A 224135-nucleotide genomic window follows, 5' to 3' on the forward strand; every position below is an offset into this window, starting at 1 on the left:
GTCACCGGGCCTCCGCGATTCGTGTTTGCAATTTGCAGATGCAAACGCTAGGTTCGTGCTCAGTCAGCCTCAAAGTTCCTGGAGACGCCATGATACGACGCTTTGCCGCTCTCGCCACCGTGCCGGCCTTGACGTTCGCGTTCTCATTCGCGAATGCTCCCGCCGCTGCCGCCGAGGGCGAGCTGTCACCGGTGATGGTCGTGCTGGACTCGTCCGGTTCGATGACCGCGCGCGACGCCGGCGGCAGCGGCACCCGGATGGACGCGGCCAAGCGCGCTGTCGGTTCGATGGTCGACGGTCTGCCCGCGCAGGCTCAGGTAGGGCTGGAGATCTACGGCGCCGGGACGGGGTCGAGTGGCGCCGAGAAGGCAGCAGGATGTCGTGACGTCCGGGTCGTCCAGCCGGTCCGGACCGTCGACAAGGCCGCACTCAAGCGCGCGGTCAACGCGACCAAGGCCAGCGGCTACACACCTATCGGCCAGGCGCTGCGTACTGCGGCCGCGCAACTCCCGAAGGAAGGCCAGCGCTCTGTCGTGCTCGTCTCCGACGGCGAGGACACCTGCGCTCCGCCCCAGCCTTGTGAGGTCGCCAAGGAGCTCCACCAGCAAGGTGTCGATCTGCATGTGCACGCCATCGGCTTCCGGGTCGACGCGAAGGCCCGCGCCCAGCTCGCCTGCATCGCACAGAACACCGGCGGCACGTATCACGATGCCACCGATGCCGATTCGCTGCTCGGCATCCTCGGCCGAGTGACCGAAAAGGCGCTACGGCACTACGAGCCGATCGGCAAGCCGGTCATCGGCACGGCCGATCCGTTCACTGCGCCGACCCTCGTGCCGGGCCAGTACTTGGACACCATCGACCCGGTCGAGGAACGCTTCTACGCGGCTGATCTGAAGGCCGGCGAGACAGCGTACTTCGCGGCGACCGCGATCTTCCCCCGCGGCAACCCGCGCGACATCGAGGTTCTCGACATCAGGATCACCGGCCCCGGCGGCGCGGACTGCTACAGGTCCGAGCGCAACCTCTTCACCCTCGCCAAAGACGGCGGCTCCCTGACCTCGGTGCTGACCTGGACCGGTCTGACCGCCGGATCGCAGAAGACGAAGGCCTGCAGTGTGCCCGGCAAATACGTCTTCCGGGTCACCCGCGACGCCGACCAACGTGGTACCGACCGGGTGCCGCTCGAGATGCAGTTGCGCGTCGAGCCACCCGTGACAGGAAGCCTGGGCGAGCAGGCGCAGCAGAATCTCGTCGACTTCGCACAGCAGCCGAGCGGCGCGGTGAAGCCGGTCCGCGCCGGCGGTTCGTTCAACGAGGCAACGACGCTCGACGGCTCCGGCCGGTACGGCGAGACGATCTACTACGGCGAGGAGCTCTTCTACCGGGTCAAGCTCGACTGGGGCCAGGGTCTTGCGTACCGGGTCACCTTCGGCGGCGTACCGAAGGGTCCGACAGCGAATATCCGGACCGCCCTGTTCAGCCCGGTCCGCGCGGACATCAAGTCCGACACCACGGCCTACACCGGTAACACGCAGATCCTGCCGTCCAACGGCAAGGCCATCGCGACGGCCCGAACGGCGTACCTCAACCGGAACGCGGCCGAGCCGACCATCCGGAAGTCGAGTGTGGACGGGTGGTACTACGTCGTCGCCAAACTCGGGTCGTCGATCGGCGGCAACGGCGACTCACCCACTGGTGTGCCGGTGACGATCGATGTCGCCGTCGTGGGCGAGAAGGTCGCCGGTCCGGAGTACGGCGCGGCGGGGGACGTCGCGTCCACACCGACGCCGACGCCGACCGCTTCCAGCTCGACGCCCTCTGGTTCGAATACCGACGCCGCCGGCAAGGGCGATGCCATTCCTGCGACGGATGACTCGTCGTCGGCACTGCCCTGGATCATTGGCGGTGTGGTGCTGGTGCTGGCTGTGGCGGCTGTCGGGGCCGTGCTGGCGGTTCGTCGGCGCAAGCCGCCGTCACCGCCCACCTACCCGAATGCCGGACCTGGGTGGCCTAACCAGCCTTGACCCACCGGTAGGACGATCCTTGCTGACGGCACTCGACCCGGGTGCCGTCAGCCGTCGTCTCGATTCCGCCGGCCTCCTGCCAGCCGCATGATCCGCCGAGTGTCACCTGCGGGTTGGGCGCTGGGGTCACCGGACCGGTGGGGATGGTCTCCGGTGTCACGGACGGTTTGCGCGTCGAGGTGGATGCCGTTGTTGGTGCGCTACCGGGTGACGGTGAGCCGCCGCCGCCCGATCCGTTGAGGAGCAGTACGGCGACTACGCCGGCCGCCGCCACTCCAGCCACACCCGCCAACACCAGGCGCCGACGACCTGAGTTGCTCGCTGGTCCAACGCGGGAAGACTCGTGCGTTTGCTCGGGTGGATTGGCGTTGGGTTGTGGCGGTGCGGGTAGGGCTTCGTACGGCGGGGGTAGTGAAGGGAGGTGGTTGAAGACCTCTATCAGCTCGCCGTCAGTGGTGTGTGCCGGGAGTTGCAGAGGGTCCGCGAGTGCGGGGGCGAGCGCCTTCAATGCCGCGGTTGCCGAGCTCGTTCGTTGAGCAGGGTCGACGCGGACCAGCCCTTCGACGACATCCCAGACAGTTCGACCGGCGGAGCCTTCGAGCCGTGGAGGCAGAGGACCAGCCGGCGGTGGCTCTTCGCCGGTCAGCAATTGCCAACCGGTCACGCCTGCCGCATAGAGGTCCTGTGCCACACCGGGCGGTTCGCCGGCGAGTACCTCGGGCGCGACGAAGCCCGGCGTACCGACGACCGCGCCTTGCTGGGTGAGGCGCGGCTCCCCCAGCAGGAACGCGATCCCGAAATCGCTCAACCGCAGTACCGGCAGGGCGGTGCCAGTTGCCTCCAGCAACAGGTTCGCGGGCTTGACGTCGCGGTGGACGACTCCTGCGCCGTGGACGTGTTCGAGTGCCGTCAGCACCTGGGCCAGCAGCTCCGCGGCATAGCGCTCCGGCAAGGCCCCGAAGTCAGCGACCAGATGACTCAGCGAGCCACCACCGACCAGGTCCATGGCTAGGAGAGCCTGATCGTCCTCGGCTGCCCAGCTGTAGGGGCTGAGCACGTTCGGATGCTCCAGGCGCAGCCCTTGCTCACGGACGAACCGCAGTAGTGCGCCCGCATGCCGCTGACGCAGGACCTTGGCCGCGCAGAGCCGATCGAGGCGGCGATCCCACGCCCGCCAGACGGTCCCCGCCCCGCCTGAGCCGACAGGATCGATGAGTTCGAACCGGCCGGCGAACACATCGGGCACCGGTGGTTCTCCTCTCGCGCGGGACCCGGCATACCTTGCCAGGCTGCCGGATCCGACGCGAGCCGGGGTCCGCCACGGCTCAGGTGTAGTACCCGTCCACGACAGCGCTCGCCTCGTCGTACAGAGCAGGGCCGTCCTGTACGACGGGCGCGAAGCCGCCACCTGGTTTGAGGCCGTTCAGCTGGTCTCCGGACAAGGCGTAGACGACCCGGCCGAGGCCCGACCGCTCGATCGCGCCGGTGCACATGCCGCACGGTTGGCAACTGGTGTACATCGTGGTGGTCGCAGCCACGTCCGGCGGCAATTCGCGAGCGGCCCACTTGGCGAGCTTGAGCTCCGGATGCGCGCTGATGTCGTTGTCGGTGATGCTGGTGTTCCCCGCCTCGGCGACCACCGTCCCGTCGGATCCGACGAGGATCGACCCGAACGGCGGGTTGCCGGACTCACGGGCCGCGGCGGCCATCTCGATCGCCCGCCGCAGAAACCCCTCTTCGGCCGACGACACGATTGCTTCTGTACTCACTACTTGTCTCCTCTGTGTGCCATGACTGTCGCCAGCGCGTTCCAGGCCGTCTCCGGCCGTTCGGTCTCTGCTGGATCGCCGATGAACGGATCCAGTACTACGGCCTCGGCGCCGAGTGCCTCCAGCTGATCGAGGTCACCGATCACCTGGTCGATCGATCCCTCACCAGCGACCCGATCGTTCAACGGCTCCGGAGTGAGCCGGAGCAGGATCCGCGGTGAGAACGCAGGGAGCGCTCTCTGCTCGTTCTCGGCGATCTTCGCCAGTACGCCGAGCGCGTCCCGCATCCAGTCCATCGACTGCCGCAGCGGATGCCACGCGTCACCGAGGCGGACGGCCCGCCGCATCCCCGCAGTACTGAGTCCACCCACCCAGATCGGGATGTCGCCGCTGCGGTAGTCGGCGTCGTTCGTCCATGCGTCGCGCACGGTTCGCAGCAACTCGTCGGTCAGCTTTCCGCGCTGGGAGAAATCGACGCCGAGTGCCTCGAACTCCTGTCGCGCCCAGCCGGCTCCGACGCCGAGGACGAACCGGCCGCCACTCAACTGGTTGAGGTTCGCCGCCATCCGGGCGACCAGCAGCGGATGCCGGTACGGCGCGATCAGCACCGTGGTGCCCAGTTTGATCGTGCCGGTGATGCCGGCCAGCCAGCTGAGCGCGGTGAACGGTTCGTAGAAGGGAGCCGGGTACTGCTCCGCGACGTCGGGCGTGATCGCGACGTGGTCGGACACCATCAGCAGGTCGTAGCCCAGTCCCTCCACCGTCCGGGCCCAGTCGCGAAGCCGTCCCGGATCGGTGCCGGGGCCGAAGTTGGGGACGTTCACGCCGATTTCCACCCCGCCAGGCTATCCAGCCGAAAGGGTCTCACAGAAGGGAATCCTCGCGGTATCGGCGCCGCACGGCCGTGGAATCGCCGGTATCTTGACCAGATGACCGAGACTCTCGATCCGACCGACTGGGCCATCCTGGTCGAGGTGCAGCGCGACGGGCGGATCTCGCTGACCGAACTCGGCCGCCGGGTGAACCTGAGCGCCTCGGCGGCCACCGAGCGGGTGAGGCGACTCGAAGCGGCCGGGATCATCAGTGGCTATCGCGCGGATGTGGACCTGGCGAAGGTCGGGTTCCCCGTGCTGGCCGTCGTTCGGCTGAAGTACCCCGGCAACAAGCACGAGCCGCTGCGGAAGTTGCTCGCCGAACGGTTCGAGATCCTCGAGTGTCTGCGGACGACCGGGGACGACTGCTACACGCTGAAGGTGGCGGCCGAGTCGATGGCGCACCTGGAGGAACTGGTAAACGAGTTGACCGAGTTCGGGACGACGACTACCAATCTGGTGTACAGCCAGACGCAGCCCTACCGGGGGCCGCAACGGCCGCCCCCGGAGGTTTGATGCACGTCCTCGGCATCGAGGTGTCCCCCGAACTCTTCACATCCTGGATCGATTGGCTCGCTCCGGACCGGCAGCCGTTCTACGTGACGCGGCAGCAGGCGGCCGCGTGGTCGTTGCCGCTCGATCCGACCAAGCCCGACAAGCAACTGCGTGACACCTACCAGATCTACAACCTCGACAGCCGGTTGAAGTCCGTGTGGCTCGACGAGGCAACCTTCATGGCGTTGCCGCGGAAGATCCGTGCCGCGTTGGTGCGCGCGCAGGTGACGCACGAGCGCTCCGAAGTACCGACTGTTCGAGCCTGGCGAGAGGTGCTCGGGCCGGAGATCGCGCGGCAGGCGGACGGACACCGGTTCGTCTGGTGGAAGTCCGTACTGCGTGACTTCGCGACCGAGGTGCTGCCCCGGGTCGTCGGCGAAGACCTCGGGCCGAGCCGGCATCGCGACGTACCGAAGGCTGTCTGGTCGGGTGTCGCTCGGGTGCTTCCCGCTGCGCTTGAACTGGCCGGGACCTTCGCGAACGGGAGTGGGCCGAACTGTTTCGGCACGGTGATGGCGGCGGCCGGCGTCGAGGGTGCTGCTGAGGAATGGATGCAGCGGCAACCGTTCGACGAGTGGCTGGATCAGCACACCACGCGCGGCGGGCGCGACGAAGTACCGGGCACTGTCCTGGTCTGGCGCGACAGTGACCGCGCGGTCCAGCACGCAGCGGTCACTCTCGGCGCCGGCTGGAGCTTCCACAAACCCAACCAGTCCTGGATGGGCCCGCGCGAAGTCCGCCCCACCAAGGAACTTCTCGCCTACTGCCGCTCCCCCGGCCGCCGCCTGACCCGCCACACCATCACCCGCTGAGTACTACCGTCACCGCATGGAGTTCTCGGAGATGGTTCAGTCAGCTCGGGAAGTGCGGCAGAAGTACGCCGGGTTCGAGGAGCGGCGGTACGGCCGGAGCTGGACGCGGGAGGAGCTGATGCTGGGCTTCCTCGGCGATGTCGGGGATCTCGCGAAGCTTGTCCAGGGCAAGGAAGGCGTGCGGCCGCGAGACGATCTCGACGAGGCGTTCGCCCATGAGCTGGCCGATTGCCTGTGGTCGGTGATCGTGCTCGCGGACGCCTATCAGGTTGACCTGGAGAGCGCGTTCTCGCGCACGATGAGGGAGCTGAAGGGTCAGCTCTGAGGCGGGTCGACGACGGTGGTGTGGACCGGCGTGCCGAGTTCTACTGTGCGGCTCACCGTGCACAGGCGGTCGTGGGACATCTTGACCGCTCGGGGCAGGGCCTCGCGGGCCTTGTCGCCGGCTTCGCCCTCGGGGAAGCGGATGGTGAACTCGACGGCGAGGTTCTCCATCCGGTTGCCCTGCTCGGGGTCCCGGATCTTGTCGCCGCGCACGACCGCGCTGAACTCGGTCGGCTCCGCGCGCCGGCTGACCACGACGTCGACGTCGATCGCGGAACAGGCGCCGATCGCGGCGAGCAGCAGCTCCACCGGGGTGAAGTCGGTGTCGGTCTCACCACCTGAGCCGACCGACAGCGTGCCGCCGCGGACGTTGTGGACCAGGTACTTGCTGTTCTCGGTGCGCTCGAAGTGCACCGAGCGAAGGGTGTCGTCGCCCATGTCCGTCACAATCTGTTGCTGGTAGCAACTGTCAGAGGCTGCTCAGCGCCGTGGCGATCGGTGTGTCGCCGGCGATGAGCTCCAGGGTCCGGCCGATCGAGGCCGGGGTTTCGCAGAGTCCGGCAAGAACGGCGGCCACGTCGTCGCGGCTGACGCTGCCGCGGCCGGTCTTGTCGGCGAGCAGGACCAGTCCGGTGCCGGGATCGTTGGTGAGCGCTCCCGGGCGCAGGATGGTCCAGTCCAGGTCGCGGCCGCGCAGGTCGTCCTCGGCCGCCTTCTTCGCCCGCAGGTAGATCGTGAAGGTGTCGTCCGGATCGAGTTCGTCGGCACGGTCCGCGCCCATCGAGCTGACCTGAAGATGACGCCGTACGCCGGCGCGCTCAGCCGCCTCGGCGAACAACACCGCCGCGCCACGATCCACGGTCTCCTTGCGCTCGGTGCCACTCCCGGGGCCGGCGCCGGCGGAAAAGATCGCGACGTCCGCACCGGCCAGCACCTCGGCGACCGCAGCGACGTCGGTCTTCTCCAGATCCAGTACTGCGGCTGAGCCACCCACTGCGGTGAGATCGACCTGGTGGTCCGGGTTCCGCACCAGCCCGACCACCTCGTGCCCGGCACCCGCCAGCACCTTGGTCAACCTCAGCGCGATCTGCCCGTGTCCACCCGCAATGACGACTCGCATACCCCGAGCCTAACCGCCCACAGCCCCCACACCAGGAACCCATCACGGCCCGTTCCTCCAGCAGCACGCGAAGGCGGGTGTCCAGACTGTTCTTTCAGGTGGCGAGGTGGGAGGTGTTCAGTCTTCGTGGCGGAGGATGGGGCGGAGGGTGTCGAGGACGGTGGGGTCTTCGATGGTGGAGGGGATCTGGACTTCGCGGCCGTCGGCGATTCCGCGCATGGTTTTGCGGAGGATCTTGCCGGAGCGGGTCTTCGGCAGCGCGTCGACGACGGAGACTTCGCGGAAGGCGGCGACCGGGCCGATATCGCGGCGTACGGCGGCGACGAGTTCTGCTTGCAGCGCTTCCGATGAGATCTCAACGCCGGCCTTCAGCACGACGAAACCCCGTGGAAGCTGGCCCTTCAGCGCATCGTGAACGCCGATGACCGCGCACTCGGCGACCGCGGGATGCGCCGCGAGGACCGCCTCCATGCTGCCGGTCGACAACCGGTGTCCGGCGACATTGATGACGTCGTCGGTGCGGCCCATCACGAAGATGTAGCCGTCGGCATCGATGTAGCCGCCGTCGCCGGTCAGGTAGTACCCGTCGTACTGGCTGAGATAGCTGAGGATGTACCGGGCGTCGTCGCCCCACAGCGTCGGCAGTGCGCCGGGCGGAAGCGGTAGCTTGATCGCGATCGCGCCCTCCTCCCCCGCCGGCAGCACGGTTCCGTCCGCGTCGAGGATCTGCACGTTCCAGCCAGGCAGTGGAACTGTTGCCGACCCAGGCTTGGTCGGCAGCGCTTCGAGCCCCCGCGGATTCGCCGCGATCGGCCAGCCGGTCTCCGTCTGCCACCAGTGATCGACCACCGGTACGCCGAGTTTGTCGTGCGCCCAGTGATAGGTCTCCGGATCGAGCCGCTCACCGGCAAGGAAGAGCGTGCTGAACGCACCGAGGTCGTACTTCGCCAGCTCGGCCGCGTCGGGGTCGACCTTCTTGATCGCCCGGAGCGCGGTCGGAGCGGTGAAGAGCGCTTTCACGTGATGCTCGGAGATCACTCGCCAGAAGGCGCCCGCGTCCGGCGTACCGACCGGTTTGCCCTCGTAGAGAACCGTGGTCGCACCCACGAGCAGCGGCGCGTAGACGATGTAGGAGTGGCCGACGACCCAGCCGACATCGGAGGCGGTCCACCACACGTCGCCGGGACCGATGTCGTAAACGGCGCGCATCGACCAGGCCAGCGCTACCGCGTGGCCGCCGTTGTCGCGTACGACGCCCTTCGGCTTACCGGTCGTGCCGGACGTGTACAGCACATAGAGCGGATCGGTCGCGGCGACCGGCACGGGATCGACCGGGCGCGCGTCCGAGATCAGCGTTTCCCAGTCGAGATCGCGCTCTCCGAGTTTCCCGGGCGCGTTCTCGCGCTGCAGCAGAATGGTGTGGTCGGGCTGGTGGCCGGCCAGTTCGAGCGCGCTGTCGACGATCGGCTTGTACTCGACGACGCGGGTCGGCTCGATCCCGCAGGACGCGGCGACGATCACCTTGGGAGTGGCGTCGTCGATCCTCGCGGCGAGTTCCTTCGGCGCGAATCCGCCGAACACGACCGAGTGGATCGCCCCCAGTCGGGCACACGCCAGCATCGCGATGACCGCTTCGGGAATCATCGGCATGTAGACGATGACCCGATCACCCTTGCCGACGCCGACCGACCTGAGCGCGCCCGCGAACACCGCGACCCGGTCGCGCAGTTCGGCGTACGTGAAGGTGCGAGTCGTACCGGTGACGGGAGAGTCGTAGATCAGCGCAGAGCGCTCTCCGGCGCCGCTCTCCACGTGCCGGTCGAGCGCGTTGTACGACGTATTGAGCTCGCCGTCGGAGAACCATCGGTAGAGCGGCGCGGCCGAATCGTCGAGACCGCGGATCGGAGAGCGCGTCCAGCTGATCGCCGAGGCGGCCTCCAGCCAGAACCCGTCCGGATCCGCCAGGCTGCGGCGGTAGCTGTCTTCGTACGCACCCATTCGCGTGCCTCCATCGACCGAAGCTGCTCTGCAGTCTTGCCTATCACCGTGGATGGCAACAGTCCCCTCAGGCGCGTGGCGGCCGGCGGTAAGGAGTGTGCGAGAGTTGAAGCATGACGGTTTCGCGTGACGAGGTGCTGGCCGCCGCCCGGCGGATCGATGGGCGGGTACGCCGTACGCCGGTGCTCCAGGTGTCGCCGACGTTGGCCTTCAAGCTCGAACTCGTGCAGCACGTCGGGTCCTTCAAGCCACGCGGCGCCTTCAACCGGCTGCTGAGCGCCAAGGAACAGGGCGCTCTCACCGGCCAGGGCATCGTCACCGCTTCGGGTGGCAACGCCGGACTCGCCGCCGCGTACGCCGCGCGCGAACTCGGCGTACCGGCTCGCATCTTCGTACCGCGGACCGCGCCCGCTCCCAAGGTCGCCCGGCTGCGCACGCTGGACGCCGACGTGGTGCAGGTCGGGAACGAGTACGCCGAGGCGCACGAGGCCGCGGTGGCGGCGAGCGAGGAGTCGGGTGCGCTGCTTCTGCACGCGTACGACCAGCCAGAGGTCGTCGCCGGGCAGGGCACGCTCGGACTGGAACTCCTCGAACAGCTCGGCGGGTTCGACACGGTGCTGGTGGCCGTCGGTGGCGGTGGGCTGATCGCCGGCGTCGCTACCGCGTTGGAGGAGCGGGCTCGGGTGATCGGCGTCGAGCCTGAGCTGGCCCCGACGTTGCATCGCGCGCTGGAGGCCGGCGAGCCGGTCGACGTCCAGGTCGGTGGGGTGGCGGCGGACTCTCTCGGGGCGCGGCGGCTCGGGGCGCTGGCCTTCGACGCGGCGCGGCGGTACGACTTCGGGTCGGTACTGATCGCCGAGGACGCGATTGTTGCTGCTCGCAACGAACTGTGGCAGGACTACCGCCTCGCCGTCGAGCACGGTGCGGCCGTCGCCTATGCCGCCTTGACGACCGGCGCGTACGAGCCTGCGGCGGACGAGCGGGTTGTCGTCATCGTCTGCGGAGCCAACACGGACCCCGCAACGCTCGGCTGACCCCGCGGAATCAGACGACTGGGCGTTTGGCGGGTTTGCGGTCGTCGGCGAGAACCCATGCGGCCAGGATGCCGGCGATCCCGCCGAACAGGTGGCCCTGCCAGGAGATGCCGTCCTGCGGAAGCAGGCCGCCGAGCAACGCGCTGCCCCAGACGATCACGACGACGACGCCGATCGCGACCTGGCCGAGGCGCCGGTTGAAGATGCCGCGCGCGATCAGATACGCGGCGTACCCGAAGACGAGGCCGCTCGCGCCGATCGTGATCGTGTGCGGCGGTGAGATCAGCCAGGTGCCGAATCCGCCGATCGTCGTGACGATCGCGGTCACCGAGAACAGCCGCAGCGCGCCGCTGACCGCGATGATCGCGCCCAGCGTGACGAGCGGCAGCGTGTTCGAGATCAGGTGACCGAAGCCGAGGTGCAGGAACGGCGCGGTGAGGATGCCGAAGAGCCCGTCCGGTTCGCGGGCGATGATCCCGTACCGGTCGAGGCGGCCGTGCAACGCCGTGTCGACGACCTCGCTGAGCCACATCAGCCCGACGAGTACGACCAGCAGCTTGATCCCGCTGCTGATCCGGGCGGCGTCGACGGCGCTGCCCTTCCTCCGGGCCGGAGTCTGGAAGCTCATGTCTCAACGATGCCCGATCCGGCCAACCCCCGGCACCTCGGCCAGCGTTTCCGCCGATCGCTGGCGTGAGTTTGTCCACAGGTCTGAGACACGACCGGCACGACCGGGCGATCGTGCGTCACAATGGGTGTTCCGCAGGTGGCGCGGCGTGACCGTGGTGGCTGGGGGCCGGGTTCGCGCCGGGGATCGCGGGCCGAAGGAGGAATCGACAAGGGGAACCGGGAGGGGCGGGCCGCGCCTGCGCAGACCGCCGTACGACCGGATTTTGGGGGGAATCGCGATGCCGATCGCCGTGTACGTCCTGGGGCTGGCCATCTTCGCCCAGGGCACGTCCGAGCTCATGCTGGCCGGCCTGCTGCCCGACATCGCCATCGATCTCCAGGTGTCGATCCCGGCCGCGGGTCTGCTGATCTCCGCCTTCGCCCTCGGCATGCTGGTCGGCGCGCCGGTGCTGGCGGTGGTGACGTTGCGCTGGCCCCGGCGTACGGCGCTGCTCCTGTTCCTCGCGATCTTCGCGTTGACCCACGTGGCCGGTGCGCTGACACCGAACTACGACGTGCTGCTGGCGACCCGGGTGGTAGGTGCGTTCGTGTACGCCGGGTTCTGGGCGGTCGCCGCCGTCACCGCGGTGGGCCTCGTCCCCCGCAACAGCCGGGCCAAGGCGATGAGCGTGGTGGCCGGCGGTCTCACGATCGCCACCATCGTCGGTCTGCCCGCCGGGACCGTGATCGGACAGCACCTCGGCTGGCGCGCGGCGTTCTGGGCCGTCGCCGGATTGTCGCTGCTGGCGATGGCGGGCGTGCTGGTGACGATCCCCGGCGGCAGCCCCGACCCGGACAGCGCTCCGCACCTGCGCTCGGAGATCCGGGCGATGGCCAACCCACGGCTGTGGCTGTCCTACGCGACGACCGCGCTGGTCACCGCCGCGATCCTGGTCATCTTCAGCTACTTCGCTCCCCTGCTGACCGAGGCGACAGGCCTGCGACCAGGTGCCGTTCCCGCCGTGCTGGCCCTGTACGGGGTGGGCTCATTGATCGGGATCACGATCGGCGGCCGTACGGCGGACGCCACTCCGTTCCGCACCTTGTCGGTCGGGATCGGCGGGCTGGTCGTGCTCTCGGCCGCGCTCGCGCTGTGGGCCGGGACCCCGGTGGTGGCGATCGTGACGATCTTCCTGCTCGGCGGCTTCGGCTTCGCGGTCAACCCGGCGCTGAACGCCCGGGTGTTCAGCCTGTCCGGGCAGGCGCCGACCTTCGCGACGGCGATCAACTTCTCCTCGTTCAACGTCGGCATCACCATCGGCCCGTGGCTCGGCGGCCTGGCGATCGACGCCGGCGCCGGCTACCCCGCGCTCGGCTGGATCGCCGTCGCGCTCGCTTCGGTTGCCCTCGGCACCGTGGTACTGGCCGCCCTTCTCCCGACCCGGCCCCTCCACCCGAGCGACCCGATCCGCACGGCCCCAGTACCAACCACTGCCGTCATCGATCAAGAGACCTGACGCCCTGCGGTCAATTGACCGGGCCGCTGGAGTCGAAGTGGCTCGGGTCGAAGTCGGCGGTGCGGTTGAAGACGTATTTGTTGAGCAGCCAGGTGATGGCCCAGAGGCCGACGCCGACGAGCATCAGCCAGCCGGCGATCTCGTAGTCGGCCGATGCACGGCCCGACAGTGGGCTGGCCAGGTAGACGCAGAGCACGACACCCAGCACCGGCAACACAGTCGGCGCGTGGAAGTGCTTGTGCTCGACGTGGTCGCGGCGCAGTACGAGCACGGCCACGTTGACGATCGCGAATACGCACAGCAGTAGGAACGCCGTCGTCCCGCCGAGCGCCGCCAGGTCGGCGTACCCGATCAGGAAGAACGCGAGCAGGGTGGTGAACAGGATCGCCACCCACGGCGTACGGCGCTTGTGCAGCACCCGTCCGAGCGGGCCAGGCAGGACCTTCTCGTGGGACATGCCGTAGAGCAGCCGGCTCGCCATCAGCATGTTGATCAAGGCGGAATTGGCGACCGCGAACATCGTGATCCAGGCGAAGACCTGGAGCGGGAAACCGGGCGCGCCGGCCTGGATCACCTTGAGCAGCGGGGTCGCGCCCTTGTTCAGCTCGTCCGGCGGCACGAGGGCGACGGCCGAGATCGCGACCAGGATGTAGATGACGCCGGTGATGCTCAGCCCGAGCAGCATGATCTTGGGGAAGATCTTGACCGGGTCCTTGGTCTCCTCGGCCATGTTCACCGAGTCCTCGAAGCCGACCATCGCGAAGAACGCGAGTGCCGTCGCCGCGGTGACCGCGCTGAACGGGGACTCGCCGTCCGGCGTACTGAAGTCGGTCAGCCGGGACGTGTCGCCGTCGCCGCCGGCCAGCGCCCAGGCGCCGACGCCGATCACGATCAGCAGGCCGCTCAGCTCGATCAGGGTCAGTACGACGTTGGCCTTGACGCTCTCGCCGACGCCACGAAGGTTGACCAGGGCAATCAAGGCCATGAAGGCCAGTGCGGTGAGCATCAGGATCGATCCGTGCGAGGAGTCGATCTGCACCGCCTTGAAGAAGTTCTCCGAGAACGCCTTCGACGCACTCGACGCCGAGGTCAGCCCGGAGCACATCACCGCGAAGGTGAGCAGGAAGGTGAGGAAGTGGATCCCGAACGCCTTGTGCGTGTAGACCGCCGCGCCACCGGCCTTCGGGTACTTCGTGACGAGCTCCAGGTAGCTCGTTGCCGTCAGCATCGCGACCACGAAGGCGCACAGGAACGGCAGCCACACGGCCCCGCCGACCTCACCGGCGACCTTGCCGGTCAACGCGTACACCCCGGTGCCGAGGATGTCGCCGACGACGAACAGCAGCAACAGCCCAGGGCCCATCACCCGCTTCAGTTCGGGGCGGTCCTCGGTCGTAGTTGCTGCACTCGAGCTCTCGCTCATCCTGCCTCCTGCGACGATGGGGCGGTGATGCATCTTCGTCTCATCGTGCCATCGGACCGGTCGACCCGCGTGCTGAACGCGCTCGTGGACGATGCCCGGGTGACCAGCATCGTGCTGCTGCCCGGCGCTGCGCACCGACCGGCCGGCGACGTCCTGGAATGCGACGTCACCCGGGAGGCGACCTCCGACGTCCTGTCCTGGTTGAAGATCCAAGGCCTGTACGACGAAGGGTCGGTCGCGGTGACCGAGGTCGGCGCCACGCCGTCGCGCAACGCCAGAGCCGCCGAGGAGGCCGCGCCCGGCGCACCCGACGACGCGGTGATCTGGGACGCCGTCGTGGACCAGGCGTACAACGAGACGAGCGGTTCCTGGGTCTACTACACGTTCCTGACCCTGGCCACGATGATCGCGTCCGTTGCCGTCGTCACCGATTCGTCGATCCTGGTGGTGGGCGCGATGGTGGTCGGCCCGGAGTTCGGCGTGGTCGCCGCCCTGGCGGTCGGTCTCGCCCTGCGCAGACACGGACTGAGCATCCGGGCAGTAGTGCTGCTGCTCAAGGGATTCCTGCTGGCCATCGCCGTCACAGCGCTCGCGGCGTTGCTCGCGAGGGCCGTCGGCTGGGTCGACACCGCGGCTGTGACCGCGGCCCGGCCGTTGACGGGCTTCATCTGGCGACCCGATCGATGGTCGGCGGTCGTCGCCGTACTGGCCGGCTGTGCGGGAGTGCTGTCGCAAACAGCCGGCCGCGCTAACGCACTGGTCGGCGTCTTCATCTCGGTCACGACCGTCCCGGCCGCGGGAGACCTGGCGTTGTCGATGGCGCTGTGGGCACCCGGCCAGATCGGCGGGGCCGCCGCTCAGCTCGGGATCAACCTGGCCGGGATGACAATCGCGGGGGTGGTCACGCTGATCCTGCAACGGCTGATCTGGCGTGCCTACCTGGCGCGGCGGCATCCGCCGAGCGCGAATCCCGCACAATTCGGTCAGGAGGACGGATGCTCGAATCGGTCGGCGTAGAACCGCCCGATGAAGCGGCGTACCGGGCGTTGCTCTCAGCGCCGGGCTGCAGCGTCGCGGACCTTGCCAAGCGGCTCGCACGCGACGAACAAGACGTGTGGGCCACGGTAGGACGGCTGGAGAAGCTCGGCCTGCTCACGACCACCACCGAGCAACCCGTGCGCCTGCTGCCGACGCGACCGGACGTCGCCGTCGACGCACTGGTCGCCGTACGCCGTGCCGAACTCGACCGGGTGCGCGCCGAAGCGCGGGTACTCGTCTCGGAGTTGCGCGCCGAGGAACGCCACCGGCCGGAGAACCTGGTCGAGGTGATCGTCGGCCAGGAAGCGATCGCGGCCCGCTTCGCCCAACTGCTCGACAAGACCCGCGAGCAACTGCTCGTCCTCGACCGGCCGCCGTACGCCGCCGAGATCGAGAAGTCCGACGCCAGCGTGCGCGACCTGCTGCGCGAAGGCGTGGTCATCCGCGGCATCTACTCCCCCGACTCGCTGGACGTGCCGGGCGGGATCGACGAGGCGTACAGCGCGGCCGATGCCGGTGAGAGCTCTCGAGTGCATCCGCGGGTGCCGATGAAGCTCGCGGTGTTCGACCGTACGGCGGCGTTGCTGCCGCTCGCCGTGGAGGAGTTGGTCGACAGCGCGCTCGTGGTTCACCCGTCCGCTTTGCTGGATGCGTTGACCGAGATGTTCTGGCTGCTGTGGGACCAGGCCGTGCCAGTGGTGCCGGCCAGTCTCGACCCACTCGAGGCGCGGCTGATGACACTGCTCGCGGCCGGGTTCAAGGACGACGCGATCGCGCGTCACCTCGCACTGAGCAGCCGCACGGTCGGCCGCCGCGTCGCCGAACTGATGGACACCCTCGGCGCCCGCACCCGCTTCCAAGCCGGCATCCACGCCCAGCGCCGCCATCTCCTCGACGACGCCTAGGCAAGGGATCAGCAGGCGGCGAGCATGCCTTGCAGCGCGGTCTTCTCGGCGGACTGCAGCGAGAGGTGGTAGGTGTACTTCACCCAGATCCACTCGCGGGCATAGATGCAGTGGACCGACGCGTTCGGCGGTTGCCACGAAGCGGGGTCCTGGTCGCCCTTGGAGCGGTTGCTCGAGGCGGAGACCGCGATCAGTTGCGCGATGGTGAGGTTGTTCGCGAGCTCTTCGCGCTTGGCCGTGGTCCACGTGTTCGCACCGGACTTCCAGGCCTCGGCCAGCGGGACGATGTGGTCGATGTCGACCGCGGAGTCGTCGGTGAGGTAGACGGCGTCGTACACGCTGTACCACTTGCCGGCGGTCGGCTCGCAGTTGCTGTCGACGGTGACTCCGGTGCCGTCCCGTTTCAGTACTTCGTCCCGGGTGTCGCAGGTGCCGGAGACCGTGTGCCAATGCGGAAACAGGTCGCGGCTGTAGCCGGTGGTGGAGCCTTCGGCTTTCACTGTCAGACTCGCGAGCTGCGTCGCCGCAGTACTGGCCGAGGGCGGCGTGGGTGGATAGGCCAGTGCCGGACCGGCACCGAGAACCATCGTGGTGAGTGTGGCGAGAGCGGTAAGCGTGCACACGAACAGACGACGCATCTTCAGGCCTCCGAGGTTGGGCGGTGCCCCCCTGACGAACTGCGCTGCCTAAGCCTTCCCCGCCGGGCCGGTGCCGAAAACCACTGACCGGTGAATGCCTGGTGAAGGTCAGTCGTGTTCCACCACGGTCAGCGTCCAGCCTGCGCTCGACCGTTCGAGTTCGGCGTTCCAGCGCTCCGAGATCAGTTTGTGGAGCGCTTTCGGTGTTCCCGGATCCTTGCCGGACTCCAGCAGGTGCCGGGCGACCAGGCCGCGCGTGTGTTTCGCGTTGTGGGAGACCACGGATCGCACTCCCCCGCGTTCGCGGACGACGGAGACCGCGACCCACTTGGCCGCGTGGTCCCCGGTCGGCCGCCACGCCGCCGCGTAGGTCGACGACCGGCAGTCGACGATCATCGAGCCGGCCGCCGCGGCGTCGAGCGACGCCGACAGCGGATCGCGCCATACCGATGCGAGCGGCCCCAGCCCGGGCAGCGTCGTACCCATCGACAGCCGGTACGGCGGTACGCGATCCGCCATCCGCAAGGCACCCCAGGCCGCGGACACCACCAGCAACCGCGCCCCGGCCCGCCGCTTGGAGCCGGGCGGCAACGTGGCATACCCGAGCGCGTCGTACAGCACACCGGAGTACAACTCGGACACCGGCACGGCGGGCTCGGTCCGCCACCGGACGTTCCGCTCGACCTCCTGCGACAGCGAGGGCCCGACCCCCAGTACCCCGTACGCGTCGCTCGAGGCGCTCACCTTGGCCAGCAAGTCCAGCACGGTCTCGCGGACCTCGTTGAGCTCCGGGAACGACAGCGTCGGCAGGTCGACCGCCTTGCCGCGGGAGCGACCCGTCTTGCCTTCGGACGGCGGCAGCAGAATCAGTGTCACGTCAGTTCGTCCAGCGCGGCCAGATCCTGCGCGGTCGGACTCCACAGCCCGGCCGCGACGTTCTGCTCGACCTGCTCCGGGCTGGTGGCACCGGCGATCACCGACGCGACAGCCGGCTGAGCGGCCAGCCCACCGATGGCGACGTCGATCAGGGTGAGATCCCGCTCGGCCGCGAACGTCTCCAGCGCCTCGATCCGGTCGAAGTCGGCCTCGCTCAGCAACTCCGGCCGCGACGCCAGCCGGCTGCCCTCCGGAGCGGCCTGGCCTCGCTTGTACTTGCCCGTCAGCAGCCCGGACGCGAGCGGGAAGAACGGCAGTACACCGATGCCGAGGTGCTCGCAGGCCGGGATCAGCTCGTCCTCGACGTCGCGCTCGAGCAGGGAGTACTGGTTCTGCGCACTGATGAAGTGCTCGGAGCCGGCCGTCCGGGCGGTCCAGTCGGCGTCCACCACCTGCCAGCCGGCGAACTGCGAACTGCCGAGGTAGCGAACCTTGCCTTCGGCAACGAGCTCGGAGAGCGCGGCCAGGGTCTCCTCGATCGGCGTGACCGGGTCGGGGAAGTGCAACTGGTACAGGTCGATCCAGTCCGTCCCGAGCCGCCGCAAGCTCGACTCGACCGCCTTGCGGATGTACCGCCGCGAGCCGCGCACGCCCCAGTCCGGACCGTTCGCACCGTGCATGTCGCCGCCGAACTTGGTCGCGATCACCACGTCACCGCGCCGCTTCCCGAGCGCCTGGCCGAGCAGTTCCTCGCTCGAGCCGTGCTCACCGGCATAGATGTCGGCAGTGTCGAAAAGGGTGATGCCCGCGTCGACCGCCGCGTTCACCACCGCGTCCGCCCGGTCCGCGCCCAGCCTGCGGCCGAGGTTGTTGCAACCCAGCCCGACCACGCTGACGGTCAGGCCGGAGTCGCCGAGCTGCCGGTACTCCATGTCGGTCATGGGCAAACCTTATCGATGCCGCTGCCGTCGTCGACGATCACCGCATAGAGTGCGAGCATGCCGAGCCTTACCGTCGACGGCGCCCGCACCCGGGCCGCCGCGCTCACCGTCCATTCGTACGACGTCGATCTCGACCTGACCCGCGGGGACCGCACCTTCGGTTCCACCACCAGGATCGTGTTCTCGGCGACCAGCCAGTCCAGCTACCTGGACGTCAAACCGGGCGAGCTGCTGTCGGTGACGCTGAACGGCGAGGCCGTCGACGTCGCCGGTCTGGACGACGGACGGCTTCCGCTGACCGGCCTGACCGCGGAGAACGAGGTGGTCGTGGTCGCGTCGATGCTCTACTCCAACGACGGCGAGGGCCTGCACCGCAGTGTGGACGCGGCCGACGGTCTCACCTATCTGTACGCGATGTCGTTCCTGGACGCCGCGCCCCGGATCTTCGCGTGCTTCGACCAGCCCGATCTCAAGGCGCCGTACAAGGTCAAGGTGACCGCGCCGCCGGAGTGGATCGTGCTCGGCAACGGCGCCGCCACCCAGGTGTCACCCGGCCGCTGGGAGCTGGCCGAGACCAAGCCGCTCTCGACGTACTTCGTCACGCTGGTCGCCGGGCCCTACCACCAGCTCCTCGACTCCCACGACGGCATCCCGCTCGGGCTGGTCTCGCGCCAGTCCCTCGCGGAGGCGCTCGACCGCGAGGCCGAGGACATCTTCACCGTCAGCAAGCAGGCCTTCGACGAGTTCCACCGGCTGTTCGGGTACCGCTACCCGTTCGGCGAGTACCACCAGGCGTTCGTCCCGGAGTTCAACGCCGGCGCGATGGAGAACCCGGGCTGCGTGACGTTCCGCGACTCGATGGTCTTCCGCTCCGCGGTCACCGACCAGGAACGCAGCGGCCGGGCCCGAACCGTCGTCCACGAGATGGCGCACCAGTGGTTCGGCGACACCGTGACGATGCAGTGGTGGAACGACCTGTGGCTGAACGAGTCGTTCGCCGAGTACATGGCGCACCGGGTCTCGACCGCGGCGACGAGCTACACCGACAACTGGATCGACTTCGCCTACATCCGCAAGTGGTGGGGGCTGCAGGCCGACCAGCGCTCGTCGACGCACCCGATCGCCGCCGACGCGGTCAAGGACGCACTCGCCTCACTGGACGACTTCGACGGCATCTCCTACGCCAAGGGCGCGGCCGCGCTGAAGCAGCTCGCCGCCTACCTCGGTGACGACATCTTCCTGGCCGGTGTCCGCGCGCACATCACCTCCAACGAGTTCGGCAACGCGACGTTCGCCGACCTGGTCGCGAAGTGGACCGAGGCGGGCGCCGTCGGCCTCGAGGCCTGGGCCCAGAACTGGCTCCGTACGCCGGGCGTCGACACCATCAGCGCCGAGCGGACCCCGACCGGCGTGAAACTGCGCCGGGTCGCGCCGGCCGCCTATCCGGCGAACCGCCCGCACAAGCTCACAGTCGGCGGCTTCGACGAGTCCGGCCAGGCGGTCTCGGTGCCGGTGCTGCTCGACGCCGACGAGGTCGACGTCGACCTGGACCCGACTGTGGCCGTGATCGTCCCGGACGCCGCCGACGACACCTGGGCCAAGATCCGGCTGGACGCCGACAGCCTCGGCCGGCTGACCGCCGTCCTGCCGAAGATCAGGGACGGCGTGACGCGGGCCGTCATCCTGAACAGCCTCCGGGACGCGATCGCGGACGCCGAACTCGATCCGCAACTCGGCTTCGAGGTCGTGCTCGCTGCCCTGCCCCACGAAGACAGCGACATCGCCGTCAACACGATGGTCTCGTGGTGCGTGAACCGGCTGCTCGGCGGCTACCTCCCGTACGAACCGCAGCGCGGGCAGCTCGCGGAGGTTCTCGCGACCCGCGTCGGTTCGACCTCGGCCGGGAGCAGCCTGCAGCTCGCCGTGGTCCGCGGGCTGGTCAAGGTCTCGGCCGACGTGGACCAGCTGAAGGGCTGGCTCGACGGCACCGGCGTACCGGACGGTCTCGCGGTCGATGCCGAACTGCGGTGGGACATCACCCTGCAGCTGGCCCGGCTCGGCGCGATCGGCGACGCGGAGATCGACGCCGAACTCGAGCGCGACCATTCCTCCGAGGGCAAGGTGCACGCCACCGAGTGCCGGGCCGCGCTGCCGACGCCCGAGGCGAAAGAACGCGCCTGGGCCCTGATCGCGACCGACCCCGACGTGGCGAACTACGACCTGTACGCCGCGGCGACGGGCTTCTGGCACCCGAGTCAGGCCGAGGTCACCGCGCCGTACGTCGAGCGGTACTTCGCCGAGATCGCCGGTACCGAGAAGCTCCGGTCGGGCTGGGTGGTGGCCCGCAGCGCGCTGCTCGCGTTCCCCCAGTTCGCGGTCGAGGAATCGGTGGTCCGGCTGGCCGAGGACCTGGTGGCCGACGAGTCCGTCGCGGCCGGGATCAGGCGGGCCGTCAGCGACGAGGCCGATGACCTGAAGCGCGCGCTCGCGGTGCGTTCGGCGTACCCGCAGAACTGATCGGTTTCCGCCCGGACGTCACTGATCGCTGCCTGATCAGGGGTCGTCCGGGCGGGGCCGTTCGCGCTTGTGGGGACGGACCTGCTGTCGAGGTCACGGCCTGTTGTGACTAGTGTGACTGGTGTGACGACAAGGACCCTCCTGAGCAGGCAAGATAGACCGTTGTGACATAACCTCCACAATGACCGGCGGGCACGGCGCGCCGGTCTTGGTGGAGGCGTGGGTGTCGGGAGAGACTGTCAAGAACCGCACAGGAGAACACAGGCAATGCGCGAGGCGAAGCTCGTTGGGCTGAGCCAGGATGGCACCAAGCTCATCCTGGCTGTGGCCGAGACGGGTGAGGAGTTCGCCGTACCGGTCGACGACCGGTTGCGTGCGGCCCTGCGCGGCGACCGTGCCCGACTCGGCCAGCTGGAGATTCAAATGGAGAGCGCGCTCCGCCCACGAGACATCCAGGCTCGGATCCGAGCCGGTGAAAGTCCCGAGGCGGTCGCTGCCGTCGCCCAGATGCCGATCGAACGCGTGATGGCGTTCGCCGGCCCCGTCCTGGCCGAGCGCGACCACGTCGCGAGCCTCGCCCAGCGCGCCTCCGTCCGGCGCCGGGGCGGCGGCGATGCCCCGACCCGCAATCTGGGCGCCTGGGTGACCGAGCGGCTGCGGATCCGCGGTGTCGACCCGGCCACGGCCGAGTGGGACGCGTGGCGCCGCGACGACGGCCGCTGGGCCGTCCGCGTCTCGTACTTCGTCGACGCCGGTGAGGGTGACTCCGGTGACGAGAAGATCGCGATGTTCGCCTACGACGCGCCGGGGCGGTACGCCGTACCGGATGACGACGAGGCGCGGTGGCTGGTCGGTGAGCAGGCGCAGGTGATCGCGCCGCAGCCGACCTCGGAGCGCCGGCTCACCGCGGTCGCCGACTTCGATCTCAGCCTGGCGCCGGATCACGGAGCCGACAGCTACGAAGCCGGCTTCGAAGACACGATCAGCCTGCCGCGCGGGCGTGCCCACCAGTCGGACCGGGACGCGAACCGCGACACCGGCCGCGGCTTCGGACGCGACCTCGCGCCGGAGTACGGGCACGAGCCGGGGCGGGAATTCGGTCGCGGGCCCGGCCGTGATGCCAGCCGGGACGTGCCGCGGTCAGGTGACGGCGAGCGCGGGCCGCGGCGGGTGCACTCGGTGCCCAGCCCGGACGACGAGCCGACGCTGATCGACGTACCGATCGAGCCGCCGCCGGCTGTGCGCCCCGCAGTACGGGCTGTCGAGCGGCCGGCCCAACCTCCCGCCGAGGCGTCTCCGCCCGCGCCGCTGGAAGAGCGCGCGGCCGCCCCCGAGAACCGCTTCACCGAACGCCGGATCGCGCCGGAACGCTCCGCCCCCCACCGCCTGACCGAGGCTCAGCGTGCGGCAGCGGCACCGCAGCAACGCCTGACCGAGGCGCAACGCGCAGCCTCGGCACCACAGCAACGGCAGACGGAGGCTCAGCGTGCTGCCGAGGCCGGACCCCAGCAACGGCTGACTGAAGCTCAGCGTGCGGCTCAGTCGGCGCCGCAGCAGCGACTGACCGAGGCTCAGCGTGCGGTCGAGTCGGCTGAGGAAGGGCGCGGGGGGCCGCGTCCGGCGGATCCGCGGCAGGCGCTACCTGGCGACCCGCGGGAGATGGCGGCGCGCGCGGGCGGTAGCGCCCCGGCGGACCGCTCCGACCGTCCCCGACCCGCCGACCCGCGCGAGACAGCAGCCCGCTCAGGCGGAACGTCCAACCAGCCCGACGCGGGTCGATCAGACGCTGACCAGCTCGGCGCAGGCCGGTCCGAGGCGGCCGGGCTCGGTTCCGCGCAGCCCGGCGCGGCCGGTGTTTCCCGCGAGACTGCTGACCGGAGTGGATCCGGCGTGGCTGATGCGGGTGAGCAGGCGGCTCCGGCTGCTGAGGCGGAGCCGAAGAAGAAGCCGGCCAAGCGTGCGTCGAAGCGCGCGAGCGTGCCGAGCTGGGACGAGATCATGTTCGGCAAGAAAGCCGACTGAACCACCGAAGCTGTCGATGGAAGGGCTGCTCGCCACCGAGCAGCCCTTCGGTCTTTTCGCGCCTACCGAGATTGTGGACAGCTGTCTCAGATGCCGGGCGGGGTTTGGCAGCACGTGGTGTCTCTGCCATGATCTTGCGCATGCGTTACTCGCTGTGTTGTTGCTGTTGTTGTCGCTGACGCGCGCCGTCTGAGGCGCGCGAGGCCCTGCCCTTTTCCCAGGCCCGCCCGCCGACACCAGCCACCACAGGATCTGCCTTCCATGAATCTCCAGGCTTTCGCCGACCTGCTCGCGTCCCACGGACTCCGCCTGCTGCCGGGTTCGGCCGCGGTACCGGTCGACGTCCTCGTGCAGTTGCCCGACGCAACGATCGTCCGGTTCACCGCCCGCGGCACGACACTCCGGCTCCGGCAGTTCGCGCCCGACGCCCTCACCTCGATCGTGATCGCCGCCGAATGCGGCTGCGGTGACCACCACCCGCAGACCGGCCCGAACCGCGTCACCCTGAGCGCGTACGCCGTACCGCTGGCCGAGCGCGTGCTCGACGGTGAACTCCTCTTCGGCTGGAGCCGCCACGAAGCCGGCACCCTTCGCCTCGCCGACGCCGCCGGCCACTTCTTCGCTCTGCTGGACACCCTCCCCACCACCAACACCCGCACCCTCGTCGGCGTTGCCTGAGCCGCCATCGGACCCGCCTGGCGCGGGACCTAAGCCTCTGTGAGCCGTGACGGTCGCGATCCAGCATCGCTGGTGACGGCTATCTTCGGAGGTGGGCAATGTTCGCGACGCGTCCGCACGCGACAGTGGTGCTCGGGTTCGTATCCGTATTACTGGCTGCTACCGCCGGTTCCGCTGTGGCCGGCCCACCCACACCGCCGAGGCCGGAGACAGTGGTCTCGTTGTCGGAGGGACCGTGGCCGCCGACCGCCGGGGTCCTCGCTGCGGATCCGTCCGAGGTCGCAGCCCCGGGCATCACGGCCGCCCGTACGGCGACGCAATGCCCAGCGGCGCCGTACGGCGTGAACCACTACGCACCCGGCACCGGCAAGACGGTGGCGCTCACCTTCGACGACGGCCCTGGAGTGACGACGGCGGCGATCCTGTCCATCCTGCAGCAGAACGGCGTGCCGGCTACGTTCTTCAACCTCGGCGTGAACTCCACGGTTCGGCCGACGCTGGTGCGCTCGGAGGCGGTGACAGGACAAGTCCTGGGCAACCACACCTGGTCCCATCCAAGGATGCCGACGCTCAGCTCTACGGCTCAGGCGAGCGAGCTGGACCGGGCCAGCGCGGAGCAGACCCTCCTGACCGGCATCGCTCCCTGCGTGTTCCGGCCGCCGTACGGCGAATACAACGCGACGACCCTCAGCTTGGCCCAGCAGCGCCACATGGCCGTGTGGAACTGGTCGGTGGACACCGAGGACTGGAAGGCGGGCACCTCCACCTCGTCGTACTGGGTCGATCGGATCGTCACGCGCGCTACCGCCGGCGGCCTGCAGCACCCGGTCGTGCTCATGCACAACCCTCCGGCCGGCATTCCGGCCACCGTGTCGGCATTGCCTCGGATCATCGCCTACTACCGTTCGCAGGGATACAAGTTCGTCGATCTGCGCGGCGGCAGCGGGATGCGCGCGCCGACGCCTGCCGCGGCTGCGACATCGGACGGCCTGCACCTGTTTGTCCGCAGTACGACCGGTAGCGTCAGTGAGCGGACCTTGCGTGGGTCCGTCTGGAGTGGCTGGACGTCGCTCGGCGGCGCGGTTGTCGGCGGCCCGGCAGCAGCAGCGACCGGATCGGCGACGACGGCGGTTGCTGCGATCGGCACCGACAACTCCGTCTACCTCAACAGCGTGAGCGACCCCGGCACGAGCAGCGCCTGGGCCAACCTCGGCGGTTTCGCGACCAGCCGGCCGGCTTTCGTGACGACGCCCGGCCTCGGCGAGATCGTGGTCATTCGCGGGGCTGACGGCCAGGCCTACTTGCGGCAGCGCACGGGCACTCAGTGGGGCAACTGGCAGTCGCTGGGTGGCCTGCTCGCTCCGGTGGCGCCAGCGGCCGCCGTGACAGCGAACGGTGCGCTGACTGTCGCCGTCGTGGGCGCCGACAACGCGATGTGGGTCAGGACCCGATCGTCGGCCGGTGTCTGGTCGATCTGGCATCCGGTCAGCGGCGCGATCGATGCCGACCTCGCCTTGTCCACGACCGCGGACCGGACCAGGCTGGTTGCCGTGGTCCGCGGATCGGGTAACCAGGCCGGCTTCGTCTCGGTGAGCAACCCGGACGTGACTTCCTGGACCGGCTGGGGCAACCTCGGCGGCATCCTGGCCTCGGGGCCGGCTGTCACGGTCAACGGTTCTGCCCTCGAGGTGTTCGCGGTCGGCACCGACAACCGCATCTACCGGAACTCCGCCACCGACGGAACCCAGGTCACCGGCTGGACCGGCTGGCGGCTGGTGCCCTGACAGCCAGCCGTACCGGACGGGCGCGTGGTCCGTCCGGTACGGCGTCCTTGTCAGGGCACCACCACACCCTTGAATAAGTAACACGCATGGTTTAACTTAGCCGCGACTGCGCTCCGGCCCGCCACCTGGAGGTTTCGCGATGACCGCACGACGTTTGCTCGTTGGGCTGCTTCCCGCACTGCTACTGGCCGGCGCGCTTGCCGGAGCTCCTCCCGCCCGTGCCGCGACGATGTATCCGAGCGGGGTCGGTGCCGACCTGGGAGCGACACCGACGACTCTCGGCGTCAAGCCGGCGGCCGGCGAGGATCCGGTCGGCCTCCGCACCGGTACCGAGCAGGGCCGCACCTACTGGCGTACGAATCAGGCCGCCAACACCGGCTACTTCTCGTTCGATGTCGACCGCACGTACGTCGAAGAGCTGGCCACGGACGACGTCGTCGTCAGCGTCACCTACCTCGACACCGGAACGGGCACGCTGCAACTCCGGTACGACGCGGCCACCGATCCCGCCGCCCACGCGGACGACGTCCAACTCAAGAACACCGGCCAATGGAAGATCGGCACCTTCGCCCTGAAGGACATCGGGTTCACCGACCGCCTCGGTGGCGCGGACCTGCGGCTGCAGGGCAGTGCCGACATCACGATCGCCGCCTTGCGGATCAGCACCTTCGGCGCCTCGGTTGAGCTCGGCGCGACGACGATCCAGAACGGCATCTCTCCACGCGACGGCGATCGTCCGGGCATCGTCACCGGAGTACAGGACGGGCGTCCGTACTGGCAGACCGACCGGACCACACCGGCGCCGGGCACGAACTTCCTGTACATGAACGTCGCCGACAACTACCTGTACGACAATCACGGCCTGGTGCTGGTCAGCGTCGACTACTTCGACGAGGGCAACGGCCAGTTCGGTCTGCACTACGACTCCCCCGGTGAGACGATCCCGGAGAAGTTCAAGAACTCCGAGGTCGTGACCTACGGCGACACCAAGACCTGGAAGACCTACACCTTCGCGCTGCCCGACGCGGTGATGACGAACCGGTCGAACGGCTCCGACTTCCGGATCCACACCGGCGACGGTGCCGTCGAGCTCAAGGTCGCGGCCGTGCGCGTCGCCAAGGTCGCGACCGTGCTCGACGTGACCGAGGGCCTGGTCACCCTGATCAATCAGGCAGCGCTCGTTCAGAAGGCAGCCCGCGAAGGCACGCGCGACGGGCAGTACCCGGTCGGCAGCCGCGCCGCCTTCCTCCAGGCGATCGACGAGGCCCGTGCCGTCGCAGCCACGCCCGGCGTCACCGACGTCCAGGTCAAGGCCGCCCTGCAGACCCTGCAGACGAGACTCGACGCGTTCACCGCCTCCGCTGTCGACACGAACTTCGCAACCACCGGTACGGCGAGCGCCAGCGGCGGCAGCTCAGCGGCCAACGCGAACGACGGCAATCACCAGACCGCGTGGACGAGCGGCGCCGGTGAGTCCTGGCTGCAACTCGATCTGAAGCAACGCCGCGCGGTGAACGATGTCCGAGTCGAGTGGGGGCAAAGCTCCTCCCCCGACTACACCGTCCAGGTCTCCAACGACGGCAGCACCTTCACCACCGTCGGCCGCACCGGCTCGCCCGGCGCCAACCAGTTCAGCCGCACCCGCTTCGCGACCACCAAGGCTCGCTACGTCCGCGTGGCGATGACCGGCGCCGACAACTTCGTCGTCAAGGAGCTCCAGCTTCGCCTGACCCCCACGGTCACGCCGACCCCGACCCTGGTGCACACCGTGAACCCGACCGAGGACGCGGTGGTCGCCGACTTCGACGCCACCCGGTACGGCGCGGACCGCAGCGGCCGGACGGATTCGACCAAGGCCATCCAGAACGCGCTCTACGCCTGCGAGGACGCCGGTGGCGGCACGGTCTGGCTCCCGGCCGGCAAGTATCTGGTCAAGGACACGCTCGAGGTCCACGCGTTCTGCACCTTGCGCGGCGACCATCGCGACCCGGACACCCACGCCAGGTCCAAGGACGACTACGGCACCGTCGTGATCGCCGATGTTGCTTCCGGCAACGATGGACCGGTGCTGTTCCGGGTCGGCGGCTCGGCCGGAGTGATCGGCGTGACGACCTACTACCCGCACCAGAACGCGACCCAGCCGATCCCGTACAACTCCACGTTCGAGATCCCCGGGCATGCCTGGATCGGCAACGAGAACTACATGATGTCGACCATCTCCGACGTCACCATGCTGAACTCCTACCGCGGCATCGGCATCAGCACCTTCCCCAACGACCACGGCAACACCTCCGCCACGGTGCACGAGTCGGCGACCGTCCGGAACGTCCGCGGAACCGTCCTCTTCGAAGGCGCCCGCGCCTACAACGGCTCGGACGTCGGCACCTGGGAGAACCTCACCCTCAGCAACTCCTACTGGGCTGAGGCTCCGGCGGCCTACCAGTCACCGGCGCGCGCCACGCTCGACGCGTGGACCAGAGCCAACGCCACCGGCCTCGCGCTGGGTGATCTCGAGTGGGACCAGTTCTCCAAGATCACGCTCTCTGATTTCCGGATCGGTATCCACGTGATCGCCGGCCAGCGCGCGCAGTTCACCGGCAGCTTCCTGCAGCCGGACATCCGGCGTACCGACATCGGGCTCAAGGTCGACGTGATGGACGACCGGTGGGGACTCACGCTCGCCGGCGGCCACATCGAAGGCAGCACCCAGGCGATCCAGAACAACTCCCCCGGCTACGTGAAGATCACCGGCACAGACCTGCAGGGAGCGCTCTCCGGCATCGTCCACCAGATGTCCGGCGCCGCCCCCACCTACCACCAGAAGCCCTTACCCGGTCCGGCCCGCAGAAGCCTGTACGTCGCGGTCGCGCCGCACGGCGTCGGCTACCTTCCCGCGGCCGACGCGACCAGCGCAGTACAGAAGGCGCTCGACAAGGCCGGGCGGGACGGCGGCGGCATCGTCTACCTGCCGGCCGGCTGGTACCGGATCCGCACGCACCTCACCGTTCCTGCGAGGGTCGAGTTGCGCGGTTCCTCCGCAGTACCGAACCGCGACCAGGGTGGCGCCAGCGCCGGCACCGTACTGCAAGCCTTCGAAGGACGTGGCACCACCGCACCGGATACGGCGACCGCTTTGGTGACACTCAACGGCGACAAGGCCGGGCTCCGGGGGCTGCGGGTGTTCTACCCGGAGAACAACCCCGGTTCCGCCGACGGCGTGATGCCTTACCCGTACGCCGTCCGCGGTAAGGGCGCCCAGACCTACGTCATCAACGCGGGCTTCCCGAACGCGTGGAACGGCGTCGACTTCACCACCTACCGCAACGACGACTTCGTGGTCCGCAAGCTCGCTGGTGCCTTCTTCGATCACGCGATCGCGGTCGGCCGCAGTACCGGCGGACGGATCGAGGGCGTGCTTTCCAACGGGAACGCCGTCACGCGAGTCGGCTACCAGCAGCCGTACTGGATGAACGAGGGCAACATCTTCGACCTCGTCATCGACAAGTACATGCGCAAGACCGCCAAGATCGTCACCGTCGACGGCGCCACCGGGCTGACCGTGTTCAACGTGTTCGCCTACGGCTTCCACGACGGTCTGGTCGTGAACGACGGCCAGGTGGACGCGTTCAACCTCGGCACCGACAACCTGGGCGACGGCGGGTACACCGTCAAGGTGACCAAGGGCGACGTCGAGGTGACCAACCTCGCCCGCTACAACGGCGCCACCAGCACCGGGCCGGTCACGCTGCACAACGTCATGGTGATCAACGTGGTTCAGAAAGCCATCTCGGTGGCCGCCTCCCCCGCCACCGCGGGCACGGTCGCGATCGCGGGCAACGAGTCCGAGCCGGGCACCTACGAGGTTGGCGCGCAGGTGACCGTGACGGCGACGCCAACATCGGATAGCGTTTTCCAGAACTGGACCGTGAACGGCGAGGTCGTGGCCACCACACCGGCGTACACGTTCACCGTCGCCGCGGACCAGATTCTGACCGCGAACTTCAGCCCGGGCTGACAGCACGGGACGAAAGGGCGAGATGTCTGACTCGACGAACCCCCATCAGGTCGCGATCGTGGGCTGCGGCATCATCGGCCGCACCCACGCCGACACCGTCGCCGCCCGGCCGGACGCCGAAGTGACCGCACTGGTCGACGGCGACCCGGCCGCGCGGCAGGCACTGGCCACTCGGCTCAAAGAGGCCGGCCAACCGGAGCCGAAGGTGTACGACGACCTGGCGGCGGCGCTGGCCGGATCGGACATCTCGCTCGTCGCCATCTGTACGCCGAGCGGCACCCACGCCGCGATCGCCGAGCAGGCGCTCAACGCGAAGCTGCACGTCGTGATCGAGAAGCCGCTCGACGTCGACCTGATCCGGGCCCGCCGCCTCGGCGCGGCGGCCACCCGGGCAGCCGGCCACGGCGTCATCTCCTCGGTCATCAGCCAGCACCGCTTCGACCCGGGAAGCGCTCTCGTCGCGGACGCCGTCCGGGCCGGGCGGTTCGGGACGATGACGTCCGCGGTCGCCTCCGTCGCCTGGTGGCGAAGCGACGAGTACTACGCGTCCGCCGGCTGGCGTGGCACCTGGGCGCAGGACGGCGGCGGCGCGCTGATGAACCAAGGTGTCCACACGGTCGACCTGCTGCTGTGGTTCATGGGCCGGCCGGTAAACATCCAGGCTCAGGCGATCCGCGCGGCCCACCACGCGATCGAGGTCGAGGACACCGTGGTCGCCACGCTCTCTTTTGAGTCCGGTGCCGTCGCCACCCTGCACGCGACCACGGCCGCGTTCCCCGGCGGCCGGACCCGCGTCTCGGTGCACGGCACCGCGGGCGGCGCCGAGCTCGAGGACGACGTACTGCGTCGCTTCAACGTCGACGGCGGCTCCGACGACGTGACGGTCGACGCGGAACCGCCGGGCGGCCACGTCGCGCAATACGAGGACATCTTCGATGCCATCGGCAACGGTCGGCAGCCGGGCATCACCGTCCACGACGCCATCGACGCACTCGCCACCGTGCGCGCGGTCTACGTCGCCTCCACCCTGCAGCGGCCGGTCAAGTTCGCCGATGTTCTCGAAGGCCGCTACGACGACGTCGAGGTCAGCCGAGGCATCGGCCTACCGCCCCGCTGACGTCTCGCCGGGCTCACGCTTGTTGAGAATGCGCTGGTAGAGATTGTGATCGCGCCAGGCGCCGTTGATGTGCAGGTACTCCGGAGCGAACCCGAACTGCGTGAAACCGTTCTTCTGCAGGACGCGCTGCGAGGCCTCGTTGTCGACGAGCGTGCTGGCCGCGATCCGGTGCAGCAACAGCTCGGTGTCGGCGAGCTCGCAGACGGCGGCGACGCCGGCCGACGCCAGACCACGGCCGACCTCGGCGGCGTCGACCCAGTAGCCGAGATCGGCATTGCGCCAAGGACCGCGCACGATGTTCGACAGTGTCATCGTGCCGATCACCCGGTCACTGGTGGCCAGCACCCACGGCACGATCAGGTCGTTGTCGAGCGCGGCCTGGAACCGGGCGGCCTGGAAGGCAGGCTCGTACCACTCGTCCTTGCGCACCGGCTCCCACGGACGTAGTTGCTCACGGCACCTGTACTGCGCGGCGCAGAAGGACTCGGCATCGGAGGGGCGCACCAGCCGGAGTTCGACGTCGGCGGTGAGCTGGCGGGTCAGATTCATTTGGGTAGCCTACGAGCCTGGCTCGAGCCGCCCACGCGGGGTGTGAACGCGTCGTGGAAGATCGTCGAGGCGGCGCCGACCGCGGCCGCGTCGGCCTGCAGCATCGATTCCTCCACCGCGACCGTCCGGGTGCCTTTCGCGATCGGGTGCGAGTTCACCGCCCGGTCGATCTCGGCAACGAACACGCCGGCGATTTCCTTGGCGAACGCAGGCCCACCCAGAACGATCAGATCGATGTCCAGCAGATCGACCAGGCCGACCGCACCCTGCGCAATCACCGATGCGACTTGGGTGACCGCCTTTTCGGCCGCCTCGTCGCCGGCCGCGGCCGCTTGGCAAACCGCCTTGTACCGTTTCGCCTCGTCGGTGGCGTGCGGATCGGTTTCGACATAGCCGAATCCCTGCGCAATCACCGGCAACGACGCGGTCGGGTTGCATTCGGCCATCATCCGCGGGCCGTTCTGCGGGTCCCATTCGCCCATTTTCAGCGCGCACAACTGACCGAACTCACCGGCGTTCGCGGTCAGGCCGCGGTAGATCGAGCCGTTCAGGATCAGCCCGCTGCCGACGCCGGTGCCGAGATAGAGGTAGGCGAAGTCCCGGGCCCGGGCCGACCGGCCGATCCAGCGTTCGCCGATCGCCGCCGCCGTACCGTCCTTCTCCACCAGCACCGGGTGATTCAGCTTCTGCTGAAGCAGTTGACGGATCTTCAGACCGCGCCAGGCCGGCTGCAGCGGCAGGTCCAGCAAGGTGCCGTCGGCGTTGATCGGACCGGGGACCGCGACACCGACCCCGAGCATCGAGGCGGGATCGACCTGGCTGATGCTCAGCGCGGCGGTGACCGTGGCCGCGGCCAGATCCACCAGCCTGCCCGCGTCCAGGTCGGCGGCCAGGTCGACGGTCTCGCGCCGGACGATCGTGCCGTCGAGGTCGACGACGGCGACCGTCAGCAACTCCGGGTCGATGTGGATGCCGACGGCGTGGGCCGCGTTCGAGCGCAACCGCACCGGAGTACGGGGTTTGCCGAGTCGTTCGGCGCGTTCCTGGGCCTCTTCCACCAGCAGGCCCTGCTGCAGCAGGATGCGCAGGATCCGCGACACCGATTGCTGGGTCAGCCCGGTCCGGCGGGAGATCTCGGTCCGGCTGATGATGCCGGCCAGCCGGATCGTCTCGATGATCACGGCCTCGTTGAAGGAGCCCAGGTCGTACTGGTTCGCGCCGGATCGGGTCTGCTCCTCGAGCGCCACGGCGTCACTGTCGGACGTGACCATCGCCTGCCTCCTGTCCTTCCCCTCGCCCGTTCACCTTTCACCCCGGTCCGAGCTAGCCGCGATCGTACCCCGCGGCGTCAGCCGGTCCGGTGAGGTCTTCGAGGTTCGCGGTCGTCGTCTTCAGCTCCTTCACGGCGCTTCCAGAGCGCCGTCGATGCGCCGGACGCCGGCCGCCCACTCGTCGTGGCCGGACAGTTGCGCGGGATAACGCGCCGCCGCCTCCAGATCGATGTCGATCCCCCAGCCGGGCGCCTCGTTCGGCGTCAGCCACCCGTCGACGATCCGGAGCGTGCCGGGGAAGACCTCGTGCGTCGCCTCGTCGTAGATGTGGCCCTCTTGGATGCCGAAGGCAACGGAACTGACGTCGAGGGCAACGTTGGCGGCGGCACCGATCGGCGAGGTGTCCCCCGGCCCGTGCCACGCGGTACGGACCCCGCACAGCTCGGCCAGGTCGGCCACCTTGCGGGCCGGCGTCAGTCCGCCGATGTCGGAGATGTGTGAGCGGATGAAGTCGACCCCGCCGTCACGCACCAGCCGTACCGCGTCACCCATCGAGGTGGTCAGCTCACCAACGGCCAACGGCACCGGCGAAGCGGCCCGTACTTCGGGCAGCCGGTCCCAGTGTTCGGGCGGCAGCACGTCCTCGAGGAAGAACAGCCGGTACGGCTCGAGCGACCGGGCCAGCACGACGGCCTCCTTCGGCGTCAGTCGCGAGTGCACGTCGTGCAGCAACTCGATGTTGTCCGGGAGCGACTGACGAGCCGCGGCGAACAGGTCGGGCGTCGTACGGAGGTAGTCGCGTGCCGACCAGCCGTTGCGGTACGGCGCGCCGGGGTACAGCGTGGCGAGCTGAGGCGCGCCGTACCCGCCACCGCCGGGCGTCGACACCTGCAGCCGGATGTGGCGCCAGCCCTGCGCGACAAACTCCTTCGCCTGTTCGAGCGTCTGGTCGATGGTGATCCCACCGGCATGGATGTAGGTGTCGGCGGCGGCCCGGACCTTGCCGCCGAGCAGCTCGTAGACCGGCATCCCGGCCCGCTTGCCCGCGATGTCCCACAGCGCCTGGTCGATCCCGGAGATCGCGTTGTTGGTCACCGGACCACCACGCCAGTAGCCGGAGAAGCCGGCCAGCCGGACCAGATCGCCGATGTCGCCGGGGTACCGGCCGGTCAGCAGCCGGGCCAGGTGCTCGTCGACGAACGTCTGCACCGCCTTCCAGCGCTGCGTGAAGGTCGCGCACCCCAGGCCGTAGAGCCCGGGCTCGGTGGTGTCGATCTTCACCACGACCAGCGGAATCCCTTGCGGTGCGGTCACGATCGCCCGCACGGACCGGATCCGGATCTCGTCGCGGACCGGCCAGGGCTGGGCGAAGGTGGCGGGCGTCTCCTGGGTCATCAGGTCTCCAATCGATCGGTGGGAAGGTCGAGCTCGTACCGCGCCTGGAACCCGAGCACGGTCCGGACGGCGGTCAGGTCGATCGGCACCTCGCGCCCGACGAACCGCCGCAGCCGCGGTACCCCCGGCGCGAAGGCGTCCAGCAAGGCCTCGGTCTCGTACGGCGCGTTGGTGGTCGGTGCGGCCACGAAGAACTTGTGCGCCCCGGACAGCGGCGCCGTCAGCCCGAGTTCGATCGCATACGCCGCGTCGCGGGTGTCCAGGTACGACCAGCCTTCCCGTACGCCGAACGCTGGATCCTCCCGGACGTGCTCGGCCTGCCGGGTCAGCACGTCGGCCGAGTTCACGTGCGGGAAGCGGAACGCCACCACGTCGATCCCCCAGTGCCGCCAGGCCATCCGGGCGGTGTTCTCGTCGTTCTGCTTGGACAGCGAGTACCAGTCCGCCACATCCGAGGGGATGTTCTCGTCCAGCGGGAAATACGCCGGCAGCGGTCCGTGCGGGTTCATCGGTACGCCGTACGCGTTGATGCTGCTGGCGATCACGGCCCGCTTGATCCCGAGCGCGCCGGCCTGCGCGAGCACGTTGAAGGTGGAGATCACGTTGCCCGTGTACACGTCGTACGGCGTACCGGCGTCGCGGTGCGCCAACGCGGCCAGGTGCACCACGAACTCCACGTCCGCCAGCGCCTCCGCGACGTCGTCCTCCGACCGGGTGTCACCGATGACCACCCGGTCGGCCTTCAACGACGAATCCTCGACAATCGTCAGCGCGGTCACCAGCGCACCCAACTCGCTCAGGTGGCCGGTGGCGACCGAACCGATCCGCCCCACCGCACCCGTCACCAACACCCGCCGCCCCGCTAGTGGTGAAGCCACTTGGACCGTCGCGGCCCAGCCCCGCACGTCAGCTCGGAGTGAGACCGCGACTTCCTCCCTTCGAAGATCGGGGACTGTCGGTCCCGCCTGATTGGATCCGGAACATGTCCCGGTTCAGGATGTATCCGACGACCGTGCAGCAAGCTGCACTGCTGCTGCAATGCAGCCACGCCCGGTTTGTCTGGAACCTCGCTCTGGAGCAATGGTCGATGTGGAGGCGTGACAAGGCCTTCACACCCGGATTTGCGGAGAAGGGCCGGCAGTTGACCGAGGCGCGAGCCGAGTTCGAATGGTTGCGGGCCGGTTCCCAGACTGTTCAGCAGCAGGCCTTGCGGGACTTCGACCACGCAGTCCGCAGCTTCTTCAAAGGAACGCATGGACGCCCGACCTGGCGCAAGGCCGGCTGCCATGAAGGGTTCCGTATCGTCGGCCCTCAGGCGTCTCGTGTCGTCAAGCAGAACCGGAAGTGGGCTGCGGTCAATGTGCCGAAAGTCGGCTGGGTCCGGTTCCGGACGTCCCGTAGCGTGCCGCATGCCAAGTCGTACCGGGTGACCCGCAGCCGGGACGGTCGCTGGCACATCGCCTTCGCCGTCATTCCGCCACCGCTCCGTGCGCCGGGTACAGGTGGAGTTGTCGGTGTGGACCGTGGCATCACCGTATCGGCGGCATTGAGTACCGGCGAGCTGCTGATCTGCCCCCGGCTGTCGGACCGGGAGTCCGAACGGCTCAAGCAGCTGCAACGTCGCCTGTGCCGATGCCGACGCGGCTCCAATCGGCAGAAGCGATACAAGTCGGCGATCGCGAAGCTCTACACCCGCGCACGAGACCGCCGCAAGGATTGGGTGGAGAAGACCAGCACCGACATCGAGCGACCGGGACAGTATTTGCCGAATCGCCGCCGTGCAAAAGCCGGGCTCAATCGTGCCATCCTGGCCAGCGGCTGGGGGGACCTCGTGAAGAGGCTCGAGGACAAGGCTGCCGGACGGGTCGAGAAGGTCAACCCCGCGTACACGTCGCAGACCTGCAGCGTTTGCGGGCACCGTGCGCCGGAGAACCGCAAGAGCCAAGCGGTCTTCCGGTGCGCCGCCTGCAAACATCAAAGCAATGCGGATGTGAATGCGGCGATGAACATCGCGGCCGGACGGGCCGTCAGCGCACGCCGAGAGACGCGGGTACCGGTCTCGCTGAAGCGTGAACCTCAACTCGCTGCCTCCAGGTAGTAGTTGGAATCCCCGGCCACCATGGCGGGGAGGACGTCAATCTTTGATCCCTCCTGACATTCCTACCCCGCGCAGGAACTGTTTCTGGAATATCAAGAAGAGCACTACCGGGATGAGGACCGCCAGGAACAACGCGCTCATCTGCAGGGAGAGGTCGGTGGTCTTGGCCACTCTGGGCAGGGCGACCGAGATCGGCTGGAGCTTCGGGTCGGGCAGGACCAGGAGCGGCCAGAGGTAGTCCTTCCAGGATCCGATCACCGTGAGCAGGGCGACCACACCGATGATCGGCTTGGACATCGGGACGATCAGGGCGGTGAAGAGGCGGAGGTTGCTCGCGCCGTCGATCCGCGCCGCCTCGATCAGCTCGCGCGGGATCGCGTCGAAGTACCGCTTCATCACCAGGATGTTGAACGCCCCGGCCGCTTGTGGGAGCCAGACCGCCCAGAAGGTGTTCTGCAGGTTCCAGCCGAACACGGGCATCTTGAGGATGGTCAGGTAGAGCGGGACCAGCGAGATCACGCCGGGCAGGAACAACGTGGCGAGCACGGCACCGGTGATCAGCGGGCCCCACTTCGGGCGCAGCACGCTCAGCACGAAGGCGCCCGTCGTACAGACGAACAGCGTCGAGAGCAGTGAGCCGATCGCGATGATCGCGGTGTTGCCCAGGTACGAACCGATCTGCACCTGGGTCCACGCGTCCGGCACGTTGTGCCACTGGATGCCGCTCGGCCACAGCTCCATCGGTCCGCGGATGATGTCCTGGCTGGTCGACAGCCCGGACTTCACCAGCCAGAGCAGCGGCCCGACCCCGGCGATCACCACTCCGATGAACAGCAACACCTGGATGACGGGCAGTGCGTACTGGACCAGCGGCCGGCGCCGGTCCATGGCCGAGATGATGCCGCGCTCCTGCGCTTCCGCCGTCATGTCGTACTCCAACGTCTGGTCAGGAGGTGGTAGACGACCGACAGCACGCACAGCACCAGTGCCAGCAGCACGCTGAGCGCCGTGGCCGCGCCGAAGTCGCCGTTGATGAACGCGTACCGGTAGATCAGCAGCAGGATCGTCGTCGTCGCGTTGTCCGGGCCGCCACCGGTGAACAGGAACGGCTCGGTGAACACCTGGAACGTCCCGATCAGCTGCAGCAGCATCATGATCAGGATGATTCCGCGGATCTGCGGGATCGTGACATGCCAGACCCGCCGCCAGATCCCGGCCCCGTCCAGCTCGGCCGCCTCGTACAACTCGTTCCGTACGCCGGTGAGCGCGGCCAGGTAGATGATCGAGGTGGCCCCGGCGCCGGCCCAGGTCGCCTCCAGCACGATCGCCGGCATCGCCAGGTGCGGCGAGTTCAGCCAGGCGTACGGACCGAGCCCGACCCAGCCGAGGATCGCGTTGAAGACGCCGGAGCCGGGATCGTAGAAGTACTTCCACAACAAGATCGCGACCACCGGCGGTACGACGGCCGGCAGGTAGGAGATCACGTTGTAGAGCCAGCCGGTCTTGCGCAACTCGCTGATGAACACCGCCAGGAACAGCGGCACCGGGAAACCGAAGACGAGGGCCAGCAACGCGAAGTACAGGGTGTTGATCGTTGCTTGCGGCAACTGTGGGTCGGTCAGCACGTAGCTGAAGTTCGCCATCCCGACCCATTCGGGGGTGGTGACCAGGTTGTTCTTCTGGAAGGACAGCACCAGCCCGCGCACGATCGGGCCCCAGGAGAAGTACAGGAAGGTCAGGACCAGCGGCAGGGCGAAGACGACCGCGCTGAGACCGCCGGAGCGCAGCCAGTTGGCCGGGCTCCGACGGGACCGCTCAGTCTCCGAGGTGGCGATGGTGGCGGATCTTGTCAGCAGAGCCATGACGGCTACCGGCCCAGGCGGGCGTCGATCTTCGCAGCGGCGTCGGTGAGTAACTTGTCGATGTCCGCGTCCTTCTTCGTCAGTACCTGCTGCACCACCGGGTCGAGCAGGGCATAGACCTCCTGCCCCTTGTTCGACGGCTCCGGCAGCAGCTTGAGCGTTTTGGTCGACTCGATGTAGCCCTTGAACTGCTCGACCGGCACGTTGTTGTACGGCTCGCGCCACTTGTTGTACTGGTCGTAGGTCTCCTGGCTCAGCGGAGTCACGCCGGGCCGCCCGACGAAGCCCTTGTCGGCGATCGCGTTCTTGGCGTCCTGTACGGCGAGCGCCTGGCTGGTGTACTTGTCGAACTCCTGCGACTTGATCCACTTCAGCGCGGCCACGATCTCGTTCTTGCTCGACTTCGGGTTGATCATCTTGATCGAGCCACCGGTGAGGGTGCCGTACGGGCCACCGTCCTGCGGCAGCGCGCCCTCGCCGAAGTCGGCGGGCTTCATGCCGAAGTTCTTCACGCACATGTCGTAGGCGTCCGGCGCCTGCATGATCATGCCGATCTTGCCGGCGGCGAAGTCCTGGCGCGCCTCCTCCTGGTTGTAGAGGAAGTTCGTGCCCATCGTGTTGTCGGTCCAGCGCATGTCCTTCAGCAACTGCAGCGCCTTCTTGGCCGGCGCGTCGTTGAAGGTGCTCTTCTTCCCGTCGTCGCTCTGGACCGTGCCGCCCATGCTGTAGGTCATGGTGGTGAGCATCCAGCCGCCGGTGTTGTCCTTGGTCAGCTGCGCGTAGCCGGCCCTACCGGTCTTCTCGGTGATCTGCTTCGCGTACTGCCGGACCTCGTCCCAGCTCGTCGGCGGCTTGTCCGGATCCAGCCCGGCCTGCTTGAACAGCGCCCGGTTGTACGCGAGCCCGACCGAGAAGGCCTCGAACGGTACGCCGTAGATCCGGCCCTTGTCGTCCTGGACCAGCTTCAGCGTCTCCGGGTTCAGGTCCTTGGTCAGGTCGACCAGCTTCAGCTCGTCGGTGATGTCGGGGAGCTGCTTGTTCGGGATCATGTTCAGCGGCTCGGTGAAGCTGATGCTCATCACCGTCGGGAGCGAGCCACCCGCCACCTGAGCCTGGAAGGTCTGCGCGTCCCACGACGTCTCGGTCGACTTCACCGTGATGTTCGGGTGCTCGGCCATGAACTTCTTCACGTTCCGGTCGAACGCGGCCACATCGGCCGGCTTGTCCGGCTTCGGCCGGTTCCCGACCGTGATGGTCACCGGTGCGTTCTCGTCGATCGCCCCGGCGCTGTTCGCCGCCGGGGTACTGCCGTCCGCACAGGCCGCCGCCGCCAGCAGCACTGCCGCCGAAGTCAGGGCTACGGCGCACCTAGCCGTTCTCTTCATCGGAACTCCTCGAAATCTCCGCCGATCACCCCGCCACCGGGCGGTCTGGGGTGTGGTGCGGGCCACACAAGGCCAATTCCGGGTAAGTTAAACCATGCGTGTTACTTTATCAATGCCGAGTTCGGCCAGAGCGATCCGCAACGCGGCCGCGACATCTTCAGTCGTCGCCGGTCGACTCCGCCATGCCACGATTCAAGCCGGTATGAGCACGTCGAGTGCGGTGAGGCTGTGGTGACCGGCCGGGAGGAGCGGGAGGCGGACCGCAGGTGTTGGGATCAGGCCTTGGGCGTGGAGAGCTGCCTTGATGACCGTGGGGTTCGGCTCGGCGAACAGAGCTCGGGACAAGCGGGCCAGGCGGTGGCCAAGAGCGCGGGCCGTGGCGACGTCGCCGGTGTGCCAGGCGTCGATCAGGGCGACGAACTGTTCAGTGGCAAGGTGAGCCGAGGCAAGGATTCCGCCCTGCGCGCCGAGGGCGAGCAGCGGGGAGATGAAGAGATCGTCACCGCCCAGTACTGCGAAGTGCGGCGGTAGGGCGGCCATCAGTTCGATGGCGTCCTCGGTGATGCCGGCCGCGTACTTCACGCCCACCACGCCGGGCAAGGAGCCCAGCCGCGTCAGCGCGGAAGCCGACAGGGCCTGCCCCGTGCGGTAGGGCACGTGGTAGATGACGAGCGGGACGGGACTGTTGGCGGCGAGTTGGGTGAGGTAGGCGATTGTTCCCGCTTCGCCCGGGCGCACGAAGGGAGGCACCACTGTCAGCGCCGCATGCACCTCTCCCCTGCCCCGCAGGTCTTCGAGGGCTTGTGGAGTGCCGGCGCCGACGATCAGCTTCGCGTCGTGCTCACGGCAGACGATGGCCGCAACGTCGACGACTGCCTGGCGCTCGGCTTCGGTGAGCGAGCTGGGTTCACCGGTGGTGCCGAGCGCGACCAGGCCGCTCGCGCCGGCTTCGAGCATCCGCCTCGCGAGAGCCTCGAGTGAGTCGAGTGCGACGGCTCCCCCAGCGTCGAACGGAGTGATCAGCGGGATGAACAGGCCAGTCAGGGTCATGTACGCAACCCTCGACTGCCGACACCGGCAAGGTCTAGTTCAGCTTTCTGATCAGAACCGTAAGCTGACCTTATGCTCGATGTCCGGCGGCTCCGGCTGCTCCGCGATCTGTCCCAGCTCGGGACGATCGCGGCGGTGGCGAAGATCCACACCTACACGCCGTCGGCGGTCTCCCAGCAGCTGGCCGCGCTCGAACGTGAAGCCGGGGTCGCACTCCTGGAGAGGTCAGGTCGGCGGGTCGTGCTCACACCGGCGGGCGCAGTGCTGGCGAAGCACGCGGAGACCGTCCTGTCCGCGCTCGAAGAAGCGGGCGCTGCCGTGGCTGCGGCCGGCAACGAATTGTCCGGACCCTTGCACATCGGTGCCTTTCCGACCGCAGTGCGGACTCTGCTGCCGGAAGCGTTGGTGACGCTGGGCCGCGATCATCCGCGTCTCGAGCTGATGGTGACCGAGCTGGATCCGGCCGACGCTCCTGAGGCGTTGCGGGAGCGTCGGTTGGACGTGGCTCTCATACACGACTACGACGTGTTGCCCACTGCGGGCGGGCAGGGTCTCGAGGAGTCGCCGCTGTTGGAGGAGACGGTGTTCCTCGCAGTACGGGCCGGGAGCGGGTTCGCCGGGATACATAGTGCTGCGGACGCCGCGTGGATCGCGGGAACTCCCGGGACGGTCTGCCATGCAGTGACCCTGCAGCTTTGCCACACGGCCGGATTCAGCCCGCGCATCCGGCACTACGCCGACGACTTCGCCGCAGTACTCGCGCTGGTGGCGGCCGGTCAGGGAGTCTCACTGGTCCCTCAACTGGCAGCGGCCGACCCACCTTCCGGCGTACGGCTGCTCCCCCTCGGTGCCCGGCGAAGGACTCGCATCGCGCATCGGTCCGGAGCCGCCGGTCATCCGGCCGTCATCGCCTTCACCGAGGCGGTTCGCGCCTCCACCGCCGGCTACCTCGCGCACTGATCGCAACAAATCGCCGTATGCCTGCATCGAGGGGGTATGACCGGGTCGCCGGCCCGGCTGAGTGGAGGTAGAGCGAATGGCTGCGGTGGATGGCGTCGATGTCGCCGGGTTCTGGGAGAACGGGTGGACGATCGTCCGTGGGGTGTACTCGAAAGACGATGTGAACAGGCTGCGGGAGGCGGCGCACTGGTCGCGCAAGCACTTCGGCGGCGACCTGCTGGCGAACCCGAGACTGCGCGAGGTGCTGACCGACGGGAACTTCGTCCGGATCGCCCGGCAGCTCCTCGACGACGACAAGATCGTGTACGCCGGCGACAGCGCCTTCACGGTGAACGGCGTCCAGCGCGGGTTCCACAAGGACAACGCCGACCGGGTCGACCCGAACGCTCCCGACTGGAACGGGCGCTACACGATCCTGCGGTTCGGGGTCTACCTGCAGGATCACTACCGGCACACCGGAGGCCTCAACCTGCGGCATCAGTCGCACAACACGCCGGACCTGAACGTGGGCGAGAACAAGTACGTCCGGACGCGCGTCGGCGATGTCGCCGTGTGGAGTCTGCGGACCACGCACAGCGGGAACGGCACCTTGCTCAGGTTCCCGAAGTCGAAGGCGCCGCTGCCGCACGAGCACAGCAAATACCCGAAGTGGCGGATCGCGAGCAAGGACGGCGACCGGATCGCGCTCTTCGCGGCGCTCGGCCTGGACGACGCCCACATGAGCCGGTACGTCGACTACCTCAAGACCCGCAAGTACATGTGCGACATCTGGAGCAAGACCCAGTACGACCAGGCAGCCCTGTCCGCGGCGGAACAGGCCGGCCTGATCGTCCGCAACGTTCCCACCGAGATCGCCGACGACCCGGCCGTCGGCAAGAACGTCGACTACGTGGCGCTGCCCTACTGATTGTCGAGGTTCGCCGTACGGGTACGACCTTCGAGGTGACAGCGTCATCGACTACAGGAGGAACCATGGCGGACGCGGTAGTGCACTTCGAGATCATCGGCGAGGACCCAGGGCGGCTGCGGGAGTACTACGGTTCGCTGTTCGGCTGGCAGTTCGCGGTCGGTGACACCGTTGCCGGATTCGTCTCGGAGGCCGGCAACTACGGCTTCGTCGACGGCAGTACGACGGGCGACGGCGCCGGCCTCAACGGCGGCGTCGGCGGCGGTGCCGGGTTCGCGCCGAAGGCACTCTTCTACGTCGGGGTCGACGACGTGGAAGCCGCGCTGCGCCAAGCCGAAGAGCTCGGCGGAACTCGGCTCTTCGGCCCCGAAGGCAAGCCCGGCTCCTTGGTCGTCGGCCAGTTCACCGACCCCGAAGGCAACCTGATCGGCGTCGCCGGTCCGGTGTGAGTGGTAGCAGCGGGGGTGGAGAGGTCGGAGGGAAGCCTCTCCATCCGCCGGCTATCCGAAGCCGCGGACCCGGAACTGCATCACGCGGTACGGCCAGCCCGCGTCGGTGTTCCACTGGCTGACGGACAGATGCAGGTCGCTGAGCGTCGAGCCGGGGATGACGTAACCGCCGTACAGCTGGGCCACGTGATTGCCGTTCTCCTGTCCCCAGGCGCCGCCGTAGATCAGGGTCTGCCGGTACGCCGTGTAGAGGTTCGACGTCGGCGTGTCCATGATCATCCCGTCGATCCGGTAGTCGCCGGCGTTGAACCAGGTCAGCACCCACTTCCCGCCGAGCGGCCGCAGGCTCATCTCACCGAAGCTCCCGGACAGGATCGGCGTCGCCGGGTTGCCCCAGTTCCAGGCACCGTCGCGGTATCCCCACGGCTCGTACGCCGCCGGGTTGGCCACCTGGTCGCTGCGGACCCGCTTGAGGATGATCGGCTTGTCCCGCTGGAACCCGGTCGAGTAGACGTACACGTACCCGTCGTTCCCGAGGCCCCAGGTGAGCAACTGGAACAGGCCGCCGTCGAGATCGCCCGGGAACTTCGCGCCGGTGTGGTACCAGCTCGCGCCGGAGTTGTCGGATCGCCAGATCTCCGTCCACACGACGTTGCCCAGCCCCTTGTTCACCATGGCGTGCAGATACATCGATCCGCCGATGGTGATCACGTCCGACGGCAACACGGTGGAGAACGTCGGGTTGTCGTGCGGGTAGTCCCACAACTGCTGTGCCGCGGCTCCCCCGACCGCTCCCGACCAGGTCACGCCGGAGGCGAGGTCCGTCGTGGTCGACCACAACGCGACCGGCGACCGCCACCAGCCGCCACCGACCGTCGGGTTCTCGAAGGTGTCGCCGAACATGAACAGCAACCGCCCGTCCGGCGTCCGGGCCGGAATCCCCAGATCGGTCGCCTGCATCCGGAACCGGTCGGTCAACCCGGGCCCGGTCAGATCCTTGACCTTGGTCGTCGTCACCGCTTGTACGGCGCGCGTCGTCGCGCCGGCCAGCGTGGGCGCCGCGAACAACGCTCCAGCACCAGCCACGGCAGCCTTCAGGAAGGTGGAACGTCTGATCATCGGCTCGGACGGCATGGTGACTCCTCAGCAGCGGGGCGGAGCAGATCTGGGAAATCGATTGCCCATCGACCTTCCCGCAGCCACTGACCGAAGTCAAGGACTCATTTCGCCGATCCTGAAAAGGCTTGTCACTGCCCCGGCGCAGTGCCGAAACTGACTGCGTGCCCGGGTCGCCAGACGAAGGGAGCGGACGTGGCCAACAGGGATATGTGAGGTTGTCGACGCCCGCTACGGCGAAGGGAGGACCGATGGCCGGCAAGGAGCAGTGAGGTAATTATCTGCCGACTCCGTGAGACGAAGGGGGCGCCTGCATGGCTGGCAAGGACCAGTGAAACCGGTTGTCGCGGGCACCCGTCCCCAACCGCCCGCGACAATCCTCAGTCGGTCCCCGTGGCGATCGGGCGGGTGGGGTCGGTGATCCATTCCGACCAGGAGCCGACGTAGACCGGCGCTTCGATGCCGGCGATCTGCAGCGCGAGCGCCTCGTGCGCGGCGGTCACCCCGGACCCGCAGTACACGCCGACCTCGCTCGAGGCATCCACGTCGAGGTCCGCGAAGCGCTTGCGTAGTTCGTCGGCGGAGAGGAAGTGGCCGTCTGCGGTGACGTTCGCGGTCGTCGGCGCGTTGACGGCACCCGGGATGTGACCGGCCACCTTGTCCATCGGCTCGACCTCGCCGGCGAAGCGCTCCGGTGCGCGGGCGTCGAGGAGCACTCCGGTCGATGCCAGCGCGGCGGCACCTTCGGCGTCCAGCATCGGGATGTGGCCGGGTGAAGCGACGAAGGTTCCGGCCGCGTCGGCGGGGACCGTCGTACTGACCTCTCCCCCGGCTGCCTGCCAGGCCGCGAAACCGCCGTCGAGGACGCGGACGTCGCGCACCCCGAAGTACCGGAAGATCCACCAGGCGCGGGCCGCGGCCATCGAGTTCGCGGCGTCGTAGACAACGACGGTTGTGTCCGGTCCGACGCCCGCCCGGCGTAGTGCGGCTTCGACGATGGTTGCCTCAGGCAACGGGTGGCGTCCGCCGGGGCCGGGTGGGCCGGCCAGCTCGGTGTCGAGGTCGACGAAATGGGCGCCGGGCAGGTGGCCCGCGTCGTACGCGTCCCGGCCGGGCGGCCCCATCAGGTTCCACGTCACGTCGATGACCACCGGGCGATCGGTACCCGAGTCGTTGGCCGAGCGCAACGATTCGGCAGTGATCAGCGGGTTCATACGGCGCCTCCGAACGGCAGGACCTCGGGTGACAGCGTGGCACGTGCACGGGCGGCGGTCAGGCGACGCCGGTGATGGCGACGGCACAGTACTTCGTACGCCGTCTCGACCACGTTGTCGGGATCTTCCATGTCGCCGACCACGAGCTGCTCGCCCTCGGTCACCATCTCGCCCGCGACCGTCCGGGCGTTGTGGGTGGCGCGTTCGCCGCACCAGCACAGGGCCTCGACCTGCAGCAGCTCCATCCGGTCGGCCAGCTCGACCAGCCGCGCGGATCCTGGGAACAGCATCGCGCGGAAGTCGGTGAGGATGCCGAAGCAGAACACGTCGATCTGCAACTCGTCCACGAGCCGGGCGAGCTGCTCGACCTGCTCGGGCTGATAGAACTGCGCCTCGTCACAGACCACGTAGTCGATCCGGCCGCCGTGGGTCAGCTCCCCGACGACGTATTGCCAGAAGTCGAAGTCCGGCCGGACCTCGATGGCGGCCGCCTCCAGCCCGAGCCGCGACGACAACCGCGACTCCCCGGCCCGGTCGTGGCTGGTGAAGATCCGGCCCAACCGCCCCCGCGCCTTGTGGTTGTGATCCATCTGCAAGGCGAGCGTCGACTTGCCGCAGTCCATCGTCCCGGTGAAATAGAGCAGGTCAGCCACAGGCCCCCATCCTGCCAAGTCCCTCAACCATCAGTGACTCCGGGGTGCGTCGGCTTTCGTTCTGAGCTGTCGCCGGGTTCTACTTGGTCGTGCGCAAAGGTGTGGTTGTCGGTCTGGTCTGGTGGCTTGCTCTCGTGGGGGGTGTGGTGCCGGCTCTCGCGGCGCCGGGGCGGGTCGAGGCGGGGTTGCGGGCGTACTTCGTGATCACGGCGCCGAAGCAGACCGCCAAGGTGGTCAGCGGGGTGAGCGCCAACGGCGGCACTGTCTACGCGGCGTACGACGGGATCGGCGTACTGGTCGTGCACTCGGCGAACGCGGAGTTCGCCGGCCGGATGCGCACGGTCGCCGGGGTCGAGAAGGTCGGCGCCACCCGTACGTCGGACCTGCCGCCGGCCGCCGCGAATCCGCAGCTCCCGCCCGCGCCGGTGGAGTCTCCCGACGCCTCACCCGAGGTCGCGCGGCCGGACATGACCCAGATCGGCGCGGACAAGGCCTGGGCGGTGAACCCCGGCTCGAAGAGCATCACCGTCGGCGTCCTCGACACCGGTGTCGACGACCAGCATCCCGACCTGAAGGCCAACTTCGACGCGAGCAGGTCGGCGTCCTGCGCCTACGGGAAGGTCGACACCCGGCCGGGCGCGTGGCGGCCGGTCGGTGAGCACGGCACCCACGTCGCGGGCACCATCGCCGCGGCCAAGGACGGCAAGGGCATGGTCGGGGTCGCGCCGGGCGTGAAGGTGTCGTCCATCCGCGTCGCCGAGGCGGGCAGCCAGCTGTTCTTCCCGGAGAACACCGTCTGCGCCTTCGTCTTCGCCGGCCAGAAGGGCGTCTCGGTCACCAACAACAGCTACTACGTCGACCCGTGGCTGTTCGCGTGCCCGTCGGATCCCGACCAGGCCGCGATCGCCGAGGCGGTCAAGCGCGCGGTCGCCTTCGCCGATTCGAAGGGGGTCGTCAACGTCGCCGCCGCCGGCAACGACAACTACAACCTGGCCGAGAAGGCCAGCGACGACTCCAGCCCCGACGATTCGACCCCCGGCCTGCGATCCGTCACCAACGACTGCCTGAGCCTGCCGACCGAGCTGCCCGGCGTCATCGTGGCAGCGGCCGTCGACGCGGAGAACCTGAAGGCGACCTTCTCCAACTACGGCCCGGACAAGATCACCGTCGCCGCCCCCGGTGTCGACGTCTACTCGACCGTCCCTGGTGGCGGCTACCAAACCCTGGACGGTACGTCGATGGCCTCGCCGCACGTCGCCGGTGTCCTCGCGCTGATCCGGAGCGCGAACCCCAAGCTCACCCCCGAGCAAGTGCGCGCCAAGCTGAGCGCCGAGGCCAACGACCTGCCCTGCCCCGCTTCGAACGGCGGCGAGTGCACCGGGTCGACGGCGGACAACTCGTACTACGGCGAAGGCCTCGTCGACGCGGCCGAGGCGGTCGGCGCCGCGAGCGCGGACACCCCGACAGCCGGCGTGACCATCACCAAGCCGGCCGAACAACTCGGCTTCGGTGGTATCCCCGCGATTCCGCTGCTGCTGAAGGGCATGAGCAGCAAGGGCGAGATCAGCTACACGGCGACCGGTCTGCCGCCGGGCCTGAGCATCGACAGCGAGCGCGGCTGGATCACCGGCGTACTGGCGCCGGGCTCCGGCCGGTACAAGGTGACCGTGACAGCGCGCGACGCCGACGCGAAGACCGCCCAGGCCGTCTTCTACTGGAACGTCTGGAGCTTCTAGCGCCCCTCGTCGACCAGCAGCGGGATCAGCATCTCGTCCTCGGTGAGCGAACCGTGCAGGCCGATCAGGCCGGCCTCGTTCGGATAGCGACGGCTGGCGACCAGCGCGACCGGTCCGAGCGACGCGACCACGACATCGCCGATGCGGGGCGCGACCCGATCCTCGACCGCCCCGAACCAGCCCCGGCCGACAGCGTCTTCGCGGCTCAGCACGAGCGCGTCGTCACCGAGCCGTTCGCGGTACGTCGACAAGACGTCGGCGGCGGCACCGTCGACGCAGTACAGGTGGCGGAATCGCGATTCGCCGCCGATCAGCTGGATGCCGTCGGTGAGTTCGGGCTCGGCGTCGAGATCGACCCGGTTCGCGGGGGCGACGTCGACCATGCCGTGGTCGGCGACGACCAGCAGTACGGCATCACGCGGAAGGGCAGCGCGCACTTGCGAGGCGAAGGCGTCTGCGGCGGCGAGCTCCTTGCGCCATTGCCATGACGCGCTGCCTTGCCCGTGACCGGTGTAGTCGAGTTGGGAGTCGTACACGTAGACCAGCGACGACTTTCCTTCCCGGCTGGCGAATCTGGTCGCGTCCAGCCGGTCCTCGACGGTGTCGGCGCCGCGGTGAGCGCTCCCCCGGAACGCGGCCGCCGTGAGGCCGGAGTTGTCGAAGCGTGCCTTGCTGACGTTGCGGGTGGCGACGCCGGCGGCCGCGACCCGTTCGAAAACTGTCTGATGTGGTTGCCAGCGGCGGGGATCGACCGGGGCATCCCACGACAGGGCGTTCAGCAGTGCGCCCGTCTCGGGCACGATCGAGGTGTAGCCGACGATGCCGTGGGCGCCCGGCGGCAGGCCGGTCCCGAAGCTGCTCAGGCTGACGCCGGTGGTAGACGGCACTCCCGCGGTCAAGCTGCGGCCTGCTAGCGAAGACAGGTAGGGAGCGACGTCGGCGTTGCGCCGGAGAAGGTTCCAGCCGAGGCCGTCGAGCAGCAGTACGGCGTACCGGGGTGCGGGTGGCAGGCCGAGCAGGTTCTGCTCGTTCGGGACCGACAGTGCGCCCGCTACCGAAGGGAGCACGTCCGCCAGGGATCCGCCGCCGTAGGCCGGCAGCACCGGGGTCGGGTCGGACACGGCCTACCTGCTGGTCGCGGACGACAGGGCCGCCGCGAAGTCGAGCACCTGCTGGATCCCGGCCGGGCCGTCGGCCGCGGCACTGATCCGCAGCGAGATGTCATCGGCGGCCACCGAACCGGTGTACCCGTGGTCGGCCTCGCAATTCGGGTCGGCGCAGACGGCCGGCTCGAGATCGATCCGGTTCACCATGCCCCAGCCGATCGTCAGCACGACCTCGCCGCCGGCCGAGCCCGGGTCCTTGCGGACGGAGGCATAGCCGGCTGGATTCGGCACCACGCGGTTGACCACCACCGCGTTCACCCGGTCGAGCGGGATCGCCTCGGTCGAGGTGGACGCGTACGGCGCCTGGATCAGGTCGTCCGCGGCGTGCTCGTCGGTGTGCCCGACGATCAGCCGGCTCGGCGTCAGCGCCAGGATGGTGATGTGCCGCCGGACCTCGTCGCGGTCGAACGTCGGCTCGTGTTGCAGCACGAACGCCCGGATCGGCTCGCCGGCGATCGCCACCGCGAGGGAGTCCGCCACGACATCTGGGTAGTAGCCGCACCGGTCGATCGCGTCGCGCAGTTCAGGCGAGGCGTCCGCGAGCTCCGGGACCGGCGCATTCAGGTCACGCATGGGCTCATCCTTGCACGACGGCGCCCTGGCCCCGGACCGCCCTGTGGACGAACCGGAGCCAGGGCCGGCCTTTCAGCCGACGCTGGCCTTCCGTAGTACGGGAGCGCCGGCGGCGCCGGCCACTGCTACCAGGACCACTCCGACGACGACCTGACCGACAAGCAGCAGCAACCCGGAGTTGCCTTGCGTGAGCGGATGGCCTCCGCTGAAGACGAGTCCGCAGAAGGCACCGAAGCCGACCACCGGCAGCCCGACTCCGACCACCGGTACGACGGCGGCAAGGCGAGCCGACCTCTCGATGACCTTCAGCGGTACGCCGGAGCGCCGCAGCGCCTTGGCCGGGCCGGCCTGGTCGAGCGCGGTCCCGACAGCACCGGCCGCCGTGGAGGCTGCTCCGGTGATGAAGACCAGTCCCAGCAGCAGCGCGACGCCGAGACGCATATCGAGCAGCATCCCCGCCTCGTGCTCGTCCTTCTCGGAATCCGTCAGCGGCACCACATCCGGCACCACGCTGTAGAGGACCGTGCGAACCTTCTCGCGATCCGCGGCGCCGGGTACGACGATGGTCACCGCCTGATCCTGCGAGGTCACCTGTCCCTTGATCCCCGCCGCGTCGAGCTTCGTGCGCGCATCCTTGACCACGGCAACTGTTCGACCCTGGTCCGGGTAGAGCTTGAACGCCGTGTCGGTCCCGTCGCCGGAGATGCCGTACGGCATGAACAACGCGAGGAAGCCGGTCACGAACCCGCTCAGCACCAGCGCGGCAACCGGCCGGAACGCTCCCTTCGGGTCGTCGACGAGTCGCCGGCCGGCCAGCAGTCCGACGGGGCCGTTCGCCGTACGAGCCAAGATCTTGCCGATCACCTGAACCGCCCAGGGGCCGACGATTCGTACGGCGAGCGCAGCCATTCCGACCCCGATCACGATCGGCAGCAGGGCTCCCCCGGTGCCGACGATGCCCAGCATCACGGGGCCGATCACCAGCAGGCCGAGGCGCAGCGCGCTGGTTGCCTTGCGCGTCTGCCCGCGAACGACGCCGAGCGGCGTGATGCTGACCCGGCCCAGACCGATGAGCGCGCTGATCACCGAGAGAAGCGGTACTGCGGCCAGTACGACAAGGACGACCCACCAGCTCGCGGTCAGATCGTGCAGGTACCACTGACCTCCGCCGATCGGGATCCGGGCGATCAGCGGACTCAGCACGGTGTACCCGATCAAACCGGCGACTGCACCGGCGAACCCGATCACGGCCTGCTCGACAGCACTCAGCCGGAGTACTTGGCTTCTGGTCGCGCCGGCCAGGCGAAGAGCCGCGAGCCTGCGTTCGCGGCGCTTGGCTGCCACCCCGGCGGCTTGGCCGACGAGGCTGAGCAGTGGAAAGAGGACGAGCGCGACGCCGAAGGCGACGAGTGCGAGCAGAATCGCGATCCGCTCCGGGAAGGCCGAGCCGTGCCAGCTCGCCAGGTACTTCGGGTGGTACTTCTCGCCCAAGCCCGGCAGGTCCGGGGTGGCTCCCCGGACGATCACCAGCTCGTCCTTGGAGGACAACCCGTCCGCCGAGATCACGCCGGTCGGCTTGGCGATACCGAACCGCTTGCTCAGATCGTTGCCGGCACCACCCGACCACAGCTTGGCGACAGCCTGCGAGACGAAGACCTCGCCCGGTTTCGGAGCATGCGGCAGACCCGGTGGAGGCGCGAGCCGGGCGTTGCGCTGCTCGTCGGTGACGGCGAGGTCGTACCGCAGTACGGGCTTGCCCGCGACCATGTCCTTCACCTCGTGGGTCACGCCGACCGCCGTCTTCGCGTCCGCGTCGTCCGTCGTGCGCCAGCCGATCCGGTCGGCCCTGTGGGTGAGGCCGAGCGTTCCGGCGATCAGGAAGGTGAGCAGCAGGGCGACCACCGCGGTCGCTCCCAGCGCCGCGAGATTCGCAGCGCGGCCGCCGGGACCCGGACGGCGCACGAAGCGCAGCCCGAGATCGGTCATCGGATTCATCGGTCGCTCACCCGGCCGTCGACGATCCGTACGACGCGGTGGCAGCGGGCGGCTACAGCGTCGTCGTGAGTGACGACGACCACCGCCGCGCCTCGATGGGTGGCCGCGCCGACCAGCAGATCGATCACCTGTGCTCCGGTCGCCGCGTCGAGGGCACCGGTCGGCTCGTCCGCGAACACAGCCTGCGGCTCGCCGACGAGCGCACGCGCGATGGCGACGCGTTGGGCCTGGCCGCCGGACAGTTCACCGGGCCTGCGGTTGACCTCGTTCGCCAGGCCTACTTGGGCCAGTACTGCGCGGGCTCGGCCGATCGCGTCCCGCCGGGAGACGCCGTCGACCATCAGGGGCAGCGCGACGTTCTCGTCCGCGGGGAGCTCGGCGAGCAACTGGTTGTCCTGGAAGACGAAGCCGAGGCGGCGACGTCGCAGTACGGTCCTGGCCGCGTCGTTCAGTTGGTCGACGCGGTCGCCGCCGAGCCAGACCTCGCCCTGGTCCGGGCTGAGGATGCCGGCCAGGACGTGCAGCAGGGTGGTCTTGCCGTTGCCGCTCGGCCCCATCACGGCGAGGGCTTCGCCGGCTCGGACCGCGACGTCGACACCGGCCAGGCCGACGACCTCGCCGTAGAACTTGACCAGGCCGCGACCGGCGAGGACGGTGCCCTCGCCGGGGACCTGCTGGACGGGCTGCTGGTACGTGGTGTGGGGACTCGGGTAGCTCATATCCGAAGGCTTTCGCGGATGGCGCTTCGGATCGTCGGCCCGCGGTCCGGTTCTCCTACCGTCTTTCAGTGGTCTTGCGGCGGGGCCGCGTAGTACTCAGGTCGTACGTCCTTCGCCGAACGCCGAGGGGTAGGCGTCGCGATAGCTGGGCAGTCGGCCGGCCGGTGTGTCCACCGACTCGGCAGCGAGTACGCCGTGGACGATGGCTCGCGCCAGCGCCTGGGCGCCGGCGGCGAAGACGGTCTCGAGCTGGATCAGCGCGGCCGGATCGGTGACGGACAGCCGGGGTATGCCGATGGTCGTCGAGACGGCGAAGATGGCGTCACCGTCGACGAGGGTGTGGATGGGATCGATGGCGCGGGCCAGTCCGTCGTGGGCGACCATGGCCATCCGTTTGGCGGCCGCCTTGTCGAGCGGGACGTCGGTGGCGATGACGGCGATCACCGTGTTCATGCCGGGCAGGGGGCCTGCCGGGCCTTCTGGGGGCGGCTCGGTCGGGGTCTGGAGCCGGCCGAACTCGTTGTCGACGGCGAAGCGTTCGCCGTACAGGCGGCCCTGGCTGTCGACGGTCGAGCCGACCGCGTTGACGACCACCAGCGCGCCGACGGTGGTCCCGTCGTCGAACCGGACGCTCGCCGATCCGACGCCGCCTTTGAGTCGGCCGGTGCGGGCTCCGGCGCCGGCACCGTAGTTGCCCTGCGCAACTACTTCGTCGGTGGCTGCCTCGATCGCCCGTCGCCCCCAGTCGGCCGTCGGCCTGGCTTGGAAGCCGCCGCCTCTGCCGAGATCGAAGAGCACCGCGGTGGGCACGATCGGTACGACGTCGTGCTCGCCGGCGCCGACTCGGACGCCTTGGCCTTGTTCTTCGAGCCAGCCCATCACGCCACCGGCCGCGTCGAGGCCGTACGCGCTGCCGCCGGTGAGGACGATGGCGTTCACGCCGGGGTTGGAGTTGACCGGATCGAGCAGGTCGGTCTCCCGGGTGCCCGGTGCTCCCCCGCGGACGTCGACACCGGCGATCGCCGTACCGGGGAAGTGGAGGACTGTCGTACCGGTCAGGTACGGCGCGTCGGTGCGCTCCACCTGACCGACCCGCACGCCGGGAACATCGGTGATCGCGTTGTGGGGACCAGGTTTTGGCATGGGTCCTGTCTAGCAGAAACCCGGTTGCGGGCGAGATTAGTTTGGAACGCATGGACGCTGATGTGCTCTGTGGGTTGCTGGCCGAACCGTCGAGGCTGCGGACGTACTCCGCGGTCGTCCTCGGCGCGCGCGGACCGGAGGAGATCGCGGGCTCGACCGGGCTGCCGCTGCCGGTTGTCCTGAAGTCGGTGCAGCGGTTGAGCAAGAACGGTCTGCTCAGCTCTGCCGCGGACGGCCTGGTTGCCGACGAGACGGCGTTCAAGGACGCTGTCCGGTCGAGCCGGCCGGAGCCCGAACCGCTCGACGCCGACCCCGCGCGCGACGCTGTACTGCGCGCCTTTCTCCGCGACGGTCGCCTGGTGATCATGCCGACCGTCTACAGCAAGACGCTGATCGTCCTCGAGTACCTCGTCCAGTCGTTCGAACCGGGTCGCACCTACGCCGAACCCGAGGTCAACGCGATCCTCAACACCTTCCACCCCGACCACGCCACCCTCCGCCGCCAACTCGTCGACGCCGGTCTCCTCACCCGCACCACCAACCACTACACCCGTCCGCACACCTCGTAGCTGGTCCAAGAGCACGTCAGGTCAAACGACGGGCTGGAGTGTCTTGTCGTGGCTTTTCGTTGGGCGCTATCCGAATGGAGGTGTCGAGGACGGTGGCGGAGTCGGCTGAGACGAGGACCGAGCGCAGGTCGAGGCGGACGACCTCTTCGAGTTCGAGGGTGAGCCGGGCGACGCGGTGCAGGAGGTTCTCGATCGCGGCGATGTCGACGGGGTCCGAGCCGCGGTAGCCGTACAGCAGCGGCGCGGCGCGCACCTCGCGGACCATCTCGGCCGCGTCGGCCGTCGTCAGCGGCGGCATCCGGTACGCGCGATCGCCGAGCAGATCCGTCGCCACCCCGGACAGCCCGAACGACACCACCGGACCGAACGACACGTCCTCCTGCGCCGAGATCACCACCGGCACCCCCGGCGGCGCCATCTTCTGGACGACGAACTGCGCGCGCCCCGGATCCGACGCGACCCCGAAGGTGCTCGTCATCTCCGCCCACGCCTTGCGCATGTCGTCCTCGTCGTGGATGTGCCGCCAGATGTCGGCGAGGTCGGGCCGCATCCGCCATTGATCAGCGGTCGCCTTCAAGATCACCTCGAAGCCGAGATCCGCGGCCCGCGCGACCGCCTCGTCCGCCGACAGCACCGGGAACGCCGGCAACACGCTGATGCCGTAGAAACTGAGCAGCCGCTGCCGATCCTCATCCCCCAGCTCGGCCCCGCTCGGATACCGCTGCAGGAACTCCGTCACGAACGCCTCGGCACCGGACGTGTCGATATCCGGCAGGTCCGGGATGCTGCTGTCGGCGCGACGCCGCCACTCGGCGTACTGCGTGACCTTCGCGAGCGCGCCGACGGCGTACTGGGGTGAGGAGTACGACGGGATCGAGCCGCGCGCGGCGCCGCCGTACTCGTCGGGGACGCGCAGTTGCTCGGGGACGCTGCGGGAGGCGAGGAAGGTGGAGACGACCGGCTTGTCGGAGCCGGCGGCGGCCGCTGCCAGGACCTGAGCGACTTCGGCTCCGTTCGACTGGACCGGCGGGGTGAAGATGACGACGACCGAGTGCACGCGGTCGTCGGCGAACACCTCGCTGAGCGCGGCGCCGAAGTCGGCGGCGGTCGCCTCGGCGCTGAGTGTGCGCGGCTCCCCCGCTACGTCGAGGCCGGTGCTGGCGACCGTGTCGAGAGCGAGCAGCGTCAGCGCGTCGGAGTTGCTCACGATCGCGACCCGGCGCCCCTTCGGCAGCGGCTGGTGGGCCATCAACTGGGCGACGTCGAACAACTCGCCGTTGGTGTCCACGCCGATCAGCCCGCTCTGCCGGAACAGCGAGTCGACGGTTGCTGGCGGCAACGAACTGCGGCGGACCGTGTGCCCGAGCGGGACGCCCTGGGTGGCCCGGCCGGACTTCAGCGCGATCACCGGCTTGCGCCCGGCCAGCCGGCGGGCGACCCGACTGAACTTGCGCGGGTTGCCGAGGGACTCCAGGTAGAGCAGGACGACCTCGGTCGCCTCGTCGGAGTACCAGTACTGCATCAGGTCGTTGCCGGAGACATCCGCCCGGTTGCCGGCGGAGACGAAGCTCGACAGGCCGAGGCCACGGCCCGTCATGTCCGCGAGGATCGAGACCCCCAATGCGCCCGACTGGCAGAAGAAGGCGACGCGGCCGCGGCTCGGCATCACCGGCGAAAGGGTCGCGTTCAAGCTGACGCCTGGCGCGGTGTTGATGACGCCGAGCGCGTTCGGCCCGATCACGCGCATCCCGTACGACCGGGCGAGGCCGACCAGTTGCCGCTGGCGCTTGCGGCCCTCGTCGCCGATCTCGGCGAAGCCGCTCGACACCACCACCAGCCCGCGAACGCCTTTGGCGGCACAGTCCAGCACCACATCGACCGCCATCTCGGCCCGGACGGCCACGACGGCGAGGTCGACCTTCTCGCTGACCTCCCGAATCGTCCGGTACGCCGGTACGCCCTCGATCTCGTCCTCGGTCGTCTCCGCGTTCACCGCATACAGCCGGCCCGGGAAGCCGCTGTCGCGCATGTTGCGCAGGAGCGCGTTGCCGATCGTGCCCTCACGCCGGCTCGCCCCGATCACCGCGACACTCGCCGGTGTCAGCAACCGGGCGATCGAGAGCGCCTCGGACCGCTGCTCGCGAGCCTGCATGACCCCGAACGACGTGTCGGTCGGCGCGATGTCGAACTCGACCACGATCACGCCGTCCTCGAACTCGCGGGCCACCTTGTAGCCGGCCTCGGTGAAAACCGTGATCATCTTGCGGTTGTCCGGCAGCACCTCGGCGACGAACCGGGCGATGCCGTGCTCGCGGGCCGCCTGGGCCAGATGCTCGAGCAACAGTTGCCCGAGGCCCCGGCCCTGGTGGGCGTCCTCGATCAGGAACGCGACCTCCGCGGTCCGCCGGCCGGTCCGCTCGTACCTGCCGACGCCGATCATCGCGTCGCCGACCGTGACGATCAGCGCGAGCCGATCGGAGTAGTCCACCTGGGTGAACCTGGCGACATCGCGATCGGACAGCTCCGGATACGGCGCGAAGAAGCGGTAGTACTTCGACTGCTCGGAGACCCGTGCGTAGAACGCGACGAGCAGGTCGGCGTCGTCGGGGGTGATGGGCCGCAGATGGGCGGTCGCCCCGTCCCGCAGTACCACGTCCGCCTCGTACTCCGCCGGATAGCCGGGCGGCAGGTCGACGGGGCGGCTCGGGCCATACTGGGCCGGTCGCTGCGGCTGCTGCTCCGGCGTCGTCACTCGGCCAGCGTACTCAAGCAACGGATTCGGAGGACGCAATTTCATGTGGTGGTTGAGTGCGCTCGGGGGCCTTGTCGCGGTCGCCACCGGGTTGCTGAGGCCCGGCGACGCACTGGACGTGATCGAGCGGATCGCCCCTGTGCTGGTCTTCCTGGTCGCTGTCACCGTGATCGCCGGGCTTGCCGACGCCGCCAAGGTGTTCGAGGTCGCTGCGCGCGAAGCGGCCCACCTCGGCCGGGGCAGGACCTGGCGACTCTGGCTGCTGGTGGTGATCTTGGCCACGGCGTTGACCGTGGTGCTCTCGCTCGACACCTGCGCCGTCCTGCTGACTCCGGTGGTCCTGGCGATGGCGCGGCAACTCGACATCCCGCCGAAGCTGTTCGCCTTCACCACCGTCTGGCTGGCCGGCACGGCGTCACTGCTCCTTCCGGTGTCGAATCTCACGAATCTGCTGGCCCTGCACCGCTTCGACCAGCTCGGGCTGGGACTTCGGGACTACCTCGGCCTGAGCTGGCGACCGGCGATCGCGGCCGTCGTCATCACCGTGGTCGTGCTCGCCTTGCTGTTCCACCGCGACCTGCGCCGCACGTATGTCGTACCGGAGACGCCCGGGCTCGACGACAAGGTCCTGTTCTGGGGGTCGGCCGGAGTCTGCATCGCGCTCGGACCGGCGTTCGTCACGGGGATCCAGGTCGCGATCCCGGCGAGCATCGGCGCGGTCGCTCTGGTCGTCCTGTTCGCCGTACGCCGACGTTCCGAGCTCACCTGGGCCCTCATCCCGTGGCAGTTGGTCATCACGGTGGTCGGGCTGTTCCTCGTCGTCGGCGCACTCACCGCGCACGGGCTGGAAGGCCTACTCGGGTCCATCGCGGGCACCCACGGCCAGGGCCTGGCGGCCGACCTGCGGCTGACCGGAACAGCGGCTTTCGGCGCGAATGCGGTCGACAACCTGCCGGCCTACCTCGCGATGGAACCGGTGGCCGCGGCGAACGGCCACCGGATGATGCTGCTGCTGATCGGGGTGAACTGCGGCTGCCTGCTCACCCTCTGGGGCTCGCTGGCCACCCTGCTCTGGCGGGATCGCTGCCTCGCCGCGGGCGTGCGGATCTCCTGGTGGTCGTTCCTCTGGCGTGGTCTCGTGCTGACCCCGATCGTCCTGATCGGGACGGTCCTGGCCCTCAACCTCGGCTGACTCCGAAGACGGACCGTCGGCCGAGGTCGAGGCAGCCCGCCGGCGGCGAGGCCAGCGGACCCACGGAATGGACCAGTGATCGAACATGTGTTCGACTGTAGTCCGATCCATTCATGATGTCCAACTCGGTTCCAGCCCCTCGAAGACGGCCGCGACGGCGGTCCGGTGAGCCGATCGCGCGCCGTTGCGCGAGGGCGATTGCCTCCTGCATCCGACTGGGTAATAGTGCGGTCCATGAGCGAGGAACAGAGCACCTCGGACAACACCCGGGCCTTTCGCGACGCGCGGGACTTCCTGATCGCGCACCGCGAGGACTACGACACCGCGTACCGCGACTTCAGCTGGCCGTCCTTCGACAGGTTCAACTGGGCCCGCGACTGGTTCGACGCGCTCGCGGTCGAGCAGCCGGACGTCGCGGCGCTCACCATCGTCGAGGAGGACGGCGAGGTGAACTCCCTGACCTACGGGGAGATGGCCGAGCGGTCGCGGCAGGTCGCCGGGTGGCTCACCCACGCCGGCCTTCTCCCGGGCGACCGGGTGCTCATCGTGCTCGGCAACACCGTGCCGCTGTGGGAGGTCATGCTCGGCTGCATCCGGGCCGGCGCGGTGATGATCCCGGCGACCACGCTGCTCACCGACGCCGACCTGGCCGACCGGATCAGCCGCGGCGGCGTACGGGCCGTCGTCACCGCCTCCTCCGATGCTCCTCGCTATGAAGGTATCGCCGATCACTGCATCCGCGTCGCCGTCGGCGGACCTGTGGACAACTGGCTCGACTACGACGACTCACGCTCGTACGACGGGCCAGTTCCCGACGTGGACACAGCCGCCGACGACTCCCTGCTGCTCTACTTCACCTCCGGTACGACGAGTCAGCCCAAGCTGGTCGAGCACACCCAGGTGAGCTACCCGGTCGGTCACCTCTCCACGATGTACTGGATCGGCCTGCAACCGGGCGACGTCCACCTCAACGTGTCCTCGCCGGGCTGGGCCAAGCACTCCTGGAGCAACGTGTTCGCGCCCTGGAACGCCGGCGCGACCGTCTTCCTCTACAACTACACCCGCTTCGACGCCGAGAAGATGCTCCAGGTCCTGCAGACCTACGGCGTGACGACGTTCTGTGCGCCGCCGACCGTTTGGCGGATGCTCATCCAGGCCGAACTGTCCGCGGTCGAGGTCCAGATCCGCGAGTGCATCTCGGCGGGCGAGCCGCTCAATCCCGAGGTGATCGAGCAGGTCCGCAACGCCTGGGGCATCACCATCCGCGACGGCTACGGCCAGACCGAGACCACGGCCCAGATCGGCAACCCGCCCGGTCAGCCGGTGAAGCTCGGCTCGATGGGCCGGCCGCTGCCGGGGTACTCGATCGCGCTGGTCGACCCGGCGACCGACGAGGTCGGCGACGACGGCGAGATCTGTATCGAGCTCGCTCCCCCGCCGGTGCCGCTGATGCGTGGCTACCGCGACGCCAAGGACATGACCGACGAGGCGATGCGCGGCGGTTTCTACCACACCGGAGACGTCGCGAGCCGCGACGAGGACGGCTACATCACCTACGTCGGGCGGTCGGACGACGTGTTCAAGGCCAGCGACTACCGGATCTCGCCGTTCGAGCTGGAGTCCGTGCTGATCGAGCACCCGGCCGTCGCCGAAGCAGCGGTGGTCCCGTCGCCTGATCCTGTGCGGCTGGCCGTGCCCAAGGCGTACGTCGTACTGGCTGCTGGGCGGGAGCCGTCGCGGGAGCTGGCGGAGGAGATCTTGCAGTTCTGCCGGGACCACCTGGCGCCGTACAAGCGCATCCGGCGGATCGAGTTCGCCGAGCTGCCGAAGACGATCTCCGGCAAGATCCGTCGCGTCGAACTGCGGGCGGACGAGGCGGCCAAGGTCAGCAGCGGCGAGTCCACCCAGTACACCTATGACGAAGCCGACTTCCGCGACGCCTGACGAGATCCGCTGCCGGACGCGGTGAGCGTGCTGCAATAGGCGGATGTCGCACGACACCGGACTGGGAATCGCGGCCGTCGTAGTACTGCCACTGCTGGTCGCCATCGCTGTCGTGGGATCGCGGCTGGCGTCGCTGCGGCACGACAAGGGCATCGTCACCGCCGCCCTGCGCGCCCTGGTTCAGCTGGCCGTGGTCGGGGCCGTGGTCGGCTTTGCGCTGAAGTCGATCTGGGGCACGCTCGCCTTCATCCTGATGATGATGACCATCGCGACCATCACCAGTGCGCGCCGCATCCGGCACGTCGCGGTGGTGCCGGGTCAGTACGCGTACTGCGCGGCCGCGATCGGCGGCGGGGCCGCTGTGGTGTTGCTGCTCCTGGTGCTTCCCGGCGTTGTGCCGCGCAATCCGGGGAGCATCCTTCCGATGGGCGGCATCGTGGTCGGCGGCGCGATGAACGCGACCACGCTCGCCGGGCGACGGCTGTTGTCGGAGTACGGCGGGCGGTTCGGCGAGTTCGAGGCCGGGTTGTCGATCGGGCTCCTGCAGCCGGATGCGTTCAAGCTGGTGGCCGGGCCGGTGGCGGGGGACGCGCTGCTGCCGGCGCTCGACCAGACGCGGACGGTCGGGCTCGTGACGCTGCCGGGGGCGTTCGTCGGCATGGTGCTCGGTGGAGCTTCACCGACGGCGGCGGCCGCGCTGCAACTCGTCGTACTGATCGGTCTGCTCGCCGCGGGGTCGATCGCCATCCTGGTCACCACCGAGCTCCTGGCGCGCTCGTCGTTGCCCGACGGGCGTACCGTTTCCTCATGAGCGACGACAAGAGCCTCTTCAGCCGGATCGACGAACTCGTTGCCGAAGAGCACGAACTCCGTACCAAGCACGCCGCCGGCCAGGTCGCCGACGACGAGGAGAAGGCCCGCCTGCACAAGCTCGAGGTCGAACTCGACCAGTGCTGGGACCTCCTCCGCCAGCGCCGCGCCAAGCGCGAGTTCGGCGACGACCCCGAGACCGCCCAACCCCGCCCGGCCGACGTCGTCGAGGGCTACCTGAACTGATCTGACCCCGTACGACGCACCCTTTCGCGTCTCCTCCGTCACGGCTCGGACAACGTTCGGGCGCACGGCGCTCACATTCTCGTCTGCTGTGCCGTCGTAGCGGTGGAACTGTTCGAGTGGGTGGAGGAAACAGATGAGTCAATCGTCCGAGATCGTGCGCGGGTTTGCGTTGCACCTGGTGGTTGAGGATGTGGACAAGAGCGTCAGCTGGTATCAGGCGGCGTTGGGGGCGACCGTGACCCGGGTTCTTCGGATGCCTGGCGGTGCGGTCGCGACCGCCGAGCTCGACGTACACGGTTTGGCCGTGGCTCTGGCGGCGCCCGTTCCTGGCACCAAGCTCGCTACGCCGTCGGCAACCGGTACGTCGGTGGCCGCTTATCGGCTGGTGGTCGCGGATGCTGACGCGGCGATGCGGCAGGCTGTCGCCGCTGGGTCGACCGTCAGCGCCGAGGTTCACGACGCGTTCTGGGGTGTTCGGACCGGGGAGATCCTCGACCCGTCGGGACATCGGTGGGCGTTCGATCAGCAGCTTCGCGAGGTGTCGGTCGAGGAGATCGAGAAGCGGCTGGCTGAGCTCGTTGCAGGAAGCTGACCCGAGCGCGTCAGGTCAGAAGCCGCGGAGTTTGTCCGGGGTGACGCGGATGAGGACCGAGTAGCTGTCGTGGAACTCGTCGGCTGACATGCCCAGGTTGGCGATGCGTTCGGCGTACTTCGTGGTGTAAGCGGCTCGTTCTTCGTCGGTGAATCCGGCGTCGGCGATCACCGCGGAGCCGGTGAGTACGCCGACCTCGCCGCCGTAGAAGGTCGCGTTGAAGTTCGCGGAGACGCGTGCGCCGGCGCCGATGTTGCGGAGCTTGGCCGTGTTCGGCTGACTGGCGATCAGGAGTTGGCCGTCGTTCCAGAGGAACCACACCGGCGTCGGCGCCGGCGTACCGGACGGGGCGACCGTGGTCAGCCAGATCACCAGCTCGTCGTCGAGCTGACGAGCGATCCGTGCGCCGAAGGAGGTGCTGGTGTCGATCGAGAACATCGGAGACGACCTTCCGTAGACAGCTCAGGACGGACCCAGGCGTCCCCACTCGATCGCCGGGCAGCGGTTCATCACCATCGTCAAGCCCGCTGCCGTCGTTCGGGTGTAGGCGTCCGCATCCATGACATCCAGTTGGAACCACACCGCCCGGGCGTTGATTCCGACCGCCTCGTCCGCGATCGCCCCGGCCAGCTCGGACCGGACGAACACGTCGACACAGTCCACGGCGAACGGGATGTCCGCCAGCGACGCGTACCCCGGCTCGCCGTGCACCGTCTCCGCCGACGGATGCACCGGCACGATGCGTTTCCCGTGTCCCTGCAGGAACCGTGCCACGCCGTACGCCGCCCGGCTGGTGTTGTTCGACAGCCCCACCACTGCCCACGTCTGGCAGTCGGCGAGGATCTGGCGGATGTCACTCTCATCGGCCCATGCCATGCGCCCATCCTCTATCACCAGCCAAGATCAGCCACGCAGATAAGTCAGCACAGCCGAGACGCGGCGGTCGCGGCCGTCGTCGAGGTGCAGCTTGGCGAAGATGTTGCCGACGTGTTTGCGGACCGCCGCCTCGCTCACCACCAACTGCTCGGCGATCGACGAGTTCACCCGCCCCTCGGCCATCAACGCGAGCACCTCCAGCTCACGCGGCGTCAATGCCGCGAGCGGCCCGTCGTCGCGCCGCCGGGCCAGCAGTTGACGAACCACCTCGGGATCAACCACCGTGCCGCCGTCGGCGACCCGGTCCAACGAAGCCAGGAACTCGGTCACATGCCCGACCCGGTCCTTCAGCAGGTACCCGATCCCGCCGGTCGTCGACTCCAGCAGCGACGACAGGTACGCGTCCGCGACGTACTGCGAAAGCACCAGGATCCCGATGCCGGGCAGCTCGGACCGGATCGCCGCGGCCGCGCGCAGACCCTCGTCGCTGTGCCCGGGCGGCATCCGTACGTCGGTGATCACCACGTCGGGCGGCTCCTTGCGCACCACGGCCAGCAACGTGTCCGCGTCACCCACCGCATCCCGCACTTCGTGGCCGGCGCGATCCAGGATGCTCGCCAGACCTTCCCGCAACAGCAGCGAATCCTCAGCCAGGACGATGCTCAGTCGTCGAGCCGGCACGGGCTCTCCATCCTCAATCGGGTCGGCCCACCGGGTGGGCTGGTCAGGTCGAGTGTGCCTCCCAACGCGTCCAGCCTGGTCACCAGCCCGGTGAGTCCGGTCCCACCCGCGGGATTCGCGCCGCCGATGCCGTCGTCGGTGATCGTGACGACCAATTGGTCGTCGACGATCCAGCCGTCCACCTCACACCGGCTCGCCTGCGCATGCTTCGCCACGTTGCCGAGTGCCTCGCTGACGACGAAGTACGCCGCGGCCTCGATCGGCGCGGGCAACCGCCGCGGCAGCTCCATCCGAACGGTCACCGGCAGCGGACTGCGATCCGCGACCTCCCGTACGGCGGCCTCCAGCCCGTGGTCGATCAGTACCCGCGGATGAATGCCACGCACGGCCTCCCGCAGGTCGGCGAGAGCGGCCTCGGCCTCACCGTGCGCCTTCACCACCAACCGGCGCCCCTCCCCCTCGGGCAGGTCGAGTTCGGCCAGGCCGAGGGTCATCGTCAGGCCGACCAGCCGCTGCTGGACGCCGTCGTGCAGGTGCCGTTCGATCCTGGCCCGCTCGGTCTCGAACGCGTCGACGAGGTCCAGCCGGGACCGACGTAGATCGGCGAGGTTGCGACGGAGTTCGTCCTCACGTGGTCCGAGCATCACCTTGGCGAGCTCGGCCTGGCCGGCCGCGAGCCAGCCCAGCAGGTACGAACTGACCGTGAACCAGATCGGCCCGAAGAGGACCAGGAACAGCAGGCCCTCCCAGAAGGTGGTCAGCGTCCACGGCCCCATGCCGATCTCGTCGCCGTCGGCGATGAACGGCGCCACCAGCGTGATGCCCAGCACCGACAGGCTGACACCGGCGAACAGTGCGTTGAGCGGCCAGAGGAAGACGCCGAAGAGGAACCCGTAGCCGAGAGCCCGCACCGACGCCTGCTCGCGGCGCCGGAACCGCAGCCGCTCCCGCAGCCTTGTCGACTGCGGCATCTGCGCGTGAGGGCTGCTGATCCCCGCCGGCATCATCAACCGGGCTCGGTAGCGCTCCATGATGCCGACCAGCACTCCGAGGAGCGGAAACCCGGTCAGCAGCAGTACGCCGACCAGGATGGGGCTCAGGAGTGCGCTGACTGCCGCCGCACCGATCAGCACGGTGATCGTCGCAGCACCGGCCGGGACCGAGCTCAGGAGATAGGCATAGCTGCGCCAGGGCCAAGAGGAGACGAGGTACCGCCTCGAAGTGAGCGCTGCCCAGGCCGTGTTCATTTCCCCAACCCTAGGGCCGCACCTGGCTCCAGCGCGGTAGCGTGCGCGCTACCGCGGTACTCCCCTGTAGACCAGGGTGAAACCAGGTGCGCGGCGGTTGGCTGGAACCATGACCAGCACCGCGCCGACGCGCCACACCGTCGTACCGAGTGAACCGCCTGCCCTGCTGCTCGACGGGGTCACCAAGACCTACGAGTCCAAGGCCGGCGCTGTTCAAGCCCTGCGGGGCGTGACGTACCACTTCCAGCAGGGATCGTTCACCGCTGTGATGGGTCCGTCGGGCTCGGGGAAGTCCACCTTGCTGCAGTGCGCGGCCGGGCTGGATCAGCCCACGGCCGGGACGGTGCTGCTCGGCGGCATCAGGCTGCAGGGACTCGGTGAGGTCGAACTCACCAAGCTGCGCCGCAAGCAGATGGGGTTCGTCTTCCAGGCGTACAACCTGTTGCCCTCACTGACCGTCTTCGACAACGTCGCGCTCCCCCTGCGCCTGACCGGACTCCGGCCCGGCCGCCAGGATGTGCTCGCGGTCCTGGACCAGGTCGGCCTGGCGGACAAGGCCAAACGGCGCCCCGCGGAACTGTCCGGTGGTCAGCAGCAGCGGGTCGCGATCGCCCGTGCGCTGATCACCCGGCCGGCTGTCTTCTTCGCCGACGAGCCGACGGGTGCGCTGGACAGCCAGACCAGCCGGCAGATCCTGGGTTTGTTGCGCGAGGCAACCGATCGGGCGGGACAGACGGTGGTGATGGTCACCCACGACCCGGTCGCCGCTGCCTACGCCTCACGCGTGCTGTTCCTGTCCGACGGCCTCGTCGCGGGCTCTCTCGACCACGGGACCCCGGCTCAGATCGCGGCCGCGATGAGCGACCTGGAGCGCTGATGTTCGCCCTCAGCCGTCAAACGGTACGCCGTCACCTCCCCCTGTACGCCGGTTCGTTCGTCGCACTCGCCGTCGGAGTGTTCATGCTCGGCCTCGCCGCCACCGCGACGGCAGCCACCATCGCGTACCACGGGCCGGAGGCCGACAGCGTTCTCGTGAACCTTCCCGGCACGGACGGTGCCGAGCCCCATTCCGAACGGGTCGTGCTGTCGGGCGCGGACGCCTCCGGCCTGCAGGTGGTTCTTTCGCTGGTCGGAGTGATCAGCGGCTTCATCACGATCTTCGTCATCGCCAGCACGTTCGCGTTCGCGGTGGCATCGCGCCGCCGGGAGGTCGGGTTGCTCCGGCTGATCGGCGCCACGCCTCGGCAGGTTCGCCGGATGGTGTTCGGCGAAGCGCTGGTGGTTGCCCTGGCCGCTTCGCTCACGGGAGCGGTGCTGGCTCAGTTGGTCACCCCGTTCCTGTTGGCGAAGGCGTCGTACACCGAGCTCGCCCCGGTGAAGCTCGAACCGGCGAGCCCGTGGATCCCGCTCGGCATCGCGATCGTCGTGGGGCTGGTGGTGGCACTGCTGGGTGCCCGCTCGGCCGCGCGCCGGGCCGGTCGGGTCGGACCGGTCGAGGCACTGCGCGAGGCCGCACTCGAGCCGCCGCAGATCGGCGTGGTCCGGGTGCTGTTCGGGCTGGTGTTCCTGGCCGGGGCGATCGCGATGCTGGCCCTGATCCAGCCGGGGACCGGTGAAGGGGTGGTGCCGCTGGCCATGTTCACGCCGATGGTCCTCGTCGTGTCGCTGACCTTGCTCGCGCCGCTGGTGGTGCCGTGGATCGGCCGGCTCTGGGCGCTCCCGCTGGTCCGCTGGACCCAGGTGTCCGGCCGGCTGGCCCGCAGCAACGTGGTCGCGGCCCCGCGCCGGAGCGCCTCGCTGGCGGCGCCGATCCTGTCGATCTCGGCGATCGCCGGGTCGATGGTGCTCAGCCTGAGCTTCGCCGCCGACGCGGCCACCGCGACCATTCGCGACACGCTGACCGCTCCGATCGTGATCACCGCCTCGGAGAACTCGGGAGACCTGAGAGAGCGCATTCTCGCGACGCCGGGCGTTGCTGCTGCCGACGGCGGGATCAGCGTCGGGATCATCCGCGCCGACGGCGACTCCGCGGAACTCGAGGACGGCGAGGGCATCGATCCGGCCGTCGCAGCCCGCACCCGGGTCCTGACGCCGATCAGCGGCGACCTGGTGGAACTCGAAGGAAAAACCGTTGCTGTCGGCAAGGAAATGGCCGGTCTCGAGCACTACAAGGTCGGCAGCGAGATCAGCGTCGTCTTCGCCGATCGGACGAAGGGCAGCCTGCGAGTCGTCGCCGTCCTTCCGGATGCGCCCGGCGTGAACGGTTCCCTGCTGGTCCCGCTCGACCTCGCCCGGCAGCACGCGCCCAAGGCCGTGCCGGAGCACTGGTTCGTGCAGCCGGCCGACGGTGTCGAGCCCGCTCAGCTCATCGGCGCGCTCGACCGGCAACTGACCGGCACCGGAGCGCACGTAGTACGGGCTGAGGCGTGGGAACAAGAACAAGGCGAGGGGCTCCGGAAGGGAAACCAGTTGGGGTTGGTACTGCTGATCGGTCCGGCCGGGCTCTACAGCGGGATCGCGATCGCGAACACCCTGTTGATGGGCAGCCTCCAGCGCCGCCACGAGTTCGTCACCTCGCGCCTGCTCGGCGCGACCCCGGCCCAGATCCGCCGGATGGTCCTGTGGGAGTCGTCCCTGGTCGGCGCCGCCGCCCTGACGCTCGGCACCGTGATCACCGCGACGGTCGGAATCCTGCTCCGGCACGCGATGACCGAGGGGCTGCGAGACGTTCCGACCACGATTCCGTGGACACTACTGCTCGGAATCGGCGCTCTGTGCCTCCTTCTGGCCACCGGTGCCGCCACCGCACCCACCGCGTTCATCCTCCGGAGGACCAGCCCGGCCGACGCGGTGGGCGACTAGGGTGGGTCGGTGCTGGGCTCCGGACGAGGCAGCAGCGACAATGGCGCTGCCGCCGGACCGCCGCGGCGCGTCTCGTAAGAGTTGCTGGCATCGAGGAGTTCGCAGAACCGCATGGCACGCCGTACCAACACCACCGCCGAACCGGAAGACTTCGAGGAGCGCATCCTCGACGTCGACGTCTCCGACGAGATGCGCAGCAGCTTCCTGGAGTACGCCTACTCGGTGATCTACTCCCGGGCGCTGCCGGATGCCCGGGACGGGCTGAAACCGGTCCAGCGGCGGATCCTGTTCTCGATGGCGGAGAACAACATCCGCCCCGACCGCGGCCATGTGAAGAGCGCCCGCGTCGTCGGTGAAGTGATGGGTAAGTACCACCCGCACGGTGACGGCGCGATCTACGACGCCCTGGTCCGGACCGCGCAGCCGTGGTCGATGCGGCTGCCGCTGATCGACGGGCACGGAAACTTCGGCTCCCTCGACGACGGCCCGGCCGCGATGCGGTACACGGAGTGCCGGATGGCCCCGTCGTCGCTGGCGATGACGAACGGGCTGGACGAGAACGTCGTCGACTTCAAGCCCAACTACGACGGCCGCGAGGAAGAGCCGTCGGTGCTGCCGGCCGCCTTCCCGAACCTGCTGGTCAACGGCGCCGCCGGGATCGCGGTCGGGATGGCCACCAACATGGCCCCGCACAACCTCGTCGAGGTGATACAGGCGCTGCGGCACCTGATCAAGACGCCGAACGCCGACCTCGACGACCTGATGCGCTTCATCCCCGGCCCCGACCTGCCGACCGGCGGCAAGATCGTCGGCCTGGAAGGCATCAAGGACGCCTACCTGACCGGCCGGGGCAGCTTCAAGATGCGCGCCACCGCCCGGATCGAGAACATCACCCCGCGCCGCAAGGGCATCGTGGTCACCGAGCTGCCGTACACGGTCGGCCCGGAGAAGGTGATCGAGAAGATCAAGGCCCTGGTCCAGGCGAAGAAGCTGCAGGGCATCTCCGACGTCAAGGACCTGACCGACCGCGCGCACGGCACCCAGCTGGTGATCGAGGTCAAGAACGGTTTCGTCCCCGAGGCCCTGCTGGAGCAGCTCTACAAGCTGACCCCGCTGGAGGACTCGTTCTCCATCAACGCGGTCTGCCTGGTCGACGGCCAGCCCCGCACGCTCGGCCTGCGCGAACTGCTCGACGTCTACCTGCAACACCGCTACGACGTGACGCGCCGGCGCAGCGAGTTCCGCCGGAAGAAGGCGCAGGACCGGCTGCACATCGTCGACGGCCTGCTGATCGCGATCCTGGACATCGACGAGGTCATCCAGATCATCCGGACCAGCGACGACGCGGCCGCCGCCCGGACCCGGTTGATGGACATCTACGACCTGACCGAGGTCCAGACCAACTACATCCTGGACATGCCGCTGCGCCGGCTGACCAAGTTCTCCAAGCTCGAACTGGAGACCGAGAAGGGCGAGCTCGAGCGCGAGATCGAGAAGCTGACCGCGATCCTCGAGGACGAGACGCTGCTGAAGAAGATCGTCTCGGAGGAGCTCGCCGAGGTCGCCAAGACCTACGGCACGCCGCGCCGGACGGTGCTGCTGGAGTCTTCCGGCGCCACCAAGACCGCCGCCGTACCGCTGGAGGTCACCGACGACCCGTGCTGGGTGCTGATGAGCTCCACCGGCCTGCTGGCCCGCACCAACGGTGTCGAGCCGTTCGGCGAGGGTGACGGCCGGGCCAAGCACGACGCGATCGTGTCGGCGATCAAGAGCACGGCCCGTGGTCAGTACGGGCTCATCACCAGCACCGGCCGGTTGATCCGGCTCGAGTCGCTGGACCTGCCCGCCGTACCGACCACGGCGAACGCACCGAACCTGCAGGGTGGCGCTCCGGTCGCCGAGTTCGTCTCGCTCGAACCGGGAGAGAAGGCCCTCGCGCTGACCACGATGGACCCCGACTCGGTCGGCGTAGCCCTCGGTACCGCGGGCGGCGTGGTGAAGCGGGTCGTTCCCGACCACCTGAGCAACCGCGACTCGTGGGAGATCATCCGGCTCAACGACGGCGACCAGGTCGTCGGCGCGGTCGAACTGAGCACAGGTGAAGAGGAACTCTGCTTCATCACCTCCGACGCGCAACTTCTGCACTTCGGTGCCTCGGTGGTCCGTCCACAAGGCCGTACTGCGGGCGGCATGGCCGGCGTCCGCCTGAGCAGCGGCGCGAAGGTGGTGTTCTTCGGCGCACTCACGCCGGACAAGGAGGCGCACGTCGTCACCATCTCCGGCTCCTCCTCGGCCCTGCCGGGGACGGAGGTCGGCGCGGTCAAGGTGACACCGTTCAGCGAGTACCCCGGCAAGGGCCGTGGTACCGGCGGTGTCCGCTGCCACCGTCTGCTCAAGGGCGAGGACGGCCTGCTGCTGGCGTTCGCCGGTACGGCGCCCGTCCGGGCCAGCGCGAACAGCGGGGCGCCGGTCGACCTGCCGCCGATCGACCCGCGTCGCGACGGTTCCGGCGTGGCGGTGGCGCAGCCGATCGCCGCGTGCGCTTCGGACCTGGCAGGCTGAGCCCATGAAGAGACTCGTCGCGCTCGGCGCGGTGCTGTTGCTCGTCGTCACCGGTTGCAGTGGCAAGAAGGACAACGGCGGCGGCAAGTCCGGCGACGATCCGGTCGCGCTGCTGACCGCGGCCAAGAAGACCATCGACGACGCGGCAAGCGTGCACATCGTGCTGACCGGCAAGGATCTGCCGGATTCCTCGCAGACGCTGGCCAGTGGCGACGGTGTGGCGACGCACGCGCCGGCGTTCAAGGGGAAGCTGACCGTTCGCGCGGCCGGTTCACCCATCGACGCCCAGGTCGTTGCCGTGGGCAGCAAGGTGTACGCCAAGCTGTCGTTCACGCCGAAGTTCATCGAGTTGCCGCCGTCGCAGCTGGCGGGTCTGGGTGCACCGGACCCGTCGATCCTGCTGGACCCGAACAAGGGCCTGACCGCCGTACTGCCCGGTCTGAAGGACGCGGCCATCAAGGGCGACACCCGGGACGGCTCGAAGGTGCTCACCGAGGTGACCGGCAAGGTGACCGGCAAGTCGCTGCAGGGCATCTTCCCGAAGGTGCCGGCCGACCAGGACTTCCCGAGCAGCTTCAAGATCGACAAGGACAGCAAGCAACTGGTGTCGGCGACGATCAGCGGCCCGTTCTACGACGGCGCCACCAGCAGCTACGACATCACCCTGGACAAGTACGGCGAACAGGTAGAGATCACCAAGCCGTGAGCAGTCCCAGGGCGCGGTTGAGCCTCGCCTCGGTTGCTGTCGCCTTCGCTGCCGCGGACACCTACGTCGTCGTACTGGCGTTGCCCGACATGATGTCCGGTGTCGGGCTGTCCGCGGACGAGTTGCAAAGGGCCGCACCGATTCTGTCCGGCTTCCTGCTGGGCTACATCGCCGTACTGCCACTGATCGGCCGGATCGCCGACGTGGTCGGCAGGACCCCTGTGCTCGTGGGCGCTCTGCTGTTGTTCGCAGTGGGGTCACTGATCACCGCAGGGGCCTACGACCTCTCGCTGATCGTCATCGGCAGATTCCTCCAGGGTGTAGGCGGGGGCGGTCTGATCCCGGCCACACTGGCTCTCGTGGCCGACCTCTGGCCGGCCGACAAACGTGGACTGCCGCTAGGCGTGGTCGGCGCAGTACAGGAACTCGGCTCGGTGCTCGGCCCGCTGCTCGGCGCTGTGGTGCTGGCGATCGCCGACTGGCGCTACATCTTCTGGCTGAACCTCACTGTCGCCGTTGTGCTCGCCCTGTTGCTGCGCGGCCGGCAGAGACCGCCGCTGTCGGCTGCGGTCGGCGTGCTGGCTTGTATCGCCCTCGGTCTCACCTTGACTGCTCCAGAGCGACTAGCAACCGGTGTGACGCTCGGCCTGCCGTTCGTACCGTTCGCCGGCGACTCCCGGCTACTGACCCCGATCGGTGTCGCCACACTCGTACTGGCCGTGCTCTGGCTCGTCCTTGTGCTGGTGAAGAACCGCAAGACGCTCGCCGACGTCACCAGCCAGGTCGACGCCATCGGCGCTCTCCTCCTGGCCTTGGCGCTCGCGGGAGTAGTGCTGGCCTTCGCCACCGCCGATCCCGAGCGTGAGGTGATGGCGCCCGCCGGGCCGTGGCTGCTGGTCGCCGCCGCGGTCTTCGCGATCGCCTTCGCGCTCTGGCAGCGCCGCAGCGCGACGGCCATCATCCCGAGCGGGCTACTCGGCGCCAGGCCTGCCTGGGGATCGCTACTGGTCAGCTTTCTCGTCGGCGCCGCACTGATCGCAGCGCTGGTCGACGTACCGGTCTTCGCGCGCACCACTCAGAGTGGCGGCCAACTGGCCGCCGCACTGGTGCTGCTGCGCTTCCTCATCGCCCTGCCATTGGGTGCTGTCATCGGCGGCTGGCTGACCCGTCGGTACGGCCTCGGGCTGATCACTGGCGTCGGGCTCGCCTTGGCCGGCGCGATGTTCGTCCTGATGGCCTTCTGGGAGCGCGGGGCACTCAAGCACGCCCCGGCCACGATCGTGCTGCTGGGCTGCGGCTTCGGCTTCGGCTTGGCGCTGTCGCCGGTCAACACGGCCATGCTGGCCGTCACTCGCGCCGACAGCCACGGACTGGTCAGTGCACTCGTGGTGGTCGCCCGGATGGTCGGCATGCTCGTCGGCGTCTCCGTGCTGACTGCGCTCGGCCTGCGCCGCTACTACACAGTGGTAAACGACATACCGTCGCCGAACGAGCTCTGCCCGAATGCTCCGGGCTCCTGCCGCCCATACGTGGACGCGCTCCGCGAGGCGGGGATTTCACAAGTGCACACGATCTTCGCCGGAGCGGCGGTCTGCGCGTTCGCGGCCGCGGTACTGGCCGTCCTGCTGCTCGGGCGGCGGCCGGTCGACGCACGCAGTACGGCGGCGTGAGGCAGCCAACTGTCCACGGGTGACGACAGTCATGCGATCGTATGGACGGCTCGCGTACCGTGAGGCCCGTGAGTGCGACAACCGACGCCACCGGTCGGCCGGGCCTGTGCTCGACCATCTGCCGGCAGCTGAACGAACCACTTCCCGGTACGGCGGTCGTCGCCACCGGGTGGGTCGTCGTCGAGCAGCCCGGTCCGTGGGGCGCCAAGGCCGCCACCCAGAGTCATCTCGACCCGGAGTTCGGCGGCCGGTTCGACGACGCGTGCAAGAAGGCCGACCTACGGTTCGGACTGATCCGCTCCCCCGGCAAGCATGCCGACGCAACGCCTCGCGCTCACCAGGTCTACGTGGCCTGCACCATCCCCGGACGCAGTTGGCTGCTCGGCGGCCGCGTGGCCGACCCAGTGGAGCTGTCGGCGCTGGACCTGGAAGCCGTACGCCGAGGTGACGCGGACGCCGTACTGGCATCCCTCCCCGACCTGGCCCCGGTGACGCAAAGCGTCCTGCTGGTCTGTACGAACGGCAAGCGCGACGAGTGCTGCGCGCTGCTCGGCCGCCCGATCGTCAACGCGCTCTCCGCTCTGGCGCCCGGCCGGGTCTGGGAGGCCGACCACCTCGGCGGTCACCGGTTCGCACCGACCGCCACCTTGCTGCCGTCCGGAACCATGCACGGGCGGCTCGACCTCGAAACAGCCACCGCCGTGCTCGCCGCGTCCGACCGTGGTGAGACGATAGTGACCAACCTGCGCGGCCGGACCACCTGGTCCAAGCGCGGCCAGGTCGCCGAGATCGCTGTCCGCCACCTCATCGGCGAGGCCGGCCTGGACAGTCTCGGCGTCATCGCGGAAGACCTGGAGACCGTCACGGTCAGCCACACCGACGGCCGGACCTGGACGGTCCCCGTCACCAGCGAATCCGTAGACCCTCCCCGCCCGGAGTCCTGTGGAAAGGAGCCGTTCACCATGTCGATCCTGCGTGCCGGAACCATCATCGGGGGAGAGCTCGGATGACCAACCCAGTGCTGCCCAGCGGCTTCGAGGACCTGCTCGCCGCGAACGCCGACTACGCCGCGAACTTCGCCTACAGCGGATTCGACGGCATCGCCCACGCCGGGATCGGCGTGGTCACCTGCATGGACTCGCGCATCCCCCCGCTGGAGATGCTCGGCCTGAAGCCCGGCGACGCGAAGGTCCTGCGCAGCGCCGGTGCCCGGGTCACCGAGCTGACCCTGACGGGCCTCGTCCTCGGCGTCCAGCTGCTCGGCGTACGCCGGATCATGATCATCCCGCACACCCGGTGCGCGATGGCCTCGATGACCGAGGACGCCATGCGCGCCAAGGTCGAACTGGCCGCCGGCAAGCCGGCCGGCTACCTGCCGCTCAACGTCATCCCCGACCAGCTCGAAGCCCTGCGGCACGACGTCTCCGCCGTCCGCGAACACCCGCTGATCGGTGACGACATCCTGGTCGGCGGCTTCATGTACGACGTGGACACCGGTCACCTCACCCAGATCAACTGACGGCCTCGCCCGCCGAGAGGTCCGACATCCGGATCTCTCGGCCGGCCTGTCAGATCTGATAGACAACCTTTATGAGACTCCGCCCAAGCTCTCTTCTTCCCGCCGTTCTGGCCGGCGCCCTCGCGCTGACCTCCGCCCTGACCACGCTCCCCACAGCGACCGCTGCCCCAGCCGCAGCGCCGTCGACCGCCTGCTTCGACCAGAGCGTCACCGGGACGGTCGAGGAGCAGCGCCTCGACAACGGTGTCGCAGGCGGCCCGTCGGTGCCGGCCGAGATCCTGGCCCGGTCCGGCTTCGATCGCCAGGTCCGCTTGTTCAGCCACCTGCTCTGCGCCGTGCCGAACCGAGCGGTCGCGACGACTCTGGTCCGCGTCCAAGGCGAGCTGCTTTGGCGTACGGCGACGTACCGGGCCCAGCATCCGCAGACAGCGCCTGCTCTGCCGTCGACCGACGACCGCGGTCTCTACTGGGCCCGGATCTCGATGGCCCTCGCGCTCCGTCAATGGCAACCGCACTTCACCCTCGGTACGGCGGACCGCGCCGAACTCATCCGCTCCTTCGAGTACTCCTCCCGCGGTATCACCAGCAGCCGGTTCTCCCCCGGCGTCCACAAGCTCCTGGTGACCGGCTTCGACCCGTTCACGCTCGATGCCGACATCCGGATCGGGAACCCGTCCGGCGCCAACGCGCTGACCCTCGACGGGCAGCGCTGGACGGTGAACGGGAAGACGTACGAGATCCAGACCGTGATGTTCCCGGTCCGCTACACCGACTTCGACGAGAACATGGTCGAGAACGCACTCGCCCCGCACTACCGCGGCGGCCCGCAGCACGCCGACCTGGTGATGACCGCCAGCCAGGGCCGGGTCGGCATCTTCGACCTCGAGGTCTTCAACGGCCGCCGCCGCTCGGTCAGCTCGATCGGCGACAACAACAACCTGTGGGGCGGCGGCACGATCTACGCACCCGTCGTCTCACCGAGCATGCCGCCCGGCCCCGAGTGGCTCACCTCGAGCCTGCCGCTGGCCCGGATGTCCGGCGCGACCGTCCCGGCGCAGTTCCGCACCCGCGTGAACACGTCGGTGCTGGAGATCCCGGCCGGCGAGACACTGCCGGTCCGCCGGCCGGACGGGCCCACTCCTGGATCGATCGCCTCCGAGGGCACCGGCGGCGGCTACCTCTCCAACGAGGTCGCCTACCGCAACACGTTGCAACGCGACCTGCTCGACCCGTCGATGCCGGCCGGGCACCTGCACGTCCCGGTGCTCCAGTTCGACCCCGCGAACAAGACGGCGATCACCGACCCGACGTACGAGACCAACCGCGACCAGATCGTCCAAGGGGCGCACGCCGTACTGCGAGCCGCCCTCGGCTGACCGCCTGCTTTCAGCCGGGACCGCGGGGTGCAGCTTCACGAGTGCACCCCGCGTTCTCACTTCCCGGCGAAACCCGCCCGCGCGGCGTCGAAGGTCTCCATCCCGACCTCGCGCAGATGCGTAGCGAGCACCCAGCGAATCCCGAACGGATCCAGCACGGTCGACTGCCGCGACCCGTGGAACATGTCCACCGGCGGCTTCTCCACCTTCGCCCCGCCCTTCTCCGCGGCGGCGGTAGTCGCGTCGACGTCCGGCACGTAGAGATTCATCCCGTACGTCGGCGGCTGATCCACCGGCGGCGCGTGCACGCCTTGCTCCGGGTAGGCGTCGGACACCATGAAGACAGCGCCGTCCACCTCCAACTCGGCATGCCCGATCCGCCCGTCGGCACCCACGAACGGATCCCACACCAACGTCGCCCCGAACACCTCGCCGTACCACTCGATCGCCTTGGCCGCATCGCGGCAACACAGATACGGCGTCAACACCCGCCCGATCGGCGGCACATAAGACTTGTCGGTCACGCTGACTCCCCCACACTCGATTAGGCGTGAGGACATCTTGCACCCCACAGGGGACACTCAACCGGCCAAGATCACCGGAAATGCTCCCAGCACCGAGGAGAGGTGATGGTCAGGCGCCAGTCCGCCCGCCGCAGGCCGCCGATCACCGACGAGGATCGTCCGCAGCCCCGCCGCGATCCCACCCGCGATGTCGTACGCCGGATGGTCCCCCACCATCCACCCGCCCACCAGCGTCGCCCCGCATCGGTCGGCCGCGAGCCCGAAGATCGCCCGGTCGGGTTTCCGCACCCCGACTTCTTCGGAGATGCAGCAGCAATCGACCGCCGGACCGATCCCCGTGTGCTCGAGCTTCAGGGTCTGTTGGACGGTGCCACCATTCGTCACCACGGCGACCCGCCACCCGGCAGTACGGAGTGAAGTCAGGCCGTCCAGGACGGCTTGATCGACCGAGGTGAACAGCGGATGCTCGCGGTCGTAGGCAGCCACCAGGTCCTCGACCGAGGCGGTCAACCCGAACTGCTCCTTGACCTCGGCGAACAGCTCGGCGCGTGGACGAAAGCCGCCCTCGTCCTTCGCCAGCAACCACGAGACGGCGTCCGCCTCAAGCCGCTCGTTTCCGGCCCACCAAGATGCCCAGGCCGCGAACGCCGCGTCCCGGTCGATCAAGGTGTTGTCCAGGTCGAAGCAGGCGATGGGTGTCATCGGGTGGTCTTTCGGAGGTGGCGGGTGGGCACCTGTCCGTCGTGGCCGCCGACGGACCGGTGCCGGCTGGTCGACTCTCAGTCGATGGTTTGGGCGATTTCCCAGAGGTTGCCGGCTGGGTCGGGGAAGGCTGCGGTGCGGCGGCCCCAGGGGCGGTCGATCGGGCCGTTGAGGAGCGTGCCGCCGTGCGCCTGCAGCGCGGCAGCGGTCGCGTCGATGTCGTCGACCCTGATGGTGTACAGCACCCGCCCACCCGGGGTCGGCGCGGCGCCGGCGCCGATCAGCAGCGGCTCCTCGTCGATCGTGACGAGGTTGAGCATCAGGTTGCGCATCTTCAGCAGGGCGGAGTTGGCGTCCTCGAAGATGATCTTCAGCCCGAACACGCCCGTGTAGAACTCCCGGCAGGCCGCCACGTCGTCGACGAGCAACGTGATGACTTCGAGTTCGTCCAGACCTTTGATCGGGCCGGTGCTCGTCGGGTGGTCGTTGGTCATGATGTCTCTCCTGCTACGTCAGGGCCGATGGCGGCCATGGGTCTTCGGGAAGGACATCGGGACGCCTGGACAGATCTCGACATTCCGGCCGAAAGACGAGCTTCCGGCCGGAATCGCCTAGACGTCGATGCGGGTCTCGTCGAGCTCGTAGGCGCCTTGGACCAGGAATTCCTTGCGCGGCGCCACGTCGTTGCCCATCAGCAGGTCGAAGACGTTCGCGGCGGCCTCGCCGTCGTCGACGGTGATGCGCCGCAGGGTCCGGTGCCGGGGGTCCATCGTGGTCTCCGCCAACTGGTCCGCGTCCATCTCACCGAGACCCTTGTAGCGCTGCGGGGGCTCCTTCCACTTGACGCCCTTCTTCATCAGCTCGGCCGTCTTCCGCTGGTACTCCGCGTCGCTGTAGGTGTAGATGTACTTCTCCTGACCCTTCTTCGGGTTGGTCAGCTCGAAGCGGTGCAGCGGCGGTACGGCGGTGTAGACGCGACCGGCGTCGACCAGCGGCCGCATGTAGCGGAAAAACAGCGTCGCCAGCAGGCAGCGGATGTGCGCGCCGTCGGAATCGGCGTCGGCCATGAAGATGATCTTGCCGTACCGCGCCTGCTCGATGTCGAAGCTGCGACCTGAGCCGGCACCGACCACCTGGATGATCGAGGCGCACTCGGCGTTCTTCAGCATGTCGGCGACCGACGCCTTCTGCACGTTCAGGATCTTGCCCCGGATCGGCAGCAGCGCCTGGAACTCCGAGCTGCGCGCCAGCTTCGCCGTCCCGAGCGCCGAATCACCCTCGACGATGAACAGCTCGGAGCGGTCCACGTCGTTGCTGCGGCAGTCCGCCAGCTTGGCCGGCAACGCCGACGACTCCAGCGCCGTCTTCCGCCGCTGCAACTCACGATGCTGCCGTGCAGCGACCCGCGTCCGCGACGCCGCGACGACCTTCTCCAGCACCGCGCGCGCCTGGGCCTTGGTGGCACCCTTGGTCGAGGTGAGGAACGCCTCCAGCTCGGTCTGCACCACCTTCGCGACGATCCGCGAAGCGGCCGGAGTACCGAGCACTTCCTTGGTCTGCCCGTCGAACTGCGGCTCGGACAGCCGGACCGTCACGACGGCCGTCATGCCTTCCAGTACGTCGTCCTTGATCAGCTCCTCGCCGCTCTTCAGCAGCCGGGTGCCGTTCAGCGCACTGGTGAAGACCTTCGGCAATGCCCGCTCGAAGCCGGCCACATGGGTGCCGCCCTTCGGCGTCGCCACGATGTTCACGAACGAGCGGAGCTCGGTCTCGTAACCGTCGCCCCAGCGGATCGCGATGTCGACGTCGAGATCGCGCTCGACATCGGTCGGCGTCATGTGCCCGGCGTCGTCCAGCATCGGCACGGTCTCGGTGAAGTGACCGGTTCCGGTCAGCCGGATGACGTCGGTGACCTTCTGGTCGGTGGCCAGGAACTCGCAGAACTCGCTGATCCCGCCGTCGTGCTTGAACGACTCCTCGGTCGGCTCGTCACCGCGCTCGTCCCGCACGACGAGCTCGAGGCCCGGCACCAGGAACGAGGTCTGCCGGGCGCGGGTGACCAACTCGTCGTAGTTGAAGGCGGCGTCGCGGGTGAAGATCTGGCGATCCGCCCAGTACCGGATCCGGGTGCCGGTCATGCCCTTCTTGGCCCGGCCGGCCTTGCGCAGCCCCTTGGCCGCCGTGAAACCCGCCGCAGCGCCCTCGCCGTCGAACTCGCCGGCCACGCCCCGACGGAAGGACGTCGTCCAGATCGTGCCACCGCGGTCGACCTCGACGTCGAGCCGCGCGGACAGCGCGTTCACGACGGAGGCGCCGACCCCGTGCAGACCACCGGAGGCGTTGTACGACCCGCCGCCGAACTTGCCGCCGGCGTGCAGTTTGGTGAAGACGACCTCGACACCGCTGAGCTTGGTCTTCGGCTCGATGTCGACCGGGATACCGCGGGCCCGGTCACGCACCTCGACCGAACCGTCCTTGTACAGCACGATGTCGATCCGGTCACCGTGCCCGGCCAGCGCCTCGTCGACGGCGTTGTCGATGATCTCCCACAAGCAGTGCATCAGCCCGCGGCTGTCGGTCGAGCCGATGTACATCCCCGGCCGCTTACGCACCGCCTCCAGGCCCTCCAGGACCAGCAGGTTGCGTGCGTTGTACGTCGGGTCGAGCTCGGCACTGCGAGGCGTCGGGGCGGCCACTGGGCTCCTTCACTGGTTCACCAACAGACAACGTGCTCCGGCCCGCGGCCTTCGCACGCTGACAGCCTACGCAGCCCCTCCCCCAATTTCCGGCAGGCCCGGCTGGGTGGCGCCGGTGTAACCGCCGAGAGCACGGGGTACCGAACGGGAACAGGCAATCACAGCAGAGAAAGGTGTTTCGGCAGGTATCGATCCGGACTCGATCGCGAGTGGTGTACGACACTCCGTCGATCAGCGCGGCGTAGCCGTCTCATCGCGCACAGTGAGAGAAGACACGCCCGACACTCGCCGGAAACAGCAATTCGCCCGAATCCGAAACGATTGCCCGTCAATATGCGTCATAACGGAACAGGTGGTTCGTCTCACATACGGACACGCTGCACCAACCGGGAAGCGATCCGCATGTCAGGATGTTGCTATCTGGTGAGTACGGAACTAGATGAGATGAGGCCTCAAGTGACTACAGCACTCGCCCCGAGCTCGACCCTGTCGGCTGCGGACCGTTGTGACCGCTGCGGCGCGCAGGCCTACGTCCGTGTCACCCTGACCAGCGGTGGGGAGCTTCTGTTCTGCGCCCACCACGGCCGGGAGCACTCGGAGAAGCTGCGCAACATCGCGATCACCATTCACGACGAGACGGGACGGCTCGACGCTGAGCCCGCATCCGTCTCCTCCACGGAGGACGAGCGGTAACCGGCCTCGCAGCGCCCAAGGCGCTTCCCCGCTGATTTCATCGATGGTGGTCACCCTTGCGGGTGGCCACCATCCGTCATCTCTGCCCCCGGCAACCAACTCCGGAGCCACTAGATCATCGGTACGCCGGGCGCGGGCCCGTGGCGGCGAAGTTCCCGCCAGGCCGCGGCCAGCCGGTCCACGGCGTCGCTCATCACCTCGGCCGGATAGCTGAACGGCACCCGGAGATGATCGTCATGCTGCCCTGTCGGATCCATGGCGCGCCCGGCCACCACCTCGACCCCGTGCCGCAACGCGACCTGCGCGAACATCCGCGCGTCGGTGTCCGTCAGCCTGATCCACAGCGCGGAGCCGCCGTCGGGTTCCTGCCAGGTCCATTCCGGTAGTCGCTCCGTCAGCAACTGCCCCATCAGCTTCCGTCGTCCGGTGGCCAGCCTGGCGCGCTCAGCGGTCATCTCGTGCAGCCGGGGCAACAATCTCGCGGTGAGTGCCTGGTCGATCACCGGGCTGCCCAGATCCGCCAGCGCCTTGTGCCGGGCGAGCCGTTCGGCGAGCGGCTTCGGCGCGCGGATCCAGCCGATCCGCAAACCGCCCCAGACCGCCTTCGACACCGAGCCGATCGTGAACACCTCGGCGTTCCTCGGCGCGAAGGCGGCCAGCGGCGGCGGAACATCCGGGCCGGCCGGGTCCCACGCCGAGTAGGCGTTGTCCTCGACAACGACCACGCCGTACTTCGCGGCCAGTTCGGCCACCTGGCGCCGCCGGCTCGCCGACATCAACCGGCCGGTCGGGTTGTGGAAGGTCGGCATCACGAACAGCATCGCCGGCTGATGCTCGGCCAGCGCCGCGGCCAGCAGGTCGGGCCTGATGCCCGCGTCGTCCAGCGGTACGCCGACAACGCGGCCACCCGCTGCGCCGAACAGATCGAAGCAACCCGGCCAGCTCGGTTGCTCGATCACCACAGTCGCGCCGGTCCGCAGGTACATCTGGGTCGCCAGCGCGATCGCCTGGTGCGCGCCGCTGGTCACCACGATCTCGTCTGCCGTCGTCGGCAGCCCGGACCCGCTGAAGTGATCAGCGATCCGTTCCCGCAGGACCTGCAAGCCGCGCGGGTGATAGCCGACGCCTTGCAGGAGCACCGGCAGATCCGTGCGAGCGAGATCTTCCAGCTCACGGGCCAGCTCAGGCATCCCCGGATCGACCGCGTACGTCATCGCGATCACCTCGCCGGGGTCGACGGTGATCCGGTGGAACAACGACTCGCCGTACCCCGTCGGGATCCGTTTGTCCGCGCCGGAACGGCCTCGCCCGGCCGACGCGGCCACCGTCGTACCGCTGCCGCGGCGGCTCTCGACCAGGCCGCGGGCGCGCAGTTCGTCGTACGCCGCGACGACGGTCGACCGGCTGATCGCCAAGGCCTCCGCGAGCGGTCGTTCGGCAGGGAGCCGGGCACCGACCGGGAGTTCGTCAGAGCCGATCAGGGCGGCGATCGCGTCGGCCAGCCGCCGGTAGAGGCCTCCTGGTCCGGGGAGGTGCCGGCCGATCAGCTCGCCGAGAGCGGCAGCTTCTCCAGAACGGTCCACTTCTCCTCGTATTGGCTCGGGTGGACTGCTTCGAACCCAGCCAGGCTAGACCCGGCAAGTCCACAACGGCTCGGAGAGTGAGGAATTGGATGGGGATCGGGCGGGCGCTCGGGATGGTCGGCGCGACGGTGGTGCTGGTCGGGATGCCAGGGCCCAACAACATCTACATCTCACTGCGCAGCCTCACGCAGGGTCGCCGGGCCGGCGTCGTGTCCGCCCTCGCGATCGAGACCGGCTCACTGGTGTACGTCGTCGTCACCTCCCTGGGCCTCGTCGCCCTGGTGCAGGCCTCACCGGCTCTCTTCACGGCGATCACCGTCGCCGGCGGGCTCTACCTGGCGTTCCTCGGCATCAAGTTGCTCAGGGCACCGATCACGGACGGCCCCGGCAGCATCCGAATCGCTCCGCTCGGCCGCGTCTTCCGCGAAGGTGTTCTGGTGAACCTGCTCAACCCGAAGGCAGCTCTGTTCTTCCTTGCCTTTCTCCCCCAGTTCACCACCCGCGGCGCCGGACCGGACCGCCTGCGCACAGAGATGCTCGTGCTCGGCCTGGCCGTGATGGTGATCGGCCTGGCACTCGATCTCTCCTACGCCCTCGGCGCCGACGCCCTCGGCCGGCGCTTCCGCTCCCTCCGCACGACAAGCCGCGCCCGCAACAGGCTCGTTGCCATCGTCTATCTGGGACTCGCGCTGTTCGCCTTGACCACCGCGATCGCGCCGTCCTTCCACTGAACCGAGAGGGTCTCGCCGCCGACGGTGAGACCCTTCATCGTGAGCTGCCGCCAGGGCAGGCCGTCGGCGGGTGTCACCGTCACTGTGCCGTTGGCGACATCCGGGCTGATGCCGAGCGCCGCGACAAGTACGGCGATTGCGGAGGCGGCGGCCCAGGCTTGCGGGCGGCAGGACAGTGGGTACGGCGTGGGGGTCGTCTCCTCCGTGAGGCCGCGGCCGCCGTACAGCTCGGGTAGGCGGTAGCCGAACGACTCGGCTGCACGCAGGAGCCCTTCGACGTACGAGGTGGCGGTGGTGGACGGCGTACCGGCTGAGCGGGCGGCGGCGTACAGGCCTTCGATGGCCATTGCGGTGTCGTGCGGCCAGACGCTGCCGGTGTGGTAGCCGAGTGGGTTGAAGCGAGTCATTGCCTTGGACAACGTTCTCAGGCCGAAGCCGCTGTTCAGCTCGTCGGACGAGAGAACGTCGACGACTCGTTGTTCTTCTTCGGGATCGAGCAAGCCGGTGCCGAGGAGGTGACCGAGGTTCGAGTGGGGACCGGCGACCGGGTTCTTCGCGCCGTCGAGGGCGATGGCCGGGTAGCCGTCGACCCAGAAGCTGTCGCGGAACTTGGTTTTCAAGGTAGCCGCCCAGTCGCGCCAGTGCGCCGCGCCGTCCTCACCGAGAGCTTCGAGGAGTTCGGCTCCCTTCGTGGCGGCCGAGTAGGCGTACGCCTGGACCTCACAGAGTGCGATCGGTGCGGTGGCGATGGTGCCGTCAGGCCATTGGACCGAGTCCGACGAATCCTTCCAGCCCTGGTTCGCCAGGCCGTGGCCGGACTCGTCGATGTACTCGAGGAAGCCGTCGCCGTCCGGGTCGGCGTAGTCGCTCATCCAGCTGAGTGCCTTGCGCAGCGCGGGAACCAGTTCGCGGACCTCGTCGACCGGCATCCCCCAGCGCCAGGCCTTGTGCAGGGTGATGACCCAGAGCTGGGTGGCGTCGTGGGTTCCGTAGTACGTCGCGGGGAGCACGAGACCGCCGCCGTGATCCGTGACGCTGGTGCGGAGCTCGTGCGGGATCTTGCCCGGCTGCTCCGCTGAATCCGGGTCCACCTTGGTGCCCTGCCAAGCGGCGAGCGCACGCAAGGTCCCGGCGGCGAGACCCGGATCGACCGGGATCAGCATGCCCGACGAGATCAGCGAGTCACGCCCGAAGAGCGTCAGGTACCACGGTGGGCCGGCGCCGAGATAGCGCCCTGTGCCGTTCACGGCGAGTTGCAGTCCCGCGACGTCGTCGAGCGATCTGCGGACCCACCGGGCGACCCGGCTGTCGTCGCAATCGACAGCCACCTGCTCGTACGCCGGTCGGTCGGCGGGCGGATCGATGCTGAAACCGTCCGGCTCCGGGAAGGTCGCGGAGACCCGCAGTGCCAGGGTGAACTCGTCACCCGCGGCGATCTTGGGCTCCCAGACCAGGCCCTCGGAGGCGCTCGGCTCGAACCGGGCGCTGACCCGGATACCGTCCGACTCCCAGGTCAGCGCATCGGCTGACGAGGTCGCGGTGAGATCGGGCAGGCCGGCCGCGGCGCCACTGCGGATGGCCGCGATCCCGGCGAGATCGGTGCCCAAGGCAACTTCCAGCCGCGGCGTGATCTCGGTGCGGGAGCGGTTGACGACGGTGAGCTGCTCGGTGAGGCCGTCGCCGTCGACCGTCCGGGTGCGCCGCAGCGTGACGGTCGGGTCGTGGCCCGGATCGCCCAGCCCCTCGAGGACGGCGACGAATTGGTGGGTGCAGGCGTTCTGCTCGTCGACATGGAGTGGTAGCGGTGGCCGGCCGTCGACCGTGACGGCCAGGCGCGACAGGATGCGCCGGTCGCGGGCGTAGACACCCTCGCCTTCGTCGGATCCGCCGGTGAGCTGTCCGGAGGGCGGGGACAGCACCACCCAGGGAGCGGCGATCGCGGTCACGAGTTCGTGGAGCTGAGCCATGTCTCCACCCTAAGCCGGGCGATTTGCGGCACAGTGGCGGTGTGAACAGCGTCGCGACATTCCTGGTCGGAGTAGCGATCTTCGTCGGCATCATCGGCATCGTGATCCCGGTGCTGCCCGGCGCGATCCTCAGTCTGGCCGCGATCCTGATCTGGGCCCTGGAGGAGCAGAGCGCCACCGGCTGGGTCGTGCTGTCCGCCGCGGTGGTGCTGATCGGGGCCAGCCAGGTGGTCAAGTACATCGTGCCCGAGCGGCGGCTGCGCGAGTCCGGCGTACCGCGACGATCGATGCTGATCGGGATCCTGCTCGGCATCGTCGGGTTCTTCCTGATCCCGGTGGTCGGCCTGTTCGTCGGGTTCCCGCTCGGTGTCTATCTGTCCGAGCGGCAGCGACTCGGCACACACGACCAGGCCTGGGTCTCCACGAAACACGCCCTGCGCGCGACCGGCCTGTCCATCCTGATCGAGTTCATCGGTACTTCGCTGGCCGCGGCCGTCTGGCTGGTCGCCGTCCTGTTCCTGGTCTGACGACCTGTTCCCGGTCCGGCGATTGCCAGCCGGTTGCCAGGTTGGCCGGAGGTTGGTCTCAGGAACGCGACGCAGGGTGGGACGACCAGCATCAGGTGCACTGCCTGGTGCGTAGTACCGGGAGGCAGTTCAGTATGGCGTCGTTCCAGAAGCTCACCGAGAAGCGCTGGCGGGTAGCCGGCACGGTCGCCGCGGTCGCGGTCACCACGGCGGCCGGCGGCGTCGCCTGGGCCACCACCGGCGCCGACCCGACTCCCTCGCCGTCCACGTCACCGTCGGCGCCTGCCGTGCCCGACCCCGGCAAGGGCCCGGGCGGCATGGGCCGGCACGGCGAGTTCGGGATGATGGGTGCGCTGCACGGCGAGTTCGTCGTCGAGAAGCAAGGCGGCGGCTACCAGACCGTCGCCACCCAGCGCGGCGAGGTGACCGCGGTCAGCAAGGACTCGATCACGGTCAAGAGCGCCGACGGGTACAGCAGGACCTACACCCTGACGGCCGACACCCTCGTCAACGCGGCGCGCGACGGGATCGACAGCGTGAAGACCGGGAACCAGGTCTCGGTCAGGGCGATCGTCGCCGACGGCAAGGCCACGGCCGCCAGCGTGGACGACGGCACGGTCCGCGACGCGGCCGGCCAGAAGTGGGGCTTCAAGCACGGCCCGCGCTGACCGCGGACTGACACTCACAGCCGATTGCCAGGAACCTTCCAGGAAGAGCACGGGTGCGGGCGTCAGACTGTCGTCATGAGCCCGCATCTGCTGGTGGTCGACGACGAGCCGAACATCGTCGAACTGCTCTCCGCGAGTCTGCGCTTCGCCGGGTACGACGTGTCCACGGCGACCCACGGCGCCGAGGCCCTCCGCAAGGCGCGCGAGGTCGAACCGGACCTGGTCGTGCTGGACGTGATGATGCCCGGCCTGGACGGTTTCGAGGTGGTCCGCCGCCTGCGCGGTGAGGACCGGCACGTACCGGTGCTGTTCCTCACCGCGCGCGACGCCGTCGAGGACAAGGTGCTCGGCCTGCACACCGGCGCCGACGACTACGTCACCAAGCCGTTCAGCCTCGACGAACTGGTCGCCCGCGTCCGCGCGCTGCTGCGCCGCTCCGGGCATCGCGAGCAGACCACCACCGAGGCGGCCATCCTGCGGTACGCCGACCTGGAGCTGAACGAGGACAGCTACGAGGTGTTCAAGGCCGGTGAGGCGGTGCAACTCTCCCTCACCGAGTTCAAGCTGCTGCGCTGCCTGCTGGAGAACGCCGAGCGGGTGATGTCGAAGGGCCAGATCCTCTCGGCGGTCTGGAACTACGACTTCGCGGGCGACGCCGGCGTGGTCGAGTCGTACATGTCCTACCTGCGCCGCAAGGTCGACACCGGCGACCAGAAGCTCCTCCACACCGTCCGCGGAGTCGGCTACGTCCTGCGCACCCCAAGAGGCACGAACTGATGCCCCACCGCCGGCTGGCCGAGCGCTACCCGCTCCGCATCACCATCGTCCTGGTGCTGCTGGCCCTGGTCACCGCCGCCCTGCTGGCATCAGGCGTCATCGCCACCACCATCATGCGCGGTTACCTGGTGGACAGGATCGACAGGCAACTCCTCGACACCAGCAAGCAGTTCGCGAACCGCGACTTCGGTCCAGGGCAGCCTCCACCGGTCTCCAGGGGCGAGCGTCCGCGACTGCCGAGTGTCTTCATCCTGCAGCGCTTCGCCAACGACGGCACCCAGCTCGAAGGGCCGTTCCAGGAGCCGTTGAACGAGTCCGCAGCGCAGCCGAAACTGCCGACTCTGACCCTCGACCAGGTCGTGGCGATGAACAACAAGGCCTTCAACGTGCCGGCGGTCAGCGGTAGCGCGACCTTCCGCGTCATTGCCAGCCCGAGCCGCAACGGCGACGGCTACGTGATGATCGCGCAAAGCCTTGCGGACATGGACAAGACGCTCGACCGGCTGGTCGGCGTACAGGTCGCCACCGGTGTGATTCTGCTCGTGCTGCTGGCCGGGGTGGGGACGTATGTCGTACGGCGTAGTCTGCGCGGGCTGGAGGATGTCGAGCACACCGCGGTGGCGATCGCGGGTGGGGATCTGAGCCGGCGGGTGCCGCAGCGGGATCCGCGGACCGAGGTCGGGCGGTTGTCGCTCGCGCTGAACCAGATGCTCGGGCAGATCGAGACCGCGTTCGCGCAGCGGACCGCCTCGGAGTTCGCGGCGCGCAGATCCGAGGACGCCGCTCGGCGCTCGGCCGAGGTGGCGCGGGAGTCCGAGGACAACGCGCGGCAGTCGGAGGAGCGGATGCGGCGGTTCATCGCCGACGCCTCGCACGAGTTGCGCACGCCGCTGACCTCGATCAGAGGGTTCGCCGAGCTGACCAGGCAACGCGGCAGCATCGACCCGGCCACGATGAAGCGGATCGAGGACGAGGCGAAGCGGATGGGGCTGCTCGTCGACGACCTGCTGCTGCTGGCGCGACTCGATCAGCAGCGGCCGCTCCAGCATCAGCCGGTGGACCTGCTCACGCTGGCCGGCGACTCGGTGCACGACGTCCAGGCGCTGCAACCGGACCGCTCGGTGAAGTTCCAGATCCTGCCCGGTTCGGCCGCGCCTGTCGTCGACGGCGACGAGGCGCGGCTACGGCAGGTGCTCGGAAACCTGGTCAGCAACGCGCTCCACCACACACCGGTCGAGGCCCCGATCACGGTCTCGGTCGGTACCCGCGACAACGAGGCCGTCCTCGAAGTCGCGGACACCGGCCCCGGCCTGTCCGAGGAACAGAAGGCCAAGGTGTTCGAACGCTTCTACCGCGCCGACTCGGCCCGCACCCGAGCCACCGGCGGCTCGGGCCTGGGCCTGTCGATCGTGGCGGCTCTCGTCGCCGCCCACAACGGCCACGTCACCGTCACCGACACCCCCGGCGGCGGCGCCACCTTCACCGTCCACCTCCCCCTCGCGCCTTGACGCACCTGATCAGCCATCGAGTCCCAGGAACCGACTGCTACCGCGACAAGATCGCGCGCTCGGCAACCGTCCAGGTCGTCGTGGTGAGCAGGTAAAGTCCTGCGGCCAGCGGGATGAAGGCGGCGGTGGCGAGCGTGCCGTACGGCAGTACTCGGGTCAGCTGCCCCACAAGTCCGCTCGGCTGAGTATCAGCCGACCGAGCCTGCCAGCGAGCCGAGAAGTAGGCAACCACAGCAAGCAGTACGGCGAGGCCGAGGTACACGGGCGTCGAGGTGAGCAGCGGCCAGTGCACGCCGAGCGGCGCACCGAACAAGGTGCCGCTGAGCAACTGGTTCGACTGACCAGCCACGACTGCAGTGGAGAACAAGCGGTACATCACCCAGAAGAACGGCAGCTGAGCAAGCGTCGGCAGGCAGCCGGCGAACACCGAGCCGGACTCCGCCTGGAGCGCGGCGATCTCCCGATTCAGCCGCTCCGGATCGCCCTTGTGCCGCTCGGAGATCTCCTTCAGTTGCGGAAGGAGGGCTGTGCGGGACTTCGTCCCGTGAGCAGCGCGGATGCTGAGTGGGAGGAGGGCGAGACGGACGGCCACTGTGCAGGCCACGATCGCCAGCGCGGCGGAGTACGGGCCGGTGAGGGGTTCGAAGGTCTGGGCGATCCAGAGGACCAGGTGGTACGCGCCGCTGACGGGCACGTCGAGGAAAGCAGGCATGACGAAGCTCCACGAGTGAGAAAGGGATGAGGTAGCGAGAGAACTCGGCTACCTTCCCGGTGCTCGTGGGCGCGGCCGGCCGGGCGCGTCGGGGTCGCGGAGTGGGAGGTACGCGGCCTTGCGGGTGGACTCACGCAAAGCGGTGGCGCGGGCGAGCAGTGGTGCGGCCGTCGGGCGGCTCGCGGCGGCGCGGGAGACGAGCAGTACGGCGAACAAAGCGGCCGCCGCCGTGAGCACGGCGGCGGCCAGGAGACCCGTGTCGGGTCCGAGGGCAGGGATCACCAGCGTCCAGACGCCGGCGAAGCCCCTGCCCATCAGAGCGCCATCAGTCGAGGTAGTCCCGCAGCACCTGCGAGCGCGACGGGTGCCGCAGCTTCGACATCGTCTTGGACTCGATCTGGCGGATCCGCTCGCGCGTCACGCCGTACACCTTGCCGATCTCGTCCAGGGTCTTCGGCTGGCCGTCGGTCAGACCGAAGCGCATCGAGACGACGCCGGCCTCCCGCTCGGACAGCGTGTCCAGTACGGCGTGCAGCTGCTCCTGGAGCAAGGTGAACGAGACGGCCTCGGCCGGCACGATCGCCTCGGAGTCCTCGATCAGGTCACCGAACTCGGAGTCACCGTCCTCGCCAAGCGGGGTGTGCAGGGAGATCGGCTCGCGACCGTACTTCTGCACCTCGATGACCTTCTCCGGGGTCATGTCGAGCTCCTTGGCGAGCTCTTCCGGAGTGGGTTCGCGACCGAGGTCCTGCAGCATCTGACGCTGCACCCGGGCCAGCTTGTTGATGACCTCGACCATGTGCACCGGGATCCGGATGGTGCGGGCCTGGTCGGCCATCGCCCGGGTGATCGCCTGCCGGATCCACCAGGTCGCGTAGGTGGAGAACTTGTAGCCCTTGGTGTAGTCGAACTTCTCGACCGCACGGATCAGACCGAGGTTGCCCTCCTGGATCAGGTCCAGGAACAGCATGCCGCGGCCGGTGTAGCGCTTGGCCAGCGAGACGACCAGTCGCAGGTTGGCCTCGAGCAGGTGGTTCTTCGCCCGGCGGCCGTCCTCCGAGATCCACTCGTACTCGTCCTTGACCTTGTCCTTGAGCTTGGTGGCCTCGTCGCCGATCTGCTCCTCGGCGAACAGGCCGGCCTCGATCCGCTTGGCGAGCTCGACCTCCTGCTCGGCGTTCAGCAGCGGGACCTTGCCGATCTGCTTCAGGTAGTCCTTGACCGGGTCGGCCGTCGCACCGGCGACCATCACCTGCTGCTCGGGCTCGTCGGTCTCGTCGGCCTCGGAGACGACGAAGCCCTCGCTCTCGCTGAGCTCCTTCTCCAGCGGCTTCACAGCCTCCGGGGAGAAGTCCGACTCGTCGACCTCGTCGAGCGCACGCGGCTTACCGGTCTTCGGGTCGACAGCCAGACCCGCCTCGGACACGGCCTTCTTCGCCGGCGCCTTCTTGGCGGCGGCCTTCTTCGCGGCGGGAATACCGTCCTCCTTGGTGGACACAGCAGCCTTGGTGGCCGCGGCAGCGGCCTTCTTCACGGGGGCCTTCTTGGCGGCAGGTTCGGTTACTCTGGCGCTGGTCCTCGGAGCCGTGCTGCGGGCGGTGGCGGCCACGGCCCGGCCGGACTCGGCGGGAAGGTTCTCGGACGAGCTGGACGACACGAATTACCTCTCGTCTGACGATGTGCAGTCTGCAGGGTTACTGGTACTACTAATACAGCGTTGTCATGCCATGATTTTGGTGGCGGCTCGCTGGTCAGGCGGCAGCAACACTCCATTGTAATCCGCGAGCCAAGCCCAACCGTTCCACGCCCCCCGTGCTGGCGCGTCATCACGCTGCGAAACGCTGCGAAACGGCCTGCAGGCAGGAGATCCGTTACCGAACCGACGCCTGGGCGCGCCGGTTCAGCCGGCTTGTACTTCAGGGTTCAACTGTTCCTGGTCTGCCGCATCGGCCGCGCCACCACGCGCTTCTCGACCTTCTGCTCCATCTTGAACTGACGCACCTTCACCAGGGAGGCCACGTCGATGACGTCCGCGACGGACTTGTAGGCGCCGTCCTCGCCGTACGGCTCGGACGCCTCCCGCCAGCCCCGCGGCCGCACCTTCAGTTGTTTGCCGAGCAGCGCGACGAAGATCTTGGCCTTCTGCGCGCCGAAGCCGGGCAGCGCGGACAGCCTGGCGAGCAGGTCGTCGCCGGACTTCACGTCGGCCCAGACGGCCGAGGCGTTACCGCCGTACTCCTCGTCCAGGTGCTTGGCCAGCGTCTGGATCCGGGCCGCCATCGCGGTCGGGAACCGGTGCACGGCCGGCGGACCGGCCACCACCTCGACGAAACCGTCCGGGTCGTAGGCGGCGACCGTGGACGGGTCGAACGGGCCATCCATCCGCTGGGCGATCGCGACCGGACCGGCGAATGCCCGCTCCATCGGGATCTGCTGGTCCAGCAGCATCCCGACCAGCAACGCGAAAGGGTCCCGGCTCAGCATCTCGTCGGCGTCGGGCTGCTGCGCGAGGCACAGCTTCTTGCTGCGTGTCGAAGTCACCTCAGTCCTCCTCCCCATCAGACAACTCAGGCTCGGCCTTGACGGCCAGCACCGGACACGGAGCGTCGAGCAGCACCCGTTGCGCGTTGCTGCCGAGGATGAGCTTGCCGACCGGGGACCGGCGCCGCAGGCCGATCACGATGAACTCCGCGTGCACCTGCTCGGCGACGGCCACCAGGTCCTCCGCCGGGTCGAGTCCACGCACCAGTTGCCGTACCTCGTACGGCACGCCGGTCGAGTCGAGCTGCTCCCGTACCTCCGTCAACGCGGCGTCACTCGCCGCGGCCTCGTCGCTGTCGAAGCTGCGTCCGCCCCGGTGCGAGTTCACCACCACCAGCTTGGCGTCGCGTAGCTTCGCCTCCTCCGCCGCCCGTCTGAGCGCGGCGCGCCCCTCGGACTTCGGGACATACCCCACGACGATGGTCGTCATCGACTTGCCTCACCTCCGGGTGTCTTCCACCACACGGTCGACCCGTTCCGAACGATACTGCCCTGAACCCGCGTCGGCATCTGTGGAAATGCACCACCTGTGTCGCATCCGTGACCCTCCGGCAGTTGTGCCCGAAACACGAGGCGCGGCACGCCGTCTGGTTCACCCCTGCATACCCCCGTCGCCGGGTTCTAACCCCGTTGCCGAAGGCAAGTTGCGCAAGCGTCGCGGTGTCCTACGTTGTCTGGTTGGCTAACCGGTTCAGTCGATCGGCCATTCGTGCACCGGCGTGTTCTCGTGCATGTGCTCGCGATAGCGGCTGAGCATGCCGCGCAGCGCGTCGCGCCGACCGTGCGATCCCTTGGTATACAAGCGGTGGAACTCGTCGGCCTGCCAGGAAGCGCCGTTGCGGTTGGTCAGGCAGCGCTGTTCGATGATGCCGAGCAGGCGATCGCGGACCGCCGCGTCGACACCCCAGGAGTCCAGCCCCTGCGACGCCAACGGCAGCAGGCGCCGCAGTACGAGCTCGGTCGCGCGCGCCGTACCGACGCCGGGCCAGAAGACCTCGGCGTCGATGCCCTGGCGGGCCGCCTCGTGGAAGTTCTCCTCCGCGGCGCTGAACGACATCTGCGACCAGATCGGCCGTTCGTCGTCGGCCAGTGCGCGAACCAGGCCGAAGTAGAAGGCGCCGTTGGCCATCGTGTCGACGACCGTCGGCCCGGCGGGCAGCACCCGGTTCTCCACCCGCAGATGCGGCTTCTCCCGGACAACGTCGTACACCGGGCGGTTCCAGCGGTAGATCGTCCCGTTGTGCAGGCGAAGCTCCGAAAGAGCCGGGGTGTCGCCGCGATCCAGGACGGCGATCGGGTCCTCGTCCGAGGTCACCGGCAACAGTGCCGGGTAGTACCGCGAGTTCTCCTCGAACAGGTCGAAGATCGAGGTGATCCAGCGTTCGCCGAACCACACCCGCGGCCGGACCCCCTGCGTCTTCAACTCGTGCGTGCGGGTGTCGGCGGCCTGCTCGAACAGAGCGATCCGGGTCTCCCGCATCAATTCCTTGCCGAACAGGAACGGCGAGTTGGCGCCGACCGCGAGTTGCACGCCGGAGATCGCCTGCGCGGCGTTCCAGTACCGCGGGAAGGCCTCGGGCGTCACCTGGAGATGGAACTGCGTCGACGTACAGGCGGCTTCGGGCAGGATGCTGTCCGCGGTCACCTGCAGCCGCTCGATCCCGTCGATCGCGATCTGCACGTCCTCGCCGCGGGCCTGGAAGACCTGGTCGTTCAGCAGCGTGTACCGCGGGTTGGCGCTGATCGCCTCGCGCGAGATGTGCTGCAGCATCAGCGTCGGCAGGATCCCGACGACCACCATCTTCGAACCGGTGCGGGCGGCCTTGTCCTCGGCCGCGTTGAGGCTGTCGCGGATGGACTTCTCCATCACCTCCAGGCCGGTGCCGTCGATCTGGCCCGGCGGGACGTTGATCTCGATGTTGAACCGGCCGAGCTCGGTCTGGAACGCGTCGTCCTCGATCGCGTTCAGCACCTCGGCGTTCTTGAACGCCGGGTCGCAGTTCTCGTCGACCAGGTTCAGCTCGATCTCGATCCCGGTCATCGGCCGCTCGGCGTCGAATCGCGCCTCGCGCAACATCCGGGCGAACGCGTCCAGATTGCGATGGACCTGATCGCGGAACGCGGTCCGATCCGCCCGGGTGAATTCGACCCGGTCGACTTCCTCGCCCATCTGCGCCTCCGCTGTCGGTTACTGCGCCTCCGGTACCTGGCCTCAGTCTGCCTGAACCCTGCCTTTCGTGTGACCTGGATCGCGTCGCCGTTCACCAGGTGGTACGCCGTCCGCCGGCGCCCCCGCGTTCTACAGCGGCTCACCGGCCGGTGAGAGCGGGAAGACGATGAAGTCGTCGCGGACGATCCGGCGCGGGGTGTCGCCGGCCTGTTCGAGCGCCTCGGCGAGCTCGGTCAGCGCCTCCGGCGCCAGCTGTAGCTGGTGTTCACCCGGGTGGCGGTCCGACCCGAACCCGAAATCGACACCCGGCTCCTGACTCATCTCGATGTGCGTGCCGAGGACGAGGCGGACCGGTTTGCCGGCGGCAACGAATGCGGCCAGTCGCGCGATGCTCGCCCGGTACGCCGGCCAGTCGAAGACGTAGAGCCGGCCCGGATAGAGCGAGTCCCCGGTCAGCAGCAACTGCGTCGAACGGTCGTAGAACGCCAGGTGCGAAGGGTGATGCCCAGGAATCGGTACGACGTCCAGCACGCGATCACCGAGATCGAACTCCACCACCTCGTCGGGCCAGGCCGAGATCCCGAAGTACTCCGCCACCTCCTCCGCCGACTTCCCCACCACGCGAATGCGCCGCTTGCCTTCCTTGCCTTCACTTCCAGGTGTTGCGAACTGGTTGTCGCCGCCGACGTGATCGCCGTGGCCGTGGGTGTGCGCGACCACCAGCTCCAGGTCGCGGCCGTCGAGCAACTCGTCGACCACCTTGCGGAGGTCGGCGTGGCCGGTGCCGGTGTCGAGCAGGAGAGCGCGCTCCGAGCCGAGCAACAGATAGATGAACGGACCTTCGAAGTTGGTCCGCAGCGCCTGCCGGATGATCACCGTGCGTTCGTCGTACCAGTGGACCTGGTGCTCGGCGCTGTCGGCAGTCGTGCCGTCGTCCCACTGCGGCGGAAAGCTGGTCATCTCCGAATTGTCGGTGACGCCGGGGACACTTGGCACGTGCGTCATGATCCGTCCATCCTTCACGTCGACCTCGACGCCTTCTTCGCGGCGGTCGAGCAGCGGGACAAACCCTCGCTACGCGGCAAACCCGTCGTGGTCGGCGGCATCGGCCTGCGCGGCGTCGTCTCGACCGCGTCCTACGAGGCGCGCAAGTACGGCGTACGGTCGGCGATGTCGACCGCGGAGGCGCGATCGCGGTGCCCGCACGCGGCGTACCTGGGACCCCGCTTCGAGGTGTACCGGGAGACCAGCCAGGCCGTGATGGCGCAGATGCGGGCGCTGTCCCCGCTGGTGGAGCCGCTCTCGCTGGACGAGGCGTTCGTCGATCTGACCGCTTCCGGGCTGACCGGCCTGACCGTCGAGGACGTGACGGCGATCGCGAACGACCTGAAGGCGGCGATCAAGGAGGCGAGCGGCGGCCTGACCGCGTCCGTCGGTGCGGGGACGTCGAAGCTGATCGCGAAGATCGCGAGCGATCTGGACAAGCCCGACGGTGTCGTCGTCGTCCCACCGGGGACCGAAGCGGAGTTTCTCGCGCCGATGCAGGTGACGGTGATCCCGGGAGTCGGCCCGGCGACCGCGCAGCGGCTCAGCATGGCCGGAGTGCGGACCGTGGCCGAGCTGCAGCAGCTGGGCGAGGACGAGCTGATCCGGCAGGTCGGCTCGGCGCACGGCAGCAGCCTGCATCGGCTGGCGGTCGCGGCGGACGACCGGGCGGTGGTGAGCGACCGGGAGACCAAGTCGGTCAGCGTCGAGGACACCTTCGAGACCGACCTGCTGGACAGATCGTTGCTGACGGCAATCAGTGACCGGATGGCGCACCGGGTCTCCGAGCGGCTGCAGAAGGCGCAACTGTCAGGGCGCACGGTGACGGTCAAGACCCGGATGCACGACTTCACCACGCACACCCGTTCGTCGACGCTGGCCGGGCCGACCGACGACCCGCGAGTGATCGCCCGCGTCGCACGGCGGCTGCTGGACGACAGTGACGTCTCCGGCGGCATCCGGCTGCTCGGTGTCGGGGTCTCGTCGCTGGCCGACTGGATCCAGGACGATCTCTTCACCGAAAGCGAGAACGAGGAGGTCCCGCTCGAGCTCGTCGAGCTGCCGGAGCGCCCGCGCGAGCGGCTGTCGGGGTACTACCCGGGGCAGGACGTCGTGCACACGACGTACGGCGAAGGCTGGGTCTGGGGGTCGGGCCGCGGTGTGGTGACGGTCCGCTTCGAGACCGCCGAGACGCCGGCCGGCCCGGTGCGGAGCTTCGCGATCGAGGACCCTGAGCTCCGCCGGCTCGAGCGGAGGCCGCCGGACGATGTAGCCGCGAAGGATTCAGCCCCGGAGACGCCGGTGCCGGAGACGCCGGAGCCGGAGATCTCAGGTCCGGAGATCTCAGCCGCGCAGGCGGACTGACAGACAGGTCACGCAGCCTTCGAGTTTCTCGAACTCGCTGATGTCGACGACGTGGACCTGATAGCCCAGCTCGGTGAAGAGGTCGGCGGATCTCGGCGCCGAGGCTGCCATCAGCAGCCGGTTCTCCCCCAGCAGCACGACGTGGGCACCGGCCTCTTCGGGGACGGCCAGGTACTTCGGGAACGCGGCCGGGTCGTCGACCAGAGGTTCGTACCCGATGACCGTGCCGTCCGGAAGCGCGGTCACGGCCGACTTGAGGTGCAGCACCTTGCTGACCGGTACGGCGACGACCTGCGCGCCGAGGGGTTCCAGGAAGGTGCGGAGTTGATCGATCCCCGCCTGGTTCGTCCGGCCGCCCAGTCCGGCATACACGGTCGAGCCGATCTTGAGCACATCGCCACCGTCGAGTGTGCCGGGCTCGCTGATGTGCTCGATCCGGTACCCCTGGGCGGCGACGGCGCGCTCGGCTTCGGCCGCTTCCGGGCGTCGCTCGTCCGCACCGGCTCTGGCGATCACCGCGAGGTCGCCGAAGACGACCATCGTGTCCTCGACGAACACGCCGTCCGAGCAGTCGTCGATCGGCGGTACCTCGACACATTCCCAGCCGGCGGCGGTCAGCGCGTCGACGTACTCCTGCCATTGCCCGGCCGCCAGGCCGACGTCCACCGGCACGCGTTCGATGTGGGTGATCAGGCCCTCGGCGAGGCGGGGGCCGGGACGGCGGACGAGTGCACGAATAGTTGCCATGGGCGCACAGTAGCCGTCGCCGCGGACGAATTCTGCGTGCATGTGGGGGCGGATCGCGGGTACCTGGATCGAACAGGCCCGACAGACAAGGACGTGGAAATGCCGAAGATCCTGCAGCAGACCGGTGGCGACGTGGTCGAGGTCATCCTTGCCGATCACCGCTGGTTCGAGGAAGCGATGCGCGAGCTCCGCGACGTCGGGAGCGACCGCGACGCGGTGCTCGCCGATCTCGCGACGGTGCTGATCGCGCACGCCGAAGCTGAGGAATCCAAGGTGTATCCCGCTCTGCGGAAGAAGCAGGCGATCGATTCCGACGAGGTCGAGCACTCCGAGCACGAACACGACGAGGGCAACGAGGCTCTGCTGGCGTTGATGGAGGTCACGGACAGCAGTTCGGAGGAGTTCAGCGAGAAGACGCACGAGCTGTCCGAAGCGCTGTCGCATCACCTCGACGAGGAAGAGCGCGACATCCTCAATCCGGCCCGCACCGAGGTGGACGAGGAGGTCCGGCTTCGCCTCGGTACCGACTTCGCTACCGAACGCGCCCGGCAGATCGACGCCGGCTGCGGCTCGATCGAGAACGTCCGCAAACTGGTCGAAGCCGCCCAGAAGAAGAGTGAACAGAAGAAAACTGCACAGAAGAACTGAGCTGTACTGCGTACGTCCGGTCGCGATTGGTCCTGCGACTCTGCGCGCGGGTCAGTCGCCGGAATCGGCGTGAGTGCGGCTGACCCGCGCCCAAAGTCGCAGGAAAGTCAGAGCGGGATGACGAGACCTTCTTCGGCGGCGATGACTTCGCCGGGGAAGGTCTGCTGCGCCTCTGCAACGGAGAGAGCGCGATCCGAGCCGGGCCAGAAATGGGTCAGGAGAAGGCGTTTCGCAGCAGTCGCACCTGCGCCGGCTTCGGTTGCGGTCATCACGTAACGCGGTGTCGTCGTCGGCGAATCCCCTTGCAGGGTTGCGTCCGAGATGTAAAGGTCGGCGCCCGCGGACAACTGACCCAGCTCGGGAGCCGGACCGCTGTCGCCGGTGTAGGCGACGGTGAGTCCGGGCGCACTCAGCCGTACGCCGAGGTTGGTGACGTAGTGCGGCAAGAGCACGCTCTCCAGGCGGAACGGCCCGATCTCCTCGGTCGTGGCGAGATCGTGCACGTCGAACACGGTCGCCGGATCCGGACGCGGCTCGAGCGCCCGTAGTACGTCCAGGACTCCGGGTGGGCAGTAGAGCGGGATCGCGGCTTCCTCGGGGGCCGAGTAGTAGCGGACGCGGGCGAGAGCGCTCACGTCGACGCAGTGATCCGGATGCTGATGAGTGACCACGACGGCGTCGACCTCGCCGTCAGGGCAGTACTTCAGCAACTGCGGCAGCGCCGCATAGCCGAGATCGAGGACCAGCCTGAACCCGTCGTACTCGAGCAGGAAACCGGCACAAGCGCGTCCCGGCTCGGGCCACGCGCCGCAGGAGCCGAGGACGGTGAGCGATCTCATCGAGCGCCGAACGCCTCGTCGGTGGAGACGATGTCCTTGCCCAGCGGCAGCAGCGAGATCGGGATCAGCTTGAAGTTCGCCAGGCCGAGCGGGATGCCGATGACGGTGACGCACAAGGCGATGCCGCTGACCAGGTGACCGAGCGCCAGCCACCAGCCCGCGACGAGCACCCAGATCACGTTACCCAGCACGGAGCCGGCGCCGGCGCTCGGCTTGTCGACCACGGTCCGGCCGAACGGCCAGAGCGCGAACCCGGCGATCCGGAAGGACGCGATGCCGAAGGGAATGGTGATGATCAGGACGCAGCAGATCAGCCCCGCGGCGACATAGCCCAGCGCCAGCCAGAAACCGGCGAGCACCAGCCAGATCAGGTTCAGGATCGTTCTCATACCTGCCAGCCTGCCACCCGCCGGGTGTGTTCCAGCGTCAATCGGGCGACGAGTCCGGGATCGTTCCGGGGCAACCAGTGGCCACCCCTGACCACCTGCGTGCTCAGGTTCGGGGCCCAGCGGGACACGTCGGTCTGCAACGGCGTCGTCACGAAGGCATCCCGATCGGGAGAAACGGCCAGCACCGGTACGTCGGTTCGCCGTTGCTCCGGCCGGAGCAGCCGCGGGACGACGTTCGCGCGGTACAGATTCAGGCCGTTCACGAAGTCTCCCAGGGAGCGCTCTCCGCGTTCCGGTGGCATTCCGCCGGCGCTGGACTCCAGGCGGCTGAAGATCCGATCCGCCCAGCCCTTACGCCAGCCGTGTTCGGGCAACCAGGGCAACTGGAAGTAGAAGATGTACCAGGAATGCAGGAGCTGTCCGATGACCTCGCGGGCCGGCCGGCGGCTCCGCAGGAAGAACCCGGCGTGATCCAGCGACGGCCCCGAGATCGAGACGTACGAGGTGATCCGCCCGCGCAGCCGTTCGCTGGTCACGAAGTGCCACGACTGGATCGAACCCCAGTCGTGCGCGAGCACCTGCACCGGCTGGTCCGGGGACACGGCGGCCAGCACGGCCGCGAAGTCCTCTTCGAGCCGATCGAGCTTGTACGCCGCCCGGCCACGCGGATGATCCGACTCCCCCGCGCCGCGGACGTCGTACGTGATCACGTGGAAGTGTTCGGCGAGTTGCCGCGCCACGGGCTGCCACAGGTTGGCGTTGTCGGGGTAGCCGTGGACGCAGATCAGGACGGGCGCGGCCGGATCGCCGTACTCGTAGACCGCGATCCGGGTGCCGTCGGCCGAGGTGACCCGCACGAACTCAGTACTCCTCGGTGGAGATCACCCGGAAGGTGATTCCGGCACGGACCAGCCGGTCGCGCAGAGCTGGGCCCATCGCGGCCGCCGTGGTGGTCTGGCCCGAAGTCGCTGGGAGATCGTCCAGCGCCAGCGAGAGAGCGCATTCACCGAGCATCTTGGCGGTCTCGTCATAGCCGGGATCGCCACCGGCCACCTCGGTGATCACCCGCCTGCCGCCACCGGAACCGACGAAGCGCGCCTTGAACCAGGACTTGGCGCGCCGCTCAGGGCTCGGTCCGTCACCCGCTTTGAACCTTGCCAGCAAGGCGTTCCGGGCCGGTGGGATCTGCGCGGCGGCCACCAGCAACCCGAGCCCCGCGATGCCGCCGGCAACGACCGGCAGACGCTTGACCGCGGCGTAGTGCGAGTACCGGAAGTCGGGTCCGTAGCTGTCGAGCAGACTCGCGGAGTAGGCAACGATCTGCGGGTCGACGGTCGGCAGTGGGACGGCCCAGAAACCCTGTGCCCGGTGGATCGTGCCGGTCGTCAGCTTCACCGAACGCCCTTCCGGACGAGGTTGGGCCTTGCGGCGGGCGCGGTGGGCGTCGAGGTTCTGCTTGCCTCGGGAGAACGCGGTGATCGCGGTGTGGAAGGTTCCACTCGACGGCTTGCCGCCGGCGCGGAGCAGACCGTCGACCTGGATCGGCACCCGGGCCGGCAACTGCTCGACGGTGAACTGGACGCCCAGGTCGTACGGGATCGAGTCGAAGCCGCAGCAGTGGATGAGTCGCGCGCCCGTTTCGACCGCCTTCGCGTGGTAGGCGACGTACATCTTGTCGACGAACTCGGACTCACCGGTCAGGTCCAGGTAGTCGGTACCGGCCTCGGCGCAGGCGGCGACCAGCGGTTCGCCGTACCGGACGTAGGGGCCGACCGTCGTCACGACGATCCGGGTGGACACAGCGAGCGCTCTCAGCGTTTCTGGGTCGCCTACGTCGGCGAGGACGAGCTCGACATCGATGCCGAGCTTCTCGCGGACCGCCTCGAGTTTCGCCTTGTTCCGGCCGGCCAGGGCCCACTTCAACTCGGCCGGCGCGTGCTTGGCCAGGTAGGCGGCGGTGAGCTCGCCGGTGAAGCCGGTCGCGCCGAGCAGCACGACGTCGTACTGGCGGTCGTCGGTCATCGGCGGGTGGCCTTCTCCGAGTCGGCGCGGCCGCCGGCGCCCGAGGCGCGGGAGGATTCGGCGGCGCCACGCGCCTCGATGTCGGCCAGTGCGGCGCGGTCGGCCTTCGGCACGTTGAAGCGCGCGCCGAGTTCGACCAGGTGCGGGATCAGGGACCGGAAGATCTTCATCGGCCCGATCCAGCCCGGTACGTGCACGACGCGCGAGCGCTTCTTGATGCCCTGGACGAACTTGTCGACGGCGAAGTCCAGCGGGTAGACGCGGCTGGCCAGCGGGATGCCGGTCCGGACCCGGCCGAAGACGGGGTGCTCGTCGACGCCACGCACCATGTCGGTGTCGACGAAGGTCATGTGCGCGACGCCGACATCGACGCCGAGGTGCTTGAGCTCGGCTCGCAGGGTGTTGCCCATCGCCTCGACGCCTGCCTTGGCGACGTTGTACGACGCGAGGCCGGGAATGTGCACGACCGCGGCCAGCGACGAGACCAGCAGCAGGTAGCCCTTGCTCTCGAGCAGGTGCGGAAGAGTCAGGTGGACGGTCCGCCAGACGCCGTACAGGTCGACGTCGAGAACGCGCTCCCAGACGGCCGGGTCCATGCTGCGGGTGAAGCCGGGCGCGGCGATCCCGGCGTTCGCCATCACCACGTCGATCCGCCCGTAGCGCTCCGCAATCGCCTCGACGGCGGTCCGAAGAGACTCCAGGTCGGTGACGTCGGCCTCCCACCAGCCGGCGTCGGGGCCACAGTCCTCGGCGACCTTCTTCAGCTCGTCCGGTTCGAGCCCGACCAGGGCCGGCGTCGCGCCCTCGCTCGCCAGTTTCCGGGCCACGGCGGCACCGATCCCCCGGGACGCGCCTGTGATGAGTACGACCTTGCCCGCCATCGCCGACCTCCGACTGTTGAGTGGATACTCAACAGTAAGTGCTTATTGAGCTATTACTCAATAGACTGCTCCCATGACCCACGCCACCCCGCAATCCGCCGGCAGCCCCCCAGGCGAAACAGCCGCAGGCGGAACAGCCGCAGGCGCGGACGGTGCTAGGTCTCCGCGGAGAAAGGCGACCGGGGTCGCCGCTACCGCGACCGGCGATTTGGGGGTTGGCGGGAAGGGTGGGGAGCGGTCTTCGCGGTTGCGGCCGGAGGAGCGGCGGAGTCAGATCCTGGATGCGGCGCGGCGGGTGCTGGAAGCGGATCCGCATCGGGAACTCACGGTCGAGCTGGTCGCCGCCGAGGCGCAGGTCTCCCCCGCTCTGCTGTTCCACTACTTCGGCTCGAAGAAGAAGTTCCAGTACGCCGTGATCGAGGAAGCCGCCGCGGAAGTCATGCTCCGGACCGCGCCGGACCTGTCGCTGCCACCCGAGGAGCAACTGCGAAGCGGGATCCGGGCCTTCGTCCGAGCGGTCCTCGAGGCACCCCAGCTCTACCGGGCGACCCTGCTGATGTCGGCGGCCGGCGATCCCGCAGTACGCGCTCTCCACACGGAACTCCGGCAGGTTTTCAGCCGCTGGGTCATCGACGCCGTCGCCGCCTCCGGAACCGAGGTGACGCCGGCCGTCGAACTCCTGTGCCACGGCTGGCAGGGGTACGTCGAGCAGACCCTCCTCACCTGGATCGAGAACCCCACCGTCTCCCCCGACACCCTCGAACACCTCTGCGAAGGCTCCCTCGCGGCTCTCCTGACCACCGTCTGATCTCCCGGCCGTCGTACCTCCAGCTCTCCCGGCAGTCCTACCTCCAGCGGTGGTTTCGGCGCTCAGGACGTCTTCGAGGCGTTCGCCGGCGGCTCCCTGGCGCTGAGGGCGGCGACCGACCGCTAGGGTTCTCGCGTGCTGAAGGTTGCGACGGTGAACGTGAACGGGATTCGGGCCGCCTACCGGCGCGGGATGGCGGCCTGGCTCGAGCAGACCGATCCGGAAATCCTGCTGATGCAGGAGGTCCGGGCGACCGACGAAGTACTGCGGGATCACCTCGGCGGCGACTGGCACATCGCGCACGCCGAGCCGGTGATCGAGGGCAGCAAGGGCCGCGCGGGCGTCGCGATCGCGAGTCGCCGGCCGATCAAACTGGAGACCGTCGACCCCGGGCCCGAGCGGTTCGCGGGCTGCGGCCGCTGGGTCGAGGCCGAGATCGTCCTGGACGACGGGAACACGCTCTCGGCGATCAGTACCTATGTCTTCACCGGCGAGTTCGAGACTCCGCCGCGGCAGGCCGAGAAGTACGCGTTCCTGGACGCGATCACGAACCGGCTGACCGCCCTCCGCGCCGACGGACGGCACGTGCTGATGTGCGGCGACCTGAACATCGCCCACCGCGAGGTCGACCTGAAGGCCTGGAAGGCGAACCGGAAGAAGAGCGGTTTCCTGCCCGAGGAACGCGCCTGGCTCGACTCGCTCTTCGAGTCCGGCTGGGTCGACCTCGGCCGCCGCTTCGGGGGCGAGGGCCCCGGCCCGTACTCCTGGTGGTCCTGGCGCGGCAAGGCCTTCGACAACGACGCCGGCTGGCGGATCGACTACCAGATCGCTTCACCGCAGTTGGCCGCGAGCGCGACCGACTGCGTGATCCACCGCGCCCCGACGTACGCCGAACGCTGGAGCGACCACGCGCCCGTCGTGGCGACGTACGAGATCTGAGCGGCGCTAGCGCGGCCACCCGTTGCGCCACATCATCCGGCTGCGCATCATCCGTGGGGTGTCGCGGGCGTTCGGTGCGATCGAGTGGAGCACCCAAGGATGGGTTAGGTAGACATCGCCTGCCTGTCCGACGAGCTCGACCACGCGGACCGGGATCCCGTCCAGGTCCGTCTCGCTCACCAGGTCGGCAGCCCTGTCCTTGCGAGTCAACTGGCGGAACCACGGGTGAGATGCCAGCACCTGATCGCGGACAGCCTTGAAGTCGCGTTCTTCGGTGGTGGTCAGGTAGCGGGCGATCACCCGATGGGAGCCGGCGACCTGCGGCGTACCACCGCCACCCGGTTCGAGGTCGCCCAGGAGCGCCCAGACCTTGACGCCGATCAGTTCGTCCTGCGGAATCTCGAAGCCGACATCCGTGTGCCACTGCCGATGCGGTAACGACCAGGGCTCGTCGGTCGGCAGTGTCACCAGGACCTGGCCCTGATGAGGAGGCTCGGACCAGCCGGCCGGACCCAGCAGTTGGTCGAGCGCCGACCGGAGCGGCGGCCCAAGGATCGCGTTGGCCGCGGAGTCCTTCTTGCTGGCGACGAGATTCGTCGGTCGTACCGGGGCCCACGTACTGCGATTGTCGCGCCGCATCCCGTACAGCTCGCCGAGTTCCCGCCACAGCACGTTCCGCATCCGGTTCGCGTCCTCCGCCGAGAACGCGGCGGGGATCCGCACGATCCCGTCCCGGGTGAATTCCTCCAGCTGACTGTCACTGAGCATCTCCCCATGCTGAACCGATCGAGGAGAACCCTCCACTCATATTCGGCGGTCAGCAGGAGTCGCGCGGGTGCCCGCGGTGACGCTGTAATGTCGCTCGCATGTCCGAGTTGAAGCCGCCGGTCGCGGCGAAGAAGCCTGTTGAACGCACCCACCACGGCGACACGTTCGTCGACGACTACGAGTGGCTGCGGGACAAGAGCGACGACGAGGTACTGGACTACCTGCGCGCCGAGAACGCCTACACCGAGGCCCGGACCGCGCATCTCGAATCGTTGCGCGAGGCAATCTTCACCGAGATCTCCGACCGCACCCTGCAGACCGACCTGAGCGTGCCGGCCCGGCGCGGCGGGTACTGGTACTACACCCGCACGGTCGAGGGGAAGCAGTACGCGATCAGCTGCCGGGTGAAGGTGGACGGCGACGAACCGCCGGCGACCGAGGGGGAGATCCCCGGCGAAGAGGTGCTGCTCGACGGGAACGAGGTCGCGGGCGACTCGGAGTTCTTCTCGCTCGGCACCGTCGACGTGTCCCCGGACGGCCGGCTGCTCGCCTACTCGACCGACCTGACCGGCGACGAGCGTTTCACCTTGCGGATCAAGGACCTGAGCACCGGCGAACTGCTGCCGGACGAGCTGCCCGAGGTGCACTACGGCTCGGCCTGGTCCGCCGACGGCTCGACCATCTTCTACACGAAGGTCGACGACGCGTGGCGGCCGCACCAGATCTGGCGTCACACCCTCGGCGAGTCCGACGACGTGCTGGTGCTGGAGGAGCCGGACGAGCGGTTCTGGGTCGGCGTCGACCTGACCCGCAACGAGCAGGCGATCATGATCAGCCTGGGGAGCAAGCTGACCAGCGAGGTCTGGCTGCTCGACGCCAACGACCCGACCGGCGACCTGGTCGTCGTCGCGCCCCGGCGCGAAGGTGTCGAGTACGACGTCGAGCACGCGGGCGACCAGTTGCTGATCACGCACAACGCCGACGCGGCGAACTTCTCCCTCGCGACCGCCTCCCTGGACGCACCCGGTGACTGGACCACCCTGATCGAGGGCGACGAGTCGAGCCGGCTGCTCGGCGTCGACGCGTTCGCCGACCACGTGATCCTGTACCGCCGCCGGAACGCACTCACCGAGCTCGCGATCATGCGCCGCGACGGGTCGGTCTTCAGTGCTCCGGAGGCTCTCACGTTCGGCGAGCCGATCTACACGGTCTCCCCCGGCCGCAACGACGAGTGGCACGACACCCGCTACCGGTTCGGCTACACGTCGCTGGTGACACCGTCCACGACGTACGACGTGGACGTGCTGACCGGGGAACGCCGGTTGCTCAAGCAGCAGCCCGTGCTCGGCGGGGTCGACCTGAGCGACTACACGCAGTACAGGGAATGGGCGACGGCACCCGACGGGACGCAGGTGCCGATCTCGATCGTGGCGCGCAAGGACGTCGCGAAGGACGGCAACGCGCCGGTCGAGCTGTACGGCTACGGCTCGTACGAGTCGTCGATCGACCCGTGGTTCTCGATCGCGCGGCTGTCCTTGCTCGATCGCGGCGTGGTGTTCGCGATCGCACACATCCGTGGTGGCGGGGAGATGGGCCGGCACTGGTACGACAACGGGAAGACGCTGACCAAGCGCAACACCTTCACCGACTTCATCGCGTGTGCCGAGCACCTGGTCAAGGACGGCTGGACCCGGCCCGAGCGACTGGTGGCCCACGGCGGCAGCGCCGGCGGCCTGCTGATGGGCGCGGTGGCGAACCTGGCACCGCAGGCGTTCGGTGGGGTGATCGCCCAGGTGCCGTTCGTGGACGCGCTGACGACGATCCTGGACCCGTCGCTGCCGTTGACGGTGATCGAGTGGGAGGAGTGGGGTAACCCGCTCGAGGACCGCGAGGTCTACGAGTACATGAAGTCCTACTCGCCGTACGAGAACGTGACCGCCCAGCAGTACCCGCGGATCCTCGCGATCACCAGCCTGAACGACACCCGGGTCTTCTTCGTCGAACCGGCCAAGTGGGTGGCCAAGCTGCGAGCGACGGCGACCGGCGACGTCGACGTACTGCTGAAGACCGAGATGGAAGCCGGGCACGGCGGCCGCAGCGGCCGGTACGACGCCTGGCGGGAGCTGGCGTTCCAGTACGCCTGGGAACTGGACGTTCTCGGGCTGGCCTGACCACCGCAAATCCAGCGAAAGCCCCGAAAGGTCTGTCGGCCTCTCGGGGCTTTGCGCTGCCTTGCACAAGTTCCGTTTTCCCGGGAAGGTCCCGGGTACCGGATGCGTTGTCCACGGCGGGACGTCTTGCTGGTGTGTGCTGCAACACATTTCGGCAGCCGAATCGCTGACAGAACAATGGTCGCCGGGAGTCAACCAATGATGCGGCTTCGGCGTCCTCGGGGCGGAAACCCAGCAGATGAAGCCGAATCCGCGCAGCAGGCGGCGCAGGCGCGCAAACCCGGTTCGCTCGTGGGATCCACGCTGAGTTGCCACTGAAGAACGGTGCCGGGAAATCTCAGGGAACGTTCAGGCTGTTTACACACTCATCGTGGAATCTTGAACCTCACTCGAGCGTTGCTCTCCATGTAACGACGAAGGGAGTTTCGGTGGCTCGCATGGCTCGTGTCCGGTCAACGGACGACGGTATCGACGGCAAGGACAGCGTCGGTCTCTACCTCGAAGAGATCGCTCGCACTCCTTTGCTGACCGCTGAAGAAGAAGTCGAGCTCGCTGAGACGGTCGAGGCAGGTCTCCTCGCGGAGCAACTGCTGGCCGAGGGGCGGGTTGGACGCAAGAAGGGCGGAGCGCCCAAATATGCGACGGAGGAAGAGCTGGAGTGGCTGGCCGAAGAGGGCCAGCGCGCGCAGCAGCGGTTCGTGACCGCGAACCTCCGGCTGGTGGTCTCGATCGCCCGCCGCTACGGACGGTCCCAGATGCCGCTCCTGGACCTGGTCCAGGAAGGCAACACGGGCCTGATCCGCGCGGTGGAGAAGTTCGACTACCGCAAGGGATTCAAGTTCTCGACGTACGCGACCTGGTGGGTGCGGCAGGCGATCACCCGCGGTATCGCGCAGCAGGCCCGAGTGGTCCGGCTGCCGGTGCACGTGGTGGAGCAGCTGAACCAGATCGGGTCCGCCCGGCGCACGCTGGAGCGCAAGCTCGGGCGGGAGCCGGAGCTCGACGAGATCGCGGCCGAGCTGGACCTGGACGTGGAGCGGGTCACCGACCTGATCCGGATCGGCCGGGACCACATCAGCCTGGACAACCCGATCGACGACGAGGGTGAGACCTCGCTGGGCGACCTGATCGCGGCCGAGACCGCGCCCGGGCCCGACCAGCTGGTGGCCGACGCCTCCGACCGGTCCGGACTGTTCAGCCTGGTCGACCAGCTCGACCCGAGGTCGGCCGACGTCATCCGGCGCCGGTACGGGCTGCACGACGGCCGGCAGGCGAAGCTCGCCGACATCGGCGCGGTGCACGGCATCTCGGCCGAGCGGGTGCGGCAGATCGAGCGAGAGGCCCTCGGCCGCTTGCGCCGACTCGCCGACCCGACCCTGGCCGCCTGATCCCGAGCCCCGGCGCCAGCCACTGAACCCCACAGGACCCCCGAGCCGCACCAGCGGCCCGGGGGTTCGCTCGTATCCGGACCCTCAAGCCGGACCGCCTCGTACGCCGAACTCGCGCGAAAGCCGGATGTCCAAGGCGTTCCAGGCCGTCGATCTGGATCCCGGCGTGCGTTGTCGGCGATGCTGTGGGCGTGGAGTACGTGTCGAGGGTGCCGCGACCCCCGCTGGACAGGCTGATCGACGACCTCTACTACCTGGAGGGTTCTCCGCCGTACGCCCGTCTGATGCTTCCGCCGATGCCTGGGGCGCTGCTCATCGTCAACCTCGGGGCGCCGTTCCGCATCCGCGCCGGCGGCGACATCGAGACGGCCGAGTACGCCGACGGATGCGTGGTCACCACGCCCACCCGCGCGCTGGAGTTCGGCTACCCACCTCGGACCCGGTCCGTCGGCATCCACTTCAAGCCGTGGGGGCCGGCGCAGTTCTTGCCGATGCCCGCGGCCGAGCTGTGCGACCGGCCGGTGACGATAGAGCAGGTTTGGGGCAGACCCGCCATTGCTGAGCTGCAAGATCGACTGGCCTCGGCGGACGGACCGCACGAGATGCTGACGCTGCTCGAGGAGGAGCTGATGCGACGGCTGTGCGAGACCGCCGGCCTGGGCCTGGTTCGCCAGACGAGCAGAGTCATCGCGGCGACCCGCGGCGCGGTGGCGATCCGCGACCTGAGCGTGGCAGCCGGTGTCAGCAGTACTCACCTGGCACAACGGTTCAAGGAGCTCATCGGCGTTACGCCGAAGCGGCTCGCTCGCACCTACCGCTTCGCCACCACCGTCTTCGCGATCAACCCCGCCGGCCCGATCGACTGGGGCGACCTCGCCGGCGGCGCGGGCTACTTCGACCAAGCCCACTTCGGCCACGAGTTCCGGGACTTCACCGGACTTACGCCGACCCGGTACGTCGAAGTCCGGCGTCGGTTCCTGCGCGAACATCCCGGCCACGCGATGGACGGCTGGCCACTGCCGGTCGATTGATTTCTTACAAGAACGACAGCCCACAACCCGCTAATTTGAGTGACCCCGAACAGAGGAGAGCCCGGTGGGCAAGGTGGTCATGTACAGCTCGGTGTCGGTCGACGGCTTCGTCGCGGACGGGAACGACCAGCCCGGACCGCTGTTCGACTGGCTGACCAGCGGTGACGTCCCGTTGGACGACAGCGGCGTGCTGAAGGTGTCGCAGACGTCCTACGACTACATCCGGCCGTACTGGGACGAAATCGGCGTGACAGTCGTCGGGCGGCACGTCTTCGACCTGACCGACGGCTGGGACGGGAAGCCTCCGGGCGGGATGGACCATATGGTCGTCGTGACGCACCGACCGGCGCCCGAGGGGTGGGACCCCCAGGCGCCGTTCCACTTCGTCGACGGCGTCGAGGCAGCCGTGGCCAAGGCCCAGGAGCTTGCCGGTGACCGCGTCGTCGAGGTCGCCGCCGGCGACGTCGGTGGCCAGGTGCTTGCCGCGGGTCTGGTCGACGAGGTGCGCATGGACGTCGTACCGGTCGTGTTCGGGTCCGGCAAGCGCTACTTCGGGGCGGTCGACGCGCAGCACCTGCTGGAGGATCCGGACGTGGTCATTCAGGGCAACCGGGTGCTTCACCTGCGCTATCGGACGCGTCGTTGACCGATCCGCCCTAGCACCTCACCTGCGGCAAGATCGCCGGTTTCAGGCGGCGTGGTTGTTCCAGGTGTCGATCAAGGTGGGGAGTTCGGCGAGGCGGTGGACGGTGGCGTCCGGGACGCCCTCGGTGTGGCCGATCTGGTTGGTGGGGATCGCACTGTGCGGGATGTGAGCGGCTCGCATGCCGACGTTCTGCGCACCCCAGACATCGTCGAACAGCCTGTCGCCCACGAACAGGCACCGGGCGGGCTCGGCCATCTCGACCGCCTGCATCGCCGCGCGGAACGCCTCCGGGTGCGGCTTCGTCCACGGCACCTCGCTGGTGTAGACGGCCCCGTCGATCAACTCCAGGACGCCGTCGCGCGCGAAGATGTCCTCGTGTCGCTGCCGGGACCAGATCGTGTTCGACAGGATGCCGATCTTCAGTCCGCGATCCCGCAGCGCCTGCAGCGTCTCGATCGCGTCGGGCTCCAGCTCCGTGTGCGGCTGCCACTGACGCTCGTACTCCGCCAGCGCGGCCGGCGTCAGCTCCACCTCGGCCAGCAGGCACACCTCCTCCAGGGTGCTGCTCAGGTGCTCGTCCCGGGACCGCAGCCAGATCGATCCCTCGGCCTCGACGAGTCGCTTCGCCAGCTCCTCGGCCCGGGTCTCGTCGATCACCGTCGCCACGGACCGCCAGACATCGTGCAGGTCGATGTCGTGCCAGGTCGCCAGCGTCCCGCCCCAGTCGAACAGCACGGCCTCGATCGGTTCGTTCTTCACGTTCGTCACGGCGGATAGATTGCCAGACGGCGCCGACAATCTCCTCCGGTTATCCGCTCACCGTGGCGATCTTCTGCCGCTTGGCCAGCCACAGGACGGCGTACGCGTAGAACACCAGGGACGGGATGTCGCTGACCAGCAACGTCCACGGGGCGCCGCCCTGGTTCGACCAGCCGTCCAGCTGACCCATTGCCGCAGGCAACAAAAACGCGAACAGGTTGTTCATCGTGTGCAACGCGATCCCCGCCTCCAGTCCCCCGGTGCGGATCGCCAGCCAGCCGGCCGTCATCGCGAACAGGAAGATGTCGGCCATCGCCCATCCGGTGTACCCGTGCGCGGAGACGAACGCCGCGCTGCTGATCACCAGTGCCGGCCAGGGCGAGCGCAGGATCCGCTTCACCACGCTGTCGCCGGCCGGTCCGTACGAGCCCACTGCCTGCACCAGCCACCCGCGGAACAAGAACTCCTCGGCCGCGGACTGGAACGGCACCAGCAAGAGGATCAGCACGGCCGAGACGAGGAACGCGCTCAATCCGACCCAGGAACCGGAGTCCGAGGTGTCGGTATCGGCGCCCGGGAAGATCGCGTCGGTCGCCAGGCTCAGCACGTACGAGAGCGCGAGGTAGCCGAGTGCGGGCAGGCAGCAGAGCGCGAGCCAGCGCAATCTCAGCCGGTTCTGTACGGAGGCGACACTCCAGGCAGGGCGGCGCTGAACTACCCACACGACCAGCAGCACAGCGGGCGTGAGGATGCCGAGCATCACCAACTGGGCGGCGAGATCCTCGGTCGTGTTCGGGAACAGCGTGTTGCCCTCGGGCACGGTGAAGTCGCCCGCCACGATGCGGTGCACGACCTCCCAGGCGATGAGGACGGCGACAGTGAGAAACAGCGCGATGACAACCAGCAGCGCAGTACCGGCCAGCGGCCGCCACCACCTGAACTTCGCAGTCCGCGCCAACCGATGAAACGGCTCCCCCGCCGGCGCCGCCACAATCCGAGGCTCCACCGGCCCCCGCACCCCGAACCCCACCTGCCCGTACTGCGGCCCGTACTGCGGCTGCCCGTACGGCGGTTGCCCCGGCGCCAGCCCGTACGGCGGTTGCCAATATCCCGGTTGCCCCGATGCCTGCCCGTAAGGCGGTTGCCCGTACCCGGGTTGCCCCGGCGCCTGCCCGTACCCGGGTTGCCCCGGCGCCTGCCCGTACCCCGGTTGCGCCGGTGGTTGGCCGTGCCCCGGTTGCCCCTGCTCAGGGCTGTACTGCGGTTGACCCGGGGGTTGGTCGTATTGCGACGGGTTCTGTTGGGGCCAAGGTGGTGGGCCGGGGTGTTGATAGGGATTGGACTGCTGGTGTGGGTTCATCGGATACGCAGCCGGTTGCTGCGGTGGGCTGCCCCACGGCGGCGGCTGCTCCGGCGACCAGAAACCCGGCGGGCGCTCCCCCGCCGACCCACCGTCCACAGCTCGCACCTCACCAGCGCCGGCCTCGTCGGCTCCCCGCCGATCCGGCGGATCGGGTGGGGAACCCGCGGCGGGCTGGTCGGGCGGTGGTGGCGGGCCTTGGTGCGCGTCCATGGCGTGACTCTATGAGATCGGGCCAAGTGCCTGTGGACAACGTTCTGCACGGGGTGGCGTTCTGCTGGCATGCTTCCGCCATGTCCGATCAGCCGCTGCCGCGTTCCGTCCGGATCGGCTATGCCCTGGGGTCCGTCGCGACCGGCTCGTTCGCGACGGTGCCGGGCCTGTTGCTGCTCCCCTATCTCACCGACACTCTCGGTATCGCGGCCGCGGTGGCCGGCGCGATCGTGTTGTTGCCCAAGGCCCTCGATGTGGTGCTCAACCCGGTCGCGGGCAGGATCAGCGACCGGTATCGCTCCGCACTCGGCCCCCGCCGGCCGTTCCTGCTCCGCGGAGGTTTGTCCCTCGCGGCCTGCTTCGCCGTGCTCTTCGCCGGACCGGATCTCGACTCGCAGCTGGTCGACGCGGCGTGGGTGCTGCTGGCATTCGTGGGTTGCGCGACGGCGTACGCGTTCTTCCAGGTTCCGTACATTGCGATGCCGGCCGAGATCACCGACGACTATCGCGAGCGCACCAGCCTGATGTCGTGGCGGGTGGCCGTGCTGACCGTCGCGATCCTGATCAGCGGCGGCAGTTCGCCGGCGATCCGCGACGCGATCGGCGGCCGCGACGGCTACCGGGTGATGGGCCTGGTCGTCGCATTGTTGCTGACGATCGGCACAGTCGGCGCGTACTACGGGACGCGGCGGGCGCCCGTCGGTCGGCCGGGTGAGGCCACAGGAACGCTCCGCGAGCAGCTTCGGGTGGTAGCGCAGGCCGCCAACTTCCGATGGCTGCTGCTGACGTTGATGCTGCAGGCGCTGGCGATCGGCTCGATGCTGGCGGGGATCGACTACCTCGCGCGCTACGTCCTTCGAGATCCCGGCGGCGCGTCGATCGCCTTCATCTGCGTGGTCGGTCCGGCGTTGGTGGTCAGCCCAGTTTGGCTTGCCGTGGGCAACAGGTTCGGCAAGAAGGCCGGCTTCCAAGCGGCTTCGGCCGTGCTCGCCCTGGGTGCGCTGGCGCTGCTACCTGCTGAACACGTGCCGGCCTGGTGTGTGTACCTCGCGACGGGTGTGGTCGGGATCGGGTTCACCGGCGTGCAGGTCTTTCCGCTGGCGATGCTGCCGGATGTGGCGGCGGTGGACGCGGCGCGGAGCGGCGTACGCCGGGCCGGCGTGTTCACCGGCATCTGGACGGCAGGCGAAACGCTCGGGCTCGCGTTGGGGCCAGGGCTGTATGCGTTGGTGCTGGCCGCGGGAGGCTATGTGTCGTCGACCGGGCGGGATGCCGTTCAGCCCGACTCGGCCGTCACCGCGATCGTCGCCGGGATGTCCGTGGTGCCAGTGGCATTGACGGTTGCCAGCTTCTTCACCTTGCAGCGGTACAGGTTGACGGCGGACGAAGTACTGGAGGCACGATGAGTGACGTCCTGGCCCGATTGAAGGCCTTGCAGGAAGGCGATCTGCCGACACATGGCGGCAGCACGCTCGCCTATGTCTACGACTCGGGCCTCGCGGAGGCGGACGAGATCGGTCGACAGGCACTGGCTTTGTACGGCGCTACGAACGGCCTCGATCCGACAGTGTTCCCGAGTCTGCGCACACTCGAGAACGACCTGGTGGGGTGGGCGGCTCGGCTGCTCCAAGGTGGATCGGGTGCGGTCGGCACGGTGACGTCGGGCGGCACCGAGTCGATCCTGCTCGCCGTACAAACAGCCCGAGACGCAGCGCGAAGCGGCGCAGGTACGCCGTCAGCCGACACCAGGTCGCCGAGCGTGAGCGCCGGGTCGCCGAGCAGCCGGCCGCCCACGAGCGCACCGCCCAGCGGCGGATCGCCCAGCATGGTGTTGCCGGCGACGGCTCATGCGGCGTTCTTCAAGGCGGCGCACTACTTCGGTGTGCGGCCGGTTGTTGTCGACGTGGATCCGGTGACGTTCAAAGCGCGACCCGAAGCGCTCGCGGCTGCCTGCGACGACAGCACCGTGCTCGTCGTGGCCAGCGCTCCGTCGTACGCGCACGGCGTGGTTGATCCGGTGCCGGAGATCGCGGCGCTGGCGGCGGAGCGGGGAATCCGGTGCCATGTGGACGCGTGCATCGGCGGCTGGGTGCTCCCGTATCTGCGGGCCGACGGAATCCGGGTGCCCGACTTCGACTTCGCGGTGCCGGGTGTGACGAGCATTTCGGTGGACCTGCACAAGTACGCGTACACACCGAAGGGCGCGTCGATCCTGCTGCATCGGTCGGCTGAGCTGCGGCGGCCGCAGTTCTTCGCTCACGCCGACTGGCCCGGGTACACGATGCTCAACTCGACCACCCAGTCCACGAAGTCGGGTGCTCCGCTGGCAGCAGCCTGGGCTGTCGTCCAGCACATCGGCGATGCCGGTTACCAACGACTCGCGCGGATCGCTTACGACGGCGCGGTGCGGCTCGCCGATATGGCAGACGAGGTTGACGGGCTGACCGTGCTGGCGCCGCCCGCCACCACGCTGGTGGCTTTACGCAGCGACGAGCGGGCGGATGTGTTCACGATTGCCGACGAGATGGCCGCGCTCGGGTGGTTCGTGCAGCCGCAACTGAGCTTCCGGGATCAACCACCCTCCCTGCATCTGACCGTGAGCGCGGCGACCGCCGATCGGATCGACGAACTCATCGCGGCGCTGCGTACCGCAGTACAGAAAGCGCAGGTCGCCGGGCCTGTGCAGGTTGCTCCGGAGTTGGCGGCTGCGGCGGGCGGGCTCGATCCGGCGACATTGGACGATGCAGCGTTCGACGGACTGCTCGCGCTTGCCGGGCTGGGAGACGCCGGCGCGCTGCCGGAACGGATGGCGCCCGTGAACGCACTGCTCAACGTCGCCCCACCACGGCTACGGGAGGCGCTGTTGATCGCCTTTCTCGATCGCCTGATGCGACCCACCTGATCCCCTCCCGACCGACCTGAATCCCGTCAGGTTCGACCCACCTGCCCCGACCGGCGGCCGCTGTTGCATGCTGGCGCGAGTGTCTGTGCCGGCGAGGGTGCCGACTTGTGAAGCCGTGCGAAGGAGTATGCCGATGGTGACCGATCCGACCGCAGGTCCGGCCGCGTCGACGCGCGCGCTGCCGCAGTCCGTGCTGATGCCGCTGACCGGGGCGGCGATCTTCCTCGTGGTCCGGATCGAGCCGGGCGGCGAGGAGACCACCCGGGCACTGCTCGAGCGGATCACCGGGCTGACCCGTGGCATCGGTTTCCGGGTGCCGGACGGTGGGCTGTCGTGCGTGACGAGCATCGGCTCGCAGGCGTGGGACCGGCTGTTCGACGCTCCGCGCCCGGCCAAGCTGCACCCGTTCGTGGAGCTGAACGGCGGCAAGCACCGGGCTGTCTCGACGCCGGGCGATCTGCTGTTCCACCTCCGGGCCGGCCAGCTCGACCTGTGCTTCGAGCTCGCCCGGCAGGTGATGAAGGAACTCGACGGCGCCGCGACGGTGATCGACGAGGTGCACGGCTTCAAGTACTTCGAGATGCGCGACCTGCTCGGCTTCGTCGACGGCACCGAGAACCCGGCCGGTGTCGAGGCGGAGCAGGCTGTGCTTATCGGGTCCGAGGATCCGCAGTACGCCGGCGGCAGCTATGTGATCGTGCAGAAGTACGTGCACGATATGAAGGCCTGGGAGGCGTTGACGGTCGAGCAGCAGGAACACGTCATCGGCCGCACCAAGCTGGAGGACATCGAGCTGACCGACGACGTGAAGCCGTCGAACGCGCACATCGCGCTGAACGTCATCGAGGACACCGACGGCAACGAACTGCAGATCCTGCGCGACAACATGCCGTTCGGCTCGATCGGCTCCGAGGAGTTCGGCACGTACTTCATCGGCTACGCCAAGGACCCCGGCGTCACCGAACTGATGCTGCGGCGGATGTTCCTGGGCGAGCCGGAGGGCAACTACGACCGCATCCTCGACTTCTCCACGGCGACCACCGGCACGCTCTTCTTCACTCCGACCGCCGACTTCCTGGACGACCTCCCACCGGCGCCCTGACCGCGGTACGCCGACCGCCAATAGCCGCAAATTGTCGGTGGCGTGGGTGAGACTGGGACCATGTTGTTAGCCGATGTGGTCGCCACCTCCACCGCGTTGAGCCAGACCCGGTCCCGCCGGGCCAAGGCGGATCTGATCGCGACCCTGCTGGTCAGCGCCACCGACCCGGAGGAGACGGCGATCGTCGTCACGTACCTGTCCGGCGAGCTGCGCCAACGGCGTACGGGCGTCGGCTGGCGGACGCTGATGGACGCGCCGGCGCCCGCCGAGTCGGCCTCGCTCACGGTCGAGGAGGTCGACCAGGCGTTCGCCGAGCTGGCTGAGATCGCCGGAGCCGGCTCACAAGCCAAGCGGCGGGCCGCAGTCGACGCGCTGTTCGAGCGCGCGACGGCCGAGGAGCAGAAGTTTCTGCGCCTGCTGGTCGGCGGGGAGCTGCGTCAAGGCGCCCTTGACGGTGTGATGGCCGACGCGGTCGGCAAGGCGACCGGCGTCCCGCTGGCGAAGATCCGCGCGGCGACCATGCTGCGCGGTGCCGCCGCGCCGGTCGCGGTCGCCGTACTGACCGAGGGGGAAGCCGGGCTCGACCAGTTCAAGCTGGAGGTCGGGCGCGGTGTGCAGCCGATGCTCGCCCAGTCCGCGACCAGCATCGCCGAGGCGATGGGCAAGACCGGCACCCCGGCGGCGATCGAGTGGAAGCTCGACGGCATCCGCATCCAGGTGCACCGCGACGGTGACGAGGTCGTCGTCTACACCCGCACGCTGGACGACATCACCGGCCGCGTCCCCGAGGTCGTCACGGCCGTCCGCGAGTTGAAGGTCGACAAGATCGTCCTCGACGGCGAGCTGATCGCGCTCCGCCCCGACGGCCGCCCGGAAGCCTTCCAGGTGACCGGTTCCCGTACTGCGACGCGCGCCGCGACCGGCCCGGAGACGGTTCCTCTGACGCCGTACTTCTTCGACATCCTGCACCTGGACGGCAACGATCTGCTCGGCCTCGACAGCACCGAGCGGCACGAGTGGCTGAGCAAGGTCATCCCGGAGGAGCGGCGGATCCCCCGGCTCGTCACCGACAACGCGGACGCCGGCGAGGCGTTCTTCACCGACGCCGTGAAGCGCGGACACGAGGGCGTGATGGTGAAGTCGCTGTCGGTGCCGTACGAAGCGGGCCGGCGAGGGTCCGGGTGGGTGAAGGTCAAACAGACGCACACACTCGACCTGGTCGTGCTCGCGGCGGAATGGGGACACGGTCGGCGTACCGGCTGGTTGTCCAATCTCCATCTGGGTGCGCGGGACGAGGAGACCGGCGAGTTCGTGATGCTGGGCAAGACGTTCAAGGGACTGACCGACGAGTTGTTGCGGTGGCAGACGGAGAAGTTCCAGCAGCTCGAGGTGCGTCGGGACGACTACACGGTCTATCTGCGGCCCGAGGTGGTGGTCGAGATCGCGTTCGACGGAGTACAGACCTCGACCCGGTATCCGGGCGGGATGGCGCTGCGGTTCGCCCGGGTGGTGCGGTACCGCGAGGACAAGACGCCCGACCAGGTCGACACGGTCCAGGCGGTCCGTGCCATCCACCAACCCACGGAAAGCCAACAGCCCGAAGACGTCGATCCGCCAGACCTCGCGAGCCCTCCGTCCGATGATCGCCCGGCCACCGAGGCCCAGCCTTCCGCGGACGAAGGTCGTTCGGCGGGCGGGGGTGGTCGTTCGGCGCAAGGAACCGGCGAGGGGGAAGAATCGCCGGTATGACTGACGAGCAGACGCCGGATCCTGATCTCGCCTCGCGGCGACTGGCTGCGGAATCGCTGGCCGAGAACGATCCGACCGGATGGTTCGAGAAGCTGTACGCCGCGGCCGGCGAAGGCCGGGCTGTTGTGCCGTGGGACCGCGGGGGTGCGCACGCGATGCTCACCGAGTGGGCCGAGACGGCGGATCCGCAGGGGGAAGGCAAGCGGGCACTGGTCGTCGGTGCGGGGACCGGCTGGGATGCCGAACTCATTGCCGATCTCGGCTTCGACACGATCGCCTTCGACATCTCCCCGTCCGCCGTCGAAGCCGCGCGAGAAGCGCACCCGGCGACCAAGGTCGACTACGTGGTCGCTGATCTCCTCAATCCGCCGGCTGAATGGCAAGGTGCTTTCGACCTCGTCGTCGAGATCTACACCGTGCAGGCGCTGCCCATCGATTTGCAGCCCGCCGCGACCAAGCAGGTGACCGCCCAGGTCCGCGTCGGCGGCACCCTCGTCGTCATCGCCGCCGCCCGCGACGAGCTCGACGGCAAGGAGATCCCGGACGACCAGGTCGAGGGCCCACCCTGGCCCCTCACCCGAGCCGCCATCGACGCCTTCGCCACCGGCGACGTCCGCCTGATCGACCTCGACAAACAACCCAGCCCCACCGCCCCCACCAACCTCCGCTGGCGAGCCGAATACCTCCGCGACTGACTCTCCACAGCCGACACTCCCCCGAACGCCCTGGGAACACTGGCGAAACAGCTTCAGGCCCTTGATTGCCGGAGCGGGGTTAGGCGGGTTGCCAGAGTTCTATTCGGTTGCCTTCGGGGTCGGTGACCCAGGCGAAGCGGCCGACGCCTTCGAGGTCTTGGGGGGCGTCGGCGAGGTCGGCGCCCTTGGCGCGGAGTTGGGCGAGCATCGCGTCGAGGTCACGGACGCGGAAGTTGAGCATCGTCTGCTGGGTGCGTGATCCGAAGTACTCGGTGTCGGATTCGAAGGTCGCGAAGACTGTCGGGCCGGACGGTTGCTGCCACAGGCCGTTCTCGTCGGTGTCGAGGCCGAGGCAATCGCGGTACCAGGCGCTCAGGGCGGCGGGGTCGGCGGATCGCAGGAAGTAGCCGCCGATGCCTTGCACACGTTCCATGCCGACATCCTGCCAGGACGCCGACAGAACGCGCTCGCCGTGGCGGAGACCGCGCGTGCGAACCGGGCGCCCGACAGAACGCGCTCGGCATGGCGGAGATCGGGCGTGCGAACGGGCGCGTCCGGAGTCGCGCGCGACGGTGGATGGGACGGTGCGGGGTGCGGCTTATCGGGTGGGAGTTGGTGGGAGGGCGAGTTCGGCCAAGAGGCCGTAGTGGTCGCTGACGGTGTTGTGGGGATGGTCGAGGATGCGGTGGCAGGCCGTGACTGCCAGGGTGGGGCCGCCGTGGGGAGCGCAGCGGATCAGGATGTAGTCGATGCGGCGGTACGGCCAGTCCCAGTCGTTGCTGTGCGGGTTGCCGGGGACGAAGGTGTGGCCCGGTTCGGTGGGATGGGCGCTGGCCCACGCGTCGCGGTAGCAGACGCTGAAGTCGTTGACGACGTGCTTGCCGGTCCAGAACCGCATGCTGTCGGCATCTGCCTCCGCGTCGAAGTCACCCGCAACCAGCACATGTCCCGGTTCCTTGGTGGCCAGGTCCTCGAGGATGTGCGCGGTGGCAGCGGCTTGCAGGCGTCGTTCTTGTTCGTGGTCGAGTTGCCAGTCGGGGAAGTGGTTCGCCAGCCAGATCCGGCCGATCGGTTCCGGCGCGAGAACTTCGGTGATCAGCGCGGTGCAGGCGAAGTCGGTGGCGCGGGTGGTGAGGTGGAGGTCGATCTCTTCGATCCAGCCGATCGGCCAGCGACTCGCTGTGGTGATGCCCTGACCGTCGGATTCTCGCGCGGCTTGATGGACCACGTGGTACGCCGGATCGAGGAACTCCCCCGTTTGGTCGTAGTCGGCCGTGACGATGGTCTCCTGCAACGTGATCAGGTCGGGAGCAAGCTCCGCGAACTCCCGAGTGAGGACGTCGCGCCGACCGGACCAGTCACCGCGGGTCCCCCAGACATTGAGCGTGGCAAGGCTGAGGGTGCTCATGGGACAGGCCTCCCGCTGGGCGTCACCGCCGCCAGCTCCGCTCCGACACCGAAATGGTCACTCGGCCACGTCCCGCCTCGCGGCTGGTCGAACAGTCTTCGGCAACGGGCGACATCGAGCGTGGGCCCGTACTCCGAGCAGCGGATGAAGATGTAGTCGATTCGCCGTCCGAGTTCGAGTTCCCAGTCACCGACCTCGGCCGTGGTGGTGAGCGTGTTCTCCGGGGTGAAGGTGTGGCCGGGTTCGTTCGCATGGGTCGCCGCCCACGCATCTCGGTAGCAGACACTGAAGCCCTCCAGAGATTGCTTCCCGGTCCAGAAGCGGATGCTGGCGGCATCCGGTGTCGCGTCGAGGTCACCGGCGACGATCACATGTCTGCGCGCAGTGCCTACGAGGTCTTCGATCGCGCGGGCCACGGCCACGGTCTGCCGTTCTCTCTCGGCCTCGTGGGTGAGCTGCCAGTCGGGCAGGTGGTTGACGAAGAGCAACCGGCCGACCGGATCAGGCGCCTCGATCTCGGTCACCAGCGCTGAGCAGACGAAGCCGGCAGGTCGGGGCCCGGACGGGAGCTCGACTTCGTGAACAGCCGTGACAGGCCAGCGGGACGCCACGGAGATGCCCTGCCCGTCAGCTTCGCGTTCAGTGTGGTGCACGAACTGGTAACCGTCGCCGAGAACCTCGCGCGCCTGATCCACCGAGCCGTTGGTCGCGGTCTCTTGCAACGCCACCAGATCCGGGCTGAACTCTGCGAATCCCTCGGCGATCAGCTTCCGCCGGGCAGCCCAGTTCTCCCGTAGGCCGAACATGTTGAGCGTGGCGATCCTCAAGGTCTCGATGCTGCTCATGCCACCCGATACCCACTCCCCCGGAAATCAACGAGGCGTGAAGTCGCACGGAAGTAATCTGAACTCTATGGGAACAGGTGTTCGAAAATGAGGTAGCCTTGGGGCATGGCGGGGCGTAGTGAGGCGGGGCCGACGGCGTTGCGGATCATGTTGGGTGCGCAGCTCAGGCGGTTGCGCGAGCAGGCAGGGGTGACGCGATCCGATGCCGGGTGGGCGATCCGGGCGTCGGAGTCGAAGATCAGCCGGATGGAGCTTGGCCGGGTCGGGTTCAAGGAGCGCGACGTCGCCGATCTGCTCGGTTTGTACCAGGTTGCCGACCCAGCCGAGCGGGAGAAGCTGCTGCAGTTGGCCCGCGATGCGAACAATCGCGGCTGGTGGCATCGCTACGGGGACGTCACACCTGATTGGTTCGATGCGTACCTCGGACTCGAAGCGGCCGCCGAGTTGATCCGGACGTACGAGATCCAGTTCGTTCCCGGGTTGCTGCAGACCCCGGCGTACACCAGAGCCGTTGCCCGGCTGACGCCCGCGGGTGAGCGGTCCGAGGAAGAGGTCGACCGGATCGTCGCACTGCGGCGGTCCCGGCAGGCGGTGCTCGACCGGGACCCACCGCTGCGGCTGTGGGCGGTGATCGAGGAATCCATGCTGTGGCGGCCAATCGGCGGTGTCGAAGTACTCCGGGAGCAGCTCACCTCATTGCTCCAGGCGATCCGCCGGCCGAATGTCACCTTGCAGATCATCCCGACCGCCACGACCGGACACTCGGCCACCGGTGGCGCGTTCAGCGTGCTGCGATTCCCGCAGGCCGATCTGCCCGACGTGGTCTATCTGGAGCACGTCACCAGCGCCCTGTACCTCGACAAGCGCGACGACGTCGACGCCTACACCCACATCCTGGACACCCTCGCGGTCGCCGGCCCCCGCCCCCAGGAGGCGGAGCGCCAGCTGACCACGATCCTCGACGAACTCACATAGCCGGGCTGCTCCACGCAGGTCAGCCGACAGCGTGCGACCAACCACCAGCCTCCGAGCCGACCCGGCAGACGTGTCAGGCGGTGGCCAGTACTTCGAGGAGGCGGGGGGCGAAGGTGGGTGGGTTGTCGGCGAAGGCGGTGTGGCCGCCTGGGAACATGGTCGGCTCGATGTCCAGAGCACTCGCCAGGGCTCGGGTAGTGCGGTCGCAGAGCTGGCCGGTCGATGCTTCGCCGATGGCCGCGATGATGCGGGGCCGGCCGGCACGGAGTACGGGCAGGTCGGGCTTCCAGCTGGTGGTCCACCGCAGTTCGTGTTCGAACCAGCGGCGCTCGTCGGCCAGCTGCGCTGCCGGCCGATCGGGGCCGAACATCAGCTCCAGGACGCCCGGCGGCAGGTCGATGTTCGCCTGCGCCATGAATTGGCCCCACGCGCCGAGGATGTCGCCGTCGAGGTAGGTCGCGATCAGCTTCTCGGTCCCGGCGTGCAGTTCGTCGCGATCCTCGAGCAGCTCACACAAGGGCGGCTCGTGCGCGATGACCGTGCGCGCCTGGTCGGGGTACGCCTGCGCGAACGCGAGTGCCGTGATGGCGCCACCGCTCGATCCGAACACGATCGCCGGGCCGGCGTCGACCTTCGTCAACAGCGCGGACAGATCAGCGGCGCGAAGTTGCGGTGTCGAGTCCTGGTCCGGATCACTGACCGTACTGCGGTCGATGCCGCGCGGGTCCGTGGTCAGCACGGTGTAGTCGGACGCGATCAGGTCCGCCACCGATGCGAAGGACCTGGCGCCCATCGGTGATCCGACCAGCGCGACCAGCGGCCCACTTCCGCGCAGTTCGTAGTACAGGTCGGCACCGGGGACGGTCAGGGTGTGGTTCATCGAGGTTCTCCTCAGCAGATTCGGTCTGATGTCGGGAGTAGGACTCCTGCCACAGCCGAAACTCATCGCTCGAATCCGAAACCGATGAACTCCGTGGGTCGAAGTAGTGCGATAGTCGGCGCCATGCCCACGAATCCAGCGCCACGCCGCTTCCTGCGAAGTGATCCGTCCAGGCGCCGGAAGGTGCCCATCGAGACGGTGCAGCGCTGGGTGTTCGCGGTGATCCTGATTCATATCGGCGGCTCTCCGGCGCTGGCGCTCGCGGCGTACAGCCCGCACATGGAGCAGGCGAAGCATTCCACTGGCGTCGGTCTGTGGATCATGTCGGGGGTGGTCGGCCTGGCCACCACAGCCGGCGTACTCCTGATCCACCAACGCTCGCTGCTGTCCCCCTGGCTCGTCCTCGGAGTGCTGCCGATGGCTGTCGCGGCCTTCTACGTCTTCTGACCGGCAACTGCCGCCCTGACGATGTCTCAGGGCGGCTGCGGCTGCAATCAGTTGAGGCCGTTGACCCACAGTTGGTCGACGCGGGAGGCCTCGGTGCTGTTGGGGTAGGGGTTGGTGCACGACGTACCAGGTCCGCCGCCCGACATCAGTTCGCTGCAGGGGCCGGAGTAGTGATCCGGCAGGCCGAGCACGTGGCCGGTCTCGTGTGCGGTCACGCGAGTGGAGTTGTACTGCTGGTTCTGGCGGTAGTCCAGGAAGATGTAGCCGCTGCCATGGCCGTCGGTGCTGGCGAAGGAGCCGCGCGAGTCGTTTCCTTCCCGGTAGTAGAAGTCGTAGTTGCTGCCTTCGGCCAGGGTCACGTTGTTGGTGGCGTTGTTCCAGATCTGCGCGGACCGGGCGATCTGGGTGCGGAAGCTGGGTGCGCGGCTGGTGCTGTAGACGACGGTGACCGCGGCGGTCTTGTTGCCGAGCTTGGCCCGCTTGGCCTGGGCCGACTTCATCACCGCGTCGTAGAACGCCTTGTTGTTGGCCGCTTCCTGCGGGCTGCCGACGTACCCGGAGACGGAATGCGCGGGAGCCGGGGCGGCGGTGCTCGGCGCGGCGGCGGCGACCGGTACGGCCACGGCGACCGCGGCGAACACGGCGATGGACAGCATTCTGCGTGAAGACATACGGAACCTCACTACTCACTCTGGGCGGAGAGCGATCAGTCGGTCACTGTTCGCTACCGGGATGCTGGCAGCGCGGCCGATATTCCGCACCACTTCGGCGAAAAGCTGCGGGCAATCCTTCAGCGCCGGCTGTCGCGGTACGGCGCCCGCAGCGGATCCCCTTCGCGATCCCGGGGACGTGCGGAACGCACACTTCGGGTGGTTTCGACTGGACGGGCGCCCTGCTGAGCGGGTATAGCGGAAGGAGGTGGCTCCCGTGCGCGCGGACGACGAGGTCCGCGGCAGGGTGTCTTGAGGAGTGGACGATGGCGATCACCACCCGCCCGCGAACAGCGGAAGAGGTCCCGCAATCTCTGCTGCCGAGGCGACAGCGGCGCCGCAAGGGCGAGCTCGTGGTCAAGTGGCTGACCACCACCGACCACAAGCTGATCGGCCACCTGTACCTGGTCACCTCGTTCGCCTTCTTCCTGATCGGCGGCGTGATGGCGCTGCTGATCCGCGCCGAGCTGGCCAAGCCGGGGCTGCAGATCGTGAACGAAGAGGTCTACAACCAGCTCTTCACCATGCACGGCACGATCATGCTGCTGCTGTTCGCGACGCCGCTGTTCGTCGGCTTCGCGAACGTGATCATGCCGGTCCAGATCGGCGCGCCCGACGTCGCCTTCCCGCGGCTCAACATGTTCAGCTACTGGTTGTTCCTGTTCGGCGGTCTGATCACGCTGTCCGGGTTCTTCACCCCGGGTGGCGCGGCCGACTTCGGCTGGACGGCGTACGCGCCGCTGTCGGGTGGGGATCGTTCGCCGAACATCGGCGGCGATCTGTGGACGATGGGGCTGTGGATGGCCGGCCTGGGCACGATCCTGGGCGGCGTCAACTTCGTCACCACGATCATCACGATGCGGGCGCCGGGCATGACGATGTTCCGGCTCCCCATCTTCTGCTGGAACATCCTGGTGACGTCGATCCTCGTGCTGATCGCGTTCCCGATCCTGGCCGGCGCGCTGCTCATGCTCGAAGCCGATCGCCGGCTCGGCGCGCACGTCTTCGACGCGGCCAACGGCGGAGCCCTGCTCTGGCAGCATCTGTTCTGGTTCTTCGGCCATCCCGAGGTCTACATCATCGCGCTGCCGTTCTTCGGCATCATCACCGAGATCCTGCCGGTCTTCAGCCGCAAGCCGATCTTCGGGTACGTCGGCCTGATCGCCGCCACCCTCGGCATCGGCGCGTTGTCGATCGCGGTCTGGGCGCACCACATGTTCGTCACCGGCGCGGTGAACCTGCCGTTCTTCTCGTTCATGACGTTCCTGATCGCGGTCCCGACCGGGGTGAAGTTCTTCAACTGGATCGGCACGATGTGGGGCGGCCGGGTCTCCTTCGACACGCCGATGCTGTGGTCGATCGGCTTCCTCGTCACCTTCCTGTTCGGCGGATTGACCGGCGTCATTCTCGCGTCCCCCGCGCTCGACTATCAGGTCTCTGATACGTACTTCGTGGTCGCGCACTTCCACTACGTCGTGTTCGGCACGGTGGTGTTCGCGATGTTCGCGGGCTTCTACTTCTGGTGGCCCAAGATGACCGGCCGGATGCTGGACGAGAAGCTCGGCAAGCTGCACTTCTGGCTGCTGTTCATCGGCTTCCACACGACGTTCCTGGTGCAGCACTGGCTCGGCGTCGAGGGGATGCCGCGGCGCATCGCGACGTACGGCGCGCACGACGGCTTCACCACCTTGAACGACGTGTCGAGTGTCGGCGCCTTCATTCTCGGCCTTTCGACGTTGCCGTTCCTGTACAACGTCTACAAGTCGCGCAAGACACCGCTGGTCGGTGTCGACGACCCGTGGGGCTGGGGCCGCTCGCTGGAGTGGGCGACCAGTTCACCGCCACCACGGCACAACTTCCTGCAGTTGCCGCGGATCCGGTCCGAGAGCCCCGCTTTCGACCTGCACCACCCGGACATCGCGAAGATGGAGTACGCCGACTCCGGCGCACCGCGCGACAACCTGCTCGACGCCGGCGAGGACCAGGGCCGCGCCGACCTCCTCGAGGAAAACGACCAGGGCTCCTGACGCCCCGACCCGACTGAAGCCGGCCTGTTCTCAGCCCGCGCCGCGGCCGGACGCGGCGATGCCCTCGGAGGTCAGGGCTGGATGTTCTGCAGATCCTCCAGGAGGCTGGGGTGGACGGGCTTCCAGCCGAGTGCTTCCTGGGTACGGGTGCTGGACGACGGCTGGTCCGCCGCGAAGATCACCCCGAGAGGCCCGTACGTCTCCTGGGGCACTGCCGAGACCGGAAGCCCTAGCCGCCGGCCGATCACCGCGGCGATGTCACGCACGGCATCGCCCTCGTCGGCAACGGCATGCCAGGCAGACCCGGCCGGCGCAGACTCCAGCGCCAACCGGAAGAGCACAGCCGCGTCGAGGGCATGGACGGCCGGCCAACGCTGGGTCCCGTCACCTGGATAGCCGGAGACACCGGTTCGGCGCGCGATATCCGTCAGCAGACCGGCGAATCCGCCCTTCCCTTCGTTGTGGACCGTGCGTGGCAGACGCACCGCAGTACTGCGGACGCCGCGGGCCGCCAACTCCAGAACACCCGTGACCGCGCGACCACGTCCGCCGACCGGCCCGTCGGTCGGCACTGGGTCCGCCTCAGTGGAGGCGCGGCCCGGCACCCACGGCGTACCGGAAACGGTGACGAACGGCCGGTCGGTGCCGACGAGTTCGTCGCCCAAGGCCGCGAGGGCGGCACTCTCCTCGGCGACGGACCGCGCGACGCTCTCAGCGCTACTGAAGTCGTGACCGAAGGCCAAGTGGATCACCCCGTCTGCCTGGGCCGCGCCGGCGCGGAGGGTGTCTAGGTCGCCGAGACTGCCTCGCAGCACCTCGGCGCCGGCCTTTTCGGCAGCGAGTGCGGATGCCTCGGAGCGAGCAAGCGTCAGCACGGTATGGCCGTTGGCGAGCAGTTCGGCGACGACGGCGGAGCCGATCAGTCCGGTGCCGCCGGTGACAAAGACGCGCATGAGAACTCTCCTGAAAGTGATGGGACTAGTGTCCTATCACCATAGCAGAGTGATGGGACACTAGTCCCATCACGTAGGATCGGGCCATGGCACGCTGGGAACCAGGAGCGCGTGAGCGGCTCGTCGTCGCGGCGGTCGAACTCTTTACCGAGCAGGGGTACGACGCCACGACGGTCGCGCAGATCGCGGAGCGGGCCGGAGTCACCCGAAGCACCTTCTTCCGGTACTTCCCCGACAAGCGCGAGCTCCTGGTCGCCGGGCAGGACACCCTCAGCCGGCTGTTGACCGAGGGCATCGCCGATGCACCCGTTGGCGCCAGCCCGCTCGAGGCGGTCGCCGCCGGACTCGAACGCGCGTCGAGCGCGATGGGCGCGATGAACCGCGAACTCGGGCCACGCCTGAAGGCGGCTGTCGCGGCCAGCGCCGAACTCCAGGAACGGGACGCTCTGAAGAGCGTCGGTCTCGCGGCCGCGATGACCACGGCGCTCGTGGCCCGCGGCGTGCCCGACCCGACCGCCCAGTTGGCCGGCGAACTGGGCGTCCTCGCCTTCAAGCGAGGCTATGCCCAGTGGTCCGAGTCCGACGCCGACGAAGCCCTCGCGCCGTACGCCGTGGCGGCCCTCAACGAGCTCCGCAAGGCCACCGCGGCCCTGGGCTGACCATCGAGGCGCCAGGCCTATCAGATCTCCTCACGCACTGTAATCGGGCGGTCGCTGTCAAGGCGCACGGACGGTCTGGCTAGACTCGGCCCGCTCGCGCTCGGGCGGGCGCGTTGGGCTTTGCGTGGCAGACTTCCCGATGTTGTCGCCGCGCTCCAATATCAGGGGAGATTTGCAGTGAGCAAGCGTGTCGAACAGAAGGCCCGGACGCGGGAACGGGTCGCGGCGGAGCTGGCTGCGCAGCAGCGGAGCGAACGCCGCAGGCGACTGCTGCTGGCCGTCGGAGCCCTCGTTGTCGTGGTCGCCGTCATCGGCGGTCTGGTCGCCATTCGGCTGGCCGGCGGTGAGAAGAAGACCGCGACCGGACCGTCCGGCGCGGCCGACAGCCAGCTCATGACCGCGCTCACCTCCATCCCCGCCGACACGTTCAACGCAGTCGGCACCGGCTCGGCCCAGGGCGGCCCGTCGGAGATCACCGCGCCGGCGTTGACCGACGGCGGTAAGCCGAAGGTGCTCTACATCGGTGCCGAGTTCTGCCCGTACTGCGCGGCAGAGCGCTGGCCGGTCACGGTCGCGCTCGCCCGGTTCGGGACCTTCAGCAATCTCGGCACTACGCACTCCGCAGGCGACGACGTGAGCCCGAACACGCCCACGCTGTCCTTCCACGGCGCGACCTACACCAGCCAGTACCTGGCGTTCACCGGTGTCGAGACGACCACGAACGAGAAGGTGAACGGTCAGTACGCCCCGCTGGACACACCGACCGCGGCCGACCAGAAGACGTTCGACACCTACAACAAGCCGCCGTACGTGCAGAGCGCGGGCTCGATCCCGTTCATCGACCTCGGTGGGAAGTTCGTCTCCGCCGGCGCGACGTACAGTCCGGACCTGCTGGCCGGCAAGACCCAGACCGAGATCGCGAACGCGTTGAAGGACTCGTCGAGCCCGATCGCCAAAGCCATCGACGGCTCTGCCAACCTCTACACGGCCGCGCTCTGCAAGCTGACCAACAACCAGCCCAGCGCGGTCTGCACGAGCGAGGCCGTTACTGCGGCGGCCGGCAAGCTCGGGAAGAGCTGAGCATGAGCGGGGCCGCACCCACCCAGCAGCGCTCGCAGCAAGCGTCTCCACTGGGCTGGCTACCGTGGGCCACGTTGGTCGTGTCGATCGCAGGCCTGGCCGTAGCGGCGTACCTGACGTACGAGCACTTCACTGCCGGTACGACGCTCGCCTGCCCGAACACCGGCGTCGTCAACTGCGCCAAGGTCACCAGCAGTCAGTACTCGAAGCTTGCCGGGATACCGGTCGCGCTGCTGGGTCTCGGCTTCTTCGCGGCGATGACCGTGTTGTCACTGCCGCCGTTCTGGCGGACGGCGTCGCCCTGGCCCAGCCGCGCGCGGCTGGCGGCAGTCATCGTCGGCGTGGTCTTCGTCTGCTACCTGATCTGGGCCGAGCTCTTCCAGATCAACGCCATCTGCCTGTGGTGCACCGTGGTCCACGCTCTGACCATCATCCTGTTCGGTCTCGTCGTCATCCGGCTGGCACTCCCACCCCTCGACTGACGGCCGATCAGGACCTCTTCCGCACGAGGCGCAGCGCAGTACGGCGTACGTCGGGCGCCAGGTCTTCGCCTGAGTCGAGGAGCCTTCGCGCGTGCTCCGGGTTCCGTCGTCCCACCCAGTTCGCGACTGTGACTTCGTGGGTGGGGCGGTGTTCGATGGTCACGAGGTCTCCGGCAGCCACGCTTCCGGTGGTCAGGACAGCCAGGTAGGCGCCGACCCGCCGGCTCGCGGAGAACTCTTTGTGGAACGCGGGTATCCCCATCCGCAGCGACAGGTTGTCACACGGTGACCGCGGCATCCGTACCTCGACGACGACGTCCGCACCGAGCCGCCATCGCTCCCCCAGCAACGCATGCGTGCAATCGATGCCCTCGGTGGTCAGGTTCTCACCGAACAAGCCAGGAGGGATGTCCCTGTCCAGTCTCTTCGCCCACCAGGCAGCGTCTTCCGTCGCGTAGGCGTAGAGGGCCTTGTCCGGCCCTCCGTGGTAGCGACGGTCGCACTGCGTGTCGCCGGAGAGGCCGAGCGTTCCCACCTCGATCCGTCCGGTCGCCGGCCGCTTGTCGATAGCGGTCTGCCGGCCGGCGCCCGGACGAATCTCATGAACGACGTTCACGGCGTACAGCCGTCCCTGGTCACCTTTCCCCATGCTTCCAGGGTGCACCATCGCCTTGGCATCGGACTTGATCGTTCTTGCTGTTCAGCTCCGCCTGCTCGGCCTCACGGCCGGACGTTGTGGTTCTGGCTGAAGAGATTGGCCGGGTCGTACTGGTGCTTGACGGTGACGAGGCGTTCGTAGGTCGCCGTCGGATAGACCGCCGCGGTGTCCTCGTCGTCCGCCGAGCTCAGGAAGTTCGCGTAGGCGCCGGTGGCGTGCGGAGCGAGTCTGCTCCAGACCCCGTCCAGGCCCGGGCGGGCGGCCGCGATCGCCGGGGGCGGCCCGATCACCGTGGTCGCGAACATCAGCTCTGCCTGGCGATGCGCGTACGCCGTCGCGTCGGCGGCGACCCGGGCCACCGCTCCCCCGACGCTTCGGACGGCGATGATCGGGGACCGCTCGGACGCGCCGGTCTCGGCGAGGATTCGCAGGACGTCCGGGACGGCATCCTTGTCGGCGAAGGCGCTGCGGGTGACGACCTCGATACCGGGCGGCGGGGCCATGCCCGCCTCGAGGGTTTCCGCGACCGGCTTGAGCGCGACGTCGTCGGCGATCACCGTGCCGAGGCGGCGGATCGGGTCGAGCGCCTGGGCCGCGAGGTCCGGGTCGTCGCCGTCGAAGACGACCAGGATCTCGACCGGCGCGTCGGGTCCGCCGGTGAAGGGGTTGGCAAACGTCACGGTCGAGGTGAGGTCTTCGGTCGCGGTGCGCAGATAGTCGGCCCAGCCTTGGAGGACCGTGGCCAACTCAGTTGCGGGGAAGGCGATCTTCCCGTGGAAGACGTCCGTCGTCGGGTGCGCCACGAGGTCGAAGGCGGTGACGATCCCGAAGTTCCCCCCGCCGCCGCGCAGCGCCCAGAAGAGGTCCGCGTTCTCCTCCTCACTCGCTCGCACGACCGATCCGTCGGCAGTGACCACCTCGGCCGCGACCAGGTTGTCCAGGGTCAGACCGTACTTCCTGACCTTCCACCCGATGCCGCCACTCAGGGTCAGGCCGCCGACACCGACGCTCTTGGTGTCACCCGAGGAGATCGACAGGCCGTGGGCGCTCAGCACGTTCGCCACGTGCCCCCAGGTGGCTCCGCCGCCGATCCGTACGACGTGGCGCTCCTTGTCGACGACCTCCACGGTCGCGAGACCGCCGAGGTCGATCACCACGCCGCCGGCGTTGGTCCCGAAGCCCGCGAAGGCATGACCGCCGCCCCGGACCGACAACACGAGCCCGGACCCGGCCGCGTAGCGAACACCTGCCTGTACGCCGGCGACGCTCGCGGGCCGCAGGACCACCGCCGGGCTACCGGCCGTGAGCACCGAACGACTAGCTGCTTCGTACTCCGCTGCGCCCGGTTCGATGAGGTCCCCGTCGAAGCCGCGGCGGAGGGTTTCAAGCGATGAGCTCATGACATTCCTTCCACACGATGCTGAATGCCTACCCGACGAGGCAGCCCGATCTTTTGTGAGGTCGCCCGCTGTGAACCGGGCCACCGGGCCGGCTGACGATCGGGGAGGCGGGCGGTGTCCGGTGTGGACCGGGGGCTCGTGCATCCTTTGTCGGTGACAAAGTCTGATGAACTCGTTGTGCCCGCCACGATCGACGGACCCGGCAAGGACTCGGCGACCCCGCGGGGCGTCGCCGGATGGTTGCTCCGTCACCGCGTCCAGCCGGTGGGGCCGGAGGCCGGTGAGGACCACGCTGCGCCGCAGGCGTGGTGGAAGGTGATGTGCCTGACCGGCGTCGACTACTTCTCGACCCTGTCCTACCTGCCCGGTATCGCCGCACTCGCCGCCGGCGCACTGTCACCGCTGGCAACCCTGCTGATCGTCGCGCTGACCCTGCTCGGGATGCTGCCGATGTACCGCCGGGTCGCCAAGGAGAGCCCGCACGGCCAGGGGTCGATCGCGATGCTGGAGAACCTGCTGCCGTTCTGGCGGGGCAAGATCTTCGTCCTCGTGCTGCTCGGGTTCGTCGCGACCTCCTGGATCATCACCATCACGCTGTCCTCGGCCGACGCGACCGTGCACCTGATCGAGAACCCCTACAGCCCCGGTTTCCTGCAGGGCCAGGAGGTCGCGGTGACCGTCGTGTTGCTGTTGGTCCTCGGCGGCGTGTTCCTGCTCGGCTTCAGCGAAGCGGTCGGCGTCGCGATCCCCCTCGTGGGCATCTTCCTGGTCCTCAACGCCGCGATCGTGGTCGTCGGCCTGTACGACGTCGTCACCACCGGCGGCGCGTTCTCACACTGGGTCGACGCCCTCACCGAGGGCCGGAACGGCTTCGGTGGTGTCATCGGTCCGGCCGTCGTGGCGTTTCCTCTTCTCGTGCTGGGCCTTTCCGGCTTCGAGACCGGCGTCAGCATGATGCCGCTGGTCGCCGCCGACGGCGAGGACGCCGAGGAGCGGCTGGCCAGCCGGGTCCGCAACACCAGGAAGCTGCTGACGGTCGCGGCCCTGATCATGAGTGTCTATCTGCTCGCGACCAGCTTCATCACCACCGTGCTCATCCCCGCGAAGGAGTTCGAGCCGGGCGGTGCCGCGAGCGGTCGCGCGCTGGCGTACCTGGCGCACGAGAAGCTCGGCGAAGGCTTCGGCACCGTCTACGACCTCAGCAGCGTTCTGATCCTGTGGTTCGCCGGCGCATCGGCGATGGCAGGCCTGATCAACATCGTCCCGCGCTACCTTCCGGCGTACGGGATGGCGCCCGAGTGGGGGCGCGCGGTGCGCCCGGTGGTGCTGGTCTACACCGCTATCAGTATTGCCATCACGATCGCCTTCGGTGCCGATGTCGACGCCCAGGCGGGCGCCTACGCCACCGGGATCCTGGTGATGATGGTGTCCGGTGCCGTCGCCGTCACCGTCTCTGCCGGACGTCGGCGGCAGCGGCGCCAGACGATCGCGTTCAGCGTGCTCACGCTCGTCCTGCTCTACGCGCTGGTCGAGAACATTCGCGAGAAGCCGGACGGCATCGCGATCTCCGGTCTCTTCATCGCCGGCATCATCGTCGTCTCGCTGATCTCCCGGGTCTCCCGGACGACGGAACTGCGGGCTGACCGGATCGAGTTCGACGACGCCGCGCGCCGCTTCCTGACCGACTCGATCCGCGCCGACGGCATCCTCAACCTGATCGCCAACCAGCGACAGGCCGGCGACGCGGCGGAGTACGCCGCGAAGGAGGCCGACGTCCGCGCGACGGACCCGGTACCGCGGCGGACGGACATCCTGTTCCTCGAGATCGACGTCGTCGACCCGTCCACCTTCTCCGACGTCCTCCGGGTGCACGGCGTCGAGATCGACGGGCATCGCGTACTACGGGCCGACAGCCCCGCGGTGCCCAACGCGATCGCGGCGATCCTGCTCGCCTTGCGCGACACCACCGGCGTCCTGCCGCACTGTCACTTCGAGTGGTCGGAGGGGAATCCGCTCCACCACCTGCTGCGCTATCTGATCCTGGGTCGCGGCGACACGGCCCCCGTCGTACGGGAGATCATCCGCCAGCACGAGTCGGATCCCGCCCAGCGGCCGGGGATCCACGTCGGCTGAGCTTCGGGGAGGGCCGGTGGTCCTCCCCAAACTTATGCAAATTTTACTCACCCGGCCGCGCCGTGCCTGAATGGAGAGGTCAGCGACAGCCGAACGAGGGTGACCACGATGGCCGATCGGCAACTCCCCGCCGCAGTGCAATGGGCCGACGACCGGGTGGGGATCGCGAAGCTCGGCCGGAAGAACCTGCGCAAGGTCTTTCCGGATCACTGGTCGTTCATGCTCGGCGAGATCGCGCTCTACAGCTTCGTCATCCTGATCCTGACCGGGGTCTTCCTCACTTTGTGGTTCAAGCCGTCGATGGGCGAGGTCGAGTACCAGGGCTCCTACAGCCTGCTCAAAGGGCTGCACATGTCCGAGGCGTACGAGTCCACGCTGCGGATCTCGTTCGACATCCGCGGCGGCCTGCTGATGCGGCAGATCCACCACTGGGCGGCCGTGTTGTTCGTCGCGGCGATGAGCGTTCACCTGTTGCGGATCTTCTTCACCGGCGCGTTCCGCAAGCCGCGCGAACTCAACTGGCTGATCGGAATCGTGATGCTGTTCCTCGGCATCATCGAGGGTTTCATCGGCTACGGCCTGCCCGACGACCTGCTCTCCGGCACCGGGCTGCGGATCACCGAAGGGCTGGTCCTGGCCGCACCCGTCGTCGGCACCTATCTGTCGTTCTTCATCTTCGGCGGCGAGTTCCCCGGTGACGAGTTCGTCTCGCGCTTCTACACCGTGCACGTCCTGCTGATCCCGGGGATCCTGCTCGGGCTGATCACGGTCCATCTGATCCTGGTGATCTACCACAAACACACCCAGTTCCCCGGGCCTGGGCGGACCGAGAAGAACGTGGTCGGCTACCCGCTGATGCCGGTGTACATCGCCAAGGCGGGCGGTTTCTTCTTCGTCGTCTTCGGCGTGCTGGCCATGATGGGCGCTCTGCTGCAGATCAACCCGGTGTGGCTCTACGGTCCGTACAACCCGGCCGAGGTCACCGCCGGATCGCAGCCCGACTGGTACATGGCCTGGCTCGACGGCGCCGTTCGGCTCATGCCCGGTGTCGAGTCCCACTTCCTGGGCGTCACGATCAGCTGGAACGTCGTCGTACCGGCGTTGCTGATGCCGCCACTGTTCATCGGGTTCGTCGCGTTGTACCCGTTCCTCGAGCAGTTCGTCACGGGTGACAAGCGGGAGCATCATCTGCTCGACCGGCCGCGCGACGTTCCGACCCGGACCGGGATCGGCGTCGCGGTCATCACCTTCTACGGCGTGCTGTGGCTGAACAGCGGCAACGACCTGGTCGCGACCAACTTCCACTTGTCGATCAACGCGATCACCTGGGTCTGCCGGGTGTTGATCATCGCCGGTCCGGTGATCGCGTTCTGGATCACGCGCCGGATCGCGATCTCACTGCAACGCGCCGACCGCGAGCGGCTGCTGCACGGTCTGGAGACCGGCGTGATCGTCCGCCTGCCGAGCGGTGAGTACGTCGAGAGGCACGCGCCGATCTCGAAGTACGAGGCCTACACGCTCACCGCCCGAGAACGTCGTACGCCGATCGAGCCCGCGCCGGCCACCGACAGCAACGGCATACCTGCGCCGCGTCGCCGGCGGGAGCGGATCCGGGCCTGGCTCTCGTCCTTCTACTACTCGGACGACATCCAGAAGCCCACCAGCACCGAGCTCGAGACCGCAAGCCGGCACAGTGAACCGGCCGGCCGATTGGGCCCGGGTACTGGAGGTCCTGACTCGTCGGCGTGACCCGCATGCCGACTCCGACAGCAAAGCGGAGGGCAGACGGCAATGGCCGACGCAGTCGTCATCGGTGCCGGCCCGAACGGACTCGTCGCGGCGAACCAGCTGGTCGACGCCGGCTGGGACGTCGTGCTCCTCGAGGCCAACGACGCCATCGGCGGTGCCGTGCGGAGCTCGCGGGAGGTGGCGGACTCGTATGTGCACGACACCTTCAGCTCGTTCTACCCGCTGGCCGCGGTCTCCCCCACGATCCGGGCGCTCGACCTCGGGAGCTACGGACTGGAGTGGTCCAATCCGCCGGCGCCCGTCGGCAACCCGCTGAGCGACGGCGGCTGGGCACTCGTGCATCCCGACCCGGCGGACACGGCTGCCGCGCTCGATGCGATGACTCCTGGCGACGGGCAGGCATGGATGGAGCTGTACGCCGACTGGGAGCGGGTCGGCCCCGCCATCATCCAGGCGCTACTGACTCCGTTCCCGCCGGTGCGCGCCGGTGTCGACCTGGTGCGCCACCTCCTTGGTGACAGAGCTCTGAAGCGCCTGCAGCTGCTTGTGGCACCTGTTCGGTCGGTGGTCGACAGCCGCTTCCGTGGCGACGCGGCCAAGTTGCTGCTGGCAACCAATTCGCAGCACGCCGACATTCCTCCGACCGGCTGGGGCTCTGGGCTGATGGGCTGGCTGCTGGTGATGATCGCGCAGCAGTACGGCTATCCGGTACCTCGGGGTGGCGCGGGCCGGCTGAGCCAGGCGCTGGCCGACCGCTTCACCGCCCGAGGCGGCTCGATCGTCTGCGACGCCAGGGCGGATCGCATCGTCGTCCGCGACGGCCGGGCGATCGCGGTACGGACGGCCGACGGCACGGAGTACGCCGCGAAGCGCGCCGTACTCGCGGATGTGTCGGCACCGGCTTTGTACGGCGCGCTCATCCCGCCGGAAGAGCTGCCGCGGCGGACGAGAGAACGGCTCAGGTTCTTCCAGTGGGATCCCGGGACCGTCAAGGTCGACTGGGCCCTGGACGCGCCGATTCCGTGGCGCGACAAGCCGGACCTGGCGCCGGGCACTGTCCACGTCGCCGACTCGGTCGACGATCTGCGACGGTGCGCTGCGCAGATCGCTGCTGGAGCGATCCCCGACAATCCGTTCCTGCTGATGGGGCAGATGACGACTGCCGACCCGACCCGCTCCCCCGTCGGCACCGAGTCGGTCTGGGCCTACACGCACGTACCGCAACAGGTCCGCGCTGATGCCGGTGGAACCATCCGCGGCCAGTGGGACGGGGCTGACACCGAACGGATCGCCGAACGCATCGAGGCGCGGATCGAGCGCTACGCTCCCGGCTTCACCGACCACATCACAGCGCGCCGCGTCCTGACGCCGCCCGAACTCGAGCGACGCGATGCCAACCTGGTCGGCGGCGCGGTGAACGGTGGAACCTCGAGACTCCGGCAGGAACTGGTCCTGCGGCCGATGCCGGGGCTGGGTCGCGCGGAGACCGTGATCAAGTCGCTCTATCTAGCCTCTGCCTCGGCCCACCCTGGCGGCGGTGTGCACGGTGCTTGCGGCTCGAACGCCGCTCGGGCCGCGCTCCTCCACGCTCGCTGAGGCCCGGGGTGGCGTCCTCATTGCCGGACGTGGTTGGCCGGCCGAATTACATCATCGAGCCGTCTTCGCCGGGGTGGGTCTGGTGCAGTCCCGCCCGGGACTCCGCGAGGTAGGCGAGCCGCCGGAGCGTCTCGGTGTTGCGCCAGTGCAGGATCGGGTCGTACAACCGGTCCGGGATGATGTTCGCCGGGCCTTCGACCGGGTGCTCGCGCATCGTCACCACGCACCCCTCGGGCCGCGGGCTGGTGGTGAACTCGACCCGCCCGGCACCGGCCGGCCAGACCCGCACCTTGATCACCAGCCGCTCGTTCGGCTCGTACTCCTCCACGGTGGTCACGTCGTTCAGCAACAGCGGCCATGACCCGACCGAGTGATGAATGCTGGTCCCGGGCTGCGGGAAGCCCTTGTCGACAGACCGGATCCGCGCCGCACCGACCACCCACGCGGCGTACCCCCAACCGTCGGCCAGTACTGCGAACACGTCCGCCGGTGTAGCCCGTACCACCCATTCGTTTTCGCTCATGGGCGCCCTGTACCCACCGTCAATCCGGCTCGACGGTGCGGGTCACGACCCAGCGGTGCGGGGAGATCGGGCGCGTCCGGGTGAACCCGTGCTTCTCGAAAGCGGCCATCGGTCCGGTGTGCAGGAACGATCCCGACACCTTGCGGTCGTCGGTCTCCTCTGGATAGCCCTCGACCGTACCGCCGCCCAGGCGCGCGATCTCGGCCAGCGCTCCCCCGAGAGCAGCATCCGCCACCCCACGGCCGCGCAGTCCCTTACCGGTGAAGAAACAGGTGATCCGCCAGTCCGGCAGAGCGACCAGGCCCTTCTCGTACAGCCGGCGGCTCTTCACCTCCGGCACCTCCTCCGGGCTGCCGAACTGACACCAGCCCAGGCAGTCGTCGCCGGCGAACACGAGCGCGTTGTGCGTGCGCCCCTCGTGCACGCGCTGTTCCTTCTCGCTGCGGTTCTCGGCCGCCGTACGCCCCTTGCCGAGCTTCACGTGAAAGCCCATACACCAGCACCCGCCCCAGACGCCGTTGTTCGCCTCCACCAGCCGCGCGAACGCCGGCCAGGTCTCGTCCGTCAACAGCCGAACAGAGAGCTCCGTCTCCCCTGCGCCACCCATGACCACCATGTCATCACGCTTCCGCCGATCTGTCCCGCAAGGAACCGCCTGCACCTCAGGGGCTCGCCGGATCCTTGGGCGGAGCGCAGAATGAGGTGGGGTGTTCGAGCGTGCGCCGAGGGGGAGCAATGCGCAGCATCTATCAGTCCTGGCTGCCACCGCAGCTGATGGCACCGGATTTGTTCGAGATGCTGTCGGCCGACGGGCAGATCTATGGCGTCTGCACCGACTGCGGCTGGGAGCACCGCGTCCAACTCGTCGGCAACTACACGGCCGGCGCCGTCCACGAAACGCTGCGCCGACGGTGTGAGCAATGCGGCGGGGAGCAGGGGCTGGTCGTCGCCCCGCATCGACTCCGGGTCCGGGCAGAGTGCCGGGACTGCAACTCGTCGTCCTGGCTGGACATCGAGCCCGACCTGGCTCGCATCCCGTGTCCGGTCTGCTCGTCGATGCGCCTCACGCCTCGCGAGGAGTCGGTCGATCCGCCTTTCCCGGCAGAGTTCGGGGAGGCGGGAACACCGGTCTACATCCTGCGCGACGACGGCCCCTACGTCTGGGGCCGCTCAGGCGGAACCGACGCCCAGCGGCTGATGACCGAGGCCCAGGCGGCCGACCTGCTGCCCGATCCCCATCGCTACCGGTTCCTGCTGATCAAACTCGCCCTGCGCCTCAAGATGACCAGCCACTACGACGACGAGGGACGGTATCTGATCACACAGGTCGCCGCGAACCTCTGCCAGGACTATCTGCGCGCGACCGGAGAGCTGGAGATCGGCCTGCTCGGCCTCAAACTGTTCGGCGAACTGATCTCCCTCGCACCCGACGACCTGAACCAGGCGATCGCGCAGCACAGTTACGCGATGGGTGCTTACAGCCTGCTCGTGCGATGGCCGGAGGCCTATCTGGAAAGGCTTGCCGAGCGCCCGGGTCTGCGCAAGGGCGCGATCGAGCTCGCGCAGGACGCGGAGCAGGTCCTTGCCGGGTATCTCCCCCAGGCTCCGGAGCAGTTGGGGGCGCACCTCGCTCGAGTCCGCTTCGTGATCGGCGACCTGCTCCGGGTCGGCGATTCCGATGACGAGCAGCGCAGATCAGCGCTGCCCTACTTCGATGCCGCCCTGTCGGATCCCTGGGTCGGGCAGCACCTGGCCTACGGCGTCGCCGAGTCCCGGGCCCACACCATCATGACGCTCACCGAGCCGGGCGACGAACTGATCCAGCAGGCGGCCGACGATCTGCACAAGGTGCTCAGCACCGGCGGCAGCGACGCCGCCTACCGGACCCGCTGGCGGTCGTCGTTCCACCTCGCACAACTGATCCTCTGGTACGCCCACGACCGGGTCGCCGCACTGAACCAGCTGCAGGAGGCCGCGGCACTGGCCAGGCAACAGTTCTCGGCGTTCTCCGACGAACGGCAACTCGTCTATCAGGCCGAACAGTTCGTCGAGGTCTTCGAGTTGCTGGCCACTCTGTACGCCGACTTCGGCTGGAACGACGAGGCGTTGTCGGCGGTCGAGCTCGCCCGCGGCTCGGCGATCCGCCTGTACTCCATGCCGGCCGCGGACCGCGCGGCGCAGCTGGACGAGATCGAGGCGCGCCGGCTGGAGGATCTGTGGCCGGCAGCGCTGAAGGACAGCGAGTTCCCGTCGCTGCTCGAGCGAGTGTCGCACCGGGATCTGGAGGCCGACTTCGAGCAGAACCCGATCGGCCCACCGATGAAGGCGCTCCTGAGCGCTCATGCCGACGTACCGACCGCTTTCCTGTCGCTGTTCGTCAGCAAGTTCGACCTCGGTGATCCGGTGGCCGGTGCGCTGCTCTGCTACCTGTCAGGCCCTGACGAGTGGGAGAACAAGCGGCACCTGTGGCGCGTGCCCGCCGCCGACCTGGCGAGACTCAACGAGCAGCGATACTTCGACCCTGGCCCGTTCCGGGATCGCCTGCTGCGATCGGCCGGTACGTCGGCCGCGCAACTGCTGCTCGAACCACTCGCCGGGCTGCTCGAGGAATCCGGCGCCGAACGAGTCATCCTCAGCCTTCCCGGCAAACTGGCCAGGCTCCCGGTCGAGGCACTCGCCTCGATCTCCGGAACCGGGCCCTCGTTGGGCTTCACCTATCTGCCATCGGTCCGCTTCGGCGCCGACCTCGTCCAGGTCGCGCGTCCAGGTGACCGGGATCTGCGCTCTGCCCGGGTCCTCGCGCTCGGGTACGACGGCGAGGACATCCCTGCCCAGAACGCGGAACTGGCAAGCCTGCAAGAGATCTGGGGCGACCAGCTCACCGTCGTACCAGGTCCGGAATGCTCGAAGGAGTCCGTACTGCGCGCGCTGGCCGAGCCGTTCGACATCGTCCACGCCGTCTGTCACGGGACGTTCGCCGAAACCAGCCCACTGGATTCCGCACTCCACTTCACTGCCGACCGGTACAACTCAGCCCGGTCCGTGTCCGCGCGTGACCTGCTGCTGAGGACCCGGTTGGCCGGGCGTCCCCTGGTCATCCTGTCCGCCTGCTCGTCGGTGGTGACGGCCGACCACCGGACGAACTCCTTCGACGGCCTGGCCGGCAGCCTGTTCCGCTGTGGCGCCCGCGCGATCGTCGGCAGCCGCTGGCCGGTGGACGACCGGGCGGCGGCCGTCCTGATGGCGATCTTCCACCGACTGCTGCGCACGACCGTGGACAGCCCTGATGTGAGCCTCCGGGCCGCGTGCCGGCAACTGCGCGAAGACGGCTGCCGGGCCGAGGACTGGGCCGCGTTCGGGTACTACGGCGTGATCTGACCGATGACACAACGAACTGGAAGGTGGCTGGGCGATGGCTGACGAGGTGACGTTGGAGATCGAGATCGACACGACGGACGAGGCGACCGTCCGGGCGATCGAGCAAGCGCTGGCGGAGGTCGAACCGCAACGCTGGGACCAGACCCGCGAAGTGGTCACCATCCTCACGATCGCGGCGTCCGCGGTGGCGCTCGTCAACGCGCTTCTCGACCTCAAGAAGCGCCTCAGCAAACCGGACACGCCGGCACCCACGATCGTCATCAAGAACCTGAACCGACTGGAACTCAACATGTCCGAAGCCACCCCGGAGACCCTCCGCGAGTTGTTGGAGGACTCCACGTCCTAGACGCGGATCCGTCGTGCGGCTCGCCGGACGACGACTCGACCTGCTGATGCTGGGCCGGCGTGGACAGCCGCCTGCCGTGTCAACGTCCAGCCAGACGGCGGTGCCGACGGCGATAGACGACGACCGTGCTGACGATGGCAGCCACGAAGGCCGCGAGCAGTAACCCGCTGACGAGTCCGAGACTCTGTTCGAGAACGCGGTAAGACGCGCCCGCCAGATAGCCTCCGCCGGCAACCAGGACAGCCCACACGGCGCCCCCGATGACATTGGCTACGGTGAACGTCATTCGGCGCATCCGGCTCATCCCCGCGATGCCTGGAACCAGGGCCCGGAAGGCGGCCGTCCAACGACCGAGCACCACCGCGAACGCGCCCCTACGGGCGATCAACGCGAGGGCACGCTCGATGTGCTCGGGCCGACGGAGCCTGCGCGGAAGCCGGCCCAACAGGCTCGCACCGAACCGCCGGCCGACCAGGAATCCGACCTGGTCCCCCGCGATCGCGCCGATTCCGGCTGCCACCATCACCGCCCACAGCGGGAGACCGCCGGCGTGGGCGACCACGCCACCCACGATGACAGCTGTCTCGCCGGGCACCACCAGGCCGAGGAAGGTCGATGCCTCGAGCGCGGGCAACAGCACGACCACGGTGATGACCAGCCACGCAGGAAGTCCTGCCAGCCAGTCGAAGATCGTGTTCATCTGCCATGAGCGGTTGACCGGTACACAGCGCCGCCTCCTGTCTCCCTTCCAGGGTCGTCGCCGAGCAGCCGGCCGGGCAGGGACGGACGTCCCACGCAGTACCGGCGTTGGTCCTGTTCGCATGGTCACCGCACCGCCACGGACCAGTAGTCGCCACCCCGGGCCATCGGATCTAGAGGTCTCGTAGAGGTCCCTGGGTGACATCGGCAGGTCGGTGGCGAAACTGCTGTTCAGCGACGCCGGCGGTGCCACTAGGAGCCGGGGCAGTTCGAGCCAGGACACCCTGTGCTGAGGCGGGTGTCGGGTTCAGACCGGCTCTCATGGCGTGCGTGAGTTCGATGCTCTGCGCCGATTGCGACTGCTCGAAATCGCCGGTCGTCTTGAGCAGCAGGGTCAGGCCCTTGACCAGCTTCGGGTCGGGCGTCGGGTTCGCCAGTAGTTGCTGCAGCGTCGCCCGGGCATCGGTCCGCATCTCGTCCCTGATCGTCGGACTCACCAGATGCAGCCACGCGGTCAGTGGCGGGGTGTTCTGGGCGAGGTTGAGCGGGGTGTCCTGCCAGGGTTGCGAACTTCCGGCTGCCATCACGACGCTGGTCATGCACTCCGGCAGGCTGTGTTCACCACTCACCACCATGTCGGCGATGGTGAAGGCCATCAGGTCCGAGCAGTCATCGAGAGAGAGCCGGTCTTCGTGCAGCAACATGGTCGCGGCCGACAGGTAGAGGGCCGCACTGCTCGATCGGCCGCCGACGAACCGGCCGGGCATCGCGTTCGTCAGGTTGTAGTACCAGTTGGTGTCGCTGACATCGACCGAACTCGGAGGCGGCAGCGTACCGTCGTACGGCGCGGGAGCGGGGTGCTCGGCTTCGGTGAACATGGCATCGCCACCGAGCCTGCGGTACGGCTGTACGTCGACGTCCCACCCGGCCTCGCCGAAATTGAGCCGGGTCCGGGTCGGTCCCAGGGTCTGGCCGTATCCGCGCTCGGGCGCCTCCGGATTGGTGTAGCGCTCGCGGATCTGCTCGAACAACGCGTCGTCGACCGGCAGACTCGGACCCCGATTGCGTTTCTCGGGCGCGCCGGCGCCCGGCAGGTGCATGCCGACGCCCTCGTTCACCCGGGTGAGCCCCTGGTGATACGCGAAGGTCTCCAGCCTCGCGGCCCATGCTCCGCCGGCGAGGTGATCGCGTCGCGACCCGGGAGCACGGATCGTCAGTGCACCGGTCGACCGGTCCTTGTGGAGGTCGAGCGCCGAGCCGACGGCGAACCCACGATTGCTGACCGGACCCTCCAGCACAGTCCCCCGCAGCGTCACGTTTCCGGCGCCGTCATCGACTACGCCGGCGATGCGCAGCCGCAGCTCGTCGGCCCGAGACTGCACCCGGACGACACCGTTGCCCCAGGCACCGATCTCGGCTGCCGAGGTGGCGGCGTCGAAACTGCCCACGTGCCGGGAGATAGCGCCGTCGGGCAGCATCGCGTACATCGTGTCGCGCTGATAGGTGATACCGAGCTGCTGCTGCGGATCGTCGCGGGCAGGCCGCTCCCTCGCGGCGCCGAGTGCGTTCAGCTCGTCCCGGTTGGTGCCGGTGACCGCGTAGCCGTTCGACTGCAGGAACCACACCGGCTGGTTGCGCTCGACTCCCGGCGTCACCTCGTCCATCTCCTGCTGGAAGGCTTCCCAAGCGTCCCGCACCGGAGGGTTCCCCGCGTCCCGGCTCGCGAGCTCCGCCCGCCAGGCGCGCTTCTTCGCCTGCAGATAGCTCGCGACGACCGTGATCTCGGCTTCCTCATCGGTCCGCGCTCGCAGCCCGTACACCAACTCGGGCGCGCCGCTTTCCTCCAGGGCCCGGAGCCGCTCCGGCACCGTCCGGTGCCGGGAAAGGATCTCCGCGATCACCGCTTCGTCGGGACCGGCCGCATTGTTGCCCTGAGCACGCAGTACGCCGGGGTCGGTCACCACGGCTCACGCCTCGTCGATCGCCCGGCGAACCTCACGCTCGACGAAGTCCCACGCGTAGTTCGCCGCGATCTGGTCGTCGTAGAACTCGGCCAGCGCCTCCTCGGTCAACTTCCGCACCAGCACCTCACCGGCCAGCCCGGCGAGATCCGGCCGCCCCGACCTCATCTTGCCGACGGTGGCGACGCGCACAGCGTCGTACCGCTCCTGCTCGTCCGCAAACGGCATCTTCGTCACCTCAGCTCCGATTCGGTCCGAGGAGTGTAGACGTCACAGGGTCCTCAGCGGATCCTCAGCGGGCGCGGACCACACTGGTCGTATGAACGTGCCGATGCTGAAGGACGAGCTCCGGACCGGGTACGCCGTACCGCTGATCGGCGCGGCGGTCACAGCCATTGGCGCGCTCGGCACGATCGCGCTGGCCGACAGCGCCACCGAGGCCGACGGGCTCGCAGCGTTCGATCCGCAGGTCACCAGGGACGTCGTCGGCATCAGGACCGCTCCGCTGACCGCGTTGGCACGGGCGCTGACCTTCATCGGCGACGTTCCGGTCCTCGTCGTCTTGACCCTGGCGGCTGCGGCACTCGCCTATCGCTGGACCAGGTCCTGGCGCCCGGCCGCGCTGCTGCTGTTCACCATGGCCGGCTCGGCGGCGCTCACTTTCGGACTCAAGGCCGTGGTGGAGCGTCAACGACCTGGCATCACTTACGTACTGGGCGCAGTCGACACCGGGTTCGCCTTCCCGTCCGGTCACACGCTGAACTCAACGGTCTTCCTCGGCCTGCTGGCGGCACTTCTCTGGGTCCGTTCGCCTTTCGCGACCCCCAGAGTGGTGGTGGCGATCGCCGCTGCGTTGCTGAGCATCGGGATCGGTCTGAGCAGGCTCTATCTCGGCTACCACTGGGCGACCGACGTACTGGCCGGCTGGACGATCGCCCTCACCTGGCTCGCGATCGTCGGTACTGCCGCCCGGCTCCTGAAGTGGTTGCCGGCGGCCCCTTCAACGGGCTGATCTTCAGCCGGCGCGGACCAGGCCGCTGCGGAAGGCGAGGATCACCAACTGCACGCGGTCGCGCGCGTCGAGCTTCGTCAGCAGGTGAGCGACATGCGTCTTGACCGTGCCAGGCTCGATATGGAGCCGGCGCGCGATCTCCGCGTTCGCCAGCCCTTCCGCCACCAGGAGCAGCACCTCCCGCTCCCGTTCGGTGATCGCCGGCAGAGCGACGGCCGGCCGGAGGTCTCGCTCCTGCGGCAGCGCCGCGAACTCGTCGATCAGCCGGCGCGTGATCGACGGCCCGAGCAGCGCTTCCCCTGCGGCGATCACCCGGATCGCGGCGAGCAACTCCGCCGGTGGCGTGTCCTTGAGCAAGAACCCGCTCGCCCCGCCGCGCAACGCGGCGTACACGTACTCGTCCAGGTCGAAGGTCGTCAGCACCAGCACGCGCGCCGCTGATGACGCCGTGATGATCCGGGTCGCCTCCAGGCCGTCCATCCCGGGCATCCGGATATCCATCAGGATCACGTCCGGCCGGGTACTGGTGGCCAACTCGACCGCGGCCGAACCGGTCGACGCCTCCCCCACAACCTGCAGGTCGGCCGCCGTACCGACGATGCCCTTGAGGCCGGCCCGGACAAGCGCCTGGTCCTCGGCGATCAGAACCCGCACTGTCATGCCGCGCGGCCGATCAGAGGCAACCGGGCCGACACCTCGAAGCCGCGGCCGGGCAAGGGACCGGCCCGCAGCGATCCGCCGTACAGGGCGACGCGTTCGCGGATGCCGATCAGTCCGTGCCCGATCGCGCCTCCGTCGTCCGGGCAGCCCGAGCCATGGTCGGTGATCCTGATGGCCAGCTCCGTCGGCCGGTAGTCCAGGAGCGCGTCGGCTGTCCCGATCGCCGCATGTTTGACGACATTCGTGAGCGCTTCCTGAAGGATCCGGTACGCCGAAAGGTCCACCCCGGCCGGCAGGTCAACTGGCTGCCCCGTCACGGTCAACCGGACCTGTACCCCAGCCCGGCCCGTGTGCTCGATCAACTGATCCAACATGCCCAGGCCCGGCGCGGGACCCAGCGCCGCCGGATCGTCCTGCTCCGACCGCAGTGCGCCGAGCAGTTGACGCAGGTCGGCGAGCGTCTGCCGACCTGCGGCCTCGATCGCCGCGAGTGCGGCGCGCGCCTCGGCCGGCTGCTCGTCGATCACCAGGTGGCCGTATCCCGCCTGCACGGTGATCACGCTCATGCTGTGAGCGACGATGTCGTGGAGCTCGCGTGCGATCCGCATTCGCTCCTGCTGCAGCACCAGTTCACTGTCGCCCCGGCGCTGCTGGCCCACGACATACCCCGTCACCCATGCCGCGGTGAACATCGTGGCGAACGGTACGACGGCACCAACCCGGTCGAAGCTGGGCAAGCCCGTTGCCACAGCGCCCAGCTGAGCTGTCACGAGCATCGCCAAGGCAGGTCGCCGTGCGCCTCCTCCGGCCACCCGAAACAGCGCGTAGCAGAGGGGGACCAAGGCAACGAAGCCCAGCGACGTATCGATCGGCGCTAGCAGGAGCGGCACCAGCGCACTCAGGAAAGCCCACACTGGACGCCGCCTGATCAGCACGATCGCCGCAGCTGACAGGGCGGTCCCCAGCAAGGCCACGACCGGCTGCGGACTCTTGTGCGTGAACAGCACCCAGGCCGCACCGCCGTACGCCGCCGCCAGTCCGCCGTCCAGGACAAGCACTTGCCCAGTCCGTAGCCGCGTCCGAGTCTCCATAGCCAGGACAGTAAGGCTCAGATCCGCCCCGGTCATCACCCCTCAGGCATACATCCAGAGAGCCAGCTCAGCCCCCAGGTGGACGCAAATCTCTCCCTTTGGGGCAATGCCCGGCCGACGCCGACGCGGAGATCGTGGCTCCATGATCGAAGTCCACGAACTCAGCAAGCGCTACCGCGCCAACCAAGCCGTCGACGGCCTCAGCTTCACCGTCCAGGCCGGCCAGGTCACCGCCTTCATCGGACCGAACGGCGCCGGCAAATCGACCACGTTCCGCATCCTCCTCGGCCTCGACCGTCCGGACAGCGGGCATGCACTCATCGACAGCACACCGTACGACGAACTCCAGCAGCCTGTACTCCGGGTAGGAGCCCTCCTGGACGCCAACGCGGCTCACCCGGGCCGCACTGCCCGCAACCACCTTCTCTGCATCGCCCAAGCAGCCGGGATCGACAGCAAGCGAGTTGACGCAGTACTGGAGCTGACTGGACTCGGCGAGGCAGGCAGTCGCCGTGTCGGTGGTTACTCGCTGGGCATGCGGCAACGCCTCGGTATTGCCGCCGCCCTGCTGGGTGATCCGGCCGTGCTGTTGCTCGACGAGCCAGTCAACGGCCTGGACCCCGAAGGGGTGCGCTGGATTCGCCGGCTACTCCGTCAGTTGGCGGACGAAGGACGGACCGTGTTCGTCTCCAGCCACCTGATGAGCGAGCTGCAGTTGGTGGCCGACCATCTCATCGTGATCGGCCGGGGCCGGCTGATCGCCGACACGCCGTTGTCGGAGTTCACCGCGGGCGGACGGTCGCTGGAAGACGCCTATCTGGAGCTGACCGACGGCGCCACGCAGTACCGCACGGAAAGGACGAACTGATGCTGCGCTCCGAATGGACCAAGCTCCGCTCCATCCGCTCGACACCCTTGACCCTGGCGGCGGCCTTCGCGGTCGCAGTACTGGGTGGCCTGTTCTCCGCGACCGGCCGCGCCAAGGACTACCCGAGCTGGTCGGCCGTCGACAAGGCCGCGTTCGATCCGGTCAACCTGAGCTTCGACGGGCTCGCGTTCGCCCAGCTGGCCTTCGGCGTGATCGGGGTCCTCGCGATCAGTTCGGAGTACACGACGGGACAGATCCGTACCACCTTCGCGGTGACTCCGCGGCGTCGACGAGTCCTTCTCGGTAAGGCTTTGGTACTCGGTGCGGTTGCGCTCGTCTTCGGCGAAGTGCTGTCGCTCGTGACCTTTGTCGTTGCTCAGCTGGGCCTGCGAAGCATTCACCTCGACGTTTCTCTCAGCGATCACGCGGCGCTCCGGGCAGTGGCCGGAGCAGGTGTCTACCTGACCGCACTGACTCTGCTGGGTCTCGGTCTCGGCGCGATCATCCGCCATACAGCGGGAGCGGTGAGCGCGATCTTCGGTCTGGTCTTCGTGGCCCCGCTCGTCGCCGCGAACTTGAAAGGCTGGATCGCCTGGCCGTCGAACTGGAACCTCTGGTCCGCCGGCAACGCTCTGATCGCCACCCGCCCACCCACGGACGGCGCTCCCTCTCCGACGACGGGCCTGCTGATCTGTGTTCTCTACGCGCTGGTCCCGCTGGTCCTCGCGCTGCTCTTGATCAACCGTCGCGACGCCTGATTGAGGGCTTGCCAGCCGTCACTCCCACCTGCGATAGTCTTCGCACAGACAATCTACGTATGGAGTAAATGATGTGGACGACCGAGTACACCCAGACCACCGACGCCGCCCCTGAGGCGCTGTGGGAGCTGCTGCGCGACGTCAACGGCTGGGGAGCATGGAACGAGGGCATCGAATCGATCACTGTGGACGGCCCCGTTGCCGTGGGCGCGACCTTCCAGATGAAGCCGGCGGGTGAGGATGCCGTGAGCAGCACCATCGTCGAGCTGGACGAGAAGCGGCTGATCACGGACGTCACCGAGCTGGGCGACCTGGTGATTCGCGTGGCGCATCAGCTCGACCCGGTGCCCGGTGGCGGGACGACGGTGACCTTCCGGATCGAGGTCAGCGGACCGGCCGCGGACAACATCGGCGACGAGGTCGGGACCGCGATCTCGGCTGACTTCCCGGACGTCATCGCCGCCCTCGTCGCTGCCGCACGGGCACTCTAGGGCCGGCGATGGTCAAGCAGCCGGAGGAAAGCTCGGGTTTCCTGTTGTGGCACGTCACCCTGCGCTGGCAGCGTGCGGTCACCACCACGCTGAAACCGCTCGGGCTCACCCATGTCCAGTTCGTCCTCCTGGCGAGCACGTGGTGGCTCAATCAGCACGACGAGCAACCGAGCCAGGCCGCGGTGTCCGCTTTCGCCGGCATCGACGTGAAGATGGCATCGCAAGTCATCCGGACCCTGGAGAGCAAGGGCCTGATCACCCGCCAGATCGATTCGGCGGACAGCCGGGCCCGGCGGCTCTTGGTCACCAAAGCGGGCGCCGCCCTGGCACCGAAGGCCGTCGAGGCCGTGGAGGCCGTGGATGCGGCCTTGTTCGAACCGCTCTCCGGAGCGGAGGCGAAGGCCTTCACCAAGTCGTTGCGGCGACTTCGCGCCCAGCAGACCGAGGAGCAGTCATGAGTGACGTCGGCTCGACCCGCAGCTTCACGATCGTTCCGGTCGGTGACTTCTCGTTGACGGAGTCGGCGCTGTTCGGCTTCGGCCAGCGAATGGACGCCGGCGAAGCACCGTACGACGGCGTGATGCGGCTGGCCTTCTGCCTGGACGACTACAGCGGCCAGGTAGGTGTCGAACTGCGGCAGGACGACACCGGCGTAGAGGCAGTGGTGCACGGCTCGGGCGACCTGGAAGCCATCGAACGTCAGGTCGCCCGGGTCCTGTCTCTCGATCAGGACTCGCGCAGCTTCGCCGACGTGGGGCGGCGCGATCCGGTGATCGGTGCCTTGCAGGCGGCTGCTCCTGGCCTCCGTCCGCCGCTGTTCTACTCGCCGTACGAAGCGACCGTCTGGTCGGTACTCAGCGCGCGCCGCCCAGGTATGCAGATGGCGACCGTGCGAGCCGCGCTGAGCGAAGCCCACGGCGCGACCTTCGACCTCGCCGGGCAACGGCTGGCCGCCTTGCCGACACCCTCGCAACTGCTGGCGGTCGAGGCCTTCCCTGGCATCGACGCCGACCGGCTGTCCCGCATACATGGCGTCGCCCAGGCCGCTCTGGACGGCTTGCTCGACGTGGAGCGACTACGGGCCCTCGACACCGAGACAGCGATGGCCGAGGCGCAACGCATCAAGGGCATCGGCCCCTTCTACGCAACGCTCATCATCATCCGCGCCACCGGCCGCACCGACGCCCTGGCCACCAACGAACCCCGCTTACGAGCTCTCGTCCGCGACCTCTACCAACTCCCCCACGACCCCACCGAGGCAGAACTGGAAACCATCGCCGCCCCCTGGCGTCCCTGGCGAACCTGGACCACCGTCCTCATCCGCGCCGCCGGTCCCCGCGTGCTCTCGCCCTCCTTCGCGCCTTCACCGCCTGCTCGCACCTGAGGGCGGTGGGGGTCTGGCAGGATGAACGGATGGGCTGGGTACCGGCGACCCTGTACGACGCGGCCGCAAGGGCCGCCTACCAGGAGATCGCAGATCTGGCGGAGTGGTCGCCGTGGCTGCCCTTCGACGACGCCCGACAGGCTGCGCCGCGAGAGCCTGGCGTCTACCTGCTGCGCGAACCGGCCGGCCACATCCGGTACGCCGGAATGGCCGGTGAGCGCGCCGGCAGCGGTCGTCCGCAAGGTCTGCGCGGACGACTCGCGGTGTACTGGTCGGGGAAGGGTGCCGTGTCCGGATTCGGTGAAGCTGCGCTGGACCGAGCGCTTGCGGATCCGGACTGGGTCGGAGAGCAGCTGGAACGACTGCGGACGTCGGGGCCCAGACGGGCGAAGGAATGGGCTCACGACGCCGTGCTGAGGCTCAACCTCGAGGCGTCCTGGGCGGTGTGCGCCGACAAGGACGATGCGCTGTATCTCGAGTCACGTGTCGTCGCCCAACTACGATCGCACAACCTTTGGAACAGGTAGAGCGCCTCCGTCACGCGAGCATTCCGCCGAGGTCACGGCGGCACCTTTAGATGGAGGATCCGACCCGGTGGACAGACCTACGCTGACGCGGAGGGCGACAGGGAGCCGACGGCGACATCGGCGCACTCGTCATCCTGTGCGAGCGTCCCACCGGCGATCGCGATCGCACCGACGACGACATCGCCGCGCCGGATCAGTCGAGCGGCCCTGCCGGCCACGATGGGTGTTCCCGCGACGTCAACTATCTGCGCGAACACCGCCGGGTATGCCTGCTGGAGGCCGATCAGGTCACTGTCGTCGCGACGAAACAGCGCAACGCTGGATGCTTTCGCCGGGGCGACACGGGCCGACATGGGAGACGCGCCGTCCATGCGGTCCAGAACTTGTAGGTGCCCGCCGCTGTCGACGATTGCGATCGTGACCGTCGCGCCGACGGCCGCAGCGTGCTCGCGCACGCGATCGCTGACGGCCCGAGCTTCGTCCAAAGTGAGCAACATCGTTCCTACTTCCATTCTCTTGGGTCGACCAATCTTGGTCTCACCAAGAGTATCTCCACTTCGTGGGATGATCCAAGGGATTGGCTTAAACTCCGTGCGTGGAGATGAAAGAAGCACCGGCCCGTCTGCGCCGCAAACCCAGCTGGCTGATCAACAGGGCTTCCGCTCGGGCGCATCGACTCATCAAGGAAACGATGGACGCTGCCGGTGGGCACGCCTACCACTTCGCGATCCTCGCCGCGCTGGACGAGTTCGGCCCGGACAGCCAGGTCCAGATCGGCCAACGATGCGGAATCGACCAGAGTGACATGCACACGATGCTCAATGAGCTGGCAGAACAAGGCCACGTCGCGCGCACCCCAGACCCCGCCGACCGCCGCCGCAACCTGATCACCCTGACCCCCGCCGGGCGACGACGGCTCGAAGACCTGGATACAAAAGTCACCGCAGTTCAAGACGACATCTTGGACGCCCTGTCGGCCACCGAGCGCGACACCCTCACCGCCCTACTCACCCGCACCCTCGGCTAGCCCTCGCCTCCACTCGGGAGCGCGGACGCAGGAGGTGCGTGGGATCACCCCGCACCCGGCCGCGGCGCCGAGTCACCACGAGCCGCGACGAAGGAGCGGCGGACCGGGGCGGGCGGGAGCACGGATGCAGGAGGTGCGTGGGGGAATTACCTGATGCGCATCCCGGAGATTGCGCGCGAGATGACCAACCGCTGGATTTCTGAGGTGCCTTCGAAGATGGTGTAGATCTTGGCGTCTCGGTGCATGCGTTCGACCGGGTACTCGCGGGTGTAGCCGTTGCCGCCGAGGATTTGGATGGCTTCTTCGGTGACCTTGACGGCGACCTCGCCGGCCTTGAGTTTCGCCATCGAGCCTTCGCCGTTGCGGTAGTCGGGGGTCTCGCCGCGCATCAGGGCGGCCGACATGTTGGCGGCCCGCCAGACCAGCAGGCGCGCGGCGTCGATCTCCAGTGCCATGTCGGCGAGTTTGAAGGCGATCCCCTGGTTGTCGATGATCGGGCGGCCGAACTGCTCGCGGCCCTTGGCGTAGTCCAACGCGACCTCGTACGCCGCTCGCGCGATCCCGATCGCCTGGGCGCCGACCAGGTGCCGGGTCATCTCGAAGGTCGCCATCGAGGCATTGCGCGCGCGGTTGCCGTCCTTCGGTGCACGGGCGGCAGCGAGTCGGGCGTCCAGTTTCTCCTTGCCGCCAAGGACATTCGCCGCCGGAATCCGGACGTTGTCGAAGAAGACGTCCGCCGTGTGCGAAGCCCGCAGACCGTGCTTCCGCAGCTTGGTCCCCTGCTCGAGTCCGGTCACCTCGGTACGCGGTACGACGAAAGCCGCCTGCCCCTTGGTCCCCAGCGAAGGATCGACCGTGGCGACGACGACGTGGATGTCGGCGATGCCGCCGTTCGTGGCCCACGCCTTCTGGCCGTTGATCACCCACTCGTCGGTCTTCTCGTCGTACGTCGCCCGCGTGCGGATCGCCGAGACGTCGGAGCCGGCGCCCGGCTCGGAGGAGCAGAAGGCGGCCACCACCACGTCGTCCGGCGTGCCGTAGCAGCGGGGAAGCCACTGGCTCCACTGCTCGGGAGTGCCGTTGGAGAAGATCGCCGAGCTGGCCAGACCGGTGCCCATCAGGGACATGCCGATGCCGGCGTCGCCCCAGAACAGCTCCTCGTGGACGAGCGGCATCAGCAGGCCGGACGGGTCGATGAAGAGGTTGACGTTGGCGTCGAGCCCGTACAGGCCGATCTTCGCGGCTTCCTGGATCACCGGCCAGGGCGTGCTCTCGCGCTCGTCCCACTCCGACGCGGCCGGGCGGATCACCGAGGCGGCGAAGTCGTGCGCCCAGGCCTGGATCTCCTTCTGCTCGTCGTTCAGGGCGAGGGAGAAGGTGCTCCAGCCCGGCTTGGACCGCTCGGCGGCGAGCTCGCCGGCCAGGGCCATCACATCGGCCGACAGTGCGGGAGACTCGGTCATGCGCTTTCCTCCGACAGCTTGCAGGGGTGGTCGAACGAGCAGTACGGGCAGTGATGTTACCCACGAGTGTAACTATCGTTTGCACCGAGGGGTACCGCTGTGACTAAGATCGGTGCATGAGCTCCGCGCTGCTGGCGATCGGGCGCCGCCGGACCACGGCGGAGCGTCGGCGCGACCGCGAGCGCGAGATCATCCAGGCCACCCGCGAGCTGTTCGACGAGCGCGGCACCATCGACGCGCAGATCGACGACATCGCCAAGCGGGTCGGCATCAACAAGGCGCTGATCTACCGGCACTTCGCCGGCAAGGAGGAGCTTTTCGCGCTCACCCTGGTCGACTATCTCGGCGAGCTCGACAAACGGCTCATCGAGGTCGATGCTCCGAGGCGCGCGCCGCTCAACCGTTTGCGTGCCCTCAGCGAGGTGTTCGTCGACTACTGCCTGGAGTATCCGGCCTTCGCCGACTGCGCGATGAGCCTGCTCCGGCGGACCGGTGAGGAACTGTTCGGCGAGATCACCGAGCCGGTGATGACGAAACTCGGTACTGCGATGGCAAGTGCCCTGGATCGCATCTCGGTCATCCTGAAAGCTGGGCAACGGGTTGGCGCCTTCGCCGCGGCGGACACCGACTACCTGGCCAACCATCTCTACACGCAGACGCTCGGCGCGATGCACATGGCGCGGATGGGTCTGATCGTGTCGCGCGAGACCCCCGACGCGGGCGTCGTGCACCCGGTCGTGCACCAGGCAAACATCGAAACAGTCCGTACGACGGCGATCACCGCCACCCTCGCCACCGCCGTCGGCCTCGACGCCTTGACCGCAAAGGCACCGCCCGCGAAGTCGTCGGTCGCGAAGACAGCCATCTCCAAAGCCTCCGCCGCGAAGCCCTCCCCCGCCGAAGCACCCCCGACCAGGGCTGAAGCGGCATCGAAGACTTCCGCCCGTTCGACCAGCACCCGGCGCTCCACTTCACGCAAAGCAGGAGAGAAACCGTGACCGAGACCCGCAAGGTGGCCGTTGTCGCCGGCAACCGGATTCCGTTCGCCCGGCAGGACAAGACCTACCGGCACGCCTCCAACTCCGACATGCTCACCGCCGCTCTCAACGGCCTGGTCGACCGGACCGGACTGGGCGGTCAGGAGCTCGGCGAGGTAGTCGCCGGCGCGGTGCTCAAGCACGCCCGCGACTGGAACATGGTCCGCGAGGTCGTCCTCGGCTCCAAGCTCGCGCCCACCACCCCGGCCTACGATCTCCAGCAGGCCTGCGGCACCGGCCTCGAGGCGGCGATCCTGGTGGGCAACAAGATCGCGCTCGGCCAGATCGACGCCGGTATCGCCGGTGGTGTCGACACCGCGAGCGACGCGCCGATCGCCGTCAACGACCAACTCCGCAACATCCTGCTCGACCTGAACCGCGCGAAGTCGTTCCAGGACCGGCTCAAGGTGCTCGCCCGGGTCCGCCCGAAGGACGTCGTACCGGAGATTCCGCGCAATGCCGAGCCGCGCACCGGCAAGTCGATGGGTGATCACGCCGCCTTGACCGCACTCGAGTGGGGTATCACCCGCGAGGCGCAGGACGAGCTCGCCTATCGATCGCACATCAACCTCGCGGCGTCGTACGACCGCGGTTTCCAGCAGGACCTGATCACGCCGTACCTCGGGCTCGAGAAGGACCAGAACCTCCGGCCCGACACCACGCTGGAGAAGCTGGCGAAGCTCAAAACCGTTTACGGCAAGGGCGAAACCGCGACGATGACCGCGGGCAACTCCACTCCCCTGACCGACGGCGCGTCGGCGGTGCTGCTGTCCACCGACGAGTGGGCCGCCGAGCGAGGACTCACGCCGCTGGCCTACCTGACCCACTCCCAGACGGCCGCCGTCGACTACGTGAAGGGCGCCGAGGGGCTGCTGATGGCTCCCGCGTACGCCGTACCGCGGATGCTCGCGCGCGCCGGCCTGACCCTGCAGGACTTCGACTACTACGAGATCCACGAGGCGTTCGCGTCGCAGGTGCTGGCCACGTTGAAGGCCTGGGAGGACCCGATCTTCTGCAAGGAACGCCTCGGCCTGGACGCGCCGCTGGGCGAGATCGACCGCGACAAGCTCAACGTCAACGGCAGCTCACTGGCCGCCGGGCACCCGTTCGCCGCGACCGGCGGCCGGATCGTCGCCGCGCTGGCCAAGCAGTTGCACGAGAACGGCGGTGGGCGCGGACTGATCTCGATCTGCGCCGCCGGCGGTCAAGGCGTGGTCGCCATCCTGGAGGGGAACAACCGATGACCGATCGCTACCAGACCTTCACCCGTACGCCGCTCGGCAAGGCGCTGGTGAAGAACCTCGGCCTGCCGGACCCGACCCCACTCCCGCGCTGGACCGACGGCTCGGCCGTGATCGACGGCCCGGTCGTCTTCGGCGCCTCCGCGGAAACCGATACAGGCAAGGCGATCCAGGCCCTGCTGCGCGACATCGGGGCGTCCTTCAGTACGGCGGCCGAAGGCGTCGCGTCGAGCGAATTGCGCCCGAAGGCACTCGTGTTCGACGCGACCGGGATCTCCTCCACCGCCGAGCTCACGAGTCTGCAGCGGTTCTTCTCCCCCGTCATCCGGCAACTCGGTACGGCGGGGCGCGTGATCGTCGTCGGCCGCACACCCGAGCTCGCCACGAGCCCGGAGCAGCAGATCGCTCAGCGTGCGATCGAAGGCTTCACCCGGTCGCTGGGCAAGGAGGTGAAGCGCGGAGCCACGGTCAACCTGGTGTACGTCGCACCTGACGCCCACGACCAACTCGATTCGACCCTGCGTTTCTTCCTGTCGCCCAAGTCGGCGTACGTGAGCGGTCAGGTCGTCCGCGTCGGCACCGGTCCGCTCGTCGGCAACGACCCGAGCGCGCCACTGGCCGGCAAGGTCGCGCTGGTGACCGGGGCCGCCCGGGGCATCGGTGCCGCGATCGCCGAGACGCTGGCCCGCGACGGCGCGAAGGTGATCGGCGTCGACGTACCGCAGAACGCGAACGACCTCCGTCACGTGATGTCCGCGATCGGCGGCAGCGAACTGCTCCTCGACGTGACCGCGATCGACGCACCACAACGGATCGCCGCGCAGGCCCAGGAGCAGGGCGGCCTGGACATCGTCGTTCACAACGCGGGCATCACCCGCGACAAGCGGCTCGCGAACATGCGCACCGACGTGTGGGACGCCGTGCTCGACGTGAACCTCCGCGCACCCGAGCGGATCACCGACCACCTCGTCTCCTCCGGCGCACTGCACGACGGTGGTTCGGTCATCGGGGTCTCGTCGATCGCCGGGATCGCGGGCAACAACGGGCAGACCAACTACGCCACCTCCAAGGCCGGCGTGATCGGCCTGGTGCAGACCCTCGCGCCGCGGCTCGCCGAGCGGCAGATCCGGATCAACGCCGTCGCGCCCGGCTTCATCGAGACCGAGATGACCGCGAGGATCCCGTTCGCGATCCGCGAGGTCGGTCGCCGGCTGAACTCCCTGCAGCAAGGCGGTCTGCCGATCGATGTGGCCGAGACGATCGCGTGGTTCGCCGATCCGGCCTCGGCCGGCGTCACCGGCAACGTGGTCCGCGTCTGCGGCCAGAGTCTGCTCGGAGCCTGAGATGCCGACCCGCCGGTACGACGATTCGCCCGGATTCGGGTCGCTCTACGCCCGGACGGTGAAGGCGACGCTCCGCAAGGCGGAGTACGAGCCCGACACGGACGGCCTGGTACTCGAACTCCCGCGCACCCTGGTCGACCAGGACCACCTCACGGCGTACCGGGAGGTGACCGGGTTCAGCGCGGGTCCGGCCCTGCCGGTCACGTATCCGCATGTGCTCGCGTTCCCGCTGCACCTGGATCTCATGTCGGACCCGTCGTTCCCGTACAAGCCGATGGGGATCGTGCACCTGTCCAACACGATCACTCAGCTCAAGCCGATCCCGATGCACGCCGAACTGTCGATCCACGTGCACAGCAGCCCGGAACGCCCGCATCCCAAGGGGACCGTGTTCGACATCCTGAGCTCGGTCAGCGTCGAGGACGAGGTGGTGTGGACGGACTCGACCACCCTGCTCAGCCGATCCGCCGGTACGCCGTCCGCGCACACCGACCTGCTACCCGACCCCGAACTGGACGCCACCGCGTTCTGGGACCTTCGCGCGAACCTGGGCCGCCGGTACGCCGCGGCCTCGGGCGACCGCAATCCCATCCACCTGTGGAAGCTGTCCGCCCAGGCCTTCGGATTCCCCCGCCAGATCGCCCACGGCATGTGGGCCAAGGCCGCCGCCCTCGCCTCCATCCAACGCACCACCCCCCTCCCCGACGCCTTCACCGTCCGCGTCGACTTCCGCAAACCCCTCCTTCTCCCCGCCCACGTCCAGTTCGCCCACCACCTCACCGGCACCACCCGAAACTTCGCCCTCTACAACGAAGACCACACCACCACCCACCTGATCGGCCAACTACTCCCCCGCTGAGTTCAAAACGCTTGTTTGCGGCATCGGCTTCGGCGCGCTGGAATTCCTCGTCCTGGTGCGGATTTGGGTTCATGATGATGCCAAGGCTGTCCTCAACCGGAAGGACGGCCTGTCCGCTGGGGGCCCGCTGGAACCGGCTGTGCCTCCACGCGCGATCCGCCTGAAGAAGTGGAGCACCGTCATGGACACACCTAACCGCCCCGAGCCCAGCACCCCCGACGCCAACCTGGTCGATCCCATCGGCCCACCGGTCCTACAGGCGCTGCCGCGCTACCTGGTCCGGTCTCTCGCCCTGACCGGCGTCGCTGTCGCCGGCCCGGCCCTCCACGTCATCCTCCAGACCAGCACCGGAACTCCGACCACCAAGTGGCTATGACAGTGCTGTGCCTGCAGATGCCTGCCGTGGTCGAGATCTGACGACTACAGTACGGCGGCATGGGTGACGGGGCGCGGATCGTAGGGCGGGACAGGGAGATCGAACAGCTGCAGGCCGCCTTGACCGCTGCCCGCAACGGCACCGCCAACGCCATCTTCTTGATCGGCGAGCCTGGGATCGGCAAGACCAGGCTCGCCACGGAGGCCATCAATCGAGCGGTCGAGGCGGGGATGGTCGCGGTTCGCGGCCGGGCAAGCACCATCGGACCGATCGTCCCTTACCGCCCGTTGATCGAGGCTGTCCAAGCCCTCTCCCGCGCCGGCAACCTGCCGGAGTTGAGTTCGCTCGGCACCTACGGCGGCGTTCTTGGTCGGCTGGTCCCGAGCCCATCCAACGCGACCGGCTCCACGGTCGGATCCTCAGTGGTTGTCGCCGAGGCATTGATTCGGCTGCTAACGGTCGTCGGAGACCGGCGAGGTTGCCTGTTCGTCCTCGACGATCTGCACGATGCCGACGCAGAGACCCTGGCAATCGTTGAATACATGCTCGACAATCTCGGCCCCGCGCCGGTCGTCCTGCTTCTGGCTTGCAGAGCAGAGGCGTGTGCTGCAATGGATCTGGCCGTCAATGCAGGTCAGCGGCGCACGGCGACCGTCCTCGAACCAGAAGCGTTGACGCGGGAGCAGATTCACCTGCTCGCGTCACATCGGCTGGACGTCCATCCCGACGACGTCCCCGCCTGGCTGCTCGACCGGCTGAGTGCCGACAGCGCCGGCAATCCGTTCGTGGTCGAGGAACTGGTCTTCGCACTCGGTCGCCAGAGCCTTGAGGAACCCGCCAGCCTCGCGGTACCGGTCAATGTCGCTCGTAGTGTCGCCCGCCGCGCCGATCGGCTGGGACGGAACGGGCGGAACATCCTGACTACCGCCGCGGTAATTGGTCACCGGTTCGCATTGCCGCTACTACGTCAGGCGGCCGGCGCAACCGACGACGAGATCCTGGAAATAGTGGAAGCCGGCGTCGCCTCTCAGCTCGTGCGTCCTGACGGCCCGACGGCGGACTGGTATGCGTTCCGGCACCCGTTGACGGCCGAGGCACTGATCAGCGAGCTCAGTCCTAGCGAACGTGCTGGGTCCTCCAGGCAAGTTGCTGATGCCATCGCGTCTCTCTATCCAGAACTTCCGGGGGAATGGTGCGCCCGCTCCGCCGAACTGCGCGAATACGCAGGCGAACCCACAACCGCCTCCCGCCTGTACGCCGAGGCGGGCCGCCGGGCGCTGGCTGCCGGAGCGGTCAAATCTGCCGTCACCTTGCTCGTCCGTGCCGATCTGGACCCGAACGGCGACCTCGAATACCGGGCCGATCTGCTCGGAGATCTCCTGCTCGCCGTGGCAGAGTCCGGCGATTTCAGCCGCATCCCCTCGCTCGAGAAGATGCTCGAGGAACTCACGGCGGCCGGTCTCTCACCCGCCCGCCGAGCCGTCCTGCACGCCAAGTTCGCGAACGCAGCGCACATCGCGGGTGACCAGGCTCGTGCTCTGGAGCAGATTGTGAGTGCTCGGGCGCTGCTTGGACCGAATCCGGCAGCGGCGGAGTCTGCTCAGGTCGACGTGATCAGTGCCTACATCGAGTTGGGTCGCCCGAATCCCGAGCGGCTACAGGTCGCTGCAGAGTTGGCCGGGCGCGCTGCGAAGGCAGGAGAGGACGCCAGCCTACCGATCGTCACCTGCGATGCCCTCCAACTGGTCGGCTACCTCACTCGTGACCGCGACGATGACCGAGCCAACCAGCTCTTCCAAGAAGCACGTGAAATTGCCATCCGCAACGAGTTGCCGATCTTCCGTGTCTATTCCGAGGTCTTCCTCTCCCGCTCCTTGTGCCTGCGGACGGGCCAGACCTCCGAACTGGAGGAGGCGCGTCAGAGTGCACTGCATATCGGAGCTCTGCCGCTGGCCTACGAGGCCGCTTATCTACTGGCACTCCAGCGGGTGCAACGCTGTGAATTTGCCGACGCCCGGCGGGAGCTCGACGAGAGTCTCACCACCGCGATCCGGCTACGGCTCGGCCGCACCGTGCCCTTTCTCCGCCTCGGCCAGGCCATCAGTGCCGCTCACCAGGGCAACCGTACTGAAATGGAAAAAGCTCTTGATCTACTGACCGTCGAAGATCAGTTGATAGCAGGCGTCCGGCCGTCGACCTTCGGACTCGCCCGCGCGGTCTGCTCGCTCCTCGAGGAGGACTCCGACCGGGCGAGCCAAGAACTCGCCCAGGCGATCGCGCTCGATCTCGAGAATCCCACCATGCTCGACTTCGGGAAGAACGGCCTGATCTTGTTGCTGGGGGTGCTCGAAGGGCTCAACGGATGGGAGCATTATTCGGCTGTTGCTGAGCGGAGTGCCAGTCGGACTCGGTGGAATACGCAGTTCACGCAGTTTGCGCATGCGGTGTTGCTGGGGCGGGACGGGGATGTCGAGGGGGCGTCCCGGGCGGCGGCGGCGGCGTTGGAGGCGGCGGAGATCTATCCGTTGGGGCGGCATTTGGCGTTGCGGTTGGTGATTCAGGCGGCGTACGACGATGGGTGGGGTGAGCCGGTGGTGTGGGCTCGGGAGGCTGAGGAGTACTTCCAGGCGAATCACATCGTGGCGGTGGCGAGCGCTTGTCGGGGGTTGTTGCGGAGTATGGGAGCGCCGGTGCGGCAGCGGCGTACGGGGGACGAGGCGGTGCCGCCGGATTTGCGGAAGCTCGGCGTGACCGTGCGGGAGTTGGAGGTCGGGCGGTTGCTGGCTCAGCGGATTCCGAACAAGGCGATTGCCAAGCGGTTGCACATTTCGCCGCGGACGGTGGAGAAGCACGTCGCGAATCTGTTGACCAAGACGGGTCAGCATGATCGCGACGCGTTCGCCTCCTTCGCTCAGGACAGTTTCAGCTGATCGAGACCTCTGCCGCGATGCGGTCCAACACCTCCTTGACGGGAGCCGCGGCGAGTTTGTCGCCGGAGCGTTCGCGGATGGCCAGGTGGTGGGCGGCGGCTTCGCGAGGGCCGAGGATGGCCAGGTAGGGGGCATGGCGGTTTTCGCGGATGCGGGCGCTGAGGCTGCCCTCGTCGGCGTACGCGAGCTCGGCGCGGATGCCCTGGGCGACGGCTTGGCGTAGTACGTCGGCCGCGGCCTTCTCCTCGGCGGAGGAGATGGGGAGGACGACGAGTTGGACGGGGGCCAGCCAGGAGGGGAAAGCGGGGCCGTGGACTTCGACCAGGTGGGCCACGGCTCGTTCGATGCTGCCGATGATGGACCGGTGCACCATCACCGGGCGGTGTTTGTTGCCGTCGGCACCGATGTAGTCGAGGTCGAACCGTTCCGGCTGGTGGAAGTCGATCTGGATGGTCGACAGCGACGACTCGCGGCCGGCCGAGTCCTCGATCTGGATGTCGATCTTCGGGCCGTAGAAGGCCGCGTCGCCAGGCGACTCCTCGTAGTCGATCCCTGCGTTGTCCAGTACGTCGCGCAGCAGCGCTGCCGAGCGTGCCCAGCTGTCGGCATCCCCGACGTACTTGCTGTCCGGGGAACCGAAGCGCGCATCCTCCGACGGCAACGACAGCAGGTACCGCGAGGCCTTGATCCCCATGTCGCGATAGGCCTGGTTGATCAGTTCGAGCGCCGCGCTCGCCTCCCCCGCCACCTGGTCCAGCCGGCAGAAGATGTGCCCGTCGTTCAGCTGGATCGCGCGCACCCGCGAGAGCCCACCCAGTACGCCGGACCGCTCGGACCGGTACATCCCGCCGATCTCCGACATTCGCAGCGGCAGTTCCCGGTAGCTGTGCGACCGGGATCGGTACATCAGCGCGTGATGCGGGCACAGGCTCGGCCGTAGTACGAGTTGCTCCTCGCCGATGTCCATCGGTGGGTACATGTCGTCGCTGTACTTCGCCCAGTGGCCCGAGATCTCGTAGAGCTCGCGCTTGCCGAGCACCGGTGAGTAGACCTGCTGATAGCCGGCTCTTCGTTCCACATCGGCGATGTAGCGCTCGAGCGACTGGCGGATGGCGGCACCGGCCGGGAGCCAGTAGGGCAGACCCGCGCCGATCAGCGGGTCGGAGTCGAACAGGCCGAGTTCGCGGCCCAGTTTGCGGTGGTCGTACATGATGTGAACTCCTCAAGAGATGAGGCGAGTGTCCACATGGCGAAGCCCCGGGGCACTCGCCCCGGGGCTTCGATGAGACAGACAGCTGTCAGCGCGCCGGGACGTTCCTCGGCGTCGTCGTCACCACTGCGCGCTTGATCATGTCTCCAACGCTAGCAGAGTTCGTCAACCCTGTTCTTCCTCCAGGTCCAGACCGACCGGCCGGATCAGGCCCTCCTGCGCGACCGAGGCGACCAGCACGCCGTCGGAGCTGAAGAGCCGGCCGGTGGCGAAGCCGCGCGCTCCGGAGGCAGACGGCGAGGCCTGGTCGTACAGCAGCCACTCGTCGGCCCGGAACGGCCGGTGGAACCAGAGCGCGTGATCCAGCGAGGCCGGCTGGATCCGCTTGTCGCCGATGATGATGCCGTGTGGCAACAAGCTTGCCCCGAGCAACGTCAGGTCACTCGCATACGCCAAAACGCAAGCATGCAAGGCCGAATCGCCCGGAAGCTTGCCTGCGGCACGAATCCAGAACTGCCGCCCGCTGAGCGCTGCCAGCCGTACGTCGAGCGCGGCCCACTCCTTGTTCCAGTCCTCGGCCTTGCGGCCGGACGCCTGCTCGAAGACCGAGGCCAGCGTCGGCGCCTCCTCCGGCGGAACGAGGTCGGTCGGCATCGGATCGGAGTGGTCCAGCCCGGGCTCGGGACGCTGGTACGACGCCGACATGTAGAAGATCGTCCTGTCGCGCTGCGAAGCGACCACCCGGCGGCTGCTGAACGACTTGCCGTCCCTGATCCGCTCGACCTGGTACTCGATCGGTACTGCGGTGTCGCCCGGCCGCAGGAAGTAGCCGTGCAGCGAGTGCACGACCCGCTCGGGCTCGATCGTGTCGCTGGCCGCCACCAGCGCCTGGCCGAGCACCTGTCCGCCGAAGACCCGCTGGGCCGACGTCTGCGGCTGCCGGCCCCGGTAGACATCGGCATCGAGCTTCTCCAGGTCGAGCAGCTCGACCAGATCCTCCAACGACTCAGGCATGCCACATCCTTACAGACGATCGGCCGGACTCCCTCAGGGAGCCCGGCCGACCTGCGTCACGAGTACTCAGTTGCCGTCGTCGCGGTTCAGTTCGGCCAGAAACTGCTCGACCTCGGCGCCCAGCTCCTCGGCGGAGGGGGTCGCGCCGGCCAGGAGACTGCCGCGGCTGATGGAGCCGGCGGCGGCGTCGTACTGGGTTTCCAGCGCGTTGACCACAGCGGCTGCCTCCTCGGAGGCTTCCACCTGCTCGTCGACCATCCGGCCGGTGACAGCCGCCTCGTCGAGAAGGGCCTTGCTGGGAAGCAGCAGGCCGGTCGCGGCCGAGACGGCGTGGACCAGGGCCAGGGCCGCACCCGGGAAGCGGTTCTCCGCAAGGTAGTGCGGCACGTGCACCGCGAAGCCCATGGCGTCCTTGCCGGCTTCGCCGAGCCGGACCTGCAGCATGGTCGCCGCGCTCGCCGGGAGGCGCATCTCGCCGTCCCAGATGTTCGAACGCGTCACCAACTCCGGCCGGGTCGCGTGCGAGGTCAGGCCGAGCGGCCGGGTGTGCGGCACACCCATCGGGATGCCGTGCACGCCGACGGTCAGCGTCACGTTGTATCGCTCGATCAGCTGCCGCACGGCGCCGGCGAACCGGTTCCAGTGGTTGTCGGGCTCGACACCCTCCAGCAAGAGGAACTCGACCCCGGCGTCGTCCGTCATCAGGTGCAGCGACAGCTGCGGCGGGGTGTAGTCGATGAAGCGGTCCTCGGCGAACGTCACCTCGGGGCGACGCGCGCGGTAGTCGTGCAGCAGATCGACGTCGAACCGCGCCAGCAGGCGGTTGTCCAGTACTTCGAGCAGGTGGTCGGCGGTGACCCGCCCTGCCTGCCCGGCATCCATGAATCCGTCCAGCGAGTGCACCAGCACCTTCGGCGAGGCCGCCGGGCCGGTCGCCACCGACTCGTCGACGATCTCGTAGAGGTCGTCCGGTCGCAGCATCGTCGTCTCCTTCTCGTGGCCAACGGGCGGGTCGGATGTCTCTATCCTGCCCTGTCAGGGTCCAACGTCCGAGCCGCGGGCAGGAATTCCGGCCGCCGGAAAGTTTTCCGGCGGTTGCGGAAACCCTTTCCGGCGCGGGTCCGACGCGGGCAGGACGAGCGCTTTCGGAAAGCGCTTGCTAGGGTGCTCCTGTGCGCACCGAACCAGACCCCGCCCTGCCCACCGCCCAGCCCGGCCCGCCCACCGGCCGGCCCGCCGCCGCGCCGACCACCGCGACCACCGCGGCCACCGCCGGCGAGTCGACCGCTGCCCGGCCCGCTGTGATGCTCGCGATGAACGAGTCGAGCCGGGTCCGGGTGCTGGTTCCGCAGGTCCGGGCCCGGCTCGAGCGCGTCGCCGACGTTCTGCCGGTCGGTCCGGGCGCCGCCTTCCTCGCCGATCCCGCGATCCGGGACGCTCTGGCCGAGACCGAGGTGCTGCTGACCGGCTGGGGCTGCCCGGCGATCACGCCCGAGGTGCTCGCGGCCGCGCCCAAGCTGCAGGCGATCATCCATGCGGCCGGGTCGGTGAAGAGCTTCGTCGACCCGGCCGTCTTCGACCGCGGCATCCAGGTGACCTCGGCCGTCGTGGCCAACGCCCTGCCGGTCGCGGAATTCACCGTCGCCACCATCGTCCTGAGCGGCAAGCGGGCGTTCCGGCTCAGCGCGGAGTACAAGAACTCCCGGCGCAAGCCGGACCCGAGCTTCGTGCCCGGCAACTACGGCAGCACGGTCGGCCTGCTCGGCGCCTCCCGGATCGGCCGGATGGTCGCCGACCGCCTACGCGCGTTCGACCTCGAAGTACTGATCAGTGACCCGTATCTGACCGCCGCCGAGGCCGCTGATTTCGGCGCCGAACTGGTTGATCTGGACGCTCTGTTCAGCCGCAGCGACATCCTGAGCGTGCACGCCCCGCTGCTGCCCGAGACCGTCGGGATGGTCGACGCTCGGCTGCTCGGGCTGCTGAGGGACGGCTCGGTACTGATCAACACCTCACGCGGCCGAATCATCGACGCCGCGGCGCTGGAGAAGGAGTGCCGATCCGGTCGTCTCGATGGCGTTCTCGACGTCACCGACCCGGAGCCGCTGCCGCCGGACTCGCCTTTGCTCGACCTGCCGAACGTGTTCCTGACGCCGCACCTGGCCGGTGCCGTCGGCAACGAGGTCGCCCGGCTCGGCGAATTGGCGGTAGGTGAGGTGGAACGCTTCGCGGCCGGCGTGCCTCTTCACCACACGATCACCGCCGCCGACCTCGGGAGGATCGCATGACCCGCCTCGTGCTCCCCGCCACCGACCGCGTTCTGTCCCGCCAGACCGGCTGGGTCCGGGCCCACTGGGAGGCACTCGCGGATCACCTGCTCGACTCACTGGTCCCCTACACCTCTCCCGGCGCCGCCCGCCTCGTCATCCCCGGCCGGCCCAGTCGCTCGGGAACGGATTCCGACGAACTGGAGGGTTTCGCGCGCTCGTTCATGCTCGCCGCGTTCCGGATCGCCGGGGTCCGCGGCAAAGGGTGCGAGAAGCTGATCGAGCGGTATGCCCGGGGTGTCGCCAACGGGGCGAATCCCGACCATCCGGAGGCGTGGCTGCGCCTCACCCCGCGCTCCCAGCAGATGGTCGAGGCGGCGGCGATCGCGGTCGCGCTGCACGAGTCCCGCGAGTGGATCTGGGATCGGCTCGACACCCGCGCGCAGGAGCACGTGGCCGAGTGGCTCGGTGGCTTCATCGGGTCGACCACGCACGACAACAACTGGCGGCTGTTCCAGGTCGTCAGCGAGCAGTTCCTCGCCTCGGTGGGCGCGCCGTACTCGAAGGAGGACATCGAGGGCGGCCTGGACCGGATCGAGGACTGGTACGTCGGCGACGGCTGGTACTCCGACGGCGACGGGCAGAACTTCGACAACTACATCGGCTGGGCGATGCACCTCTACCCGGGGCTGTGGACCCGGATGGCGGCGGCGACCCCCGGCACGGAGTACGACGATCGGCTCAAGGTCTACCGCGATCGGCTCCAGCTGTTCCTCGACGACGCGGTGCATCTGGTCGGCAACGACGGCGCGCCGATCTACCAAGGCCGGTCGCTGACCTATCGGATGGCCGCGGCAACGCCGTACTGGATGGGGCAACTCCTCGACGCGTCGCCACTGAGCCCGGGTCAGACGCGACGGCTGTGCTCCGGGATCGCACGGCACTTCGTGCAGCACGGGGTGCCTGACGAGCGCGGGCTGCTCACGCTCGGCTGGTACGACACGTTCCTGCCGACGACACAGTCGTACTCCGGCCCGGGCTCGCCGTACTGGGCAAGCAAGGGTTTCATCGGGCTACTGCTGCCGCCGGAGCATCCGGTGTGGAGCGATCCCGAGGAGAGCGTGCCGCTCGACGATGCGGACCAGGTGCGCTCCATGCCAGCGCCGGGCTGGCTGATCCACGCGAGCCGTCACGACCAGTTGGTGCGACTGGTCAACCACGGCGCCGACCACGCTCCCCCGGTCGAGCCTTCCGGCGTCGAGCCCGCGGGCGATCCGCACTACGACCGGCTGGCGTACGCGAACCACGCCGGGCCCGATCTCACCGATTCCTCAGCACGGGTCGACAACCAGATCGCATTGGTCGACCAGCAGGGCCGTACTTCGGTGCGCGGGCGGATCCGGCGGCTCTCCATCGGGGCGCGCTCGGCGGCTTCGTGGCACAAGGCGTGGCTGGGTGAGGACGGTCCGTGGGCGATCGAGACGGCGTCCGTCGTCCATGGCGGCTGGGAGATCCGCTGTTCGCTCGTCGAGGGGCCTGCGGGTGCGCTCGTTCGCAGCGGTGGTTACGCGGTCGCCAGCGACTCCTTGCCCTCGGCAACGGTCGGCGAAGGATGGGCGTCCGCGCGGAACGCCGACGGACTGATGTCGGCGGTGGTCGGCCTGCACGGGTACGCCGAGTCGGGGGTGCATCGTGATCTCGGTGCGAACCCGTTCGGCCCGCACTCGGCCACGCCGTACCTCACCGCGGTCCACGTCGGCGAGCCACTGGTGCTGGTGTACGCCGTCTTGCTGACCAGGGACGCGATCCCTCCGCAGGCGCTTGCGGACGGCATCGAACTGGTCGTGAGCGGTCACGAGATCACGATCACACTGCCCGGTTCAGGAACGGAGACGGTTCGGCTCGGGAACCGCTGAGGTCGTACCGTGGGAGTTATGACCGAAGCCACTACCACCGACACCCTTGCCGAAGCTGTCGCGGCCGAGCCGAGCACGGCGAACCAGGAGAAGTTGTGGAAGGCAACGTTCTCGCTGGAGCGCTGGTGGTTCGTCCAGCGCGGTGAGCCGGACAACCCGCAGCCGTTCGTCGGAGTGCACGCCGATCAGCCGTTCCTGATGGCTTTCACATCGGCGGAGCGGGCCCGGACCTTCGCGGTGGACAACGGTCTGGCCGGTCCGGACGACGAGGTGCTGGTGCTCGCGCTCACGCCGGCCGACGCCGTCGTCCAGGCTCCGGTCTGGCTGCAGCAGGGCATCGCCGCGATCACCTTCGACCACGGCATCGCGGGGTATTTCGCGCCGCTGGGCAACCTGCCGGCGATCCGCTCGCACGTCCAGAACGTCGCGTGACACGGCCTTAGGCGAGCCTCGCCAACGGTGAGTTTTCTCATGCCGGGCACTAGATTGGCCGCCATGAGCACGTACGCGAAACTCCTTCAAGAACAGATCCGCAACGAATTCACGGCGTCCCAGCAGTACACGGCCGTCGCGGTCTGGTACGACGACCAGGACCTGCCGCAACTCGCGGGGCACTTCTACAAGCAGTCGCTGGAGGAGCGCAACCACGCGATGATGATGGTCCAGTACCTGCTGGACATGGACATCCGCCCGCAGATCCCGGGCGTCGGCGACGTGGTGAACGACTTCAAGTCCGCGCTCGAGCCGCTCGAACTCGCGCTGCAGCAGGAGATCACGGTCACCAAGCAGATCGAGACGCTGGCCCGGACCGCCCGCGACGACGGCGACTACGTCGGCGAGCAGTTCATGCAGTGGTTCCTGAAGGAGCAGGTCGAGGAGGTCTCCGCGATGACCACGTTGGTCAACGTCGCGAAGCGGGCCGGTGACAATCTGTTCCACCTCGAGGACTTCCTGGCCCGCGAGGTCTCCAGCGCCAACACCACCGACCCGACCGCCCCAGCCGCCGCCGGCGGAACGGTCTGACCGAGTCCCACCGTGCTCAGGACCGCCGCGTGATCGCGCACGCGGCTGTCCCGGGGACTACCAGGAGCCGCCGCCTCCGCCACCGCCACCGCCGCCGGAGGAGCCGCCGCTGAAGCCGGAGGAACTGCCACCGCCCCCACCACTTCCGGCCGGGGCCGGCGGCGGGTCGAAGGTGCTGGCGACGGTCTGGCTGATGCTTCCGGCCGCGAAACCTGAGTTGTAGTACGAAGGACCGACGTACCAGTAGGGGTCGGGCGGGATCCGCCCGGCGGCGACCAGTTGCGCACAGACCCGCTGCCAGCGATCGGCGAGTTCGAAGGCGATCGCCCAGGGCAGGTACTTGCTGAAGATGTCCTCGCCCTCTTCGAACTTCAGCTGGTCCGCCTCCGCCGTCGCGAGATAGGTCCGGAATCCGATCAGCTGATCGGTGACCGCGCGACCGGCCGGGTTCCGCTGTCCCTGGCCGCGTTTGCCGATCCAGATGCCGATGGCAACGATCACCGCGAGCACCGGGATCGCGACGCTCAGGGCCCGGCCGAGCCCACCCGTCGCGGCACCGATCGCCGTACCGCCGATGCCCGCACCGAAGATCCAGGTGGCGAGGATGCCGAAACAGGCGACCCGGGCGCCGCCGCTGACAGCGGAACCACCGCCGGCCCGCGGCATCCGCAGGTACCACTGGCGTTGCTTGATCTGCTCACGCAGCGCCGCGATCATCGCGTCGTGGGCCTGCCGCATGGAGGTGTCGCCGACCGGCCGGCGTTCGAGGGTGATCTCGGCGCCCGGCTGCAGCGAGGGGAACAGTCCCTGGAGCAGCACCTGCTCGTGCGGCAGCGTGGCGACCGCCGGATTCAGCAGCACCGCCTTCTGCTCGTTGCCGGTGTTGTCGATCCGGATGCCGCCGCGGACCGCGAGATCGATCAGCGTCGCCGCGGTCTCGGTCGTGGTCGCCTTCGCGTCGATCAGCAGGCCACCCTCGGCGACCGGGATCCTCGGCGGCGAGAACGCAACCGGGATCTGGTCCTCCTCGAGGTCGTCCTTCACCGGCTGAGCGTTCATGCCGCTCGGCGGGAACGTGCCCGGCGGCATCCCGGCGAAGCGTTGGTCGCGGTTCCCCTTCTTCGTGTAGACAACGGCGGCCACGATCGCACCGACGGTGACTGCGCCGGATCCGATCACGCCGGGCAGCGTGAGTCCCAGGCGGTCGAGCCAACTCGGCGGGTCGACCACGATCGGGGTGTCGTTGCTGACGACGCCCGGCTTGATCCCGGCGACGATGGTCAACTGCTCGTGCCGGTCCAGGTTGGCTGCGCCGAAGACTGCGTTCCCGCCCACGACCGACTTCTGCGGGCAGTTCTCGGTGGACCCGGGTGGACCGACGAAGCAGTCGACCTGCTGGACTCCTTGTGGGACGTTCACGGTCACGGTGACGCTGCGGAGGACTGCTTCCCAGCCGGTGCCCGTCGCGTCCCAGTAGAGCTCGCTGTGGTCCTTGAAGTGCCGGAGCGCCCCGCGGACGTCGTACGAGATGACGTAGGTCGCCTCGGTACCGGAGATCGTTTCGTCGGCCGAGCCGATCTTGATCTGGATGCTCTGGTCGCGCTGCCCGTTCGACTTGGTGGTCTTCGTCGTGAACTCGTCGCTCGCGCCGCTCGGGCTGGTGACGGCAATGTTCGAGATCTCGTACTTCTGGTCCTTCGATTCGTCGCCGCGGTACTTCTCTCGGGTGATCAGGTTCCGGAAGATGCCGTGCCGGCCGGTGCTGCCGAAGTGGTAGGCGATCGTCTCGTCGACGTGCAGCACGCCGTCCGACTTCACCGTGTAGCCGATTTTCATGCTGGTCACGACGTCGCCGATGTCGGCCTGGCCGGCCGGCGCCGCCGCTGCCGGCGCGGCGCTCGCGAAGCCGGCCAGGACGAGACCGGCGAATGCCGCCGAGACGGCGGTGAAGAATCCCCTACGCATGCGGCGACAGTATCGAGGCGCGGGGTCTGAGCGGTGCACGACGGGCGGTTCAGTCTTCCGGCGTCGGCGAGGCTGCCTGGATCGCGGCTTCGACGAGGTCCGCGGCGGTGGTGGCACGAGTGCGGCGGTTGCGGTCGTAGTACTGCGTGGTGGCGATGCTCGCGTGGCCGACGTCGGCCTGGATGTGCTGGATGCGGGCTTCCTGCTCGAGAGCGATCGTGACGTAGGCGTGGCGGAGGGCGTGCGGGTGGATGCGGTCGGCTACGTCTGCCAGCGCAGGGCCTGCCTGTACTGCGATTCGCCGCAGCAGCGCGTTCATGTCGAAGCGGGAGCACCGGCCGCCGTCGCGGGTTGCGATGAGCGGGGTGACGGCTGCGTTCGTACGGCCTCGTACTGCGGGTGCTGTGGCTTCGGCTGTGCGGTCACGCTCGGCTAGGTAGGTCTCTAGCGCTGCGGAGGCCAGTTCGGTGAGGTAGACCTCGCGGTGGACACCGCCCTTGCCGAGGACGCGCAGCATGGGTTCACCGCCGGAGACCATGAGGTTGTCGCGGTCCAGGCCGACCAACTCGGAGACGCGGAGGCCGAGGGTCAGCAGAGCGACGACGGCTACCGCGCGGGCGGCGTACAGGTTGCGGTGACGAGTGCGGTTGGGCAGGTGCGCCGCTGCGTCGAGCAGGGCTTTGAGTTGCGTTGCGGTGAGGCGGATGGTGGGCGACGCGTCTCGGGCGCTGCGGTTGAGGCCCAGTCGGGAGCGGTTGAGTGCGGCGGGGTTTGCTGGGACTGCGCCAACTTCTGTGAGGTAGGCGTAGAACGCGGAGAGGGTGGACAGCATCCGCTGTCTGGTGCGCTTGCTGGCGCCTGCTGCGTCGAGGGTGTGAAGCCAGGCCTTCACGTGGGCTCCGGTGGCTTCGCGCGGGTCCATTGCGCGCCCTGCACACCACCTGAACCACGCCAGGTCATACAACAGCCCACTTTGAGCAGCAGGAGGCTTCGCTCGTACTACGCCCGCCGCCGCGCCGCCGGCCAGGCTGGTTGCCGCGTCTGACGGCTGCGTTGGGCTCCAGACCGCCCACTCCTGCGGTATGCCCAGGGCGTAGGCGTAGGTCTGCCGGGTCCCCTGGTTCGCGTACTGGGTCAGCCACTCCATCACGAGCCGCTGAAACGCCGCTGCGTCGTCAACACCGGGCCAACTCCCGTCGCCGGCCAGCGTCACCTGATCCCCCGCGCCAGGTGTAGGCACCCCGTCACCTGTGCCGGGGTCAGGCTCCCCGTCACTCGCACCCGGCGCAGGCATCTCGTCACCCGCACCCGCACCCGCACCCGCAGCAGGCACCTCGTCACCTGTGCCGGGCGCAGACACCGACTCCCACACAACCAGCACGTCGCTTATCGGCTCACTGTCTGGGCGGTCGTTCATCGGGTCAGTTTCACTGCTGGTTCGGCTGTTTCAGGGCGGCGCGCCGTCGCGCCCACGAAACGCTGGTTTCGTGGGGTTTTGGTTTGGTTTTGGAAACGCCGGATCGGTTTCGCGGTTTTGCAACCGCTAACTTCTAGGCTGCGCGGTATGGAGATCGGGCGGGAAGACGCGGGGAGATGTGGGTACAGCAAGTGCCGGGCCGAGTTGCCGGCGCCGGGGCTGCAAGGTGGGCGGCCGCGGAGCTTCTGCCGGGACACGCGGTGGGAGGGCGGACGGACTTGTTCGCAGATGGCCCGGGCTGAGCGGGAGGCGCTGGGAGCACTCGGGCTGGATGCCGGCAGCAGCGCCTTCCGGCTGGATGCCGAGCGACTGCGTGACCACCTGGACGCCGTACGCGGGCCGGTGGATGCTCTGACCGCCGCGCTGGCGTCGGTGACGGCTCGGCTGGATGAGGTGGAGGCGGCTGCGGTTGCCGCCGTGGAGACGGCGCACGGCCAGGTGGCCGAGGCTGAGCGCAGCCGAGTCGCCGCCGAGGAGGCGCGGGAGCAGGCGGAAAGCCGAGCTCGGCAAAGTGCGACCAGCGCGGAGAGAGCCGCGAAGGAACGTGCTGAGGCTGTTGAACGCGCCAACGCCGCAGCTCGGCAGGCGCTGCAAGCGACCGAGGCTCTGGGCGCCGCGCGGCAGGAGGCCGACCAGGCGGTCGCTGCACAACGCGCCGCGGAGGTTCTTGCCGGGCGGCTCGAGGAACGGGTCGCGAGCGCGGAGCGGGAAGCGCGCGACACCGCAGTACTGGCTGAGCGGGCGGCGGCGGAACGGGATGCCGCTCACGAAGAGCGCGAGGTACTACGCGCTGAGTTGGTCTCGGAACGCGATCGTGCTCGGGCGGCCGAGACAGCCCAGGCACACGAGGTCGCAGCGCGTCTCGCACTCACCGACAAACTCGCTACCGCCGAACAAGCCCAGCTGGCCGCAGCAACCGCTCTCCGTGAAGCCGCCCACGAACAGACCCGCTCGGAACAGGGGACTCGCGAACTACAAGCCGAACACACAGCCGAGCTCACCCGTCTTCGCGCCAAGCACACCGCAGAACTCACCGATCTGCACGCCGAAGTCACTCGACTGACCACCGAACTCGACCAACTCAAAGCCTCCCAACACACGCCACACCGTCTCCACCCGGACGACCTCCAAGCAGTCCTCACCGCCGTCGCCACTCACACGTCCCCGGTCCACCCCTAGGCGCTTCCTTCCTCAGCCCACACCACGCCCGCCCCACCTGTCAGCCCTGATCCGGCGGAACCGTCTCTCGCTCAGACGTCTGCAGGGGTTGTGCTGGGTGGGCGGTAGGGGGAATGGTGGCTTAACTAGGAGGAACGTCATGGCAGACAAGGCGAATACTTCCCAGGGCGCCGGAGCCGCTCCCAGTGCGGACAGCCCGGCCGCCGTTCGTAACGTGGTCCTGGTCGGCCCGTCGGGTGCCGGCAAGACCACCCTCGTCGAGGCGTTGCTGGTCGCCTCCGGGGTGTTGTCCAGACCGGGATCCGTGCTCGACGGGACGACCGTCTGCGACAGCGACGACGCGGAGATCCGGCAACAGCGGTCGGTCGGCCTGGCACTCGCCTCGCTCCCGCACGCCGGGATGAAGCTGAACCTGATCGACACCCCGGGGTACGCCGATTTCGTCGGTGAGCTCCGGGCCGGATTGAGAGCGGCGGATTGCGCTCTCTTCGTGATCCCGGCGAACGAGTCCGTGGACGAACCGACCAAGGCACTCTGGCAGGAATGCGACCAGGTCGGGATGCCCCGCGCCGTGGTGATCACCAAACTCGACCATGCCCGGGCGAACTACCAGAACGCGCTCTCTGCTGCTCAGAACACCTTCGGGGACAAGGTTCTGCCGCTCTACCTGCCCACCGGTGACGGGCTGGTCGGGTTGCTGTCGCAGACCCAGTACCAGTACGACGGCGGCAAGCGGACCACGCGGGATCCCGACCCGGAGTACGCGGACCAGATCGAGGAACAGCGTGGCACCCTGATCGAAGGGATCATCGAGGAGTCCGAGGACGAGTCGCTGATGGACCGGTATCTCGGCGGCGAGGAGATCGACCAGGACGTCCTCATCGAAGATCTCGAGAGAGCGGTTGCTCGCGGATCCTTCTTCCCCGTCATCCCGGTGTGCAGCGGCACAGGCGTCGGAACGCTCGAGCTGCTCGAGGTCGCGACGAGTGGGTTCCCTTCACCGACCGAGCACCCGGTGGCCGAGGTGTTCTCGCCGCACGGCGTACCGAAGAAGAAGCTGCCCTGTGACCCGGACGGGCCGCTGCTCGCCGAGGTGGTGAAGACGACGTCGGACCCGTACGTCGGCAGGGTCAGCCTGGTCCGGGTCTTCTCCGGCACCATCAGGCCCGACACGACGGTTCACGTGTCGGGCCATTTCACGTCCTTCTTCGGCGAGGGCAACACCCATGTCGATCACGACGAGGACGAACGCATCGGCACGCTCTCCTTCCCGCTGGGCAAACAGCAGCGTCCTGCTTCGACGGTGGTCGCGGGTGATCTGTGCGCGATCGGCCGGCTGACGCGGGCAGAAACCGGTGACACGCTCTCCGACAAGGCCGAGCCGCTACTGCTCAAACCGTGGAACATGCCCGAGCCGTTGCTGCCGATCGCCGTACAGGCGCATGCGAAGACCGACGAAGACAAGTTGTCCGTCGGGCTGCAGCGGCTCGCCGCCGAGGATCCGACGCTGCGGATCGAGCAGAACCCGGAGACGCACCAGATCGTGCTCTGGTGCATGGGCGAGGCGCACTCGGACGTCGTACTGGATGCCCTGGCCAACCGGTACGGCGTGACCGTCGACACCGTGGAGCTTCGGGTGCCGTTGCGGGAGACGTTCGGCGGCAAGGCGAAGGGGCACGGGCGGCACGTGAAGCAGTCGGGCGGGCATGGTCAGTACGCCGTCTGCGACATCGAGGTGGAGCCGTTGCCGGACGGTGTCGAGTTCGAGTTCGTCGACAAGGTGGTCGGTGGGTCGGTGCCGCGGCAGTTCATCCCGAGTGTGGAGAAGGGCGTGCGGGCGCAGATGGAGCGCGGTGTCGGCGCCGGGTATCCGGTGGTCAACATCCGGGTCACGTTGCTCGACGGCAAGGCGCACAGCGTCGACTCGTCGGACATGGCGTTCCAGATGGCGGGTGGACTCGCGCTGCGCGACGCGGCGAACGCGACCAAGGTGAATCTGCTCGAGCCCGTCGATCTCGTCTCGGTGCTGGTGCCCGACGACCTGGTCGGCTCGGTGATGAGCGATCTGTCCGGACGACGCGGGCGGTTGCTGGGTACCGAGCGAGTCGGCGACAACCGCACCTTGGTCAAGGCCGAGGTGCCGCAGGTGGAGATCACCCGGTACGCCGTCGACCTGAGATCGCTCTCTCATGGCGCTGCGTCGTTCACGCGCTCCTTCGTCCGCTACGAAGCCATGCCTGATTCGGCAGCCGCGCGGGTCAAATCCTCCGCTTGATCCAATCGGTGCCGCGGGGCCGGCACGAACACCTACCGGCTGAGCGCGACTGGATCCGGTGCGGTGATCGTGCCGAGCTGGATGCGCGCGCCGTACTCGTCGCGAACGCCCCAGTGCTCGGCGAGCCGAGCGCCGTCGGTGCGGTAGATGTGGGCGGTGGTCATCGAGTAGCTGCCGCCCTCGGCACCCGGTCCGTGGACGGCGTCTCGCCCGACGCCGTGCGCCACGGCACGCAGTACGACCCGATCCTCGGTCGAGAACACGTCCTCGATGTCGTACCTGATCCGAAGGACCTGGGTGACGAAGGTGAGGATCTGCCGGTAGCCGGCCGGCCCGGGCGGCAAGGGGAAAGGCGAACCGTGGTCGACGAAGTCGTCGGTAACGAGGTCGTCCAGGCAGTCGAGGTCGCCGGAGTTGATGGCGTCGAAGACGCGCAGGGCCGCCGCCTGCGCCGGATTGAGGTTCATGACTGGACTCCTCGAAAGATTGGACTATGATTCCAGTGGAATTGGAATCTAGTGAATTGGAGGTCAGGTGGCAAGGGCCTACGACAGCTCCGCTCGCATCGAGGGCGCGCGGCGGACCAGGGCGTCGATCGTGGAGACCGCGCGGGACCTGCTGCTCCAGGGCGGATATCCGGGCATGACAGTGGCCTCGCTGGCAACTGCTGCCGGGGTCAGCCCGCAGACGGTCTACAACTCGGTCGGGAACAAGGCGGCGGTCGTCAAGGCGGTCTACGACCAGCTGATGGCCGGTGACGACGCCGCGGTCCCGATGAGTGAACGGCCGGAGTTTCACGCGATGTTCGAGGCCGGCGATCGGGTCGCCTTCGCCCAGGCGTACGCCGGCTGGGTGCGGGTCCTCGCCGGTCGCGCCGGGCCGTTGCTCGGTGCGCTGCTGGCGCATGGCACCGATGCCACTCTCCTCGAGTTCACGGCGACCATCGAGCACGAACGGTACGTCGGGACGACCCACGCGATCACCGGACTGCGTGACCGGATCGGCCTTCCGGAGCATCACGCGGACGAGGACAGCCTGCACCGGTTGGTCGACGCGGTATGGACCCTGAACTCCCCTGATTGCTACGACCGGCTGGTACGCCGCCGCGGGTGGTCCCCGGCCGAGTACGAGACCTGGCTCGCCCACCAGTTGATCGCCCTGCTGAGCTGACCCAGCAGCTTTGCCACTGGCTCCCCCGCGGGCTCTAGGGTGACGGGATGAGTGAGAACTGTCTTTTCTGTGGCATCGTCGCGGGGTCCATTCCTTCTCAGCAGGTGGCGGAGAACGAGCGGGCGATCGCGTTCATGGACATCAATCCGGCGACTCGCGGGCATCTGCTGGTCGTCCCGCGGGCGCATGCGAAGGACCTGCGGGAGAGCGCTCCCGAGGATCTCATCGCGGCAACTCTGCTGGCGCAATCGCTGGTGACAACCGTGATCGAGCGGCTCGACGCCGACGGCGCGAACCTGCTCAGCTGCATCGGCGCCGAGGCCTGGCAGAGCGTGTTCCACACTCACCTGCACGTCATCCCGCGGTACAAGGACGACCCGCTCCAGCTCCCCTGGCACCCGACCCCCGGTGACATGGACGCCATCGCAGCCACCGCCGCCGAACTCCGCTGATCCCGAAAGTCCAGCCGAGGCTGTAACGCCGTGGCCGGTCATGACACTCCAGGGGCATCAGGACTTCCCGAGCACCTGGAGTGGTCATGTCGAAGCTGGTACGGCGGTTGGTGCCGTTGCAGGTCGCGGCGTTCCTGCAGGGGGTCGGGTTCTGGGTTCCCGTCGAGAAGTTGTTCATGACCGGGATCGGGTTCGATGCGGCGACGATCGGTGTGATGGCGGCCGCGTACGCCGCGTTGGTGCCTGGCGTCGAAGTGATCTCCGGGATCCTGGCCGACCGCTGGTCGCGTCGCGGGGTTCTGGTCGTCGCCGGGGTCGCGATGTTCGCCAGTGTGCTGATCGGCGGACTCAGTCACAACGTGCTCACCTACATCGTCGCCGCGCTCGTGCTCGGCATCTACTTCGCGATGTACTCGGGCACCGTCGAAGCGATGGTCTACGACACCGTGCTCGAGGAGACCGGCGGCAGTACCGCCTACGAGCGGCAGATCGGCAGGATCCGGCTGATCGAGAGCATCGCCCTCGTGCTGAGCGCCCTGGCCGGCGGCTGGATCGCCGCCGGCGCGGGCGCCCGGCTCACCTATTTCCTCACCCTGCCGTTCGTCGTCGTCTCGCTGCTCGCCCTCGCTGCGTTCCGCGAGCCGCACCTCCATGAAACGAGTGAGCGCTCTCCGCTCCGGGAGCATCTCCACGTCACCTACGCCGCGATCACCCGCCGCGGCCGGCTCATCCCGATCGCCGCGGCATCCGTCATGGCGGCATTGTTGCTGCAGGCAATCTTCGAGTTCGGTCCGCTGTGGCTGATCGCGCTCTCTGCGTCGCCCGTGCTGTACGGACCGTTCTGGGCGGGCCTGGTCTCCACACTCGGGGTCGGCGGTCTGCTGGCCGGACGACTGCGGCTCGACAAACCACCGCACGTCGTCCTCGTCGTGATGGCGATGTTGCTGGCCTGCCTGACGATGACCACCAGCCACAACCTCGGCGCCCTCACAGCCGCCATGATCACGCTCACCCTGCTGCTCGTCATCGCGGGAATCCACCTCAGCCGCCTGCTGCACGACGCGGTCCCGTCGACGATCCGGACCGGTGTCGCCTCAGGGATCAGCGCGGTCTCCTGGATCTTCTTCCTGCCGTTCGCCCTCGGGTTCGGTGCCGTGAGCAACGAGTACGGCGTGTACACGGCCGGCTGGATGATCACGGCGGCGGCCGCTCTCGCCGGGGCCGGACTGATCTGGGTGGTCGCCCGCCCGGTCGCCGAGCCGGCCGAGCCTCTCGAAGCAACCGAGGCAACCGCCGCTAGCGAGGCCGAGCAACACGCGGTACTGCGAACCGCCGCGTGACTACTCTGGTGCGATGGAAGGGATTCCGCCGGACGACGTCCTGGTCGCCCGGCTGCGGAGCGGCGAAGAGAGCGCTTTCGCGTTGGTGCTCGACAGCTGGTCCGGTGGCATGCTGCGACTGGCCAGGTCGTTCGTCTCGACCGAGGAGTCCGCCGCCGAGGTGGTGCAGGAGACCTGGCTCGCGGTGATCGAGGGGATCGACCGGTTCGAGGGACGGTCGTCGCTCAAGACCTGGATCTACCGGATCCTGACCAACCAGGCCAAGCGGCGCGGGGTCCGCGAGCACAAGGTCGTCCCCCTGAGCAGCATCCAGACCGGCAGCAGCGCCGACGACAGCGGCCCGACGGTCGACCCGGCCAGATTCCGGCCGCCGGGCGATCCCTATCCAGGGCATTGGTGGGAGTTCCCGGCGAGCTGGCCGACACCCGAGCAAGGCCTGCTGGGAGGCGAGGCCCGGGTGCTGCTGAGCCAGGCTCTGGTGGAACTGCCTGAGCGCCAGCGGGCGGTGATCGTCCTGCGCGACGTCGAGGGCTACTCCTCGGACGAGGTCTGCGACCTGCTCGAGATCTCGCCGGGAAACCAGCGAGTCCTGCTGCACCGTGCTCGCGCTTTCCTGCGAGGCAAACTGGAGGAGTACTACGAGGAGGCGAAGCCGTGACCGATCTCGACTGTCAGCAGTTCGTCGAGCAGGTGACCGCGTTCCTGGAGGGCGGGCTCGACCCCGCCGAAGAGCAGCGATTCGTCGACCACCTCGCCCTGTGCGACGGCTGCGACCGCTACCTCGACCAGGTCCGGCAGACCGTGCACGCCCTCCGCGAGCTCCCCGCGGAAGCGCTCTCTCCGGAGAACCGGCAAGCCCTCCTCAACACCTTCCGCGCAAAGCACTAGCGCCGCGCGACCAGTTCGTAGACAGCCACAAGCTCACCGATCAACACTTCCCAGTCATACCTGCGTACGGCGTTTCGCCCGGCCGCGCGCAGTTTGTCCCGTTCGTCGGGCGACCCCAGAAGCCGCGAGGCACACCGAGCGAGTGCGGCGGCATCGCCCGGCTCGAACAACTCCCCCAGCCGGCCGCCGTCGAGCACCTGCCGGAAGGCGGCCAGATCGCTCGCCAGCACCGGGGCTCCGGACGCCATCGCCTCCAGCAGCACGATGCCGAAGCTCTCGCCGCCGAGATGCGGAGCGACGTACACGTCCGAGCCGGCGAACATGTCCGCCCGCGCGGCATCGTCGATGGCGCCGAGGAAGAGAACGTTCTCCCGGCAGAACTCGGGCAGCGATCGCCGCGCGTCATCGGCCTGTCCCGCACCGGCGACCAGGACACGCAGGCCCGGCCGCTTGGTCACCAAGTGCGGAACGGCCGCGAGCAGAACGCCCAGTCCCTTGCGCGGTTCGTCCATCCGGCCGAGGAAGCTGATCGTGCCGTCGGCGCCCTGCCACTGCGGTCGCGGCCGGCCGTTGAAGCGCGCCGTATAGAGACCGTTCGGGATCACCACGGCCTCGCCGCCGATGTGCTGGACCATCATCGAGCGCGCGTTCTCCGACACGGCGATCCGGGCGTCGATCTTCTCCAGCGCCGGCCGCAGCAATCCGGCCGCGGCGCTCATCGCACGGGATCGCACTTGCCAGGTGTGAAACGTTGCGACGAACGGCCCGTCGCCCGACCACAAGGCGATGATCGACGCGCTCGGCGTGGTCGGCTCGTGGACATGGACGACATCGAAGTCCCCCTCGGCAAGCCACGCCCGCACGCGAGCCGCAGTACGAGGGCCGAAGGTGACGCGAGCGACCGAGCCGTTGTACGGAACGCCGACGGCGTGGCCCGAGCTCACGACGTACGGCGGCGCCGGGTGCTCGTCGTCGACGGGTGCCAGCACGGAGACCTCGTGGCCCCGGGACAGCAGCGCCTCGGCGAGATCGCGAACGTGGTTCTGCACTCCCCCGGGGGTGCCCAGGGAGTACGGGCAGACCAGGCCGATCCTCATCAGTCCACGAAGATCCGTTGCATCATGTGCCAGTCCTGGGGGTGGGCGGCGATCCCCTCGGCGAAGGCGTCCGCGCAGCGCTGGGTCATCGCGGCCAGGCCACCGGCACGCTCGATGGGCTCGTGGAAGGTGATGACCAGCTCCGGGCCGTCGTAGTGCAGCGTGGCCGGGATCAGTGGCGCGCCCGTGCGAACACTCAGCGCCGCCGGACCGGCCGGCATCCGCGACCGCCGGCCGAAGAAGTCGACCGGCACGCCGCGCTCGGACAGATCCCGATCGGCCACCAGGCAGACGAAGCCACCGGCACGAAGGCGCTCGGCCAGTACGCCGAACACGTGCTCGTCGCTGCCGGTGAGCGGCAGGACCTCCATCCCGAGCTTTTTGCGATACGCGACGAACCGGTCGAACAGCGACTCCGGCCGCAGCCGCTCGGCCACGGTCGACACGGGCATCCCGGTCCGGCCCGCCCAGGCGCCCGCGTGGTCGTAGTTCGCGAGATGCGGAAGCGCGCAGATCACGCCGCGGCCGGCCGTGTGCGCGTCGCGGAGCACTTTCTCGTTCACGGTCCGGACCCGGCCGACGATCCGCTCGTCGTCCCATTCGGGCAGCCGAAACGCCTCCTGCCAATAACGCAGGTACGACCGCATTCCGGCCGCGGTCATCGCGTCCAGCTCAGCCGGCGTCGCGGCCGGGCGAACCACGGCGAGATTCGAGCGAAGCCGCTGAACCCCACGACCGTTCCGGCGTACGACGAAGTCGGCGACCCGGTGGAACAACCAGGTGACGACCGACTCCGGCAACCGGCGTACCAGGGCCCAGGCGAGCGCGAACGCCAGGTCGACCGCGCGCTGGCGCAAGCGTTCCACGGCTCAGGAAGTGGCCGGCCGCTGGTTGTCCCCCGGCTGCCCCTCGCCCGGCGTCGTGGGCCCGGCGGTGGGCGGAGTGCCGAGACCTGCGTTGGCCGGGTCGGACAGCACCTGCTTGCGGACGCTCAGCGTGCGCTGGACGACCGTGATCGTGCTGGCCACCGCGAGCACGCACAGAACGATCTCGAGCAGGATCGGCAGGTTGAGCACGTCCGAGAAGAACCCGATCACCAGCACCGACACCAGCCGGTCCGAGCGCTCGGCGAGTCCGCCGCTGGCGTGCAGCCCGAGGCTTTCGGCCTTGGCCCGCGCGTACGACGTGGTCGCGCCCATCACCAGCGCCCACAGGGTGACCGCGGCCATCCATCGCGAGTGGCCCGCGCTGCCGGCGTAGTACATGACGAGGCCGCCGAAGATCGCGCCGTCGCCGAGCCGGTCCAGTGTGGAGTCCAGGTACGACCCCCACTTCGACGAGGTGCCCGAGGTACGGGCCATGTAGCCGTCGATCAGGTCGGAGAACACGAAGCAGGTGATCACCACCACGCCCAGCCAGATGTGGCCGCGCGGGAAGAAGATCAGCGCGCCGGCGCAGACACCGATGGTGCCGACCAGCGTGACGGCGTCGGCGCTCACGCCGAGCTTCAGCAAGAGGTTGGCGATCGGCGAGATCACCTTGGTCCAGAACTGCCGGAATCTGTTAAGCATGGCGACGCGATCGTAGACCAGGCCGCTCACCACCGGATGACAGCGCCACCCCGAAGGCGCACCATTGGCTCACTGGGAGGCGAGATGACCGTACGACGTTGCGCCGTGATCCGGCTCTTTCTCGCCCTAGTGCTGATCACCCTCACCGCCCCCGGCTGCTCCGTCGCGCGCCGGGCGAACGACGCCCGGCCGAACCCTGGCCGGCCGGCGGTGATCGTGCCGGCCGCCGTAGCCCCGCCGCAGCCGGAAGGCCTCGACGGAACCGCTGGAGCACCTGGTCCACAGGTCTGTACTGCGATCAGCACCGCCCTCGGCAAGGAACTCGGCGTCAAGGTCACTGCCAAGCGGTACTCCTGGAACGACGGCGGCCTGCCCGCGCTCGATCTGTGCACTCTCCTGCTCGACGACCGGCCCGTGCAGATCGGCGTCAGCGCGCTCCCGAAACAGCCCGATTCGCTCAGCCGGCTCTCGAGCGGGCTCACCCGCGGCGTCCCCGAGCTCGGCCCGGATGCCCGGCTCGGCACGGCCCGGCTGGCCTTCGCGGCCGGCGACCGAGTCGTCCGCCTCACGTCGCCGGGCGGGATCGACCGCAGTACGGCGACCGGGATCGATCGCGCCAAGGCGGTCGCGATCGGCCTTGCCGTGCGCGCCGCACTACCGGCCGTACTACGGAACGCTCGCCAGGTGGACGCCGCGTGCCAGGTGTCCACCTCGGCGGCGGAGCGATTCGTCGGCGCGCAGGTGCAGTTGCGGCGCGACTACCGGGTGAACGGGGCGCTCACCTGTATCTGGGGCACGTTCGACGCGACCGTGTCGATCGTGGAGTCGTTCGACCAGGAGACGATCCCGGAGATCTCCACGACTCCCCCACCGTCGTTCGCCCCGATCGGCGAACCCGGCTACTACCTGCCTGACCAGGGCGAACTCGTGTTCCGCGAAGGCCGCCGAGTGGTCCGCGTGACCGCGCTGTCCGACCCGGCCAGGCCCGTCTCCCTCGACACCTTGGTAGGCATCGTCGGGCCCCTGCTCCCCCTCTTCATCCGGTGAGCGTGCGGCGCTGCTTCAGTCGGTCGGCCAGGACTTGGCGAGCAGTGCCCGGGTGTCGGAGAGAAGTTGAGGCAGCACCTTGGTCTGGGCGACGACCGGCATGAAGTTGGTGTCGCCTCCCCAGCGCGGCACCACGTGCTGATGCAGGTGCGCCGCGATCCCCGCACCGGCGATCTCGCCCTGGTTCATCCCGATGTTGAACCCATGCGCCGCCGAGACGGTGCGCACGGTCTGCATCGCCTGCTGCGTCAGCTTCGCGACATCGGCCACCTCGGCCTGCGTCAGCTCGGTGTAGTCCGCGACGTGCCGGTACGGAACCACCATCAGGTGACCCGGGTTGTACGGGTAGAGATTCAGCACGGCGTACGCCGACTCCGCGCGCGCCGCGATCAAGCCGTCCGCGTCGGACAGCCCCGGGATCCGGCAGAACGGGCACCCCGAGCCGGCGTCCGTACTCGTCGGCTTGTTCTCGCCCTCGATGTAGGCCATCCGATGCGGGGTCCACAACCGCATAAACGGATCGGGCACGCCGACCCCGTCCCGCCCGGCGAGCTCGTCCGGCTCGTACGGCGAGGTGCCTTGCTCGCCCGGCTGGTCGGCGCCGGGCAGGAGGGGGTTGTCGGTCATACCTGCACGCGCCTCTTCACCGTGTCGACGATCTCGGCGACGGCCTCGGCGATCGGGATGCCGTTCTTCTGTGAACCGTCGCGATAGCGGAACGAAACGGACGCCATGGCCACATCGTTGTCACCAGCGATCAGCATGTACGGCACTTTCGCCTTCTGGGCATTGCGGATCTTCTTCTGCATCCGGTCGTCGGAGGCGTCGATCTCGATCCGGATCCCCTCGGCCTTGAGCTGCGCCGCCACCTCGTACAGGTAGTCCACGTGGCCGTCGGTGATCGGGATGCCGATGACCTGGACCGGCGCGAGCCACGGCGGGAAGACGCCGGCGTAGTGCTCGGTCAGCACCGCGACGAACCGCTCGATCGAGCCGAACAAGGCCCGGTGGATCATCACCGGCCGCTGCCGCGAACCGTCCGGTGCCGTGTACTCCAGCTCGAACCGCTCGGGCAGGTTGAAGTCCAGCTGGATCGTCGACATCTGCCAGGTCCGGCCGATCGCGTCCCGCGCCTGGACGGAGATCTTCGGCCCGTAGAACGCGGCGCCGCCCGGATCCGGGACCAGCTCCAGCCCGGAACCCTCCGCGACCTCGCGGAGCGTCTCGGTGGCTTCCTCCCAGACCTCGTCGGAGCCGACGAACTTCTCCGGGTTCTTGGTCGACAGCTCGAGGTAGAAGTCGTCCAGGCCGTAGTCAGCGAGCAGGCCGAGCACGAAGTTCAGCAACCCGCGCAGCTCGTCGCGCATCTGCTCGCGGGTGCAGTAGATGTGCGCGTCGTCCTGGGTGAAGCCGCGGGCCCGGGTCATCCCGTGGATGACGCCGGACTTCTCCAGCCGGTACACGGTGCCGAACTCGAACAGCCGCATCGGCAGCTCGCGGTACGACCGGCCGCGCGAGTCGAAGATCAGGTTGTGCATCGGGCAGTTCATCGGCTTCAGGTAGTAGTCCTGGCCCTGCTTGCGGATCTCGCCGTCCGGCCCGCGCTCCTCGTCCAGGTGCATGGGCGGGTACATGCCGTCGGCGTACCAGTCCAGGTGGCCCGAGGTCTGGAACAGCTGCGCCTTGGTGATGTGCGGGGTGTAGACGAACTCGTAGCCGTCCTCGACGTGCCGCTGGCGGGAGTAGTCCTCCATCACCTTGCGGAGCACGCCGCCCTTGGGGTGGAAGACCGCCAGGCCGGAACCGATCTCGTCGGGGAAGCTGAACAGGTCCAGCTCGGTGCCCAGCTTGCGGTGGTCGCGCTTGGCGGCCTCCTCCAGGTGGTTCAGGTACGCCTTCAGCGCGTCGCGGGTGTCCCACGCGGTGCCGTAGATGCGCTGCAACTGCGGGTTCTTCTCGCTGCCACGCCAGTACGCCGCCGCGACCCGCATCAGCTTGAAGTTGCCCAGGTAACCGGTGGCCGGGACGTGCGGGCCACGGCACAGGTCCTTCCAGGCGACGGTGTCGTCGCGCCGGACGTTGTCGTAGATCGTCAGCTCACCGGCGCCGACCTCGACGTTCGCCCCCTCGGCCGCGTCCGCCGACGCGGAGCCCTTGATCCCGATCAGCTCCAGCTTGTACGGCTCGGAGGCGAGCTCGGTGCGGGCGTCGTCGTCGGAGACCACCCGGCGGCTGAACCGCTGCCGCTCCTTGATGATCTGCTGCATCTTCTTCTCGAGCTTGCCCAGGTCCTCCGGCGTGAACGGAGTGGCCACGTCGAAGTCGTAGTAGAAGCCGTTCTCGACCGGCGGGCCGATGCCCAGCTTCGCGTCCGGGAACAGGTCCTGCACCGCCTGGGCCAGGACGTGGGCGGTCGAGTGCCGGATGATGGCGAGGCCGTCGACGGAGTCGGCCTTGACCGGCTCGATCTCGTCACCGTCCTCGACCACCCGGGCGAGATCGCGCAGCTCGCCGTTGACCTTGGCCGCGATGGCGGAGCGATCCTGACCGAAGAGCTCGGCGAACAGCTCCCCGATCGTCGTCGTCTCGGTCACACTCCGCTCAGCCTCGCCCTCGACGCCGATCAGATGGACCTTGACTTCCGGCACGTTCACTCCTCAAGTAGGTCGGCCCACAGCAGGCCGTCACACCGGAGATGGTATCCACTCCGCCGCCACACCCCGACGCCCCATCCACAGGCCCGGCGGCCGGCGCGGAACCTGACGAAAATGCCGGTCGCGACGTTTAGGGTGAAAGCGATCGGACGGCCGCATTCGAGGGAGACCAGATGGACAGTGACGAGGTGAGGGTCGAGCGCGACCTCGTCTACGCGACCGTCGACGGGACAGACCTGCGCCTCGACATCTACCGTCCCGCCGAGCCGGACACACCGGTCGTCCTCTACGCGCACGGCGGCGGCTGGGCGCGCGGCGACAGAAGCGAAGACGGCGCAACGCGGCTGGCGCCTCTGGCCGCGTACGGCGTGACGGTGGTCTCGGCCGACTATCGGCTGGCTCCGAAGGCGGTTCTTCCGCAGCAGTTGCACGACCTCAAGGGGGCGGTGCGATGGTTGCGGGCAGAGGGGCCGAAGTTGGGACTCTCCACGCGGCGCATCGGTGTCTGGGGCGCGTCGGCAGGTGCCTATCTGGGGTCGTTGCTGGCTCTGTCCGAAGGAGACAGCGCGCTCGAGGGCGCGGTGGGCGGCAACCTCGAGCAGTCCTCCGCGGTCCAGGCGGTCGTGCACTGGTTCGGTCAGGTCGACCTCGAGGCGTCGGCCGCGCGGAGCCGACTGGAGGCGAAGCTGCTGCCGTTCCGGTTCGAGGCGGACCTGTTGGGCATCGACGATCCGGAACGGCTGGCTGAGCGGGCCCGGGAATGGAGCCTGCTGACCCGCGTCTCGCCGCAGGCTCCACCCTTCCTGATCGCTCACGGCGATCGCGACCGGATCGTTCCACCGGGCCAAGGCTCGGCCCTGCACGAAGCGCTGGTCCGCGCCGGCGTACGGAGCCGGTTCGAGCTCGTCGGCGGCGCAGGCCATGAGGACTCCGAGTTCGACAGCGCGGCGACCCTTGCCAGTACGGCGGCCTGGCTGCGCGCAGTACTGCGTTGACGCGCCACCAGGGATGGTCAAGACAGCCGAGGGGCCAGCAGGTCGGTCAGGCCGATGCGTTCGTAGAACTCTTCGCGGATCCGGTCGCCGAGTTCGTTGACCCGCTCGGAGCCGTCGTCGGCCGGGTCGATGTGCACGCGGAACGGTCTGCTCCCCTTGGGCAGGTCCACGACCCGGGCGATCTGACGTGCGACCTCGGTCGGGTCCGCGGTACTGGGCGCCAGAGCTGCCAGCCGCTGGGCGACCTGGTCCATCAGACCGGCGTACCGGCTGTCGTAGGCCGCGGCGATGTCGGCGTCCGCGGGATGGCCGGCATGGGCGAAGTGGTTGGTGCCGGTCGTGAAGGAACCGGGCACGACAATGGTGGTGTCGATGCCGAACCGGGCCAGCTCGGCGGCATAGCTGACCGCCAGCGCGTCCTCGGCAGCCTTCGCCGCGAAGTACGGCGCGAGGTACGGCGGGGTGCCGCCGCGACTGCTGGATGACCCGACCCAGACCAGCAACCCGTCGCCGAGGTCCCGCAGGTGCGGAAGAACCGCCCGGTTGACCCGTTGCGTCGACAGCACGTTGACGTCGTAGACCTCCATCAGCTGCTCCGGCGTGAAGGCCTCGGCGGGGCCCAGCACCATGTGGCCGGCGTTGTGCACGACCACGTCGATCCGGCCGGCCTCGGCGAGCACCTCCTTGATCGCGCTGTCGACCGAGTCCTGCGAGGTGACGTCCAGTTCGAGGGCACGGACGTCGACCGACCGGCTCTCGGCGTAGCCGGCGAGCTCGGCGACAGCGGCTGCGTTGCGGCTGCTGGTGTTCCGCATCCCGGCGTACACGCGATGACCGGCGTCGGCGAGGGCGCGTACCGTCATCGCGCCGAACCCGCTCGACGCACCGGTGACGATGATGTTCTTGGACATGGCTGACCTCCTGGTCTAGATGACGCCGCCGTTGACGTAGACGACCTGGCCGTTGACCCAGCGGGCCGGCCCGGCGAGGAAGGAGACCGCCTCAGCGATGTCGGCCGGTACGCCGAGCCGCTGCAGGGGCGCCAGGTTCGTCAGGTGGTCGATGGTCGCCTGGTCCTTGCCGTCCAGGAACAGCGCTGTCGCGGTGGGACCGGGCGCCACGGCGTTCACGGTGATGTCCCGGCCGCGCAGCTCGCGGGCGAGGATCAGGGTCATCGCGTCGACCGCGCCCTTGGTGGCCGCATAGCCGGTGTAGCCCTCGAAGGCGAGCTTGACCACCGAGGAGGAGAAGTTCAGGATCGCCCCACCCGGCCGGACCCGGCGGGCGGCCTGCTGGTTCACGACGAACGTGCCGCGGATGTTGATCCGGTGCATCCGGTCCAGCTCGTCGAGGTCGAACTCGGTGAGCGGCGACAGCAGCATGATGCCCGCGGTGTGCACCACCACGTCGACACCGCCGTAGCGCTCCTCGACGACGTCGAACAGTTCGCCGACCTGCTGCTCGTCGGCGACATCGGCGCCGAAGGAGCTGGCGGTGCCACCGTCGTCCGAGATCGCCTTGACGACCTCGTCCGCGGTGACCGGGTTGCCCGCGTAGTGCACCAGGACGCTCATCCCGTCGGCGGCGAGCCGCTGGGACACCTCGCGCCCGATGCCGCCGGATCCGCCGGTGACGATCGCGACCCGTGGGCCGGTGCTGGTACCGGGAGTGGTCATGTCGAGTCCCTCCGATCGGGAAGCCGCGATCTGCGCGGCGGTGCGGATCCCGACACTGTTGCGCCGATCGGCACCGGTAGCGCCCGTCATACCCGGGGTTCCGCCCCCGGGTTTCCAGCCCCCGGCAGGTCAGAGGGCGCGGCTGAGCTCGTGCCGGGAGGTGATGCCGAGCTTGGCGAAGACGTTGCCCAGGTGGTACTCGACGGTGCGCGGACTGAGGAACAACCGGGTACCGATCTCCGGGTTCGACAGGCCGTTCTGCGCCAGCCGCGCGACTTGTGACTCCCGCGCCGTCAACGCGCCCGCTGTGGTCACCGTGCGCTTCCGCGCCTTCTCCCCCGTCGCCACGAGCTCGTGATGGGCCCGTTCCGCGAACGCTTCGGCACCCATCGCCGTGAACTGCTCGTGGGCCGCCCGCAACTGCTGCCGGGCATCCAGCCGCCGGCCCTGCCTGCGCAGCCACTCGCCGTACAGCAACGTCGTACGGGCCGACTCGGTACCCACTCGGGTCCGCCCGAGCCGGTCGATCGCCTCTTTGTACAGCGCCTCCGCTTGATCACCATCGCTCAGCAATGCCCGGCAGCGAGCTTCCAGACCGAGCGCCCAGCCGGTGCCACTTGCACCGGTCATGGTGGCGATCCAGTCGAACACCTCGGCAGCAAGATCGCGGCGGCCGCTCCGGACGGCTGCCTCGATCAGCTCGGCGGCGGCCCAGTTCGCGACGCCCGGGTAGCGCAGGTCGGGGTACTGCTGGTGGCGGAGGGCCTCCTGGGCGGCGCTCATCGCCTCCGGATAGTTGCCCAGGCCGTTGTGCAGCACCGCATTGGTCCAGTGCGCGACGGCTGTCCCGATACCTTCGCCTCGCCGGGCCACGTCGGGGATGGTGTCCTCGATGAGGCCCGACACCTCCGCCTCCCGGCCGCAGTACGCCGCAAGGGCCATCGCGCTGTACGGCGCCAGGTTGCTGCTGGTCGCCTCGGTCACCGCGAGTCCCTCGTCGACCAGCGATCTCGCGTTGGTCAACTCGCCGGCGAACAGCAACATGTATGCGTGCGTGCTCAGGGCCAGCGGTAGCTCGCTCAGCACCCCGCCGGCGCGCGCCAACTCGACGTACCGGTGGGACAGCGCGTGCCAGGACTCGTCGTCCCACAGGTGCAAGGCCGCCTCAGTGGCGAGCCACAGCCAACGCAACTCCTCTGCCGGCGACATGCCGGTGCCGAACTCGGCCAGCGCCTGCCGCAGCAAAGGTGCCCCCGCCGCGTAGCCCTCGGTGAAGTTGGCCGCCAGGCCGTCCAGCAGGAGGTCCGGCGCCCGGGGATTGCTCGACCGGGGCGCTGTAGAGGCAGCCCGGGCCACCTCGAGCGTGCCGCCTCCAGGGCTGGCCAGCATGCCGACGAACATCGCGGCGGTCAGGCCGTCCAGGTACGTCGCCCGGCACAGCTCGACGTCGATCGGCTCCAGCCGCTGGGCAGCTTTGAGGAGCAACGGCGGCGCCTCGCGGCCCCGGCTGGTGACGAACGCCAGCTGGGCACGCAGCAGGTCCACGCGTGCCTGGTCCAACTCGCTCAGCTCTTCGGCCTCGGCCATCGCCAGCAGGTCTCCTGCCGCGTCGAACGCGCCGGCCTGCAACTTGGCCTGGGCCGCGGCCAGCGCACGTCCCGCCCGGCGTCCCGGATCCGCGGTCAGGACGGCGGCACGTTCGAGGAAGGCGGCCGCCGCGGCCGGCCCGCCCCGCGCCTGCGCCCGCCCGGCAGAGCGCTCCAGTTCGCCCGCCACCTCTTCGTCCGGACCGCTCGCGGCATGGGCCAGGTGCCAGGCGCGGCGATCCGCGTCGGTGTCCGGATCGGTCACCTCGGCCAGAGCACGGTGCGCCTCCGCCCGCTGCTCCGGCCTCGCTTCGCGGTAGATCGCCGACCGAACCAGCGGGTGCCGGAAGGTGACCCGCTCATCGATCTCCAGCAGGCCCGCGAACCCCGCGGGATCCAGCCCGTCCACCTGGATGCCGAGCTGCCCCGCCGCCCGGCGTACCAGGGACGGATCGCCTACCGGCTCGACCGCGGCGAGCAGGAGCAGCCGGCGTCGATCCGGCGACAGGGGCGCGAGCCGACGGCGGAAGCTGTCCTCGATCCGCCCGGCCAGACTCTTGGCGTCGAGCAGACCGAAGCCACCGGCCAGCTGGGTGTAGCTGAGTTCGCGCGGCAGCTCCAGCAGGGCCAGTGGATTGCCGCGCGTCTCGGCGACGATGCGATCACGGACCCGCTCGTCCAGGGCTCCTGGAATCGCCGCGGCCAGCAGCCGGCGTGCGTGTTCCGTCGGCAGACCAGAAAGCGCCAGTTGCGGCAGGCCACTGAACGACCGCTCGTCCAGCGGGTCGCGCACCGCGAACACCAGTCCGACGGACTCCGCCAGCAGCCGGCGTCCGACGAATGCGAGGGTCTCCGCGGAGATCCGGTCCAGCCACTGGGCATCGTCGACGACACAGAGCAGCGGACCCTCGGCCGCGGCGGCAGCCAGCAGGCTCAGCACTGCGAGCCCCACCAGGAAGCGGTCCGGCGGGGCACCGGTCCGCAGGCCGAACGCGGTGGCAAGCGCGTCCTGCTGAGGCCTTGGGATGCGGTCCAGATGACCCAGCAGCGGCGTACAGAGCAGATGCAGGCCCGCGAAGGCCAGCTCCGCCTCAGCCTGTACGCCGGCCGCTCGCACCACCCGGCAGCCCGATGCCTCCGCCACCAGATAGCCCAGCAGTGCCGACTTGCCGATGCCGGCCTCCCCGGAGATCACGAGGGACCGGCTGGCTCCGCCCCGCAGGTCGGCCAGGAGTGCATCGAGTTGCCGGCGCTCGGTGCGCCGGTCCACCAACATGGTTCGAAGCTAACTCTCCTCGGCCCTCCTTAGCCAGAACCTGCCGGCGACGCGGGCCCCCGGTACCCCGGCCCCGTGCCTCCCGGATGCGACGTACGCCGCCGGACCTGCACGCTGGCCGGCATGAACGCTCCCCGTGTTGTGATCGTGGGGGCCGGCTTCGCCGGCTACCACGCGGCCAGAGGGCTGCAGAAGTCCGCGCCGGACGCCGAGATCGTCCTGATCAACCCGACGGACTACTTCCTGTACGTTCCGCTGCTGCCCGAGGTGGCCGCGGGGATCCTCGAGCCGCGCCGGATCTGTGTCTCGCTGCCGGACCGGCTGCCCAAGGTGAAGCTGGTGCTCGGCACGGTCACGGACGTCGACATCGACAACCACCGGGTCGAGTGGGTCGATCCCGAAGGGCGCCCCGGTGTCATGGACTTCGATCGCCTGGTGCTCGCCGCGGGCAGCGTGAACAAGTTGCTGCCGATCCCTGGCGTGGCCGAGTACGCGCACGGCTTCCGCGGTATCTCCGAGGCGCTGTACCTCCGCGACCACATCACTCGTCAGTTGGAGCTGGCCGCGATGACGGACGATCGTGACGAACGGGATGCCAGATGTACGTTCGTCGTCATCGGTGCCGGGTACACGGGCACGGAGGTCGCTGCCCAAGGCCAGTTGTTCACCGCTCGGCTGGTTCGTCAGCTTCCGGCCCTGCGCAACCAGCCGGTGCGTTGGCTGCTGGCAGACCTGGCCGACCGGCTCCTCCCCGGTCTGAGTCCCCAGATGTCAGCAACCGCCGACCGCGTACTGCGTCGTCGCGGTGTGGACGTCCGCGTCGGTGAATCCGTCGAGCACGCGGGCCCCGACTGTCTGCGGCTGACGACCGGCGAGGAGATCCGGACCCGTTCGCTGATCTGGTGCGTCGGCGTACGCCCGGACCCACTGGTCGAGGCGTTGTCGTTGCCCACCGACCGCGGCCGCCTCCAGGTCCACGAGACACTCGTCGTGCGCGGCCGCGCGCACGTCTTCGCCTGCGGGGACTGCGCGGCCGTACCCGATCTGACCCGTCCGGGCTCGATCACCGGCATGACCGCCCAGCACGCGCAGCGCCAAGGCGCGCTGGTCGCCCGCAACGTCGCCGCCTCACTGCGAGGCGATGAGCTCCAGCCCTACAAACATCACGACCTCGGCTTCCTGGTCGACCTCGGCGGCTGGAAGGCGGCCGCGAACCCACTGCAGCTCCCACTGTCCGGCCCGGCCGCGAAGACAGTGACCAGGGGCTATCACCTGTACTCGCTGCCCGGCAACCGGACTCGTACTGCGGCGGACTGGGGCATCAACGCACTGATGCCTCCCCGAGCGGTCCAGCTCGGTCTGGTCGGTGCGGACCGGGTCCGGCTGGAATGCACCAGCCCGGGCTGACGATCAGGTGACGTCGCCCGGTACGCGGTTGAGCTCGTGCCGGGAGGTGATGCCGAGCTTGGTGAAGACGTTGCCCAAGTGGTACTCGACAGTGCGCGGACTCACGAACAGCCGGGTGGCGATCTCGGGATTGGACAGGCCGTCGCGCGCCAGGCGCGCGATCTGGGTCTCGCGTGCCGTCAGCCGCCCGGTACTGGGAACGGTCCGCTTGCGCGCCTTCTCCCCCGTCGCGGCCAGCTCACGCCAGGCTCGCTCGGCGAACGCTGCGGCACCCATCACCGAGAACATCTCGTTGGCCGACCGCAGTTGCTCCCGAGCGTCCAGCCGGCGTCCGCGCCGCCGCAACCATTCGCCGTACAGCAAGGTGGCCCGCGCCAGCTCCGTCCGCACCCCGGTACGACGTAAGCGTGCGATCGCCTCGCGATAGAGCGGCTCGGCCTCGGCGGCATCGCTGAGAAGCGCACGGGACCGGGCCTCCAGTCCCAGCGCCCACTCGGTGCCGCTCGCACTCGTCATCTCCGAGAGGCGAGCGAAAGCGTCGGCGGCGAGGTCGTCGTGGCCCAGACGGGCGGCCGCCTCGATCAGCTCGGTCAGCCCCCAGTTGGAAGCCGCCAGTTCCACCGGCGACTCGCTGGCCCGTTGAGCCTCGACCAAGGCGACCTCGTACCGGCCGAGTCCGTTGGCCAACAGTGCGCCGGCGGCCTGCGCGACTGTGACGCCGATGCCCTCGCCTCGATCGGCCGCTTCGGCCGACACGGGCGTGATCAGCTGGAGAGCGTCTTCTTCGCTTCCTCGCCAGGCCGCCAGCCAGACGGCGCCGTACGGCATGAGGTTGCTGCCGATCGTTTCGGTGACAACGGCCGCCTCGTCCGTGAGCGCCATCGCGGTCCGGAAGTGGCCGGTGAACAGCTCGAACACGATACGGGAGTTGAGCGCGAGGATCAGCTGGCTCAGTGCGCCGGCTTCCCGGGCCAGCCGGCTGTGGCGGCCGGAAAGAACGTCCCAGCTCTGGTCGTCCCACTGGTCCGCGGCGATGGCATCCGCCAGCCACAACCAGCGCAACCCGTCGTCCGAGCTGAGGTCGCCGGCGCGGAAAGCCCGAAGCGCTTGCTGCGCCGACGGCACAGCGGCGGCGTACCCGTCGGTGAAGAGGCCGGCGAGGGCATCGAGCAAGAGGTCACCACGGTCCGGCTGCGGTGAGCGTGCTCTTTGTCGCGCCGCCTGAGCCACCTCCGTCACACCGACGCCAGTGCGGCTCGCAAGCCGTCCGGCGAACATGGCGGCGGAGATCGCGTCGAGGTAGGTGTCGCGGGCCAGTTGGGCGTCCAGCGGTTCGAGCCGGCGCGCGGCGCCCAGTAGTAGTGGCGGAGCCTCGTGGCCGCGACTGGCCGCGAACGCTGCCTCTGCCCGCAGGAGGTCGAGCTGCGCCCGCTGGAGATCGTTGAGTGGTCCGTTCTCGGCGATGGACAGCAGTGCCGATGTCGACCTCAGCACGCCGAGCTGGAGCGTGACTTCGGCCGCGGCGATCGCACGGCGTACTCGCTGCGGCGGGTCCGGCGTCAGCTCGGTCGCTCGTTCGAGGAAGGCGGCGGCCGCCGCCAGACCACCGCGCGCTCTTGCGCGGCCGGCGGATCGTTCCAGCTCGGCCGCGACTGATTCGTCCGGCCCTTCGGTGGAGTACGCCAGGTGCCAGGCGCGCCGGTCGGCGTCTCGGACCGGATCGGTGGCTTCGGCAAGGGCTCGGTGTGCTTGCCGGCGCTCCTCCGGCGACGCCGCACGGTGAACGGCCGAGCGGGCCAGTGGGTGACGAAACGTCACGTGCCGGCCCCAGTCCAGCAGGCCCGCGAACTCGGGCAGGTCGTGAGCGTCGACGGTGATTCCGAGACGCGACGCGGCGCGGTGGATGAGCGCCGGGTCGCCGGTCGGGTCGACACCCGCGACGAGCAGCAGCCGGCGAGCAGCGGGCGGCAGAGTGGCCAGCCGGCGTTGGAAGCTGTCCTCGATCCGGCCGGCCAGATCTTCCTCCTCCGGCAGCCTGAAGCCACCCGCCAGCTCGGCGTACGTGAGGCCGCGCGGCAGTTCCAGCAAGGCCAGCGGGTTGCCGCGCATCTCCGCGATGATGCGGTCGCGAACTCGCTCGTCCAACGGTCCCGGAATCGCGCCGGCCAGCAGTTCTCGCGCGTCCGCCTCCAGCAGCCCGCGCAGAACCAGCTGCGGCAACCCGGCGTACGACTGGTCGTCGCCCGGATCGCGCATCGCGACCACCAGCGCCACGGGATCGGCCACCAGCCGGCGCCCCACGAACGCCAGGGTCTGCGCGGACGCGCGATCCAGCCACTGCGCGTCGTCGACCACGCAGATGAGCGGTTGCTCCGCGGCTCCAGCAGCCATCAGGCTCAACACGGCCAGACCAACCAGGAAACGATCCGGTGCCGCGCCGACCCGCAGACCGAAGGCCGTGCTCAACGCCTCCCGCTGCGGCTCCGGGATCCGGTCGAGCCGGTCCAGCAGGGGCGCACACAGCTGGTGCAGGCCGGCGAAGACGAGCTCGGCCTCGGCCTGTACGCCGGCCACTCGCAGCACCCGGCACTCCGCCGTCTCCGCCACGAGATAGTCCAGCAGCGCCGACTTGCCGATGCCGGCCTCGCCGGAGATCAGCAGGACCTGGCTGTCGCCGTGCCGGGCAGCCTCCACCAGCCGTTGCAGCCGTCGGCATTCGGCCTGCCGGCCGCGCAACGGCAGCACCGTCCTGGCCGTCGACCGGCCGCCGGCCCGCCGCCGAGACATCGGAGCGCCGCGGTCAACGAGGTTGATCGCCGGTTCCCTGTCCATCTCGGCTCTCCGTTCGCTCCCACCTGCCCCGGGGGGTTCGATCAGGGATCGCTTCCCAGGGACTCACGGATCCGAACGTACGCCGTCGGCGCAACGCTGGTCGAGGACATACCGAGCCGGAACACCGGACAGGAAGGAAGCTGCGATGCCCTACGTGACCGTCGGCCAGGAGAACTCCGCCGACATCGAGATCTACTACGAGGACCACGGCACCGGTCAGCCGGTCGTGCTCATCCATGGGTTCCCATTGAGCGGCCGGGCCTGGGAAAGGCAGGAACGAGCCCTGCTGGAGGCGGGCTTCCGCGTCATCACCTACGACCGTCGGGGCTTCGGCAAGTCGAGCCAGCCCAGCGTCGGCTACGACTACGACACGTTCGCCGCCGACCTGGACGCCCTGGTCAAGGCGTTGGACCTTCGCGACTTCGACCTCGCCGGGCACTCGATGGGCGGCGGCGAGGTCGCCCGCTATCTGGGCACCTACGGGTCGGAACGGGTCCGGCGGGCCGTGTTCATCGCCGGTGTGCCGCCCTACCTGCTCAAGACGCCCGAGACGCCCGACGGCGTTCCGCAGGAGGTCTTCGACGAGATCGCCGCCGGGCTCCGGGCCGACCGGCCGGCGTACTTCACCGACTGGAACCAGAACTTCTACAACCTCGACGAGAACCTCGGTAGCAGGATCAGCGACGAGGCCGTCCGGGACGCCTGGAACACCGCGGTCGGCGCCTCGCCGGTCGGGACGATCGCCTGCGTGGCGACGTGGCACACCGACTTCCGGGCCGACCTGCCGAAGATCGACGTACCGGTCCTGGTCATGCACGGCACTGTGGACCGCGTCCTTCCCATCGATGCTTGTGGAAAAGCCACCCACGAGGCGATCAAGGGCAGTGAGTACGTCGTCCTCGAAGGCGCTCCGCACGGCCTGTGCTGGACCCATGCCGACGAGGTCAACGAGGCCCTGATCGGCTTCCTCACCAAGTAGGCAGGCTCGACATGACCTGACGAAAGTCAGGGGTCGGTGACGCCTGAAGTCCGATGTATCGCCGGGTCCGGATTCCTAGGTTCGTAACCACACAACGAACCAGGGAAAGGGCCCTCGTGATCAGCCTCGAAGGACTCACCAAGACCTACGGCGAAACCACCGCTGTCGACGCTCTCGATCTCACCGTCGCGGCCGGCCGGGTGACCGGCTTCCTCGGCCCGAACGGCGCCGGCAAGTCCACCACGATGCGGATGATCCTCGGCCTCGACGCCCCCACCAGCGGCAGCGCGCTGGTCGACGGCCGCCCGTACGCCGACTGGCCGGTGCCGTTGCGCAAGGTCGGTGCCCTGCTGGACGCGAAGGCCCTGCACCCGCGCCGGAGCGCACGCAACCACCTGATCGCGATGGCCCGGAGCAACGGCATCCCGGTCAGCCGGGTGGACGAGGTGATCTCCATCGTCGGCCTGACCACGGTCGAGAGGAAGCGGGCCGGCCAGTACTCGCTCGGGATGGGTCAGCGGCTCGGCATCGCGGGCGCGTTGCTCGGCGACCCCGAGATCCTGATGTTCGACGAGCCGGTGAACGGCCTCGACCCGGACGGTGTCCGCTGGGTTCGCGACCTGATGCGCTCGCTCGCCGCGGAGGGCCGGACCGTCTTCGTGTCCAGTCACCTGATGAGCGAGATGCAGCTCACCGCCGACCAGTTGGCGGTGATCGGGCGGGGCCGCCTCATCGCCGATTCCCCGATCAGCACCGTGATCGCAGGCTCCTCGCGAAGCGCGGTCCACGCGCGAGTCCCGGTGCCCGCGGACCTCGCAGTACTGCGGGATCGGCTGGCCGGCGAGGCGGAGCAGGTCGAGACGGGCGCCGGGGAGTTGATCGTCACCGGCGTACCGGCCGAGCGGGTCGGCGATCTCGCGCATGAACTCGGGATCCGGCTGCACGAGTTGCGGACCAAGCAGGCTTCGCTCGAGGAGGCCTACATGGAACTCACCGCCGACAGCGTCGAGTACGGCGTGGCGGTGGCCTCGTGAGCGACGCGATCCTGCACCTCGCCGAGGAACTGATGTCGTCCTGGTGGATCTATGCCGCCCTGTTCGGCTTCGCCGCCCTCGACGGATTCTTCCCCGCGATCCCGAGCGAGACCCTGGTCGTGATGGCCGGCGTCTTCGCGGCGACCGGCGAACCCAACCTGTACGCCGTGATCGCGGTCGCCGCGGCCGGCGCCTTCGTCGGCGACCACGTCTCCTACGCGTTCGGGCGCGGCGCCGGCGGCCGCCTGATGGACCGGGCCGAGCCGGGGACCAAGCGGCACGCGATGGTCAGCTGGTCCCGCAACGCACTCGAAGAACGGGGCGGCCTCGTTCTCGTCGTCGCCCGGTACGTGCCGGGTGGACGCACCGCCGTCACGCTGACGATGGGCGCGGTCCGCTACCCGCTCCGCCACTTCACCTTCTTCGCCGCCCTCGCGGCCGTCTCGTGGGGCTGCTACTGCTCACTCGTCGGCTACCTCGGCGGCAAGGCGTTCGAGGACAACCCGCTCAAGGGCGTTGCCCTGGGCATCGGTCTCGCACTCGCCGTCACGGCGATCGTCGAGGTCGTCCGGCACCGGCGCCGCTCCCGGCGTACCGGTCAACCTCAGCTTGAGGCTGAGCCCCAATTGGTCAAGGCAGGAGAACGATGAGCACGGCAACCATCACCGTCCAGCAGAGGTCGACAGGTCTGGCCGGAGCGATCGCGTCGGAATGGACCAAGTTGTGGACGGTCCGGTCGACCTGGCTGAACCTCGTCGCGGGTGCCGGCCTGACGGGGCTGCTCGGCATCCAGTTCGGCTTCTCCACGGCGTACGACAACGCTCATCGGCCACCAGGTGACTTCCCGGGACAATCCGCGGTCGGCGGAGTCGGTGTCAGCGCGGTGATCATCATACAGGTCGTCGTCGCCGCCTTCGCGATGCTCCCCGTGACGTCGGAGTACTCGTCCGGCAGCATCCGCTCGACAGTCCAGTGGACTCCCGTACGGCGGAACGTCGTGCTGGCCAAGTCGGTTGTCCTCGCACCGGTCTTGTTCGGCTACGGCCTGCTCGTCGGATTGCTCGCGGCCGTCTCGGGCGGACTCGCGATGGGGCACTGGGCCGACTGGAGTGTGCGACCCCTGGTCGTCGATCTGCTGTCGATCGCGACCTACCTGATGCTGGCCGGGCTCTTCACCGTCGGCATCGCCTTCTTGATCCGCAGTACGGCGGGAACGCTGACCGCCGCGTTCCTGCTGCTGTTGATGATCCCGCTGATGCTTGGCGAGAGCAGCATCCGGGCGCTCGTGTGGCTGTCCGCGCTGCTTCCTGGCGGAGCCGGGCAGAACTTTCTCTCGGGCAACACCGATCCGCTCTCGCCGACACTGAGCCTCGTAGTACTGGTCCTCTGGGCCGTTGCTGGGCTGTGGATCGGCGTGAAGGTGCTGTGCCGACGGGATGCCTGACAACTGAAGAACCGCAGGCGGTGGCTTTCATCGGCCACCGCCTGCGGTTCTGTTGTGTGTCAGGTCAGCGTGGGACGTTGAGGGCGATCGTGATCTGCTCGGCGACCTTCGCCGCCAGCTCGAGCGCCGCCCGGCGGGTGGCCGGCTGGAGCGCCGAGTGGTCGAGCGGACCCTCGGCGGCGATGTGCGGATCGGTCGGGATGTCGATCACCGCGGCCGCCCGCGACTCGAAGTACGGCCGCAGTTGCTTCTCGACGTCCTTGTTGACGTCGCCCGGGCCGTTGCTGACGGCGATCACCGCGCGACGGATCAACCGCTGCGCGTCCGGCCCCTGGTGGTCGAGCTCCTCCAGCATCTGCACGGCAGCTGCGCAGGACAGGCTCTTCCACTTGATCGGGATGACCAGGACGTCCGAGGCCTTCATCGCCTCGCGCCAGTTGCTGGAGCCCTCGTTGTTGCCGGTGTCGATCACCAGCACCTTGTAGAAGCGGCTCAGCAGCCGGTGGATCTGGTCGAAGTCCTTGGCCTCGATCTGCGCGTATGTCGTGGTGGCGGACGTCAGTACGTCGTACTGGCCGGACACCTGGTGCCGCAGGTACGCGCCGACGTCGCCGAGGCGCGCGTCCGGCTGGGTGAGCATCGTCATCGCCTGCAGCAGGTCGGTGACCGTGGACCTGGCGTTCGTGTCGTGAGTGCGCAGGTGCATATTGCCGCGGAGCTCGTTGTTGTCCCAGGCGACGACACCGCCACCGCGGGCCTGACCGAGTGCACCCGCCAGCAGCAGTGTGGTCGGCGTCTTGCCCGAACCGCCCTTGGGGTTGGCGACAGTGATCGTCACCGGGCGGCGGAAGGCTGTCGCGGCTGTGGCGCGGGCGATCCGCTCACTGCGCTCGGCAGAACCGGGACGCAGCCGCAGCACGCTACGGACGCCCTTCTCCGCCGGAGCTTCACGGGGCAACGGCAGGGCCTGCAGGAGCTCGTCCGCGCGGTACGAGACCGGCCGGTCGGGCTGCGGTGCCTGCTGGCCCGGGATGCCCTGCGGGAAGAAGTGCTGCGCGGCCGGGGAGAGTCCGGAGCCGCTCTGCTGCGGCGGGGTCTCGCTCTCGGCGGCGGGCTGCTTCCAGGGGTCGGCGGCAGCGGCAGGCGTGCTCCACGGGTCCGCGGGCGGCGGGTTGACCGGCTTGGCCGCGCGCCACGGGTCTGTTGGTGCAGCGTCGTCCTGCGGAGCAGCATGAGCCGACTGGGCGGCACGCCACGGGTCTGCTGGGGCAGCGTCGTCCTGCGGAGCAGCGTGGGCCGGCTGGGCCGTCGGCTCCGGGTCGGCCGACTTGGCAGCCCACGGCTGGGCCTGCGCCTGCCGTGGCTCGGCCGGGGTGGCCTTGGCGGGCTGCGACCACGTCTCGCCCGGGTAGTCCTTCGAGAGCGCGTCCGGCTGCTCGTCCTCGGTGACGTCCTCGTCGACCGCTTCGGGCACGGCGTTCGGATCCGGCTGGGTCCAGGAAGGAGTCGGCTGCCACATCCTCCGGACCTCGGCGGCCGCTGCTTCCCGGTCCTTGTGCTGTCCGGAGTTGTGCGAGTCGGTCACGACCTCGATCCCCCGATTCTGTGAAAGGGAGCGGGGCTGCCGCTCCCGGGTTTGCTGGATTGCTCCCAGGCTGGGTCCGCCCGGGAGGCTCCACTATCCCATGACGTGCAGTCCAGACGACGTCACCCGCCGGAGCGTCGCCCCCCGACTCCCGCTCCTGCCCACCCGTCCACCGTCAGCCGGCGACGAGGCCGGCTTCGTAGGCGATGATCGCGGCCTGGACTCTGTTCTTGACGCCCAGCCGGCCGAGTACGGCGCTGACGTAGGCCTTCACGGTGCCTTCGACCAGGTACAGCCGCCCTGCGATCTCCGCGTTCGACAACCCGGCGCCGACAAGTGCGAGTACTTCGCGTTCGCGCGGGGTCAACTCGTCGACCTGATCCTTGGCAGCTGCAGCCCGTGCCATCCGCCCGCCGCCCGCACCCGCGGCTAGTTCGGCGATGACGCGCTGAGCGATCTTCGGCGACAGATAGGCAGCCCCATCGGCAACGGCCTTCAGCCCCGCGATCAGCTCCCGCGGATCGCCCGATTTCAGCAAGAACCCGTTCGCCCCGTCACCGAGCGCCTTGGCGATGTAGGCGTCCTCGGAGAACGTCGTCAGCATCACCACCGCCGTGTCCGGCGACGTCCGCTTGATCTCGGCGCCCGCCGCGAGCCCGTCCAACCGCGGCATCCGGATATCGAGTACGGCGACATCCGGCCGATGCCGGTGCACAGCCTCGACCGCCTCGATCCCGTCGGCCGCCTCGGCAACAACCTCGAACGAGTCGTCCGACCCCAGAATCGCCCGAACACCCGCCCGCACCAACGCTTCGTCGTCGGCCAACAGCACCCTGATCACCACGCCACTCCCCCAGTCGTCGCCCGCCGTTCAGTCATCGCCCGCCGTTCAGTCATCGCTGGCCTTCAGTCGTCGCCGTGCCTTCGGGTTCGGACGTGCCCTCGGGGGTGGGCGGTCTCGAACCGGTCTGTACTACGTCCTTCGCCACCAGCCGGTCGTTCTGGAAGCACAGCCGGTACGCATAGGTGATCGCGAACGGAATGTCCGGCCGGTAGTACCGGCAACTCCACTCGGCCGGCTCTGGCAGCCGACCGGTCGGCGGATCGACCATCTGCATCGCGGGCAGCACCTTCTCCACTTCGTCGAGCGATTGCCCGAGCTCGATCCGGTCGTACTGCTCGGGCTTCAGGATCGAGCTGTACCCGGCGATCAAGTAGTAGCCGAGGGCAACGATCCCGACCACGGCGCCCACCGCCAACGGCGCGGCGATCGCGGTGATCAACCCCCGCCGGGCCCGCCGCCGTACGGTATCCCGCTCAGCAGCCGCCGGCGTCCCCGCCAACTGCTCCGGCTCAGGCTTCCCACCTCTCCGCGGCATCCGCGCCACCACCTCGAACCCGCCACCTACCCGCGGCCCCGCCGTCAGCATTCCCCCCACCAACCGCACCCGCTCTCCCAACCCAGCCAACCCACGCCCCCCGGACACCACCTCACCCACCACCCGCTCCGCCCCACCATCAACAACCCGCACCACGACATCTTCCGTGCTGGTTTCGTGGGTGATGGTGACGGTCACCGCAGCACCGGGAGCGTGCTTGCTGGCGTTGGTGAGGGACTCCTGGACGACACGGTGGACAGCGCGATCGACCATCGGACTCAGTTCGCCGGTGCCGTGCTGGATCAGCCGTACGGCGAGCCCCGACGCGGCCGCCCGGTCGACCAGATCCGCCACCGAATCGCGCGCCGGAACCAGCGGTGCCTCGGCGTCCGCGTCGCGCAGTACGCCGATGATCTCGCCAAGACGCTCGGTCGCCGTCGCCGCGGCTTCGCGAAGTTCTCCGGCAGCCCGGCGATGACGTTCCGGCAACTCGGCGTCGATCTCGAGCGCGGCTGCCCGCAGCGCGATCAGGCTCAGCTCGTGACCGACCGAGTCGTGCATGTCCTCAGCGATCCGAGAGCGCTCTCTGAGTCTCTCGCGGTCGATCTCGAGCTGGTGTTCCCGTTCGATCCGCTCGGCCCGGTCCCATCCGGCCGACGCGAGCAACACCTGCTGTGCGCGGTACCGGCCGATCAGCCAGGGCAACACGACCACCAGCAACGCGAGGAGCAGCATCAGCAGCCAGCTGAGTACCGTGCTCGTCACCGCGACATCGCGACGGAAGCCCAGGCCCAGAACGAGCAGCCCGACCAGCCCCCAGCTCACCGTCATCAGGAAGTACCGCGGTTGGCTCTCCCGCCGACCGGCCAGATAGCTCAGCAACGCGATCGCGGGGACCAGCGCGATCGACACACCATCGGTCGTGCCGAGCGAGATCGCGAGGATCACGATCTCCGTACCGCCGACCAGCGCCAGCGCCACCAGCGGATAGGCACGGCGAAGCAGGACGGCCGCGGCGAGAATCGTCAGGTAGCCGGCGCGCAACCAGTACGAATCGCCTCTGGCGCCGCTCTCACCAAGCACCAGCAGCCCGAGCGCAGCCCACAGTCCGAGGTCACCCGCACGCTTCCACGTCACGGCACCAGACGCTACACAGCCCGCCACAGCCCGCAGTACTGCCGAAAGTCAGGGGCCGTGCTCCGACTGTCGGACCGGCAATCAGTTGCGCTGGGCATCGATCAGTTCGAACGGGACGATCGACAGCTTGGGTACCGACTCGCCGCGGAGTTGTGCGAACAGCAGATCGACCGCCTGCCGGCCCATCTCGGTCTGGTTCTGCCGGACGTGCAGGTACGGCGGTCCCGCGATCGGATCGCCCGGCGAATCGAAGCAGCTGATCACCAGCTCGCGTGGCTGCCCGAGAGCGCGATCCAGCATCCGGGCCAGGTTGTACTCGCACGCAACGAACGCGGTCACCGCCGGCACCCTCTCCCGGAATGCCCGGATCAGTTCGAGATCGGAGAGAACGCTCTCTGGCGTGAACGACCCGGGCAAAGTACTGCGGAGTTCCGTCAACCGGTGTGCTTGATAACTGCCCGGGTCCCGATCGGCGAAGGCGGACCGGAATCCCTCCAGCCGGTCCTCGATGCTGGATGTGTTCAGCGGCGGCGGCGAGACGAACGCGATCTGCCGGTGACCGAGCTCGAACAGCCGCTCGGTGAGCGCGCGCGATGCCGCCACGTTGTCCGTGTGCACTGCCGACACCGGAATGCCGGACAGATGCCGATCGACCAGGACCACCGGATACCCGTCGAGAACCTGCCGGAGCAGACTCGCATTGTAGAAGTCGCCGTGGACCGGGAAGACGATCAGCCCGTCGACACCGTCCATGGCGACCAGAGATTCGACAGCCTGTTCCTCATCGGACTGCCTGCCGCGAGTCCGCCGGATGATCAAGTTCGCCCCGTGCTCGGCACATCGCTCCTCGATCGCTTGAAGCAGCTCCAGCCCGTACGCCTCCGACACATCCGGTACGACGAGCGCGATGGCACCCGGTACGCCGTCCGCGCGAGCGGCTCGCAGCGGCAACCGGCCCTTGAGCGGCAGTGAGATCCGGTCCAGCTCGGGCAGCCGCTTGACCACGAACGAGCCCTTGCCGCGGATGCGCTCGATCAGGCCGGCCTCCCGGAGTACCTCCAGAGCGCGCTTCGACGTGATCCGGCTGACCTCGAACTGGGCGGCGAGTTCCATCTCCGACGCCACCCGGTCGCCGGGACCGAGCACACCGCGCCGGATCTCGTCGAGAACATGCGAGCTGATCTGCTCGTACAGCAGGGCCATCGATCACCTTCCGTGGGACGGGTTGATATACCATCCCAGCCGCCCTGACCAGGCACAAGAGGGCCGCTCCGGCATATCGACCTATGCCAACTGCCGTCGCTTGGGCCGGCAGTGCGCCACCGCCGTACGAACGATGGGTTTCGCCCGTCGACGGAAATTGTCGGAGCCCTCCGGCAGGGTGAGGCCCGAGGTGATCGAGCATGAAGATCGAAGGCAAGGTGGCAGTGGTGACGGGCGCCGCTGTCGGCATCGGGCGTGCGATCGCGCAGCGCCTGGCGGCCGAAGGAGCCTCGGTGGTGCTGGCGGATATCGACGAGGCCGGCGGGCGGGAGACGCTTGAGCTGATCGGCGATTCGGCACGCTTCGTTCCGACCGACATGCGGGACGACGAAGCCGTCGCCGAGCTGATGGCATGCGAACCACAGATCCTGATCAACAACGCGGGCGGCGGTCCGCAGCTGAGGCCGTGCTTCCCCGAGGCCGACGTCGGCCGCTGGACCGCGTCGCTCGATCTGAATCTGCGCGCGCCGATGCTCGCCACCCAACTGGCGCTCGAGCCGATGCGCCGTGCCGGCGGTGGAGCGGTCGTCAACCTCGGATCCACCGCAGGGTTGGGATTCGGGCCGCACGTCTCACCGGAGTACAGCGCCGCCAAGGCTGCACTCATCCGCCTCACCGCGACACTCGGCGTACTGCAGGAAAGCCATCAGGTGCGGGTGAATTGCTTGGTCCCGGACTGGGTCGCCACGGAACGCGGTCTTGCCGAGCAGGCCGAGCTACCCGAGCCCGGTCCGCCGCTGGTCCCTCTCGAAACACTCACCGACGCGGTCGTGGACTTCATCGAGGACGACGACCTCGCCGGCCGGGTGATTCTGCTCGACCGTGGCCAACCGCCTCAGCTGTTGGGATGACCATGGCCAAGTCAGCCGGATGGACCTCGACGACTGACAGCATTCCGGCATGACCGCCAGTCGTACGCCGGACGCCGCCGAGGTGCAGCCGTTCGCTCTCGTTCCCGTGGCCGCGATCGCGGGCACGCTCGCCGTAGTACTGACCGCTCTGTCCGGTCGGTACGGGTTCCACCGCGACGAGCTCTACTTCCTTGTCGCGGGCAAGCACCTGGCCTGGGGATTCACTGACCAGCCGCCGCTCACCCCGTTGCTGGCGCACATCTCGACGACGATCTTCGGCAACACCCCGATGGGCCTGCGAGTCCTTTCCACGCTCACAGCCGCCGCGACGATCTTCGTGGTCGCGCTGATCGCGAGAGAGCTCGGCAGCGATCGGCGCGCCCAGACCTTCGCGGCCGTCTGTGCGGCGATCGCAGGATTCCCGCTCGGCATCGGGCATCTCGCGTCGACCGCGACGTACGACCTGCTGGCGTGGATGGTGATCGGCCTCTTCGCCGTCAAACTCCTTCGGACCGGCGACGGCCGTTGGTGGGTGGCGATCGGTCTGTCGACGGGAATCGCGTTGGAGAACAAGTACCTGGTGGTCCTCCCGCTCGCCGCGCTCCTGATCGCCGTACTGATCGTCGGCCCGCGTCCCGTACTGCGAAGTTGGTGGCTCGCCGCCGGTGTCGTCACGGCCGCTTTGATCGCCGTCCCGAATCTCTGGTGGCAGGCAACGCACGGCTGGCCGCAACTGACGGTCGCCGGCGGCATCAGCGAAGACGACGGCACCGAGAACCGGATCATGTTCATCCCACTGCAGATCCTGCAACTGTCGCCGTTCCTGGTGCCGGTGTGGGTGGCCGGCTTCGTCCGGATGTGGCGCTCCCCCACCCTCCGCTGGTCGCGGGCGATCGCTCTTGCCTACCCGATCCTCTGCGTCATCGTCCTAGCAGTAGGCGGCAAGTCGTACTACGCGCTCCCGCTCCTATTGATCCTCGTCGCAGCCGGCGCCACTCCGACTCTCGCGTGGCTCGCACGCGGGCGCACCGCCGTACGACGCAGCCTCGTCGCGGCCGGCGTTGTCCTGACGGCGATCACCTCAGCCATCATCGCCCTCCCCATCCTGCCGCCCTCGGCCGTCAACGCCGTCCTCCCCATCAACCCCGAACAAGGCGAACAGATCGGCTGGCCGGCCCTCACCGCCGCAGTCGCCGAGGCCTGGCAACAGATCCCCGAGCCGGACCGCTCCCGCGCCACCATCTTCGCCCTCAACTACGGCGAAGCCGGCGCCATCGACCACTACGGCCCCGCCCACCACCTCCCGACCCCCTACTCGGGCCACATGTCCTTCATCGACTGGGGCCCACCCCCCAACACCCAAACCGGCCCCGTCCTGCTGATCGAACAAGAACCCACCCAGTACTACGAATCCCGCTTCGGCACCTGCCACCAAGTAGGCACCGTCAACACCGGCCACTCAGTAGACAACGAAGAACAAGGCACCCACCTAACCCTCTGCACCGGCCCCACCCAACCCTGGTCCACCCTCTGGCCCTCCCTCCGCCGCTACTACTGAAGCCCACGTCGCACCAACGCTCGCCACTCCTCCCACCCACCCAGCCCGCGGGCTCCTCCGTCGCCTGCTCCACAAGGCATCCTGGTGCCGCTGGCCTCCGATCGGCATGCACCGTCCGCCGCCCGATCTCCACCCATCGCAAGCTTCGCCACGAAGCCTGGACAGATTCAACTGACGCTCCCGTTCACGACTGCAAGCAACAGGCGGCCACGAACCCGCGCAGTACAGGACGGCGAATCCTCGTGCGCCAACTGATCGGGCTCGGGCAGACTGCGTTGATGGAGTTAGAGGCCGCCGGTTCGCCGCAGGAGGGGGCTGTGCGGTACGTCGCGTCGCTGTCCTCCGGGCCTCCTCTGGATCCTGCGCTGCGGGTGACTCTCAACTTTCACCCCGACCGCGTGACAGACGACCGGCCGATCCTCGTCGCGCTCGCCGAGGACGGCTCGTACCACTCGCAATTCGTCACCGGCACCAGCAACGGCGGGCTGACGGCGTACGCCGGCGGCGACCGCTGGAACTGGGAGAGCCGAATCTTCGGAGGCGCCTACGACACGGCATTGGCGACGGAGCGACCCGTGTACGGCGCCCTGAACTTCCACCAGAAGCCTCTCGGTGCCGCGCCACGCTTCGGTTCCGCCCACCTTCGACTGACCGCCGACGCAGTCTCCCGAGCCACCTTCTGTTACCCGGACAGCGTCTTCGAGCCGTCCGACTTCGGCGTCGTCACCCGCATGTCCCTCATCGACCTTGCAGACAAGGACGACCGCGATCTCCTCGACGACTACATCGAGGCCCAGATCCACGGACCGGTCCTGCTCGACCAACACGTCGAGGCGCTGATCCTCGATCCCTCGTACCAAGGAACCACCATCGAGGACCAAGCCCGCCATCTGCCCTGCCCACTCGAGTGGCACGCGGGTCTCGAAATCACCATCGACGAACTGCGACGACATCCGCAGTACCGCGGCCCCGAGTACGTCGCCCTAGCCGCCGAACTGGCTGTCGACGGCCGCCTCACTCCCCGAATCATCGGCGATGCCGCCCGCACCAACCGCTACGACCAGCAATCCCTCAAGAAGATCTGGCACTACCTGGCCCGCTTCGGCACGCCCCCAACCAAAACCCGAGCGACTCGCAGCCGGACCACATGACAAAAGCGACCCGGCCTGCGCTTTGCGCGGACTCGAGTCGCTGTCAGTGACGTGGGCGATACTGGGTTCGAACCAGTGACCTCTTCGGTGTGAACGAAGCGCGCTACCACTGCGCCAATCGCCCGTTCTGGGTGGTGCTGGTGTTCCTGTTGTGGTGGTGCGGGTGAAACCATAGCGCATTGGTCCGCGACGTACGAAACCGGCCGGGCTACTCTTGCTCCAAGACGGAGACCCCGTCGCGTTGGAGATATGACTGTGACTTTCTCGCACGACACCGAGCACGCGCTCGGCACCCTGGTCCGGCTGGTCAATACGCTGCCCGGGCCGAGCAGCCAGGTCGACACGATGGAGACCGTCGAGGACCTGGAGAAGTTCGTCCACGAGCGGGAGTTCAGCGCGGTCGGAACCTTGACCGAGACGGATCTGCAAGAGGTCCGCGAACTCCGTCCGTTGTTCGCGCCGGTCTTCACGACAGGTTCGGATGCGGAGGCGGCCGCGATGATCAACGCGATCGTCGCGCGGGGTACGACGACGCCCAGGCTGACGAACCACGACGGTCATCCGTGGCACATCCACTACTCGCGGGACGGTTCGTCATTGACGTGCCGGATCACCGTGGAGTGCGGGATCGCGCTCGCGCAGGTGATCTCGGCCGGCGAACGCGAGCGGTTGCGCCGCTGCGAGGCGCCGGACTGCGACGATGCGCTCATCGACCTGTCCCGCAACCGCTCCAAGCGCTACTGCGACGCCCGCACTTGCGGAAACCGTTTGCACGTGGCGGCCTACCGAGAACGTCGCAAGTCCGCCGGCGAATAGCTCGAACCCCCAAGCGTCCGAAGTACACCCAGTACTTCGGACGCTGTCGTTCGCGCCCACACCCTGGCACTCCGGACGCCGTCGCGCCCACACCTCTCGTACTCCGGACGCCCATAGTGCGCACGCACTCATACTCCGAGTCGCCCCGGCGTCGGCGTGTGGCAGTCGGTGGTTCTAGGGGTCGACGTCCTCGGCGGATCGTTCTGCGAAGACCTTGGCTACCGCGGCCGTGACCTCGCCCGGGGTCGACAGGTCGCGGGCGTCGCAGCGGTGGACGGCCTGGACGTCGCGGGTGGTCGACGTGAGGAAGATCTCGTCCGCCTCTGCCAGCCGCGCCAGCGGCACGTCTCGCTCCACCGCGCCGAACCAGGCGATCACCAGAGCACGAGTGACCCCGGCCAGCGCGCCCGATTCGAGCGTCGGCGTGACCAGCTCGCCGCCGTACACGCAGAAGATGTTCGACCCGGTTCCCTCACACAAATCGCCCACGGTGTTCGCGAAGATCGCTTCGCTGCCGCCGCGCTCCTTGGCGTAGGCGAGCGCGCGAACGTTCTCGGCGTACGACGTCGTCTTCAGACCTGCGACAGCGCTGCGTTCGTTGCGTACCCACGGCACGGTGACGATCGCCGTCGAAGGTGCCGGGCGCTCGATCGGCTGTGTCGCGACGACCAGCGTCGGGCCGTTGCTACCGCGATCGGACGACAACGGCGAGACGCCACCGGTGTAGGTGATCCGCAGCCGGCCGAACGCGATGTCCGGATCCGCCTTCACGACCTCCGCGATCGCGCGCTCGACCTGGTCGCGATCCGGCGCCGGCAGGCCGAGGCCCGTCGCCGACCGCACCAGCCGGTCGAGATGCTTCGACACCGCGAACGGCTGCCCGTCGACGATCTTCACCGTCTCGAAAACGCCGTCGCCGGTGGTCAGCCCGTGGTCCAACGGCGACAGGCCGGCAGCCGCCGGATCCTGCAGTACGCCGTTCAGCCAGATCTTCATTCCTGCTCCTTCCAACTGCGGACACCTTAAGCCGCGGCCCGACTACCACCAGGTCATGACTGGCGGGCGGTCCGGAAGGGGTACCCCCGTTTTTGAACTCCGGGACAGATGGGCTAATGTTCTTCTCGCGCCGAGGGGCAGGAAACCCGGTCGCAACGCGGACGTAGCTCAGTTGGTAGAGCGCAACCTTGCCAAGGTTGAGGTCGCCGGTTCGAACCCGGTCGTCCGCTCGGAGAGGGTTCGGCAGGCCAGGCTTTCTCACTGGTGGAGTGGCCGAGAGGCGAGGCAACGGCCTGCAAAGCCGTGTACACGGGTTCGAATCCCGTCTCCACCTCAACACCCTGCAAAGCTTGGACGATTGGCGCAGCGGTAGCGCGCTTCCCTGACACGGAAGAGGTCACTGGTTCGATCCCAGTATCGTCCACGAAAGCGATAGGCGGCTTGTGTCTGCGGAGAGCGCGGACCGGGTCGCTTTCGTTATTTGTGCGCCTGCGCTTCGCCTGGCGCGTTGCAGGGGCTTCGCCACCCGCACCCCCTCCGGCGCGGGGCCGAGGTCGCCGTTCGGCCAACCATCTCAGCGGGCGTTCTTGGTCGGTGTCTCGCTCTGGCTGAGGTCGCCTGTCCGCGCCGGCTGAGGTTGCCGTTCGCCTTCAGCGCCCGGCCGACATCGTCGCTCCCTCACCTCCCGGCCGAGGTCGTCGTTCGACTACACCCGCGGGCTGAGGTCGTCGCTCGCCTTGACTGCCCGGCCGGCGTCGTCATTCGACTGCACCCGCCGGGTGAGGTCCTCGCTCCCTCACCTCCCGGCCGAGGTCGTCGTTCGACTGCACCCGCGGGCTGAGGTCGTCACTCCCCCTCACCCCCGGCCGAGGTTGTCCTTCGACTGCGCCCGCCGGGTGAGGTCGTCGCTCGGCTTCACCCACGGGCTGAGGTCGTCTTGGGGGTGCCATTGATCGCGGCCCACCTGAGGTGGTGGAGGGGTTTCGGGTGGGTGTTGGCTGTTAGATCGTTGAGCGGTAGTGGGCTGCGATCTTGTCGCTGGTTGTGAGCCAGACGTCTGATTGTGAGGTGACGTATTCCAAGGCCAGGTCCAGGTACTTCGCGCGGAACGGCTGTCCGATGACGAACGGGTGCAGCGCCAGCGCCATCACCCGGCCGGTGTGCTCGGCGTCGGCGCGCAGTACGTCGTACTGGTCCTTCACCATCTGCAGGAAGTCCGGGCCGGTGAGGCCGCGGAGGAACAAGCCGAGGTCGTTGAGCTCGACGGTGTACGGCACGCTGAGCATGCCGGGGACGTTGAGCTCGTACGGCTGGTCGTCGTTCGTCCAGTCGAGCACGTACTCGAGCCCGAGCTCCGCCAGCAACGCGGGCGTGTTCGGCGTCTCGGTCAGCGCCGGGCCCATCCACCCCTTCGGACGTCGCCCGGTGGCGGATTCGATCGTGTCGACGATCTCGGCCAGGACCTCGCGCTCCTGGGCAGGCTCCAGGCCGGTGTGCAGGACAGAGTTCGTCCTGCCGTGGGCGAGCCAGGACCAGTCGCGTTCCACGCCGGCCTTGATGATCTGCGGGTTCTTCTCGGTCACCAGCGAGTTGAGCAGGGTGCTCGCGCGCACGCCGTATTTGTCCAGGATGTCGATCGTCCGCCAGATCCCGACCCGCGCCCCGTAGTCACGCCAGCCGGCGTTCAGCGGATCGGGCGACAGCTCGAGCGGCCAGATGCTGGTCGACGGCCGGTCCGGCAGGAAGGTCTCGACGTTCAGGCCGACGTAGAAGGCCACCCGCTTGCCTCCCGGCCAGGTCAACCGCGGACGATCGACGATCGGGCTGTAATCGAAGAGTTCAGCTGTCATGCGACCACGGTAAAATCTGACATCAGTGTCAGGTTCAAGCCTTCGAGGAGGACCAGCGGTGCGAATCGGCGAACTGGCCCGCCACACCGGCGTCAGCGAGCGCTCTCTGCGGTACTACGAGCAGCAAGGCCTGCTCGTCTCGGAACGGACCCCCGGCGGCCATCGCGATTACCCCGAGCGCGCCGTCGACCGGGTGATCCTGATCCAGGAACTCCTCGCGGCCGGCCTGCACAGCAAGAAGATCGCCCAGCTCCTCCCCTGCATGCGCGACCCGGACGGCGCTCCCAACGAGCGCGCCACCCCCGCGTTGCTCCGCGAGCTGAGTGCCGAACGAGACCGCATCGACCGACTGATGGCAGATCTGGCCACCTCCCGCGCCGTACTCGACGAAGTGATCTCGACCGCCGCCCAGGAATTGTCACCACTGGACGAGCGAATCGAGCTCTCGGCGGGATAGGAGCGACCTCAGGGCCGGGCGACGTTCTCGACCAGCCAACGGCTCAGCGGGCGCAGTTGGGTGACAGCGGCGAGCACGCGGTCTGCCGCGGCCGGCGTGTGGATCCAGTCGTCGCAACCGAGCGGCCGGGAGGCAATGAGAGTGCGGTGTCTCAGCAACTCCGCCCGCGGATGATCTGCCGGATAGCCTCGCAGCGGCCGCTTCAGCTGGTCGCCCGAGATCACGAAGCCCTCCCGCTCGAGCTTGCGGATGATCGCCGTCAGCCGCCGCCCAGAGCCGGGATCCCCCACCGCTGTCCGGTACCGCTCGATCTGTTCTGCAGGCGCGTACCACCACGCAAGGCCGACCTCCAGACCGTCGAGATCGAACCGGACACTCAGCTCGACATTCGGTGCCAGCCGGACGATCGCGCTCTGCCGCTGCCACGCCTCCAGCAGAACCTCGCCGTAGCGCCAAACAGCGAAGTCCTCGTACGCCGGATCCGCTTCCGCCAGCGCGTCGAGCAGCTCGAGCATCGGACGGCGTACCAGCTCTTCCCGATCTCGCCGCCATCGCCGCCTGACCTCGACGGAAGGCTCGCCCTCCAACTGGAGCAGCACATCGATGGCCCCGCGCGGCCATCCCTCGAACTTCCCGATCACAACCGGCAGCCTAGCCAGCCGCCGCCGCGGCGATGACCGAAACTGCTTGCCGGCGAGCGGCTAGACGAGCCAGGTGTTGTTCTGCATCAGGGTTCGGCCGGGGAGTTCGTTGGCCTCTCGCCAGGATTGGAGGGTGTCCGGGGTGAAGCGGAAGTAGAGGTAGAGGGCCGCGGCCTCGCGCGGATCGAAGCCGGTCTTGGTGGCGAAGGCGTCCGCGACTCCGGGAGCCAGGTCCTCTGCGCGGAGGGTCTCGACGGTGGCCGTGAAGAGGACGACGTCGCGGGTGTGATCAAGCGCGACGTGAGCGCGTCCGGTCGCCTGGAGGTTGAGGCTGGTCGGGTTCGACGCGGCCGTCGAGAAGAGAAGAGTCTCGCCGTCCCAGAGAAACGAGAGCGGCATCAAGTACGGCGTACCGTCGGCTGAGCTGGTCGACACCCAGGCATCGACATCCTCGCGCAGCCGCTTGAGCACGTGCTGTTTGCGTACTTCGGGGCTTCGGGCCGGCTCGGTCACTTCGTGTTCTCCTCAGCCAGTTGTCACATCGCAGCGGCTCGCTACGTCAACCCGACGACGGAGCTCGGCAGAAAAGTGTGACAGATGGAGTGGTTCCATGACTGAGGACGACTGGCTCGCGGCACGGTTTGAGGAGAAGCGCGATCACCTCCGGACCGTCGCGGTGCGGATCCTGGGATCGCCGCAGGAAGCCGAGGACGCCGTACAGGAAGCCTGGATCCGGCTCAGCCGCTGCGACACCGGGGAGATCGACAACCTGGGTGGCTGGCTGACCACGGTCGTCGGGCGGATCTGCCTCGACGTACTGCGTCTTCGCCGGGGCCGGCCCGAGCAGCCCGTCGACGAGCACTCCCCCGTGCTCGTCGACCCCGAAGTACCGGATCCCGAACTCGAGGCGGTCCAAGCCGAGTCAGTCGGGTTCGCGCTGCTCGTAGTACTGGAGACCCTCACGCCGGCCGAGCGGCTGGCCTTCGTGCTGCACGACATGTTCGCGGTGCCGTACGAGGACATCGCGCCGATCGTCGGCCGCTCTCCCGGCGCCGCCCGGCAGCTCGCAAGTCGCGGGCGGCGGCGGGTCCAAGGCCGACCCGAACTGCTCGACACGGACGCGCACCGTCAGCGCGAACTCGTCACCGCCTTCCTCGCCGCATCCCGCAACGGCGACTTCCAGGCATTGCTGGAGATGCTCGACCCAGGTGTCGTACTGCGTGCCGATGGTGCTGCTGCCGATAGAGGTGCGGCACGCCTGGTGCGCGGCGCGGCCGCCGTCGCCGCGAACTTCTCCGGGCGCGCGGCCGCGGCGAGAGTGGCTCTGGTCGACGGGATCGCAGGCGCGGTCTGGACCTACCGCGGCGAACCGCAGGTGGTCTTCAGGTTCAGCTTCGACGCCGATCGGATCACCGAGATCGAACTGCTCGGCGACGCCGACTACCTGCGCGAGGTCGAACTCGCGCGGTTCGACGGCTAGTGGGACTGGTGTGACCTGAGTGGCATTTCGCCGCCTGGACGGCGTCTCGCGCGACACCCCGGATACCCAGTTTCGAACTCCGCGAAAAGTGCGCTACTGTTCTGCTCTCGCACCGAGCAGGACAGCGTCCGGCTCCGCGAGATGCGAACGTAGCTCAGTTGGTAGAGCGCAACCTTGCCAAGGTTGAGGTCGCCGGTTCGAACCCGGTCGTTCGCTCGGAACTGGCCGGCAGGCCGACACCGCAGGCTCAGACTCTATGGTGGAGTGGCCGAGAGGCGAGGCAACGGCCTGCAAAGCCGTGTACACGGGTTCGAATCCCGTCTCCACCTCGAAAGACCTTCTACACAACAGAATCCTGGACGATTGGCGCAGCGGTAGCGCGCTTCCCTGACACGGAAGAGGTCACTGGTTCGATCCCAGTATCGTCCACGAAAGCGATGGCGACTCGTGTCCGCGGAAAGCGCGGACCGGGTCGCTTTCGTTGTTTGTGCGCCTGCGCTTCGCTTGGCGCGAGCGGGGGCTTCGCCACCCGCACCCCCCTCCGGCGCGGGGCCGAGGTCGCCGTTCGGCTGACCGTCTCGGCGGGCGTATTTTGTCGGCGTCTTGGTCTCCGCAACTAGATCCCCGTAACCCCAGCGACGCTGCGATACGTCCGGCACGGCGCTGTGCGACCCGGCAAACGCCGCGATTGGGGCATCCATCGATCTGCAAAAGTGCCGTGACCAGGGGGCTTCACGCCGTTGACATCTATAAGGGTTTCGTTAAACATTATCCATATGGTTAATGATGTTGATATTGCGTTGGCGGCTTTGGCCGATCCCACTCGGCGTCGCATCGTGGAGCTGCTGCGCGAGCGGCCGCGGCGGGCGGGCGAACTGGTGGAAGCTTTCGACATGAGCGGACCTGCCGTCAGCCGGCATCTGCGCATCCTTCGCCAAGGCGGGCTGGTGAATGAGCATGGCCTGGACGAGGACGCCCGGGTGCGGATCTACCGGCTCCGACCGGAGCCGTTTGTCGCCCTGCAGGCCTGGCTGGACCAGGTGCAGGCCTTCTGGGCCGATCAGCTCGGCGCCTTCAAGGAGCACGCCGAACGTCTGAGCAAAGGATTGAGTGAATGAGTACAACTGGAGTCGCCAGCGCCGCGGTCGAGGTGCCGCTGGATCCTGATACCGCCTTCACGGTGTTCACCGCCGACATCGGGACGTGGTGGAAGCGTGGCACCCGCTACTGGAACGACGCTGAACGCGGCCAGGAGTTGCGATTCGAGCCGGAGGTCGGCGGTCGCCTGATCGAGGTACACGATCTGGACAGCGGTGAGGGTTTCGAGATCGGTCGGGTGCTGGTCTGGGAGCCGGGTCGGCGGCTGGCGTTCACCTGGCGCCAGGGCGAGTGGGCCGCCACCGAGACCACTGATGTCGAGGTTCGTTTCGAGCCCGTCGGGACCGGCACCCTGGTGACCGTCGAGCACGGGGGCTGGGAGCGGGTCGGCTCGGCCAGCCCGGACCTGGCCGAAGGATACGGCCACGGTTGGGCCGAACTTCTCAGCTTCTATGTCGAGGAGACTCGCTGATGTTTGTTCACCTCGCCGTACATCACCCCAAGCCCGAACACAGCGACGAACTGCTGGCCTCGATGCATCGCGTCGACGCCGCCGCCCAGGGCGCCGCAGGCCTTTTGCAGATCGGTGCCTGGAAAGACCAGCGCAGCGACCGCCTGGTCGGCCTCGCCCTCTGGGAGAGTCAGGAAGCGTTCGAGGCCTCCGCCGAACGTATCTTCCAGGCCGTCGCCGACGACCCGTTCGATCAGTGGTGCCAGCAGCCGCCTGACGTCTTCCACCTCACCCAGGCATAGCTGCCGGGCCTAGGGGCTACATGCGGAGGTGTGAGCCGCCGTTGAAGTCCAGGACTGTGCCGGTGGCGAACTCGGCCTCGGGAGAAGCGAGGTAGAGGATGGCGGCGGCTACCTCGTCGGGGGTGGCTACTCGTTCCAGGGGGCTTTCGAGGCGGCGGCGGTTGTAGCCGTCGCCGGCCAGGGCTTCGGCGGCCATGTCGGTGGTGGTCCAGCCGGGGGCGATCGCGGTGACAGCTATGCCTTCGGGGCCGAGGGCTCGGGCGAGGGACTGGCTGAAGGAGACGATCGCCGCTTTGCTCGCGCCGTACGCCGGTTGGTTCGGTTCGCCGCGGAACGCGCCGCGCGAGGAGACGTTGACGATTCGGCCGCCGCGACCCATGTGGCGTACTGCGCACCAGGTGACGTTGGCCGCGCCGACAAGATTCACCCCGAGAGTGTCCGACCAGGCGCGCTGCCATTCGTCGTACGACGTGTCGCGGATCGGGTGGGCCGCGTAGATGCCGGCGTTGTTCACCAACACGTCGATGCTGCCCAAAGCCTCAGCGGCGGAGTCGACCATCGAAAGGATCTGTGCAGGATCCGCGAGGTCGGCGTGCGCCAGGACGTGCCCGTCCCCCGGCAGTTTCGCCAGCACTGCTTCGGCGGCCGAGTGTGACGAGCCGTAGTGCACCGCCACGCGATCCCCTGCTGCGGCGAAGGCCTGAGCCGCCGCCGCTCCGATTCCTCGTGATGCCCCGGTCACCAGCACTGAACGGTTCATGCCTCGACCCTACTGGCGAGGCTTCACGTCCCGCCGGTACTCCTTCGTCTGCCGGGCCCAGGCCTTCCGAGCCTCCGCCTGCAACCGGCTGTCCGTACGGCGAGCCATGTACGCCGCCTCTCGCTGCAGCTTCGTCCAGCTCTCGTACCGCCGCACAGGCAGCGTCCCGTCGTCCAGAGCCTCCTGTACTGCGCAGCCGGGCTCCGTGACGTGCGCGCAGTCCTTGAACCGGCACTGCTCCGCTAGGGCCGTCACATCCGGGAATGCAGCCGCCAGTCCTTCACCGGACTCCTGCAGGCCAACACCTCGTAGCCCGGGAGTATCGATGACGACACCGCCACCCGGCAGCACGATCAGCTCACGCCGTACCGACGTGTGCCGGCCCTTGCCGTCCTCGCGGATCGCCTGCACATCCAGTAGCTCCACACCGGCCAGTGCATTCACCAGTGACGACTTGCCCGCGCCACTGACGCCCAGCAACGCCAGCGTGGCGTTGTTCTCGAGCAGCGCGCGCACTGCCTCCAACCCTTCGCCAGTAGTCGCACTGCACACCAGTACGTCGGCACCAGGCGCTGCGGTCGCAACGTCTTCTGCCACTGAGTCGGCGTCCATGACCAGGTCTGCCTTGGTCAGTACGACGACCGGCCGCGCGCCACTTTCCCAGGCGAGCGCGAGGAACCGTTCGATCCGGCCGATGTTCGGTTCGGGGTGAAGCCCGACCACGATGGCGATCACGTCGACGTTGGCGGCCAGCACCTGGCCCTTCGACGTACCGCCGACTTCGGCACGCACTATCGCGGTGTGCCGGGGCGCTACGGCCTCGACGGTGATGCGGTCGTCCGGCCAGCGCCGGAGTGCTACCCAGTCACCGGTACACGGTGTCGCCTGCGAATCGGCGGCGATCGCGGCGAGCACACCGCCGGACCAACTGGCACGAACCGGTCCGTCCTCGGTGAGAACGCTGGACAGGCCTTTGTCGACCCGGGCCACGCGCCCAGGAGCGAACTCCGACGAGCCTGGTACCGCGGTGAGGTAGTCGGCCGTCGGCGTATCGAGACCGAGCGACCGGAGTACTGCGGAGATTTCTGCTGACATCGTGCGACGAACCTTTCGAGCGGTCCGGCCCCGAGATCAGCTCAGCGGACGGACGGTGCGGGAGTGGACGGCCCGGTGGGCCTGATCGAAGCTCATGCGGGGTCGCCTCCCTTCTCTGTCTGCCGCCGGATGACGGACTGTCGCGATGCCCTCAGCGTATGTCGTCGCCCTCAGCCTGCGCACCGGATTTTCCGACCCGCTCAGGCTCCCGCTCCGCACCCTCCGGTACTACGGGCGCCGGCTTCCCCGGACTCGCCATAGCCGCCGCCTTCCGCCCCGCCGGCGCCTCCTCCACCACACCGTTCTCGTCACCAGCGCGCGATCGCTCTGCGTCGGCCGCAGTGTTCGGGTCGACGGCCCGCGATCGCTTGGCGTTCGCCTCGGTCGGTGTCTCGTCGTGCGATTGCTTCGCGTTCGCCTCGGTCGGTGTCTCGTCGTGCGATTGCTTCGCGTTCGCCTCGGTCGGTGTCTCGTCGTGCGATTGCTTCGCGTTCGCCTCGGCTGGCGTCTCGTCGTGGGGAGAGGAGGGTGCCTTGGCGATGTCCGGCAGCTTCCTCGCCGACGCAGCCTGCTCCTCTACCTCTTCCGCCCCGCCCAGCGCCTCGACCGCACGCGCCATCTCGATCTCCGGCCGCTGCTCCCCCGGCACGACGACATCCACGTGATGGGGATCCGGCTCGGCCTTCATCACCGGCTCCTGGACTTCCTCCGGCTCTTCCAGTTCCTTGCGCGACTTGTGCGGCCACAGCCGATCCACCACCGCGTTCAGCGCGGCTCCGATCAACACCGCGATCGCTGTCATGTACAGCCACATCAACACCGCGATCGGCGCCGCCAGCGGCCCATAGATCGACGTCCCGCCGACAGTGCTCTGCAGGATCCAGCGCAGGACGAAGCTGCCGACGATCCAGATCGACAACGTCAGGAACGATCCCGGCAGATCCGACATCCACGGCGTCCGCACCGGCACCGACAAATGGAACAGCGTGTTCAGGAAGCCCGCCGACAGGATCGTGACGACCGGCCAGTACAGCTGGTTCAGGAAGTCGACCTTCTGCGGCAGCAGCGCGTCGACCGCGTCCGGTCCGGCCAGCACCAGCGGCAGCACGATCACGCCGATCACGAGCGCCCCGCAGTACAGGCTGAAGGACAGTGCGCGGGTGCGGATGATGCCGCGCTTTCCGCCCATCCCGTACATGATCGTGATCGTGTCGACGAAGACGTTCAGCGCCCGGCTGCCCGACCACAGCGACAGCACGAACCCGATCGAGATCACGTCCGGCCGGCCGCCGTCGAGCACCTTGTCGATCGTCGGCACGATGACGGAGTTGATCGAGTCCGCGGTCAGCGCCCGGCTGGCCAGTTCGGCGATCTGGACCTTGATGCTGTCGATCGTCTCGACCTCGAAGTACTTACCGGCGATGAAGCCGATACTTCCGGCCAGTCCGAAGATCAGCGGCGGCAGCGAGAGGATGGCGAAGAAGGCGGCCTCCGCCGCGAGACCCGTGACCCGGTAGCGCAAACAGGTGCCGACGGTCTGGGTGATCAGCTTCCAGGTCGTCGCGGGAATTCGTCGGGCCCATGCCAATGAGACGGAGGTCTCGGACCCAGAGCGTGCCATACCGCTTACCGTACTGACATGGCGGACCCAAACGCTGTAACGAATCAGGCTCCCCCACTCCAGGGGGTGAACTTCTTCACGTCCGACACCGGTCTCGGTGACGCTCTGCGTCCGTACGCCGACCTTTCCGCTGATCCCGGGCTGACCGAGATCGGCGAGCTCGCGGGAACGCAGGAAGCGCTCTCTCATGCTCTCCCGGCGAATCAGAACTCCCCGGCCCTGCGCACCCACGACCGGTACGGGAACCGCATCGACGAGGTCGAGTTCCATCCGTCCTGGCACTGGCTGATGGAGAAGGCCGTCGGCTTCGGACTCCAGGCCGCGCCCTGGACCAGCGAACGCCCGGCACCACATCTCACCCGCGCAGCCGGCTTCTACGTCTGGTCCCAGGTCGAGCCCGGCCACGGCTGTCCGATCTCGATGACCTACGCCGCAGTACCGGCTCTCAAGGCCGACGCCGACCTCGCCGCCGAATGGGTGCCCGGACTGTCCAGTACTGCGTACGACCCGCGGCGGCTGAGGTCCGCCGACAAGGCGGGCGTGCTGGCCGGGATGGGGATGACCGAGAAGCAGGGCGGCTCCGACGTCCGCGCCAACCTCACTACCGCCACGCCTTCGGGAAGCGGGACCGAGTACCTGTTGAACGGGCACAAGTGGTTCTGCTCGGCACCGCAGGTGGACGTGTTCCTCGTCCTCGCCCAGGCGCCGGAAGGCCTGACCTGCTTCGTCGTACCGCGCGTCCTTGCCGACGGCAACCGGAACACGTTTGCCTTGCAGCGCCTGAAGGACAAGCTCGGCAACCGGTCGAACGCGTCCAGCGAGGTCGAGTTCCACAACACGATCGGCTACCGCCTCGGCGACGAGGGCGCCGGCGTCCGGACGATCATCGAGATGGTCGCCGCCACCCGCCTCGACTGCGTCCTCGGGTCGGCGGCGTTGATGCGGCGCGCGCTCGTCGAGGCGACCTGGCACACGTCGTACCGGAGTGCGTTCGGCGGGTTGCTGCGGGACAAGCCCGCGATGCAGAACGTGCTGGCGGATCTGGCGCTCGAGAGCGAAGCAGCAACCGCTCTCTCGATGCGTCTCGCGGCTGCGGTGGACGCCTCGATCGCGGGTGACGAACAGGCCGCGGCGTTCCGGCGGATCGCGCTCCCGTTGGCGAAGTTCTGGGTCTGCAAGCGGACGTCGTTCACCGTCGCGGAAGCCCTGGAATGCCTCGGCGGCAACGGTTATGTCGAGGAGTCCGGTCTGCCGCTGCTGTTCCGCGAGTCCCCGCTGAACTCGATCTGGGAGGGCTCCGGCACAGTCAACGCCCTCGACGTACTCCGCGCGCTCCGGCGCCCCGAATCCCTCGAGGCCTGGCTCACCGAGGTCGGTCTCGCCCGCGGTGCCGACCACCGCCTCGACGCGGCCGTGACCGACGTACTGGAAGCGCTCTCTGATCTGGAGAACGCCGAAGCAGGCGCGCGCCGCCTGGCCGCCCGGATGGCGGTCTGCCTGCAGGCATCGCTCCTGGTCCGTCACTCGACACCTGACGTCGCAGATGCCTTCGTGGCGTCCCGCCTGGCCGGCGATTGGGCCGGCGTCTTGGGCACCCTCCCCCGCACCACGCCGTTCGGTCCGATCCTCGACCGCATCCTCTGACAACGCCATCACACGCTAGGGTTACCGACGTCGCGACTGGCGCTGAGGTGGGATCGACCACCGGGGAGCGAAAAGACGCCGGCACCGTGCGCCTGGGTGCCGCGACCGAGTGCAACCTCAGGAGAGAGACGAAGATGACTCAACCCTTCGACGCCGCTGCCGCGTCGGCCGCGTACAACAACGCACTTGCGGTGATCGGCGCGGTGGAACCCACCATCGCCGGCGCGATCAAGGCCGAACTGGCCGACCAGCGGTCCTCGCTGAAGCTGATCGCGAGTGAGAACTACGCCTCCCCGGCGACGCTGCTGACGATGGGCAACTGGCTGTCCGACAAGTACGCCGAGGGCACCATCGGGCACCGGTTCTACGCCGGCTGCCAGAACGTCGACACCGTCGAGCAGGCCGCCGCGGATCACGCGAAAGCGCTCTTCGACGCGCCGCACGCCTACGTCCAGCCGCACTCCGGCATCGACGCGAACCTGGTCGCCTTCTGGGCGATCCTGGCCAACCGGATCGAGTCCCCGGCGCTGGCCGAGGCGGGCGCCAAGCACGTCAACGACCTGTCCGACGAGGACTGGGCCAAGCTGCGCAAGGCGCTCGGCGACCAGAAGATGCTCGGCATGTCGCTGGACGCCGGCGGCCACCTGACGCACGGCTTCCGGCCGAACATCTCCGGCAAGATGTTCCACCAGAGCTCGTACGGCACCGACCCGGAGACGGGCCTGCTCGACTACGACAAGGTCGCCGCGACCGCTCGCGAGTTCAAGCCGCTGATCCTGATCGCCGGCTACTCGGCGTACCCGCGCAAGGTCGACTTCGCCAAGATGCGCGAGATCGCGGACGAGGTCGGCGCCACCTTGATGGTCGACATGGCGCACTTCGCCGGACTCGTCGCCGGCAAGGTCTTCACCGGCGACTTCGACCCGGTCCCGCACGCGCACGTCACCACGACCACCACGCACAAGTCGCTGCGCGGTCCCCGTGGCGGCATGGTGCTCTGCCAGCCGGAGTACGCCGACGCGGTCGACCGTGGCTGCCCGATGGTGCTCGGCGGCCCGCTCAGCCAGACGATGGCCGCGAAGGCCGTCGCGCTCGCCGAGGCGCGCCAGCCCGAGTTCAAGACCTACGCGCAGAACGTCGCGGACAACGCGGTCGGCCTGGCCGAGGGCCTGATGAAGCGTGGCGTCAAGCTCGTCACGGACGGCACCGAGAACCACCTGGTGCTGCTCGACGTCTCGTCGTACGGGATCACCGGCCGGCAGGCCGAATCGGCGCTGCTCGACGCCGGCATCGTGACCAACCGCAACGCGGTCCCCCGCGATCCGAACGGCGCTTGGTACACCTCCGGCGTCCGGATCGGCACGCCGGCGCTCACCACCCGCGGGTTCGGCCTGGACGAGTTCGACCGCGTCGCGGAGCTGATGGTCGACGTGCTGTCCAGCGTCACTCCGACCACGACCTCGGCCGGGGCGCCCTCGAAGGCGAAGTACGTGCTCGCCGACGGCGTCGCCGACAAGGTCCGAGCTGCATCGGCGGAACTGCTCGACAAGCACCCGCTCTACCCAGGTCTCGAACTCAGCTGACCTGACAGCGGCGCCCGTACCGGTTGAAGCCGGTGCGGGCGCCGCTGTTTCTCATCCGGAGATGCCCATCAGAGCATCGTCGGAAGCCTTCGCCGCCCGCTTCGGCATCAGCACGGCAGCCAGTACCGCGCCCGCGACCCCGATGCCGGCCGATACCCACATCGTCGTGTTCAAGCTGGTCATGAACGCATCCCGCACCGACGCGAGCAACTCCGCCGAGCCGGTCTTCGCCGCGACCGCGAGACCAGGACCGACGCCCTTCTCGACCGCCTCCGCGGCCTGCGCCGGCAACCCGCCTGTGCTGACGTGCGACCGGTAGACGGAGTTCAGAACCGTCCCGAGTACGGCGACACCGACCGTGCCGCCGACCTGCCGAAACGCCTGCAGCAGCGCGGATCCGGTGCCGGCCCGATCCGGGTCCAGTATTCCCAGACCCGCATTCATTGCCTGGGGCATCGAACAACCGAGGCCCAGCCCGACCACCACGATCCAGAGCGCGGTATAGCCGTAGCCGGTGTCCAGCCCGGTGAACGCTCCCAGCACGAAGCCGACAGCCATCACCAGGAATCCGGCCATCACCAGCACCCGCGTGCCGGCCTTGGTCTCGAGCGGCTGCGCGATCTTGGCCCCGACCGCCATCCCGCCGATGAACGGCAGCAACTTCAGCCCGGTGTGCAGCGCGTCGGAGCCGTCGATGCCCTGGAAGTACTGCGGAATCGTGAACAGCAGGCCGAAGATCGCGAACACGGACACCATCAGCAGCACCGCGCTGCCCGTGAACACCTTGTCTCTGAACAGCCCGAGGTCGATCAGCGATCCTGACGGGCGACGCTGCCACGCGATGAACACACCCAGGAGCACAACCGCGGCAGCCAAGAGCACCAGGGTGGTGCCGTCGGTCCAGGACTTCTCGCCGGCCTTCGTCACGCCGTACACGAGAGCCGCCAGACCGGCGCTGGAGAGCGCGATCCCGGGCCAGTCGATCGCCGGCCGGTCGGCGCTGCGGGACTCGGGGATGAGCAGCCGGACCGCCAGGGCCGCGAGCACCGCGATCGGGACGTTCATCAGGAAGATCCAGTGCCAGCCGGCGTGGTCGAGCAGCAGGCCACCGACGATCGGCCCGAGTGGCATGCCGATGCTGTTGGCGACGACGAAGAATCCGAGCGCCTTCTTCCGTTCCTCCTTGGTCCGGAACAGCACGGTGATCAGAGAGAGCGCGACCGGGACGATCATCGCCGCTCCGATCCCGAGGGCGGCCCGGGACGCGATGAGTGCCGTGGCGGATCCCGCCAACCCACAGGCCAGCGAGGCGGCGCCGAACAGCGTCAGCGCGATCACCATGATCTTGCGTCGCCCGTAGCGGTCGCCGAGCAGGCCCGCCGGGAGCAGCAGCGCGGCCAGGACCAGGTTGTAGGAGTTCGCCATCCACTGCAGCTGGCTCGTGGAGGCGTCGAGATCGCCGGCCAGCGTGGGTAGGGCGACGTTCAGCACGGTGGTGTCGAGCCCGAGCACGAGGGTCGCCAGGCAGAGCGCGATCAGTACGCCGAACCGGCGGCCGCCGGTGAGCGTCGTCGCGCCGACGTCGGTTGCGGAGGAAATGGTCATGAATCGAAATTATCAGAACTCTGTGATAGTTGCGATAGATATGACTCCGGTAGTGTTCTCGCATGCCTCAGGAACCGTCGCCGGAAGCGGTCAGCCAGTTCGTCGAACGCTTCGCGAGCGTGATGGCCAACAGCGGCGTCCCGTTCATGTCCGCCCGCGTGATGGGGCGGATGCTGGTCAGCCCGACCGGAACGATGACGGCCGCCGAGCTCGCCGAGTCACTCCAGATCAGCCAGCCCGCGGTCTCCGGCGCGGTCCGGCAACTCATCCAGGTCGCCTTCATCTCCCGCGAGCGGATCCCCGGATCCCGCAAGGACCATTACCGCATCCGCGACGACGTCTTCGCCGCCATGCTGGAGCGCCGGAACAACGCCCTCGGCGACTGGGAGGCCAGCACCCGCTCGGGCGCCGACCTGTTCGGCGCCGACACCGACGTGGGCCGCCGCCTCGGCGAAGCCGCCGACTTCTTCAACTTCATCCGCGACGACCTGGACCGGATGATCAAGAACTGGCGATCCGAACACCCGCCGACGCCGTAGCCGTGTCAATCGACGATGTTCATCCGAGCCGCTGACCACAGCATCAGTGCGGCGAACGCAGCGCCGATCGCCACGCAGGCAACGCCGACGGAGGTGGCCGAGATCAGGAAGCCGAAGGCGGTCATTGCCACCGGCATCAAAGCTTCGTCCGACAGGCTCGTGATACTGCTCGTCCGGCCCAGGTACGCCGGATCGATCGTCTGCTGGAAGGCGGCCGACAACTGTGCCGACGCGAGGCCGGCCGTGAACCCGATGGCCGCCATCGCCGCGAACACCCCACCGCGCGGCACCACGCCGATCGCCGCACAACCAGCCGCCTGCAGAATCAACACCAGCAGCCCGGTCCGCGCCAGATTCCGCGGCTTCCAGCGCATCGCCAGCAGAGCTCCGACAGCGGCGGCGATCCCCGAGCAGGCTTGGAACAACCCGAGCGATCCCGCTCCCCAACCGGCACCGTGAGTCCGCTGCACGAGCCCGACCGCGAGCACCGGCCCGACACACAGGTTCAGCCCGAAGAAGGCGATCACCAAGGTCCGCGCCGACACCGACCGGCGCAGATACCCGAACCCCTCCCGGAGGTCGACGAGCACCGAGGCCCCCGACGACGCAGGCTGCGGCAACCGCGGCTTCACCACAACGGCCAGCGCGACCGCGATCACCGCGAACGACACCGCGTCCACGACCATCACCGACGCCAGGCCGCCGTGAGCGACGACCACACCACCCAGCGGAGCACCGACGAACACGGCCAGCCGGTTCGCCAACTGGTTGCCCGCGGCAAGTTTCACCAGGTCGTCACGATGCACCATCCGGCGCGGCAAAGTCCCGGCCGCCGGCCCGTAGATCGCGTCCACCGCCCCGAACACGACCGCTACGACGAGCAGCAGCGGCAGCGAGACACCCCAGATCCCGATGAACACCGCCGCGAGGGACAGGACGACGATGCGGCCGAGGTTGGCCACGATCATCGTTCGGCGCGCGTCGATCCGGTCGGCCAGCGCACCGCCGTACAGGAGGGTGAGGGCTTTCGGCAGGGCGCCGATTCCCATCACGAGGCCGGCGCCCGCGGGTGTCGTCACCTGGGCGGCGCTCCACGCGAGACCGATGTACCACGCGACGTCGCCGATCTGCGAGACGGCCGCGGAGAAGATCCATCCCTGTACCCGCCGATCGCGGGACAGCGGCGGAAAGACCACCGCCCCCGCTTCCTGCTCCGGAGCGGTCACAACTCCACCACGATCACTGCCCACCGTCCGCATCTCGCCTCCCGACGCCATCGCCTCGTCACCGCCTGACCCAACGCCACCAGCGCTCCCGCCTTCCCCGCTCATGGCCGGGCCGGTACGCCGTGGGCGAAGACGAACGCGGACTGCACACCCGGTCCGGAATCCGGCGACTCGTGGTACTCCTGGATCAGTTCGCTGATCCGCGCACCGAGCTCGGCGAGCCGCTCGGGGGTCAATGTGACCCAACTCTCGGTCGCGAACGCCGCCCGCACCCAGGCCTCGTCGTACCCGGTCCGCCGGTCGAACCACTGGCGCACTTTGGCGGCGTGATGACCGAGATTCGCCTCCTCGGCGGTCGCCGCGACCAGCTCGCCGGCCGGGTCACCGCCGGCGTCGGCGATCGACCACGAGTACGACGCCTTCGCGCTGCGCCACCACCGCTCGCGGCGGTTCTTGGCCAGCTCGGGCGCCTCCTCGATCACGCCTGCCGCGGCGAGAACCTTCAGGTGGTGACTGATGTTGCCGACCAGCTCCCCGGTCGACTCGGCCAGTCGCGAAGCGGTGGCCGGGCCGTCGACGCCGAGCAGGTCGATCAG

The 224135-nt window shown here is 68.5% G+C and carries 208 protein-coding genes, 7 tRNA genes and 1 riboswitch (2 of these 216 cut by a window edge); of the genes, 113 read left to right on the forward strand and 102 right to left on the reverse strand.

Features of this window, described 5'->3' with window-relative positions; genetic code table 11:
* Positions 1 to 5 carry the beginning of a helix-turn-helix domain-containing protein gene (locus tag EV138_RS33550; RefSeq protein WP_133984019.1) on the reverse strand. The gene continues 538 nt to the left of window position 1, outside the view, so only the first 5 of its 543 coding nucleotides appear in the window; it begins with the start codon at positions 3 to 5; its stop codon lies beyond the left edge, outside the window.
* Positions 6 to 89: 84 nt separating this feature from the next.
* Here EV138_RS33550 and EV138_RS33555 point away from each other — a divergent pair, with 84 nt between their 5' ends.
* Complete coding sequence (locus EV138_RS33555) at positions 90 to 2027, forward strand: vWA domain-containing protein (protein ID WP_133984021.1); 1938 nt, start codon at positions 90 to 92, stop codon at positions 2025 to 2027.
* Here the strand turns inward: EV138_RS33555 and EV138_RS33560 are convergent.
* The 3 genes from EV138_RS33560 to EV138_RS33570 form a co-directional block, all read right to left on the reverse strand.
* Positions 2014 to 3273, reverse strand: a complete 1260-nt coding sequence (locus EV138_RS33560) for a serine/threonine-protein kinase (protein WP_166678845.1) — start codon at positions 3271 to 3273, stop codon at positions 2014 to 2016. The two genes, EV138_RS33555 and EV138_RS33560, sit on opposite strands and share 14 nt — an antisense overlap.
* Positions 3274 to 3352: 79 nt before the next feature.
* Positions 3353 to 3796, reverse strand: a complete 444-nt coding sequence (locus EV138_RS33565; RefSeq protein ID WP_238158547.1) for a nucleoside deaminase — start codon at positions 3794 to 3796, stop codon at positions 3353 to 3355.
* A complete protein-coding gene (locus EV138_RS33570) occupies positions 3796 to 4632 on the reverse strand; it encodes an LLM class flavin-dependent oxidoreductase (protein ID WP_133984025.1) in 837 nt (278 codons plus the stop codon). Before EV138_RS33570 ends, EV138_RS33565 begins: the two co-directional genes overlap by 1 nt.
* Positions 4633 to 4725: 93 nt before the next feature.
* Here EV138_RS33570 and EV138_RS33575 point away from each other — a divergent pair, with 93 nt between their 5' ends.
* The 3 genes from EV138_RS33575 to EV138_RS33585 are packed head-to-tail and all read left to right on the forward strand — an operon-like array spanning position 4726 to position 6360.
* Positions 4726 to 5184, forward strand: coding sequence for an Lrp/AsnC family transcriptional regulator (locus EV138_RS33575; protein WP_133984027.1), 459 nt, complete (start codon positions 4726 to 4728; stop codon positions 5182 to 5184).
* The gene (locus EV138_RS33580; RefSeq protein WP_133984029.1) at positions 5184 to 6035 is read left to right on the forward strand and encodes a hypothetical protein; all 852 of its coding nucleotides are present in this window, start codon (positions 5184 to 5186) and stop codon (positions 6033 to 6035) included. The genes EV138_RS33575 and EV138_RS33580 overlap by 1 nt, the downstream gene beginning before the upstream one ends.
* 16 nt (positions 6036 to 6051) lie before the next feature.
* On the forward strand, positions 6052 to 6360 hold the full coding sequence (locus EV138_RS33585) for a MazG nucleotide pyrophosphohydrolase domain-containing protein (RefSeq protein ID WP_202867036.1): 309 nt from the start codon (positions 6052 to 6054) through the stop codon (positions 6358 to 6360).
* Here the strand turns inward: EV138_RS33585 and EV138_RS33590 are convergent.
* The 3 genes from EV138_RS33590 to EV138_RS33600 all read right to left on the reverse strand — a co-directional run bounded on the left by EV138_RS33590 (position 6351) and on the right by EV138_RS33600 (position 9477).
* Complete coding sequence (locus EV138_RS33590) at positions 6351 to 6797, reverse strand: OsmC family protein (RefSeq protein ID WP_133984031.1); 447 nt, start codon at positions 6795 to 6797, stop codon at positions 6351 to 6353. The genes EV138_RS33585 and EV138_RS33590 overlap by 10 nt on opposite strands.
* Before the next feature lie 31 nt (positions 6798 to 6828).
* Complete coding sequence (locus EV138_RS33595) at positions 6829 to 7479, reverse strand: SDR family oxidoreductase (protein ID WP_133984033.1); 651 nt, start codon at positions 7477 to 7479, stop codon at positions 6829 to 6831.
* Positions 7480 to 7596: 117 nt separating this feature from the next.
* Entirely contained in the window at positions 7597 to 9477 is a 1881-nt protein-coding gene (locus EV138_RS33600) for a propionyl-CoA synthetase (RefSeq protein ID WP_133984035.1), read from the reverse strand.
* Between the two features lie 113 nt (positions 9478 to 9590).
* Here EV138_RS33600 and EV138_RS33605 point away from each other — a divergent pair, with 113 nt between their 5' ends.
* Positions 9591 to 10511: a threonine/serine dehydratase gene (locus tag EV138_RS33605; RefSeq protein ID WP_133984037.1), complete on the forward strand. Its 921-nt coding sequence runs from the start codon at positions 9591 to 9593 to the stop codon at positions 10509 to 10511.
* Positions 10512 to 10521: 10 nt separating this feature from the next.
* On the opposite strand, the gene EV138_RS33610 is transcribed toward EV138_RS33605, so the two are convergent.
* The gene (locus tag EV138_RS33610) at positions 10522 to 11139 is read right to left on the reverse strand and encodes a rhomboid family intramembrane serine protease (RefSeq protein WP_133984039.1); all 618 of its coding nucleotides are present in this window, start codon (positions 11137 to 11139) and stop codon (positions 10522 to 10524) included.
* A 280-nt stretch (positions 11140 to 11419) separates the two neighbouring features.
* Between EV138_RS33610 and EV138_RS33615 the strand changes: the two genes are divergently transcribed.
* Positions 11420 to 12637 (forward strand): Cmx/CmrA family chloramphenicol efflux MFS transporter, encoded by a 1218-nt coding sequence (locus EV138_RS33615; RefSeq protein ID WP_133984041.1) that lies wholly within the window; start codon positions 11420 to 11422, stop codon positions 12635 to 12637.
* A 10-nt stretch (positions 12638 to 12647) separates the two neighbouring features.
* Here the strand turns inward: EV138_RS33615 and EV138_RS33620 are convergent, their stop codons facing one another.
* Positions 12648 to 14060, reverse strand: a complete 1413-nt coding sequence (locus EV138_RS33620) for an APC family permease (RefSeq protein WP_133984043.1) — start codon at positions 14058 to 14060, stop codon at positions 12648 to 12650.
* 27 nt (positions 14061 to 14087) lie between these two features.
* Between EV138_RS33620 and EV138_RS33625 the strand changes: the two genes are divergently transcribed.
* Positions 14088 to 15077: a DUF389 domain-containing protein gene (locus EV138_RS33625; RefSeq protein ID WP_133984045.1), complete on the forward strand. Its 990-nt coding sequence runs from the start codon at positions 14088 to 14090 to the stop codon at positions 15075 to 15077.
* Positions 15056 to 16003: a helix-turn-helix domain-containing protein gene (locus EV138_RS33630; RefSeq protein WP_133984047.1), complete on the forward strand. Its 948-nt coding sequence runs from the start codon at positions 15056 to 15058 to the stop codon at positions 16001 to 16003. Before EV138_RS33625 ends, EV138_RS33630 begins: the two co-directional genes overlap by 22 nt.
* Before the next feature lie 8 nt (positions 16004 to 16011).
* Here EV138_RS33630 and EV138_RS33635 read toward each other — a convergent pair whose 3' ends face one another.
* From EV138_RS33635 to EV138_RS33645, 3 genes are all read right to left on the reverse strand, one after another.
* Entirely contained in the window at positions 16012 to 16641 is a 630-nt protein-coding gene (locus tag EV138_RS33635) for an HNH endonuclease family protein (protein WP_133984049.1), read from the reverse strand.
* 108 nt (positions 16642 to 16749) lie between these two features.
* A complete protein-coding gene (locus tag EV138_RS33640) occupies positions 16750 to 17517 on the reverse strand; it encodes a YaaA family protein (RefSeq protein ID WP_133984051.1) in 768 nt (255 codons plus the stop codon).
* Entirely contained in the window at positions 17514 to 18458 is a 945-nt protein-coding gene (locus tag EV138_RS33645) for an aldo/keto reductase (protein ID WP_202867037.1), read from the reverse strand. Before EV138_RS33645 ends, EV138_RS33640 begins: the two co-directional genes overlap by 4 nt.
* Before the next feature lie 57 nt (positions 18459 to 18515).
* Here EV138_RS33645 and pepN point away from each other — a divergent pair, with 57 nt between their 5' ends.
* The 6 genes from pepN (at position 18516) to EV138_RS33675 (ending at position 30591) form a co-directional block, all read left to right on the forward strand.
* A complete protein-coding gene (gene pepN / locus EV138_RS33650; RefSeq protein ID WP_133984052.1) occupies positions 18516 to 20975 on the forward strand; it encodes an aminopeptidase N in 2460 nt (819 codons plus the stop codon).
* Between the two features lie 267 nt (positions 20976 to 21242).
* Positions 21243 to 22997 (forward strand): septation protein SepH, encoded by a 1755-nt coding sequence (gene sepH / locus EV138_RS33655; RefSeq protein ID WP_133984054.1) that lies wholly within the window; start codon positions 21243 to 21245, stop codon positions 22995 to 22997.
* Positions 22998 to 23258: 261 nt separating this feature from the next.
* Complete coding sequence (locus EV138_RS33660) at positions 23259 to 23675, forward strand: hypothetical protein (protein WP_133984056.1); 417 nt, start codon at positions 23259 to 23261, stop codon at positions 23673 to 23675.
* Positions 23676 to 23773: 98 nt separating this feature from the next.
* On the forward strand, positions 23774 to 25459 hold the full coding sequence (locus EV138_RS33665; RefSeq protein WP_133984058.1) for a DUF8189 domain-containing protein: 1686 nt from the start codon (positions 23774 to 23776) through the stop codon (positions 25457 to 25459).
* Between the two features lie 139 nt (positions 25460 to 25598).
* Entirely contained in the window at positions 25599 to 29474 is a 3876-nt protein-coding gene (locus EV138_RS33670; protein ID WP_133984060.1) for a discoidin domain-containing protein, read from the forward strand.
* A 22-nt stretch (positions 29475 to 29496) separates the two neighbouring features.
* Complete coding sequence (locus tag EV138_RS33675; protein ID WP_133984062.1) at positions 29497 to 30591, forward strand: Gfo/Idh/MocA family protein; 1095 nt, start codon at positions 29497 to 29499, stop codon at positions 30589 to 30591.
* Here EV138_RS33675 and EV138_RS33680 read toward each other — a convergent pair.
* The 4 genes from EV138_RS33680 to EV138_RS33695 all read right to left on the reverse strand — a co-directional run bounded on the left by EV138_RS33680 (position 30577) and on the right by EV138_RS33695 (position 34651).
* Positions 30577 to 31140 (reverse strand): GNAT family N-acetyltransferase, encoded by a 564-nt coding sequence (locus EV138_RS33680; protein ID WP_133984064.1) that lies wholly within the window; start codon positions 31138 to 31140, stop codon positions 30577 to 30579. The two genes, EV138_RS33675 and EV138_RS33680, sit on opposite strands and share 15 nt — an antisense overlap.
* A complete protein-coding gene (locus EV138_RS33685; RefSeq protein WP_133984066.1) occupies positions 31137 to 32411 on the reverse strand; it encodes an ROK family transcriptional regulator in 1275 nt (424 codons plus the stop codon). Before EV138_RS33685 ends, EV138_RS33680 begins: the two co-directional genes overlap by 4 nt.
* 129 nt (positions 32412 to 32540) lie before the next feature.
* Positions 32541 to 33806 carry an enolase C-terminal domain-like protein gene (locus EV138_RS33690; RefSeq protein WP_133984068.1) on the reverse strand — a complete coding sequence of 422 codons (1266 nt, stop codon included), beginning with the start codon at positions 33804 to 33806 and terminating at the stop codon, positions 32541 to 32543.
* Positions 33806 to 34651 carry an NAD-dependent epimerase/dehydratase family protein gene (locus EV138_RS33695; RefSeq protein ID WP_238158548.1) on the reverse strand — a complete coding sequence of 282 codons (846 nt, stop codon included), beginning with the start codon at positions 34649 to 34651 and terminating at the stop codon, positions 33806 to 33808. The genes EV138_RS33690 and EV138_RS33695 overlap by 1 nt, the downstream gene beginning before the upstream one ends.
* A gap of 137 nt (positions 34652 to 34788) precedes the next feature.
* On the opposite strand from EV138_RS33695, the gene EV138_RS33700 reads away from it, so the two are divergent.
* Positions 34789 to 35904, forward strand: coding sequence for an RNA-guided endonuclease InsQ/TnpB family protein (locus EV138_RS33700; RefSeq protein WP_133984072.1), 1116 nt, complete (start codon positions 34789 to 34791; stop codon positions 35902 to 35904).
* Positions 35905 to 35940: 36 nt separating this feature from the next.
* On the opposite strand, the gene EV138_RS33705 is transcribed toward EV138_RS33700, so the two are convergent.
* The 4 genes from EV138_RS33705 to EV138_RS33720 form a co-directional block, all read right to left on the reverse strand.
* On the reverse strand, positions 35941 to 36831 hold the full coding sequence (locus EV138_RS33705) for a carbohydrate ABC transporter permease (RefSeq protein WP_133984074.1): 891 nt from the start codon (positions 36829 to 36831) through the stop codon (positions 35941 to 35943).
* A complete protein-coding gene (locus EV138_RS33710) occupies positions 36828 to 37766 on the reverse strand; it encodes a carbohydrate ABC transporter permease (RefSeq protein WP_133984076.1) in 939 nt (312 codons plus the stop codon). The genes EV138_RS33705 and EV138_RS33710 overlap by 4 nt, the downstream gene beginning before the upstream one ends.
* A gap of 5 nt (positions 37767 to 37771) precedes the next feature.
* Positions 37772 to 39151, reverse strand: a complete 1380-nt coding sequence (locus EV138_RS33715; RefSeq protein WP_133984078.1) for an ABC transporter substrate-binding protein — start codon at positions 39149 to 39151, stop codon at positions 37772 to 37774.
* A 192-nt stretch (positions 39152 to 39343) separates the two neighbouring features.
* Complete coding sequence (locus EV138_RS33720) at positions 39344 to 40201, reverse strand: dihydrodipicolinate synthase family protein (RefSeq protein ID WP_133984080.1); 858 nt, start codon at positions 40199 to 40201, stop codon at positions 39344 to 39346.
* A gap of 72 nt (positions 40202 to 40273) precedes the next feature.
* Between EV138_RS33720 and EV138_RS33725 the strand changes: the two genes are divergently transcribed.
* From EV138_RS33725 to EV138_RS33735, 3 genes are all read left to right on the forward strand, one after another.
* Complete coding sequence (locus EV138_RS33725; protein ID WP_133984082.1) at positions 40274 to 41161, forward strand: LysR family transcriptional regulator; 888 nt, start codon at positions 40274 to 40276, stop codon at positions 41159 to 41161.
* Between the two features lie 76 nt (positions 41162 to 41237).
* Positions 41238 to 42068 carry a phytanoyl-CoA dioxygenase family protein gene (locus tag EV138_RS33730; protein ID WP_133984084.1) on the forward strand — a complete coding sequence of 277 codons (831 nt, stop codon included), beginning with the start codon at positions 41238 to 41240 and terminating at the stop codon, positions 42066 to 42068.
* Positions 42069 to 42133: 65 nt separating this feature from the next.
* Entirely contained in the window at positions 42134 to 42517 is a 384-nt protein-coding gene (locus EV138_RS33735) for a VOC family protein (protein ID WP_133984086.1), read from the forward strand.
* A 51-nt stretch (positions 42518 to 42568) separates the two neighbouring features.
* Here EV138_RS33735 and EV138_RS33740 read toward each other — a convergent pair whose 3' ends face one another.
* The 3 genes from EV138_RS33740 to EV138_RS33750 all read right to left on the reverse strand — a co-directional run bounded on the left by EV138_RS33740 (position 42569) and on the right by EV138_RS33750 (position 45500).
* On the reverse strand, positions 42569 to 43651 hold the full coding sequence (locus EV138_RS33740; RefSeq protein ID WP_133984088.1) for a glycoside hydrolase family 183 protein: 1083 nt from the start codon (positions 43649 to 43651) through the stop codon (positions 42569 to 42571).
* Positions 43652 to 44013: 362 nt separating this feature from the next.
* Positions 44014 to 44847, reverse strand: coding sequence for a sulfurtransferase (locus EV138_RS33745; protein ID WP_133984090.1), 834 nt, complete (start codon positions 44845 to 44847; stop codon positions 44014 to 44016).
* Positions 44844 to 45500 (reverse strand): thymidine kinase, encoded by a 657-nt coding sequence (locus EV138_RS33750; RefSeq protein WP_133984092.1) that lies wholly within the window; start codon positions 45498 to 45500, stop codon positions 44844 to 44846. The genes EV138_RS33745 and EV138_RS33750 overlap by 4 nt, the downstream gene beginning before the upstream one ends.
* Positions 45501 to 45646: 146 nt before the next feature.
* On the opposite strand from EV138_RS33750, the gene EV138_RS33755 reads away from it, so the two are divergent.
* On the forward strand, positions 45647 to 47236 hold the full coding sequence (locus EV138_RS33755) for a S8 family peptidase (RefSeq protein ID WP_238158549.1): 1590 nt from the start codon (positions 45647 to 45649) through the stop codon (positions 47234 to 47236).
* Here EV138_RS33755 and EV138_RS33760 read toward each other — a convergent pair.
* The 5 genes from EV138_RS33760 to EV138_RS33780 all read right to left on the reverse strand — a co-directional run bounded on the left by EV138_RS33760 (position 47233) and on the right by EV138_RS33780 (position 52832).
* Positions 47233 to 48357, reverse strand: a complete 1125-nt coding sequence (locus EV138_RS33760) for an alkaline phosphatase family protein (protein ID WP_133984097.1) — start codon at positions 48355 to 48357, stop codon at positions 47233 to 47235. The two genes, EV138_RS33755 and EV138_RS33760, sit on opposite strands and share 4 nt — an antisense overlap.
* 3 nt (positions 48358 to 48360) lie before the next feature.
* Positions 48361 to 48975, reverse strand: coding sequence for a DUF5998 family protein (locus tag EV138_RS33765; protein ID WP_112247427.1), 615 nt, complete (start codon positions 48973 to 48975; stop codon positions 48361 to 48363).
* A 72-nt stretch (positions 48976 to 49047) separates the two neighbouring features.
* Positions 49048 to 50970 carry an FtsX-like permease family protein gene (locus tag EV138_RS33770; protein WP_133984099.1) on the reverse strand — a complete coding sequence of 641 codons (1923 nt, stop codon included), beginning with the start codon at positions 50968 to 50970 and terminating at the stop codon, positions 49048 to 49050.
* Positions 50967 to 51689, reverse strand: a complete 723-nt coding sequence (locus tag EV138_RS33775) for an ABC transporter ATP-binding protein (protein WP_202867038.1) — start codon at positions 51687 to 51689, stop codon at positions 50967 to 50969. The genes EV138_RS33770 and EV138_RS33775 overlap by 4 nt, the downstream gene beginning before the upstream one ends.
* Before the next feature lie 96 nt (positions 51690 to 51785).
* Positions 51786 to 52832 carry a P1 family peptidase gene (locus tag EV138_RS33780; RefSeq protein WP_133984101.1) on the reverse strand — a complete coding sequence of 349 codons (1047 nt, stop codon included), beginning with the start codon at positions 52830 to 52832 and terminating at the stop codon, positions 51786 to 51788.
* Positions 52833 to 52882: 50 nt separating this feature from the next.
* Here EV138_RS33780 and EV138_RS33785 point away from each other — a divergent pair, with 50 nt between their 5' ends.
* On the forward strand, positions 52883 to 53401 hold the full coding sequence (locus EV138_RS33785; RefSeq protein WP_133984103.1) for a DUF2087 domain-containing protein: 519 nt from the start codon (positions 52883 to 52885) through the stop codon (positions 53399 to 53401).
* Positions 53402 to 53417: 16 nt separating this feature from the next.
* On the opposite strand, the gene EV138_RS33790 is transcribed toward EV138_RS33785, so the two are convergent.
* Positions 53418 to 56153: a bifunctional acetate--CoA ligase family protein/GNAT family N-acetyltransferase gene (locus tag EV138_RS33790; RefSeq protein WP_133984105.1), complete on the reverse strand. Its 2736-nt coding sequence runs from the start codon at positions 56151 to 56153 to the stop codon at positions 53418 to 53420.
* A 43-nt stretch (positions 56154 to 56196) separates the two neighbouring features.
* Between EV138_RS33790 and EV138_RS33795 the strand changes: the two genes are divergently transcribed.
* From EV138_RS33795 to EV138_RS33815, 5 genes are all read left to right on the forward strand, one after another.
* Entirely contained in the window at positions 56197 to 57345 is a 1149-nt protein-coding gene (locus EV138_RS33795) for an ArsB/NhaD family transporter (protein ID WP_133984107.1), read from the forward strand.
* A 234-nt stretch (positions 57346 to 57579) separates the two neighbouring features.
* A complete protein-coding gene (locus tag EV138_RS33800) occupies positions 57580 to 59289 on the forward strand; it encodes an AMP-binding protein (protein WP_133984109.1) in 1710 nt (569 codons plus the stop codon).
* A gap of 43 nt (positions 59290 to 59332) precedes the next feature.
* A complete protein-coding gene (locus tag EV138_RS33805) occupies positions 59333 to 60100 on the forward strand; it encodes an ABC transporter permease (protein WP_133984111.1) in 768 nt (255 codons plus the stop codon).
* Positions 60097 to 60345, forward strand: a complete 249-nt coding sequence (locus EV138_RS33810; protein WP_133984113.1) for a DUF2630 family protein — start codon at positions 60097 to 60099, stop codon at positions 60343 to 60345. The genes EV138_RS33805 and EV138_RS33810 overlap by 4 nt, the downstream gene beginning before the upstream one ends.
* Before the next feature lie 133 nt (positions 60346 to 60478).
* Complete coding sequence (locus EV138_RS33815; protein ID WP_133984115.1) at positions 60479 to 60937, forward strand: VOC family protein; 459 nt, start codon at positions 60479 to 60481, stop codon at positions 60935 to 60937.
* A gap of 15 nt (positions 60938 to 60952) precedes the next feature.
* Here EV138_RS33815 and EV138_RS33820 read toward each other — a convergent pair whose 3' ends face one another.
* The 4 genes from EV138_RS33820 to EV138_RS33835 are packed head-to-tail and all read right to left on the reverse strand — an operon-like array spanning position 60953 to position 63741.
* A complete protein-coding gene (locus tag EV138_RS33820; RefSeq protein WP_133984117.1) occupies positions 60953 to 61375 on the reverse strand; it encodes a TIGR03667 family PPOX class F420-dependent oxidoreductase in 423 nt (140 codons plus the stop codon).
* A gap of 24 nt (positions 61376 to 61399) precedes the next feature.
* Entirely contained in the window at positions 61400 to 61813 is a 414-nt protein-coding gene (locus EV138_RS33825) for a CoA-binding protein (RefSeq protein ID WP_133984119.1), read from the reverse strand.
* A 27-nt stretch (positions 61814 to 61840) separates the two neighbouring features.
* Complete coding sequence (locus EV138_RS33830; RefSeq protein WP_133984121.1) at positions 61841 to 62494, reverse strand: response regulator transcription factor; 654 nt, start codon at positions 62492 to 62494, stop codon at positions 61841 to 61843.
* Positions 62476 to 63741 (reverse strand): sensor histidine kinase, encoded by a 1266-nt coding sequence (locus EV138_RS33835; protein WP_133984123.1) that lies wholly within the window; start codon positions 63739 to 63741, stop codon positions 62476 to 62478. Before EV138_RS33835 ends, EV138_RS33830 begins: the two co-directional genes overlap by 19 nt.
* Before the next feature lie 109 nt (positions 63742 to 63850).
* Between EV138_RS33835 and EV138_RS33840 the strand changes: the two genes are divergently transcribed.
* From EV138_RS33840 to EV138_RS33875, 8 genes are all read left to right on the forward strand, one after another.
* Complete coding sequence (locus EV138_RS33840) at positions 63851 to 64618, forward strand: ABC transporter ATP-binding protein (protein ID WP_133984125.1); 768 nt, start codon at positions 63851 to 63853, stop codon at positions 64616 to 64618.
* Positions 64618 to 66603, forward strand: a complete 1986-nt coding sequence (locus tag EV138_RS33845; protein ID WP_133984127.1) for an FtsX-like permease family protein — start codon at positions 64618 to 64620, stop codon at positions 66601 to 66603. Before EV138_RS33840 ends, EV138_RS33845 begins: the two co-directional genes overlap by 1 nt.
* Before the next feature lie 111 nt (positions 66604 to 66714).
* The gene (locus EV138_RS33850; protein WP_133984129.1) at positions 66715 to 69165 is read left to right on the forward strand and encodes a DNA gyrase/topoisomerase IV subunit A; all 2451 of its coding nucleotides are present in this window, start codon (positions 66715 to 66717) and stop codon (positions 69163 to 69165) included.
* 4 nt (positions 69166 to 69169) lie between these two features.
* Positions 69170 to 69871 (forward strand): LppX_LprAFG lipoprotein, encoded by a 702-nt coding sequence (locus EV138_RS33855; RefSeq protein WP_133984131.1) that lies wholly within the window; start codon positions 69170 to 69172, stop codon positions 69869 to 69871.
* A complete protein-coding gene (locus EV138_RS33860) occupies positions 69868 to 71541 on the forward strand; it encodes an MFS transporter (RefSeq protein ID WP_133984133.1) in 1674 nt (557 codons plus the stop codon). The genes EV138_RS33855 and EV138_RS33860 overlap by 4 nt, the downstream gene beginning before the upstream one ends.
* A 68-nt stretch (positions 71542 to 71609) precedes the next feature.
* Positions 71610 to 72551, forward strand: coding sequence for a ferredoxin family protein (locus EV138_RS33865; RefSeq protein ID WP_238158550.1), 942 nt, complete (start codon positions 71610 to 71612; stop codon positions 72549 to 72551).
* The gene (locus EV138_RS33870) at positions 72548 to 73060 is read left to right on the forward strand and encodes a beta-class carbonic anhydrase (protein WP_133984138.1); all 513 of its coding nucleotides are present in this window, start codon (positions 72548 to 72550) and stop codon (positions 73058 to 73060) included. Before EV138_RS33865 ends, EV138_RS33870 begins: the two co-directional genes overlap by 4 nt.
* Before the next feature lie 71 nt (positions 73061 to 73131).
* Positions 73132 to 74436 (forward strand): pyroglutamyl-peptidase I, encoded by a 1305-nt coding sequence (locus EV138_RS33875; protein ID WP_133984140.1) that lies wholly within the window; start codon positions 73132 to 73134, stop codon positions 74434 to 74436.
* A gap of 56 nt (positions 74437 to 74492) precedes the next feature.
* Here EV138_RS33875 and EV138_RS33880 read toward each other — a convergent pair whose 3' ends face one another.
* The 4 genes from EV138_RS33880 to EV138_RS33895 form a co-directional block, all read right to left on the reverse strand.
* Positions 74493 to 74960 (reverse strand): VOC family protein, encoded by a 468-nt coding sequence (locus EV138_RS33880; protein ID WP_166678846.1) that lies wholly within the window; start codon positions 74958 to 74960, stop codon positions 74493 to 74495.
* 57 nt (positions 74961 to 75017) lie between these two features.
* Positions 75018 to 75662, reverse strand: a complete 645-nt coding sequence (locus tag EV138_RS33885) for an HAD family hydrolase (RefSeq protein WP_133984144.1) — start codon at positions 75660 to 75662, stop codon at positions 75018 to 75020.
* A gap of 77 nt (positions 75663 to 75739) precedes the next feature.
* Positions 75740 to 76156: a VOC family protein gene (locus EV138_RS33890; RefSeq protein WP_133984146.1), complete on the reverse strand. Its 417-nt coding sequence runs from the start codon at positions 76154 to 76156 to the stop codon at positions 75740 to 75742.
* A 117-nt stretch (positions 76157 to 76273) separates the two neighbouring features.
* A complete protein-coding gene (locus tag EV138_RS33895; RefSeq protein WP_133984148.1) occupies positions 76274 to 78358 on the reverse strand; it encodes a DNA gyrase/topoisomerase IV subunit B in 2085 nt (694 codons plus the stop codon).
* Between the two features lie 444 nt (positions 78359 to 78802).
* On the opposite strand from EV138_RS33895, the gene EV138_RS33900 reads away from it, so the two are divergent.
* Positions 78803 to 79051, forward strand: a complete 249-nt coding sequence (locus tag EV138_RS33900; protein WP_238158551.1) for a DUF7455 domain-containing protein — start codon at positions 78803 to 78805, stop codon at positions 79049 to 79051.
* A gap of 110 nt (positions 79052 to 79161) precedes the next feature.
* On the opposite strand, the gene EV138_RS33905 is transcribed toward EV138_RS33900, so the two are convergent.
* Positions 79162 to 80634 carry an aminotransferase-like domain-containing protein gene (locus EV138_RS33905; RefSeq protein WP_202867039.1) on the reverse strand — a complete coding sequence of 491 codons (1473 nt, stop codon included), beginning with the start codon at positions 80632 to 80634 and terminating at the stop codon, positions 79162 to 79164.
* Between the two features lie 89 nt (positions 80635 to 80723).
* On the opposite strand from EV138_RS33905, the gene EV138_RS33910 reads away from it, so the two are divergent.
* Positions 80724 to 81365, forward strand: coding sequence for a LysE family translocator (locus tag EV138_RS33910; RefSeq protein ID WP_133984154.1), 642 nt, complete (start codon positions 80724 to 80726; stop codon positions 81363 to 81365).
* Here EV138_RS33910 and EV138_RS33915 read toward each other — a convergent pair.
* Positions 81308 to 83332 carry an amylo-alpha-1,6-glucosidase gene (locus EV138_RS33915; protein WP_133984156.1) on the reverse strand — a complete coding sequence of 675 codons (2025 nt, stop codon included), beginning with the start codon at positions 83330 to 83332 and terminating at the stop codon, positions 81308 to 81310. The two genes, EV138_RS33910 and EV138_RS33915, sit on opposite strands and share 58 nt — an antisense overlap.
* A gap of 41 nt (positions 83333 to 83373) precedes the next feature.
* Between EV138_RS33915 and EV138_RS33920 the strand changes: the two genes are divergently transcribed.
* From EV138_RS33920 to EV138_RS33935, 4 genes are all read left to right on the forward strand, one after another.
* Entirely contained in the window at positions 83374 to 83859 is a 486-nt protein-coding gene (locus EV138_RS33920; RefSeq protein WP_112247524.1) for a DUF456 domain-containing protein, read from the forward strand.
* A 134-nt stretch (positions 83860 to 83993) separates the two neighbouring features.
* The gene (locus EV138_RS33925; protein ID WP_133984158.1) at positions 83994 to 84527 is read left to right on the forward strand and encodes a hypothetical protein; all 534 of its coding nucleotides are present in this window, start codon (positions 83994 to 83996) and stop codon (positions 84525 to 84527) included.
* Between the two features lie 75 nt (positions 84528 to 84602).
* The gene (locus EV138_RS33930) at positions 84603 to 85304 is read left to right on the forward strand and encodes a response regulator transcription factor (RefSeq protein ID WP_133984160.1); all 702 of its coding nucleotides are present in this window, start codon (positions 84603 to 84605) and stop codon (positions 85302 to 85304) included.
* Entirely contained in the window at positions 85304 to 86812 is a 1509-nt protein-coding gene (locus tag EV138_RS33935; RefSeq protein WP_133984162.1) for a sensor histidine kinase, read from the forward strand. The genes EV138_RS33930 and EV138_RS33935 overlap by 1 nt, the downstream gene beginning before the upstream one ends.
* A 37-nt stretch (positions 86813 to 86849) precedes the next feature.
* Here the strand turns inward: EV138_RS33935 and EV138_RS33940 are convergent, their stop codons facing one another.
* The 7 genes from EV138_RS33940 to EV138_RS33970 form a co-directional block, all read right to left on the reverse strand.
* Positions 86850 to 87524, reverse strand: a complete 675-nt coding sequence (locus EV138_RS33940) for a YidC/Oxa1 family membrane protein insertase (protein WP_133984164.1) — start codon at positions 87522 to 87524, stop codon at positions 86850 to 86852.
* 48 nt (positions 87525 to 87572) lie between these two features.
* Positions 87573 to 87839, reverse strand: a complete 267-nt coding sequence (locus EV138_RS33945; RefSeq protein WP_133984166.1) for a DUF6412 domain-containing protein — start codon at positions 87837 to 87839, stop codon at positions 87573 to 87575.
* Between the two features lie 10 nt (positions 87840 to 87849).
* Entirely contained in the window at positions 87850 to 89181 is a 1332-nt protein-coding gene (locus tag EV138_RS33950; RefSeq protein WP_133984168.1) for an RNA polymerase sigma factor, read from the reverse strand.
* A gap of 266 nt (positions 89182 to 89447) precedes the next feature.
* Positions 89448 to 90065 (reverse strand): HhH-GPD-type base excision DNA repair protein, encoded by a 618-nt coding sequence (locus EV138_RS33955; RefSeq protein ID WP_202867040.1) that lies wholly within the window; start codon positions 90063 to 90065, stop codon positions 89448 to 89450.
* A gap of 1 nt (position 90066) precedes the next feature.
* Positions 90067 to 90495: a universal stress protein gene (locus tag EV138_RS33960; RefSeq protein ID WP_112247498.1), complete on the reverse strand. Its 429-nt coding sequence runs from the start codon at positions 90493 to 90495 to the stop codon at positions 90067 to 90069.
* Between the two features lie 261 nt (positions 90496 to 90756).
* The gene (locus tag EV138_RS33965) at positions 90757 to 92235 is read right to left on the reverse strand and encodes a glutamate-cysteine ligase family protein (RefSeq protein ID WP_133984172.1); all 1479 of its coding nucleotides are present in this window, start codon (positions 92233 to 92235) and stop codon (positions 90757 to 90759) included.
* Positions 92236 to 92364: 129 nt separating this feature from the next.
* Complete coding sequence (locus tag EV138_RS33970) at positions 92365 to 93240, reverse strand: MBL fold metallo-hydrolase (protein ID WP_133984174.1); 876 nt, start codon at positions 93238 to 93240, stop codon at positions 92365 to 92367.
* Here EV138_RS33970 and EV138_RS33975 point away from each other — a divergent pair.
* Positions 93232 to 94644 carry a DNA polymerase IV gene (locus tag EV138_RS33975; protein ID WP_133984176.1) on the forward strand — a complete coding sequence of 471 codons (1413 nt, stop codon included), beginning with the start codon at positions 93232 to 93234 and terminating at the stop codon, positions 94642 to 94644. The two genes, EV138_RS33970 and EV138_RS33975, sit on opposite strands and share 9 nt — an antisense overlap.
* Here the strand turns inward: EV138_RS33975 and ddaH are convergent.
* Complete coding sequence (ddaH, locus tag EV138_RS33980; RefSeq protein WP_133984178.1) at positions 94624 to 95391, reverse strand: dimethylargininase; 768 nt, start codon at positions 95389 to 95391, stop codon at positions 94624 to 94626. The genes EV138_RS33975 and ddaH overlap by 21 nt on opposite strands.
* 99 nt (positions 95392 to 95490) lie before the next feature.
* On the opposite strand from ddaH, the gene EV138_RS33985 reads away from it, so the two are divergent.
* The gene (locus EV138_RS33985; RefSeq protein WP_202867041.1) at positions 95491 to 96039 is read left to right on the forward strand and encodes a hemerythrin domain-containing protein; all 549 of its coding nucleotides are present in this window, start codon (positions 95491 to 95493) and stop codon (positions 96037 to 96039) included.
* A 107-nt stretch (positions 96040 to 96146) separates the two neighbouring features.
* Here the strand turns inward: EV138_RS33985 and EV138_RS33990 are convergent, their stop codons facing one another.
* The 5 genes from EV138_RS33990 to EV138_RS34010 are packed head-to-tail and all read right to left on the reverse strand — an operon-like array spanning position 96147 to position 100170.
* On the reverse strand, positions 96147 to 96878 hold the full coding sequence (locus tag EV138_RS33990; protein ID WP_133984180.1) for an MBL fold metallo-hydrolase: 732 nt from the start codon (positions 96876 to 96878) through the stop codon (positions 96147 to 96149).
* Complete coding sequence (locus EV138_RS33995; RefSeq protein ID WP_133984182.1) at positions 96875 to 97267, reverse strand: YccF domain-containing protein; 393 nt, start codon at positions 97265 to 97267, stop codon at positions 96875 to 96877. The genes EV138_RS33990 and EV138_RS33995 overlap by 4 nt, the downstream gene beginning before the upstream one ends.
* Positions 97264 to 98124, reverse strand: coding sequence for an alpha/beta fold hydrolase (locus tag EV138_RS34000; RefSeq protein ID WP_133984184.1), 861 nt, complete (start codon positions 98122 to 98124; stop codon positions 97264 to 97266). Before EV138_RS34000 ends, EV138_RS33995 begins: the two co-directional genes overlap by 4 nt.
* 4 nt (positions 98125 to 98128) lie before the next feature.
* The gene (locus EV138_RS34005; protein ID WP_133984187.1) at positions 98129 to 99289 is read right to left on the reverse strand and encodes a saccharopine dehydrogenase family protein; all 1161 of its coding nucleotides are present in this window, start codon (positions 99287 to 99289) and stop codon (positions 98129 to 98131) included.
* Entirely contained in the window at positions 99286 to 100170 is an 885-nt protein-coding gene (locus EV138_RS34010; protein WP_133984190.1) for an SDR family oxidoreductase, read from the reverse strand. The genes EV138_RS34005 and EV138_RS34010 overlap by 4 nt, the downstream gene beginning before the upstream one ends.
* A 247-nt stretch (positions 100171 to 100417) precedes the next feature.
* On the opposite strand from EV138_RS34010, the gene EV138_RS34015 reads away from it, so the two are divergent.
* On the forward strand, positions 100418 to 100978 hold the full coding sequence (locus tag EV138_RS34015) for a TetR/AcrR family transcriptional regulator (protein ID WP_238158552.1): 561 nt from the start codon (positions 100418 to 100420) through the stop codon (positions 100976 to 100978).
* Between the two features lie 135 nt (positions 100979 to 101113).
* Complete coding sequence (xth, locus tag EV138_RS34020; protein ID WP_133984194.1) at positions 101114 to 101917, forward strand: exodeoxyribonuclease III; 804 nt, start codon at positions 101114 to 101116, stop codon at positions 101915 to 101917.
* A gap of 6 nt (positions 101918 to 101923) precedes the next feature.
* On the opposite strand, the gene EV138_RS34025 is transcribed toward xth, so the two are convergent.
* The gene (locus tag EV138_RS34025) at positions 101924 to 102685 is read right to left on the reverse strand and encodes a phytanoyl-CoA dioxygenase family protein (protein WP_133984196.1); all 762 of its coding nucleotides are present in this window, start codon (positions 102683 to 102685) and stop codon (positions 101924 to 101926) included.
* Between the two features lie 98 nt (positions 102686 to 102783).
* On the opposite strand from EV138_RS34025, the gene EV138_RS34030 reads away from it, so the two are divergent.
* From EV138_RS34030 to EV138_RS34045, 4 genes are all read left to right on the forward strand, one after another.
* On the forward strand, positions 102784 to 104856 hold the full coding sequence (locus EV138_RS34030) for a S9 family peptidase (RefSeq protein ID WP_133984198.1): 2073 nt from the start codon (positions 102784 to 102786) through the stop codon (positions 104854 to 104856).
* Between the two features lie 428 nt (positions 104857 to 105284).
* A complete protein-coding gene (locus EV138_RS34035; protein ID WP_112239847.1) occupies positions 105285 to 106244 on the forward strand; it encodes a sigma-70 family RNA polymerase sigma factor in 960 nt (319 codons plus the stop codon).
* Positions 106245 to 106435: 191 nt separating this feature from the next.
* Positions 106436 to 107275, forward strand: coding sequence for an AraC family transcriptional regulator (locus EV138_RS34040; RefSeq protein WP_238158553.1), 840 nt, complete (start codon positions 106436 to 106438; stop codon positions 107273 to 107275).
* Positions 107276 to 107339: 64 nt separating this feature from the next.
* Entirely contained in the window at positions 107340 to 107921 is a 582-nt protein-coding gene (locus tag EV138_RS34045) for a dihydrofolate reductase family protein (protein ID WP_133984200.1), read from the forward strand.
* Positions 107922 to 107963: 42 nt separating this feature from the next.
* Here EV138_RS34045 and EV138_RS34050 read toward each other — a convergent pair whose 3' ends face one another.
* A complete protein-coding gene (locus EV138_RS34050; protein ID WP_133984204.1) occupies positions 107964 to 108689 on the reverse strand; it encodes an HAD family hydrolase in 726 nt (241 codons plus the stop codon).
* A gap of 40 nt (positions 108690 to 108729) precedes the next feature.
* Positions 108730 to 110253, reverse strand: coding sequence for a CPBP family intramembrane glutamic endopeptidase (locus EV138_RS34055; protein ID WP_133984206.1), 1524 nt, complete (start codon positions 110251 to 110253; stop codon positions 108730 to 108732).
* A gap of 80 nt (positions 110254 to 110333) precedes the next feature.
* Between EV138_RS34055 and EV138_RS34060 the strand changes: the two genes are divergently transcribed.
* The 5 genes from EV138_RS34060 (at position 110334) to EV138_RS34080 (ending at position 116701) form a co-directional block, all read left to right on the forward strand.
* Positions 110334 to 111659, forward strand: coding sequence for an MFS transporter (locus EV138_RS34060; RefSeq protein WP_133984208.1), 1326 nt, complete (start codon positions 110334 to 110336; stop codon positions 111657 to 111659).
* Positions 111656 to 113155, forward strand: a complete 1500-nt coding sequence (locus EV138_RS34065; protein WP_133984210.1) for a pyridoxal phosphate-dependent decarboxylase family protein — start codon at positions 111656 to 111658, stop codon at positions 113153 to 113155. Before EV138_RS34060 ends, EV138_RS34065 begins: the two co-directional genes overlap by 4 nt.
* A 133-nt stretch (positions 113156 to 113288) precedes the next feature.
* Entirely contained in the window at positions 113289 to 114257 is a 969-nt protein-coding gene (locus tag EV138_RS34070; protein ID WP_133984212.1) for a Dyp-type peroxidase, read from the forward strand.
* Between the two features lie 60 nt (positions 114258 to 114317).
* Complete coding sequence (locus tag EV138_RS34075; protein ID WP_238158554.1) at positions 114318 to 116006, forward strand: ATP-dependent DNA ligase; 1689 nt, start codon at positions 114318 to 114320, stop codon at positions 116004 to 116006.
* A complete protein-coding gene (locus EV138_RS34080) occupies positions 116003 to 116701 on the forward strand; it encodes a class I SAM-dependent methyltransferase (RefSeq protein WP_133984214.1) in 699 nt (232 codons plus the stop codon). Before EV138_RS34075 ends, EV138_RS34080 begins: the two co-directional genes overlap by 4 nt.
* A gap of 79 nt (positions 116702 to 116780) precedes the next feature.
* On the opposite strand, the gene EV138_RS34085 is transcribed toward EV138_RS34080, so the two are convergent.
* The 3 genes from EV138_RS34085 to EV138_RS34095 all read right to left on the reverse strand — a co-directional run bounded on the left by EV138_RS34085 (position 116781) and on the right by EV138_RS34095 (position 118954).
* Positions 116781 to 117134 carry a VOC family protein gene (locus EV138_RS34085; RefSeq protein WP_133984216.1) on the reverse strand — a complete coding sequence of 118 codons (354 nt, stop codon included), beginning with the start codon at positions 117132 to 117134 and terminating at the stop codon, positions 116781 to 116783.
* Positions 117135 to 117299: 165 nt separating this feature from the next.
* Positions 117300 to 118109, reverse strand: a complete 810-nt coding sequence (locus tag EV138_RS34090; protein ID WP_133984218.1) for an endonuclease/exonuclease/phosphatase family protein — start codon at positions 118107 to 118109, stop codon at positions 117300 to 117302.
* Positions 118106 to 118954 carry an endonuclease/exonuclease/phosphatase family protein gene (locus EV138_RS34095; RefSeq protein WP_133984220.1) on the reverse strand — a complete coding sequence of 283 codons (849 nt, stop codon included), beginning with the start codon at positions 118952 to 118954 and terminating at the stop codon, positions 118106 to 118108. The genes EV138_RS34090 and EV138_RS34095 overlap by 4 nt, the downstream gene beginning before the upstream one ends.
* Positions 118955 to 119059: 105 nt before the next feature.
* Here EV138_RS34095 and EV138_RS34100 point away from each other — a divergent pair, with 105 nt between their 5' ends.
* Positions 119060 to 119929 carry a Sco1979 family transcriptional regulator gene (locus EV138_RS34100; protein ID WP_133984222.1) on the forward strand — a complete coding sequence of 290 codons (870 nt, stop codon included), beginning with the start codon at positions 119060 to 119062 and terminating at the stop codon, positions 119927 to 119929.
* A 73-nt stretch (positions 119930 to 120002) separates the two neighbouring features.
* Here EV138_RS34100 and EV138_RS34105 read toward each other — a convergent pair whose 3' ends face one another.
* Positions 120003 to 120809: an alpha/beta fold hydrolase gene (locus EV138_RS34105; protein WP_133984224.1), complete on the reverse strand. Its 807-nt coding sequence runs from the start codon at positions 120807 to 120809 to the stop codon at positions 120003 to 120005.
* 123 nt (positions 120810 to 120932) lie between these two features.
* On the opposite strand from EV138_RS34105, the gene EV138_RS34110 reads away from it, so the two are divergent.
* Positions 120933 to 121256, forward strand: a complete 324-nt coding sequence (locus tag EV138_RS34110) for a hypothetical protein (RefSeq protein ID WP_133984226.1) — start codon at positions 120933 to 120935, stop codon at positions 121254 to 121256.
* Positions 121257 to 121303: 47 nt separating this feature from the next.
* Here the strand turns inward: EV138_RS34110 and snpA are convergent, their stop codons facing one another.
* Complete coding sequence (gene snpA / locus EV138_RS34115; RefSeq protein ID WP_133984228.1) at positions 121304 to 121927, reverse strand: snapalysin; 624 nt, start codon at positions 121925 to 121927, stop codon at positions 121304 to 121306.
* A gap of 305 nt (positions 121928 to 122232) precedes the next feature.
* On the opposite strand from snpA, the gene ctaD reads away from it, so the two are divergent.
* A complete protein-coding gene (gene ctaD, locus EV138_RS34120) occupies positions 122233 to 123993 on the forward strand; it encodes an aa3-type cytochrome oxidase subunit I (RefSeq protein ID WP_133984230.1) in 1761 nt (586 codons plus the stop codon).
* A gap of 71 nt (positions 123994 to 124064) precedes the next feature.
* On the opposite strand, the gene EV138_RS34125 is transcribed toward ctaD, so the two are convergent.
* Positions 124065 to 124946, reverse strand: coding sequence for an SDR family oxidoreductase (locus tag EV138_RS34125; RefSeq protein ID WP_133984232.1), 882 nt, complete (start codon positions 124944 to 124946; stop codon positions 124065 to 124067).
* An 86-nt stretch (positions 124947 to 125032) separates the two neighbouring features.
* On the opposite strand from EV138_RS34125, the gene EV138_RS34130 reads away from it, so the two are divergent.
* The 3 genes from EV138_RS34130 (at position 125033) to EV138_RS34140 (ending at position 127167) form a co-directional block, all read left to right on the forward strand.
* Complete coding sequence (locus EV138_RS34130; RefSeq protein ID WP_133984234.1) at positions 125033 to 125605, forward strand: TetR/AcrR family transcriptional regulator; 573 nt, start codon at positions 125033 to 125035, stop codon at positions 125603 to 125605.
* 177 nt (positions 125606 to 125782) lie between these two features.
* The gene (locus EV138_RS34135) at positions 125783 to 126685 is read left to right on the forward strand and encodes a DUF929 family protein (protein WP_166678848.1); all 903 of its coding nucleotides are present in this window, start codon (positions 125783 to 125785) and stop codon (positions 126683 to 126685) included.
* A 2-nt stretch (positions 126686 to 126687) separates the two neighbouring features.
* Entirely contained in the window at positions 126688 to 127167 is a 480-nt protein-coding gene (locus tag EV138_RS34140; RefSeq protein WP_133984238.1) for a vitamin K epoxide reductase family protein, read from the forward strand.
* Between the two features lie 7 nt (positions 127168 to 127174).
* Here the strand turns inward: EV138_RS34140 and EV138_RS34145 are convergent, their stop codons facing one another.
* Entirely contained in the window at positions 127175 to 127816 is a 642-nt protein-coding gene (locus EV138_RS34145; protein WP_133984240.1) for an MOSC domain-containing protein, read from the reverse strand.
* Positions 127817 to 127887: 71 nt separating this feature from the next.
* Entirely contained in the window at positions 127888 to 129225 is a 1338-nt protein-coding gene (locus EV138_RS34150) for an FAD-binding oxidoreductase (protein ID WP_133984242.1), read from the reverse strand.
* 153 nt (positions 129226 to 129378) lie between these two features.
* Between EV138_RS34150 and EV138_RS34155 the strand changes: the two genes are divergently transcribed.
* From EV138_RS34155 to EV138_RS34165, 3 genes are all read left to right on the forward strand, one after another.
* A complete protein-coding gene (locus tag EV138_RS34155) occupies positions 129379 to 131358 on the forward strand; it encodes an APC family permease (RefSeq protein WP_133984244.1) in 1980 nt (659 codons plus the stop codon).
* 108 nt (positions 131359 to 131466) lie between these two features.
* The gene (gene qcrB, locus EV138_RS34160) at positions 131467 to 133107 is read left to right on the forward strand and encodes a cytochrome bc1 complex cytochrome b subunit (RefSeq protein WP_133984246.1); all 1641 of its coding nucleotides are present in this window, start codon (positions 131467 to 131469) and stop codon (positions 133105 to 133107) included.
* A gap of 42 nt (positions 133108 to 133149) precedes the next feature.
* On the forward strand, positions 133150 to 134703 hold the full coding sequence (locus tag EV138_RS34165) for a phytoene desaturase family protein (protein WP_133984249.1): 1554 nt from the start codon (positions 133150 to 133152) through the stop codon (positions 134701 to 134703).
* Positions 134704 to 134749: 46 nt separating this feature from the next.
* On the opposite strand, the gene EV138_RS34170 is transcribed toward EV138_RS34165, so the two are convergent.
* On the reverse strand, positions 134750 to 135226 hold the full coding sequence (locus EV138_RS34170; RefSeq protein WP_133984251.1) for an SRPBCC family protein: 477 nt from the start codon (positions 135224 to 135226) through the stop codon (positions 134750 to 134752).
* A gap of 19 nt (positions 135227 to 135245) precedes the next feature.
* A complete protein-coding gene (locus tag EV138_RS34175; protein ID WP_133984253.1) occupies positions 135246 to 135842 on the reverse strand; it encodes a GNAT family N-acetyltransferase in 597 nt (198 codons plus the stop codon).
* A gap of 119 nt (positions 135843 to 135961) precedes the next feature.
* On the opposite strand from EV138_RS34175, the gene EV138_RS34180 reads away from it, so the two are divergent.
* Both EV138_RS34180 and EV138_RS34185 read left to right on the forward strand, forming a co-directional pair.
* Positions 135962 to 138604 (forward strand): CHAT domain-containing protein, encoded by a 2643-nt coding sequence (locus EV138_RS34180; RefSeq protein ID WP_133984255.1) that lies wholly within the window; start codon positions 135962 to 135964, stop codon positions 138602 to 138604.
* A gap of 34 nt (positions 138605 to 138638) precedes the next feature.
* Positions 138639 to 138950, forward strand: a complete 312-nt coding sequence (locus tag EV138_RS34185) for a hypothetical protein (protein ID WP_133984257.1) — start codon at positions 138639 to 138641, stop codon at positions 138948 to 138950.
* Positions 138951 to 139029: 79 nt separating this feature from the next.
* On the opposite strand, the gene EV138_RS34190 is transcribed toward EV138_RS34185, so the two are convergent.
* From EV138_RS34190 to EV138_RS34200, 3 genes are all read right to left on the reverse strand, one after another.
* On the reverse strand, positions 139030 to 139650 hold the full coding sequence (locus EV138_RS34190) for a DedA family protein (protein WP_166678849.1): 621 nt from the start codon (positions 139648 to 139650) through the stop codon (positions 139030 to 139032).
* A 172-nt stretch (positions 139651 to 139822) separates the two neighbouring features.
* Positions 139823 to 141613 carry a hypothetical protein gene (locus EV138_RS34195; protein WP_133984261.1) on the reverse strand — a complete coding sequence of 597 codons (1791 nt, stop codon included), beginning with the start codon at positions 141611 to 141613 and terminating at the stop codon, positions 139823 to 139825.
* A 3-nt stretch (positions 141614 to 141616) separates the two neighbouring features.
* Positions 141617 to 141838, reverse strand: a complete 222-nt coding sequence (locus tag EV138_RS34200) for a hypothetical protein (protein WP_133984263.1) — start codon at positions 141836 to 141838, stop codon at positions 141617 to 141619.
* A gap of 91 nt (positions 141839 to 141929) precedes the next feature.
* On the opposite strand from EV138_RS34200, the gene EV138_RS34205 reads away from it, so the two are divergent.
* Entirely contained in the window at positions 141930 to 142622 is a 693-nt protein-coding gene (locus tag EV138_RS34205; protein ID WP_133984265.1) for a phosphatase PAP2 family protein, read from the forward strand.
* Between the two features lie 3 nt (positions 142623 to 142625).
* Here the strand turns inward: EV138_RS34205 and EV138_RS34210 are convergent, their stop codons facing one another.
* A complete protein-coding gene (locus tag EV138_RS34210) occupies positions 142626 to 143282 on the reverse strand; it encodes a response regulator (protein ID WP_133984267.1) in 657 nt (218 codons plus the stop codon).
* Positions 143279 to 144373 (reverse strand): sensor histidine kinase, encoded by a 1095-nt coding sequence (locus EV138_RS34215; protein ID WP_133984269.1) that lies wholly within the window; start codon positions 144371 to 144373, stop codon positions 143279 to 143281. Before EV138_RS34215 ends, EV138_RS34210 begins: the two co-directional genes overlap by 4 nt.
* A gap of 142 nt (positions 144374 to 144515) precedes the next feature.
* On the opposite strand from EV138_RS34215, the gene EV138_RS34220 reads away from it, so the two are divergent.
* From EV138_RS34220 to EV138_RS37770, 6 genes are all read left to right on the forward strand, one after another.
* Positions 144516 to 145241 carry an ABC transporter ATP-binding protein gene (locus tag EV138_RS34220; RefSeq protein ID WP_133984271.1) on the forward strand — a complete coding sequence of 242 codons (726 nt, stop codon included), beginning with the start codon at positions 144516 to 144518 and terminating at the stop codon, positions 145239 to 145241.
* Entirely contained in the window at positions 145241 to 145999 is a 759-nt protein-coding gene (locus EV138_RS34225; protein ID WP_133984273.1) for an ABC transporter permease, read from the forward strand. The genes EV138_RS34220 and EV138_RS34225 overlap by 1 nt, the downstream gene beginning before the upstream one ends.
* Positions 146000 to 146070: 71 nt before the next feature.
* Entirely contained in the window at positions 146071 to 146490 is a 420-nt protein-coding gene (locus tag EV138_RS34230) for an SRPBCC family protein (RefSeq protein ID WP_133984275.1), read from the forward strand.
* 8 nt (positions 146491 to 146498) lie between these two features.
* The gene (locus EV138_RS34235) at positions 146499 to 146948 is read left to right on the forward strand and encodes a MarR family winged helix-turn-helix transcriptional regulator (RefSeq protein WP_133984277.1); all 450 of its coding nucleotides are present in this window, start codon (positions 146499 to 146501) and stop codon (positions 146946 to 146948) included.
* Positions 146945 to 147874: a DNA-3-methyladenine glycosylase family protein gene (locus EV138_RS34240; RefSeq protein WP_133984279.1), complete on the forward strand. Its 930-nt coding sequence runs from the start codon at positions 146945 to 146947 to the stop codon at positions 147872 to 147874. Before EV138_RS34235 ends, EV138_RS34240 begins: the two co-directional genes overlap by 4 nt.
* Positions 147875 to 147903: 29 nt before the next feature.
* Positions 147904 to 148401 (forward strand): hypothetical protein, encoded by a 498-nt coding sequence (locus tag EV138_RS37770; protein ID WP_202867042.1) that lies wholly within the window; start codon positions 147904 to 147906, stop codon positions 148399 to 148401.
* Positions 148402 to 148478: 77 nt separating this feature from the next.
* Here EV138_RS37770 and EV138_RS34250 read toward each other — a convergent pair whose 3' ends face one another.
* Positions 148479 to 148898 (reverse strand): GlcG/HbpS family heme-binding protein, encoded by a 420-nt coding sequence (locus EV138_RS34250; protein WP_166678850.1) that lies wholly within the window; start codon positions 148896 to 148898, stop codon positions 148479 to 148481.
* 104 nt (positions 148899 to 149002) lie between these two features.
* Here EV138_RS34250 and EV138_RS34255 point away from each other — a divergent pair, with 104 nt between their 5' ends.
* Positions 149003 to 149428, forward strand: a complete 426-nt coding sequence (locus EV138_RS34255) for a MarR family winged helix-turn-helix transcriptional regulator (RefSeq protein ID WP_166678874.1) — start codon at positions 149003 to 149005, stop codon at positions 149426 to 149428.
* Between the two features lie 146 nt (positions 149429 to 149574).
* Here EV138_RS34255 and EV138_RS34260 read toward each other — a convergent pair whose 3' ends face one another.
* Positions 149575 to 150891 (reverse strand): acyl-CoA dehydrogenase family protein, encoded by a 1317-nt coding sequence (locus EV138_RS34260; RefSeq protein WP_238158555.1) that lies wholly within the window; start codon positions 150889 to 150891, stop codon positions 149575 to 149577.
* 116 nt (positions 150892 to 151007) lie between these two features.
* On the opposite strand from EV138_RS34260, the gene EV138_RS34265 reads away from it, so the two are divergent.
* The 6 genes from EV138_RS34265 to EV138_RS34290 all read left to right on the forward strand — a co-directional run bounded on the left by EV138_RS34265 (position 151008) and on the right by EV138_RS34290 (position 158677).
* Positions 151008 to 151889 (forward strand): TetR/AcrR family transcriptional regulator, encoded by an 882-nt coding sequence (locus EV138_RS34265; RefSeq protein WP_133984285.1) that lies wholly within the window; start codon positions 151008 to 151010, stop codon positions 151887 to 151889.
* Entirely contained in the window at positions 151886 to 153172 is a 1287-nt protein-coding gene (locus EV138_RS34270) for an acetyl-CoA C-acetyltransferase (protein ID WP_133984287.1), read from the forward strand. The genes EV138_RS34265 and EV138_RS34270 overlap by 4 nt, the downstream gene beginning before the upstream one ends.
* Positions 153169 to 154512, forward strand: coding sequence for a 3-oxoacyl-ACP reductase (locus EV138_RS34275; protein ID WP_133984289.1), 1344 nt, complete (start codon positions 153169 to 153171; stop codon positions 154510 to 154512). Before EV138_RS34270 ends, EV138_RS34275 begins: the two co-directional genes overlap by 4 nt.
* Position 154513: 1 nt before the next feature.
* Entirely contained in the window at positions 154514 to 155371 is an 858-nt protein-coding gene (locus EV138_RS34280; RefSeq protein ID WP_133984291.1) for a MaoC family dehydratase, read from the forward strand.
* Positions 155372 to 155552: 181 nt separating this feature from the next.
* A complete protein-coding gene (locus EV138_RS34285) occupies positions 155553 to 155747 on the forward strand; it encodes a hypothetical protein (protein ID WP_133984293.1) in 195 nt (64 codons plus the stop codon).
* Positions 155748 to 155806: 59 nt separating this feature from the next.
* The gene (locus tag EV138_RS34290) at positions 155807 to 158677 is read left to right on the forward strand and encodes a helix-turn-helix transcriptional regulator (RefSeq protein WP_133984295.1); all 2871 of its coding nucleotides are present in this window, start codon (positions 155807 to 155809) and stop codon (positions 158675 to 158677) included.
* Here EV138_RS34290 and thrS (EV138_RS34295) read toward each other — a convergent pair.
* The 3 genes from thrS (EV138_RS34295) to EV138_RS34305 form a co-directional block, all read right to left on the reverse strand.
* Positions 158670 to 159887, reverse strand: a complete 1218-nt coding sequence (gene thrS, locus EV138_RS34295) for a threonine--tRNA ligase (protein ID WP_133984297.1) — start codon at positions 159885 to 159887, stop codon at positions 158670 to 158672. The genes EV138_RS34290 and thrS (EV138_RS34295) overlap by 8 nt on opposite strands.
* A 165-nt stretch (positions 159888 to 160052) precedes the next feature.
* Positions 160053 to 160901 (reverse strand): acyl-CoA thioesterase, encoded by an 849-nt coding sequence (locus tag EV138_RS34300; protein ID WP_133984299.1) that lies wholly within the window; start codon positions 160899 to 160901, stop codon positions 160053 to 160055.
* 66 nt (positions 160902 to 160967) lie between these two features.
* Entirely contained in the window at positions 160968 to 161882 is a 915-nt protein-coding gene (locus EV138_RS34305) for a proteasome assembly chaperone family protein (protein WP_133984301.1), read from the reverse strand.
* A gap of 191 nt (positions 161883 to 162073) precedes the next feature.
* On the opposite strand from EV138_RS34305, the gene EV138_RS34310 reads away from it, so the two are divergent.
* From EV138_RS34310 to EV138_RS34325, 4 genes are all read left to right on the forward strand, one after another.
* Entirely contained in the window at positions 162074 to 163189 is a 1116-nt protein-coding gene (locus EV138_RS34310; RefSeq protein WP_202867043.1) for a hydroxyacid dehydrogenase, read from the forward strand.
* On the forward strand, positions 163186 to 165084 hold the full coding sequence (locus EV138_RS34315) for a DUF2264 domain-containing protein (protein ID WP_133984303.1): 1899 nt from the start codon (positions 163186 to 163188) through the stop codon (positions 165082 to 165084). Before EV138_RS34310 ends, EV138_RS34315 begins: the two co-directional genes overlap by 4 nt.
* Before the next feature lie 18 nt (positions 165085 to 165102).
* The gene (locus EV138_RS34320; RefSeq protein ID WP_133984305.1) at positions 165103 to 165516 is read left to right on the forward strand and encodes a hypothetical protein; all 414 of its coding nucleotides are present in this window, start codon (positions 165103 to 165105) and stop codon (positions 165514 to 165516) included.
* A 63-nt stretch (positions 165517 to 165579) separates the two neighbouring features.
* A complete protein-coding gene (locus EV138_RS34325; protein ID WP_133984307.1) occupies positions 165580 to 166107 on the forward strand; it encodes a ferritin in 528 nt (175 codons plus the stop codon).
* 57 nt (positions 166108 to 166164) lie between these two features.
* Here the strand turns inward: EV138_RS34325 and EV138_RS34330 are convergent, their stop codons facing one another.
* Positions 166165 to 168072: a DUF2207 domain-containing protein gene (locus tag EV138_RS34330; protein ID WP_133984309.1), complete on the reverse strand. Its 1908-nt coding sequence runs from the start codon at positions 168070 to 168072 to the stop codon at positions 166165 to 166167.
* Positions 168073 to 168121: 49 nt separating this feature from the next.
* Entirely contained in the window at positions 168122 to 169489 is a 1368-nt protein-coding gene (locus EV138_RS34335; protein ID WP_238158556.1) for a tyrosine-type recombinase/integrase, read from the reverse strand.
* Positions 169490 to 169636: 147 nt separating this feature from the next.
* On the opposite strand from EV138_RS34335, the gene EV138_RS34340 reads away from it, so the two are divergent.
* Positions 169637 to 170728 carry a coiled-coil domain-containing protein gene (locus tag EV138_RS34340; protein WP_202867044.1) on the forward strand — a complete coding sequence of 364 codons (1092 nt, stop codon included), beginning with the start codon at positions 169637 to 169639 and terminating at the stop codon, positions 170726 to 170728.
* Between the two features lie 139 nt (positions 170729 to 170867).
* Positions 170868 to 173003 carry an elongation factor G-like protein EF-G2 gene (locus tag EV138_RS34345; protein WP_133984311.1) on the forward strand — a complete coding sequence of 712 codons (2136 nt, stop codon included), beginning with the start codon at positions 170868 to 170870 and terminating at the stop codon, positions 173001 to 173003.
* A 32-nt stretch (positions 173004 to 173035) separates the two neighbouring features.
* Here EV138_RS34345 and EV138_RS34350 read toward each other — a convergent pair whose 3' ends face one another.
* The gene (locus EV138_RS34350; RefSeq protein ID WP_133984313.1) at positions 173036 to 173470 is read right to left on the reverse strand and encodes an ester cyclase; all 435 of its coding nucleotides are present in this window, start codon (positions 173468 to 173470) and stop codon (positions 173036 to 173038) included.
* A gap of 67 nt (positions 173471 to 173537) precedes the next feature.
* Here EV138_RS34350 and EV138_RS34355 point away from each other — a divergent pair, with 67 nt between their 5' ends.
* The 5 genes from EV138_RS34355 to EV138_RS34375 all read left to right on the forward strand — a co-directional run bounded on the left by EV138_RS34355 (position 173538) and on the right by EV138_RS34375 (position 176853).
* Positions 173538 to 174173, forward strand: coding sequence for a TetR/AcrR family transcriptional regulator (locus EV138_RS34355; RefSeq protein WP_133984315.1), 636 nt, complete (start codon positions 173538 to 173540; stop codon positions 174171 to 174173).
* A 47-nt stretch (positions 174174 to 174220) separates the two neighbouring features.
* On the forward strand, positions 174221 to 174625 hold the full coding sequence (locus EV138_RS34360) for an HIT family protein (protein ID WP_133984317.1): 405 nt from the start codon (positions 174221 to 174223) through the stop codon (positions 174623 to 174625).
* An 86-nt stretch (positions 174626 to 174711) separates the two neighbouring features.
* Positions 174712 to 175965 (forward strand): MFS transporter, encoded by a 1254-nt coding sequence (locus EV138_RS34365; protein ID WP_133984319.1) that lies wholly within the window; start codon positions 174712 to 174714, stop codon positions 175963 to 175965.
* Positions 175966 to 175978: 13 nt separating this feature from the next.
* Complete coding sequence (locus EV138_RS34370) at positions 175979 to 176623, forward strand: RNA polymerase sigma factor (RefSeq protein ID WP_133984321.1); 645 nt, start codon at positions 175979 to 175981, stop codon at positions 176621 to 176623.
* A complete protein-coding gene (locus tag EV138_RS34375; RefSeq protein WP_133984323.1) occupies positions 176620 to 176853 on the forward strand; it encodes an anti-sigma factor family protein in 234 nt (77 codons plus the stop codon). Before EV138_RS34370 ends, EV138_RS34375 begins: the two co-directional genes overlap by 4 nt.
* Here the strand turns inward: EV138_RS34375 and EV138_RS34380 are convergent.
* From EV138_RS34380 to pgsA, 3 genes are read right to left on the reverse strand one after another with little or no spacing between them, the layout of a single operon-like run.
* Positions 176850 to 177950 carry a glycosyltransferase family 4 protein gene (locus tag EV138_RS34380; protein WP_133984325.1) on the reverse strand — a complete coding sequence of 367 codons (1101 nt, stop codon included), beginning with the start codon at positions 177948 to 177950 and terminating at the stop codon, positions 176850 to 176852. The genes EV138_RS34375 and EV138_RS34380 overlap by 4 nt on opposite strands.
* Positions 177950 to 178816 (reverse strand): phosphatidylinositol mannoside acyltransferase, encoded by an 867-nt coding sequence (locus tag EV138_RS34385; protein WP_133984327.1) that lies wholly within the window; start codon positions 178814 to 178816, stop codon positions 177950 to 177952. The genes EV138_RS34380 and EV138_RS34385 overlap by 1 nt, the downstream gene beginning before the upstream one ends.
* Positions 178817 to 178819: 3 nt before the next feature.
* Complete coding sequence (gene pgsA / locus EV138_RS34390) at positions 178820 to 179521, reverse strand: phosphatidylinositol phosphate synthase (RefSeq protein WP_238158557.1); 702 nt, start codon at positions 179519 to 179521, stop codon at positions 178820 to 178822.
* Positions 179522 to 179605: 84 nt separating this feature from the next.
* Here pgsA and EV138_RS34395 point away from each other — a divergent pair, with 84 nt between their 5' ends.
* The gene (locus EV138_RS34395; RefSeq protein ID WP_238158558.1) at positions 179606 to 180568 is read left to right on the forward strand and encodes a hypothetical protein; all 963 of its coding nucleotides are present in this window, start codon (positions 179606 to 179608) and stop codon (positions 180566 to 180568) included.
* Between the two features lie 15 nt (positions 180569 to 180583).
* Here the strand turns inward: EV138_RS34395 and EV138_RS34400 are convergent, their stop codons facing one another.
* Both EV138_RS34400 and thrS (EV138_RS34405) read right to left on the reverse strand, forming a co-directional pair.
* Complete coding sequence (locus EV138_RS34400; protein ID WP_238158580.1) at positions 180584 to 181081, reverse strand: HIT family protein; 498 nt, start codon at positions 181079 to 181081, stop codon at positions 180584 to 180586.
* A 110-nt stretch (positions 181082 to 181191) separates the two neighbouring features.
* Positions 181192 to 183216: a threonine--tRNA ligase gene (thrS, locus tag EV138_RS34405; RefSeq protein ID WP_202867045.1), complete on the reverse strand. Its 2025-nt coding sequence runs from the start codon at positions 183214 to 183216 to the stop codon at positions 181192 to 181194.
* Between the two features lie 179 nt (positions 183217 to 183395).
* On the opposite strand from thrS (EV138_RS34405), the gene EV138_RS34410 reads away from it, so the two are divergent.
* Positions 183396 to 184217: an alpha/beta hydrolase gene (locus EV138_RS34410; protein ID WP_133984331.1), complete on the forward strand. Its 822-nt coding sequence runs from the start codon at positions 183396 to 183398 to the stop codon at positions 184215 to 184217.
* 17 nt (positions 184218 to 184234) lie between these two features.
* On the opposite strand, the gene EV138_RS34415 is transcribed toward EV138_RS34410, so the two are convergent.
* The 3 genes from EV138_RS34415 to EV138_RS34425 form a co-directional block, all read right to left on the reverse strand.
* The gene (locus tag EV138_RS34415) at positions 184235 to 185128 is read right to left on the reverse strand and encodes an SDR family oxidoreductase (protein ID WP_133984333.1); all 894 of its coding nucleotides are present in this window, start codon (positions 185126 to 185128) and stop codon (positions 184235 to 184237) included.
* A 15-nt stretch (positions 185129 to 185143) separates the two neighbouring features.
* A complete protein-coding gene (locus EV138_RS34420; protein ID WP_133984334.1) occupies positions 185144 to 185893 on the reverse strand; it encodes an SDR family oxidoreductase in 750 nt (249 codons plus the stop codon).
* A gap of 129 nt (positions 185894 to 186022) precedes the next feature.
* Entirely contained in the window at positions 186023 to 188755 is a 2733-nt protein-coding gene (locus tag EV138_RS34425; protein WP_133984336.1) for a helix-turn-helix transcriptional regulator, read from the reverse strand.
* 123 nt (positions 188756 to 188878) lie between these two features.
* Between EV138_RS34425 and EV138_RS34430 the strand changes: the two genes are divergently transcribed.
* A complete protein-coding gene (locus EV138_RS34430) occupies positions 188879 to 190162 on the forward strand; it encodes an NAD(P)/FAD-dependent oxidoreductase (RefSeq protein ID WP_133984338.1) in 1284 nt (427 codons plus the stop codon).
* 3 nt (positions 190163 to 190165) lie between these two features.
* On the opposite strand, the gene EV138_RS34435 is transcribed toward EV138_RS34430, so the two are convergent.
* Positions 190166 to 192994, reverse strand: a complete 2829-nt coding sequence (locus EV138_RS34435) for an ATP-binding protein (protein WP_202867046.1) — start codon at positions 192992 to 192994, stop codon at positions 190166 to 190168.
* Positions 192995 to 193139: 145 nt separating this feature from the next.
* Between EV138_RS34435 and EV138_RS34440 the strand changes: the two genes are divergently transcribed.
* From EV138_RS34440 to EV138_RS34455, 4 genes are all read left to right on the forward strand, one after another.
* On the forward strand, positions 193140 to 193973 hold the full coding sequence (locus tag EV138_RS34440) for an alpha/beta fold hydrolase (protein WP_133984340.1): 834 nt from the start codon (positions 193140 to 193142) through the stop codon (positions 193971 to 193973).
* A 116-nt stretch (positions 193974 to 194089) separates the two neighbouring features.
* Positions 194090 to 195007 carry an ATP-binding cassette domain-containing protein gene (locus tag EV138_RS34445; RefSeq protein ID WP_133984342.1) on the forward strand — a complete coding sequence of 306 codons (918 nt, stop codon included), beginning with the start codon at positions 194090 to 194092 and terminating at the stop codon, positions 195005 to 195007.
* The gene (locus EV138_RS34450; protein ID WP_133984344.1) at positions 195004 to 195657 is read left to right on the forward strand and encodes a DedA family protein; all 654 of its coding nucleotides are present in this window, start codon (positions 195004 to 195006) and stop codon (positions 195655 to 195657) included. The genes EV138_RS34445 and EV138_RS34450 overlap by 4 nt, the downstream gene beginning before the upstream one ends.
* Complete coding sequence (locus EV138_RS34455) at positions 195654 to 196451, forward strand: ABC transporter permease (protein ID WP_133984346.1); 798 nt, start codon at positions 195654 to 195656, stop codon at positions 196449 to 196451. The genes EV138_RS34450 and EV138_RS34455 overlap by 4 nt, the downstream gene beginning before the upstream one ends.
* 64 nt (positions 196452 to 196515) lie before the next feature.
* Here EV138_RS34455 and EV138_RS34460 read toward each other — a convergent pair whose 3' ends face one another.
* From EV138_RS34460 to EV138_RS34475, 4 genes are all read right to left on the reverse strand, one after another.
* On the reverse strand, positions 196516 to 198036 hold the full coding sequence (locus EV138_RS34460; protein WP_133984348.1) for a MinD/ParA family ATP-binding protein: 1521 nt from the start codon (positions 198034 to 198036) through the stop codon (positions 196516 to 196518).
* A gap of 175 nt (positions 198037 to 198211) precedes the next feature.
* Entirely contained in the window at positions 198212 to 198877 is a 666-nt protein-coding gene (locus EV138_RS34465; RefSeq protein WP_133984350.1) for a response regulator, read from the reverse strand.
* 52 nt (positions 198878 to 198929) lie between these two features.
* Positions 198930 to 200552 (reverse strand): sensor histidine kinase, encoded by a 1623-nt coding sequence (locus EV138_RS34470; RefSeq protein WP_133984352.1) that lies wholly within the window; start codon positions 200550 to 200552, stop codon positions 198930 to 198932.
* 81 nt (positions 200553 to 200633) lie between these two features.
* Positions 200634 to 201755: a GntR family transcriptional regulator gene (locus tag EV138_RS34475; RefSeq protein ID WP_133984354.1), complete on the reverse strand. Its 1122-nt coding sequence runs from the start codon at positions 201753 to 201755 to the stop codon at positions 200634 to 200636.
* Positions 201756 to 201955: 200 nt separating this feature from the next.
* Between EV138_RS34475 and EV138_RS34480 the strand changes: the two genes are divergently transcribed.
* The 3 genes from EV138_RS34480 to EV138_RS34490 all read left to right on the forward strand — a co-directional run bounded on the left by EV138_RS34480 (position 201956) and on the right by EV138_RS34490 (position 205375).
* Positions 201956 to 202666, forward strand: a complete 711-nt coding sequence (locus EV138_RS34480; RefSeq protein ID WP_133984356.1) for an SDR family NAD(P)-dependent oxidoreductase — start codon at positions 201956 to 201958, stop codon at positions 202664 to 202666.
* Positions 202667 to 202715: 49 nt separating this feature from the next.
* On the forward strand, positions 202716 to 204224 hold the full coding sequence (locus EV138_RS34485; RefSeq protein WP_133984358.1) for an ArnT family glycosyltransferase: 1509 nt from the start codon (positions 202716 to 202718) through the stop codon (positions 204222 to 204224).
* Positions 204225 to 204502: 278 nt separating this feature from the next.
* Entirely contained in the window at positions 204503 to 205375 is an 873-nt protein-coding gene (locus tag EV138_RS34490) for a DUF3626 domain-containing protein (RefSeq protein WP_133984360.1), read from the forward strand.
* 52 nt (positions 205376 to 205427) lie between these two features.
* Here EV138_RS34490 and EV138_RS34495 read toward each other — a convergent pair.
* Positions 205428 to 205499: transfer RNA gene (locus EV138_RS34495), tRNA-Val, on the reverse strand.
* Positions 205500 to 205624: 125 nt separating this feature from the next.
* On the opposite strand from EV138_RS34495, the gene EV138_RS34500 reads away from it, so the two are divergent.
* Positions 205625 to 206191 carry a CGNR zinc finger domain-containing protein gene (locus EV138_RS34500; RefSeq protein ID WP_133984362.1) on the forward strand — a complete coding sequence of 189 codons (567 nt, stop codon included), beginning with the start codon at positions 205625 to 205627 and terminating at the stop codon, positions 206189 to 206191.
* A 174-nt stretch (positions 206192 to 206365) separates the two neighbouring features.
* Here the strand turns inward: EV138_RS34500 and EV138_RS34505 are convergent, their stop codons facing one another.
* A complete protein-coding gene (locus EV138_RS34505; protein ID WP_133984364.1) occupies positions 206366 to 207187 on the reverse strand; it encodes an aminotransferase class IV in 822 nt (273 codons plus the stop codon).
* A 157-nt stretch (positions 207188 to 207344) separates the two neighbouring features.
* Between EV138_RS34505 and EV138_RS34510 the strand changes: the two genes are divergently transcribed.
* The 3 genes from EV138_RS34510 to EV138_RS34520 all read left to right on the forward strand — a co-directional run bounded on the left by EV138_RS34510 (position 207345) and on the right by EV138_RS34520 (position 207611).
* Positions 207345 to 207417: transfer RNA gene (locus tag EV138_RS34510), tRNA-Gly, on the forward strand.
* 33 nt (positions 207418 to 207450) lie between these two features.
* Positions 207451 to 207521: transfer RNA gene (locus EV138_RS34515), tRNA-Cys, on the forward strand.
* 18 nt (positions 207522 to 207539) lie between these two features.
* Positions 207540 to 207611: transfer RNA gene (locus EV138_RS34520), tRNA-Val, on the forward strand.
* Positions 207612 to 208188: 577 nt separating this feature from the next.
* Here the strand turns inward: EV138_RS34520 and EV138_RS34525 are convergent.
* On the reverse strand, positions 208189 to 209037 hold the full coding sequence (locus EV138_RS34525) for a polysaccharide deacetylase family protein (RefSeq protein WP_133984365.1): 849 nt from the start codon (positions 209035 to 209037) through the stop codon (positions 208189 to 208191).
* A gap of 58 nt (positions 209038 to 209095) precedes the next feature.
* Here EV138_RS34525 and EV138_RS34530 point away from each other — a divergent pair, with 58 nt between their 5' ends.
* A complete protein-coding gene (locus tag EV138_RS34530) occupies positions 209096 to 209494 on the forward strand; it encodes a MerR family transcriptional regulator (RefSeq protein WP_133984367.1) in 399 nt (132 codons plus the stop codon).
* Between the two features lie 8 nt (positions 209495 to 209502).
* Here EV138_RS34530 and EV138_RS34535 read toward each other — a convergent pair whose 3' ends face one another.
* Both EV138_RS34535 and EV138_RS34540 read right to left on the reverse strand, forming a co-directional pair.
* On the reverse strand, positions 209503 to 210135 hold the full coding sequence (locus EV138_RS34535) for a DUF2461 family protein (RefSeq protein WP_238158559.1): 633 nt from the start codon (positions 210133 to 210135) through the stop codon (positions 209503 to 209505).
* 60 nt (positions 210136 to 210195) lie between these two features.
* Positions 210196 to 210648 carry a pyridoxamine 5'-phosphate oxidase family protein gene (locus EV138_RS34540; protein WP_133984369.1) on the reverse strand — a complete coding sequence of 151 codons (453 nt, stop codon included), beginning with the start codon at positions 210646 to 210648 and terminating at the stop codon, positions 210196 to 210198.
* A gap of 97 nt (positions 210649 to 210745) precedes the next feature.
* On the opposite strand from EV138_RS34540, the gene EV138_RS34545 reads away from it, so the two are divergent.
* The 7 genes from EV138_RS34545 to EV138_RS34575 all read left to right on the forward strand — a co-directional run bounded on the left by EV138_RS34545 (position 210746) and on the right by EV138_RS34575 (position 213466).
* A complete protein-coding gene (locus EV138_RS34545) occupies positions 210746 to 211615 on the forward strand; it encodes a sigma-70 family RNA polymerase sigma factor (RefSeq protein WP_133984371.1) in 870 nt (289 codons plus the stop codon).
* A gap of 143 nt (positions 211616 to 211758) precedes the next feature.
* A tRNA-Gly gene (locus EV138_RS34550) sits at positions 211759 to 211831 on the forward strand.
* A 42-nt stretch (positions 211832 to 211873) separates the two neighbouring features.
* Positions 211874 to 211944 (forward strand) — tRNA-Cys (locus tag EV138_RS34555).
* Between the two features lie 28 nt (positions 211945 to 211972).
* Positions 211973 to 212044, forward strand: a tRNA-Val gene (locus tag EV138_RS34560).
* Positions 212045 to 212391: 347 nt separating this feature from the next.
* Positions 212392 to 212733, forward strand: coding sequence for an ArsR/SmtB family transcription factor (locus EV138_RS34565; protein ID WP_133984373.1), 342 nt, complete (start codon positions 212392 to 212394; stop codon positions 212731 to 212733).
* The gene (locus EV138_RS34570) at positions 212730 to 213185 is read left to right on the forward strand and encodes an SRPBCC domain-containing protein (RefSeq protein ID WP_133984375.1); all 456 of its coding nucleotides are present in this window, start codon (positions 212730 to 212732) and stop codon (positions 213183 to 213185) included. The genes EV138_RS34565 and EV138_RS34570 overlap by 4 nt, the downstream gene beginning before the upstream one ends.
* The gene (locus EV138_RS34575; RefSeq protein ID WP_133984377.1) at positions 213185 to 213466 is read left to right on the forward strand and encodes an antibiotic biosynthesis monooxygenase; all 282 of its coding nucleotides are present in this window, start codon (positions 213185 to 213187) and stop codon (positions 213464 to 213466) included. The genes EV138_RS34570 and EV138_RS34575 overlap by 1 nt, the downstream gene beginning before the upstream one ends.
* Positions 213467 to 213482: 16 nt before the next feature.
* Here the strand turns inward: EV138_RS34575 and EV138_RS34580 are convergent, their stop codons facing one another.
* From EV138_RS34580 to EV138_RS34590, 3 genes are all read right to left on the reverse strand, one after another.
* Positions 213483 to 214226: an SDR family NAD(P)-dependent oxidoreductase gene (locus EV138_RS34580; RefSeq protein ID WP_133984379.1), complete on the reverse strand. Its 744-nt coding sequence runs from the start codon at positions 214224 to 214226 to the stop codon at positions 213483 to 213485.
* 9 nt (positions 214227 to 214235) lie between these two features.
* A complete protein-coding gene (gene rsgA, locus EV138_RS34585) occupies positions 214236 to 215321 on the reverse strand; it encodes a ribosome small subunit-dependent GTPase A (protein ID WP_133984381.1) in 1086 nt (361 codons plus the stop codon).
* Positions 215322 to 215472: 151 nt separating this feature from the next.
* On the reverse strand, positions 215473 to 216942 hold the full coding sequence (locus EV138_RS34590; protein ID WP_238158560.1) for a YihY/virulence factor BrkB family protein: 1470 nt from the start codon (positions 216940 to 216942) through the stop codon (positions 215473 to 215475).
* A gap of 18 nt (positions 216943 to 216960) precedes the next feature.
* On the opposite strand from EV138_RS34590, the gene EV138_RS34595 reads away from it, so the two are divergent.
* Both EV138_RS34595 and EV138_RS34600 read left to right on the forward strand, forming a co-directional pair.
* On the forward strand, positions 216961 to 218586 hold the full coding sequence (locus EV138_RS34595; protein WP_133984383.1) for an acyl-CoA dehydrogenase family protein: 1626 nt from the start codon (positions 216961 to 216963) through the stop codon (positions 218584 to 218586).
* Between the two features lie 22 nt (positions 218587 to 218608).
* Positions 218609 to 218691, forward strand: a riboswitch (ZMP/ZTP riboswitch).
* The gene (locus EV138_RS34600; protein ID WP_255513790.1) at positions 218679 to 220169 is read left to right on the forward strand and encodes a glycine hydroxymethyltransferase; all 1491 of its coding nucleotides are present in this window, start codon (positions 218679 to 218681) and stop codon (positions 220167 to 220169) included. Its footprint overlaps the riboswitch before it by 13 nt.
* Positions 220170 to 220220: 51 nt before the next feature.
* On the opposite strand, the gene EV138_RS34605 is transcribed toward EV138_RS34600, so the two are convergent.
* Positions 220221 to 221774, reverse strand: coding sequence for a DHA2 family efflux MFS transporter permease subunit (locus EV138_RS34605; protein WP_133984385.1), 1554 nt, complete (start codon positions 221772 to 221774; stop codon positions 220221 to 220223).
* Between the two features lie 62 nt (positions 221775 to 221836).
* Between EV138_RS34605 and EV138_RS34610 the strand changes: the two genes are divergently transcribed.
* On the forward strand, positions 221837 to 222313 hold the full coding sequence (locus EV138_RS34610) for a GbsR/MarR family transcriptional regulator (RefSeq protein WP_133984387.1): 477 nt from the start codon (positions 221837 to 221839) through the stop codon (positions 222311 to 222313).
* Positions 222314 to 222318: 5 nt separating this feature from the next.
* Here EV138_RS34610 and EV138_RS34615 read toward each other — a convergent pair whose 3' ends face one another.
* Complete coding sequence (locus EV138_RS34615) at positions 222319 to 223539, reverse strand: MFS transporter (RefSeq protein WP_166678851.1); 1221 nt, start codon at positions 223537 to 223539, stop codon at positions 222319 to 222321.
* Positions 223540 to 223640: 101 nt separating this feature from the next.
* Positions 223641 to 224135 carry the 3' portion of an ArsR/SmtB family transcription factor gene (locus EV138_RS34620; protein ID WP_133984391.1) on the reverse strand. It continues 72 nt past the right edge of the window, so the window shows 495 of its 567 coding nt (coding positions 73–567); its start codon lies beyond the right edge, outside the window; its stop codon occupies positions 223641 to 223643.

Origin of the sequence: Kribbella voronezhensis (genome assembly GCF_004365175.1) — a bacterium.
Classification (GTDB): domain Bacteria; phylum Actinomycetota; class Actinomycetes; order Propionibacteriales; family Kribbellaceae; genus Kribbella; species Kribbella voronezhensis.

Excerpts from the sequence above, each read along its gene's own strand:
- EV138_RS34255 (WP_166678874.1), top strand. The coding sequence starts at position 149,003 with ATGAAAGAAGCACCGGCCCGTCTGCGCCGCAAACCCAGCTGGCTGATC.
- EV138_RS33740 (WP_133984088.1), bottom strand. The coding sequence starts at position 43,651 with ATGCCGTCCGAGCCGATGATCAGACGTTCCACCTTCCTGAAGGCTGCC.
- EV138_RS33935 (WP_133984162.1), top strand. The coding sequence starts at position 85,304 with ATGCCCCACCGCCGGCTGGCCGAGCGCTACCCGCTCCGCATCACCATC.
- EV138_RS34105 (WP_133984224.1), bottom strand. The coding sequence starts at position 120,809 with ATGAACCACACCCTGACCGTCCCCGGTGCCGACCTGTACTACGAACTG.
- EV138_RS33595 (WP_133984033.1), bottom strand. The coding sequence starts at position 7,479 with ATGCGAGTCGTCATTGCGGGTGGACACGGGCAGATCGCGCTGAGGTTG.
- EV138_RS33815 (WP_133984115.1), top strand. The coding sequence starts at position 60,479 with ATGAGTCAATCGTCCGAGATCGTGCGCGGGTTTGCGTTGCACCTGGTG.
- EV138_RS34110 (WP_133984226.1), top strand. The coding sequence starts at position 120,933 with ATGCCCACGAATCCAGCGCCACGCCGCTTCCTGCGAAGTGATCCGTCC.
- EV138_RS34330 (WP_133984309.1), bottom strand. The coding sequence starts at position 168,072 with ATGCGTAGGGGATTCTTCACCGCCGTCTCGGCGGCATTCGCCGGTCTC.
- EV138_RS34325 (WP_133984307.1), top strand. The coding sequence starts at position 165,580 with ATGAGCACGTACGCGAAACTCCTTCAAGAACAGATCCGCAACGAATTC.
- EV138_RS33690 (WP_133984068.1), bottom strand. The coding sequence starts at position 33,806 with ATGACCCAGGAGACGCCCGCCACCTTCGCCCAGCCCTGGCCGGTCCGC.
- EV138_RS34055 (WP_133984206.1), bottom strand. The coding sequence starts at position 110,253 with ATGGACGCGCACCAAGGCCCGCCACCACCGCCCGACCAGCCCGCCGCG.
- EV138_RS33960 (WP_112247498.1), bottom strand. The coding sequence starts at position 90,495 with ATGACGACCATCGTCGTGGGGTATGTCCCGAAGTCCGAGGGGCGCGCC.
- EV138_RS34145 (WP_133984240.1), bottom strand. The coding sequence starts at position 127,816 with ATGGGGAAAGGTGACCAGGGACGGCTGTACGCCGTGAACGTCGTTCAT.
- EV138_RS34395 (WP_238158558.1), top strand. The coding sequence starts at position 179,606 with ATGACCGTACGACGTTGCGCCGTGATCCGGCTCTTTCTCGCCCTAGTG.
- EV138_RS34335 (WP_238158556.1), bottom strand. The coding sequence starts at position 169,489 with ATGAACGACCGCCCAGACAGTGAGCCGATAAGCGACGTGCTGGTTGTG.
- EV138_RS33605 (WP_133984037.1), top strand. The coding sequence starts at position 9,591 with ATGACGGTTTCGCGTGACGAGGTGCTGGCCGCCGCCCGGCGGATCGAT.
- EV138_RS34090 (WP_133984218.1), bottom strand. The coding sequence starts at position 118,109 with ATGAGCACCCTCAGCCTTGCCACGCTCAATGTCTGGGGGACCCGCGGT.
- EV138_RS34595 (WP_133984383.1), top strand. The coding sequence starts at position 216,961 with ATGGCGGACCCAAACGCTGTAACGAATCAGGCTCCCCCACTCCAGGGG.
- EV138_RS34250 (WP_166678850.1), bottom strand. The coding sequence starts at position 148,898 with ATGTTGCTCACTTTGGACGAAGCTCGGGCCGTCAGCGATCGCGTGCGC.
- EV138_RS33795 (WP_133984107.1), top strand. The coding sequence starts at position 56,197 with ATGTGGTGGTTGAGTGCGCTCGGGGGCCTTGTCGCGGTCGCCACCGGG.
- EV138_RS33995 (WP_133984182.1), bottom strand. The coding sequence starts at position 97,267 with ATGAGAACGATCCTGAACCTGATCTGGCTGGTGCTCGCCGGTTTCTGG.
- EV138_RS34085 (WP_133984216.1), bottom strand. The coding sequence starts at position 117,134 with ATGGAACGTGTGCAAGGCATCGGCGGCTACTTCCTGCGATCCGCCGAC.
- EV138_RS33665 (WP_133984058.1), top strand. The coding sequence starts at position 23,774 with ATGTTCGCGACGCGTCCGCACGCGACAGTGGTGCTCGGGTTCGTATCC.
- EV138_RS34525 (WP_133984365.1), bottom strand. The coding sequence starts at position 209,037 with ATGACAGCTGAACTCTTCGATTACAGCCCGATCGTCGATCGTCCGCGG.
- EV138_RS34075 (WP_238158554.1), top strand. The coding sequence starts at position 114,318 with ATGTTGTTAGCCGATGTGGTCGCCACCTCCACCGCGTTGAGCCAGACC.
- EV138_RS34205 (WP_133984265.1), top strand. The coding sequence starts at position 141,930 with ATGAACGTGCCGATGCTGAAGGACGAGCTCCGGACCGGGTACGCCGTA.
- EV138_RS33660 (WP_133984056.1), top strand. The coding sequence starts at position 23,259 with ATGAATCTCCAGGCTTTCGCCGACCTGCTCGCGTCCCACGGACTCCGC.
- EV138_RS34475 (WP_133984354.1), bottom strand. The coding sequence starts at position 201,755 with ATGGCCCTGCTGTACGAGCAGATCAGCTCGCATGTTCTCGACGAGATC.
- EV138_RS33850 (WP_133984129.1), top strand. The coding sequence starts at position 66,715 with ATGGCACGCCGTACCAACACCACCGCCGAACCGGAAGACTTCGAGGAG.
- EV138_RS34180 (WP_133984255.1), top strand. The coding sequence starts at position 135,962 with ATGCGCAGCATCTATCAGTCCTGGCTGCCACCGCAGCTGATGGCACCG.
- ctaD (WP_133984230.1), top strand. The coding sequence starts at position 122,233 with ATGGCGATCACCACCCGCCCGCGAACAGCGGAAGAGGTCCCGCAATCT.
- EV138_RS34425 (WP_133984336.1), bottom strand. The coding sequence starts at position 188,755 with ATGTTGGTGGACCGGCGCACCGAGCGCCGGCAACTCGATGCACTCCTG.
- EV138_RS33635 (WP_133984049.1), bottom strand. The coding sequence starts at position 16,641 with ATGCGTCGTCTGTTCGTGTGCACGCTTACCGCTCTCGCCACACTCACC.
- EV138_RS34275 (WP_133984289.1), top strand. The coding sequence starts at position 153,169 with ATGACCGATCGCTACCAGACCTTCACCCGTACGCCGCTCGGCAAGGCG.
- EV138_RS34340 (WP_202867044.1), top strand. The coding sequence starts at position 169,637 with ATGGAGATCGGGCGGGAAGACGCGGGGAGATGTGGGTACAGCAAGTGC.
- EV138_RS34570 (WP_133984375.1), top strand. The coding sequence starts at position 212,730 with ATGAGTACAACTGGAGTCGCCAGCGCCGCGGTCGAGGTGCCGCTGGAT.
- EV138_RS34235 (WP_133984277.1), top strand. The coding sequence starts at position 146,499 with ATGGTCAAGCAGCCGGAGGAAAGCTCGGGTTTCCTGTTGTGGCACGTC.
- EV138_RS33890 (WP_133984146.1), bottom strand. The coding sequence starts at position 76,156 with ATGACCAACGACCACCCGACGAGCACCGGCCCGATCAAAGGTCTGGAC.
- EV138_RS34005 (WP_133984187.1), bottom strand. The coding sequence starts at position 99,289 with ATGACCGACGACCGCCAGTACGACGTCGTGCTGCTCGGCGCGACCGGC.
- EV138_RS33785 (WP_133984103.1), top strand. The coding sequence starts at position 52,883 with ATGGACGCTGATGTGCTCTGTGGGTTGCTGGCCGAACCGTCGAGGCTG.
- EV138_RS33615 (WP_133984041.1), top strand. The coding sequence starts at position 11,420 with ATGCCGATCGCCGTGTACGTCCTGGGGCTGGCCATCTTCGCCCAGGGC.
- EV138_RS33970 (WP_133984174.1), bottom strand. The coding sequence starts at position 93,240 with ATGACGCACGTGCCAAGTGTCCCCGGCGTCACCGACAATTCGGAGATG.
- EV138_RS33585 (WP_202867036.1), top strand. The coding sequence starts at position 6,052 with ATGGAGTTCTCGGAGATGGTTCAGTCAGCTCGGGAAGTGCGGCAGAAG.
- EV138_RS34610 (WP_133984387.1), top strand. The coding sequence starts at position 221,837 with ATGCCTCAGGAACCGTCGCCGGAAGCGGTCAGCCAGTTCGTCGAACGC.
- EV138_RS33825 (WP_133984119.1), bottom strand. The coding sequence starts at position 61,813 with ATGGCATGGGCCGATGAGAGTGACATCCGCCAGATCCTCGCCGACTGC.
- EV138_RS37770 (WP_202867042.1), top strand. The coding sequence starts at position 147,904 with ATGGGCTGGGTACCGGCGACCCTGTACGACGCGGCCGCAAGGGCCGCC.
- EV138_RS34095 (WP_133984220.1), bottom strand. The coding sequence starts at position 118,954 with ATGAGCAGCATCGAGACCTTGAGGATCGCCACGCTCAACATGTTCGGC.
- EV138_RS33900 (WP_238158551.1), top strand. The coding sequence starts at position 78,803 with ATGAGGCCTCAAGTGACTACAGCACTCGCCCCGAGCTCGACCCTGTCG.
- EV138_RS34490 (WP_133984360.1), top strand. The coding sequence starts at position 204,503 with ATGGAGTTAGAGGCCGCCGGTTCGCCGCAGGAGGGGGCTGTGCGGTAC.
- snpA (WP_133984228.1), bottom strand. The coding sequence starts at position 121,927 with ATGTCTTCACGCAGAATGCTGTCCATCGCCGTGTTCGCCGCGGTCGCC.
- EV138_RS34300 (WP_133984299.1), bottom strand. The coding sequence starts at position 160,901 with ATGCCTGAGTCGTTGGAGGATCTGGTCGAGCTGCTCGACCTGGAGAAG.
- ddaH (WP_133984178.1), bottom strand. The coding sequence starts at position 95,391 with ATGGCAACTATTCGTGCACTCGTCCGCCGTCCCGGCCCCCGCCTCGCC.
- EV138_RS34070 (WP_133984212.1), top strand. The coding sequence starts at position 113,289 with ATGGTGACCGATCCGACCGCAGGTCCGGCCGCGTCGACGCGCGCGCTG.
- EV138_RS34360 (WP_133984317.1), top strand. The coding sequence starts at position 174,221 with ATGAGTGAGAACTGTCTTTTCTGTGGCATCGTCGCGGGGTCCATTCCT.
- EV138_RS34130 (WP_133984234.1), top strand. The coding sequence starts at position 125,033 with ATGGCACGCTGGGAACCAGGAGCGCGTGAGCGGCTCGTCGTCGCGGCG.
- EV138_RS33610 (WP_133984039.1), bottom strand. The coding sequence starts at position 11,139 with ATGAGCTTCCAGACTCCGGCCCGGAGGAAGGGCAGCGCCGTCGACGCC.
- EV138_RS34345 (WP_133984311.1), top strand. The coding sequence starts at position 170,868 with ATGGCAGACAAGGCGAATACTTCCCAGGGCGCCGGAGCCGCTCCCAGT.
- EV138_RS33715 (WP_133984078.1), bottom strand. The coding sequence starts at position 39,151 with ATGAAGAGAACGGCTAGGTGCGCCGTAGCCCTGACTTCGGCGGCAGTG.
- EV138_RS34170 (WP_133984251.1), bottom strand. The coding sequence starts at position 135,226 with ATGAGCGAAAACGAATGGGTGGTACGGGCTACACCGGCGGACGTGTTC.
- EV138_RS33840 (WP_133984125.1), top strand. The coding sequence starts at position 63,851 with ATGACCAGCACCGCGCCGACGCGCCACACCGTCGTACCGAGTGAACCG.
- EV138_RS34025 (WP_133984196.1), bottom strand. The coding sequence starts at position 102,685 with ATGCTCAGTGACAGTCAGCTGGAGGAATTCACCCGGGACGGGATCGTG.
- EV138_RS34545 (WP_133984371.1), top strand. The coding sequence starts at position 210,746 with ATGACTGAGGACGACTGGCTCGCGGCACGGTTTGAGGAGAAGCGCGAT.
- EV138_RS33845 (WP_133984127.1), top strand. The coding sequence starts at position 64,618 with ATGTTCGCCCTCAGCCGTCAAACGGTACGCCGTCACCTCCCCCTGTAC.
- EV138_RS34380 (WP_133984325.1), bottom strand. The coding sequence starts at position 177,950 with ATGAGGATCGGCCTGGTCTGCCCGTACTCCCTGGGCACCCCCGGGGGA.
- EV138_RS34370 (WP_133984321.1), top strand. The coding sequence starts at position 175,979 with ATGGAAGGGATTCCGCCGGACGACGTCCTGGTCGCCCGGCTGCGGAGC.
- EV138_RS33775 (WP_202867038.1), bottom strand. The coding sequence starts at position 51,689 with ATGAGCTACCCGAGTCCCCACACCACGTACCAGCAGCCCGTCCAGCAG.
- EV138_RS34590 (WP_238158560.1), bottom strand. The coding sequence starts at position 216,942 with ATGGCACGCTCTGGGTCCGAGACCTCCGTCTCATTGGCATGGGCCCGA.
- EV138_RS34435 (WP_202867046.1), bottom strand. The coding sequence starts at position 192,994 with ATGGACAGGGAACCGGCGATCAACCTCGTTGACCGCGGCGCTCCGATG.
- EV138_RS33580 (WP_133984029.1), top strand. The coding sequence starts at position 5,184 with ATGCACGTCCTCGGCATCGAGGTGTCCCCCGAACTCTTCACATCCTGG.
- EV138_RS33855 (WP_133984131.1), top strand. The coding sequence starts at position 69,170 with ATGAAGAGACTCGTCGCGCTCGGCGCGGTGCTGTTGCTCGTCGTCACC.
- EV138_RS34430 (WP_133984338.1), top strand. The coding sequence starts at position 188,879 with ATGAACGCTCCCCGTGTTGTGATCGTGGGGGCCGGCTTCGCCGGCTAC.
- EV138_RS34240 (WP_133984279.1), top strand. The coding sequence starts at position 146,945 with ATGAGTGACGTCGGCTCGACCCGCAGCTTCACGATCGTTCCGGTCGGT.
- EV138_RS34190 (WP_166678849.1), bottom strand. The coding sequence starts at position 139,650 with ATGAACACGATCTTCGACTGGCTGGCAGGACTTCCTGCGTGGCTGGTC.
- EV138_RS34400 (WP_238158580.1), bottom strand. The coding sequence starts at position 181,081 with ATGCGGTTGTGGACCCCGCATCGGATGGCCTACATCGAGGGCGAGAAC.
- EV138_RS33965 (WP_133984172.1), bottom strand. The coding sequence starts at position 92,235 with ATGGGCGAGGAAGTCGACCGGGTCGAATTCACCCGGGCGGATCGGACC.
- EV138_RS34210 (WP_133984267.1), bottom strand. The coding sequence starts at position 143,282 with ATGACAGTGCGGGTTCTGATCGCCGAGGACCAGGCGCTTGTCCGGGCC.
- EV138_RS33835 (WP_133984123.1), bottom strand. The coding sequence starts at position 63,741 with ATGAACACGGCCTGGGCAGCGCTCACTTCGAGGCGGTACCTCGTCTCC.
- EV138_RS33990 (WP_133984180.1), bottom strand. The coding sequence starts at position 96,878 with ATGAGATCGCTCACCGTCCTCGGCTCCTGCGGCGCGTGGCCCGAGCCG.
- EV138_RS34140 (WP_133984238.1), top strand. The coding sequence starts at position 126,688 with ATGAGCGGGGCCGCACCCACCCAGCAGCGCTCGCAGCAAGCGTCTCCA.
- EV138_RS34480 (WP_133984356.1), top strand. The coding sequence starts at position 201,956 with ATGAAGATCGAAGGCAAGGTGGCAGTGGTGACGGGCGCCGCTGTCGGC.
- EV138_RS33645 (WP_202867037.1), bottom strand. The coding sequence starts at position 18,458 with ATGACCGACATGGAGTACCGGCAGCTCGGCGACTCCGGCCTGACCGTC.
- EV138_RS34265 (WP_133984285.1), top strand. The coding sequence starts at position 151,008 with ATGAGCTCCGCGCTGCTGGCGATCGGGCGCCGCCGGACCACGGCGGAG.
- EV138_RS34500 (WP_133984362.1), top strand. The coding sequence starts at position 205,625 with ATGACTGTGACTTTCTCGCACGACACCGAGCACGCGCTCGGCACCCTG.
- EV138_RS33780 (WP_133984101.1), bottom strand. The coding sequence starts at position 52,832 with ATGCCAAAACCTGGTCCCCACAACGCGATCACCGATGTTCCCGGCGTG.
- EV138_RS33875 (WP_133984140.1), top strand. The coding sequence starts at position 73,132 with ATGAGACTCCGCCCAAGCTCTCTTCTTCCCGCCGTTCTGGCCGGCGCC.
- EV138_RS33745 (WP_133984090.1), bottom strand. The coding sequence starts at position 44,847 with ATGAACCCGCTGATCACTGCCGAATCGTTGCGCTCGGCCAACGACTCG.
- EV138_RS33810 (WP_133984113.1), top strand. The coding sequence starts at position 60,097 with ATGAGCGACGACAAGAGCCTCTTCAGCCGGATCGACGAACTCGTTGCC.
- EV138_RS33705 (WP_133984074.1), bottom strand. The coding sequence starts at position 36,831 with ATGACGGCGGAAGCGCAGGAGCGCGGCATCATCTCGGCCATGGACCGG.
- EV138_RS33630 (WP_133984047.1), top strand. The coding sequence starts at position 15,056 with ATGCTCGAATCGGTCGGCGTAGAACCGCCCGATGAAGCGGCGTACCGG.
- sepH (WP_133984054.1), top strand. The coding sequence starts at position 21,243 with ATGCGCGAGGCGAAGCTCGTTGGGCTGAGCCAGGATGGCACCAAGCTC.
- EV138_RS34280 (WP_133984291.1), top strand. The coding sequence starts at position 154,514 with ATGCCGACCCGCCGGTACGACGATTCGCCCGGATTCGGGTCGCTCTAC.
- EV138_RS34260 (WP_238158555.1), bottom strand. The coding sequence starts at position 150,891 with ATGACCGAGTCTCCCGCACTGTCGGCCGATGTGATGGCCCTGGCCGGC.
- EV138_RS33910 (WP_133984154.1), top strand. The coding sequence starts at position 80,724 with ATGGGGATCGGGCGGGCGCTCGGGATGGTCGGCGCGACGGTGGTGCTG.
- pepN (WP_133984052.1), top strand. The coding sequence starts at position 18,516 with ATGCCGAGCCTTACCGTCGACGGCGCCCGCACCCGGGCCGCCGCGCTC.
- EV138_RS34065 (WP_133984210.1), top strand. The coding sequence starts at position 111,656 with ATGAGTGACGTCCTGGCCCGATTGAAGGCCTTGCAGGAAGGCGATCTG.
- EV138_RS34060 (WP_133984208.1), top strand. The coding sequence starts at position 110,334 with ATGTCCGATCAGCCGCTGCCGCGTTCCGTCCGGATCGGCTATGCCCTG.
- EV138_RS33670 (WP_133984060.1), top strand. The coding sequence starts at position 25,599 with ATGACCGCACGACGTTTGCTCGTTGGGCTGCTTCCCGCACTGCTACTG.
- EV138_RS34315 (WP_133984303.1), top strand. The coding sequence starts at position 163,186 with ATGACCCGCCTCGTGCTCCCCGCCACCGACCGCGTTCTGTCCCGCCAG.
- EV138_RS33590 (WP_133984031.1), bottom strand. The coding sequence starts at position 6,797 with ATGGGCGACGACACCCTTCGCTCGGTGCACTTCGAGCGCACCGAGAAC.
- EV138_RS34575 (WP_133984377.1), top strand. The coding sequence starts at position 213,185 with ATGTTTGTTCACCTCGCCGTACATCACCCCAAGCCCGAACACAGCGAC.
- EV138_RS34185 (WP_133984257.1), top strand. The coding sequence starts at position 138,639 with ATGGCTGACGAGGTGACGTTGGAGATCGAGATCGACACGACGGACGAG.
- EV138_RS34100 (WP_133984222.1), top strand. The coding sequence starts at position 119,060 with ATGGCGGGGCGTAGTGAGGCGGGGCCGACGGCGTTGCGGATCATGTTG.
- EV138_RS34440 (WP_133984340.1), top strand. The coding sequence starts at position 193,140 with ATGCCCTACGTGACCGTCGGCCAGGAGAACTCCGCCGACATCGAGATC.
- EV138_RS34200 (WP_133984263.1), bottom strand. The coding sequence starts at position 141,838 with ATGCCGTTTGCGGACGAGCAGGAGCGGTACGACGCTGTGCGCGTCGCC.
- EV138_RS34175 (WP_133984253.1), bottom strand. The coding sequence starts at position 135,842 with ATGGTGGTCATGGGTGGCGCAGGGGAGACGGAGCTCTCTGTTCGGCTG.
- EV138_RS34350 (WP_133984313.1), bottom strand. The coding sequence starts at position 173,470 with ATGAACCTCAATCCGGCGCAGGCGGCGGCCCTGCGCGTCTTCGACGCC.
- EV138_RS33725 (WP_133984082.1), top strand. The coding sequence starts at position 40,274 with ATGCTCGATGTCCGGCGGCTCCGGCTGCTCCGCGATCTGTCCCAGCTC.
- EV138_RS34580 (WP_133984379.1), bottom strand. The coding sequence starts at position 214,226 with ATGAACCGTTCAGTGCTGGTGACCGGGGCATCACGAGGAATCGGAGCG.
- EV138_RS34225 (WP_133984273.1), top strand. The coding sequence starts at position 145,241 with ATGCTGCGCTCCGAATGGACCAAGCTCCGCTCCATCCGCTCGACACCC.
- EV138_RS34285 (WP_133984293.1), top strand. The coding sequence starts at position 155,553 with ATGGACACACCTAACCGCCCCGAGCCCAGCACCCCCGACGCCAACCTG.
- EV138_RS34305 (WP_133984301.1), bottom strand. The coding sequence starts at position 161,882 with ATGCTGCGACCGGACGACCTCTACGAGATCGTCGACGAGTCGGTGGCG.
- EV138_RS33600 (WP_133984035.1), bottom strand. The coding sequence starts at position 9,477 with ATGGGTGCGTACGAAGACAGCTACCGCCGCAGCCTGGCGGATCCGGAC.
- pgsA (WP_238158557.1), bottom strand. The coding sequence starts at position 179,521 with ATGCTTAACAGATTCCGGCAGTTCTGGACCAAGGTGATCTCGCCGATC.
- EV138_RS34165 (WP_133984249.1), top strand. The coding sequence starts at position 133,150 with ATGGCCGACGCAGTCGTCATCGGTGCCGGCCCGAACGGACTCGTCGCG.
- EV138_RS33770 (WP_133984099.1), bottom strand. The coding sequence starts at position 50,970 with ATGAATCCGATGACCGATCTCGGGCTGCGCTTCGTGCGCCGTCCGGGT.
- EV138_RS34505 (WP_133984364.1), bottom strand. The coding sequence starts at position 207,187 with ATGAAGATCTGGCTGAACGGCGTACTGCAGGATCCGGCGGCTGCCGGC.
- EV138_RS34605 (WP_133984385.1), bottom strand. The coding sequence starts at position 221,774 with ATGACCATTTCCTCCGCAACCGACGTCGGCGCGACGACGCTCACCGGC.
- EV138_RS33915 (WP_133984156.1), bottom strand. The coding sequence starts at position 83,332 with ATGGCTCAGCTCCACGAACTCGTGACCGCGATCGCCGCTCCCTGGGTG.
- EV138_RS33805 (WP_133984111.1), top strand. The coding sequence starts at position 59,333 with ATGTCGCACGACACCGGACTGGGAATCGCGGCCGTCGTAGTACTGCCA.
- EV138_RS33820 (WP_133984117.1), bottom strand. The coding sequence starts at position 61,375 with ATGTTCTCGATCGACACCAGCACCTCCTTCGGCGCACGGATCGCTCGT.
- EV138_RS33940 (WP_133984164.1), bottom strand. The coding sequence starts at position 87,524 with ATGCCTGCTTTCCTCGACGTGCCCGTCAGCGGCGCGTACCACCTGGTC.
- EV138_RS34415 (WP_133984333.1), bottom strand. The coding sequence starts at position 185,128 with ATGTCCAAGAACATCATCGTCACCGGTGCGTCGAGCGGGTTCGGCGCG.
- EV138_RS33800 (WP_133984109.1), top strand. The coding sequence starts at position 57,580 with ATGAGCGAGGAACAGAGCACCTCGGACAACACCCGGGCCTTTCGCGAC.
- EV138_RS34220 (WP_133984271.1), top strand. The coding sequence starts at position 144,516 with ATGATCGAAGTCCACGAACTCAGCAAGCGCTACCGCGCCAACCAAGCC.
- EV138_RS34365 (WP_133984319.1), top strand. The coding sequence starts at position 174,712 with ATGTCGAAGCTGGTACGGCGGTTGGTGCCGTTGCAGGTCGCGGCGTTC.
- EV138_RS33625 (WP_133984045.1), top strand. The coding sequence starts at position 14,088 with ATGCATCTTCGTCTCATCGTGCCATCGGACCGGTCGACCCGCGTGCTG.
- EV138_RS34150 (WP_133984242.1), bottom strand. The coding sequence starts at position 129,225 with ATGAGCTCATCGCTTGAAACCCTCCGCCGCGGCTTCGACGGGGACCTC.
- EV138_RS34010 (WP_133984190.1), bottom strand. The coding sequence starts at position 100,170 with ATGGCGGGCAAGGTCGTACTCATCACAGGCGCGTCCCGGGGGATCGGT.
- EV138_RS33925 (WP_133984158.1), top strand. The coding sequence starts at position 83,994 with ATGGCGTCGTTCCAGAAGCTCACCGAGAAGCGCTGGCGGGTAGCCGGC.
- EV138_RS33555 (WP_133984021.1), top strand. The coding sequence starts at position 90 with ATGATACGACGCTTTGCCGCTCTCGCCACCGTGCCGGCCTTGACGTTC.
- EV138_RS33685 (WP_133984066.1), bottom strand. The coding sequence starts at position 32,411 with ATGGTCACGTCCGACAGTGACGCCGTGGCGCTCGAGGAGCAGACCCGA.
- EV138_RS33710 (WP_133984076.1), bottom strand. The coding sequence starts at position 37,766 with ATGGCTCTGCTGACAAGATCCGCCACCATCGCCACCTCGGAGACTGAG.
- EV138_RS33680 (WP_133984064.1), bottom strand. The coding sequence starts at position 31,140 with ATGAATCTGACCCGCCAGCTCACCGCCGACGTCGAACTCCGGCTGGTG.
- EV138_RS33930 (WP_133984160.1), top strand. The coding sequence starts at position 84,603 with ATGAGCCCGCATCTGCTGGTGGTCGACGACGAGCCGAACATCGTCGAA.
- EV138_RS34290 (WP_133984295.1), top strand. The coding sequence starts at position 155,807 with ATGGGTGACGGGGCGCGGATCGTAGGGCGGGACAGGGAGATCGAACAG.
- EV138_RS34030 (WP_133984198.1), top strand. The coding sequence starts at position 102,784 with ATGTCCGAGTTGAAGCCGCCGGTCGCGGCGAAGAAGCCTGTTGAACGC.
- EV138_RS33870 (WP_133984138.1), top strand. The coding sequence starts at position 72,548 with ATGACCAACCCAGTGCTGCCCAGCGGCTTCGAGGACCTGCTCGCCGCG.
- EV138_RS33985 (WP_202867041.1), top strand. The coding sequence starts at position 95,491 with ATGCCGAAGATCCTGCAGCAGACCGGTGGCGACGTGGTCGAGGTCATC.
- EV138_RS33735 (WP_133984086.1), top strand. The coding sequence starts at position 42,134 with ATGGCGGACGCGGTAGTGCACTTCGAGATCATCGGCGAGGACCCAGGG.
- qcrB (WP_133984246.1), top strand. The coding sequence starts at position 131,467 with ATGGCCGATCGGCAACTCCCCGCCGCAGTGCAATGGGCCGACGACCGG.
- EV138_RS34125 (WP_133984232.1), bottom strand. The coding sequence starts at position 124,946 with ATGCGCGTCTTTGTCACCGGCGGCACCGGACTGATCGGCTCCGCCGTC.
- EV138_RS33720 (WP_133984080.1), bottom strand. The coding sequence starts at position 40,201 with ATGACCCTGACTGGCCTGTTCATCCCGCTGATCACTCCGTTCGACGCT.
- EV138_RS34410 (WP_133984331.1), top strand. The coding sequence starts at position 183,396 with ATGGACAGTGACGAGGTGAGGGTCGAGCGCGACCTCGTCTACGCGACC.
- EV138_RS34215 (WP_133984269.1), bottom strand. The coding sequence starts at position 144,373 with ATGGAGACTCGGACGCGGCTACGGACTGGGCAAGTGCTTGTCCTGGAC.
- rsgA (WP_133984381.1), bottom strand. The coding sequence starts at position 215,321 with ATGTCAGCAGAAATCTCCGCAGTACTCCGGTCGCTCGGTCTCGATACG.
- EV138_RS34320 (WP_133984305.1), top strand. The coding sequence starts at position 165,103 with ATGACCGAAGCCACTACCACCGACACCCTTGCCGAAGCTGTCGCGGCC.
- EV138_RS33700 (WP_133984072.1), top strand. The coding sequence starts at position 34,789 with ATGTCCCGGTTCAGGATGTATCCGACGACCGTGCAGCAAGCTGCACTG.
- EV138_RS34230 (WP_133984275.1), top strand. The coding sequence starts at position 146,071 with ATGTGGACGACCGAGTACACCCAGACCACCGACGCCGCCCCTGAGGCG.
- EV138_RS34485 (WP_133984358.1), top strand. The coding sequence starts at position 202,716 with ATGACCGCCAGTCGTACGCCGGACGCCGCCGAGGTGCAGCCGTTCGCT.
- EV138_RS34080 (WP_133984214.1), top strand. The coding sequence starts at position 116,003 with ATGACTGACGAGCAGACGCCGGATCCTGATCTCGCCTCGCGGCGACTG.
- EV138_RS33620 (WP_133984043.1), bottom strand. The coding sequence starts at position 14,060 with ATGAGCGAGAGCTCGAGTGCAGCAACTACGACCGAGGACCGCCCCGAA.
- EV138_RS33945 (WP_133984166.1), bottom strand. The coding sequence starts at position 87,839 with ATGGGCAGGGGCTTCGCCGGCGTCTGGACGCTGGTGATCCCTGCCCTC.
- EV138_RS33675 (WP_133984062.1), top strand. The coding sequence starts at position 29,497 with ATGTCTGACTCGACGAACCCCCATCAGGTCGCGATCGTGGGCTGCGGC.
- EV138_RS33765 (WP_112247427.1), bottom strand. The coding sequence starts at position 48,975 with ATGCGTGACCTGAATGCGCCGGTCCCGGAGCTCGCGGACGCCTCGCCT.
- EV138_RS33575 (WP_133984027.1), top strand. The coding sequence starts at position 4,726 with ATGACCGAGACTCTCGATCCGACCGACTGGGCCATCCTGGTCGAGGTG.
- EV138_RS34565 (WP_133984373.1), top strand. The coding sequence starts at position 212,392 with ATGGTTAATGATGTTGATATTGCGTTGGCGGCTTTGGCCGATCCCACT.
- thrS (WP_133984297.1), bottom strand. The coding sequence starts at position 159,887 with ATGTACGACCACCGCAAACTGGGCCGCGAACTCGGCCTGTTCGACTCC.
- EV138_RS34455 (WP_133984346.1), top strand. The coding sequence starts at position 195,654 with ATGAGCACGGCAACCATCACCGTCCAGCAGAGGTCGACAGGTCTGGCC.
- EV138_RS34420 (WP_133984334.1), bottom strand. The coding sequence starts at position 185,893 with ATGACCACTCCCGGTACCAGCACCGGCCCACGGGTCGCGATCGTCACC.
- EV138_RS33885 (WP_133984144.1), bottom strand. The coding sequence starts at position 75,662 with ATGACACCCATCGCCTGCTTCGACCTGGACAACACCTTGATCGACCGG.
- EV138_RS33730 (WP_133984084.1), top strand. The coding sequence starts at position 41,238 with ATGGCTGCGGTGGATGGCGTCGATGTCGCCGGGTTCTGGGAGAACGGG.